Here is a 227,070-nt window from a genome sequence, read left to right as displayed (position 1 = left end):
GTCGGCATAGTTGAGGAAGGGCACGTAGAGCATGCCGCGGCCCTCGTCGGAGAGCATCGCATCGTAGGCGAGCTCTTCCGGCTGGCGGCCCTGCTTGCGCGCCTGCGGCCCCAGCGCGTTCTCCGGCGGCTGCTCGTAATCGGGGGGATCGCCGAGCAAAAACATCTTGTCGTAGTTGGGCCGGAAGAACAGCGGATCGTCGGTCGCGGTCGCCGTCTCGCTCAGGATCGCCTTGCGCACTTCCGGCCGATGCAGCCGCGCCAGCCGCTCCCTGAGCGGCAGATGCGCGATCGCCTTGTAGCTCGGATGGGTCTGGAACGGATTGCGCGACAGCTCGAGCCCAAGCAGCAGGCCGACCGGGCGCGCCGCGATCTGCGCGGTGATGGAGAGGCCGCGCTTCGCCGCCGCATTGATCTCGTCCAGCGTCTGGCGCCAGCGGTTTGGCGCCTTGTCGTTCTGCGTGATCGAGAACGAGATCGGGCACTTTGTGCTGTCGGCCACCCGCAGCATCATCGGCAGATCTTCGTGGAGGGTGGAGAGGTCGAGCACGAATTGCAGCACGCTGCGGCCTTCGCGATGCATCGCGCCGGCAATGGCGGTGAGCTCGTCCTCGCCGGCCTTCAGCGTCGGCGTGAAATCGCCGGTCGAGGTGCGGTGGTTGAGCGTGCGTGAGGTCGAGAAGCCCAGCGCGCCCGAGCGCACCGCTTCGCCCGCGAGTTTCGCCATTGCCGCATTGTCCTCGGCGGTCGAGGGATCGCGGCGCGCGCCGCGTTCGCCCATGACATAGACGCGTAGCGCCGCATGCGGCAGCTGCGCGCCGACGTCGATGTCGAAATCGCGCTTCGACAGCCAGTTCATGTAATCCGGAAAGCTTTCCCACGCCCAGGGAATGCCGGCGCTCAGCACCGGCTCGGGAATGTCCTCGACGCCCTCCATGAGCTGGATCAGGCGGATGTGGTCGGCGGGCTTGCACGGCGCAAAGCCGACGCCGCAATTGCCCATGATCGCCGTGGTGACGCCGTTCTGCGACGACGGCGTGATGTCCTGGCTCCAGGTGACCTGGCCGTCATAATGGGTGTGCACGTCGACGAAGCCCGGCGTGACGAGCTTGCCGCGCGCGTCGATCTCTTCCTGTCCCTTCGCGGAGATCTTCCCGACCTCGGTGATCTTGCCGGCGGTGATGGCGACGTCGGCTTCAAACAGCTCGCCGCCGCTTCCATCCGCGACGGTGCCGCCGCGGATCACGAGATCAGGGGTGCTCATGGTGTTTCTTCCCAGTTTGTTGTTTTGCGTTTCTCTGTCCGTCGTCCCGGACAAGCGAAGCGCAGATCCGGGACCCATAACCACAGGGAGTAGTGTCGCGAAGACTCGGAGTGACCAGCTTCGCGCGACGATTGCTCCCTGTGGTTATGGGTCCCTGCTTTTAGCAGGGACGACGACTGAATTCTTGGCTATGCCTTGGCTTGCGGCTTCCGCTCCGTCAACGGCGACAGCACCACGGTTGCGACCATGAAGATCACGGACGCCCCGAACACCCAGTGTGGCGCGCTCTGGTCCATGATCCAGCCGAACAGCAGCGGGCTGACGATGCCGCCGAGATTGAAGCCGGTGGAGACGATGCCGAAGGCGCGACCCGCGGCGCCAGGAGGCGCGGCGTTGCGCACTAGCATGTCCCGCGACGGCGCGATCACGCCGGAGAGGAAGCCCGCAGTCGCCATCGTGACGGTCAAAGCCCAGCCCGGCAGTGTCACCAGCGCGATCAGCAGCACGATCAGCGCATTTGCGGCAAAGCAGGCGGCTGCGACATAGCCATGGCGCTCGGTGTAATCAGCGAGGAAGCCGCCGGCGAGCACGCCCACAGCGCTGGAGCCGAGAAACGCCGTCAGCGCGACGTTGGCGGCGGAGTAGGACGCACCGTAGCCGCTCATCAGCGCCACCACGCCGAAATTGTTGATGCCGGCGACCGACAGGCTGAGCAGCATGAACAGCGCGGTGAGCGTGATCAGCGCCGGCGTGATCACGGCCTGCTTCGGCGCATTTTCGTTGCCCGGCTTGGTCTTGTGCGCGCCGGCATCGGGAATGTTCATGACGACCAGCAGCAGGGCCACCAGCACGGCGATCGCGCCCGACGCGATCAGCGCACCCGTGCCGCCGGAGACGGTGACGAGCGCCGCGACGATCGCCGGCGCCACGGCGCCGCCGAGATAGCCGGCAAAGGTGTGGACCGAGAAGGCGCGGCCCATCCGCGCCTCATCCATGTGCTCGGCCAGGATGGCGTAGTCGGCGGGGTGGTAGACGCTGTTGGCGAGACCCAGCAGCACCGCGCAGGCAATCAGCGAGGCATAGCTGAGGTGCAGGCCGAGCAGGATCAGCGCGAAGCCGCCGAGCGCGAGCCCGCCCAGCAGGATTCTGCGCGCGCCAAAATGGTCGACGAGATAGCCTGTCGGCGCCTGCGTCAGGCCGGATACGACCGCAGAGACGGTGAGCGCGAAGCCGAGCTCGATATAGCCGACGCCGAGCTGGCTCTTCAGGAACGGAAACAGCATCGGCAGGACCAGCAGATGGAAATGGCTGACCCAATGCGCGATCGAAATCCCGGTCAGCGTGCGCAGCGCGCTGTCCGCCTTGCCTTGTTGCGGTGCGGCGAGAACGTCGACCATTGCAGTTCCGTTTCACGTCCTAAAGGGGGACGCGCAAACTATCGGGCAGAGCCGTTATTTGTCCATGAACGCGGGCGCATGGCAGGTAGCGCGGGTGGGGCGCCGCGATCTGGGGGAGGGAACGCACCGTTCGTGGGGCAGGCTTCAACTCACAACGGCTCGTCATCCGAACCGTAGCGGTCGCGTTTCGGCGTCGCGATGTCGCCGTCGTCGTAATCGTCGTCGTCGAGCGGAGGCGAGGGCTTCTTCGCCTTGTCGTCCGCTTGCTTGTTATCAGCGACTTTGGGCGGCTTGCGCGGCTTGGCGGTCTTGGCCATGGGTGATCCCGGATGGTGATGCGTCATCCGCTTCTACCCCGAAAATATGTGCGGTTCCTGACTTACCGCAAGAAGGGGGCGTCAGTGCACCACAGGCCCGCCAGCCTTCTTCCAGGCATCGATGCCGCCGGCGATGTGGGCAGTGTTGCTGAGGCCGGCTTCCTTGGCGGCGGCGACAGCCATCGCCGAGCGTTCGCCGAAGGCGCAGAAGAACACGACGCGGCGGCCGGTGGCGGCCGCGACCTCGCGCAGCATGCCGCCGGGCTTCAGACTGTCTTCAACGGACGGATAGGGCGTATGCAGCGCGCCTTCGAGCATGCCGTGCTTCATCCGCTCATTGGTCTCGCGCAGATCGACCAGCAGGATATCGGGACGGCCGAGCGAGCGGATCGCCTCGACGGCGCTGACTGCGCGGCCCTCTTTTTCCAGCTCCTCCTGATGCAGGCCGACATGCATGTTGGCGGGCACCGCGACGTCCATCATCTTCGGATTGGGCAGCTTCAGGTTTGCCATCAGCTCGATATATTCGTCGACCGAACGCACCTGGAGCCGCGGATTGTAGCGCTTCTCCTCGCCGATGGTGGAGACCGTGTCGCCCTTGTAGTCATGCGCCGGGAACACCATCGTCTCGTCCGGCAGCTTGAGCAGGCGGTTGAAGATCGACTCGTATTGCGCGCGCGACGAGCCGTTCTGGAAATCGGTGCGGCCGGTGCCGCGGATCAGAAGCGTGTCGCCGGTGAAGACGCGGTCGCCCATCAGATAGGAGTAGGAATCGTCGGTGTGGCCGGGCGTGTACATCACGTCGAGCGACAGGCCCTCGATCGTCACCTTGTCGCCGTCGGCGACCCGCATCGCCACCACGTCGGCCTTGGTCTGGTCGCCCATGACGGTCATGCAATGGGTGCGGTCGCGCAGCTCGCCGAGGCCGGTGACGTGATCGGCATGCAGATGGGTGTCGACGGCTTTCACCAGCTTGAGGTCGAGCTCGCGCAGCAGCTGGCAGTAGCGATCGACCTTCTCAAGCACGGGATCGAGGATCAGCGCCTCGCCGCCGGGGCGGCTGGCGAGGACATAGCTGTAGGTGCCCGAAACGCTGTCGAAGAGCTGGCGAAAGATCATGGCAAGACCCGGCGTGGATTGGTTTCCAGTTCTTACTACGCCACGGGTCAAAAAGAGAAGCAAGTCACTGTGTAGGGAGCAAAACAGGGAATATTATTTTACGTAGCTGTTCCGCGGCGTCATGGCCGGGCTTGTCCCGGCCATCCACGGCTAGCCACGCGGCACGAAGAACGTGGATGCCCGGGACAAGCCCGGGCATGACGACCACTCGTGAATGCCTGCGATTGCCCTCCATATGACGGGAGCGCTTACGGCCGCACCACCGTGTACCCATTCTCCGCCAGGAACAGGATCTGCCCGACGCCCACCTGCACCGGCGTCGCCGCCGGAATGAACTCCGGCCGGTTTCCGGTCTCCCGCTCGATCGTGTCGACCGTGTTGAGGCAGATATCGAAGCGCACGCCCTGTACGATCAGGCTTTCGACCTGCTTGCGGCGTTCGCTGCCGGTGAACAGGAGATCAATGCCGGGGCCGAACGCCACCACCTCGATCGCGACCTTGTCGGGATCGTAGGCCTTCAGGAGATTGTTGGCGACGCTCAGCACCAGCGCATGCTTCTTCGCATCGCCGTCGGAGAGCTGAAGCACGATTTTGTGCTCGGCGAACGGCTTGTCCTGGAGCGGCACCTGCTGTGCCGAGGCCCATGGCGTGGCGAAGGCGAACGTCGCCAGCAGCATCGCGCGACAGATTTGCCACCGCATCATCCCTGTCCTGCAATGCCTGGATTGCCCTCGACGCCCTTCAGCGTCACGCCGGAGCCGAGCCGCTCCTGAAACATCCGGCCCGAGCGCAGATATTTGGCGACGACATCCCACACCGGTGCGCCCTGCTGGCCGTTGACCGAGGCCCAGCCCGCGACCTTGTAGCGGTGGCTCGCGCTGAGCGCCTTGCCGCCATTGAGCTTCAGCTCGGAGATGCGGCTGCCGACCGCATCGGTCGGCGTGCAGGTGTAGCTGAGCCCGCCGGCGCGCACCATGTCGCCGCCCTGCTGGTAATAGGGGTCGGGGTTGAAGAGGTTGTCGCAGATGTCTTCCAGCACCTCCTTGATCTGGGCGCCGGTCATCTCCTGCACATAGGTCTCGGGATAGGTGATCGCGGTTTCCGCGAGCACATCCTCCATGGTCAGCGGCTGGCCGGACAGTGCGGTGACGCCCCAGCGGAAGCCCGGCGACAGCGCGATCTCGGCATCGAGCTCGCTGCGTAGCGCGGTGCAGATCAGCTCGTCGACGGGGCCGGCGAAATTGTCGCGGCGATACAGCAGGCGGTCGGGCGTTGCGATCTTCTCCGACCAGTCGGTCACATGCGGCGCGCGCACCCGGCCGATCAGCTCGGCCATGCCAGGGTCGGGCTTCAGCAGCTCGGAATAGACCGGCAGCAGATGGTACCTGACATCGCCGACCTTGCCCTTGTCGAGCGCGAGATCGAGGACGCCCAGAAATTTTCCGTTGGAGCCGGCATTGGTGACGAGCGTCGTGCCGCTGGCGTTCTTCACTGCGATTGGCTGCGGGATTGCATCATGGGTATGGCCGCCGAGGATGACGTCGATGCCGGTGACGCGGCTCGCGAGCTTGAGATCGACGTCCATGCCGTTGTGCGACAGCAGGACGACTGCATCGACCTTCTCGGTGCCGCGCAAGGCATCGACATGCTTCTGCAACTCCTCCTCGCGGATGCCAAAAGTCCAGTCCGGCGTGAACCGCTTGGGATGCGCGATCGGCACATAGGGGAAGGCCTGGCCGATGATCGCAACGCGATGGCCGCCGAGCTCCTTGATCATCGAAGGCTTGAACACGCGCCCGCTCGCCTTGTCGAAAGCGGGGGCGTCGTTGAACGCGGCCTCCTCGGTCAGGAAGACGTTCTGCGCCAGAAACTCGCCCTTGAAGCGCTCGAGATTGTCGCGCAGCGCCTGCTCGCCATAGGTGAATTCCCAGTGCCCGGTCATCGCCTCGATGCCGAGCAGATTGGCGACCTCGACCATGTCGCGGCCCTGCATGATGTTGGCAAGCCCGGTGCCCTGCCAGAGGTCGCCGCCGTCGACGAGCACGGAGTGCTTTTCGCCGGCATCGCCGCGCAAGCGATCGATCAGTGTCTTCAGATGCGCGAAGCCGCCGAGCTTGCCGAAGCGGCCCGCGGACTTCTCGAACTCGAAACAGCTGAAGGCATAGGCATCGGCGCTGTCGGAGCGGATGCCGAACCGCTCGAGGAAAGCGCGGCCAACCAGATGCGGCGGCCGTCCCGCCATCTCGCCGATGCCGATATTTACGCTGGGCTCGCGGACATAGACCGGGTTGAGCTGCGCATGCGTGTCGGTGGTGTGCAGGATGCGCGCATTGCCGAACCGCTCGAGGTCGTAAATGCTCGCGGTCTCGGCGCCGCGCGCGAGCCGCGGCAGGCTGAGCGATGTGGCGACAGCAGCGGTGCTCTTCAGGAAATCGCGGCGGCGGATGGCCATCCAGAAATTCTCCGCGCCTCTCAACGGCAATTCGACGGTTCCACGAGATTTTTAGTCTAGCGGATTTCCATCGCCTTCCACGCCTCTTTTTCTGACGTCGCCTGGAAGATCGAGGCCTTCGCCAGCGCCTCGGCCTCCTTCGAAGCGGCAACCGCGCGGTCGAAATCGCCGCCGTCGGCCGCCTTCTTGGCTGCCGCCAGCGCAGATACGGTCACGGTCCACTGGTTGCGCATGCCGGCTGCCTCCTTGGAGGCGGCCTCCGCAGCGGCATAGGCCGCCTTGTAGTCCGCCTCGTTTGCCGCGCGCGCTGCTGGCGCGAGGCTCAATGCGAGCACCATGGCGAGAGGAAGTGACAGCTTCATGGCCGCGCTCCCGGCCCTGAAATCGGTAGGCCGTTGGCGACGTAGGACAGGAAATATTCGACGTCGCGATATTCATCGGCCTGCGGCTCCAGCGGAACCGCGCGGGTCTGGCTGTTGCAGGTGACGAAGCGGCGGCTGGTGGTGCCCATGCCGCTCCATTCGGAGCGGTAGATCGGCATCGCGTTCAGAATGCCGAGTGCCGGCGCCAGGATCTCGGCGCGAATGCGCTCGCCCGGGCTCTGCACATGGCAGCTCGCGCAGGAGAAATTCATCTGGCCGCGGCGCGTGTAGAAGTAGCGCTTGCCGTTCTCGTACGCGGCGAGCGCACGGGGATCATCGGGAATCTTGATGTCCATCGGCTTGCCGCGCGAGGTGAACGCCATGTAGGCGGTGAGCGAAGCCATCTCGTCCTTGACGTAGGAGTAGGGCGCCTCGCCATTGGCCTCACGGCAGCGGTTGAGCGCGAGCTCCAGCGTGACGACCTTGCCTTCCCCAGTGTCGAAGTAAGGATAGTTCTGGCGGATGCCGATGCCGCCGTTCGGGAAGCAGTCGGCATAGGTCTTGCCGTTCTTGAACGGGGTCGCGAACATCTCCTTGCCGGCGTCGAGCGCGAACTCGTAGGGCGGGAATTCCTCCTTCTCCTGCCACTGCCGCTTCATGTCCTCGTTCATCGAATAGGGACCGTTGACGAAATCGTCGTGCTTCACGGTCGGAAACTTCTGGAAGAAGAAGTTCTGGAACGCTTTCGCATCGGCAACGGGATCGACCTTGTCGGCCGCGATGACGCGCGGAGAGGTAAGGGCGAACGCGACCAGCGTGGCGCTCAACGAACCAAGGAGAAAGAAGCGGGCATTCATCACGAAATCTTCGCGGTGGTCGTGTCCGAACCGCCCTTGTTGTCGGTCCAGGAGACCTTGAGGTCGTCGCCCTTCTTGGCGCCTTTGAAGCTGAACTTGACGTAGGGGTCCTTCGAGACCGCGGTGCCCCACTCGGCGACGAAGACGCCCTTGCCGTTACATTCGAACTTCAGTCGCTGGATGAAGTGCGCCGGAATCACCTCGCCCTTGGCGTCCTTGACCAGGCCGGTGTCCATGGGGTGCTGGATCAGCACCTGCACCTCGGTGATGTCGCCGTTGGCCGTGGCGCGGACGCGAATGCTGGATGCCATCTAACTTCTCCTAACCGCCGCAGCCGCCGACCGTGACTTTGACTTCCTTGGTCGCGCTGTAGAGCTTGCCGTCGGCTTCCACGATCGCGGTCACGTTGGTGGTCTTCGCCATCTTCAGGCGGTTGGCGACAGCAGGGATCGTGCCATCGGGAATCTTGTAGCTCGCCGCGAGCGCGCTCGGATTCTCGGCCACGAAGAACGAGATCGAGGTGACCTTGTCGAGCGTCGTCGTCACCGAGATCGGCACCACGCCGCCGTTCTCGGCGATCTCGGGCGCATCGAGCTTGACCTTGTCGGACGGCTCGGCGGTCTTGCCGTAGAGCGCCTTGATCGCGTCCGCCTCGCTCTTCTGCTTGAACGCTTCTTCCGGATATTTGTCGTTGGCCGCTGCACGCGCGGGCGCGAACGGCAGGTTGCCGAGGCCGAGCAGCGCGACGCCGGCTGCGCCCTGAAGGATCAGGCGCCGCGTCGGATGAGGGCCGGTGGTGATGGTCATCTCAAATCTCCTGGACATTCTCTTGGCGTGCCGGCGGTCACAGGGTCTGGAGGAAATCAACGATCGCGTTGATCTCCTGCTCGGTCAAAATCCGGTTCCGGCCGAACGGCGGCATCATGGTCTGCGGATTGCGCTTGGTCTCGTCGAAGATGATCGCGACCAGCTCGTTGCGATCAGGGTATTTTGACTTGATGTCCTTGAGCTCCGGTCCGATCGTGCCCGGCAGGTCGCCGCCCTTGATGACGTGGCAGGTCAGGCAATTGCCCTTGCCGCGGTCGAAGGCGAGCTTCTGGCCGTCAGCCACGGCGGATTGCGCCCGCGCGGGGCCTGCGGCAAGGCCGGCGGCGATCGCCAGCAGGACGTAAAGGACGGGCGTCCGTGGAAAGGCGGTCAAGGCGTCATTCCGAGGCGTTATGTCGATGATCTCGTTCGCGGAAATATAGTGTTCCAAAGCACAAAGGGCATCGGCTGACAATCAAGACTATGCGCGCGGCAAAATGGAGTTAATATCTTCCGCATTGCAACTAAAGAGCTTATTTGTCCGGCGGATTCGGGCCAGGAGCGCTGGCCGGCTGTTTTCGGGGCGTTTGGGCGCCCATCGTGTTTTTTTCCCGTTCTCGTTTTTTCAAGGGGACCTCAATTGGCTGAATATGTCGTCGAATTTGGCAGGGACGGCGGACGGGTGGAGTCGGATGGGCGGCTCGATGCACCGGCATTTCATCGCAATCACGAGCCGCTCTGGGCGGCGCTGGAAAAGCATCTCGCAGGCCTGACCGGCAACGTGGTCGAGCTCGGCAGCGGAACCGGCCAGCACGTCGTCCATTTCGCGCAGCACACGCCCGGCCTGATCTGGTGGCCGAGCGACCTCAACCAGCGCCACCTCAAGAGCATCGAGGCTTGGCGCGTTCATTCGGGCCTGCAAAACATCCGCTCGCCCCTGCGGATCGATCTCACCGACCCTGACTGGTGCCCGGAGATGCGAAGCGGGCAGGGCCCGACGAGTCTTGCCGCATTGTTCTGTGCCAACGTCATCCACATCGCACCGTGGAGCGTGGCCGAGGGCCTGTTCGCCGGCGCCGGCCGTTACTTGCGGGCCGACGGCAAGCTGTTCCTCTACGGCCCGTTCAAGCGCGACGGCAAGCACACCGCGCTCAGCAATGCCGTGTTCGACACCTCCTTGCGCGAAGGCAATCCCGAATGGGGCGTGCGTGATATCAGCGACGTCGAGACGCTCGCCCGCGGAGCCAGCCTTCGCCTCGTCGACACGATCGAGATGCCGGCGAACAATCTGACGCTGGTGTTTTCGCGGAGCTAATTCGGGTCGTCGTCATGCCCGGGCCTGTCCCGGGTATCCACGTTCTTCGAGTGGCAAGGCAAGGCGTGGATGGCCGGGTCAAGCCCGGCCATGACGATGTGGAGGCGTCAGCGTCCAAGCGCTAGCCTTCATCCTTCCACCCGATCCTGTCCTTCAAGAACCGGAAGCCGATCACCTCGAAGCCGGCGCGCTCCTTGTTGTCCTTGCCGTAGCCGTGGCCGCCGGCTTCCGGTTCGTAGAACCAGGCCTCGTAGCCCATCGCCTGCAGCTTTGCGGCCATCTTGCGCGCGTGGCCGGGATGAACGCGGTCGTCGCGCCGTGTCGTGGCGATCAGGATCGACGGATAGGACTGGCCGGCCTTCACGTTGTGATAGGCCGAGTAGGTCTTCAGCCACTCCCACTCTTCAGGTTTGTCAGGGTCGCCATATTCCGCGATCCAGCTTGCGCCCGCGAGCAGTTTTGTGTAGCGGCGCATGTCGATCAGCGGGATGGTGCAGAACAGCGCGCCGAAGCGCTCGGGGTAGCGCACCAGCATGTTGGTGATGAGGATGCCGCCGTTCGACCCGCCTTGCGCCGCGATCCGCTTTGGCTTGGTCACGCCGCGTCGCACGAGATCGGCCGCAACGGCCGCGAAATCGTCGTGCGAGAGTTTCTTGCCGGCGAGCCGGCCGGCATCGTGCCAGCGGGTGCCGAACTCGCCGCCGCCGCGCAAATTCGCCTGCACGATGGTGCCGCCGCGCTCGAGCCACAGCTTGCCGAGCGAGGGGTTGTAGTACGGCTTCACCGCATGGGCGAAGCCGCCATAGGCGCTCATATAGACCGGCGCATCGCCGGTCTCGCCGGCGGGACCCGTCTGCACATAGGGAATGCGCTCGCCGTCGACCGAGATCGCCTCGTGCTGTGTGACCACGAGGCCGTCGGCGGTGAACGTCTTCGGCGCCTGCTTCAGCACGGTCGGGCTTGCGACGCCGCGCTCCAGCAACAGCAGTGACGGCGGCGTGAGCGGATCCTGCACATTGGCGAGCAGGTCGCCATTGCTCTCCGACGGATGGCGATCGAGCGGCCAGATGTCGACGACGCCAATCTCGGGGAGGCCGGGAAGCGTCTCGCGGCTCCAGCCCGCGGCTGACGGCGTGCAGATCTCGAAGCGCGGCCTGAGCTCGTCGAGGATCGACAGCACCAGCTTGCCGCCCGCCCAGAACAAGCCTTGCAGAGCGCGCCGCGGCGCGGGCTCGAACAGGACCGCGAAATCGCGGTGGCCTGCGAGGAACGCGGAGAGCGAGATGCCGAGCACGGTGTCGGTGGGATAGGTCCGCCCCTCGACCTGCCAGTCCTTGCGCAGCTTCATCGCGAACCAGTCGCCATGCGCCTGCATCCAGATGCCGGTCGGCAGATCGAGCTTCGTCGTCGTGCCGGCCGCATCGCGCAGCCAGATGGCGTGATTGAAGAAGTCGATCTGGTCGACGATCCAGACCCGTGGCGCCGGTCCCGTGTCGTCGGCCATGCCTGACATCGCCATGTGATCAGCCGTGGTCTCGAGGATCGTTTGCGCCTGATCGACAGGCTGGCCGCGCCGCCACACGCGAACGGTCCGCGAATATCCGGAAGTCGTCGCCATGCCCTCGCCATGGGCGCTCGACAGCAGCAGCGTATCGGCATCGATCCAGTCCACGCCGCCCTTGGCCTCCGGCAGCGTAAATCCGTCCGCAACGAAGCTCTTCGTGTCGAGGTCGAATTCCCGCAAGGTGACGGCGTCGCTGCCGCCGCGCGACAGGCTCAGAATCGCCCGCGAGTGTCCCGGCATCGTGGCGATCCCGCTCAGCAGCCAGTCCTCGCCTTCGCTCGCCGCGAGCTGGTCGATGTCCAGCATGATCTCCCACGCCGGATGCGGTTTGCGAAATTCCGCCAGCGTGGTTTGCCGCCACAGGCCGCGCGGGTTGGCGGCATCCTTCCAGAGATTGTGAAGATCATCTCCGCGCCGGCTGACATAGGGGATGTTGTCGGGACGATCGTAGATCGCCGCGAGGACATCGCGGTCGCGCTCGAAGGCCGCGCCCCCGAACGCGGCGAGCGTCAGTTGATTCTGCCGCGCGACGAAATCGAGCGCCTGCTTGCCTTCGATCTCCTCCAGCCAGAGCCAGGGATCGTCGTCGGGAGCGCTGAGCGTGGGCCGGTCGTCGACGGACATGAACGATACTCCTGCAGGTCGCGGCGGATAGGATTTGATCGAGCGCAAGCCGTCAATAGCGCGGGCCGGTATCATCCGCCCGATTGCGTCAGAGGCATGGCCTGCGCCCGTTTGCGCCGGTTGCCCGCCCTCCCACGCCCCTCCATAGTGCCGGGAATCAACAAGTCCTCTCGGGCGGAAATGCCGATGTTAGACGTGACTACAGCCCACGAAATCGCTGCCGACGCCCGCGTGCGTGCCAATGTGGTGCGCCTTGCGGCGGCGCAGGCGCTGACCGGCGCCAACTCGGCCGTGATCTTCGCCACCGGCTCGATCGTCGGCGCGACGCTCGCGCCCGACATGTCGTTCGCGACGGTGCCGATCTCGATGTATGTGCTGGGGCTCGCCGCCGGCACGCTGCCGACCGGTGCGATCTCGCGCCGCTTCGGCCGCCGCGCGGCCTTTATCGTCGGCACGGGTCTGGGCACGCTCACCGGCCTGTGCGGCTCGTTCGCGATTTTGCATGCGTCGTTCGCGCTGTTTTGCGTCGCGACCTTCCTCGGCGGCCTCTACGGCGCGGTGGCGCAATCCTATCGCTTCGCCGCCGCCGACGGCGCGAGCGCGGCCTACCGGCCGAAAGCTGTGTCCTGGGTGATGGCGGGCGGCGTGTTCGCCGGCGTGCTCGGTCCGCAGCTCGTGCAATGGACCATGGACGTCTGGTCGCCCTATCTGTTCGCCTTCAGCTTCCTGGTGCAGGCTGCGGTCGCGCTGGTCGCGATGGGCATCGTCGCCGGCGTCGACATGCCGAAGCCGGCACCGGCAGATCTGCACGGCGGCCGGCCGCTGCTCGACATCGTGACCCAGCCGCGCTTCATCGCGGCCGCGCTGTGCGGCGTCATCTCCTATCCCATGATGAATTTGGTGATGACCTCGGCGCCGCTCGCCATGAAGATGTGCGGCCTCAGTGTCAGCGATTCCAATTTCGGCATTCAATGGCACATCGTTGCCATGTACGGGCCGAGTTTCTTCACCGGCGCGCTCATTGCGCGTTTCGGCGCGCCCAAGATCGTCGCCGCCGGCCTGCTGCTGGAGGCCGTGGCCGCCGGCATCGGTCTCTCCGGCCTCACCGCGATGCATTTCTGGGCCACGCTGATCGTGCTCGGTGTCGGCTGGAATTTCTCCTTCATCGGCGCCTCCGCGCTGGTGCTGGAGACGCACCGTCCGCAGGAGCGCAACAAGGTGCAGGCCTTCAACGATTTCCTGGTGTTCGGCATGATGGCGATCGGCTCGTTCTCCTCCGGCCAGCTGCTGGCGAATTACGGCTGGTCGGCGGTGAACATGGTGGTGTTCCCGCCGGTGGTGCTCGGCCTTGCCGTGCTCTCGCTGGCGTCCTGGGCCCGCCGCCGCAAGGCGCGGCTGGACGCGGCGATGGGCGAATTCCCGGATGCGATCTGAGTTGGCAGGAGACTGTCAGCAGCGTTGATATTTCGATCCAGGTCGAAGTGATTTTCGGGTGAAGGGCTATTTAGATGTCGTCATGGCCGGGCTTGTCCCGGCCATCCACGTCTTTGCTACGTCGAAGGAAGAACGTGGATGCCCGGGACAGGCCCGGGCATGACGGAGTAAGCGCCAATGCTCGATAACCCTCAACAGCCCAGGATCGACGAATCCGCGCTCCGCTACGAAGGCTGGCGCATCGTCGCGGTCTGCTTCCTGCTCGCGACCTTCGGCTGGGGGCTCGGTTTCTACGGCCAGAGCGTCTATGTCGCCGAGCTCCAGCGCGCGCGGGGCTGGCCGGCCTCGCTGATCTCCTCGGGCACGACGTTCTTCTATCTGTTCGGCGCGCTGCTCGTCGTCTTCGTTGGCGAGGCCGTCAGAAAATATGGCCCGCGGCTCTGCCTGATCGCCGGCACGCTGGCGATGGCGGCGGCCGCGGTCGCGATCGGCGCGGTGCGCGAGCCCTGGCAGCTCTATCTCGCCGACGCCGTGCTCGCCCTCGGCTGGGCCGGCACCAGTCTCGCCATGATCACCAACACGATCAGCCTGTGGTTCGACCAGAAGCGCGGCATGGCGATCAGCCTGGCGCTGAACGGCGCCAGTTTCGGCGGCATCGTCGGCGTGCCGCTGCTGGTGACCCTGATCGGCCACATCGGCTTCGCCAGCGCGATGTACGCCGCCGCCGGCGCCATGCTGGTATTGCTGCTGCCGGTGATCCTCCTTCTCGTCGGCCGGCCGCCCGATCTTCACGGCTGGTACGCGACGGCGAAGGCCAGGCCGCAATCGTCGACGGAGATCCGCGCATGGGCGTTGCGCGACGTCGGCTTTCTCACGGTGACGATTGCGTTCGCGCTGGTGCTGTTCGCGCAGGTCGGCTTCATCGTGCACCTGATCTCGTTCCTCGATCCCGTGATCGGCCGCGAGCGCGCGGCGGTGGCGGTCGCGGTGCTGACCGCGATGGCAGTGATCGGCCGCGTGCTGTTCTCGATGGTGATCGACCGCCTCAACCAGCGGCTTGCCTCGGCGCTGTCGTTCCTCAGCCAGGCGGCGGCGCTTTGCGTCGTCATCAATTTGCACAACGACTATGCGCTGATCGCGGCTTGCGCGGTGTTCGGCTTCTCGGTCGGCAATCTCATCACGCTGCCGTCGCTGATCGTGCAGCAGGAATTCGACTCCGCCTCGTTCGGCGTGCTGATCAGCCTGAATACGGCGATCAACCAGGTGACCTATGCGTTCGGCCCGGGCGTCGTCGGCTTCCTGCGAGATCTCTCGGGCGGCTATACGCTGCCGTTCTATCTCTGTATCGCGCTGGAGGTGGCGGCCGCGGCGCTGATCATGGTGCGGGGGAAGCCAAAAGCGAAGCTCTAGTAGGGTGGGCAAAGGCGCGAAGCGCCGTGCCCACCATCGACCTCTCAACGTGCCTCGCGAGAGGTGGTGGGCACGCTACGCTTTGCCCACCCTACGAGACTACGGCATCACCCCTCCCGCTGCTTCAGCAACGCCTCGACATCCAGCCGCTTCGTGATCATCGCCAGCTTGCCATCCGGCCCGAGCGGCCATTGCTCTTTCGGCTTGTCCCAATACAGCTCCACGCCGTTCTCGTCGGGATCGCGCAGATACAGCGCCTCGCTGACGCCGTGATCGCTGGCGCCGTCGAGCGCAATGCCGGCCGACAGCACACGATGGAGCGCATCCGCCAGCGCCGGCCGCGTCGGATAGAGGATCGCGGTGTGGAAGAGGCCCGTCGTGCCCGGCGGCGGCGGCGAGCCGCCCTTGCTCTCCCAGGTGTTGAGCCCGATGTGGTGATGATAGCCGCCGGCCGAGATGAAGGCCGCGCCCGAGCCCATGCGCTGCATCAGCTCGAAGCCGAGCACGCCGCAATAGAAGCCGAGCGCACGATCGAGATCGGCGACCTTGAGATGAACGTGGCCGATCCTTGTGCCGGCATGGACGGCTGGGCTTTGCGACATGGTGCTGCTCCGTTGACCAACTCCAGATAAGGCCGGCTCCGGGACAGCGCTACCTGCCTATCCCGAAACCCATCGTTTCCGGATGCGAAACTATGAGAGCTCCGGCACCTCGCCCTCCGGCAGCTCGAACTCGAACGTGTTCAATGTCATGGATACCATTGTGTAATAGCCGCACAGCCCGATCACCTCGACCACGCCGCGCTCGCTGAGGACCTTCACCGCCGCATCGTAAAGCCCCTTCTCGACGCCATGGCCTTCATGCAGCGACTTCGCGACGTCGTAGATCATCTGGCCCTTGGGATCGTCGAAGACAGGCGTGCGGCGATCGCGGATCGCGTCGATGATCTCAGGATCCATGCCGCCCTGGAGCGCCAGGCGCTTATGCGCATACCATTCGTAATGCGCAGTCCAGTGCCGCGCCGTCACCAGGATCGCGATCTCCGAAAGCTTGGCAGGGAATATCGTGTCGTAGCGCAGGACTTCGCCGAGCCGCGTGGCGTGACGGGCCATGTCGGGGCTGTTGAGCCAGGCCATCATCGGCGCCGGCGGCTTGCCGCGCTTGCCGGCAATCGACTCGTCATAGGTCTGCCGCTGGCTCTCGTTCATTTCGCCAGGCGAAAGTAGTTTCAGGCGCATTGTTATTTCCTCTTTGTTTTCAAGCTCGCCGTGGCGGCGACTATAGCCGAATGCAGCGCCACGGAAGTGGTTGAATTCCACGGTGCGATGGCTCAGAGTCGCGCCCAACAAGTCTTTTTGATTGATGGAAACGACCATGAGTGAATCTGAACCCGCCGATCTTGAGAAATTCCGCGAGCAAACGCGCGCCTGGCTGGAAGCCAACTGCCCGCCGGAGATGCGCAAGCCGGTGACCTCGGACAGCGACGTGTTCTGGGGCGGACGCAATACGAAATTCGCGTCCGAGCCGCAGCGCCTCTGGTTCGAGCGCATGCGCGACAAGGGCTGGACCGTGCCGGACTGGCCTAGGGAATATGGCGGCGGTGGCCTGAGCGCTGCCGAGCACAAGGTGCTGCGCGCCGAGATGGCCAGGATGGGCGCGCGTCCGCCGCTGTCGAGCTTCGGCATCTGGATGCTGGGGCCGGCGCTGCTCAAATACGGCAACGAGGCGCAGAAGAAGGAGCACCTGCCTGACATCGCGGCGGGCCTGATCCGCTGGTGCCAGGGCTATTCTGAGCCGAACGCCGGCTCCGATCTCGCCTCGCTCCAGACCCGCGCCGAAAGTGACGGCGACGATTTCGTCATCACGGGGTCGAAGATCTGGACGTCTTACGCCAACTACGCCGACTGGATCTTCTGCCTCGTCCGCACCGATCCCGCGGCGAAGAAGCACGACGGCATCAGCTTCATCCTGTTCGACATGGCCTCGAAGGGCGTGACGACCAAGCCGATCCTTTTGATCTCGGGCTATTCGCCGTTCTGCGAAACCTTCTTCGACGGTGTCCGCGTTCCGAAGTCGCAATTGGTCGGCACCGTCAACCGCGGTTGGGACGTCGCAAAATATCTGCTGCAGCATGAGCGCGCGATGATATCAGGCATGGGCGAGCGCGGCGTCGGCCGGCCGCTCGGGCAGATCGCGGCGGATTCCGTCGGCACCGATGCACAAGGCAAGCTCGACGATTCCATGCTGCGCGGCCGGATCGCGAGCTTCGACGTCGACGAGGCAGCGCTCGCCGCTTGCGCCGAACGCGCCGTCGATCTCGCCAAGGCCGGCCAGGCGCATCCGGCGTTCTCGTCCGCGATGAAATATTACGGCACCGAGCTCAACAAGCGCCGTCACGAGATACTGATGTCGGCCGGTGGCGTCAACGCGCTGGAATGGGAGAGCGAGCGCTCCAGGCAGGGTGCCCGCCCGCGCGCCTGGCTGCGCACCAAGGCCAACTCGATCGAGGGCGGCACGACGGAGGTGATGCTCGGCATCGTCGCCAAGCGCATCCTCGATCTGCCGGGGGCGTGAGGCTTTCTGTCATTCCGGGGCGCGACGAAGTCGCGAACCCGGAATCCATTCTGCCGCCTGATGGATTCCGGGCCTGCGCCTGCGGCGCATCCCGGAATGACGACGACAAATAGATTTCGAATCGGAAACACGCACATGGCCCTCGTCCTCACAGAAGAACAATCGATGCTCCGCGATAGCGCGCGCGGGCTGATCAGCGACAAGGCGCCGGTGTCGCACCTGCGATCCCTGCGCGACGCCAAGGATCCCACCGGCTTCTCCAAGGAGCTGTGGCATTCCTTCGCCGAGATGGGCCTTGCCGGCCTCCTGGTGCCGGAAGAGTTCGGCGGCAGCGGCCTCGGCTTCATGGAAGCCGGTGTGGTGATGGAGGAGATCGGTCGCACCTTGATGCCGTCGCCGTTCCTCGCCACCAGCGTGGTCGCAGCCTCGGCGCTGAATCGCGGCGGCAATGCCGCGCAGAAGTCGGAATTTTTGCCGAAAATTTCCAACGGCTCGCTGCTCGCGACGCTCGCGATCGACGAAGGCGCCAAGCATCGCCCGCTTCAGACCAGCCTCCAGGCGGTGCGCGCCGGCAACGGCTTCAAGCTCTCCGGCGCCAAGGCGCTGGTCGTCGACGGCCACGTCGCGGACCTCTTCATCGTCGCGGCGCGCACCGCTGGCGCCGCCGGCGAGCGTGAAGGGCTGACGCTGTTCCTGGTCAATCCCAAGGCCAAGGGCGTTGCGATCGAGCGCACCATCATGGTCGATGCGCACAACGCGGCACGGATCGAGCTTGCCAATGTCGAGGTCAACGCCGATAGCGTGCTCGGCGAGGTCGATCAGGGTGCAGCGCTGCTCGACGGCGTGCTCGACATCGGCCGCGGCGCGGTCGCCGCCGAAATGGTGGGCTTGAGCGAAGAAGTCTTCAACCGCACCGTCGAGTACCTCAAGAACAGAAAGCAGTTCGGCAAGCTGATCGGCGAATTCCAGGCACTCCAACACCGTGCCGCCGAGCTCTATGTCGACATCGAGATCACCCGCGCCGCCACGATGAAGGCGCTCCAGGCGCTCGATGCCGACGTCGCCAAGGCCGCATCAAGCGTCGCCGTGGCCAAGGCCCGCGCCGGCACCACCGCCACCCGCGCGGTGCAGGAAGGCGTGCAGATGCATGGCGGCATGGGCATGACCGACCAGTTCGACATCGGCTTCTTCATGAAGCGCGCGCGCGTGTGCGAGGAGCTGTTCGGCGACGCGAACTACCACACCGAGCAGCTGGCAAGGGCGCGGGGGTATTGAGGCGAGTGGATGTGAGGCGCGAGGACGTGCCTCACACGCGGTGTCGTCGCCCGGCTTGACCGGGCGATCCAGTACGCCGCGGCCTGTCCGCATACGATTGACGTCTCGGAATACTGAATCGCCCGGTCAAGCCGGGCGATGACAGTTGAGAGTGTGGAGAAAGCTTGCCCCGAGCTCGTCATTGCGAGGAGCGAAGCGACGAAGCAATCCAGGCTGTCGCCGCGGAGGGATTCTGGATTGCTTCGCTTCGCTCGCAATGACGGCGGTGAGACCGCCGATTACCTCATCGGCGGCGCGTACTGCACGCCACCGGCATTCCACAGCTGGTTCATGCCGCGCGGGATCTTCAGCTTGGACTTCTCGCCGATGTTGCGCTCGTACATCTCGCCGTAATTGCCGACGTTACGGATGATGCGGACGACCCAGTCCTTGGTGAGGCCGAGCTGCTCGCCGTAATTGCCCTCGGTGCCGACCAGGCGCATCACTTCCGGCTTCTTCGACTTCAGCGCCTCGTCGATGTTCTCCGAGCTCACGCCGAGCTCTTCGGCGTTGATCATCGCGTAGAGCGTCCACTTCACGATCATCATCCAGTCGTCGTCGCGCTGGCGCACCACGGGCGCGAGCGGCTCCTTTGAGATCATGTCCGGCAGGATCATATGGTCGCCGGGCTTGGAGAGATTGAGCCGCAGCGCGTAGAGCTGCGAGACGTCGGCGCTCAGCGTGTCGCACTTGCCGGAGTCGTAGGCCTTCACCACGTCATCCAGCTTGTCGAACTTCACCTCTTCATACTTCATGTTGTTGGCACGGAAGTAGTCGGCGACGTTGAGCAGCGTTGTCGTGCCAGCCTGCACGCAGACCTTGCTGCCGGTCAGGTCCAGCGAAGTCTCCTTGTTGCGTGAACGCGGCAGCATGAAGCCGGCGCCGTCGTAGTAGGCCACCGCCGGGAAATAGAGGTCATAGTCGAGCTCGCGCGCCATGCTCCAGGTCGAGTTGCGCGAGAGGATGTCCACCTTGCGGCTCTGCAATTCCTTGAAGCGCTCGCTGGCGTCGAGTGGAACGAACTTGGCCTTGCCGGGATCGTTGAAGATGGCGGCTGCCACCGCGCGACAGAAATCGACGTCGAATCCGGTCCAGTTGCCCTTGTCATCGGGGATCGAGAAGCCCGGCAGGCCCTTGTTGACGCCGCACAGCACCTCGCCGCGGCGAACGGTGCGCTTCAGGGTGCGGGTATCGTAGAACTCATAGATCACCGCCAGGGCGCCGACCAGTACGGCAACGGCGAGCCCGATCAGCAGGCCGCCTCGAAAAGTGCGCATCATGTTGCTCTCTCGAAATAATCGGGAAAAGGACTATTCGCTAAGGCGAGGAAGATCAGAGTTCGGGCTTCTGTCGGATGACCACCTTGGTGCCAACCGGGACGCGATCGTAGAGATCGGCGACGTCATGGTTGACGAGACGGAAGCAGCCCGAGGATACCTTGGTGCCGATCGTATCAGGACGGTTGGTGCCGTGGATGCGGTAGACGGTGGTGCCGAGATACATGGCGCGGGCACCGAGCGGATTGCCGGGGCCGCCGGCCATGAAGCGCGGCAGATAGGGCTGGCGCTGGATCATCTCCGGCGGCGGCGTCCAGTCCGGCCACTCCTTCTTGTTGGTGATGTTCACCAGGCCCTGCCATTGGAAGCCGTCGCGGCCGACGCCGATGCCGTAACGGATCGCGCGCCCGCCCGGCTGCACCAGATAGAGGTGGCGCTCGGCGGTCGAGATGATGATGGTGCCCGGCGTCTCGGTGGTGCGGAAGTACACGACCTGCTTCTGCCATTCCGGCTCGAGCTGGTAGGCGTCGTCGGCGACCAGGCCCGGCTCGTCGCCGCGGTCAAGCTGCTGGGCGGAGGCGTATGAGGTGGTCAGGACCAGGCCCAGCACCGCGATGAACGCCCCGGTCAGGCGACGATAATCCGTCATTTCAAGCTCTCCCCGCTGCCACAGCGTAAATCATTCGGACCATCTGAACTCAGGGGCAGCTTCGTGGCAAGTTCATGGCGCGCCCGGCTGGTATGTCACGAGAATGCTTTGGTTTTTTGACGAGGCCGGGCAATGCCACAAACAGGGGGTGGCGCGAAAAGCAGTGCCGGCGCCATCCTCCGGGCGGCGGGCTGTCAAATCTGCATCCGTCAGGCCCTGGCTTGTCCCGCCTGCGCGGCCGAAGCCGCTTCGGCGAGGCGAAGGCCCGAGCATCCACGTTCTTCGTGCCCTGGGTAAAGACGTGGATGGCCGGGACAAGCCCGGCCATGACGACGTGGGCGTAGCGCGCTCTAAATCTTGCTATTCTCCGCCGCAATCCCAAGACGTCGGACGATTTCGGCACCCACCGCGCGAGCCTCGATCCGCGACCCGATTCGTGGGCTGCGAAAGCGTCGCCCCGAGCGCAATCGGATGGTGACGATGCAGTGCTCGTCCTCGGATCGGCCGCGGCGGTCGACGGTGATCGTCTTCACGTCGTGCCCCTCGATATGATCGGCGCGCGGCGTGCCGTCGCCCCACAGGCGTTCGACGCGGATATCGCTCTCGCGGATGATCCAGAACGCGCCGGTCACGAGGTTGGCGTATCGGTAAACCGCGAATGCGGCGATCGCGCCGAGCGGCAGCAGCAGGATGTCGACATGGCTGGGCGGCCATCCACGCCAGAGCTTGTAGGCGTAGGGAACGGCGGACAAGGCGACGGCGATCAGCGCGACGATCCTTATGTCCCGGGCGGAAAACGCCTCGAGCGGCTCGCCGAGACGCATCTCGGGATTGCTGGCATCGAGCGGATTGACGGGTGACTCGACGTCGGGGACATCGAACTGCGCGGCGATCCGCGCCACGGTATCGCGTACATGCGTGACGTCGGAGATCGGCGGGGACGTCAGGCGCTCCCCCGAGGCCAGCGTGAAGGCCAGCTGGAAACGGGCCTTCGCCCGCTTGCTGCCGGGAACCTGTAATCCCCTGATGTCGTCCTTCGCGACGATCCTGGTCCGGAGTTTTCCGAACGGCCGCTGTTGCCCGATCAGGATCTCGTTCGGCGTGATGATCCACACCACCGCAGGCGCCAGCATGATGCCGACCACGAACGCAGTTCCCACGAGGAGCGCGGCCACCGAGACGATCACCTCCAAAGTGTCGTGCGTGAACAGGCCCGGCGTGAAGCACAGCGCCACGGCGGCCGCAAAGCCGGACATGACCAGCCGCTGCGCGATCGAGGCGCCTTCGCGAAGGCGAATGTCGGGGCTGGTGGTCGCGTCGTCCATTGCGGGCGCTGATTCCGTCGCTCGGGAAACTCCACGGACGGGTCCGTGGAGTCAAGCAACAACGGCGGCAGCGGCGAGCCGGCCTCAGCTGCTGGCGTTCAGCAGCTTTGCCACGGTGCGGTCGATCTCGTCGTAGCGGCCCTCGCCCTCGTGCTGGAACACGATCTTGCCGCTCTGGTCGATAATGTATTGCGCCGGCCAATACTGGTTCTGGTAGGCGTTCCAGGTCTTGGAATCGTTGTCCTGCGCCACCGGATAGGTGATGCCGTGGCGCTTCAGCGCGGCCTGCACATTGGCGGCGGAGCGCTCGAACGGGAATTCCGGCGTGTGCACGCCGACCACGACGAGGCCCTTGTCCTTGTACTTGGCATAGAGGTCTGTGACGTGCGGCAGCGTGTTGACGCAGTTGACGCAGCCATAGGTCCAGAAGTCGACCAGCACGACCTTGCCGCGGAGGTCGGCGATGCTCAGCGGCTTCGAGTTGAACCAGGTGTTGATGCCGGTGAAGTCAGGTGCGGTCTGCTGGCTTGCGGCAGCGGTGACGACAGGGGTGGCGCGCACGGCCTCGTCGCAGATGCCGGGGATGACGGCGCCTGTCACGGCCATGCCGATCAGTGCGGCGGAGACGGCGAGCAGTTTGAAAGTCATGGAAGCGTCCTCCGGTGAAGATGAGGGATGATCACAGGCCGATCTGGCCGGTGGGATAGAATCCGGTGAGCCACGCCACGATCAGCGTGTCGTACTGGAAATAGGCGGCGACCGCGAAGGCGATCACGACGACACCAAAGCCCTGCTGCAGCCGCGGGGAGATCCGCGCGAGGCTGCGCACGCGCGTGGTCGCAGCCTGTCCGCCATAGGCGATCGCGAGCATCGGGATCGCCGCGCCGATGGCATAGGCAATCAACAGCACGCCGGCCCAGCTGGCGTTCTTCGACGTCGCGACCAGCGTCAGGATCGAGCCGAGCACGGGACCGGCGCAGGGCGTCCAGACCAGGCCGAGCGTGGTTCCGAGCACGAGGCCGCCAAGCGCGCCCTCGCGCTGCACGGCGCCGGAATTGCCGAGATCGAGCCAGCCGTTGAGCCGGATCGAGAGCCATTCGAACGGCGCCGGCCACAGCATCAACAGGCCGAAGCCGAGCAGCAGGATCGACGCGGCCTCGCGCAGCACGTTCGGATCGAAGTCGAACAGGCGCGTGATCGCACCCAACAGCAGCGCGGTCGCCGAGAACGAGACGACGAAGCCGAGCGCGATCATCGCGGGCCGCAAGTGCCCCGCCCGCCCGATCGAGGCGCCGAGCAGGATCGGCAGCATCGGCAGCGTGCAGGGCGCGGCGATGGTGAGGATGCCGGCAAGGACGGCGAAGACAAGTTCGAGCATCGGGCACTCGTGAAGGAGGTCACGAGGGCAGTTCGGGATGGCTGCGCGCGTTGTTACGTGGCGTCACACGTTCGTGAGGGGGCGGCTGCTTGGTGTGGGGCGTGCCGGGCGGCATTGCGAGGCAGCCCTGTTGGCCACGGCGCCGGCGCGCTCCCTCCCCCGCAAGGGGGGAGGGAATGATGGAGCGGTGCCCGCCTCACTTGGGTGGCGAGAATGGGCCTCAGCCCGCCAAACACAAAACGACCCGGAGGGGGGCATCCCGTCCGGGTCGCTGGAAGTCTTGGGAGGTTTAACGAAACCGTATGTGAGCTTTGTAGGAGGGAAGTTTTTCCGCCTGATGTTGTGCTTTGTTTCAATTATTTCGTCGGCGGTAACACTTCCGTGTCCGGGGACCGGGCCGAAACTTCGGTCCTATCCCATTGAAATCCTTGGTCTTAGGCGGCGAAACGGTCGACGCCGGCGCCCTTAAGCAAATCGGCCAGTTGCTTGCGCGCATAGAACATCCGGGTCTTCACCGTGCTCTGCGGGATGCCGATGATCTGACCGACCTCCTCCACCGACTTCTCATGGTAGTAGACGAGGTTGATGATCTCGCGATGCGCGGGCGACAGTTTTTGCACGCAGGCGCGCAGAATGGCGCTGGTGTCGTTGCGGTCGAGCGAGGTCTCGGGCGTCTCGGCATCGTCAGGAATCTGGCGCACGTCGTCCTGGTCGATGTCCTCGAAGCGGCGCTGGCGCATCGCGGTCAGCGCCTTGAAGCGTGCGATCGAGAGCAGCCAGGTCGAGACCTGCGAGCGGCCCTGGAACTGGCCTGCCGTGCGCCACACGTCGAGGAACACCTGGCTGACCAGGTCTTCCGCCGTGGTCGCGTCACGCACGATGCGCAGGATGAAGCGATACACCCGCACATTGTGCCGGCAATAGAGGATGTGCATGGACGTCCGGTTGCCGTCCGCAATGCTCTCCAGGAGCATGTCGTCCGAGGTCGCCTGAGCGGCAATGATGCTCTGGCTGGCTTGGGCGTTGATGGCGATGACGTTCGGCATTGACTTAGCTCCCCGTAGCGCCGCAACCGAGCGGCGTTTCCTTGGACCAAAGTGTTAATCAGCGAACGTTTCGGGACGTCTGCACGAAAAGCGAAAAATGGTTTCGTGCGCCGCCAAATTGTTTCGTCGGACAGACCGCGACGAAACATTCGGGGCGAAAAGCCGTGGAATTTCAATGTACGGAAAATACGGGGGTGAGGATTGGGGAGCGCCCGGGGCCGCCGGGAACGAAATTCCGGGCTTCGCGTTCGGTCGCGCCACCCATGCCGTCATTCCAGGGCGCGAAGCGAGCCCGGGACGACAGCGGTAGGCGTCGCGCGACTTACGCCTTCTCGCCCGCGGGCGAGAACAGATAGCCGCCGCCGCGGATGGTGCGGATCACGGCTGGCTTGGTCGGGTCGGGCTCGATCTTGCGGCGGATGCGCATGATGCGCAGATCCACGGCGCGGTCGAAGGCTTCGGCGTCGCGCGCATTGGCCAGTTCGAGCAGGCGCTCGCGCGACAGCACGCGCTTCGGATTGGCCGCGAACACCTTGAGCAGCCCGAACTCGGAGGCGGTGAGCGGGTGCTCGTTGCCTTCGTCGTCGCGCAAGGCCTGCGCTTCGAGGTCGAGCCATTTGGTGCCGAAGCGCACCAATTGATCCTTGTCCGATTTGGCGGGCGCGGTCTCGGCCGCCTTCACCGGCGTGCTTCGCCGCAACACCGAGCGGATGCGCGCCATCAGCTCGCGCAGCTCGCAGGGCTTTGCCACGTAATCGTCGGCGCCGAGCTCGAGACCGACGACACGGTCGATCGGGCTTGCGGTCGCCGTCAGCATGATCACGGGCACGTTGATGCGGCTCTTGAGGTCGCGGATGATCGAGAGGCCGTCTTCCTCGGGCATGTTGAGGTCGAGCACGACGAGGTCCGGCATGCTGCCGTCGATCGCGGTGCGCAAGCTCTTGCCGCCGTCGCACAGCGTCACGGTGAAGCCGTGCATCTTGAGGTAATCGCCGACCATCTCCCGGGCCGGGGCCTCGTCGTCGACGATCATGATGTGCTGGCTTTGGGTCATATCACTCAGATCTCGGTACTCGAATCACGGCAACTCGGTCGCGGGCAGGGTGATGGTGAAGGTCGATCCCTTGCCGGGACCGTCGCTCTCGGCCGTCACCTCGCCGCCATGCATGTCGATAATACGCTTGACGATGGAAAGCCCAAGCCCCGTCGAGCTCTCGCCCGCGGTCGGTTTGGCCGACAGCCGCTGGAACCGGCCGAACAGGCGGCCGAGATCCTCCGGCGACAGGCCGGCGCCCTCGTCGCTGACGCGGACGACGGTATCGCTGGCCTCATGGGTGACGGCGACGATGATCTTGCCGCCGATCGGTGAGTATTTGATGGCGTTGCTGATCAGATTGTCGATCGCCTCGCGGATGCGGTCGGTGTCGCACATGGTGACGATGTTGGGTGGCGCCGTGACGCTGATCGCCTGCTGCTTGTTGACGGCGAGCGGGTGGTTGGCATCGGCGACCTCTTTCACCAGCGCCGCGACGTCGACCGGCTCGCGGCGGATGGTAATGTCGAAGGCATCGGCCATCGCGTCCGAGATCAGATGATCAACCATCGTGGTCAGGCGCTTCGTCGCATCGCGGATGTGATCGACCTGGGCGACCACGCCATCGGACGAGGCGCCGGTCGAGATCAGCTCCTTCAGCATCTCGGTGCGGCCGAGGATGACGCCCAGCGGGTTCTTGAGGTCGTGGGCGACGGTGCCCAAAATCTCGTTCTTGAAGCCGTTGGCGCGCTGCAGCCGCAGCCATTGCGCCGAGAGGCGGCGGTTGGCCTGCATCAGCGCGCGGGTGCGCTGGGCGACGCGGTCCTCGAGCTGCGTGTTGGCGTCCTGGAGCTGCTGGTAGAGGATGACGTTGTCGAAGGCGATCGAGAGCCGGCTGGAGAAGATCTCGACCAGCGAGCGGTCGGTCTCGGACAGCTCGCGCTCGGCCTGCAGCAGCACCACCACCTCGCGGCCGGAGCCGGTCCGCAGATAGATCACGCTGCGGTGGTCGGCGAATTCGTTCTTGCGGCCCTGGAACGCGGCTTCCACCATCGTCCGCAGATCGGGGTCGAGCGCCTTCGACGAGGTCGTGCCGATGAAGCGGCTGTAGCAGCCGCTGCCGGCGAGCACGGAGAGCTCGGGGTCCACGCCGCCATTGTCGCGCAGCACCAGTATGCCGGCGCAATCGACATTGAGCAGCGAGGCGAGCTGGGTCAGCACGCCCTCGGCGAGCCGCTGCATCGACTTGAAGTCGTACAGCGTCGAGGCCGCGTCGATGATGATCTCGAGCCCGCGCCGCGTCTGCACCATGCGCTCGAGCTGCTGATAGGAGCGCAGCGCCGCGGTCAGCGAGGTGAACAGCTTGTCGGCGGTGAGCTCGGTCTTGGCCTTGTAGTCGTTGATGTCGTACTGGACGATCACGCGCCGCTCCGGCGCCTGGCCGGGCTGTCCCGTGCGCAGGATGATACGCACGGTCTCGTTCTTGAGCTCGTTGCGGATGAACTCGACCAGCTCGAGGCCGGCGACATCCGTCTCCATGATGACGTCGAGCAGCACGGCGGCGATGTCGCCATGCGCGGCCATCAGCTTGCGACCTTCCGCCGCGGAATGGGCGGAGAGGATCTCCAGCCCCTGGCCGTTGAGGCTGTAGTCGGACAGCGCGAAGCGGGTGCCGTCGTGCACGGCCGGATCGTCGTCGATGACGGCGATCTTCCACTTCCGTGCGTTCTGGTCCTCCGGTGCGGTACCGGTATCGTCGATCAGGTGGAGGACATCGTCCTGTTCGGCCATTGAGAAGTCCCGTCAGTCTCTGTGCTTTGCGCGCCGCCCTTGGCGACCCGGGGCATGATAATGCGAAAAGTAGTGCCTTGTCCCAGCTTGGATTCCAGCATCATGCGCCCGCCGAGCTGCTGGGTGACAAGGTTATAGACGATATGCAAGCCGAGTCCCGTACCACCTTCATTGCGCCGGGTGGTAAAGAATGGGTCAAAGGCCTGGCGCTGCACGTCAGGGGTCATGCCGGCCCCGTCATCGGCGAAGATGATCTCGATGTCGTCGGTCCCGCGCGGCCGCGCCGAGATCGTGATCGTGCCGGCGCGGCCGTCGGCAAAGGCGTGGTTGGCCGCGTTGAGGAAGAGGTTGGTCAGGATCTGGCCATAGGAGCCGGGATAGCCGTCGAGCAGGAGCCCCTCGGGCACGTCGGCCTGGAGCGTGATCGGCGAGCGCTTCAGGACCGGACGCAGGCTGGCGATGATTTGGTCGGTAGCTTCGCTGAGTGAGAACTGCCGCCGCTCGGCATGCGAGCGGTCGACCGCGACCTGCTTGAACGACTGGATCAGCTCGCCGGCGCGGGTGAGGTTGGCGACGAGCTGCTGCGAGGCGTCGCGCGAGGACTGCACGAACTCCTCCAGCTGCGAGCGGCGCAGGCCGCCGTCGCCCTTGAGCTGGGCCTCGAAGATCTCGGTGCGCCGGGCGAAGCTGGAGGCGACGGTCAGGCTGATGCCGATCGGGTTGTTGACCTCGTGCGCGACGCCGGCGACGAGTCCGCCGAGCGCCGCCAGCCGTTCGGCGTCGATCAAATTCTGCTGCGCGGTGTTGAGCTCGAGCAGCGCGCTCTCGGCCTTCTCCTTCGACGCGCGCAGCTCGTCCTCGGTCTCGCGCTTCGCGATCGCGTTCTCGCGGAACACCTCGACCGCGCGCGCCATGGCGCCGACCTCGTCGCGTGCCTTGGTGCCCTGCACCTCGCGGTCGAGGTCGCCGAGCGTGATCGCGCGCATCGCGGTCATGATCTGCTGCAGCGGCAGGCGGATCGACAGCGCGATCAGCACGCCCGCGGTGAGGATGATGCCGAGGAAAATCACCGCGATCGACAGCACCCGCCGCGAGATATCGGCGAGGGTACGATCAAACGTCTCCTGCGCCTTCTGCTCGCGCTGGCGCATCTTGGTGGAGAGGTCGTCGATGGCGCCGATCGCCTCGGCCTGGCTGGCGTCGATGGTGTTGCGCAGCAATTCGGTGCGGCTCGTCAGCTGCTCGGAGAGTTTTGCGAAACCCTCGCGCAGCGCCATGGTGCGGGTCCCGAGCCGTTGCAGCGCCATGCGCTGCAGGTCGTTGTCGGCGAGATCGATCATGACCGGAATGGTCTTCTCGATCGTCTCGGTGTTGCGGCGCGCGTCGTCAGCGGCACCGGGCGAGAGCGACAGATAGTAGGAGTTGGCGGCCACCAGCATCGCGGTGAAGGCTTCGCGGGACTTGCCGAGCGAGGGCCAGATCAAGGCGTCGCGATGGCCGGTGGCACCTTCGATGATGGAATAGAGCCCGGCCATGTCCCTGGCCGGGCCCTGCACCTGCTCCTCATAGGTCTTGGCGATGGTCGCCTGCACGCTGCGCAGCTCGCCGAAGCCGTTGAGGAAGCGGTCGGTGGTGCGCTCCAGCTCCTCGACTGAGCCCGACAGCATCGGGTCCTTGGCGGCACGGTCGGTGAGCGTGCCCAGCACCGCCTCGCGCAGCAGCAGGATCTCGGCAAATAGGTCCGGGCTCGGCTGGTTGATGTAGCGGTGGATCAGATTGTGCAGGCGCCCGGTCTCGCTCTCGAGCAGCGCCAGGATGCGGTCGGACTCGCGCACCTGGCGGACGTCGCCCCAGGCCGAGCCCAGCACCTGCGTGCCGTTCCAGATCAGCCCCACCAGCACCACGACCACGGCCGAGTTCAGCGCCGCGATCGACAGGATGCGCCAGCGGATCGGCACCGCGCGGAGCATCCCGACCAGGCGTGCGCGCAGCCGCCCGAGCGGGCCGGGCGGCCTGTCTGCGTGCTCGCTGTGTCCAAGTGCAGCCAAGCGGCTCACTCCACCTTGCGAATGCGTTCGATCAGCGCGGCCGCGGCGGGATCGCGCCCCGCCTTGGCATAGATCGCAGCCATCGCCTCCTCGAACGGCTTGCGGTCGATGTCCCTGGCGACGGTGATGCCGGCGGCTTCAGCCTTGTGCTGCGACTGCTCCTCGAGGTCGCGCCACTTCTCGCGCATGAACCGGCTGGAGTGAGCCGCGGCTTCGCGGAATATCTGCTGGTCGTCCGCCGACAGGCTTTTCCAGGCCTTCAGCGAGATCACCAGCACTTCCGGGCTCATCGTGTGCTCGGTGAGCGCGAGGTGGCCGGCATGTTTGTAATGGTCTGTCGTCACGAAAGATGGCCAGTTGTTTTCGGCGCCGTCGATCAGATGGTTGGCAAGCCCGGTGAGCACCTGCCCGTAGGGCATCTCGACCGGCTCGGCGCCGAGCGAGCGAATCATCTCGCTCATCAACTCCGACTGCTGCACCCGGATCCGCAATCCCCTGAGGTCGGCGACAGTCCGTATCGGACGGACGCCGTTGTAGATCGACCGCGCGCCGGAATCGTAGAAGGCGAGCCCGACGAAGCCGTAGGGCTCGAAACTGCCGAGGATCTCGCTGCCGATCGGCCCGTCCAGCACCTTCTGCATGTGCTCGATGGACCGGAACAGGAACGGCATGGCGAGCACGTTCATCGCCGGGACGAAGTTGCCGATCAGCGCCACATTGGTCCGGTTGAGGTCGATCGCGCCGACCCTGGTCTGCTCGATGGTCTCCTTCTCTTCGCCGAGCTGACGGGAATGGAACACCTTGATCTCGTGCCGGCCGCCGGTGCGCTCGGCAATCAGCGCGCCCATGTAGCGCAGCGCCTGGACGGTCGGGTAATCCTCGGCCTGGGTGTCGGCGGCGCGGAATTCGCGCGCAGCTGCGCTCGTCGCGCAGACCGCGAGCAGAAGCGCGACGAAGATCAACCCGGTCCGCGAGAGTTCGGCACGGTTCAGCACTGGCACACTCAACCCCTCAGTGGTGGAGTCTATGGCGAAGCAAAAAGGTTCAATGCAATCTAGCAGATGGTTGAGGGAAGGCCATCCCGCCGCACCCGGCGGAGCGATTGTGCGGCGCGGCCGCCGTTCATTCCCGGTTGAAACAGGAAATGCCGCGCCTTAAGCAGGTACGGTCGCCTTTGCCGCGCGACACGGGAAGAGCCATCGTGATTTCAGCATCGAGTCTTTTGCGGATCCTCGCCGCTTTCATCGTCCTCGCAATGCCTCTTCAGGCGCGCGCCGCAACCGACATCGCGCTGTGGCACGCCATGTCCGGCGAGCTTGGCCGGCAGCTCGAGAAGCTCGCCGCCGACTTCAACGCCTCGCAGTCCGATTACCGCATCGTGCCTGCTTACAAGGGCAACTACACCGAGACGGTGACGGCGGCGATCTTCGCCTTCCGCTCGCGCAGCCAACCGGCGATCGTCCAGGTCAACGAGGTCGCGACCGCCACCATGACCGCGGCCAAGGGCGCGATCTATCCCGTGTTCACCATGATGCGGGACATGAACGAGCCGTTCTCGCTGGGCGATTACCTTCCCGCAGTCTCCGGCTATTACACCGATGCGGCCGGCAATCTGTTGTCCTTCCCGTTCAATTCCTCGACGCCGATCCTCTATTACAACAAGACCATGTTCCGCGACGCGGGCCTCGATCCGGAGGCGCCGCCGAAGACATGGCCCGAGCTTGGGCTTGCCGCAAAGCGCCTGCGCGAGCGCGGTGCTGTGTGCGGCTTCACCACCTCCTGGCCGTCCTGGATCCACATCGAGAATTTCTCCGCCTTCCACAATCTGCCGCTCGCGACGCGGACCAATGGCTTCGCGGGGCTGGATGCCGAACTGACCATCAACAACCCGGTCGTCGTGCAACACATCGCCCAGCTTGCCGAGTGGCAGAAGGACAAGGTGTTCGATTACGGCGGCCGCGGCCAGTCGGCCGAGCCGCGCTTCCAGAAGGGCGAATGCGGCATCTTCATCGGCTCCTCGGCGACGCGGGCCGACATCAAGGCGAATTCGAAGTTCGATATCGGCTACGGCATGATGCCGTACTGGCCCGATGTGAAGAACGCGCCGCAGAACTCGATCATCGGCGGCGCCACGCTGTGGGTGCTGCGCGACCGCCCGCGCCAGGAATACAAGGGCGTGGCGCGGTTCTTCGCCTATCTGTCGCAGCCCGGCGTGCAGGCGGCCTGGCACCAGAACACCGGCTATCTGCCGATTACCCGCGCCGCCTTCGAGCTGACGCGCGCGCAGGGTTTTTACGAGCGCAATCCGGGCTCCGCGATCTCGTTCGAGGAGATCACGCTGCATCAGCCGACGGAGAACTCGAAGGGCATCCGGCTCGGCTCCTTCGTGCTGATCCGCGGCGCAATCGAGGACGAGCTGGAGCAGGCCTTCGCCGGCCAGAAGGGTGCGCAGGCAGCGCTCGATGCCGCGGTCGAGCGCGGCAACAAGCTGCTGCGCCAGTTCGAGCGCGCCAGCCCGGACCGGTAGCGGCAGATGACGAACGTCGCGCCGCTGCCGGTTTTCGCCGATGCGGACAGCTTTAGCGCCTTTCGCTCCGATCCTCCGCGATGGCTGCCGATCGCGCTCGACATCGCACGCAGCCACGGTCTCGATACCAGCGCGCCGCACGTGTTTGTAACAGGCACCAATCTCGTCGTCGGCCTCAGTGAGAAGCTGATCCTGAAAATCTTCCCGCCGCAGCTCGGCGCGCAATTCGTCTCGGAACGCGGGTCGCTGGCGCAGCTTGCCGGCCGCCTTTCCTTACCCATTCCCGAGATCGTCGCGGAGGGTGAGCGCGACGGCTGGCCTTACCTCGTCATCACGCGCCTTGCCGGCACGCTCGGCTCGGAGGTGTGGCCGCAGCTGGCGGAAGATCAGAAAGAGCGCCTGCTGCGCCAGATCGGCGAGACCATCGCCGCCGTGCAGCACGCGCCGCTTGGTCCGCTCGCAAACATTGAACCGCGCTGGGACGACTTCATGCGCGCCCAGATGCAGGGCTGTAAGGCGCGGCACACGCGCCTCGGCCTTGCACCGAAATTCCTCGAAGGCCTCGACGATCTCCTGCGCGACGCGGCCGAGCTGATTCCGATGGAAGCGCCGCCGGTGATCCTGGTCGGCGAATATATCCCCCAGAACTTCCTGCTCGCCTGCCACGACGATCAATGGTCGCTCGCGGGCCTGTTCGACTTCGGCGACGTGCTGACGGGATGGCGCGACTACGATCTGCTCGGCCCCGGCGCCTTCATGGCGGCGGGCCGGCCGGGGAGGGTGCGCAGTCTGCTCGAGGGCTTTGGCTATGCAAAGCCGGACTATGCGCTCAAGCGCCGGCTGATGGCGCTGATGCTGCTGCACCGCGCCAGTGACCTCAACAGCCACGTCTGTATCGAGGGCTGGCAGGACAGGGCGAACGATCTCGTCGAGTTGCAGGATCTGATCTGGGCGGGCTGAACGGGTCCGGGGCATCTGCGACGGCCTGCTCAATCCGGCAGCGCTCAATCTTTCAGCTTATTTTTAGAGCAGAATCGCATCTTTGTATGCAATTGACCGGCTTGTCCAAAACGCGATCAATCGCCAAGATATCAAAAATATTATTCAGAATCAGTATCTTATTTGGAAATTAAGACCTCGTTAAGCGCTGGCACGAACCTTGCGAATCCCTGTTCCAACCAGAAACTTTTGCGTTGGAGCATTTTCATGAAGCGCCGCGATTTCCTCAAGTCCGTGTCCGGATTGGCCGCAGGCGCGGCACTTCCGGCGATGCCACAGGTCATCTCCACCGCCTATGCCGATGCGCGCTCGGAGACGCTGCTGATCGTCTCGGAAGGCGGCCCGAACAATCTCGACATCCACGGCGTCGGCACCAACGTGCCCGGCTATGAAGTGTCCTGGAATTGCTACGACCGCCTGATCAGCCACGAGATGAAGACCGGCCCCGGCGGCGTACCCTATTACGACCGCGACAAGTTCAAGCCCGAGCTCGCCGAAGAGATGAAGATCGACGACATGTCGGTCACCTTCAAGCTGCGCAAGAACGCCAAATTCCACGACGGCACGCCCGTCACCGCCAAGGACGTGAAGTGGTCGCTCGACCGCGCCGTCAGCGTCGGCGGCTTCCCGACCTTCCAGATGAGTGCGGGCTCTCTCACCAAGCCGGAGCAGTTCGTCGTGATCGACGACACCACCGTGCGCGTCGATTTCCTGAAGAAGGACAAGCTCACGATCCCCGATCTCGCGGTCATCGTGCCCTGCATCGTCAATTCCGAGCTGGTGAAGAAGAACGCCAGCGAGAAGGACCCCTGGGGTCTCGAGTTTACAAAACAGCAGACTGCGGGCTCCGGCGCCTACAAGGTGACGAAGTGGACCGCCGGCACCGAAGTGATCATGGAGCGCAACGAGGATTGGGTCTGCGGTCCCTTGCCGAAGATCAAGCGCGTGATCTGGCGCATGGTGCCGCAGGCCGGCAACCGCCGCGCGCTGCTGGAGCGGGGCGACGCCGACATCTCCTACGAGCTGCCCAACAAGGATTTTCAGGAGATGAAGGCGAACGGCAAGCTCAACGTCGTGTCGCTGCCGTATTCCAACGGCATCCAGTATATCGGCATGAACGTCACCAAGCCGCCCTTCGACAATCCGAAGGTCCGTCAGGCGGTGGCCTACGCGCTGCCCTATCAGAAGATCATCGACGCGGTGATGTTCGGCCTCGCCAACCCGATGTTCGGCGCGCCGAAGGACAAGCCGACCGAAGTCGCCTGGCCGCAGCCGCACAAATACAACACCGACATCGAGAGGGCGAAAGCGCTGATGGCGGAGGCGGGCCTCGCCAACGGCTTCGAGACCACGATCTCGTTCGACCTGAATTTTGCCGGCGTCAACGAGCCGCTCTGCGTGCTGGTGCAGGAGTCACTCGCGCAGATCGGCATCAAGACCACCATCAACAAGGTGCCCGGCGCCAACTGGCGCACCGAGCTGAACAAGAAGGAGATGCCGCTCTTCACCAACGTGTTCTCGGGCTGGCTCGATTACCCCGAATACTTCTTCTACTGGTGCTATCACGGCAACAATTCCGTCTTCAACACCATGAGCTACAAGTCGGCGGAGATGGACAAGCTGATCGACGGCGCGCGCACGGCAGCGGCGACCGGCGACACTGCGACCTACGATGCCGACGTGAAGGGCTTCGTCGATCTCGCTTTCACCGACATCCCGCGCATCCCGCTGTACCAGCCCTTCGTCAACGTCGCGATGCAGAAGAACATCAGCGGCTACCAATACTGGTTCCACCGAAGGCTGGATTACCGCGCGCTGGTGAAGGGGTGAGCCGTCATGCTGATCGTCGGCGACGCATCGGCATGTGGTGGTCTTCCGGACTCGAGTGAGGCGGCCACCGCCCTCTCACTCCCTCCCCCCTTGCGGGGGAGGGGCGGGGAGAGGGGTAGCCACGAACTCAGTCCTCTCCCGGAGCCACCCCTCTCCCTAACCCTCCCCCGCAAGGGGGGAGGGAACGCAGCGGTGCAAGCGGCGCGATCTCATTTCCAAGCTGAGCGCACGAGGAGGTCACCATGCTGACCATGATCGGCAAGCGCCTGATGTTCGCGATTCCCTCGCTGATCGGGGTCGTCATCGTCACCTTCCTGCTCACGCGCGCGTTGCCCGGTGATCCCGCCGCATACTTCGCCGGTCCCGCCGCGACCAAGGAAGCCGTCGAGCAGATCCGCAAGAAGCTTGGCCTCGACAAGCCGCTGATCGAGCAGTTCTTCCGCTACACCAACGACCTCGCCCATGGCGATTTCGGCAACTCGCTCACCACGGGACAGCCGGTCGCGGCCGAGATCCGCAATCGCCTGCCGGCTTCCGCCGAGCTGACGCTGCTCGGCCTCATCGTTTCGGTCGTGATCGCTATTCCGCTCGGCGTGCTCGCGGCGACGCGGCCGGGATCATGGGTCGACCATCTCTGCCGTGTCACGACGACGGCCGGCGTGTCGCTGCCCGTGTTCTTCACCGGCCTCGTGCTGGTCTATGTCTTCTATTTCCGGCTCGGCTGGTCGCCCGCGCCGCTCGGCCGCCTCGATGTGTTCACCAGCGCGCCGCCGACCGTGACCGGCTTCTATCTGATAGACACCCTGATCGCACGCGACTTCGAGGCGTTCCGCTCCGCGCTGAGCCAGCTCATCCTGCCGGCGACGACGCTCGCGATCTTCTCGCTGGCGCCGATCGCGCGCATGACGCGCGCCTCGATGCTGGCGGTGTTGTCGTCGGAGTTCGTGCGTACGGCCCGCGCCAGCGGTCTGTCGCCGTCGACCGTCATCATCACCTACGCGTTTCGCAATGCGATGCTGCCCGTCATCACCACGCTTAGCATGGTGTTCTCGTTCCTGCTCGGGGCCAACGTGCTGGTGGAAAAAGTGTTCGCCTGGCCCGGCATCGGCTCCTACGCGGTGGAAGCGCTGATCTCGTCGGACTTCGCGCCGGTGCAGGGCTTCGTGCTGACCATGGCGGTCATGTACGTGCTTTTGAATCTCGTGATCGACATTCTCTACGGCGTGATCGATCCGCGTGTCAGGTTGGAGGGCTAAATCATGAGCTCCGTTGCGCCTGCTGTTGAACCCGTCGGCCCTGCGCGGACCTCGGGGCTCGTCGCGATCCTCGAACAGACCCGCTACGTTCTCGGTGAGAACAAGGTCACGGGTTTCGCCTTCGCGCTGCTCATCGTGATCCTCATCGCGGCGATCTTCGGCCCCTACGTGGTGCCGTATGATCCACTCGCTTCCGATACCGCCGCGGCGCTGAAACCGCCGTCGATGGCGCACTGGTTCGGCACCGACCAGCTCGGCCGCGACATTTTTAGCCGCGTCATCGTGGCGACGCGGCTCGATACGTTAATCGCCGTCGCCTCCGTCGTGCTGGTGTTCCTGATGGGCGGGCTTGCGGGCATCGCGGCCGGCTATTTCGGCGGCTGGACCGACCGCATCGTCGGCCGCATTGCCGACACCATCATGGCTTTCCCGCTGTTCGTGCTGGCGATGGGCATCGTCGCCGCCCTCGGCAATACCGTGCAGAACATCATTCTGGCCACCGCCATCGTGAACTTCCCGCTCTACGCCCGCGTCGCGCGCGCCGAAGCCAATGTCCGCCGCAATGCCGGCTTCGTGCAGGCCGCGCGTCTCTCCGGCAACGGCGAATTCCGCATCCTGCTGGTGCACATCTTGCCGAACATCATGCCGATCATGATCGTGCAGATGTCGCTGACCATGGGCTACGCCATCCTCAACGCCGCGGGCCTGTCCTTCATCGGCCTCGGCGTCCGCCCGCCCACCGCCGAATGGGGCATCATGGTCGCGGAAGGCGCGGGCTTCATGGTCTCCGGCGAATGGTGGATCGCGCTATTCCCCGGCCTTGCTCTGATGATCGCCGTGTTCTGCTTCAACCTCCTCGGCGACGGCCTCCGCGACATCGTCGACCCCCAGCGGAGGACGTGATGATTGTCAAGTGCGGGATGAGAAGCGCAACGCTTGGAAGTGAGGAGAGCACCGCTCTCTCATTCCCTCCCCCCTTGCGGGGGAGGGGCAGGGAGAGGGGTAGCCACGAACTCCGACCTCTCCCGGGGCCACCCCTCTCCCCAACCCTCCCCCGCAAGGGGGGAGGGGACGAGAGGCCGGTGCCCGCCTCACACGCAAATTTCCCGCCGAAATTCCCCAATGATTCCAACCCCGTTCTACTGTGCATGGGGTTGTTTTCGACATTTTTGATCGGGAGGCCCTCATGACCGCCCAGCCCCTGCTCGACGTCCAGGACCTCACGGTCGAATTCACCACCCGCCGCGGCATCGTCAAAGCGGTGCAGCACGTCAACATTTCCGTCGCCAAGGGCGAGACGCTCGCCATCGTCGGCGAGTCCGGCTCCGGCAAGTCGGTGACGTCCTATGCGGTGATGCGCATCCTCGACCGGGCGGGGCGGATCGCCGAGGGCTCGGTCATGTTCTCGGGCATCGACGTGAAGGCCGCGACCGAAGGCCAGATGCGCGATCTGCGCGGCCGCGAAGTCTCGATGATCTTCCAGAACCCGCGCGCGGCGCTGAACCCGATCCGTAAAGTGGGCGACCAGATCGAGGACGTGCTGCGCACCCATGTGCAGCAAGCCATGGTTTCGGACCACGGAGAAAAGGCGATCGAGGCGCTGGAGCAGGTCAAGATCGCCCGCCCGCGCGAGCGCTACCACGCCTATCCGTTCGAGCTGTCAGGCGGCATGTGCCAGCGCGTCGTCATCGCGCTCGCGCTCGCCTGCAATCCGCAGCTCCTGATCGCGGACGAGCCGACCACCGGCCTCGACGTTACCACCCAGAAGGCGGTGATGGACCTGATCGTCGAGCTGACCAAGCGCAAGGCGATGTCGACCATCCTGATCACGCATGATCTGGGTTTGGCCGCAGCCTATTGCGACCGCGTCGTGGTGATGGAAAAGGGCCGCGTGGTCGAGACCGCGAAAGCCGCCGACATCTTCGCCAACCCGCAGCACCCTTACACCAAGAAGCTAATGCGCGCGACGCCGCGGCTCGGCGTGTCCTTGCGGGATTTGTTGGCCGAGGAGGAGGGCGCGTCCTCATCCGCAGCCGTCATGGCCGGGCCTGACCCGGCCATCCATCAGCCTTCGCAAGGTGAGACCTCCAAGCCCCTCCTGCTCATCGAAAAGCTCGTCAAGGAATATCCCCGCCAGGGTGCCACGGCCACGCTCGGAAAACTGTTCGGCCGCAAGCCGCCCGTGGAGCCTGACGTGTTCCGCGCCGTCGACGGCATCAGCCTCTCCATCGGCCATGGTGAGAGCGTCGGCCTCGTCGGCGAATCCGGTTGCGGCAAATCGACGACGTCGATGATGGTGATGCGGCTCTTGGACCAGACCTCGGGCCTGATCCAGTTCGACGGCGAGGACATCGGCGCCATCGCGCCTGCCTCCTTCGCCCGGCTGCCGCAGCGCAGCCGCATCCAGATGGTGTTCCAGGACCCGACCGACAGCCTCAACCCGCGTTTCACCGCCGCCCGCGCCATCGCCGACCCCATCATGCAACTCGGCGACATCAGGGGACGCGATGCGCTGCGAACGCGCTGCGAGGAGCTCGCGACCATGGTCGGGCTGCCGCACAATCTGCTGGATCGGTTTCCGCACCAGCTCTCCGGCGGCCAGAAGGCCCGCGTCGGCATCGCGCGCGCCATCGCCCTGCATCCAAAACTGGTCATACTGGACGAGCCGACCGCGGCGCTGGACGTCTCGGTGCAGGCGGTGGTGCTGAACCTGCTTCAGGACCTCAAGGCACGGCTAGGTATGAGCTATCTGTTCGTCTCGCATGATTTGAATGTAGTGCGCTTGTTGTGCGATCGTGTCATTGTGATGCGGACGGGGCGGATCGTCGAGGAAGGCTCTTCCGAGAAAGTCCTGAGCGATCCGCAGGACGACTACACCAAGGAGCTGCTGACGGCGATCCCGCATCCGCCGTTGCCAGTGCACTGAGATCAGCTTGAGAGAGTGATGGCCGAGCCGCTGGACGATTATATCGACGCCGTATCGAAAGCGCTGGCGCTGCCGGTCGAGGAGGCCTGGAGGCCGGCGGTGCGCGCCAATCTCGAAGTCTCGCTCCGGCTTGGCCGACTGGTCGACGAATTCGCGCCGCCGGACGAGACCGAGCCCGCGCCGATCTTCACGGTCTGACCCCGCCATGACCACCAAGCCAGAGATGACGGCTGCGGACATCGCCAAGGCTGTGGCCGGCGGCAAGATGTCGGCACTCGATGCCACCGAAGCAGCGCTTGCGCGCATCAAGCAGCACGATGGCGTCCTCAATTCCTTCACCGACGTCACCGCCGATCGCGCCCGTGCGAAGGCGCGTGCGATCGACGCCGACATCGCGTCGGGCAAGGAGGTTGGCCCGCTCGCCGGTGTTCCCTTCGCGGTGAAGAACCTGTTTGACGTCGCAGGCCTGCCGACACGCGCCGGCTCGAAGATCAACCGCGACCTCGCGCCTGCCAAGCGCGACGCCACGCTGATCGAGCGGATGGAAGCCGCCGGTGCCGTGCTCGTCGGCGCGCTCAACATGGGCGAATACGCCTACGACTTCACCGGCGAGAACGTCCATGACGGTCCCTCGCGCAATCCGCATGACACGACCCGGATGACCGGCGGCTCGTCCGGTGGTTCGGGGAGCGCCGTCGGCGGCGCGCTGGTGCCGATCGCGCTCGGCTCGGACACCAATGGTTCGATCCGCGTGCCGTCCTCCTTCTGCGGCATCTTTGGTTTGAAGCCGACCTATGGCCGGCTGTCGCGGGCGCGCTCGTTCCCGTTCGTCGCGAGCCTCGATCATCTCGGTCCGTTCGCGCGCTCGGCGACCGATCTCGCGCTCGCCTATGACGCGATGCAGGGACCGGATGCGGATGATGCCGCCTGTACCACGCGCGGTCTGGAGCCGACGCTGCCGCTGCTCGCCAATCCGGTGTCGGACCTGCGCATCGCGATTGCCGGCGGGCACTTTCAGAACAACGTGTTTCCCGAGGCCGTCGAAGCCGTCAGCCGCGTCGCCAAGGCGCTCGGCGCGACGAAGATCGTTGACGTCCCCGAAGCCTCGCGCGCCCGCGCGGCGGCCTATGTCATCACCACCACCGAAGGCGCCTCGCTGCATCTCGATCGCCTGCGCAAGCGCCCGAACGATTTCGATCCCGCCGTGCGCGACCGGCTGATCGCCGGCGCGATGGTGCCGGCGCCGCTGGTCGACCGCGCGCAGAAATTCCGCCGCTGGTATCGCGCGCAGCTCGCCGAGATCTTCAAATCTGTCGACGTGCTGATTGCACCGGCCACGCCCTGCACCGCGCCGAAGCTTGGCCAGGTGAATTTCACGCTTGACGGCGTCGAGTTGCCGGTGCGCGCCAATATCGGCATCCACACCCAGCCGATCTCGTTCATCGGATTGCCGGTGGTCGCCGTGCCGGTGCCGCTCGAGCCGCTGCCGATCGGCGTGCAGATCATCGCCGCGCCCTGGCGCGAGGACATCGCGCTGCGCGTGGCGCACGCATTGGAGAAGATGGGCGTGGTCTCCGCGCCGTCGCCAAGGGGACTTTGAGAGGGATTTAAAATGGAGATCGATCTCCCCGAGGTGATCGCGGAAGTGAAGGCCGCGTTCGATCGCTATGAGCAGGCGCTCGTCACCAATGATGTCGCCGTGCTCGGCGAGCTCTTCCGCAACGATCCCCGCACGCTGCGCTATGGCATCGGCGAGAACCTTTACGGCTATGAGGCGATCTCCGGCTTCCGCGCCGGCCGCTCGCCGGTCGGCCTGAACCGCCGCACCGCGAAAACCGTGATCACCAGCTATGGCCGCGACACGGCCGTGGCCTCCACTCTGTTCTATCGCGACACGGCTCCCGGCAAGGTCGGCCGGCAAATGCAGACCTGGATTCGCTTCGCGGAGGGCTGGCGCGTCGTCGCCGCCCATGTCAGCATCATCGACGAGTCGAAAGAGACCTGATCGTATGACGCTTGACGATCTTCCGCCCGGAACATTGCCGGCCGAGCCGGTGGTGCCGCGCGTCGACCGGGCCCAGCCCAGCCTGCACAAGATCACGCGCGCCGAGGAACTGCGGCTTCAACTCGCCGACGAGATCGTACGCGGAACCCTGGCCCCCGGCGCGCCGCTGGATGAAACCGACATCGCGCGGCGCTTCAGCGTCTCGCGCACGCCGGTCCGCGAGGCGCTGCGGCAGCTGGTGGCGAGCGGCCTCGTCGAATCGCGCGCCCATCGCGGTGCGGTGGTGGCGCAGCCCTCGGTCGAGCGTCTCAAGAGCATGTTCGAGGCCATGGCGGAGCTCGAGGCGCTGTGCGCGGGCCTTGCCGCCGAACGCATGTCGGCCGCCGAGCGCCATGGTCTTGAAGCCATCCACGAAGAGCTGCGCGTTCTCAGCTACGCCGGCAATCCCGATCGCTTCCACGAGGTCAACGAGCGCTTCCACAACGCGATCTATGCGGGATCGCAGAACGGCTACATCGCCGAGATCACGCTGGCGACGCGCGTCCGCGTGCAACCGTTCCGCCGCGCCCAGTTCCGCAACCTCGGCAGATTGGCAAAGTCGCAGGCCGAGCACGATCGCGTCGTCGTCGCCATCATGCGCGGCGACAAGCAGGGCGCTGCGGCTGCGATGCGCGCGCATATCGAGCTGGTGCGCGGCGAGTATGAGATTTACGCGGTGTCGGTGTAGGGCGGCAAACGCGGTACCGTAGGGTGGGCAAAGGCGCAAAGCGCCGTGCCCACCATCTATCCTAACTAATGCTGTTGGTGGGCACGCTACGCTTTGCCCACCCTACGGCAGCTACGCCTTCGCGGCCTCCGCCATGAACTTCCGCCAGCCACCATACGCCGTGATGTCTCGCGCCTCGCCCAGCACCTCCGGCTCGACGAGAAATCCCTTCACGCTGCGGCCATCCGCAAGCCTGATCGTGCCGATCGCCATCGGTGCGGGAATCGCATTGACGAACTTGCCGAAGGCGGATGACGACAGCGACCAGATTTCCAGCTCGATCGACGCGCCCGTGCCCGCCTCGAGGCGCAGCATGCCTGGCTTCGGCGGCGTGGTTTGAAGCGCGTAGAGCTTGTAGTCCGGCGCGGTCTTCGTTGCCTCGATCAGCTTTCCGTTCAGTGCCCGCAATTCGCCGTTCAGCGCCATGCCGGAGAGATGCGCGCCGACGACGGCGATCGGAATCTCGTCACTGCCGTTTGCTGCGAGCGGCGCCAGCGGTGCCTGCGCGACGCCCTTCGCGCCGACGGTCAGCTTCGTATCCGCATGGAATGCACGGCCGATGCTCGCAAGCAGCGCATCGCGCCCCGCAGGCGCGAGCAGCGTGATGCCGAACGGAATGCCGTCGGTGCGCATCGACGCCGGTACCGCGAGGCCACAGAGGTCGAGCAGGTTGACGAAATTGGTGTAGGTGCCGAGCCGGCTGTTGAGCTCGATCGGATTGGCCAGCACCTGGGCGGTCGTATACGCCGTCGGCGCCGTCGGCAGCACCAGCGCGTCGATATTGGCAAACGTCCGCTCGGCGATCTTGCGCAAGCCCTGCAAACGGTAGAGCGCAGAGAAGGTTTCCGCAGCGGTCAGCCGCGCGCCGGCGGCGGTGATCTCGCGCGTCACCGGATGAATCGAATCAGGCGCGGACGCCAGCAGATCCTTGATCACGAGATAACGCTCGGCGACCCACGGCCCCTCATAGAGCAGCCGCGCCGTCTCGTAGAACGGCTCGAGGTCGAACTCGACCAGCTTAGCGCCGAGCGCGGTCCAGCGCTTCAGCGCATCACCGTAAGCGGCTTCCGCCTTCCTGTCGCCGAAGAAGATCAGCTGCCCGTTGCGGGGCACGCCGAGGCGCAAATTCGCGGGGAACGGCGTGATCGCGCCGAGCGGCCGGTCGCGCGAGAACGGATCGGCCTGGTCCGGCCCCGCCATCACGGAGAGTGCCAGCGCAGCATCGTCAACCGTCAAAGCGAATACCGAGATGCAGTCGAGCGTGCGGCAGGCCGGTACGAGGCCAGCAGTCGAGATCATGCCGAGACTCGGCTTCAGCCCGACGATGTTGTTGAGCATCGCCGGCACCCGGCCGCTGCCGGCGGTGTCCGTGCCCAGCGACAGCGGCACGAGTCCGGCACCGACCGCGACTGCCGAGCCCGAGCTCGATCCGCCGGGAATGAGATCCTCGCGGATCGAATTTTTGGGGATGCCATAAGGCGAGCGCACGCCGACGAGGCCGGTTGCGAACTGGTCGAGATTGGTCTTGCCGATGATGATCGCGCCGGCCGCGCGCAGGCGCTCCACCGCGGTCGAATCATGCGTCGGCGTATACGAGAAGGCCGGGCAGGCCGCGGTGGTCGGAAATCCCAGCGCGTCGATATTGTCCTTCACCGCAACCGGCACGCCGTAGAGCGGCAGGCTGGTGGCATCCCTTGCGGCAAGCTTCTCGGCCTCCGCGATCGCGTCCTTCTCGTCGCGCAGGCTGATGAAGATTGCGGGATCGTTGTGATCGCGGATGCGCTGATAGGTTCGCGCGACGGTCTGCGCAGGCGTGATCGTGCCCGCGCGATGCGCGGCCACAATCGCGGCGATCGTTTCAGGCTGCTCAGCCCCCATGGTGACAAAACTCCGGCAACAGGTCTTACCCGGATTGAAGCAAGCGATGTGCCATTGTGTACACAATCCGGGCAGGCGCTATGCTTCGGATATTATCGAAGGATCAGTGGCTTGTAAGATATTTCGAGGATTGTTGGGCCGTCGTGCCAGCGCCCCGATACGGGCAGTTGCGCAAATATTGGGCAGCGTCGATCAGGTGAAGCCGGCGAGGATCTGGAGCAGCCGCTCCCGGTTCTCCTTGCCGATCTTCTCCACGACATGCCGCTCGTGCTCGGCGGCGAGGCGCTTGAATTTGGCAAGCGCCGTCTCCCCCGGTGCGGTGAGGTGCAGCGCGTGGGAGCGGCGGTCCGCCTTCGACTTGACCCGTTTCACCAGCTTGCGCTGTTCGAGGCTGTCGAGCAGATGCACCAGCCGGGCGCGCTCGATGCCGAGACGCTTCGCCACCGCCATCTGCGACAAGCCCGGATTGGCGCCGATGACCGTCAGCACGGAATATTGCGTCGGCTTGATGTCGACCGCGCCGAGCGTCTTGATGAAGTCCTGAAAGATCCAGATCTGGAAGCGCCGCACCGCATAACCGGCGTGCCCGACCAGTGCGTCGAGGCCGATCTCGTCCGCGTCGTTCGGCCGCGCGGCGCCGTTGCCGGCCCGCTTGCGTGGGGAGGGGCGGGGCTCAGTTCGGGCTGCGCTGGCTGTCACGTAATCTCTCCTGCCGTGCAACCTTAGCGCCCCGAAGGCCTGTGCGGAAGATTGTTGTTGACGACAACAATTGTCGTGCCCAACAATATGGCCAAAAGCGGCCCGGAACGAGGCTGCAGCCGATCCCGGATACGGGCGAGGAGGAAACCATGACAACCGCCGCACGCGGTGACGCTTCGAGCCTGTTCGCAACGCCCAAGACCGTCGCCGAGCATCGCGCCGACGGCAGCATCGTGCTGCGCTCGCCAGAGCCCCTGCGCGACGGCGCGCGCTGCATCGGCGACTGGCTGGAGCATTTTGCGCGGCAGACGCCCGATACGATCTTCCTCGCCGAGCGCGACAGCGCCGACACGCCCTGGGCCACCATGACCTACGCGGGTGCCCTGCGGCGTGTGCGCGCGGCGGCGTCCTGGATTCTGGCGCAGAGCCTCAGCGCCGGGCGTCCCGTCGTCATCCTCTCCGACAACAGCATCGATCACGCGTTGCTTGCGCTGGCCGCCCAGCATGTCGGCGTTCCCTCGGCCGCGATCTCGCCGGCCTATTCGCTGATGTCGAAAGATTTCGACAAGCTCAAGAGCATGATTTCGCTGCTTCAGCCGGGCGTGATCTATGTCTCGGCGACAAAGCCGTTTGCCGCGGCGCTGGCCGCGATCGAGCCGCTGCACAAGGCGCAGATCATCAGTGGCAATGCCGGCGATGCCGATGCGCTGGCCTTCCGTGACATCGCGGCGACGCCCGAAACGGGCGACGTCGCAAAAGCCCTCGCCGCGGTGACGCCGGATACGATCGCAAAATTCCTGTTCACCTCGGGCTCGACCGGCACGCCGAAAGCAGTCATCAACACCCAGCGCATGCTGACCTCGAGCCAGCAGGCCAAGGCGCAAACTTGGACGTTCCTGGACCAGGCCGACAGCGATCTCATCATTCTCGATTGGCTGCCCTGGAGCCATACCTTCGGCGCCAACCACAATTTCAATCTCGTGCTGCGCAACGGCGGGTCGTTCTATATCGACGGCGGCAAGCCCGCGCCCGGTCTCTTCGCAACGTCACTCGCCAATCTGAAAAGCGTGATGCCGACGGTCTATTTCAACGTGCCGCGCGGCTTCGACATGCTGATCGCAGCGCTGCGCGGCGACGAGGAACTGCGCCGCCGCTTCTTCGGCGAGGTGAAATTCGCCTTCTATGCCGGCGCCGCGCTGCCGCAGAACCTCTGGGACGCGCTCGAGCAGCTTTCGGTGGAGACTGTTGGTCGTCCGCTGCCGATGGTGTCGGCCTGGGGCTCGACCGAGACGTCACCGCTGGCGACCGACTGTCATTTCCTCGCGGAGCGTTCGGGCAATATCGGCGTGCCCATTCCCGGAACCGAGCTGAAGCTCGTCACGTCGGGCGACAAGCTGGAGGTGCGCGTGCGCGGCCCCAATGTCACGCCGGGTTACTGGAAGGCGCCGGAGCTGACGAAGCAGGCTTTCGATGACGAAGGCTTTTATCTGATCGGCGATGCCGTGAAGCTTGCCGATGCGAACAGGCCGGAGCGGGGTCTGTTCTTCGACGGCCGCGTCGCGGAGGACTTCAAGCTCAACTCCGGCACCTGGGTCAGCGTCGGTACGCTGCGCGTGGCCGGCATCGCTGCGCTGGCGCCGCTGGCGCAGGACATCGTCGTCACCGGCCATGGCGGCGACGAGGTGCGCTTCCTGGTGTTCCCGAATATGGCTTCTTGCCGTGCCCATGCCGGCTTGCCCGAGACGGCAGGCGTGAACGATGTGCTCGCGCATGGCAAGGTCAGGACTGCGATCGCGCAGGGCCTGGCGAAGCTGAAGGGGCAGGGCGCCAACTCCTCCGGCCACGCCACGCGCGCGCTGCTGCTCGCCGAGCCGCCGTCGGTCGATGGCGGCGAGATCACCGACAAGGGTTACATCAACCAGCGCGCCGGGCTGACGCGGCGGACCGATGCAGTGGCGCGGGTGAATGATGATGCGTCGGGTGAGTGGATCGGTCTGTAGCCACGGGCAGATCAAGTCAGAGTGAGGCCACGCTCTCTCCACATCGTCATTGCGAGCGCAGCGACGCAATCCAGAATCGTTCCCCGAAGGGGCTCTGGATTGCGTCGCTGCGCTCGCAATGACGGGGATAGAGCTGCCGCCAACTAAGCCAGCTATTCTGCCGCAATATCCTGCATGATTCTTTTGTTGCTTAAGCAACTAATTTGTGCGAACCGTTCCAGACAAGGATGACGGCGGGGGAACCGCTGCGCCTGATCCTGGAGGAAACGATGCTCGGCAGAGAGGGTGCCGCGGGCAAATGCCGGCGTATGCCTGAAGGCGGCGATGCCGCGCGCTTCACGCGCGCGTCAGGTGGTGCTGCTGCCGGTCACTGCGCCGAGATTTTCGTGCAGCCGGCGCAGCAGATCGATCAGCACCTCGCGCTCGTCCTTGCTCAGGCAGGACAACAGCCGCCGCTCGCGCTCGAACGCCGCGACGATCACCCTGTCATGGGTGGCGCGGCCCTTCGCCGTCAGCGAGATCGAATGGGTGCGGCCATCGTTCGGGTCGGTTCGAATCGAGACCAGTCCGCGCTTCTCCAGCCCCGCGAGCGTCCGGCTCACCGGCCCCTTGTCAAAACCGATGACGTGGCAGATCCGCGAGGCGGGAATGCCGGGCTCAATCGCCAGCAGCGACATGATCCGCCATTCCGTGACGTTGACGCCAAACTCGCGCTGGTAGAACGCGGTAGCGCTGTTCGAGAGCTTGTTGGCGATGAAGGTGATGAAAGCCGGGACATAACGGTCGAGATCGAGCGTCGGCCCGGTTTCGGCGGGTGCGGGCCTTTGGCGGGCTCTGGTCGAAGACGGCGGCATATCGGTCTTTTGTCTCGCGGCGTGTCCGAAGACCTAAGGGCAAGCGCGGCCCTTTCACAAGATCAAAATGAGGGAGGACTTCAATGAGCGCACCTGGCTCCGCCGTATCAGGCGTCCCGCATCTCGACGTCGATCCCTTCGACATGAATTTTTTCGCCGACCCCTATCCCACGCACGAGCTGCTGCGGGAGGCAGGTCCGGTCGTCTATCTCGACAAGTGGAACGTCTACGGCGTGGCACGCTATGCCGAGGTCCACGCCGTGCTGAACGATCCCGCGACGTTCTGCTCCAGCCGCGGCGTCGGCCTCTCCGATTTCAAGAAGGAGACGCCGTGGCGGCCGCCGAGCCTGATCCTCGAGGCCGATCCGCCCGCGCATACGCGGACCCGCGCCGTACTCTCGAAGGTGCTGTCGCCGACCGTGATGAAGCAGGTGCGCGACCGCTTTGCCGCGGCGGCCGAGGAGCGGGTGGACGCGCTGATCGAAAGGCGCAGCTTCGACGCGATCGCCGACCTCGCCGAGGCCTATCCGCTCTCGATCTTCCCGGATGCGCTCGGGCTGAAATCCGAGGGGCGCGAGCATCTGATTCCCTACGCGAGCGTCGTGTTCAACGCATTCGGGCCGCCCAATGAGCTGCGCCGGGAGGCGATTGCGCGTTCGACGCCCCATCAAGCCTATGTTGCCGAGCAGTGCCAGCGCGAGAACCTTGCGCCCGGCGGCTTCGGCGCCTGCATTCATGCCCAGGTCGACGAGGGCGCGATCACGGCCACCGAAGCGCCGCTGCTGGTGCGCTCGCTGCTGTCGGCTGGTCTCGACACCACTGTCAACGGGATCGGCGCGGCCGTCTATTGCCTCGCGCGCTTCCCCGAACAATGGCAGCGCCTGCGCGGCGATCTCACGCTCGCGCGGAGCGCCTTCGAGGAAGCGGTTCGTTTCGAAAGCCCGGTGCAGACCTTCTTCCGCACCACCACACGTGAGGTCGAGCTGTCAGGCGCGACGATCGGCGAAGGTGAGAAGGTGCTGATGTTCCTTGCCGCCGCCAATCGCGATCCGCGCCGCTGGGACAAGCCCGACAGCTACGACGTCACGCGCCGCTCGTCCGGCCATGTCGGTTTCGGCTCCGGCATCCACATGTGCGTCGGCCAGCTCGTCGCGCGCCTCGAGGGCGAAGTGATGTTGACGGCGCTGGCGCGGCGTATCGCGAAGATCGAGATCACGGGCGAGCCGAAACGCCGCTTCAACAACACGCTGCGCGGGCTCGACAGCCTGCCGGTCACCATCACCCCGGCCTGACGAGGAGCCTTGATGCCCGCCATCACTTTCATCCATGCCGACGGCAAGTCCGATCGTGTCGAAACCTCAGGCGACGAAAGCGCCATGCAGGCCGCGACCCGCCATGGTCTCGACGGCATCCTGGCCGAGTGCGGTGGCAATGCCATGTGTGCGACCTGCCACGTCTATATCGACGCAGCCTGGCTCGCGCGCCTGTCCGCGATGGCTGATGACGAATACGCGCTGCTCGACGGCACCGCCGCCGAGCGGCTGCCGAACAGCCGGCTGGCCTGCCAGATCATGATTACGCCCGCGCTCGACGGGCTGGTGCTGAGATTGCCGGAACGGCAGGTCTGATTCCAGAACGTGCCGGCGGCGACCGGCGCGACACACAAAGGGGAGGGAACGATGAAACACCTGAAATGGACGCTTGCGCTCGCGGCGAGCCTGGTAAGCGGCGCGGCAAGCGCCGAGATCTCCGACAATGTCGTGCGCGTCGGCGTGCTCAACGACATCTCGGGCATCTTCCAGGACACCAACGGCATGGGCTCGGTCGAAGCTGCGCGGATGGCGGCCGAGGACTTCAACGGCGGCGGCAAGAACATCAAGGTCGAGATCGTCTATGCCGACCACCAGAACAAGGCCGATGTCGGCAACGCGATCGCGCGCAAATGGCTCGATGTCGAGGGTGTCGATGCCATCGTCGACGTGCCGAATTCGGCCGTCGGCCTCTCCATCAACACGCTGCTGCGCGACAGCCGCATGACCTTCCTGGCGTCGTCCACGGCGAGCTCGGATCTCACCGGCAAGGCCTGCTCGCCCAACACGATCCAATGGGTCAACGATGCCTGGGCGACCGGCAACACCACCGCGGCTGCGATGATGGCGCGCGGCGGCAAGGACTGGTATTTCCTCACGGTCGACTATGCGCTCGGCAAGGGCATCGAGGCGGAGGCGCAGAAATACATCGAGGCGCACGGCGGCAAGGTGCTCGGTTCCTCGAAACATCCGCTCGGCACCTCCGATTTCGCCTCCTTCCTGTTGCAGGCGCAGGGCTCGAAAGCGCAGGTGATCGGCCTTGCGAATGCCGGCGGCGACACCATCAACGCGGTGAAGCAGGCTGCCGAGTTCGGCATCCAGCAAGGCGGGCAGAAGCTCGTCGCGTTCCTGCTCTTCATCAACGACGTCCATGGCATGGGTATCAAGGTCGCCCAGGGCCTCCAGCTCATGGAAGCGTTTTACTGGGACATGAACGATGATACCCGCGCGTTTGCCAAACGCTTCGCCGCGCGACCCGGCATGAACGGCAAGATGCCGAGCGGCAACCAGGCCGGCGTCTATGCCTCGACGCTCGCTTATCTGAACGCGGTCGCCGCGACCGGCAGCGACAATGCGAAGGACGCCGTGCCCGAGATGAAGAAGTTCAGGGGTAAGGACAAGCTGTTCGGCGACACCACGATCCGCCAGGACGGCCGCGTCGTGCATCCCATGTATCTGTTCGAGGTGAAGAAGCCGGAGGAGTCGAAATATCCGTACGACTATTACAAGCTGGTCTCGACGATCCCCGCGGACCAGGCGTTTAGGCCGATGACGGAGGGCGGATGTGAGTTGGTGAAGTAGGCAACAGCGTAGCCGCGAGCGCGGTCTTCCTTCACCTCTCCCCGCTTGCGGGGAGAGGTCGGATCGCCCCCGGCGATGCGTAGCATCGTCCGGCGCGATCCGGGTGAGGGGGTACAGGTCTATCGACGATCTCGCGTGTGGAGAGAAGCCCCTCACCCCAACCCTCTCCCCGTAAGAACGGGGAGAGGGAGAAGAGGCAGCGTCCCTACGCCACCTTGCTACTCCCCTGCGTGATCAACCGCGCCGCGCGCTGGTCGCGGGCGTAGATCCAGAGCCAGCTCAGGGCGACGCTGAGGCGGTGGCGCAGCCCGATCAGGAAGTAGATGTGGGCGATGCCCCAGATCCACCATGCGATGGTGCCGCGCAGTTTGACCTTGCCGAAATCGATCACGGCGAGCCGCTTGCCGATCTGTGCGAGGCTGCCGGAGTGCTTGTAGCGGAATGCACCTTTATTCTCGCCACGCAGGCGCGCCTTGATGGTCTCGGCGACATGCCGGCCCTGCTGCTTGGCGGCCGGCGCGATGCCGGGCACCGGCTTGCCGTCCCAGGCGTTGATCAAGACGGTGTCGCCGATCGCAAAGATTTCGGGATGACCAGGTATCGTCAGGTCGTCTTGGACCTCCACGCGCCCGGCGCGATCGCTTGGCGCGCCCAGCCATTCGGCGGCGGGCGAAGCGCGCACGCCGGCGGCCCAGATCCGCGTCTTTGCCTCAAGCAGCTTGCCGCCGAACACGACGCCCTCACGGTTGATCTCGGTGACGGCCTGGCCCAGCACGACCTCGACGCCGATCTTTTCCAGCGAGGCCTGCGCATAGGCCGAGAGATCATCGGGGAAGCCTGCGAGCACGCGCGGTCCGGCCTCGATCAGCACCACGCGTGCCTTGTGGGTGTCGATGTTGCGGAAGTCGGCGGGGAGCGTGTGGTGCGCCATTTCGGCGATGGTGCCGGCGAGCTCGACGCCGGTCGGGCCGGCGCCGACGATGACGAAGGTCAGCCGCGCCGCGCGTTTGGCCGGATCGGTCTCGCGCTCGGCGCGCTCGAATGCCACCAGGATGTGACGGCGCAGCGTGGTCGCGTCTTCCAGCGTCTTCAGGCCGGGGGCGAACTGCTCCCACTCGTCATGGCCGAAATAGGCATGGCGGGCGCCGGTGGCGAGCACCAGCGTGTCGTAGGGCACCTCGCTGCCGTCGTCGATCAGCACGCAGCGCCGGTCGGCGTCGACGCCACTCACCGTCGCAAACAGGGTCGTCACCTCGCGCCGGTCGCGCATCAGGTGCCGGACCGGCCAGGCGATTTCGCTGGTCGCGAGCGAGGCGGTCGCGACCTGATAGAGCAGCGGCTGAAACAGATGGTGGTTGCGGCGGTCGATCAGGGTGATCTCGACCGGGCTGCCGGCGAGCCGGTAGGTCGCCTCCAGCCCGCCGAAGCCGGCTCCGACGATGACGACGCGGTGGGGATTTGCGGCCATGATAACACCCTCGAATCTCGCTGCTGCTCTCCTTCATGTAAGTGCGCATTGGGCGCCGTAGTCCAATAGCCGTCATCAATCGCGGCATAGGCTGGGCGTATCGTCATCCCGCGAAAAAGCGCCGCAGCCTTGGACGAAGTGAGTAGAATTATATTTCTTGCCATCCTCGATTGGGGCGAAATATGGTGCAGGGGCGGGCGCTGAGCCATTGGCGGCGCGACAGATTTTACGTTCAATAGAGACAGACCCGGGGCGGCGATCACCCCGTTTCCGGGATCAATAATAAGGAGGGGAGTGGTTATGAGGACGGCATTCTGGCTGGCGGGCGCAGCGGCGCTGGTGCTGGCAAATCAGGCTTTCGCCGGCGACACCATCAAGATCGGCTTCGTTTCGACCTTCAGCGGCCCGACCGCCGTGATCGGCAACGACATGCGCAACTCCTTCGAGCTCGCGCTGGATCACATCGGCCGCAAGATGGACGGCAAGCCGGTCGAGGTGATCTACGAGGACGACGGGCAGAAGCCCGATGTCGGCAAGCAGAAGACCGAGAAGCTGGTGCAGTCCGACAAGGTCGATTTCATCGTCGGCTACATCTGGTCGAACGTGCTCCTGGCCTCGCTCAAGACCGCGGTGGATTCGCAGACCTTCCTGATCTCGGCCAATGCCGGTCCGTCGCAGCTCGCCGGCGAACTGTGCTCGCCTTACGTGTTCTCGACCTCCTGGCAGAACGACCAGACGCCCGCCGCCATGGGCCTCTACATGAACCAGAAGGGCGTCAAGAGCGTGTTCCTGATCGGGCCGAACTACGCGGCCGGCAAGGACATGCTCGCGGGCCTGAAGAGCACGTTCAAGGGAGAGGTCAAGGGCGAGGAATACACGGTCTGGCCGAGCCAGCTCGATTTCTCCGCCGAGCTCTCCAAGGCGCGCGCCTCGGGCGCCGAGTCGATCTTCGTATTCTATCCCGGTGCGGCCGGCGTGCAGTTCCTCAATCAATATGCGCAGGCCGGCCTGAAGAGCACGATGCCGCTCTACACCGCCTTCACGGTCGACGAGCTCTCGCTCCCGCTCCAGAAGGAGAACGCGCTCGGCGTGCCCGGCGCGCAGGAATGGGTCAACGACCTCCCGAACGAGCAGAACAAGCGCTTCGTCGCCGACTACCGCAAGAAGTACCCCAATCTGCGCCCGACCTATTATGGCGCGCAGGCCTATGACGCGGCCCAGCTCATCAACAGCGCGGTGGTCGCGGTGAAGGGCGACACCAGCAAGAAGGACGCGATGAAGGCCGAGATGGAGAAGGCCAACTTCAAGTCGCTGCGCGGCCCGTTCAAATACGGCAAGAACCACATCCCGGTGCAGAGCTTCTATCTCCAGGACGTGGTCAAGGACGGCGAAGGCCAGCTCTCGCTGAAGACGGTCGCGACGATCGTGGAGAACGACCAGGATCGCTTCCACGACAAGTGCGCGATGAAGTGAGCTGATGCCTCTTCCCCTCTCCCCGCCTGCGGGGAGAGGGTCAGGGTGAGGGGGAGTCTCCGCGGGGACGAAGGTCGTTGTATTCCTCGATAGTCCCCACATCGTCATTGCGAGCGCAGCGAAGCAATCCAGACTGTCTCCGCGGAGGGACTCTGGATTGCTTCGCTGCGCTCGCAATGACGTGTTGAGAGAGCGTTGCTCCTGGGGGACATATGACTCGCGGAGAGTCCCCCTCACCCGGAATTTGCCACCGCAAATTCCGGCCTCTCCCCGCAGGCGCGGAGAGGCGAAGACCTACACCCGCGGCATGCTCGCAGGCCTTACCTCGCGGGCCTGCGCCGCGAGCCTGATCCCGGCATTGGCTGCCCCAAATCCCTGATAATCCCGTCGCTCCACGATCTCGAAGAAGAAGCGCTCATCGAAGATGTGGGTGTAGACCTGGAAGAACTCGCCGTCGCCTTCGCGGTCGTAGAGGATGTGGTTGGCGCGCAGCTGCGCCATCAGGTCGGGCGCGAGGTCGTATTTGGCTTCGATGTCGTCGTAGTAGTTATCAGGGATATCCAGGAAATCCGCGCCACGCTTGCGCATCGCGGCGACCGTCGCAAAAATATCCCGGCAGGAGAACGCGACGTGCTGCACGCCCGAGCCGAAGAACTCCGAGATGAAGCGCGCCGGCAGGGTGCGGTTGGCGGATGAGCCGTTGAGCACGAAGCGCAGGCTCTGGTCGGCGTTGATGACCGCCTGGCTCTGCACGAGGCCACGCGGGTCGGCGATCTCCATCTGCGGCAGCCGCTTCAGGTCGAGAATGCCGGTGTAGAACAGCAGCCAGGACAGCATCTCGTCGTAGGGCATCGACTGCGCGATGTGATCGACGGCGAGCAGGGCGTCGGCGTTCGCGTCACTTGCGACCGGCTCGAAATCGGTATCCCAGTTCTTGCCGGCCTGATCGAGGAAATAGAGCAGGCTGCCGCCGACGCCATGGATCGCGGGAATCTCCAGCTCGCCCGGCCCGACCGGCTGGTAGAAGGTGCGCGTCTTCAGCGCTTCGGCGCGCTGCATGGCAAGACCGGCATTGTCGACGTCGAGCGCGATCGCGCAGACGCCGGGGCCGTGCGTGACGTAGTGCGAATGCGCAAAGCCGTCGGTCTCACAATTGATCACGAGCTCGACCTTGCCCTGCGACCAGCGCTCCACGGCCTTGCTGCGATGCTTGCCGGTCTTGCGGAAGCCCAGCTGCGCGAAGAGGCGGGCGAGGTCGACCGCCTTGGTCTCGTTGACGGCAAACTCGATGAAGCCGGTGCCATGGCTCTTCGCCTTCGGCGCCAGCGGCTCGCTGACAAGCTTCGGCCAATCCGGTGCAAGCTGATCCTCCAGCAGGATCAGCGAACGCAGGCCGTCGACCGCGGTCTGCGCGGACGAGCCGGCGCGGAACTGGTCGTTGAAGATTTCGAGCGACAGCGGCCCGGCATAGCCGGTCGCTGCGATGGCCTGCATGAATTCACCGACCGGCAGATCGCCCTGGCCGGGGAAGGAGCGGAAGTGCCGGCTCCACGAGAGGATGTCGAGCTCGAGCTTCGGCGCGTCGGCGAGCTGCACCAGAAAGATCTTGTCGCCGGGGATCGAGGCCATGGCGCGAACCGGAAAGCCGGGCGCGAGCGCGTGAAAACTGTCGAGAATGACGCCGATCGCGGGATGATCGGCGCGCCGCACGATCTCCCAGGCATCGCGGTAGTCGTTGACATGGCGGCCCCAGGCCAACGCCTCGTAACCGACTCGCAACCCACGCTTGGCCGCGCGTTCGCCCAGTTCGCGAAAATCGTCCGCGGCGCGATCGATGCCGCCGAGCGAGGCGGGCGAGACGTTGGAGCAGATCAGCAGCAGGTCGGTGCCGAGCTCCTGCATCAGGTCGAACTTGCGCTCGGCGCGAGCAAAGTTGCGCGTCCGCTGCGGCTCCGGCATGCCCTCGAAATCGCGGAACGGCTGGAATGCGCAAATCTCGAGATTGAGATCCTTGCACAGCTGCGCTACCTCGCGCGGACTTGCGCCGAACGACAGCAGATCGTTCTCGAAAATCTCGACCGAGTCGAACCCGGCTGATGCGATGGCGCGGAGCTTCTCGTCCAGGCTGCCAGAGAGCGAGACGGTCGCGATCGAACGCTTGTTCATGCTGCGTTGTCCTCCATGGCGCCGCCGAGAAAGAGCTGGCCGATGCGCGGATCGTTCAGAATGCGCTTCGCGCCGTCGACCATGCGGGTCTGGCCGAGCTCGAGCACGATTCCGATGTCGGAAATCTCCAGCGCCGAGCGCGCATTCTGCTCGATCATCAGGATGGTGACACCGCGGTCGCGCAAGCCTTTCAGGATGTCGAAGGTCTGCTGCACCATCAGCGGCGACAGGCCAATTGAGGGCTCGTCGATCAGCACGAGCTTGGGCTCGAGCAGCAGCGAGCGCGCGATCTCGAGCTGCTTCTGCTCGCCGCCGGAGAGCGTGGAGGCCTGCTGCGCCGACTTGCGGCGCAGCGCGGGAAACAGGTCGAGCGCGGCTTCGATCCGTGCGGACAGGTCGATGCCCTTGCCGGCGGAGACGCCGCCGAGCTCGATATTGTGGCGCACCGACAGTTCGGGAAAGATGTTGCGGCCCTGTGGCACGTAGCAGATGCCGGCATTGAGCAGCGCGCGCTGGCTCAAATTGGTGACGTCGCGGCCCGCAAAGCTGATCTTGCCTTCGCGCAGCTTCAACAGGCCGAAGATCGCCTTGAACACGGTCGACTTGCCGGCACCGTTGGGGCCGATGATGGTGGTGATGGTCGCCTGCGGCACGGCAAACGTCGTGCCGTTCAAAATCGTCATCTTGCCGTAGCCGCCGACGAGATTGTGAACCGAGAGGATCGGGTCGCTCATGATGGCTTCCTAATGTCCGAGATAGGCTTCGATCACGGCGGGATTTTTCCGCACTTCGTCCGGCCGCCCCATCGCCAGCACCTTGCCTTCCGCCATCACCATCACGCGCGAGCACAGCGACATCACGAATTCCATGTTGTGCTCGATCACGACGAAGGTGGCGTTCTTCTCGCGGTTGATCGCGACCAGGCGATCCTTCAGGTCCGACAGCATCGACGGGTTGACGCCGCCGGCGGGCTCGTCGAGCAGGACGAGGCGCGGCCCGCCCATGAAGGCCATCGCGGCATCGAGCAGTTTTTGCTGGCCATAGGAGAGCCCGCCGGCCGGCTCGTCGGCGAGATGGTCGAGCTTGAAGAAGCCGATCATCTGGTTGGCGGCCTCGGTCAGCCCGGCATCGGAGCGGCCGACCAGGCGCGAGGCCATGTTGCCCTGGTGCTCCTGCCCCGCGAGGATCAGGTTCTCGCGCACCGAGAGCTTTGGGAAGACCTGCAAGAGCTGGAAGGTGCGGCTGACCCCGAGCTTGTTGAGCTCGGCGGGACGCAGGCCCGTGACCACCTTGCCGTCGAGCTTGACCTCGCCGCCTGATGGTGTGAGCTGGCCGAGGATGCAGTTGAACAGGGTCGACTTGCCGCAGCCGTTCGGGCCGATCAGGCCGAGGATCTCGCCCTCGCGGACGTCGAATGAGACGCCGTCGACCGCGCTGATGCCGCCGAAATTCTTCTTGATGCCGGTGACTTCCAGGACCGCGCTCATTGCACCGTCTCCAGCCGGGACTTTGCAACGGCCCGCAGTGCGGAGGCCGCCTTGGTGCGGCGCTCGGCGAGGTAGCGATCGAGAATCCCCAGAATGCCGGTCGGCGACCAGATCAAGAGAAGCATCACTGCGACCGCGTAGAGCATCAGATAATACCCTTCCGTGAAGCGCAGCCATTCCGGCAACAGCACCGCGATCATCGCGCCGAGGAAGGGGCCGAAGTAGAAGCCGGCACCGCCGACGATCACCATCATCAAGAGGTCGAGCGAGAGCGACAGGTTGAACGGCACGGGATCGATATATTGCGTCAGCGGCGCATAGAGCGCGCCGGCGACGCCGCCGAGCGCCGAGCCGATCGCGAACGCCATCAGCGTATAGCGCCTTGTGTCCACGCCGAGCGACTGCGCGCGCAGCGGATTTTCGCGCAATGCCATGAAGGCACGGCCCCAGGGCGAGCGGATCAGCCACCACACCGCGAGCGACACGATCGCAAGCGAGCCGAGGCAGACATAGTAGAAGGGTAGCGGCTTGTTGGTCGCGATGCCGAAGATGTGCGGCCGGGGAATGTTGGAGATGCCGTAGATGCCGCCGGTGAGCCAGCTTTCGTTGCGGAACACCAGGAAGGCGAGGGTGGAGAAGGCGAGGGTGACGAAGGCGAGGTAATGGTGCTGCACGCGCAGCGCCGGATAGCCGAGCACCCAGCCGACCGCGAAGCTCAAGGCAATCGCGACCACGATCGCCGCCGGCAGCGGCCAGCCATGGGTCGTCATGATCGCTGCCGCATAGGCGCCGATCCCGACGAAGGCGCCTTGCGCCAGCGAGACCTGGCCGGCATAGCCGAGTGTCAAATTGAGCCCCATCGCGGCGATGCTCATCACCGCCCACTGGCTCAGGATGAACAGGCCGTAGCGGTTGAAATTCATGGGGACGATGATCAGGCCGGCAATGACGATGAGGCCGAGCGCGATCTTCAACGGTTTGGCGAAGCCGCTCATACGGTGCGCTCCTCGGCGCGGCCGAGCAAGCCCTGCGGCCGGAACAGGATGACAGCGATCAGGAAGATCATCGGAACGGCGGCGCGGTACTGCGTCGAGACATAGGCGGCTGCGAGATTGTCGAGCACGCCGATCAGGAGGCCGCCGGCGATGGCGCCGCGCACCTGGTTGAAGCCGCCGACGATCGCGGCGATGAAGGCGGCCTGGCCGAGCACCTCGCCGGAGGAGAACTTTGCGAGGTAGATCGGCGTGATCAAAAGCGACGCCAGCGCGACCAGGAAGGCGTTGATCAGGAACGTCAGCAGGATCATGCGCTCGACCGGCACGCCGATGATGCGCGCCACCGTCGGGTTCTGCGCCGCCGCCTGCATCTGGTGACCGAGCGAAGTGCGGTTGAGAAGGCTCGTCAGGCCGAAGACGGCAAGAATGGCGAGGACGAGGACGCCGATGCTTTGCAGCGATACGGCATGTCCAAGAATGGAAATATCGCCGGTCGGCACGATCGAGGGGAAGGGCGAGGCCTCCGCGCTGAAGAACTGCTTCACGGCCTCCTTGATGCCGATCGCGAGCGCCATCGTCGCGATCGCCAGCGGCAGCACGCCATGGCGCATCATCGGATCGACCAGCAGCATCTTGAAGGCGAGGCCCAGCAGGAGCATCGAGAGCAGGATGCCGAGGATGATCGCGAGCCAGAACGGCGCGCCGGCATGCATCGCCGCCAGCATCAGGAACGCCGGCAGCATCACGAACTCGCCTTGCGCGAAATTGATGGTCTGCGAGGTCTGCCACAGTAGCGTGAAGCCGACCGCGACCAGCGCATAGATCGCACCGGTGGCTAGTCCCGCGACCAGAAGATCGAACAGATTGGACATTTTCCCCTCTCGTGTCCCTACCGCCGCTCTGTCGTCTCCCTCGCCCCGTTCTTACGGGGAGAGGGCGGGGGTGAGGGGCTGTCTCCGCAAGCTCATCTCTCACCGTCTGCGCAGAAGCACCCCTCACCCCAACCCTCTCCCCGCGAAGAGCGGGGCGAGGGAGAGGAGAGACCTCTCCCTGGGTCCGCCTTCGCTGAAGCTTCGGCGGGACGGGCGCGGGGAGAGGCGAAAAAGCCTCACTTCACCTTCGGCAGGACCTGCTTCACCACCTGCTTGCCTTCGACCACCTCGACCAGAAAGCTCTGCCGGTCGATGTCGCCGGTCTCGCTGAAGGTGACGTCCATCAGGATGCCCGGCTCGTCCGCGGCCTTGATGGTCAGGCCGTGCAGCGTGTCGGCGAACGCCTTGCTGTCGACCTTGCCCATCTTCTCGGTGGTGGCCTTCACCATGTAGACGGCGAGATAGCCCTTCAGGCCGTTATGGTCGGGCACGTAATTGTACTTCTTGGCGAACTTGTCGCGGAACGCCTTGATCAGGTCGACCGGTGCGTCCGTGGTGAGGCCGACATGGCCGCGCGCACCGTTGGCGGCATCGCCGGCGAGCTCGATCACCTTCTGGCCGATCAGCGTGGTCTCGCCCATCAGCGGCGCGGTGACGCCCTGGCGCTTCAGCTCTTTCAGGATGCGCGCGCTCTCTTCTTCATTCAGGTAGACGAACACCGCGTCGGGATTGGCGGCCTTGATCTTGCCGACGTCGGCGGCGAAGTCGGCTTGGCCTGCTTCGGTCGAGAGGTCGGCGACCACCTTGGAGCCAAGACGGTCGAGTTCCTTCACGACGACGTCGCGGCCGCCGCGGCCGAAGTCGTTGTTGACCCAGACCACCGCGACCGTCTTCGCCTTCATGTCGTCGTGGATGTATTTTGCGACCTTCGGCATCGACGACTGCTGGCCGAACGAGGTGCGGAACAGGAATTTGTTGCCACCTTGCGTCAGTTCGGCGGCTTCGCCGCCCATGATCTGCGCGATGCCGGCTTCGGCCGCGAGTGGCGCCGTCACCTTGACCGAGCCGGAATAGCCGGGCCCGAGCAGGACATAGGGCTCGGCGTCGAGCGCCTTCTGCACCTGGGCGCGGGCAACGCCGGGGTTGGACTGCGAATCGGCGTGGCTGACCTCCAACTTGCGTCCGAGCACGCCGCCCTTGGCGTTGATCTCCTCGATCGCGAGGTCGATGCCGTTCTTCCAGTTGGTGCCGACGGTGGCGCCGCCGCCCGAGAGTTCGGCGACGTCGGCGAGCTTGATCGCCTGCGCGTGGACGCTGGTTGCAGTCGCGAAGGCAAGCAAGGCGCCTGCCACTAGGGTCGATTTCATGGTCACTCCTCCCATTTTTCGTTGATGTTGTCCGCGGCCTTGTGTCCGGCCGCTTCGGTTACGCGGCGTGATAGGCCGCGCTTCGCGCCGCCATCACCTCGTCGAATGCCTCTCCCATGACCTCGGTCGATGGGGCAAGGCCGGTGAACAATTCGAAGGCGTCAGCGGCCTGGTAGATCGCGAGCTCCCGCCCGGTCATGATCCGCGCGCCCTTGGCCTGTGCCGCTGCCAGCAGCGGCGTGATCAGCGGCGAATAGACGGCGTCCGCGACCCACATTTTCTCGTGCAGCAAGGCCGCCGGGACCGGCATGCCCCGGTTCGGCAGCATGCCGACCGGCGTGCCGTTGACGAGGCCGGTTGCGCCATCGAGCGCGTCCTCGACGCTTTTAGCCACCGTGGCGCCGCCGTGCCTGGCAAGCAATGAAGCGAGCTTTTCGGCGCGCGCCGTCTCGCTGTCGAAGATGCGGAGGCCGGAGACCTTTAGGCTCGCCAGTGCAAAGGCGATCGCCTTGCCGACGCCGCCCGTTCCGATCACGGCGACTGCATTTGCGGACGGTGCCAGCAGCGGCGCGACCGCACGTGCAAACCCGGTCGTGTCGGTGTTGTGGCCGATCAGCCGGCCGTCCTTGACGACGACGGTGTTGACCGCGCCCATGGCGGCCGCGCCCGGCGCCAGCTCGTCGAGCAGCGGGACCACCGCTTCCTTGTAAGGGTAAGTCACGTTGACGCCGGCAAAGCCGAGCCGCCGCACGCCCTCGAGCATCATGCGGAGCCCGGCCGCATCGGCGCCGGCGACCTCGATGAGCTGGTAGTGACCGCGCAGGCCGAGCGCCTCGGCGGCCCGCTCGTGCATGGCAGGGGAGGCAGAATGCGCGATCGGCGCCCCGATCAGGCCGGTGAGAAGCTTCTTGCTGGCGGCGTATCCGCGCTTGGACATGGTTGGCTATCGTCTCGTTGGGAGCGTTGGGTCCTGGCCATTAGCGGGGAAATCCGCACAATTCCAAGGGGCTTCCAGTTGCGACGATAGCCTTTCCCGTGCCTAACACAATTACCCATTTATTGGGCAAACCTAACATAATGTTATTTCTTCCGCGCGCGTGCCGGGGCGGTGTTGCCCTCGCTGCGGGACGGCTCCACCGCGCGCATCTCGGCGCGCAGGGACTCGATGAAATACTCGACATGGAGCGACAGCGGCGCGCCGCGCTTCACCGCGATATAGGTCTCGAACCGCGTCGGCTCGGTGATCTTCAACAGCTCGATTCCCGGATAGCCGCCATGGGCCACCGTGAACTGGTCGATGATGGCGATGCCGAGCCCTGCCTTCACCAGCGCACACACCGTGGTGCCGAAGCGCGCGCGGATCGTGATGTTGTAGTCGAGCCGGTGGCGCGCAAAGATCCCGGCCATGATCCGGCCGTAGGGATCGTTGGGATCGATGCCGATCAGCGGATAGCGGGTGATCTCGGCCGCCGAGACCTGCTTGCGGCCGGCAAGCTCGTGACCCGGCGGCACGATGCAATAGAGCTCACCCGAGGCGAGCGGCATGAAGTCGAGCCCGGAATGCTCGAGCCGATAGCTCATCGCCACACATTCGCCGCGGCCGAGCAGGAGGTAGTCGATGGCCTCCTCGAGCTTGAGGATGTTGATGTCGATGCCGAGATCGGGGTAGCGGCGCCGGACGCGCTCGATCGCGCGCGGCACCATCACCTGGGAGATGCTCGGCACCGAGCCGATGCGCAATTCCGACAAACCGCCGCGGCCGATCTTGGAGATGAGCTCGGAGAGGTCGTCGACCTTCTTGTAGACGCCGTTGATCTGCTCAAAGATGTTCTCGGCTTCCGGCGTCGGGAAATAGCGCCCGTTCTGGCGCTGGAAGAAGCGGATGCCGAGCGTGCGCTCGGTGTATTTGACCAGCCGGCTGATCCCCGGCGCCGACACGTTGAGCAGCTTCGCCGCGCCGCCGATGGTACCCGTCACCATCACGGCACGGATCACTTCAACCTGGCGCAGCGTCATCATGTCGTGGGCATCCCAAAGAGGATCGTGGTGGCGATCATCTCACGAGAGCCGTGATGTCATCCAGCGGCAAGTGTGCGACGGAGCGGGCGGCGCTTCACCCTCCCCCTCCAGGGGAGGGTAAGAGCGCAGCTCGCTCACCGGCAACAATTGCTGATTAACTTCGCAGTCAGAATGTTTCGGCCAAAATCGGCACGTTCGAATGGAAGGGCGCCGCTCGCGCAGAACGTACGCCTCACCTGTAACCGCGTTCTAGCTCGCCGGGCTCTCGGGCGACGCGCTGCCGGGCCGCTCCGCGCGTTCGCGCTGCAGCACTTCGCGCGCGTACTCGATGATCTTCTGCTTGTTTGCCGTTTCGCGGACGGCGAAAAACACGCGGTTGAGTTCCAGGCCGAGCACGCTGTTGAGGGCGATGTCCTCGTCTTCCATCGTGATTTTCCCGCTTCAGACGCCATAGGTGTAACTTGACGTCACTTCCTCCACAAGTAGATTAAATCTCGGGTGCAGACGAGGGCCGGTAAACTACGGAAGCAGCGAATTGAGGCAGCTCCCAAATACGTGCTATACCTACGACGAGGCTCAGGAAACGTACCGATGTCCGCCGTAGACGCCGTAGATTATGGCCGGGAAGCGCTCGACTTCATCGAAGGCCTGGGGACCTATCGCAAGGTACCGGACGCCATGAATGCGCTTGAGGCGGCGTTCGGTCGCTTCGGCTTCGAGACCATCATCGTGACGGGGTTGCCGAATCCCGATCAGCGGTTCGCGCAGATGGTGCTCGCCAAGCGCTGGCCGGCAGGATGGTTCAATCTCTACACCCAGAATAATTACGACCGCGTCGACCCCGTGGTGCGGCTGTGCCGGCAATCGGTCAATCCGTTCGAGTGGTCGGAAGCGCCCTATGATGCCGAGCTCGAGCCGAGCGCGGCCGAGGTGATGAACCGCGCCGGCGATTTTCGCATGTCGCGCGGCTTCATCGTGCCGATCCACGGGCTCACCGGCTACGAGGCGGCGGTGTCGCTCGGCGGCGTCCATCTCGACCTCAATCCCCGCAGCAAGCCGGCACTGCACCTGATGGCAATGTATGGCTTCGACCATATTCGCCGCCTGCTGGATCCGGCGCCGCATCTGTCGACGCGTCTCACCCCGCGCGAGCGCGAGGTGATCGCCTGGGCCTCGCAGGGCAAGTCGGCCTGGGAGATCGGCGAGATCCTGCACATCACGCAGCGCACCGCAGAAGAGCATCTTGCAACCGCCGCGCGCAAGCTCGGTGCCGTCAACCGTACGCATGCGGTTGCACTGGCGATTCGCAACAAGCTCATCAATCCCTAAGCGACGTACTGGGAAATTTCCCAATATCGAACCTGCCTCTTTTCGCAGAGGCTGCCCCTCATTCCGGCTGAATGGGGGTTTTCATGATTCACGCAATTTCTTCGGTCAATCGCCACCTTTACGAAGACGTACTCGAGCAGCACTTCCGACTACGCCACGACATCTTCGTCGAGGAGCGGCACTGGGAGACGCTGCGCCGGCCTGATTGCCGCGAGGTCGATTCCTACGACGACGAGGACACCGTCTATCTGCTCGCGCTGGAAGGCCGGCGCGTCGTCGGCGGTCACCGGCTCTACCCTACCACCAAACCCTCGATGATGAGCGAGGTCTTCCCGCATCTGGCATCGGTTCGCGGCTGCCCTGCGAATCCGCTGGTCTGGGAATGGTCGCGCTACTTTGTCGTGCGCGATCGCCGCGACGGCACTCTCAACCTGCAACTGATGGCAGCGGTGCAGGAGTTCTGCCTCGATCAGGGAATCGCGCAGGTCAGCGCGATCATGGAGACCTGGTGGCTGCCGCGCTTCCATGAGGCCGGCTTCGTCGTGACGCCGCTTGGTCTGCCCGAGCTGGTGGAGAACGCCTGGACCATGGCGGCGACCATCGACATTCGCCGCGAGACCCTCGATGCCCTGCATGATCGCATCGGCATGGATTCGATCGTACAACAGGACGGCCCGCGTCTGGACGCCGTCGCCCGTGCCAACCTCTGCGGCCTTGCTGCCGCGCAACGAAAGAGCGCCTGAAATGTCGAACATGATGCGGGACAGCCAGATCATGGCGCAGACCAAGGACGAGAATCTCGGCTACATGTCCGACATGGCGCTCGAGCTGGCGCAGATGGCGGAAGACACCGGATTGGCAACGCTCGCCTATCTGTTCCGGATGGCGGCGCTGGAAGCCTCGACGGCCAACAGTGTACTGGCCGAGCCGGATGATCTCCCTCGGCAGATGACGTCGCACTAGACGCCTTCTCCTGCTTCCGTCGACCTTCGCGCCCTCTCCCAGGCATGCCTGGGGGAGGGCGATCGTTTGGGTGCGGCAGGTTGACCCATCCTGCGCGGCAGCCTTCTTGCAGGGCCAATTTCGATCGCATGCACCGGCATGCAACAAAGTGCATGTCTGGTGTTGAATCGCTCTTGCCTCGGAACGATACTGCCATTACCCATTTTTCCGCCTTGAAGAGGCAGGGGGAGCTCTTTCACTGATGGCGACCGAGTTCGAACATCGGCGCGACACCGCGTGCGCCTGAAAGAGTTTTGATGCTGCTCGTCGTCGAACAGTTCTTGAACGGATTGCAGTTCGGCCTGCTCCTGTTCCTGCTCGCCGCCGGCCTGACGCTGGTGTTCGGGATCATGGATCTCGTCAACCTCGCGCACGGCTCGCTCTACATGATGGGCGCCTATTTCGCCGCGACCTTTGCGGCCTGGACCGGCAGCTTCCTGCTCGGTGCGCTGCTGGCGTTAGGTGCGACTTTGGTGCTCGGCATCGTGCTGGAGATGTCGGCACTGCGGCATCTCTACGGGCGCGACCATCTCGACCACGTGCTCGCGACCTTCGGTCTGATCCTGTTCTTCAATGAAGCCGTGCGGCTGATCTGGGGTCCGGCCGGGCTTGCGCTGCCGCTGCCGGCCTGGCTCACGGTGCCGGTGCCGATCCTGCCCGGCATCCACTATCCCGCTTATCGTCTCGCCATCATCGTGGTGGCGCTGCTGGTCGCGCTGCTGCTCTATCTCGGCGTGATGCGCACCCGCATCGGCATGCTGATCCGCGCCGGCGCCTCCAACCGCGAGATGATCGGCGCGCTCGGCATCAACATCAAGCTGCTCTACACGCTGGTGTTCGGCCTGGGCGCCGCGCTCGCCGGCCTCGCCGGCCTGATGCAGGCGCCGATCCTCACCGTGCAGATCGGCATGGGCGAGAACATCCTGATCCTCGCCTTCGTCATCATCGTGATCGGCGGCATCGGCTCGATCCGTGGCGCGTTCCTCGCCGCGATCTTCGTCGGCATGATCGACACGCTCGGCCGCGCCTTCCTGCCCAACCTGTTGCGGCAGGTGCTGAGCGGCGCCGCCGCCTCCACCGCCGCGCCCGCGCTGTCGTCCATGCTGATCTATCTGCTGATGGCGATCGTGCTGGTGGTGCGCCCGGAGGGGCTGTTTCCGGCCAACCGTCGATGAAGGCTTTCACTGTGAGCAAGGCCGTCACGGCCCTGATGCTGGCGGGCCTCGTGCTGCTGCCGCTCTATTCGCAGCTGTCCGGCAACATCTTCATCCTGACGCTGTTCACCCGCATCGTCATCCTGGCCCTTGCGGCCGCGAGCCTCAACCTCATCATGGGTTTTGGCGGCATGATGAGCTTCGGCCACGCCGCCTATCTCGGCATCGGCGGCTACGCGGTCGGCATGCTCGCGCAGGAAGGCGTCGGCTCCGGCTTCATCCAGTTCCCGGTCGCGCTCGCGGCTTCCGCGATCTATGCGCTGGTGATCGGCGCGCTTTCCCTTCGTACGCGTGGCGTCTACTTCATCATGATCACGCTGGCGTTTGCGCAGATGGCCTATTACGTCGCCTCCGGCCTCGCGCGTTACGGCGGCGATGACGGTCTCACCGTCTACAAGCGCAGCGACTTCTCCGGCCTGATCAACCTGTCGAACCGCACGCAGTTCTATTATCTCTGCCTCGCCTGCCTGTTCGCCGTGATCGTCCTGATCTGGCGCATCGTCAATTCGCGCTTCGGTCTCGTCTTGCAGGGCCTGCGCTCCAACGAGCAGCGGATGCAGGCGATCGGCTTTCCGGCAAAACGCTACAAGCTCGTCTGCTTCGTCATCTCCGGTATGATGTGCGGCCTTGCCGGCGCACTGCTCGCCAACAACACCGATTTCATCAGCCCGGCCGTGATGTACTGGACCCGCTCCGGCGACCTCATGGTGATGGTGATCCTGGGGGGCATGGGCACGCTGTTCGGCCCGGTGATGGGCGCGGTGGTGTTTTTGCTGCTGGAAGAATTCCTGTCGCAGATCACCGAATACTGGGCGCTGATCATGGGCCCGCTCTTGCTGCTGATCGTGCTGTTCGGCCGCGGCGGTATCATGGGCCTGCTCGGGAGGCTCAATCGTGGCTGAACCGCTGCTCCGCGTCGAAAAACTGGTGCGCCGTTTCGGCGGCATCGTTGCGACGGACAACGTCTCGCTCGACGTAGCTAGCGGCGAGCTGCACGCCATCATCGGCCCGAACGGTGCCGGCAAGACCACGCTGATCAGCCAGCTCACCGGGCACCTCGAACCGCATTCCGGCAGCGTCTCGCTCGGCGGCCGCGACATCACCTATCTGCCGGCCTATCGCCGCTGCGCGCTGGGGCTGGCACGCTCGTTCCAGATCACCTCGCTGCTGCTCGACTTCACCGCCGCCGACAATGTCGCGCTGGCGGCGCAGGCGCATGCAGGCCACTCGTTCCGCTTCTTCGCCAATGCGCGCAAGGAGAAGGGCCTGCGCGATGCCGCCCATGCCGCGCTCGACCGCGTCGGGCTCGGCCATCGCGCCGATGTCCTGGTGTCCAGGCTCAGCCATGGCGAGCGCCGCCAGATCGAGCTCGCGGTCGCGCTCGCGAGCAAGCCGAAGCTGCTGCTGCTGGACGAGCCGATGGCGGGTCTTGGCGTCACCGAATCCCAGCGCATGGTGCAACTGCTTCAGGAGCTGCGGAAGGAAGTCTCGATCGTGCTGGTCGAGCACGATATGCCGGCGGTATTCGCGCTCGCCGACCGCATCTCGGTGCTGGTCTATGGCCGCGTCATCGCCTCCGGTGATCCAGCCGCGATCCGCGCCAATGAGGACGTCAAGCGCGCCTATCTCGGCGACCAGCATGTGGTGACGCACCATGTCTGAAAAGGCGATGGCTGACACGCTGCTCGACGTCGACGGCATCGAGACCTGCTACGGCCTCTCCCAGGTGCTGTTCGGCCTGTCGCTGTCGATCAAGCCGGGCGAGATGGTCTCGCTGATGGGCCGCAACGGCATGGGCAAGACCACGACGATCCGCTCCATCATGGGCCTGACACCGGCACGATCAGGCACGATTCGCTTTGCGGGCGCCGAGGTGCGGCAGCTTCCGTCCTATCGAATTGCAAAACTCGGCGTCGGCCTCGTCCCGGAGGGACGCCAAATCTTTCCGAACCTCACCGTGCGCGAAAATCTCGTCGCGGCCGCCGCCGATCGCTTCGCTAGCCCCAATCCCTGGACGCTGGCCGCGATCTACGTGATGTTCCCCCGCCTTGCCGAGCGCGCCGCCAACATGGGCAACCAGCTCTCCGGCGGCGAGCAGCAGATGCTCGCGATCGGCCGCGCGCTGATGACCAACCCAAAGCTGCTGATCCTGGATGAAGCGACCGAAGGCCTTGCGCCGCTGATCCGCGAAGAAATCTGGAATTGCCTGTCGCTGCTGAAGAGCCGGGGACAGTCGATCCTGGTCGTCGACAAGAACGTCGACCACCTCGCCCGCATCTGCGACCGCCACTACATCATCGAGCGCGGCAAGACGGTGTGGAGCGGCACGTCCGTCGAGCTGATGGCGGAGCCGGATCTCCAGCACAAATATCTGGGCATCTGACGCGCTCCTGGATCTGGTTGCCGTATCGTCCGTGCAGGATTGCCGCGCGCGCAGAACCTCGTCGAGGACGTCAGTTTCGAAGCTCTCCAAACTGCGCGCAGAGGTCTTGAGTGCGCCGCCGCCAGCCGCCAATGTCGCGGCGTAGCGGATTCGATGCAGGACTTTTACAATCAAATTGCCGGACGGCCTGAAGACGACATCATCGGCTCCGCACAGCGAGGCGCTTCGACAGCGCCTCAATGGCTGGATTTCCCGGGCTGTGTGTTCATCAGAGGTGAGTTTCGCGCCGATCCCGATCGGCCAGCGATCGTAGGGCCGGGCTTGTTCATCTCCGTTGCGCTCGATGAAGGCGCAGGCCGCGGCATTCTGACGCGCACAACGGGTGCAGGGCAGATGACGGCGATTGCCGTGCGCGAATCCGTCGCCGTAGGAGGCTCGGTTCGCTGCGGCGAACGTCCTGCGATCGGCCTGGCGCTTCCCCAAGCCTCCATCGACGGGCTTGGACTCGGCGACGAGGTTCGGGCGCTGTTCAAGACCGACGCGTTGGGCACGGCCATCGTCTCTGTCACGGCGTCTCCGCGTGTGCAGGCCCTCGCGGTAGAAATGTTCTCGCCACCGGTGGCCGGAAACGCGACGCAATTGCTGCTGTCGGCGCATGCCGCCGAGATCGTGGTCCACGCCTTGTTCGGCGAGCGCGGGATCGCGCTCGATCCTGCAGCCGACCTCCAGCGGGTGCGGTTGCAATCGGTCAAGGCGCGCATGGATGCCGATCTCGCTTATCCCTGGAGCATCGACGAGCTGGCGCGGAATGCGGGGCTGAGCCGCCGGTCCTTCAACCAGAAATTCCAGATGGCGTATGGCGAGAGCGCGATCGACTATTTGCGGGCCCGCCGACTCGATGCCGCACGTGACCTTCTGATTCATCAACGGTTGTCGGTCACCGAGGCGGCCTTTCGGGTCGGCTATGCCCATCCGGCCAATTTCGCGACGGCATTCCGCAGGCACTTCGGCTATTCGCCGAGCCGCTGTCAGTGAACTTGAACGCCTCCACGTGCGATCAAAGGTGATTTGCGCGCGCGCAAAGGCGGTGTGCGCCTCGATCTGGTTACTCCCGGGTTGTTCGAACACGGAACTCGGGGAAGACAATGACGCGCAACGACGGGTGGACGCTCGGCTGGGAACGGATGGCGAGAACTGGTCTGGGAGCGGCCGGCCTGGGAATAGTCCTGCACGCAACGCCGTCGGTCGCACAGACCTCCGGGACCAATTCGACGTCGACGGCGGCGACATTGCCTCCCGTCACGGTGGAGGCACCGATCCAGGCGCGTCCGCGCACCCAGCCCGCGCAGCGAGCTTCGCAGTCGTCGCGCGGCCGCATCGCGACGCAACGCAATGCCGGGCCCGCGCCAGCCGGAAATTCGGGCGCGCGCGAGGCCGGTGTCGGTCGCGCCAACGCGTCGAGCGAGAGCAGCTATGTTGCAGACAGCAGTTCGGCGGGTACCAAGACCAACACGCCGTTGCTCGAGACGCCGCAGTCGATCTCGGTCGTGACGCGCAAGGAGCTCAACGACCGCGCCGTCCAGACGCTGACGGAGGCGGTTGGCTACGAACCCGGCGTCCGTATCGATGCTTCCGGCTACGATCCGCGTTTCGACGCGATCGCGATCCGCGGCTTCGACATCACTTATAACGGCGTTTATCTCGACGGCCTGCGCCTCGTCGGAGCAGGTCTCAGCGTGTTCAAGACCGAGCCTTATGGGGTCGACAGCATCACCGTGGTCCGTGGGCCGAGCTCGGCACTCTACGGGCTCGGCTCGCCCGGCGGACTGATCGACCTGTCGAGCAAGCTGCCGACCAGCCAGCCGTTTCACGAGGCGCAAACGGTGTTTGGCGACCGCGATCGCGTCCAGGGCAATTTCGATCTTTCGGGTCCGGTCGATGCCAACGGTCAATTCCTCTATCGGCTGACCGGCGTGGTGCGCGACGCGGACGTGTTCGTGCCGGGCGGCAAGGATAACAGGACCTACATCGCGCCCGCCGTCACCTGGAAGCCGGATCAATCGACGACCCTGACGATTCTCGGGTCCTATCAGAAGTCGAAGACGCCCGGATCCATGTTCACCTACTCCACGGGCACCGGCACCGCCACGGACATCTTCACGGGCAGCCCGTCCTACAATTCGCTCAACCAGGAGCAGGGACGCGTGGGCTACCTGTTCGAGCATGCGTTCAACAACGCCGTGACCGTCCGCCAGAAATTCCGCTACGTCGATGTCGACGCGGTCACCCGCTATGTGGGCTTTCTCGGGGCGCCGGTGGGCAATGTCGTCTCGCGCTATACCGGCTACGTCCACGACACGCTGCAATCGGCCATCATGGATAACCAGGTCGAGGCCAAGCTATCGACCGGGCCCGTGCAGCACACGCTCCTGGTCGGCACCGACTACACCGCGTCGAAGTTCAACGACAAGCAGGGATTCGGCTTCGGCGTCTCCGACCTCAATCTGGCCGCGCCGGTCTACGCGCCGGAATCCATTCCCGATCCCGCGATCTCGTCCTTGACGCAGCAGCGACAGACCCAGTCCGGCGTGTACATCCAGGACCAGGCCAGGCTCGATCACTGGATTCTCACATTGAGCGGCCGCAGCGACTGGGTCAGCACCACGGGTGAGGATCTGTTCGCGCTGACCCGGCAGACGCAGTCCGATCAGGCCTATAGCGGGCGAGCCGGGCTGACCTATGTGTTCGATTCCGGCGTTGCGCCTTACGTCGCCTACTCAACCTCGTTCTTTCCCAATCTCGGCGTCGATCCGTCGGGCGCCTTCTTCAAGCCGACCACCGGCAAGCAGACCGAAGTCGGTGTGAAGTACCAGCCGCAGGGCACGAGGAGCTTCATTACCGCGGCGGTGTTCGATTTGACCCAGGACGGCGGCCTGGTCACGACGGGGACGGGCGTGACGGTCCAGCGCGGGGAGATTCAAAGCCGCGGCTTCGAATTGCAGGCGCTTGCTAGCCTGGGCGGTGGTTTCGACATCACCTCGTCGTACACCTATCTCGACATGGTGACCAAGCAGGCCGCTGACGACTCGCTGATCGGCAAGTTTCCCTCGGGCAATCCTCCGCACACGGCGACGCTGTGGGCGAACTATGCCCTGCCGCTGGCCGGACCGTTTGCAGGATTGAGCGTCGGTGGCGGCGCGCGTTACATGTCCTGGAGCTACGGCGATGATGCGAATACGTTCAAGAACAGCTCGGTAACCCTGATCGACGCAGCGCTGAAATATGATTTTGGCCAGGCGATGAAGGAGCTGAAGGGCCTCCAGTTCCAGGTCAATGCCAAGAACCTGTTCAATCTGCACTACACCACGTGCCAAGTCGGTTACTGCTACCGTGGCGCGCCGCTGACCGTCATCGCAACGCTCGGCTATCGCTGGTGAACCAGCTTGCGCATGAGAACCCCGGTTATCCGGTCAATATGTCTTACCCAAATCGCTGGCGCCGGCGACTAACGCGCCAGGTGGTGGGTGCCGATTTCAACCAAGGTGGTCCGGCAGGAGAGGCGGTAGATCAGGCTGAACAATTGAACCCACATGATCGAACTCCACTGTTGATCACATGCAGGATATTAGGCCCCCAGTCTTTCCGGCCGTTTTCGAGGGACAGGGAAAATGGCTTCGTCGGCGAGCGCCGTGATGTCGTCGGAACAGACCGGACGAAGTCGCCTCACGCGGGCGTGAGACGTATCTCCGTCAAAACACCTCGAAATATTCGCGGTGCTCCCAGTCGGTCACCTCCGACAGGAAGCGGTCGATCTCGGCATTCTTGATGTGGGTGTAGTAGTCGACGAACTCGGGCCCGAACTTCTCGCGGAAGAACGGATCGTCCTTCAGCGCGGCGACCGCATCGCGCAAGCTCTTCGGCAACGGCGGCGCCTTGGTCTCGTAGGGCGTGTCGGCGGACGGGCCGGGGTCGAGCTTGCGGTCGACGCCGTCGAGGCCTGAGAGAATCTGGGAGGCCATGTAGAGATAGGGATTGGCGGCGGGCTCGCCGATGCGATTTTCCAGGCGCGTTGCGGCATCATTGGCGCCGCCGAGCACCCGGATCATCACGCCGCGATTGTCGCGGCCCCAGATCGCGCGGTCCGGCGCCAGCGAATAGGAGCGGTAGCGCTTGTAGCCGTTGATGGTCGGGGTGGTGAACACGGTCGAGGCGCGGGCATGGTCGAGCAGGCCGGCAAGGTACGCCCGGCCGAACGCGCTGAGCGGCTCGCTGCCGTCTTTCGCCATGAACTGATTTTCGCCAGACGCGCGCGAGACGATCGACTGGTGCAAATGCCAGCCGCTCGCGAACACGTTCGGCAGTTTCGGCCGGCACATGAAGGTGGCGTGATAGCCGTGGCGACGCGCGATCTGCTTCACGGCGGAGCGGAACAGCACCATGTTGTCGGCGGGCTCCAGCCCCTTCTTCGGCGCGAAGGTGAATTCGCACTGGCTCGGCCCGAACTCGACCTCGACCGAGCGCAAGGGCAGTCCGAGCGCGACGATATCGCGGCGCAGGATCTCCAGCACCGGCTCCATCTGATCGAAGCGCTGCTCGGTGAGGTATTGGTAGCCGTGGCTGAGCAGGCTCACCGACGGCGGCGTCCCGGGCTGGCCGGCATCCTCGGGCCGCATATGCGCGTCGTCGAGCTTAAAGATGTGGAATTCAACCTCGAGGCCGGCGACGAAATCGTGGCCGCGGCCGCTGAGATCATCGAGCACCTTGCGGTAGAGGCCGCGGGTCGCGAATGGCACGGGACGGCCGTCGCCAAAATAGAGATCGCAGAGCACCCAGCCCGTCGCAGGCGCCCATGGCAGCACGCGGAACGTGGTTGGGTCGGCGACCATCAACACGTCGGCCGCGCCCTCCATCTCCTTCATGCCGAACCCGCCGCCTGACGTGAACACCGGAAACACCGTGCGGTGCGAGGTATCCTTGGCGAGCATGGTCGTGGTGATGGAGCAGCCGCTCTCCAGCGAGGCGATCGCCTCGGCGGCGATGATGGTCTTGCCGCGCAAAATGCCGTGCTGGTCCGGGAAGGCGAGGCGGATGACCTCGAGGTTCTTTTCCTCGACGATGCGGCGCAGGCGCGCTGCGGCGTCCCTCTGCTCATCCGACCACAGCGCATGACGCGCGACGAAAGTCACTCGGTTGCTCCTTCTGTCCGTGCTGTCATCGCCCGCGAAGGCGGGCGATCCAGTATTCCAGAGACGGCGACGTGTCCACGAGAGGCCGCGGCGTACTGGATGCCCCGCCTTCGCGGGGCATGACAGTGGAGTATGTGGCGCCTGCCGCTGATTGACGGCATTATCACTCCGCCGCCGTCAGCCGGTGCACGTTGTCGGCGATCTCCTTCGGCACCGGCGCGGCCCAAGGTGCGCCGCGGCGGCGCTTGACGTCGACCTCCATCCAGTAGAGCTCCCAACCCTGGGTCGGCCCGATGCCGTCCATGGTGGCCGGTCCCTGGATGCTGCGCGCCCTGCTCTCGTCCAGGAACAGCATCGGCTTCTCGCCGCCGCCGACCTTCTCGATCTCAGCCCGCAGCAGGCGGCGGTACTGCACGATCGCCTTGTCGCTCGAGCCGAGATGCTCGTTGGTGCGGTCCTGGATGGCGCCCATCGATTCCACCGCCCACTGGTCGTGCACGTTGATGTCGGTGCCCATGCCGGTATAGGTCGCGGTCGCCTGCTCGTGCGGATCGAAGCCGTAATCGTTGCCGCGGTTCTTGCGCGACTTGTAGTCGGGCAGCTCATAGAGCTCGAGCCGCTGATCGCGCATCTTCTGCTTGTCGACCGGGTTGGTGTAGCTGGTGAAGATCGCGTACCAGTAGCAGTTCTCGTCGTCGACCGGCACGTGCCACTGCGTGATCGTCATTTCCGCGCTCATGGGGATGACGAAGCCGTGCGGGAAGAGCTGGTTGGTGACGCGCACATGGGTGCGCTCCTCGTCGATCTCGCGCAGCGCGATCAGCCGCAGGCCATATTCGGTGTGTTCGACATTGATGATCGGCCGGTCGTATTCGCGCAGGATCTTTGTCATCGGCAGGTCGCTGCCGGCGGAGGCGCCGCGGAACTGCTTGCCGTAAGCCGTCGACGTATCCTCGTCCTCGAAGAAGCGGTGCAGATAGGAGGCGTGCGCGGGATCGATGCCGACCTCGAGGGCCTGAAGCCAGTTGCAGGCCATGTGGCCCTTGAACGCAAAAGTGTGCGTGCCGGGCGCGACAAAGCAGTCGAGCTCCGGAAATGCCGGCGGCTCACCCTCGCCGAGATAAGCCCAGAGGATGCCGCTCTTCTCGACCACGGGATAGGAACGCTGACGAATGTTCTGGCAAAGTTTTGAGTCCTTCGGCTCGGCCGGCGTCTCGATGCACTGGCCAGTGGCGTCGAACAGCCAGCCATGGAAGGCGCAGCGCAGGCCGCCATGTTCGAGACGTCCGAAGGCGAGGTCGGCGCCGCGGTGGGCGCAGTGACGATCGATCAGGCCGTAGCGTCCGCTCTCGTCGCGGAACAGCACCAGGTTCTCGCCGAGCAGTTTGACGGGACGGATCGGGCGCGCGCCCTCCAGCTCGTCGACCAGCGCCGCCGGCTGCCAGTAGCTCCGCATCAGCTTGCCGCAGGGGTCCTTCGGACCGGTACGGGTGATCAGGTCGTTCTGCTCCTGGCTCATCATGGCGGGCGTCCTTTGTCGGAGAGGCGTTTGTTCGCCTATTGAACGAATGGGCGAATTATGCCATGCCTTGGTCCGGCGGCAAGCAATATTTTGCAGGATGTTCCCGAACCTATGCCCAAGCTGAAGCGCAGCGAAAACGACGAGCGGGCGACGGATTTCGTCGAGAGCCTCGATCGCGGCCTGCGCCTGCTGCAATGTTTCGGCGCGACCACCGGCCCGATGACGCTGAGCGATCTCGCCCGGGCCGCAGAGCTGCCGCGCGCCACCGCGCGGCGTATGCTGTTCACGCTCCAGCGCGGCGGCTTCGTCGCCGGCGACGGAAAGCTGTTCTCGCTGACGCCGCACGTGCTGACGCTCGCGGCGTCCTACCTGCGCTCCAGCCAGCTCGTCGCCGTGCTTCAGCCGGTGCTCGATCGCGTCGCCACGGCAGCGCAGGAAATCTCCTCGCTCGCGGTGCTCGATGGCGACGACGTCGTGTTTGTCGCGCGCAGCAGCCCGGCGCGGATGTTTTCGGGTGGGCTCGAGATCGGCTACCGGCTGCCGGCGTTCTGCACCTCGGTCGGTCGCGCCATGCTCGGGCAGTTCGATGACGCAGCGCTTGCCGCACGCCTGAAGACAATGAAGCGCGAGATGTTGACGCCGCAGACGGTGACGGATCCCAAGGCGCTGCTGGCCAGTATCACAGCCGATCGCGACCAAGGCTATTCGCTGGTCGATCGCGAGGCAGAGCCGCATTTCCGCTCGATCTCGGTTCCGGTGCGCCGCTACGACGGCGTGATCGTCGCCGCCATCAACATGGGCGCCCATGTCGACCGCGTGCCGGCAGGGGAGCTGGTCGACCGGTTGCTTCCGCTGCTCCGCGAGGGCGCGGAGTCCGTGCGGTCGCAGCTGTTATAGCAACGATCGTTGGCGCCGCGCGTCCGCGGGCCTATAATCTCGTCACGCAAGACAACAGGGAGGACGCCATGAAACACACCATGGTTCCCAGTGATCGCGTGGAGCACGTCGGCGTCTACGGGCGCGACGGCGCGAAGCTCGGCTCGATCGAGCGGCTGATGCTCGACAAGGTGACCGGCACGGTCGCCTACGCCGTGATCAGGACTGGCGGGCTGCTCGGCACGCACCACCATTATCCGGTGCAGTGGGGCGCGCTGAAATACGATCCCGCGCGGCAGGCTTTTCGTGTCGAGGTGACGCAGGACGAACTCGCCAGCGGACCGTGCGAGTTCGACGGCGACGAATTTGACTGGGGCGATCGTTCGCAGCCCTACGCGCACCCAAATTATTGGTCGATCTGACGGCGCGATTGCAGGCGTCGCGCGCTGAGCCGCCTCACTTGGTCGCGGTGCGCCGGCGCGCGCTCTGTGTCAAAAGGCAAAAATGCCGCATGACACACCTCTCATCGCCACCATCGTCGTCGGACTTGGACTCGCCTTCGTACTTGGAACTATAGCGCAGCGGTTCCGCATTCCGCCGCTTGTCGGCTACCTGCTTGCCGGCGTTGCCGTCGGCCCGTTCACGCCAGGCTTCGTCGCCGACCAGGCACTTGCGACCGAGCTCGCCGAACTCGGCATTATCTTGCTGATGTTCGGCGTCGGCCTGCATTTTTCGCTCCAGGATCTGCTGAGCGTCCGGCGCATCGCCGTTCCGGGCGCCGTCGTGCAGATTGCGGTCGCCACACTGATGGGGCTCGGCCTTGCATGGCTGATGGGCTGGGGCGTTGGTGCGGGACTCGTGTTCGGACTGGCGTTGTCGGTCGCGAGCACGGTGGTCCTGCTTCGCGCGCTGCAGGAGCGGCGCCTGATGGAGACCGATCGCGGCCGCATCGCGGTAGGCTGGCTCATCGTCGAGGACCTCGCGATGGTGCTCGTGCTGGTGCTGTTCCCGGCGATCGCAAGCCTTCAGAGCGGCGGCGACAAGCCAGCCTTCGAGCCGCTGGCCGCGCAGGCTGGCTTCGGGCTTGCCGGCATCGTGATGCTGACCCTGGCCAAGATCATCGTGTTCATCGGGCTGATGCTGGTGGTGGGGCGCCGGGTGATCCCCTGGATCCTGCACTATATCGCGCATACCGGCTCGCGCGAATTGTTCCGTCTTGGCGTGCTTGCGATTGCGCTGTGCATCGCATTCGGGGCAACGAAGCTGTTCGACGTGTCGCTGGCGCTGGGCGCGTTCTTCGCCGGCATGATGCTGCGGGAATCGCCGCTCAGTGCACGCGCCGCGCAGGAATCGCTGCCGCTGCGCGATGCCTTCGCCGTGCTGTTCTTCGTCTCGGTCGGCATGATGTTCGATCCGATGAGCGTGGTCCGCGAGCCCTGGCCGCTGCTGGCGACGCTGGCGATTATCATGCTCGGCAAATCACTCGCGGCGTTCCTGATCGTGGTCCTGTTCCGGCATCCGGTCGCGACCGCGCTGACGATCTCGGCGAGCCTGTCGCAGATCGGCGAGTTCTCTTTCATCCTGGCCGAGCTCGGCGTCGCCTCGCAGATCCTGCCCAGCGACGGTCGCGACCTGATCATGGCCGGCGCGATCCTCTCCATCATGCTCAACCCGCTGATGTTCGCGGCCGCCACCTGGCTCGCGCCGCGTCTCGACCCGCGCCGGGATTCACCGCAGGCCGCGGCCGCCGTGCCCGAACCGATCCGCACCACGGACCTGACCGACCATACGATCGTGATCGGCTATGGCCGCGTCGGCGCGCTCGTCGGCGATGCCCTGAAACAGCGGCAATTGCCGTTCCTTGTCGCCGAGGTCGGCGAGAGTGCGCTGGCGAAGCTGAAGCAGGGCGGCATCGAGACCGTCATGGGCAATGCCGCGCAGCCCGAAATTCTCGGCGCCACCAATCCGTCACGGGCGCGGCATCTCGTCATCGCGATCCCCGAGGCGTTCGAGGCAGGGCAGATCGTGCAGCAGGCGCGTGCGGCCAATCCGGATATCCGCATCATCGCGCGGGCGCATGCGGATGCCGAGGTCGATCATTTGAAGGGGCTGGGGGCGGATGTCGTCATCATGGGCGAGCGGGAGATCGCGCGCGGCATGATCGAGGAGCTGGAGAGGAGAGTTCCAGATGCTGCCCAGCAAGATCCCCGTCCGCTCGAGGCCGGTTCGGTCGTTTGACCTGATCACGCCGCAGGGCCAGACCTACCGCTTTCCGCAGCCGACATTGTTGCAGCGGTTGTTGCGGTGGGGGCTCGCGCATGCGGAGACGGTGGCGATCTCCGCGGCAATCCTGGCGTTGATTTATGTGGCGGGTTTTGTGGCCGAGGCGCTGGATCACTCGGTGTTTGACGCGTGCAATGACAGGGTGGGATTGCGCAGGGTCGGTTAGCCTGCAACTGCGCGAAGCGCAGTCCGCTGGCGTAACCCACCGCGTCCCCAACTCGCGCTCTGTGTCACTGTCGGTTGCGCATCCAGTCGGCCAGGCCCGATATCGCCTTGTCGAGGTCTTGCCGCGCGGCAGCGTCCGTGACCGTCTCGTCCAGCGCGCCGCGCATGCAGAGCAGCCACGCATCGCGCTCGGCGTCGCCGATGGCAAAGCCGATATGCCGCTGCCGCAGCCGTGGATGGCCCTTCTCGACGGAATAGAGTTTTGGGCCGCCGGTCCATTCGGTGAGGTAGCGCTTCAGCACGTCCCTGATCAGTCCGAGGTCATCCGCGTGCATCGCGCGGATCATTTTCGCCTCCGGCAGCTTGTCCATGCGGTCGTAGAAGCGGTCGACCAGAAGGTCGATCGTGCCGCTGCCGCCGATCCGCTCGAACATGGAGGTGGTGACGTCGCTGGAGGTCATCGTGAGTCCTGTCTGGTGCAAGGCTCTTCATATCGTCTCCCTTTGCGAAACGAAAAGGGGACGCATGGCGTAGCTGCGCGCTCAGCTCTGCTCCCTCCCCCCTTGCGGGGGAGGGCAGGGGAGAGGGGTCGCCCAGGAAATGGTGTTGGTTGTCGCGAAGAAGAAGCGCGTTGCGCGAGTGATGGAGTCCCCGTGTGGACCCCTTTCCCGAACCCTCCCCCGCAAGGGGGGAGGGAACGCAGCGGAGGTCGGCGCGCGCGGATCGCCCTACAGCGCCACGCTGCGCAGGCCGAAACTCCGGGCTTCGTTCTGCAGCACCGGCCGCACCGCATCGATCAGCCTTGCAGCCGCCGCATCGACCGACAGCCCTGCCGTATCCACCACCGCCGTCGCGCGCGAATACAGCGGTTCGCGGCTCAGCAGGATGTTGCGCAGCTCGGCCATCGCGGAGCGGTCGTCCGCCATCGGGCGCAGGTCGCCCTGGCGGCGCACGCGGGCCATGTGCTCCTCGGGCTCGGCCTTCAGCCAGATCGTGTAGAACGACGACAGGATCTGGTCGAAGGTCAACGGCTCCGACACGATGCCGCCGCCGGTCGCCAGCACCATCAGCTCGTTGCGCGCGAGCAGCTGTTGCAGCGCTGCCTGCTCCATGCGGCGAAAGCCTTCCTGGCCGTAGAGCGCGATGATCTCGGCGACCGAGAGCCCGTTCTGCTGCTCGACCTCCTTGTTGAGCTCAACAAAACTCCAGCCGACCTTCTTCGCCAGCATCCGCCCAAGCGTCGATTTGCCGGCGCCGCGCAGGCCGATCAGCGCAATGCCGCAGAACGGCGCGCGCCGCGGCGCCGACGCACTGCCGCCGGCGAGAACGTCCTTGGCCTGAGCGATCTGCGCCGGCGTCGCCTTGCGCAGGAGATCGCGAAACATCTGCCACTCCGGCGTCGGATCGGCCGAGGGAAGCAGGTCCTCGAGATGCGCGCCCATCGCGTCGGAGACGCGGCGCAGCAGCACGATGGAGACGTTGCCCTTGCCGCTCTCGAGCTGCGCGATGTAGCGCTCCGAAATCCCTGATACCTTGGCCAGCACCTTGCGCGACATGCCGCGCAGCGCGCGCATGGTGCGCACGCGCTGGCCGAGCTGTTCGAGAAATCGGGATTCGGCGTCGGGACTGTCGGTCATGGACTGCAGATCATGGGCCTTCTTGAGAGGGTGTCCTGCGGCGCGTTTTAATGAAACATAATGCCTGCCAGCATTGACAGCAAGCCGCCGCGGTGTCTTTCTATGAATTATAATTCTAAATTCGGGGGAGAAGTCCGTGAGCGAGGGATCCTATAACGCGGTGACCTGGCTGCTCGACCGCAACGTCGAGGACGGCAGGGGAGGCAAGCTCGTCTTCGACGACACCGTCTCGCGGCTCACCTATGGCGAGCTCCAGCGCGAGACCCGGCGTGCCGCCAACATGTTGCGCCGGCTCGGGGTCCGCCGCGAGGAGCGCGTGGCGATGATCATGCTGGATACGGTCGATTTCCCGATCGTGTTTCTGGGCGCGATCCGTGCCGGCATTGTGCCGGTGCCGCTCAACACGCTGCTGACCGCGGACCAATACGCCTACATCCTCGCCGATTGCCGCGCGCGGGTGCTGTTCGTCTCCGAAGCGCTCTATCCTGTTATCAAGGACGTCGTTGGCCGCATGCCGGATCTCGAGCACGTCGTGGTCTCCGGCGCCAAGATGAACGGCCACAAGCAGCTCGCGGAAGAGCTCGCCGGCGAGAGCGACCAGTTCACGACCGCCGCGACGCATCCCGACGAGCCCGCATTCTGGCTGTATTCGTCGGGCTCAACCGGCATGCCCAAGGGCGTGCGCCACATCCATTCGAATTTGCAGGCGACCGCGGACACCTATGCGAGCCAGGTGCTCGGCATCCGCGAGAACGACGTCTGCCTGTCTGCGGCAAAACTGTTCTTCGCCTATGGCCTCGGCAATGCGCTGACTTTTCCGATGTCGGTCGGCGCCACCGTGGTGCTGAACAGCGAGCGCCCGACGCCGGCGCGCATGTTCGACCTGATGAACAGGTACAATCCCTCGATCTTCTACGGCGTGCCGACGCTGTTCGCGGCGATGCTCAACGACGAGACGATGAAGGCCGAGCGCGGCGGCAAGTCGCTGCGCATCTGCACCTCGGCCGGCGAGGCGCTGCCGGAATCCGTCGGCAACAGCTGGAAATCGCGCTTCGGCGTCGATATCCTCGACGGCGTCGGCTCGACCGAGCTGCTGCACATCTTCCTGTCGAACGCGCCCGGCGACATCAAATACGGCTCCTCCGGCAAGCCGGTGCCGGGCTATGCGGTGCGGCTCGTCAACGAGGCCGGCCAGGATGTCGCCGACGGCGAGGTCGGCGAGCTGCTGGTCGATGCGCCCTCCGCCGGCGAGGGCTACTGGAACCAGCGCCACAAGAGCCGCCGCACCTTTGAAGGTCCGTGGACCCGCACCGGCGACAAATATGTCCGCGATGGCGAAGGCCGCTACACCTTCTGCGGCCGCGCCGACGACATGTTCAAGGTGTCCGGCATCTGGGTCTCGCCGTTCGAGGTCGAGAGCGCGCTGATCACGCATCCCGCCGTGCTGGAAGCCGCCGTCGTGCCGGAAGCCGATCCGGAAGGCCTGCTGAAGCCGAAGGCCTTCGTCGTGCTGCGTCCGGGTGCGGCGACGGCGGACTTGCAGGAGATGCTGAAGGAGCACGTCAAGCAGAAGATCGGCCCGTGGAAATATCCGCGCTGGATCGACGTGGTGGAGTCGCTGCCGAAGACGGCGACCGGGAAGATCCAGCGGTTCAAGTTGCGGGAAGGGGCGAATTGAGCGTGCAAGCGGCGGGCTCGCTTGCTGACCCTCCCCTGGAGGGGGAGGGTCGCTTCGCATGGAGCGAAGCGCAATGCGAAGCGGGGTGGGGTGATCTCTCCACTCGGGCACCGCATCCGCCGAGAGACTGTCACCCCACCCCGTCTCACATCTCGCTGCGCTCGATGTGAGCCGACCCTCCCCCTCCAGGGGAGGGTACAGACGGAGCGAACAGGAATACGACCATGACCAACCTCACCCCCACCGGCTTCCTGACCATCGGTAGCGCCAGCCTCGAATACAAATGGCTCGCGCCACAAGCCGCTGACGCCCCCACCATCGTCATGCTGCACGAAGGCCTCGGCTCCGTCGACCTGTGGGGCGACTTGCCCGAGAAGCTGCAGCAAGCCACCGGCGCCGGCATCTTCGTCTATTCGCGCGCGGGCTACGGCCAGTCGAGCCCGGTCACGCTGCCGCGGCCGCTCGATTACATGCAGCGCGAGGCGCTGGATGTGCTGCCGAATATCCTCGACGCGATTTCCTTCAAGCGCGGCCTCCTGCTCGGCCATTCCGACGGTGCCTCGATCGCGACGATCTATGCCGGCGCGCATCAGGATCACCGCTTGAACGGCCTCGTGCTGATGGCGCCGCATTTCATCGTCGAGGATATCTCGGTGAAATCCATCGCAGCGATCAAGACGACCTTCGAGAGTACCGACCTCAAGGCGAAGCTGGCGCGCTGGCACAGGGATGTCGACAACGCCTTCTACGGCTGGAACGGCGCCTGGCTCGATCCGAAGTTCCGCGACTGGGACATTTCGGAATATCTCGCCTACATCCGCGTTCCCATCCTGGTCGTGCAGGGCAAGGACGACCAATATGGGACATTGCGACAGGTCGAAATTGCGCAGGAAGAGTGTTACTGTCCGGTAGATTTGAAAATTATTTCAGACGCGGGACATTCCCCGCATCGTGAAGCGCCGAGGGCGACGCTTGACGCGATTGAGCAATTTGCAAGAGCGGCCCTGCGCGACGATCAGGGACTTCAGGGACGCGCCGCATGATCCTGCGGAGGCACATCCATGAATGTGCCTTCGGATGCGAGCGGCCCGTTGCCGTGGCCGCGATGGGCCTATGTGCCGGGCGAGACCGACGGGGTCGACGCGGATTACGAGACGCTTGATTTGGCCAAGGCGCTGGTGCCCCCGGCGTTCCGCGGCTACGTGCCGGCGCGCCATCCGGCGCTGCGCTACGGGCTGGCGCTCAACGATCGCGGCTATTTCTGGGAATCGCAGGAGGTGCTGGAAGCGGTGTGGGCCGCAGCCCCGCAAGGCGGCCGCGAGCGCATCCTGCTGCGTGCCTGCATTCACATCGCCAATGCCAATTTGCGACTGCGCATGCAGCGGCTGCATTCGGCCGCGCGCCTGTTCGGCGACGCGCAGGCGGAGTTGCGGGCGCTGAACTCGCGCAAGGCGGCCGCGGGCGGCGACGGCTTTGTCGAGAGCTTCCCCATTCCGGCGCTGACGGCTCTGCTCCAGGCCAAGCTGGGCCGTTCCGAACTCTCGAAGGCGGACTGGATCACCCTGGGCGCCATTGTGCGGTCTCAATAGGTCTCATGAAACAAAGTGCATGCGATGGCCGTTAAGGGCTAGACGCTTTCAAAAAGATGCACTATTGTGCATCTAACGCTACAGCCAAAACGCATAACCAAGCTCAAGGGTGGCCCATGGCCGGGGAAGATCGGCGCCTCGCAGGCGGCGCGACATTCATCGATTTCCAGACCGAACCGTCCCGCTACAAGCACTGGAAGCTCGCGGTCGATGGCGACGTCGCCACCCTGACCATGGACGTCGACGAGAATGGCGGCCTGTTCGAAGGCTATCTGCTCAAGCTCAATTCCTACGATCTCGGCGTCGACATCGAGCTGGCGGACGTCGTCCAGCGCCTGCGTTTCGAACACCCCGAGGTGAAGGTCGTGGTGATGCGCTCGGCCAAGAACCGCGTGTTCTGCGCCGGCGCCAACATCCGAATGCTTGCGGGCTCGACCCATGCCCACAAGGTGAACTTCTGCAAATTCACCAACGAGACCCGCAACGGTATGGAAGACTCTTCGGAGAATTCCGGCCAGCGCTTCATCACGGTGGTGAACGGCTCGGCCGCCGGCGGCGGTTATGAGCTGGCGCTCGCGACCGACCACATCATCCTCGCCGATGACGGCTCGTCGGCCGTCGCGTTGCCGGAAGTGCCGCTGCTCGCGGTGCTGCCGGGCACCGGCGGCCTCACCCGCGTCGTCGACAAGCGCAAGGTGCGCCGCGACCACGCCGATTTCTTCTGCACCATCGAGGAAGGCGTGAAGGGCAAGCGCGCCGTGCAGTGGCGCCTCGTCGACGAGATCGCGCCGAACTCCAAACTTGAAGCCAAGGTCGCCGAGCGCGCCAAGGAATTCGCAGGCCAGTCGAAGCGCAAGGGCACCGGCAAAGGTATTGCGCTGACACCGCTCAGGCGCGTCATCGACGAGACCAGCATCCGCTACGGTTTTGTCAGCGTCGACATCGATCGCACGGCGCGCATCGCCACCATCTCGATCAAGGCGCCGGAGGCCGCTCCGCCGGCCGACATCGACGGCATGATGGCGCAGGGGCCTTCGTTCTGGCCGCTCCAGGTCGCGCGCGAGCTCGACGACGCCATCCTGCATCTGCGCATCAACGAGCTCGAGATTGCGATGCTCGTCTTCAAGAGCCATGGCGACCGCGCCCATGTGCTGGCATCCGATGCCTTCCTCGAAGCCAACAAGGCGCACTGGCTGGTCAACGAAATCAGGCACTATTGGAAGCGCGTGCTGAAGCGCATCGACGTCACCTCGCGCACGCTGGTGACGCTGGTCGAGCCCGGCTCCTGCTTTGCCGGCACGCTCGCCGAGCTCGTCTTCGCCGCCGACCGCTCCTACATGCTGATCGGCACGCGCCAGGGCGACAACCGTCCGCCGCCGTCGATCGAATTGTCGGCCATGAACTTCGGTCCGTATCCGATGAGCCACGGCCTGACCCGGCTGGAATCGCGCTTCCAGGCCGATCCGTCCGACGTCGAGCGTGCGGAAGCTACCATGGGCACCGCGCTCGACGCCGAGCAGGCGGAAGAGCTCGGCCTCGTCACCTTCGCGCTCGACGACATCGACTGGGACGACGAGGTGCGCGTGTTCCTCGAGGAGCGCGCCAGCTTCTCGCCGGACAGCCTCACCGGCATGGAAGCCAGCCTGCGCTTCGTCGGCCCCGAGACGATGGAATCGAAGATCTTTTCGCGTCTGACCGCGTGGCAGAACTGGATCTTCCAGCGCCCGAACGCGGTCGGCGAGGAAGGCGCGCTGCGCCGCTACGGCAGCGGCCAGAAGCCGAAATTCGATATGACGAGAGTTTAGCGAGTAGGGAGTGGTGAATGGCGAATAGGGATTTCCATTCGCTACTCACCATTCGCCATTCGCAAGCTCACGGTTCGATGCCAATCGTTGAATGAATCAGTCCCCCACGGGAGGTCCACCATGAACATCATGAACGTCGACTACTCGACCAAGATTCCCAACAACGTCAATCTCGCCGAAGACCGCCAGGTGCTGAAGGCGCTGGAAGGCTGGCATCCCGGCTATATGGACTGGTGGAGCGACATGGGGCCGGAAGGCTTTCAGGAGTCGCTGGTGTATCTGCGCACCGCCTATTCCGTCGATCCGCGCGGCTGGGCCAAGTTCGATTATGTCCGCATGCCCGACTATCGCTGGGGCATCCTGCTTGCGCCGCAGGAGGAAAATCGCGTCGTTCCGTTCGGCGAGCATTTCGGCGAGCCTGCGTGGCAGGAAGTCCCGGGCGAGTATCGCGCCATGCTGCGCCGCCTGATCGTGATCCAGGGCGACACCGAGCCGGCTTCCGTCGAGCAGCAGCGCCACCTCGGCAAGACCGCGCCCTCGCTCTACGACATGCGCAATTTGTTCCAGGTCAATGTCGAGGAAGGCCGTCATCTCTGGGCGATGGTCTATCTGCTCCAGAAGTACTTTGGCCGCGACGGCCGCGAGGAAGCTGATGACTTGCTGCGCCGTCGCTCGGGCGATGCCGATGCGCCGCGCATGCTCGGTGCCTTCAACGAGGCGACGCCGGACTGGCTGTCCTTCTTCATGTTCACCTACTTCACCGACCGCGACGGCAAGATGCAGCTGCACTCGCTCGCGCAGTCGGGCTTCGATCCCTTGTCGCGCACCTGCCGTTTCATGCTGACGGAAGAAGCGCACCACATGTTCGTCGGCGAGACCGGCATCACCCGCGTCGTGCAGCGCACTTGTGACGCGATGCGCGAAGCCGGCATCACCGATCCCACCGACATCGCAAAGGTTCGCGCGCTCGGCGTGATCGACCTGCCGACGATCCAGAAGAAGCTGAACCTGCACTATACGCTGTCGCTCGACCTGTTCGGCTCGGAGGTCTCGACCAACGCGGCCAACGCCTTCAACACCGGCATCAAGGGCCGTTATCACGAGACCCAGATCGACGACGATCACCAGCTCAAGAACGCCACCTATCCGGTGCTCAAGTTCATCGACGGCGAGATCAAGCTGGTAGACGAGCCGGCGCTGACCGCGCTCAACATGCGCCTGCGCGACGATTACAGCCAGGACTGCGTCAAGGGCATGCTGCGCTGGAACAAGGTGATCTCGACCGCCGGCTATAACTTCCAGCTCAAACTGCCCAACGTCGCTTTCCATCGCCATATCGGCGAGTTCAAGGGCATCCATGCGACGCCGGATGGTCTTTTGATCGACGATGCCATTTGGGCGAAGCGCAAGGACGAGTGGCTGCCCTCGACCGCCGACGGCGACTTCATCACCTCGCTGATGCAGCCCGTCACCGAGACCGGCAAGTTCGCCTCCTGGATCTCGCCGCCGAAGGTCGGCATCGACAACAAGCCCGGCGATTTCGAGTACGTGAAGATCGAGTCGTAAGAGTCAGGGTTCGACCCTCGCACAACGCAAATGGTGTCATCACCCGCCTTGTGCGCGATTGCGCACTGGAGCGGGTGATCCAGTATTCCAGAGGCGGCAGAGATAGATCGAGACGCTGCAGCGTACTGGATGCCCCGGTCAAGCCGGGGCATGACTGCGGAGTGTGACGCGCGCTCTGTGCTGAAACGCCCCGCCTACCCGGCGATCTCCAGCCCCGCATTCGCGTACACCACGCCGCCATCCACCGCGATGGTGTTGCCGACCACGTAATCACCCGCGCGCGAGGCGAGATAGATCGCCACGCCGGCCATGTCCTCATCGGTTCCGATACGCCGCGCCGGAATGCGCTTGGCGACCTCGTCCGCATGGTCGCGCGCGGCGCGGTTCATGTCGGACTTGAACGCGCCCGGTGCGATCGCGGTGACGTTGATGTTGTCCTTGATCAGCTTCGTCGCCATGCGCCGCGTCAGATGGATCACGGCGGCCTTGCTGGCGGCGTAGGAATAGGTCTCGCTCGGATTGACGAAGATGCCGTCCACCGAGGCGATGTTGATCACCTTGGCCGGCCGCTCGTGCGAGGCCGCCGCGCGCAGCGGCTTTGCCAGTGCCTTGGTCAGGAAGAACAGCGACTTGACGTTGAGGTCCATCACCTTGTCCCAGCCGCTCTCCGGGAATTCGTCGAACTCCGCGCCCCAGGCTGCGCCCGCATTGTTGACGAGGATGTCGAGCTTCGGCTCCAGCTTGATGATCTCGGAGGCCAGCCTGTCGCAGCCTTCGATGGTCGAGATGTCGATCGGCAGCGCGATGCATTCGCCCTCATATTGGGCGGAGAGCTCTTTCGCCGTCGCCTCGCACGGCCCGGCCTTGCGCGCGGTGATGTAGACCTTCGCCGCGCCTTGCGCGAGGAAGCCCGCCGCGATCATCTTGCCGATGCCGCGCGACCCGCCGGTCACGAGCGCGACACGGCCTTTGAGCGAGAACAGATCGTTGAACATGGAGCCTCCCTTGGTTGGCGACGTTTTGAGCGCGGCGGAGAGGGGAGTCAAGGAAGGCGCGAGAGTGGCGCGGCTGCGGTCCAACTCACTCGGTGTCGTCCCGGCGAACGCCGGGACCCATAACCACAGGGAGTAGTTTGGCGAAGACTCGTCGTTCGGTACTTCTACCAAATGTAATCGATGGATTCCGCGGTATGGGTCCCGGCGTTCGCCGGGACGACAGCGTGGCTACGCCGCCGCAATCCGGCGAAAGCCGTTCCACATCGCGGTCGCGGCGCCTGAGGTCAGCACCGGCAAAATTCGCGCGTCCTGGTAATTGCCGTTGAGCGAGACGCGCGGCAGCGCGGTCATGTGGCCGGCATTTTCTGCGAACAGCATGCCGGGCCGGGTCGTCACCGCGGTCTTGAAGCCGGCCGATGCAGCGAGAGCGAATTCGCGCTCGCCCGCGGCTTCGCGGTCGCCATAGGGGTAGGCGAAGTGCAGCACGGTACGGCCGAGCGCCTGCTCGATCCGCGCGCGGCTTACCGCCATCTCCTGTGCGGCGATCCCCTCGCTCTGCCTGGCGAGATTGCAATGGCTGATGGTGTGCGCGCCGATCGTGACCAGCGGATCGGCGGCAAATGCCTTCACCTCGTCCCAGGACAGGCACAGGCTGCGGCACAGTGCGGCCATGTCGACGTCGTATCTGGCGCAGAGCGCCTCGATCTCGCGCTTGAGATCATGTTCCCCCGGCAGCGCGCGCAGCCAATCGTGCAGGCGGTCGAACGCCATTTGTTTTGCGGCGGGGGTCGTTGCATCCAGCCGCAGCGCGGAATTGCCGATCTGGATGTCGATGTGTTCGGCCTTCGCGATCACGGTTTCCAGCGCGGTCCACCACAGACGTCCGGTGCCCTCGGCAAACTCGCTCGCGACATAGACGGCCAAGGGCGCGTCAAATTCGCGCAGAACCGGCAGCGCGAATTCGAGATTGTCGCGGTAGCCGTCGTCGAGGGTGAAGGCGGCGAAGGGGCGGGTGAACCGGCCCTGCACCAGCCGCTCATGCAGCTCGTCCATGCTGACGATGTCGATCCCGCGCGAGCGCAAATGGCTCAGCGTGGCGCGCAGGAAATCGGGGGTGACTTCGAGGTGCCGGTTCGGCTGGAACGCGGCCTCGCGGGCCGGCCGCACATGGTGCAGCATGAAAATGGCGCCGACGCCCGACAAGAGCGGGCGCAACAGGTGGTGCGCCCCGCTGAAATAGAGTGCCCCCAGCCCGGCGCGGATGACGTTGTTTCGGAGTTGTTTCATGACCGGCTGGCGAACTCTGGCATTCCACTTTCAACTTACGGAAGAACCCTTGAAGAAAAAGTTATTCCAATTGTCGACGCATGGCCTTCGGAAGGGCATCATTTCCGGTTTGACAGCCCGCCAAGGGTTTGTTTTGTCTCCGGTTCCAGAGTTCGGGTCGTTGAATGCAGAAGCTTTTCAGGTGGGCCAGCAAATGGTGGCCAGGGCTGATCCCCCTGGCCGTCATGTGGGGATTTGCGGCCTGGAATAATACCTTGCCGGTCGAGGCGGACCTATCCGCCCGCAGCTCGGCCGCGCTCAAGGAGACCGTTCTGGACAAGACCCGGATCGCGGTCGACGGCCGGGACGTCGGCCTGGCCGCGGACGCCTTTTCCGAGGAGGGGCGCCGCGATGCCGTGATGGCGGTCGAGCTCGTCCCGGGCGTGCGCCTGGTCGACGACCGGACCCGCCTTGTTCCCGAAGCAACGCCCTTCGTCTGGAATGCCGAGCGTGACGTGGTGCGGGTGACGCTGTCCGGCTCCGCGCCCCTGCCGTCGATGAAGGCGCGCCTGACCGAGGCCGCGCGCAAGGAGGTCAACGGGACCGAGGTCGCCGATCAGATGGGTCTCGCGCGCGGCGCGCCGCCGCGGTTCGAGGCGGCCGCGATGCTGCTGCTCGACCAGATCGGCAAGCTCAAGGACGGCAGGATCACGATCACCGACACCAAGGTCAATCTGTCGGGCATGGCGCGCGACCTCGGCGGCCGTGAGGCGATCGCGGCCGCGCTCAAGAACCTGCCGGAGGGCTTTTCGGTCGCCGCCAACGATGTCAAGGCGCCGCCCTACATCTTCCAGGCCTACAAGGACCCGGTCGCCGCGACCGTGACGCTGACGGGCTACGTGCCTGACAACAACGTGCACGCGGCCATTGCAACGAGTGCCTCGCGAAAGTTCTTCACCGAAAAGGTCGTCGACAATCTCAAGGCCAGCGTCGGCGCACCCGGCTCCTTCAATACTGCCGTGGTCACAGCGCTCGGCGGGCTGTCGCGGCTGTCGACCGGTACGCTCGTGGTGTCCGATCGCGAGGTGAAGCTGTCGGGCGACGCGCTCTATGAAGGGGCCGCCAACGACATCCGCGCAGGCCTCGGCAAGGACTTCCCGAAGAACTGGCAGTACAAGCCGGAGATTACGGTGAAGCCTGCCGCGGGCCCGGTCGACGGCACGGTCTGCCAGCAATTGTTCACGGAGCTCCTGAACAAGGGCAAGATCCGCTTCGCAACGAAACGCGCCGACATCGACCCGGATTCCGCCGGCATTCTCGACCACCTGATCGAGACGGCGCTGCGCTGCCCCACCACCAATATCGAGGTGGCCGGGCACACCGATGCCGACGGTGAGGACTCCTTCAATCAGGCTCTCTCGGAGAAGCGCGCGCAGGCCGTGATCGACTATCTGGTCAAGGCCGGGCTGCCGGCCACCCGCTTCACTCCGGTCGGCTATGGCGCCACGCAACCCCTCGCCGGCAATGACACCGATGAAGGCAAGGCGCAGAACCGCCGCATCGAATTTCTGGTGAGGTGATGATGCCCTATCTCGTCTCGTTCCATCTGGGCTGGCTGATCGGCTCGCTGCTGCTGGGCTTTTGCATGGGCTGGATCTCGGTGGTCCAGCGCGGCAACGGCACCTCGAAGGTGACCGCGCGCTGGCTCGCCGTGCTTGCCGCCGCCTTGGTCGCAGCCTCGTTCGCGCATGTGGTGCCCGGCCGCTTCGGCTATTGGCTCGATCTCGGGCTGGTCATGTTCGCCTGCTACCTCGTCGGCTGCACCATCGGCGCCTGGCTGCGCGACAGGGTGGTCTCGCGGAGCCAGCCGGCGGCTTAGGTCTTCAGGTTCGCTCGGAGGGCGGGCCTCTATCCAACATTGCGATAACGGCTTGATCGGCAAGCAAATTGCCAAACGATCGCAATGCGCTTGACATTAATACGTACGTACGTATTATTTTCCTTATGCCAAAGCCCTCACTCAAAGACGCCATCCTCGATGCCGGCCTGAAGGTCATGTTCAGGACCGGCTATCACGGCACCAGCGTGCGCGACGTCACCGCTGCGGCAGGCGCGCCGCAGGGGTCCTTCACCAACCATTTTCGCTCCAAAGAGGTGTTCGCCTCCGAGGTGCTCGACCGCTACTTCGACACCACGAGGGGGCTGGTCGCGGAGGCGCTCGACGACACCTCGCTGACGCCGCGCGCGCGGCTGCGGCGCTATCTCGACATCATCACCGGCCGGCTGGAGGTCGACGGCTATGGCCGTGGCTGCCTGATCGGTGACCTCAGCCTGGAGGCATCAGCCAGCAGCGAAATGCTGCGCGCGCGTCTCGCCGAAATCTTCGCGCAATGGCGCGCGCCGTTCGCCGCCTGCATCAGGGACGCCCAGACGTGCCGCGAGATCGCATCCGATTTCGAGCCCGAAGAGCTTGCCGATTTCCTGCTCGCGTCCTGGCAGGGCGCGATCCTGCGCATGAAGGTCGACCGCAATCCCAACGCCCTCGAACGTTTCAAGACCATCGCCTTTCAAACCGTCTTCAGGGAGCTGACATGAGCAAGCCAACTGAAATCGAGATTCTCAAAGCGTCCGTGCTGGGAAGCACGATGGCCTATCGCGAGGCGGGAGATCGCGATGCGCCCGCTGCCCTGTTCCTGCACGGCAACCCGACGTCGTCGCATATCTGGCGCAACATCCTGCCGCTTGTATCGCCGGTCGCACATTGCATCGCGCCCGATCTCGTCGGCTTCGGCCAGTCCGGCAAGCCCGACATCGGCTATCGCTTCGTCGACCACGTCCGCTATCTCGATGCATTCATCGAACAGCGCGGCATCAAATCGGCCTATCTCGTCGCGCAGGACTGGGGCACCGCGCTCGCGTTCCATCTCGCCGCGCGCCGGCCGGATTTCGTGCGCGGCCTTGCCTTCATGGAGTTCATCCGCCCGATGCCGACCTGGCAGGACTTTCACCACACCGAGGTCGCGGAGGAGCAGGACCACGCCGAGGCGGCGAGGGCGGCGTTCCGCAAATTCAGGACGCCGGGCGAGGGCGAAGCGATGATCCTCGAGGCGAACGCGTTCGTCGAACGCGTGCTGCCCGGTGGCATCGTTCGCAAGCTCGGCGAGGACGAGATGGCGCCTTACCGTGCGCCATTCCCCACGCCGGAGAGCCGCCGGCCCGTTCTCGCCTTCCCCCGCGAACTGCCGATCGCAGGCGAGCCCGCCGACGTCTACGAGACGCTCCAATCCGCGCATGCGGCGCTGGCTGCATCGTCCTATCCGAAGCTGTTGTTCTCGGGCACGCCCGGCGCGCTCGTCGCGCCCGAATTCGCCGAACGGTTCGCAGCCTCGCTGAATCACTGCGCATTGGTGCGCCTCGGACCTGGGCTGCACTTTCTCCAGGAGGATCACCCCGAGGCGATCGGCCGCTCCGTCGCCGGCTGGATCGCCGGCATCGAAGCCGTGCGCCAGCAGCGTGCTGCCTGAAGGCGGGCGAGATGGCTGATGTGACCATCATCTATTGCCGTCCCTGCGGCTACGAGAAGCGCGCCAAGGACGCCGCTGCTGCGCTGCGGCAGCATCTGGCGCTGGAGGCGGCTCTTGTGCCCGCCAAGGGTGGGATCTTCCAGGTCAGGGTCGGCGACAGCATTGTCGCCAGCCGCAGCAAGGGCCACTTTCCCGGTACCGACGAAATCGTGGCCGCCGTCACTTCCGCGTGGCACTGATCCGGGGCGGATTCCGATCGCTTCCTGAGGCCGCCACCGTCGCCGCGGCCTTTCGGCCCACCTGAAATCCCTGAACAACAGCGCCGGCCACCCCCTCTTTCGCCAGGCGGGGGCGGCCCATAGATTGACGTCGGCTTAAGTCGTGACGGAACATTGTGCGGTCGAAATCATCAAAACTTCATGGCGCCTGCGCAGGATTGCCATGGAGATTCGCGTCAGTCTTGCCGCCGAAAGCGCCAATCAGTGCATCAGGAGCCCGCAACCCTGCCTAAAATATTGAAGGCACGAGTTTTTGTTCGAATTGCTGAATTCCACTCCGCCCCAAAACGCGCTAGTGGAAGGGCATGGGGCATGCGCGATGCCGGAGCCGGCGGCAAGGGTTCGTTGAATGCCTGTGCGTCGTCCGCCTGTCCGCCGGCCACCCCGGCCGCTGAAGCGTTGTTCGAGGTCTAGATGCTGGAAGCCATACGCAGGGCGATGACGTTTCTGCGCCAGAAGCAAGTCCTGCATAAGCTTGGAGTTGTGATCAGCGTCGCGGTCATCGGCATCGCTTGCTATGTGCTCTACCACATGCTGCGGGGAATCGACGTCAACGAGGTCCTCGAAGCGATCAAGAGCACCGAGCCGAGCCAGATCGCGATGGCGGCGCTGTTCGTGGCCGCGGGCTATTTCACCCTGACCTTCTACGATCTGTTCGCCGTGCGCGCGATCGGCCACGCCCATGTGCCCTACCGCATCAATGCGCTCGCCGCCTTCACCAGCTATTCGATCGGCCACAATGTCGGCGCCAGCGTCTTCACCGGCGGCGCGGTGCGCTACCGCATCTATTCTGCCTATGGCCTGAACGCGATCGACGTCGCAAAGATCTGCTTCCTCGCCGGCCTGACCTTCTGGCTCGGCAATGCCGCGGTGCTCGGCCTCGGCATCTCCTACCATCCGGAAGCCGCTGCCGCGATCGACCAGCTTCCGCCCTGGCTGAACCGGATGCTGGCGATGATGATCATCGCGGGGCTGGTCGCCTATGTGGTCTGGGTCTGGACCCAGCCGCGGGTGGTCGGCCGCGGGCCCTGGACCGTGGTGCTGCCGGGCGGCCCGCTGACGCTGCTCCAGATCGCCATTGGCATCATCGATCTCGGCTTCTGTGCGCTGGCGATGTACGTGCTGGTCCCGGACGAGCCCAATCTCGGCTTCGTCGTGGTGGCGGTGATCTTCGTCTCGGCGACGCTGCTCGGTTTTGCCAGCCACTCGCCGGGAGGGCTCGGCGTGTTCGATGCCGCCATGCTGGTCGGCCTCTGGCAGATGGACCGCGAGGAACTGCTGGGTGGCATGCTCCTGTTCCGCGTCCTCTATTATCTCTCCCCCTTCGTCATATCTGTAATCTTGCTGACGTTTCGCGAGGTTATAATCGGCGCTCGATCGAAGCGCTTGCAGCAGGCGGCGCTCAAGCTCGACCCCGGCCCGGCGCGTGAAGCCGCCTATGTGAGAGAGCGCAGCGACACCGGCGCCTGACCGGCGCATCCCCTTTAGGAGAAGCCCGCCCCGATGGCGATCGACGCACCATCTTCTCCCTCCGCGCAGCCCTGGTCCGACCGGCTGCGGCACTCGACCGTCATCCTGATCGCCGCGGCGCTGGCGCTGTCGGTGGTGGTCTCGCTCGGCGAATTGTCGGTGATGCGGGCGGCGACGGTGTTCCTCTGCATCGCGGCCGCGGCGCTGATCCCTTGGAGGCTGCACGACAATGCCGCCTCGCGCGACGACACCCGCCGCGTCAACCCGGTCGAGAGCGCGGCGGTGGCCGCGGTCGTCGCCGGCATGCCGGATCCGGCGGTGCTGCTCGACCGCGCCGGGCGTGTCATCCATCTCAATGCCGCCGCCGCCCAGCTGGCGCCGGCGCTGCGCAAGAACGAGCTCGCCCAGTTCGCGCTGCGCTCGCCGGAGATCATCACCGCGCTGCGTGAATCCATCGCCACCACCGAGCCGCGGCGCACGACCTATCTCGACCATGTCCCGGTCGACCGCTGGATGGAGCTGACCATCACGCCGGTGCCGGTGCCGACCTCCTTCGGCGGCGCCGACAAATGCATGCTGATGACCTTCCACGACCAGACGCCGCTGCGCCGGGTCGAGGAGATGCGCGCAGACTTCGTCGCCAATGCCAGCCACGAGCTGCGCACGCCGCTCGCCGCGCTGTCGGGCTTCATCGACACGCTCCAGGGCCAGGCCAAGGACGATCCCAAGGCACGCGAGCGGTTCCTCGGCATCATGCACAACCAGGCGACCCGGATGGCGCGCCTGATCGACGATCTGCTCTCGCTGTCGCGGGTCGAGCTGTCGGCCCATGTGCGGCCCGACACCCTGGTCGACCTGCTGCCGATCATCTTCCAGGTCGCCGACGGGCTCGAGCCGCTGGCGCGGGAGCGCCAGGTCGAGGTCGAAACCCATCTGCCTGAGACCCCGGTGATGATTGCGGGCGACCGCGAGGAATTGCTCCGCCTGTTCGAGAACCTGATCGAGAACGCGCTCAAATACGGGGCGTCGGGCGGACGTGTCATCGTGTCGCTGGCCGCGGCGGCAGCCACTGATGGAACTCAGGAAATCCGGGTCATGGTCCGCGATTTCGGCCCCGGCATCGCGCCCGAGCATCTGCCGCGGCTGACCGAGCGGTTCTACCGGGTCGACGTCGGTGACAGCCGCTCGCAGGGCGGGACGGGGCTCGGATTATCGCTGGTGAAACATATTCTTAACCGCCATCGCGGCCGGCTTTTGATCGAGAGCGTGCCCAAGCAGGGCGCCGTTTTCACGGCCTGTTTTCCCCAGGCGAAGACCGCGGCCTCGACCTGATATTCAAGCGATTTCAATCGCTTGGCCGTGTCATCCAGCTGTCACGAAACCTTCGTAAAAGCACAGCCGACCGCTCCTAAAGGGGCGGCACGGGGAGCGCGATCGGGCGCGGATGGCGCTTCGCTCCCCTGTATGGAGACCACCATGAATTTCATCAAAACTATCGTCGCTGCCGGCTTGGTCGCCGCATCGGCGACGGCGGCGTTTGCTGCCGACATCACGGGTGCCGGTGCGACGTTCCCGTTCCCGATCTATTCCAAGTGGGCTGACGCCTACAAGAAGGAGACCGGCAACGGTCTGAACTACCAGTCGATCGGCTCCGGCGGCGGCATCAAGCAGATCCAGGCCAAGACCGTGACCTTCGGCGCCAGCGACGCGCCGCTCAAGGCCGAGCAGCTCGAGAAGGACGGCCTCGTCCAGTGGCCGATGGTGATGGGCGCCATCGTTCCGGTCGTCAACATCGAGGGCGTGAAGCCCGGCGAGCTGGTGTTCGACGGCGAGACCCTGGCCAGCATCTATCTCGGCAAGATCACCAAGTGGGACGACGCCGCGATCAAGAAGCTCAATCCGAACGTGAAGCTGCCGTCGGACGCGATCACCGTGGTCCGCCGCTCGGATGGTTCGGGCACCACCTTCAACTTCACCAACTATCTCGCTAAGGCCAGCGCGGACTGGAAGAGCAAGGTCGGTGAGGGCACCGCGGTCGAGTGGCCGGTCGGCGTCGGCGCCAAGGGCAACGAAGGCGTGTCGGGCAACATCAGCCAGACCAAGAACTCGATCGGCTACGTCGAGTACGCCTATGCCAAGCAGAACAAGCTGACCTACACCGGCCTCGTCAACAAGGCCGGCAAGCCGGTGCAGCCGACGGTCGAAGCCTTCCAGGCGGCCGCTTCCAACGCCGACTGGGCCAAGGCTCCCGGCTACTACGTCATCCTGACCGACCAGCCCGGCGACAAGTCCTGGCCGATCACGGCGGCGACCTTCATCCTCATGCACAAGGATGCCACCGACAAGGCAGCCTCGCAGGAAGCCATCAAGTTCTTCCGCTGGGCCTTCAAGAGCGGCGGCAAGGCGGCTGAAGAGCTCGACTACATCCCGATGCCGGACCCGGTCGTCCAACTGATCGAGAAGACCTGGGCTGCCGAGATCAAGAGCTAAGCGCTCTGTGTCCCGGACTGGGCGCCGGGATCTCACAAGACCTCCGCTCCGGATCGGCCTCGCGCCGCATCCGGAGCGCAAGACCAACAACAAGACCGACAACAAGCGTATATCAAACGGGCACAGGGGATCGGCGTGGCAGAGATGGCCGTTCAGAGCGATGTAATCGACGACGCCGGACCGTATGACCGCGCCAAGGCCTTGGGCGCCTTCAAGCTCGGCGACCTCACCTTCTACTGGATCACGCGGCTGTCCGCGATCTCGGTGCTCCTCATCCTCGGTGGCATCATCATCTCGCTGATCGTCGGCGCGTTCCCGGCGATGAAGGAATACGGCTTCGCCTTCCTGTGGACGCAGCGCTGGGCGCCGTCGGCAGATCCGCCCGTGCTCGGCGCGCTCGGCCCGATCTACGGCACGCTCATCACCTCCTTCATCGCGATGGCGATCGCCATTCCGGTCGGTCTCGGCATTGCGATCTTTCTGACCGAGCTCTGCCCGCAATGGGCGCGCCGCCCGATCGGCATGGCGATCGAGCTGCTCGCCGGCATTCCCTCGATCATCTACGGCATGTGGGGCTTCTTCGTGCTCGGCCCGTTCCTGGCCAACACGTTCCAGCCCTTCATGATCAAGATCTTCGACGGCATCCCGGTGCTGGGCGCGATCTTCGCAGGCCCGCCGTCCTATCTCAGCCTGTTCAACGCGGCGCTGATCCTCGCCATCATGGTGCTGCCCTTCATCACCTCGATCTCGGTCGACGTGTTCAAGACGGTGCCGCCGGTGCTCAAGGAAGCCGCCTACGGCGTCGGCTGCACCACCTGGGAAGTCGTGCGCAGCGTGGTGATCCCCTATACCCGCGTCGGCGTCATCGGCGGTGTCATGCTGGCGCTCGGCCGCGCGCTCGGCGAGACCATGGCGGTGACCTTCATCATCGGCAACTCGTTCCGCATCTCGTCGTCGATCTTCGCCCCGGGCACCACGATCTCGGCGGCGATCGCATCGGAGTTCGCCGAAAGCGACGGCCTGCACCAGTCCGGCCTGATCCTGCTCGGCCTGCTGCTGTTCGTGCTGACATTCTTCGTGCTCGCGGCTGCACGGTTGATGCTGATGCGTCTTGAAAAGAAGGCGGGGAAGTAACATGAACCCGATCTACGCACGCCGCCGCCGCATGGACATCGTCATCCGTGTGCTCTGCCTGGCTGCCGCTGCCTTCGGCGTCACATGGCTCGCGCTGATCCTGATGACGCTGCTCTACAACGGCATTGCCGGCCTGAACCTGGAGCTCTTCGTTGCGGACACGCCGCCTCCGGGCTCGACCGAGGGCGGCCTGCGCAACGCCATCGTGGGTTCGATCATCATGACCGTGCTCGGCGTCGGCATCGGCGCGCCGCTCGGTCTGTTCGCCGGCACCTATCTCGCCGAGTACGGCCGCAACGACCGCCTGACCTCGGTGATCCGCTTCATCAACGACATCCTGCTCTCGGCGCCCTCGATCATCATCGGCCTGTTCATCTATGGTGCGGTGGTGGTGCCGATGCGCGGCTTCTCGGCGATTGCCGGCTGCCTCGCGCTTGCGGTGATCGTCATCCCGGTGGTGCTGCGCACGACCGAGGACATGCTGCTGCTGGTGCCGAACGCACTGCGTGAGGCGGCCTCGGCGCTCGGCCTGCCGCGCTCGCTGGTGATCAAGCGCATCGCCTATCGCGCGGCGCGCTCGGGCCTCATTACCGGCGTGATGCTGGCCACCGCCCGCGTCGCCGGCGAGACCGCGCCGCTGCTCTTCACCGCGCTGTCGAACCAGTTCTTCAGCCTGGGTCTGAACAAGACGATGGCGAACCTGCCGGTCACCATCAACAATTTCGTGCAGAGCCCCTACGCCTACTGGAAGCAGCTCGCCTGGAGCGGCGCGCTGCTCATCACCCTGACCGTTCTTGCCCTGAATATTGGCGCGCGCATTCTGAGCGCCGAGAGGACCGCAAAATGAGTGATCTTTCCGTATCGATGAGCGCGGCCGGTGGTTTGCCCCAGGCGCCGGTGCTGCCCGAAGCTCCGGCCAAGGTGACGGTGCGCAACCTCAATTTCTATTACGGCGAGCACCACGCGCTGAAGAACATCAATCTGGCGCTCGGCACCAACCGCGTCACGGCGTTCATCGGCCCGTCTGGCTGCGGCAAGTCGACCCTGCTGCGCATCTTCAATCGGATGTACGACCTCTATCCGGGCCAGCGCGTCACCGGTCAGCTCATGCTCGACCAGACCAACGTCCTCGACCCCAAGCTGGACCTCAATTTGCTGCGCGCCCGCGTCGGCATGGTGTTCCAGAAGCCGACGCCGTTCCCGATGACGATCTACGAAAACATCGCCTTCGGCATCCGTCTCTATGAGAAGATCTCGAAGTCCGAGATGGACGACCGCGTCGAGAAGGCGCTGCGCGGCGGCGCGCTGTGGAACGAGGTCAAGGACAAGCTCAACGCCTCCGGCCTGTCGCTCTCCGGCGGCCAGCAGCAGCGCCTCTGCATCGCCCGCACGGTCGCGGTGCGGCCCGAGGTGATCTTGTTCGACGAGCCCTGCTCGGCGCTCGACCCGATCTCGACCGCCAAGGTCGAGGAGCTGATCCAGGAGCTGTCCGAGAACTACACGATCGCGATCGTCACCCACAACATGCAGCAGGCGGCGCGCGTCTCCGACAAGACCGCCTTCATGTATCTCGGCGAGCTGATCGAGTTCGACGACACCAGCAAGATCTTCACGTCGCCGACCGACCGGCGCACGCAGGATTACATCACCGGCCGGTTCGGCTGAGGAGACGGAACATGGGTTCTGAACATACCGCAAAGGCCTTCGACACCGACCTCCAGGAACTCACGCGCCTGGTCGCCGAGATGGGCGGCATCGCCGAGCGCATGATCGTCGATTCCGTCGACGCGCTGATCCGCCGCGACGTCGCGCTCGGCCAGCGCGTCGTGACCATCGACGCCGAGCTCGACGCGCTCCAGAAGAAGATCGAGGAGCGCGCCGTTCTCACCATCGCGCGCCGCCAGCCGATGGCGGTGGATCTGCGCGAGATCGTCGGCGCCATGCGCGTCGCGACCGATCTCGAGCGGATCGGCGACCTCGCCAAGAACATGGGCAAGCGCGTCGCGGCGCTGGAGACGGATTTCCATCCGCTCAAGCTGTTCCGCGGTCTGGAGCACATGACCGACCTCGTGCAGCAACAGGTCAAGTCGGTGCTGGACGCCTATGCCGCGCACGATCTGCCGGCGGCAATGGCGGTGTGGAAGGGCGACGAGGAAGTCGACGCCATCTGCACCTCGCTGTTCCGCGAGCTCCTCACCTACATGATGGAGGATCCGCGCAACATCTCGTTCTGCATCCATCTGATGTTCTGCGCCAAGAACATCGAGCGCATCGGTGACCACGCCACCAACATCGCCGAGACCGTGTTCTACATGATCGAGGGCCAGGCGATCACCGACAAGCGGCCGAAGGGCGACATGACGACCTTCGCCACGACGGTCCCGAACACTTAAGGAGCGACGAACACCATGGGCGCACGCATTATGGTGGTTGAGGACGAGGAAGCTCTCACCGAGCTTCTCCGCTACAACCTCGAAGGCGACGGCTATGACGTCGAGACGGTGATGCGCGGCGACGATGCCGACACCCGCCTCAAGGAGCACATCCCCGATTTGATCGTGCTCGACTGGATGCTGCCGGGCCTCTCCGGCATCGAGCTGTGCCGGCGGCTGCGCACCCGGCCCGAGACCAAGCAGCTCCCGATCATCATGCTCACCGCGCGCGGCGAGGAGAGCGAGCGGGTGCGGGGCCTTGCGACCGGCGCCGACGACTACATCGTCAAGCCGTTCTCGGTCCCGGAGCTGCTGGCACGCGTGAAGGGCCTGCTCAGGCGCGCCAGCCCCGAGCGGCTCGCCACCGTGCTCGCCTATGGCGACATCGAGCTCGACCGCGACAAGCGTCGCGTGGCGCGCTCGGGCCGGCCGATCGATCTCGGCCCGACCGAATATCGCCTGCTGGAGTTCTTCCTGGAGCATCCCGGCCGCGTGTTCTCGCGCGAGCAGCTGCTCGACAGCGTCTGGGGCCGTGACATCTACATCGACGAGCGCACCGTCGACGTCCATATCGGGCGCCTGCGCAAGCTGCTCAATCTCGGCCGCGAGCAGGACCCGATCCGCACCGTCCGCGGCGCGGGCTACGCACTGGACGATCGCTTTGCGAAGGCGGAGCAAGCGTAAGGGGTTGCTGTGGCAGACGTGATTTAGCGGGCTGCCACCGCATCCTCGATGTCGTCCCTGCGAACGCAGGGACCCATAACCACAGGGAGTGGTTTGGCGAAGACTCGGAGTGATCATCCCGCGCAATAACTACGCGCCGGGATTATGGGTCCCTGCGTTCGCAGGGACGACACCGAGTGAGTTGAGCCGTCATCGCGTGACGGCGCCGTCTTCGTAGTCAGCTAATCCGATACCTCAGCGCGGACCCGGCTTCGCCGGCGCGCGCCGGCGATCGGCCGCGGGCTGATACGCCACGCGCGAGTGCTGGGCGCAGTAGGGCAGGCCGGAGAGCGCCTTGCCGCCGCAGAAGAAGAAATCCGGGCTCGAGGGATCGCCGACCGGCCAGTGGCAGGTGGCCTCGTTCAGCTCCAGCAGCGACAGCCGCTGGCTCATCGGCACGACGTTGTCGTAGGTGACCGGTTCGGCCTCGACCTCGACTTCGAAGGCTTGCGCCAGCGCGGTGTTGCCGCGCGCGATCGGGCGGGTCACCCGCATCATGTGCTGGGCGGGGCGTGCCTTGCGCGGCCGCGGCGCTGCCGATGAAGGGCTCTTGGCGCGGCCCGACAGGCCGAGCCGGTGCACTTTGCCGATTACGGCATTGCGGGTCACATTGCCGAGTTCAGCGGCGATCTGGCTGGCCGAAAGCCCGGCCTCCCAGAGCTTTTTCAGCTGCTCGACGCGATCATCCGACCAGGTCAAAACGGTCATTGCACCCTTTCCTTCGCCGGCGCCTGCCATCCTGGCGGCCGCACGGCGAATGCCTAAGCTTCGAAAAACCCGTGCCGCCAGAATCCCTTAAGGCTCGCCGGGCGCACCAGATGCGCCCGAACGCTTACGCCGGTACATGAGGACTTAGAGGATCAGAACTGCTGCACGAGATGTCGTATCTGACAAGCCAAACGCTACAATATGGCGTGACTCACGCGCAAGAGTCCGCCGACTCGCTTCCACATGTTCCGTGGCGGAAATACGCAAAATCGCCACCGCAAGACTACGGATTCTGCGTTTCGCGAGGCTTTCCGGGCGGCATTGACACCGGTTTCACCAGGCATAAGATAGTCTCGCGTGCCGCCCTTAAAAGGCGGCACGTTTCGTTTTCCGGGCCGGTCAATGGTGCGTTGCGCAATGCACGCTCACGCCGTCCGCAACATTCAAGTGATCGTCATGACTAACAGCGCAGCGCCGCATTTGCTCCCCGTTTTCGCCAGGTCCGACCTCGGTTTCGAGCGCGGTGAAGGCTGCTGGCTGATTGCGACCAATGGCGATCGCTATCTCGATTTCACCTCGGGCGTGGCGGTGAATGCGCTCGGCCATGCTCACCCTGCGTTGGTCAAAGCGTTGCAAGAGCAGGCCACCAAACTCTGGCACATGTCGAACCTGTTCCAGAGCCCGGACGGCGAGAAGCTCGCCGCGCGTCTGTGCAACGAAAGCTTCGCGGACTTCGTGTTCTTCTGCAATTCCGGCGCCGAAGCGCTGGAAGGTGTGATCAAGCTCGTCCGCCATCATCACTTCTCCAAGGGTCATCCGGAACGTTACCGCATCATCACCTTCGAAGGCGCCTTCCACGGCCGCACGCTGGCAACGCTCGCCGCGACCGGTTCGGCAAAATATCTCGAAGGGTTTGGCCCGCCGATGGACGGCTTCGACCAGGTCCCGCATGGCGATATCGACGCCGTCAAGAAGGCGATCGGTCCGCAGACCGCCGGCATCCTGATCGAGCCGATCCAGGGCGAGGGTGGCGTGCGTTCGGCAACGCCCGCCTTCCTGAGGGCGTTGCGCCAGCTCTGCGATGAGAAGGGCCTGCTGCTCGCGTTCGACGAGGTGCAGACCGGCATGGGCCGCACCGGCGATCTGTTCGCGCATCGCCGCACCGGCGTCACGCCTGACGTGATGTCGCTGGCCAAAGCGCTCGGTGGCGGCTTCCCGATCGGCGCGGTGCTGGCGACCGCGGACGCGGCTGCCGGCATGGGGCCCGGCTCGCACGGCTCGACCTTCGGCGGCAATCCGCTCGCGATCTCGGCTGCCAACGCCGTCCTCGACGTCATGCTCAAGCCCGGCTTCTTCGATCACGTGCAGAAGATGTCGCTGCTGCTCAAGCAGAAGCTCGCCTCCGTGATCGATCGTTATCCTGACATCGTCAGCGAAGTGCGCGGCGAAGGCCTTCTGATCGGCATCAAGGCCGTGGTGCCATCAGGCGATCTCGGCGCGGCATTGCGCAACGAAAAATTGCTCACGGTCGGCGCCGGCGACAATGTCGTGCGCTTCCTGCCGCCCTTGATCGTCACCGAAGCCGAAATCGAGGACAGCGTCGGGCGGCTCGAGCGCGCCTGCGCCGCGATCTCGTCCAGTCAGACCAAGCGGGCGGCGAGCTGATGAGCAAGTCCCCGAAGCACTTTCTGGATATCAACGAGCTCCCGTTGTCGGAGCTCAAGAGCATGCTCGCGGCCTCCTCCGCCATGAAGGCGAAGCAGAAAGCGCACCAGCCGGTGAAGCCGCTGGAAGGCAAGACGCTGGCGATGATCTTCGAGCGTCCCTCCACGCGCACCCGCGTCTCGTTCGACGTCGCCATGCGCCAGCTCGGCGGCGAGCCCATCATGCTGACCGGCGCCGAGATGCAGCTCGGCCGCGGCGAGACCATCGCCGACACGGCGCGCGTGCTGTCGCGCTATGTCGACGCCATCATGATCCGCATCCTCAATCACGAGGCCCTGCTGGAGCTGGCGGAATATGCGACGGTGCCCGTCATCAACGGCCTGACACGGCGCTCGCACCCTTGCCAGGTGATGGCCGACCTCATGACCTACGAAGAGCATCGCGGCCCGATCGAGGGCAGGACGGTGGCCTGGACCGGCGACGACAACAACGTGCTGGCGTCCTGGGCGCATGCCGCCGAGCGCTTCAAGTTCAAGCTCAATGTCGCGACGCCGCCGGAGCTTGCGCCGAAAAAGGTAATGCGGGACTTCATCAAGGCCACCGGCGCGCCGATCGTGCTCGGCACCGATCCCGAGGCCGCCGTGAAGGGGGCCGACTGCGTCGTCACCGACACCTGGGTGTCGATGGGCGACAAGGAAGGTGAGCACCGTCACAACGTGCTCAAGCCCTATCAGGTCAATTCGAAGCTGATGTCGCTGGCCAAGCCCGATGCGCTGTTCATGCATTGCCTGCCCGCCCATCGCGGCGAGGAGGTCACCGACGAAGTGATCGACGGCCCGCAATCGGTCGTGTTCGACGAGGCCGAAAACCGCCTGCATGCGCAGAAGGGCATTCTGGCCTGGTGCTTTGACGCGGTGAAGTAATCTCACTTGTAGCCCGGATGGAGCGCAGCGAAATCCGGGTTTGTGTCCGCAGTTGGAGTGGTCCCGGATTGGGCTACGCTCCATCCGGGCTACGCGGGCTATCGCGTAATCCTGTGGCTATGGGTCCCGTATCAGCGCTTTGCGCGCGCCGGGACGACATCGAATTTGCAGGATCCTGAGCGATCATAAGTGCATCCGGAACACACCACCCTTGAGCCCTCTTCCATTTTCCTCCATCGACCCCAGATAAAGCGCCATGGTTTCCCAATCCCCTGACATGAATACCGGGCCTGAAGGCCCGGTTCGCGCACCATCAGCGGTTCCCATCGATGACGCCGTGCTGCCTTACGAGGTCGACGCACTCGACGTGCGCGGCCGCCTCGTGCGGCTCGGTCCCGCGCTCGACGAGATCCTGACCAAGCACGATTATCCCGCTGCCGTGGGCAAGCTGCTCGGCGAGGCCATCGTGCTGACGACGCTGCTCGGCTCGGCGCTGAAGTTCGAGGGCCGCTTCATCCTCCAGGCCCAGACCGACGGTCCGGTGTCGTTCCTGGTCGTCGACTACATGGCGCCGGATCGCCTGCGCGCCTATGCGCGCTACGATGCCGAGCGCCTCGGCGAGACAAAAGATTCCGGCACGCTTCTCGGTAACGGTCATCTCGCCATGACCATCGACCAGGGTCCCGACATGAGCCGCTACCAGGGTCTGGTCGCGCTCGACGGCGGCAGCCTGGAAGATGCCGCCCACGAATATTTCCTGCGCTCCGAGCAGATCCCGACGCGCGTGCGTCTCGCGGTCGGCGAGGAGTGGCGCTCGAACGACGGCGGCAAGCATCGCTGGCGCGCCGGCGGCATGCTGATGCAGTTCCTGCCGAAGGCGCCCGAGCGCGCGCGGCAGGCCGATTTGCATCCCGGCGATGCGCCCGAAGGCGCGGAGGTGCATGCTGTCGCCGAAGACGACGCCTGGGTCGAGGCGCGTTCGCTGGTCGAGACCGTCGAGGACGTCGAGCTGATCGACCCCGAACTCTCCGGCGAGCGGCTGCTGTTCCGCCTGTTCCACGAGCGTGGCGTGCGCGTGTTCAATCCGCTGGTGCTGAAGGCGCAATGCTCCTGCTCGCGCGACGCGGTTGGTGCGATGTTGAAGAGCTTCTCGCCCGACGACCGCGCCGCCATGGTCAAGGACGACAAGGTCGTCGTGACCTGCGAGTTCTGCTCGTCGGTGTACCAGTTCACGCCGCACGAGGCCGGCGTGGAAGACGCGTAGGCGTCGCATCCTCCGTCGTTGCGCGCGCAGCGAAGCAATCCAGTCGTAGGGTGGGCAAAGCGCAGCGTGCCCACTATCTTATGCGCCACGTTTGGAATGGTGGGCACGGCGCTTTGCGCCTTTGCCCACCCTACGGCGCCTACGGCACCGGGCTAATTCAACACCCGCTTGTTGTCCGGGCTGTCCAGCGAGAACGTCGGCACGTCGATCTCGAAGCGTTCGCCGCTTTCACTGACCATCTGGTAGCGGCCGGTCATGAAGCCCGAGGCGGTCGCGAGCGGCACGCCGGAGGTGTATTCGAAGCGCTCGCCGGGAGCCAGGGTCGGCTGCTCGCCGACGACGCCCTCGCCCCTGACCTCCTGCTGGCGGCCGGTGGCGTCGGTGATGATCCAGTGCCGCGTCTTCAGCTGCACGGTTTCGTCGCCGGAATTGGTGATGACGATGGTGTAGGACCAGAAATAGCGGGAGCGGTCAGCCGACGACTGCTCCGGAACAAAGTTCGGCTCGACGGTCACTTCGATCTGGCGGGTCACGGCGCGATACATGGCGGCCATCATAACGAAAACCCGGCCGGGAACCAACGCCCGCAGGCGGTTTTGGTGACATCGTGCCGCCAGAATTGCCGAGGAAGTAGACCCAATGTGATCCGGCCGCTTTGCGAGACGACGGCCGGACCTGTACACTCCATGACACGTCGCGATTTGCGGAAGGGTTTCGAACCCCCGATGACCATTGCCGACCAAGTGACGGGATCGACGATCGCGGGAACCGGCAAGCCTGCGGAGGCCAGACCTGCGGAGGCGAAGCCGCGCTCCGCCGCGCCGGCCATCACGCTGCCCGCCATCGGCGAGCGCGAGCTCCGGCTCGACCTGTTCCGCGGGCTCGCGCTGTGGCTGATCTTCGTCGACCATCTGCCGCCGAGCCTTTTGACCTGGTTCACGATCCGCAATTACGGCTTCAGCGACGCCACCGAGATCTTCATCTTCATCTCCGGCTACACCGCGGCGTTCGTCTACGGTCGTGCCATGCTCGAAAGCGGCTTCGTCGTCGCCACCGCGCGCATCCTGCGGCGCGTCTGGCAGATCTATGTCGCCCACGTCTTTCTGTTCACGATCTTCCTCGCCGAAATCTCCTACGTTGCGACCAGGTTCGAGAACCCGCTCTACACCGAAGAGATGGGCATCATGGATTTCCTCAAGCAGCCCGATGTCACGATCGTGCAGGCGCTGCTGCTGCGCTTTCGTCCGGTCAACATGGACGTGCTGCCGCTCTATATCGTGCTGATGCTGGCGCTGCCCTTGATCTTGTGGCTGATGAAATGGCGGCCCGACGTGACGCTCGGCCTCTCGGTCGTGCTCTACGCGGTGACCTGGGAATACGACCTCTATCTGTCGGCCTATCCGAACGGCTTCTGGGCGTTCAATCCCTTCGCCTGGCAATTGCTTTTCGTATTCGGTGCATGGTGTGCGCTCGGAGGTGCGCGACGCATGTCGCGCATCCTGGCGTCCCGCGTCACGATGTGGATATCGATCGCCTATCTCGTCGCGGCGTTCTACGTGACGCTGACCTGGTATGTGCCGCAGCTCTCCCACTTCATGCCGAGGCGGCTCGAGCAGTGGATGTATCCGATCGACAAGGCCGATCTCGACGTGCTGCGCTTCACGCATTTCCTGGCGTTCGCCGCGCTCACCGTTCGCTTCCTGCCCCGGGAATGGCCGGGCCTGAAATCGCCCTGGCTGCGGCCGCTGATCCTCTGCGGCCAGCATTCCCTCGAGATCTTTTGTCTCGGCGTCTTCCTCGCCTTCGCCGGCCATTTCATCCTGGCCGAAGTCTCCGGCGGCGCAGCCATGCATGCGCTGATTAGTCTCTCCGGAATCCTGATCATGTGGGGCGTTGCATGGGTGATTTCGTGGTACAAGCGCGTGGCTGACAAGAGCGGTGCGAAAACCAAAAACGCCGTCGGCAACGCCGATCTGGCGGGAGGGGGCTGATGAAGGCGAAGGTTCTCCTGAGCCTGGTCCTGCTGTGCGGTAACCTCGCCGCGCCCCTGGCGCGCGCGGGCGATGCCGTGCCGGCTGCTCCGGCCGCGCCCCCGGCCTGCGAATTGCCATCCTATCTGCTCACCACTGAAAGCCAGCTTCCGAGGGTCGCCGATGCCATCAAGGCCGGCAAACCGCTCGAAATCCTCGTCATCGGCAGCCGTTCGACCACGATTCCGGCCTCGGAGGACAGCTCCTATCCGGCGCGCATGCAGGCCATCCTGCAGGACAGGCTGCTGCCGTCGGAGACCGTGCACGTCTCCGTAGAAATACAGAGCAAGAAGACGGCCGAGGAGGCGGCCGCCACCTTCGTTAAGCTGATGGAAGCAAAAAGGCCTACTTTGGTCATCTGGCAGACCGGGACTGTGGATGCTATCCGAGCGATTGATCCCGATGATTTTCGCGGGGCGGTAACCGAAGGGGTTTCCGCGCTGCAAAAAGCAGGGGCTGACGTCGTGTTGATGAACTTGCAGTACAGCCCGCGTACCGAAACCATGATCTCGGTGCCGCCCTATCTCGACAATATGCGGGTGGTGGCGCAGGAGCATGACATCCCGCTGTTCGACCGTTTCGCGATCATGCGGCAGTGGAATGATCAGGGTCAGTTCGACCTGTTCAGCCCGTCCCGCGGGCCAGAGCTGGCGAAACAGGTCCATGACTGCCTTGGCCGGGCGTTGGCACAGTTTGTGATCGACGCAGCCCATCTGGGGCCGGCCCAGCAGCAAAATTGAGGTCTAGCGTTAATGAGTTCTCTCCGCCCTTTTTGGTTGACTGCATGGCTGGCTGCGCCCGCGGCGGCTCTGCTGCTCCTGACGCCGGTGTCGCTGGCACCAGTGCAGGCGCAGGCCACGCAGGCAACGCCCGCGCCGCAGCAGGCCGCTAGTCCGGCTTCCGCTTCGCCTTCCCAGACCACCGTCGCCGCGACGTCCCACGAGCAGCGCGGCGTGACCGCCCGCGCCATCGACAAGGTGAAGCAGGTCGCGAAATCCGCCGGGGACATTTTCAGCCGCGTGCCCTGCCTCACGCCGAAGGGTGGCTCGAAGGCGATGGGCTCGCTGCCGCATGTCGCGGGCAAGCTCGTCGCCGGCAAACCCGTCGTGATCGTCGCGTTCGGCTCGTCGTCGACGGCAGGCTATGGCGCGAGCTCGCCCGATTTCAACTATCCGAACCGTCTCGCCGCGCAGCTCCGCCGGCAATATCCGACCGCCGACATCACCGTCATCAACGCCGGCGTCGGCGGCGAGGACGCGCCCGAGATGATGAAGCGCCTCCAGAAGGAGGTGATCGACGTGCATCCGGATCTCGTGATCTGGCAGGTCGGCACCAATGCGGTGCTGCGCAATCTCGATCCCGGTGACACCGCCAAGATGGTCGAGGACGGCATCTCCCGCATCCAGGCCGCTGGCGGCGCCGACATCGTGCTGGTCGATCCGCAATATTCGCCGGCCGTCAACCAGCGCAAGGAGAGCGCCGGCAAGATGGTGCACCTGCTCGGCAAGGTCGCCGAGCTCCGTCACGTCGGCATCTTCCCCCGCTTCGAGGTGATGCGCGACTGGCACGAGAATCAATCGATCCCGGTCGAGAGTTTCGTGATCGCCGACGGCCTGCATATGAACGATTGGGGCTATGCCTGCTTCGCGCAGATCCTCGGCGACGACATCATCCGCTCCGTCGGCCAGATCAAGCTCGGCGTCAACGTGCCCGCCGACGTGCGGACGTATCGGCCGATGTAGCTCGGTGCCGTAGGGTGGGCAAAGGCGCGCTCTTCGCGCGCCGTGCCCACCATCTATCGGCGATATGATCGTGAATGGTGGGCACGCTTCCGCCTTCGCTCTTCGAGCTACGGCGGACAAGTCGCTTTGCCCACCCTACGTTCCGAGCTCGTGAAGCCCTCACGCCTTCTCCAGCGCCGCAGTCAGATCCTCGATCAGATCATCCGCATGCTCGAGCCCCGCCGAGAAGCGGATGAAGCCCTCGCTGATTCCGAGCGCGGCGCGGTCTTCCGGCTTGAGGCGCTGATGCGTCGTGGTCGCCGGATGCGTGACGAGGCTCTTGGCATCGCCGAGATTGTTCGAGATTTTTGCAAGCTTGAGCTCGTTGAGCACGCGGAACGCACCCTGCTTGCCGCCCTTGACCTCGAAGCCGACCAGCGTCGAGCCGCCGCGCATCTGCTTCTTCACGAGAGCTGCCTGCGGATGATCGGCGCGGCCGGGATAGACCAGGCGCGAAATCTTCGGATGGCTCGCCAGCACGTCGGCGATGCGTCCCGCCGTCTCGGTCTGCGCGCGCACGCGTACGCCGAGCGTTTCCAGGCCCTTGAGCAGGACCCACGCGTTGAACGGCGAGATCGACGGGCCGGTCTGGCGCATGAAATTGTGGATGTGCTCGGCGATGAACGCTTCCGACGACAGGATGATGCCGCCGAGACAACGGCCCTGGCCGTCGATGTGCTTGGTCGCGGAATAGACCACGACGTCGGCCCCTAACGCGAGCGGGCTCTGCCAGATCGGCGTCGCGAACACGTTGTCGACGACGAGCCGCGCGCCGCCGCTGTGCGCGATCTCGGCGATCCCTGGAATGTCGAGCACGTCGAGCGTCGGGTTGGTCGGGCTCTCCAGGAAGAACGTCTTGGTGTTCGGCCGCAAGGCGCGCTGCCACTGGTCGAGATCGGCTCCGTCGACCAGCGTCGTCTCGATGCCGTAGCGCGGCAAGAGATCCTGAATGACGTAGAGACAGGAGCCGAACAGGGCGCGCGAGGCCACCACATGATCGCCGGCCTTCAGCGGCGCCAGGATCGCGGTCGTCACCGCGGCCATGCCGGTCGCGGCCGAGCGGGCGGCTTCGGCGCCTTCGAGCTCGATCATGCGGCGCTCGAACATCGAGATGGTCGGGTTGGAATAGCGCGAATAGATGAAGCCGGGGTCCTCGCCCTTGAACCGCGCCTCGCACTCCTCGGCGCTGTTGTAGACGTAGCCCTGGGTCAGGAACAGCGCCTCCGACGTCTCGCCATATTGCGAGCGCAGGGTGCCGGAATGGACCAGGCGGGTTTCGGGACGGTATTGCGTGGTGGACGCCGGGGACTTCGACATAGGACCTCCTCTGCGTGACCATCGAAAATGGTCACAAAAAAACCGGCCTGGATAACTTCCACGGGCCGGGATCACAGAGGTCCCCGGCCTGTTTAGCGACTTATTTAACGTGGCTGCAAGCCGGCCGGCTCAAATCACCACGGGATAAGTGATGCTCATATTCCGCAATGGCCTTTCCGTCAAGGCGTCCATCGGATAGCCGTAAAAGGCTGCTATTTCCCGCATGTCCGGATGCATTTGACCCCTGACGAGGACCCCCGGTTGAGCTTCACGGTTGCCGCCGACGCCAATGGTATCCTGCCCGACCGCATGATCGCGGCGATGGCGAAGGCGGGCCTCATCCTGCCCGCTTATGACTTCGTCGAAAGCCAGATCCAGCCGGCGAGCCTCGACCTTCGCCTCGGCGACATCGCCTATCGCGTTCGCGCCAGCTTCCTGCCGGGTCCCGGCGCGACCGTCGCCGAGCGCATCGACGAGTTAAAGCTGCACGAGTTCAGCCTCGCCGATGGCGCAGTGCTGGAGACCAACTGCGTCTACATCGTGCCGCTCTTGGAAAGCCTGGCGCTGCCGCCGGAGATCGTCGCCGCCGCGAACCCGAAAAGCTCGACCGGCCGGCTCGATGTCTTCACCCGTGTCATCGCCGACGGCACCCGACGCTTCGACATGATCGGCGCCGGCTATCACGGCCCGCTCTACGCCGAGATCAGCCCGAAGACGTTTCCGGTACTGGTCAGCGAGGGCTCGCGCCTGAGCCAGGTACGCTTCCGCACCGGAGATGCCATCCTCAACATCGACGAGCTCGAGGCGCTGCATGCGACCGAGCGTCTCGTCGATCTCGACGATGCCGATCTCACCGGCGGCGTTGCCGTCTCCGTCGACCTCTCCGGCGAGAAGGCCAACGGCTTCGTCGGCTATCGCGCCAAGCGCCACACCGGTGTCGTCGACGTCGACCGCCGCTCCGGCTATGCGGTGGAGGATTTCTGGGAACCGATCTCGGCGCGTCCCGACGGCAGCCTGATCCTCGACCCCGGCGAGTTCTACATCCTCGCCTCCAAGGAAGCCGTGCAGGTGCCGCCCGACTACGCCGCGGAGATGGTGCCGTTCGATCCCCTGGTCGGCGAGTTCCGCGTGCACTATGCCGGCTTCTTCGATCCCGGCTTCGGCTATGCCGGAGCTGGCGGGCAGGGATCGCGCGCCGTGCTCGAAGTGCGCTCGCGCGAGGTGCCGTTCATTCTCGAGCACGGCCAGATCGTCGGCCGTCTCGTCTACGAGAAAATGCTGGCGCGCCCCGACGCGATGTACGGCCAGCGCATCGGCTCGAACTACCAGGCGCAGGGCCTCAAACTATCGAAGCATTTTCGGGTGTAGCTCCACACTCTACTGTCATGCCCCGGCTTGACCGGGGCATCCAGTACGCCGCAGCCCCTCGATTGACTACTGCCGGGATGCAAGCTGAAATCCGGCTGCATGCGAGGTGGCGAGATGAGTGTTCAATCCGAACTCGACGCAAGAATCCTCGACGACGTCGCGGACGCGCTGATCTATTCGGATCGCTCTGGCACCATCACGCGCTGGAATCGTGCATCGACCGCCTTGTTCGGCTTCTCCGCCGACGAAGCGCTCGGCCAGAACCTCGATCTGATCATTCCCGAACATCTGCGCGCCGCGCACTGGAAGGGCTTCGAAGCTGCGCTTGCCACCGGGGCGATGAAGCTTGCGGGCAGGCCGACGCTGACCCGCGCGCTGCACCAGAGCGGACGCAAGCTCTACATCGAGATGACCTTCGCGCTGGTGCGCGATGCCGGTGGTGCCGTGGTCGGATCGGTCGCGATGGCGCGCGACGTCACCGAACGCGTCGAGCGCGAGCGTGGGGCCAGGCTTGCGCAAAATTCGTGATGCGGAATTGACGGGCTGGCGTGCAGGGCGCTCTGCCTGAGCGTCAGGTTGCCTCGTACAGGTCGCAGTGACACACTCGATCAAAACAACGATCGGGAGCGAACATGACCGCCGCAACAGACGCAGCACAAGAAGCGCAATGGAAGCGCTGGCGCGCGGTCGCCGACCTCTATCACGCCTATTTCACCGGACTCATCCTCACCGTCGTCACACGGCGCGGCACGGCGGATGCTGCCGAATTCGTCTTCCGCGTGTTTCGCCGCCAGCAGCAGGAGCGCTTCCTGCCGGGGCTCGAAAAGCTCGGTCTCAATCATCTGCCGCCGGCGGTGGCCGCCGCGCAATATCATTATCTCTCCAACTGGATCGGCGGCGTGCATGTCGAGTACATGTATGAGAGCGACCGCAAAGCCTGGATCCGCTATCCGCCGCCGCGCTGGATCTGGAAGGGCACCGCGATCTGCGGCGTGCCGGGTGAGGTCAGCCGCGCGATGCTGCGCGGCTGGCACGCCAACAATGGCGTCGCGCTCGGCGATACCAGGCTCGGCTTCGTCTGCACCAAGCAGAGCGTCGACGGTCAGGATGGGCTCGAAGGCTATTATTATCAGTACGACCACCAGCTCGGGCTGGATCAACGCCTGGTGTTCGCGCGCCATCTGGAAGCGCCGTTGTTCGACGCTAAAGCCGCGCCTGCCTTGCCCGTCGCGAGTTGGCCGAAGCCGCGGCTGGAAAAGGCCTACCGCAACTACGCGATGGAATATGTGCGCACCGCCGCGCCCGTCATGGTGCAATTGTTCGGCCCCGAAGACGCCGGCTATCTCCTGCACCTCACTGGCAAGCTGATCGGGATGCAGTATTTTGACGAGGTCGCCGCGGCGCTGTCTATGAGCCGTGGTGGCGCCAGCGAGTTCGCAGCGTTCCTGAACGCTCTGTTTGCCGCGCAGGATGACGCTGCCGAGACGACGGCATCAGAAGGCACGTTTGAATTTCGTCAGCAGAGCTGGAAGCTGATGGATGACGTCGCCGACTATCATCGCGTCTGCACCAGGGTGCTGGAAGGGTTGTTCGAGGGGCTCGCTGCCGGATGCGGGCGGCACATCGGCGTGCACCTGCGCCCGACAGCGGGCGGTCAGCCGCCGCTGGTGTGGACCATTGAGTAATTCCATCTGTTGAAATGCGCTGCCGCAGGGCACGCCTGCATCCGGCGCAGGAGGAATCGGCAATTGTCGTGCTAAGCCTGTCGCCGCGCCTTCCGCGCGAAGAAATTTATTGGCACACCTACGCATTGCCGCGCCGCGAATGGCCTGCGCCCGGGAGAGGACATGTCCGACATCGCCGAAATCCCGGTCGATGAACAAGAGCGTCCGTTGCCGCCGCCTCCGCGGCCGGTACGAAGCGCGCTGATGGACGGGCCGATTCTGCGCACGCTGCTCGGACTCGCCTGGCCGAACGTGGTCGCGCTGTCGGCCGGCACCTGTGTGGTGATAGCGGAGACCTCCTATATCGGCAGGCTCGGCGTCGAGGCGCTGGCGGCAATGGCGCTGGTGTTTCCGACAGTGATCCTGACCATGACGATGTCCGGCGGGGCAATGGGCGGCGCCGTGGCGTCGGCCATCGCGCGGGCGCTCGGCGCAGGCGACCGCGAGCGCGCCGGCACGCTCGCCGCGCATGCGCTCTTGATCGGCATCACCTTCGGCCTCGTCTTCATGCTGGGCATGCTGATCTTCGGGCCCAAGGTGCTGGAAATGCTTGGTGGCCGCGGGGATGTGCTGACGCATGCGGTCGCCTACACACAGGTGTTTTTTGGCGGGGCCGTGCTGCCGTGGCTGCTCAACACCATGGCCGGCGTGTTGCGCGGCACTGGCAACATGAAGCTGCCCTCGCTGTTGATGCTGAATTCCGCGGTCATGCAGGTCGTGCTTGGCGGCACGCTGGGCCTCGGGCTCGGGCCCGTGCCGCAGTTCGGCATGCGCGGCGTCGCGGCCGGCTCGCTGATCGCCTATTCCATGAACATCTGTGTGATGGGCTGGTACCTGTTCTCCGGCCGCGCCCGAATCGTACCGAAACTGCGCGGGCTGCGCGTTCAATGGGCGATGTTCTTCGATATCCTGAAGGTCGGCGCCATCGCCTGCTTCTCGCCGCTGCAATCGGTGCTGACGATCTCGATCTTCACCCACATGCTGGCAAAGTTCGGCACTGCGATCCTCGCCGGCTACGGCATCGGCGCGCGGCTGGAATTTTTGCTGACCTCGATCGCGTTCTCGTTCGGCATCGCTTCGGTGCCGATGATCGGCATGGCGATCGGCGCGGTGCGCATCGCGCGCGCCCGGCGCATCGCCTGGATCGCCGGTGCGAGCGCGTTCGTCGCCGTCGGCGCGCCGGCGTGCCTCGTCGCGCTGTTCCCAGATCTCTGGGTCAACATCTTCACCGACAGCGCCACCGTGCGCGCGACCAGCCATGAATATCTGTCGACGGTGGCGCCGTTCTACGCCTTCATCGGGCTCGCCTCGACAATGTATTTCTCGTCGCAGGGCGCGGCCAAGGTGATCGGGCCGGTGCTGGCGCAGACCGCGCGCCTGATCTACATCGCGGCGATCGGCTGGTGGCTGTCGACGCATGATGCCACCGCGCAGAGCTTCTTCTGGCTGGCCGCGAGCTCGATGGTCGTGCTCGGCCTGCTCTCGTGCTCCAGCGTGGTGCTGACACGCTGGGGGCCGCGCGAGACGAAACCTGCGATCAGGCCTGCGCTTTCGGGCGTTGCAGACTAGCGGTGTCTGTGGCGGCGATGGCCGCCACCGCCGCCGACATTGGCGAGCCGCATCAGCTGCGGAATCATCGCCATCATGTCGCCGCCGCCGGAACCACCCAGCATACCCATGATGTCGCCGCCACCCATGCCGCCCATTCCGGTCGGCATGTAGCCGCCTGCGCCCATCGGCGTGTAGTCGCCGTAGTTCGGCGCGCCGAAGCCACCGCCGAAATTGCCGCCACTCAGGCTGCCGCCGCCCCCCATCATGCCGCCGAGCCCGCCGCCGCCGTTCTCCATCATGCGGCTCATCATCGGACCCATGGTCTGCATCAGCATGGCGAAGCGGCGCTTGCCCATCTTCGCCTTCATCATCTCCAGCATCGGCGCCATCTGGGTCATCATGTCCTCGCCGCCGGCGCCTCCGCCGCCGAGGAACTGCGCCTTTGCCGGCGCGCTCGAGATCGAAAATAGCAGCAGCACGGCGGCCGCCTGGCAGATCACCTTATCCGCACCTCTCATGGCCTGCTCCTCGCGTGCGTGGCTCCGCCGGGAGAGCGGAGCCAACCGGACGCACGCGGCCATGGTTAGGGTCGGCGAGGGCAGGGCTCTGTGAGAAAGATCACGCAGCCACAGCCGGGAACGCCCGGTGTATCGCGGCGACGGCGTCCTTGGTCTGCCCCTGGACGTAAGCCGCAAGCTCGTTCGGCAGCATGTCGATGATCCAGACAAGGCGGCAGCTCGCCTCGCCCTCGGCGATCACCTGCACCGAGGCGCTGTAATGCCTGAGCCGCTCGTTGTTGATGGCGTAGACCAGCCGCTGTCGCGCATCGTCGCAATCGACCAGCACCTCGCGCGCCACTGATCCATTGGCGAAGGTGACGATGCGTGCATCACCGTCGAGCGTGCAGGCGGTGACGAAGCCCGGCGCCAGCCGCTGAGGCAGCGCGCCGAAATCGCGTACGGCGTCCCAGACGTCGCGGGCCGGGACGGGGAGGGAAATGTCGTTGTGGATGGAGGCCATGGTAGATTCCTATAATTTGGAGAAACAAGCGAGCCATCATCTCAGGCGTCATCGTCCGACTTGCCGCCTTCGCTAAGGCTTCGGCGGCCAAGTGAGTTCTTGGCCCGGCGAAGCCTTGGCGGAGACGGGATCGGGCGATCCAGTATTCCAGAGGCCGCTGTGATTGAATCGAGAAGCCGCGGCGTACTGGATGCCCCGGTCAAGCCGGGGCATGACAGCGTGTGAGGCGATGGCGGCCGACGCTCACACGCAAACCGCCTCGATGTTGTTGCCATCGGGATCGATCAGGAACGCCGCGTAGTAGGTCGGGCTATAGTCCTTGCGCGGGCCGGCGCCGCCATTGTCACGGCCGCCGCTCTTCAAGCCTTCGCTGTGGAATGCCTTGACCGCATCATGGTCCTTGGCGCGAAACGCGATATGCGCGCCGTCGGCCTTGCGTCCCTTGTTCAGGTGCAGCCAGAGCGCCGGCTCGCCCTTCGGCCCGAAGCCCGCATAGCCGTCGCCGCTCGAGCACAGGGCGTAGCCGAGCGGCGCAAGCACCGCGGTGTAGAAGCGCGTGGCGGCGTCGAGGTCGGCAACACGCAGTCCGATGTGGTCGTACATGATCGTCTCCATTGCAAAGCGCGCCGCGACTGGCGCGCGCCGGAGACGACCCTATTCAGTTGAGGGTAGCGCGCTCTTGGAGAATCTTGCGCTCGCCCTTCGACGCCTGCCGAAACTTCGTCGGCGACACGCCGGCGGCGCGATGGAAGGTGCGGACGAAATTGGAGAGATCGCCGAAGCCGACGTCATAGGCGACGTCGGTGACCGCGATGTCATCATCTGTCAGCAGCCGCGCCGCGTGGCGTAGCCGCGAGCGCACCAGATATTGATGCGGGGTGACGCCGAGCACGGCCGAGAACAGCCGCAGGAAATGGAACGGGCTGAGGCCCGCCTGCCGCGCCGCCTGTTCGAGGTCGACCTCGGCATGCGAGTTGGCGTCGATCCACAGCGCGGCTTCGACTGCGCGGCGGCGGTCGCGTGCGGTGGGCGTGGCCGGCTTGCGCGCCTTGCCCGAGACGACATCGATGAAGCGGCCGGCGAGAATTTGACCGACCTCGTCGAGACCGAGGTCGCTGTTGCCATCTGCCGCCGTCTGGGCGAGCTCGCCCAGCACCATCAGCTCCGGCAGCGGCGGTGTCGCGCCGACCTGCCAGATCTCGCGTCGTCCCCCGAGGGCATCGACCAGGTCTTCGCTGAAGAAGAAGCCCAGGCAGACGTCGCCGCTGACATGCTCATGCGTGCAGGTGTATTCCTCGCGGGGAGCGCCGACCAGCATCGAGCCCGCCACCAGCTCGAAGAAGCCGGCGCGGCACTGGCAGCCGAAGCTGCCGGAGCGAACATACGCAATGGAATGGCCGGTGCGGCACTCCGCGAACGGCTTGTCGTCCGGTCCCGCATCGCAGCGAAACTCCGAGACCGTCATCGATTGCGTGGTCAGCAGCGTGGTCGCATCCATGCCACCCATCTAGGCATGATCCGGACAAGTGTGTAGCGGTTGTCCGACAAGATCATGCCCAAAAAACAAAGCTAAGGTGCGATTGCGATCGCGCCTTAGCTGGGCCTCGGTGGGGCAACGGGCAGCAGCACCTCGAACAGCGTCTTGCTCGCGACCGGATGGGCGCCCTCGAGCGCAAGCAGCCGCCGCTTGGAGATCACCCCGCCGTAAGGCGAGAGCCGGTCGGCGTAATTGCCGGCCTCCAGCACCCGGTGGCAGGGCACGATCAGCATGTAGGGATTTTTGGCGATCGCCTGCGCCACCGAATGCGCGGCGCCGGAGGCGCCCAGCGCCTTGGCGATCTCGTGATAGGTGCGCGTCTCCCCGCGCGGAATGGCGCAGGCGGCTTCATAAACGCGCCGGTGGAAGCCGGGGACGCCGCCGGCGTCCAGGCTGACCTCGGAAAAATCAGGGTCGCCGCCCTGCAGCAAGCCTGCGATGCCCTCGATCGCAAGCTCGGCATTCAGCGGAGGCTGCTGCTCGCGCGCCTCGGGATGGACCGCGAAAATCCGGCGGCGGGTATCGATCTCCCGCGCCTCCGGCAATTGCACGGCGACCACGCCGGTGCTGCTCCAGACGATGCCGCAGCGCCCTATGGCCGTGTTGAATATCGTGTAGCCGCGCCCCAGCATGCACACGCCCCACTCAGTGCACGTCTCTCCCCAGACGCGCGATCATAACACCGCCACAATCCGGCGCACCCAAAATCTTGCCAGGACGTTAACAACCGTCCGGCCGGCCGCGCCAAAGCGCTTGGCGAGCGGCGCCGTCTCGGCTAATCAGGGTTGGCGTGAGATGCGCATTCGCGGGCGTAGTTCAATGGTAGAACGGCAGCTTCCCAAGCTGCATACGAGGGTTCGATTCCCTTCGCCCGCTCCATTCAAAAATTGATGGCCGCTGATTTGGCGTGTTGGATGTTTCTCCGACCCCTGGCCACGTTCATCTTGGCGTATCCGGAAGCATGAAGGGGCCGAAGATCCGCCAAATGGCGTCGGTCTCCCCAGCGTCGGTTAAAGTGGCCAATTTTTGGCGATGGCAATTCTTGGTGATGTAACGGATCACCGCTCGCGCTGCATTTCAGAAGGAGCGGCTTATTCATCCCGACGACACGAGATCACCCTGAGGGATGCTATGCGCTCTCGCAGTTCGGCGCGGCTGCGTATCGTGAAAGACTGCTGGCGCAGTTTTGATTGCCTGTCGTGCAGCGGCGCAGCCAACGACGCTCAATCTGATCCTTCATCTGATCCTTCGCGGCTGCATCAAGCGTTCGTCATCTAGGGCACTAAACTTGCCTTGGACAGCAGGGACTCATTGGTGCCGCGTTTCTGTTTCTGATTGTCGTGCAAAACATTCGGACCCGGCCTGTTGCCGGGCAAACGGAGGCATTGATGACGAATTCAGCACCTGTTTTCACCGCTGGCGGTGGCAGCGACGATGCGTTCACGCGCGTGTCGACCAGCGCAACCGGGGCGCAGGCGGATGGCGCGAGTGTCCAGGCAGCGTTCTCGCCCGACGGCACGAAAGTGGCGTTCGCATCCTATGCCGACAATCTGGTGCCCGGCGATACCAACGGTGCACCCGACGTCTTCGTGAAGGACCTTTCGACCGGGGCGATCACGCTCGTGTCGACCGATGCCAGCGGGGTTCAGCTGGGTGGCTACCAGCCGATTTTTTCGCCCGATGGCACCATGTTGGCGTTCGCAACGGGCGCCGACATCTTCGTGAAGGACCTGGCCACCGGTGCCCTCACGCGCGTATCGACGAGTGCCAGTGGGGAACAGGCGGACGGCTTATCGACCACCAACCCGATATTCTCGCCTGATGGCACCAAGGTTGCGTTCTATTCCGATGCCGACAATCTCGTGCCTGATGATACCGACCACGTGCGCGACATCTTCGTGAAGGACCTGACCACTGGCGCGATAACGCTCGTGGCGCCCAGTCCATACAACGGAGGACCCGGCGGCGGCGGGCTTGAGAATGGCTTTACCTTCCCCCCCTCGTTCTCACCCGATGGCACCAAAATCGTGTTCGGGTCGGCCACAGTGCGCGGCGACACCACCGAGATCTACATCAAGGACCTTTCCACCGGGGCCACCACACTGGTGTCGGAGAGCGCCAGCGGCGCTCGTGGGGATCGCGGCAGCTTCGACCCGGTGTTCTCGCCAGATGGCACCAAGGTGGCGTTCTATACCTTTGCCGACAATCTTGTGCCGGGTAGTTCTAACAACCTAATCGGCAACATCGTCATTAAGGATCTGACCACAGGCGCGGTCACGCTGGTATCGACCGATGCCGACGGAGTCCCGCAGAACAACGGCGAAGCCCAGAAACCCGTGTTCTCGCCTGATGGCACCAAGATTGCGTTCTATTCCAGTGCCACCAATCTCGTGCCGGGTGTCAATGCCGATCAGGTCGTCTATGTGAAGGACTTGGCCACGGGTGCCATCACGGCCGTCTCGACCAATGGGGGCAGGCCGTGGGAATTCGGGGGCGGCAGCCGGCTTCCCGTGTTCTCGCCTGATGGCACCAAGGTGGCATTCGAGTCTTTATCCAGCATTCTGGTGCCGGGCGATACCAACCATACCTACGACATCTTTGTAAGAGATCTTACTACGCGTTCCTTCACCGCAGCGAAGCTGACGGACAATGGCGCTGCCCATGTTTCGACATCGCAGGCGGGTTTCTTTGCCGGTGCCCACACGGTCGCGGTGGCACCGCAAGACGGCAATCTCGGCACACTCACGGCCACCATCGACGTTGCCGATGGCAAGGTGACGTGGAGCTATGATGTCTCTCATGCCAACATCGCTCCGCTCGCGGCCGGACAGACCCATACCGACATCTTCATCTTGGTCCTCGACGGCTTCTACGGGACACAGGGCATCACCGTGACGCTGACGGGAATCGATGATGCGCCCGTGATCAGCTCGGGCACGACGGCAAGCTTCGCGGAGAATGGCTCTGGCGTCGCCTACCACGTCGCGGCGACCGATGTGGACAGTCCCGCGCTGACCTATTCGCTGTCCGGCACTGACGCGGCTCTGTTCGACGTGTCGGCGACGGGCGATGTGACGTTCAAGTCCGCGCCCGACTTCGAGGCGCCGAAAGACGCGAACCACGACAACGTCTACGACGTCACCGTCGCGGTCAGCGACGGGACAGAGATCGCGACAAAGAACGTCGCGATCACGGTCACTGACGTGAATGACACCAGCGGCGGCGGTGGCGTTCTGACGGTCACCGGCTCGACCGGCTTCACGTCGATTGATCGGGCAACGATCAATATCAGCGTGACCGGCAATTTGCACGAGACCGGCCGCGCCGGTGTGATCAGCAACAGCACGATCAACAATCTCGGTTCACTGAGCGAAACCCAGGCGATGCTCGCCTTCGTGAACGATACGATCGCCGGCGGTTCCCTCGGTGCGATCGTCGCCAATGGCGGCACCATCACCTTCGACAACGTGCATCTGGACGGGACGTTGCTGGATGCGACATCAGGCGGACTCATCGAATCCGTTGCAGGCAGCGCCAACAGTTTCAACAATGTGACGCTCAAGGCCGGCGCCGTGTTTGACGTCAGTGCCGCAAGCGGTCTGTTTGTCAGCGGCACGCTGAACAACGGCGGCAAGATCGAGTTCTTCAATTTCGCGAAAGTCATCCTGACCGGCGACGCCACGATCATTGGCAATGGCGAGATCAAGCTCGATCCGGGCTCCTCGATCCTGAACAGCGGTGCGCATCACACGCTCGACCTTGACGGCGGCACGATCGACGGCGCCGGCACGATCGGAAACGGAGATCACAGCCTCACCTTGGATATCGGCTTCTCCGGCACGCTCGAGGCGAACGGGTCCCAGCCGCTTGCGGTCAACACCGGCAATTCCGTCACCAGCAGCGGCCTGATCGAAGCCGTGCATGCCTCGCTCGATTTCGACGACGCCGTTTTCAACACCTTTGGAACGATCACCGCCGATCAGGCCGGCACGATCGACTTCAAGAATGGATTGACCAATGGCGGTATCGTCAATGTGCACACCGGCAGTGAGGTGGATGTTTCGGGCAACCTCGTCAACAACGGCACTGTCCTGGATAGTGGCGTGCTCAAGGTCGATAATTTAAGCGGGACTGGCGCTGTCAACGTCAACAACGGGACATTGGTGGTCACTGGCAATCTAAGCAGCAATGTCGTTCTGACGGGTACGGACTCATTTGTCTTCGGACCCGATGCCAAACAAACATCCGGCGTCATCTCAAACTATACGCCAGGCACGACGCTGGTGCTGGATGGCTTCGACGCCAAGGTGAACGCGGCCTTCGACACTCAGACCAATATTTTGACGCTGACCGATGCGGATCATCATGCGATGACGCTTCACCTCGCGCCCGGATCCCTGATCCCGCAGGCCCACGGCGCGGCGCCGGATTTTCTGGTCTAGCGAATTTCCCCAAGGACACTTTGCCGAGCCCGCCATGTCCAGGCGGGCTGTGGCAATTCGCCAGGGAATTTGCCGCGCAAAAATTCTAATATATTAGCTCTTCGCATCCGGCATGCGCGCCCCGCCCGGCTTAAGCTTCTCCCGCCCTGATGGGTGCGGTCCTCCTGTCGGGCAATATTCGGATGAAAGCCATGGACCAGCAGAAACTCGACCGTGCGATCGGTCGTCGCTTGAAGACGTTGCGGACGCAGGCGGGCATGACGTTGAACGAACTCGCGACGCGCTCCGGTGTCAGCCGGGCCATGATCGGGAGGGTGGAGCGGGCGCAGAGCAGCGCCACCGCTGCGCTGCTCAACAAGCTCTGCGCGGCGCTCGATGTCACCCTCAGTGACGTCGTCGCGCTCGCCGAGAAACCGCCGGAGCGATTGATGCGGCTTGCCGACCAGCCGCTTTGGCGCGATCCCGACAGCGGCTACCGGCGGCGTCATGCCTCGCCGCCGGATGCGGCGAGCGGCATCGAGATCATCGTCGTCGACCTGCCGGCCGGAGCGCGCGTCTCCTACAGCCCCTGGGGCCGCAACGCGTTCACCCAGCAGCTGCTGATGCTGGAGGGTGCGGTCTGCGTGCATATCGACGCCAAGACCGTGCGGCTGCGCGACGGCGATTGTCTCGATTTCGACGTGATGCGGGCGGTGACCTTCGAGAACGAAACCAAACAGGATGCGCGCTACGTCATCATCACGCGGCGCGGCACATCGTACGGAAAATGTGATGTCGCTAATCGTGCGGGATGCCACGCTGGAGGATGCCGAAGATATTTTGGCCATCTACAATTACGCCGCGATCAACACCACGGCGGTGTGGACCGACGGACCGGCCGATCTGGATTCGCGGCGCGAGTGGATGCGCGCACGGCAAGCGGCCGGCTATCCCGTGCTGGTTGCGATGAAAGGCAGGGACGTCGTCGGCTTCGCGTCATTCGGCGATTTCCGCCCCTGGCCCGGCTATCGCCACACCGTGGAGAATTCGGTCTATGTCGGCGTGCAACATCATCGGCTCGGCGTCGGCCGCAGCCTGATGGCCGCGCTGATTGAGCGCGCTACCGCGCTCAACAAGCACACGATGGTCGCCGCGATCGAGGCCTCGAATTCCGCCTCGACCGGGCTGCACGCGTCGTTCGGCTTTGCCGAGGTTGGCCGCATGCCAGAGGTCGGCTGCAAGTTTGGCCGCTGGCTCGATATGGTTCTCATGCAGAAGCGGCTTTCAAGCGGGGTGAGGCCGTGACGATGCAGGTCCGCACCGGCGACACCTTTGATCCCCGCGTCATTGCGCTGCTCGACCATCACGTCGCGGCTGCGCGGGCGCAGACCGCGCCGGGCAGCGCCCATGCGCTCGATCTCGCTGGGCTGCGCGCGAGCGACGTCGCGTTCTGGACCGGCTGGGACGGCGAGACGCTGGTCGCCACCGGCGTGCTGAAGATGCTCTCGGCCGACCATGGCGAGGTGAAGTCGATGCACACGCTGCAAACGACGCGGAGGCGCGGCTTCGGCGGCCAGATGCTCCGCCACATCATCGCTGAGGCCCGCGCGCGTGGCTCGCAGCGGCTCAGCCTCGAGACCGGCTCCTGGGATTATTTCAAGCCCGCGCATGCGCTCTACCAGGCGCACGGTTTTGTGCTCTGCGGCCCGTTCGAGGGCTATGTCGAGGATCCCAACAGCCTGTTCCTGACGCTCGACCTGACCGGCGGCTGAGGCCGCGCGGTGTAACCCGGGCCCGAAAACATCGCCCTGCGCCTCAAAATGAGTTGCGTACCTCAAAACACCTCGATAACCTTCAGCCATGGCCGATACTCTCACCGCGACCGCGCTGACGCTGAAGGACATCGCCCGCGAGGCGGGTGTCAGCCTTGCGACGGTCGACCGCGTCCTGCACAACCGCCCGGGCGTGCGGCCCGATACGGTCCGGCGCGTCAAGGCGGCGATCGAGCGCAACGCCTTCCAGCCGCACGTCGCCGCCGCCGAGCTCGCCCGCAGCCGTGCCCGCCGCTTTGCCTTCGTGATGCCGGCGGGGCCGAACCCCTTCATGCAGCAGATCGAGGCCTATCTCGGCGAGATGTCGGCCTGGCTCTCAGCCCGCCGCCTCGGCGTCGAGGTGGTCACCACGGATGTGTTCGACCCGTCCGTGCTCGCGGCCTCGCTGGAGGCGCTGTCCGGCGATTACGACGGCGTCGCCGTGGTGGCGCTGGACCATCCGGGGGTCCGCGCCGCGATCAACGATCTCGTCGACGCGGGGACCAGGGTCGTGACGCTGGTCTCGGACGTGCCGTCCTCGCGTCGCCACCATTATGTCGGCATCGACAACATCGCGGCGGGGCGCACCGCCGGCGCGCTGGTCGGTCGGCTGGTTGGCCAACGGTCCGGCAAGGTCGCGATCGTCGCGGGCTCGCAGGGCCTGCGCGACCATTCCGAACGCATCTTCGGCTTCAGCCAGGTGATGGCGTCGGAATTCCCCGATCTCAGCGTGCTGCCGGTGCTGGAAGGGCGCGACGAAGACGGCCGTTCGGAACAGGTTCTGGCGCAGCTGCTCGGCAGGCATGCTGACATTGTCGGCCTTTATAACGTCGGCGCCGGCACGCAAGGCGTCGCCAAAGCGTTGAGCGATGCCGGCCGCGGCAAGCAGGTGGTGTTCGTCGGACACGACGTCACCGCACTGACGCGCCGGCTGCTGTTGCAGGGCGTGATGGATGCCGCGATCTCGCAGAACCCCGGGCATGAAGCGCGCGCCGCCGTGCGCGTGCTGCTCGCGCTTGCGCGCGGCGAGCCGATCTTGCGCGAACAGGAGAAGATCAGGATCGACATCGTGATGCGGGACAATTTGCCCTAGGGGCAGGCGGATTTTCAGAACGGTCCGTTGTGGAAAGGGCGACTCTGAGATCGCGCACCGCAACAGGCGAAAGGGAGGATAGCGTGTATCTCGGTATCGACATCGGCACATCCGGTGTGAAAGCGGTGCTCGTGAGCGAAACCGGCGCGATTGTCGCGACGGCCGCGCGCGAGCTTGCGCTGTCGCATCCCGCGCCGCTGTGGTCCGAGCAGGATCCCGACGCCTGGGTCGACGCGGCGGTTGGCGCCGTCGACGATCTCGCCGCCCGCCATCCGCGCGAGGTCGCGCAGGTGCGCGGCATCGGGCTGTCCGGCCAGATGCATGGTGCGACGCTGCTGGACGAGGATGGACGGCCGCTGCGCCCCGCTATTCTGTGGAACGACGGCCGCTCGCACGCCGAATGCGTCGCGCTCGGGCGGCGCTGCCCGTCGCTGCACACGATCGCGGGCAATCTGGCGATGCCCGGCTTCACCGCGCCAAAGCTGCTCTGGGTCGCGCGGCACGAGCCGCAGATCTTCGAGCGCGTGGCAAAGGTGCTGCTGCCGAAGGCCTATGTGCGTTATCGTCTCACCGGCGAGATGGTCGAGGACATGTCCGACGCCGCCGGCACGCTGTGGCTCGATGTCGGTCTGCGCCGCTGGTCGGCGCTGCTGCTGCATGCCGTCGGGCTCGATCTCCACCACATGCCCCGCCTCGTCGAGGGCAGCGAGGTCAGTGCAGTGCTCGCGCCGGAATTCGCGCGGCGCTGGGGCACGGCGAATGATGTCGTGATCGCCGGCGGTGCCGGCGACAATGCCGCGAGCGCCATCGGGCTCGGCGCGATCGCGCCGGGCGATGCATTCCTGTCGCTCGGCACATCCGGCGTGGTGTTCCGCGTCACCGACCGGTTTGCACCGGCACCGGCTTCGGCCCTGCATGCGTTCTGCCATGCGCTGCCCGGCCTCTGGCATCAGATGGGCGTAATGCTGTCGGCCGCGGCTTCGCTGGCCTGGCTCGCGGGCGTGATGGAGACGCCGGCCGCCGCGCTCCTGGCGCCGCTCGGCGAGCGTGTCGACGGACCGAGCTCCATAAAATTCCTGCCCTATCTCGATGGCGAGCGCACGCCGCACAACGATGCCGCCGCCAGCGGCGCCTTCGTCGGCCTGCGCGGTGCGAGCGGGCGCAGCCAGATCGTGCAGGCCGTGCTGGAAGGCGTCGCCTTCGCCGCGCGCGACAACCTCGCGGCGCTGAGCGCGGCCAGCGGGCCAATCGCGGAGGTCGATCTCGTCGGCGGCGGCTCGCGCTCGCCGCTGTGGGCGCAAATCTGCGCCGATGTGCTCGGCATTCCCGTCCACCGCGTCGAGGAAGGCGAGGTCGGGGCCGCGCTCGGCGCCGCACGGCTCGGCCGGCTCGCCGCCACCGGCGAAGATCCCGCGGAAGTGTGCAAGCGCCCGCGGCGGCTCGCGAGCTTTGCGCCCCGCGCATCCGTCACTGCGGCCTATGACGACGCCTATCGGCGATGGCGCGAACTTTATCCTGCGTTGAAGGAGAGTCTTAAGTGAACGCACCAGCAAAATTCTTCGATGCAAGCGCCCCTGTCGCCTTCGGCGGCAAGGATGCGGGAAACACGCCCGCCTTCCGCTGGTACGACAAGGACCGGCTCGTGCATGGCCGCAGGCTCGAGGATCATCTGCGCTTTGCGGTCTGCTACTGGCATTCGTTCTGCTGGCCGGGCGGCGATCCCTTCGGCGGCGAGACCTTTCTGCGCCCCTGGCATCAAGGTGCTGATGCGATGGCGCAGGCACGCGCCAAGGCCGATGTCGCCTTCGAGCTGTTCCGCCTGCTGGACGTGCCCTTCTTCACCTTCCACGACGTCGATGCGGCGCCGGAAGGCACTTCGCTCAGCGAGTCCGTCGCCAATCTCAACGCGGTCGCCGATCTGTTCGAAGCGAAGATGGCCTCCGCAAAAGTCCGCTTGCTCTGGGGCACGGCCAATTTGTTCACGCATCGCCGCTACATGGCGGGTGCCGCGACCAATCCGGACCCCGAAATCTTCACCTATGCCGCCGGCCAGGTCCGCGCCGCGCTGGAGGTGACGCACCGGCTCGGCGGCCAGAACTACGTGCTGTGGGGCGGCCGCGAGGGCTACGAGACACTGCTCAACACCGATCTCAAGCGCGAGCTCGACCAGCTCGGCCGCTTCATCTCGCTGGTCGTCGAGCACAAGCACAAGATCGGCTTCAAGGGCCCGATCCTGATCGAGCCGAAGCCGAAGGAGCCGACCAAGCATCAATATGATTTCGACGTCGCCACCTGCTATGGCTTCCTGGAACGCTACGATCTCCTGAACGACGTCAAGCTCAACATCGAGCAGAACCACGCCATCCTTGCCGGCCACTCCTTCCATCACGAGGTCGCGCTCGCCGAGGCGCTCGGAATCTTCGGCTCGCTCGACGTCAATCGTGGCGACGATCTGCTCGGCTGGGACACCGACCAGTTCGCGATGAACGTGCCGGAGCTGGCTCTGGTGTTCCACGAGATCCTGAATCGCGGCGGCTTCACCTCGGGCGGGCTCAATTTCGACGCCAAGATCAGACGGCAGTCGATCGACCCCGACGATCTGATCCATGCCCATGTCGGCTCGATGGATGCCTGCGCGCGCGCGTTCCTCGCCGCCGCTGACATGCTCGATGCCGGCGCCCTCACCGCACCGCTCGCGCAGCGCTACGAGGGATGGGCGGGGCCCGAGGGCCGGGCCATTCTCGGCGGCCAGCGCTCGCTCGCCGAACTTGCCGACCGTGCGCTCAGCCCCGGCTTCGATCCGCAGCCGCGCTCGGGGCGGCAGGAATATCTGGAATCCCTGGTCAACCGCTACGTCTGAGGAACGCCGTCGATGACAAAGGCTGAAGCGACACCGGTCCTCGAGCTGACCGGCATCGGCAAGGAGTTCGGCGCAATCCGCGCTCTGCACGGCGTCGACCTGCAGGTCCAGCCGGGCGAGGTCGTCGGCCTGATGGGCGACAACGGCGCGGGCAAGTCCACGCTGGTCAAGATCATCGCCGGCAATTTCCGTCCCAGCCATGGCGAGATCCGCTTTGTTGGCAACGCGGTCCATTTCAACCGGCCCATCGATGCCCGCGCCGTTGGCATCGAGGTCGTCTACCAGGACCTCGCGCTCGCCGACAATCTGACGGCTGCTGCCAACGTCTTCCTCGGCCGCGAGCTGAAGCGCAGGTTCGGCCCGCTCGCACTGCTCGACCACAAGGCGATGGCGGCGCGTGCGCTGGAGCTGTTCGGCGAATTGCGCTCGGAGACGCGCCCCGACGATCTCGTCAAGCAGATGTCTGGCGGCCAGCGCCAGGCGGTTGCGATCGCGCGGACGCGGCTGTCCAACGCGCGGCTGGTCATGATGGACGAGCCGACCGCCGCGATCTCGGTACGCCAGGTCGAGCAGGTGCTCGGCCTGATCCACCGGCTGAAGGAGCAGGGCGTCGCCGTCATGCTGATCTCGCACCGTATGCCCGATGTGTTCGCGGTGTGCGACCGCGTGATCGTCATGCGTCGCGGCGAGAAGCGGGCCGACAAGCCGATCCACCAGACGTCGCCCGAGGAAGTCACCGCCCTGATCACTGGCGCGAAGGAGGCGGCGTGATGGCCATGCCCTTGGAATCTCCGATCAGCTTCACCAATGTCGGCCGGATCAGATGGTGGCAGCGCGGCATCTTCGCCTCCCAGACCGGCTATGTCCTGCTCGCGCTGGCGATGCTGCTGGTGGTGATGCATTTCGCCAGCCCCTATTTCTTCACCGAAGGCAACATGCAGAACGTGGCGAAGAATTTCTCCTTCATCGCCATCGCCACCCTCGGTGTCACCTTCGTGATCATCACCGGCGGCATCGATCTGTCGGTCGGTTCGATGATGTGCTTCTCGGCCATGATCACCTCCATGGTCATGACCGAGTTGTCGGCGCCCGGCTCGCCCGCGGGCTCGCTGTTTGTGCATATGGCCGTTGACGGCAAGACCGTGCTGGCCAACGTGCCGGGTCTGATCCTGCTGATCTCGATCCTCGCGGGGCTCGGCGTCGCGCTGATCGCGGGCCTCGTCAACGGCTTCTGTATCGCCGTGCTCGGCCTGTCGCCCTTCGTCACCACGCTCGGCATGCTCTCGATCGTGCGTGGGCTCGGCTACGTCGTCTCCAACGGCCGCGGCAGTTTTCCTGGCGGGCCGGACGCTGATTACTTCTACGCGCTCACCTCGGGCGATGTGCTCGGCGTGCCGGTGCCCTTCATCTACCTCGTGGTCCTCGCGCTGGCGATGGCCGTGGTCCTGCACCACAGTTCGTTCGGCCGCCACGTGTTCGCGCTCGGGGGCAACGAGAAGGCCGCCGAACTCACGGGCATACCGGTCGTGCGGGTGAAGATCGAGGTCTATGTGATCTGCGCGCTTGCCGCAGGGCTGCAAGGCATCATCATCTCCGGCTGGCTCGGATCGGCGCCCGCCAACATGGCGACGTCCTACGAGCTCAACGTGATCGCGGCGGCCGTCATCGGCGGTGCCAATCTCGCCGGCGGCATCGGCGGTCCGTTGGGGGCCATCGTCGGCTGCGTGCTGCTGGAAGTGATCCGCAACGGCCTCGTGCTGGCACAGGTCAGCTCCTACTGGCAGCAGACGCTGGTCGGCGTGATCATCATCCTGGCCGTGCTGGTCGACCGCATCCGCTCGCGGATGATCTGAAATGACGTCGTTCCGGGAGGGCAACGAAAATGTCGCCTGTCCGCTCCCCGGACGATCTTGAGAGGACGGGCGCCAAATAAGGGTGGAGGAAACAATGAGGAAACTTCTTCTTGCCGGCATCGCGGTCGCGATGATGGCGACGCCGGCGTTCGCCGCGAACTACCGTTTCGTGATCGTGCCCAAGGCGATGAACAATCCGTTCTTCGACTTCGCGCGCGACGGCTGCCTGAAGCGTGCCAAGGAGCTTGGCAACATCGAGTGCATCTACAAGGGGCCGGTGGAGCATGAGCCGGCGACGCAGGCGCAGATCATCCAGGACTTCGTCACCCAGAAGGTCGACGGCCTCGCCATCTCGGTCGCCGACGTTGCGGCCATGACCAAGTCGATCGAGGCGGCGACCGCGGCCGGCATCCCCGTCATCACCTTCGATGCCGATGCGCCTGGCTCCAAGCGGATCGCCTATATCGGCACCAACAACAAGGAGTTCGGCGTCGCGCTCGGCAAGGAGCTCTTGAAGCTGCGGCCCGACGGCGGCAAATACGCGATGGTCTCGGGCGGTCCGGGCGCCAAGAATCTCGCCGAGCGCGTCGACGGCGTCCGCGAGGCGCTGAAGGGCTCGAAATGGACCGAGGTCGCGGGCTCGCCGACCTTCTGCAACGACGATCCGGCGCTGGCGGTCCAGCAGATGACGGATATGCGCACCGCAACGCCCGACCTCGCCTCGATCGTTCCCATCGGCGGCTGGCCGATGTTCGCCCCCGAAGGCTTCAAGGCCTTCGCCTCCAGGAACAAGAAAGACATCGACTCCGGCAAGTTCACGCTGGTCGTCGCCGATACGCTGAAGATGCAGCTCGAACTGCTGCGCGACGGTTACGCCAATGCGCTGGTCGGCCAGCGTCCGTTCGAGATGGGCGAGAAGGCGATGGATACGCTGCTCGCCATCAAGAAGGGCGAGAAGGTGCCGGAGATCGTCTATACCGGCCTCGATCTCGTGACCAAGGATAACGTTGCGCAGATGTTGAAGTAGGAGCGTCGCCAGCCCCGTGCTCCTGCGAGCCTCTCCCGCTTGCGGTTTCCGCAAGCGGGAGAGATGATTGGACGGTTGGAAGGAAGACTTTTGGAAGGCAATGGGAATGAAACGGTCGCGGCTCGGCTCCCTCGACGTCACCTCAATCGGTCTCGGTTCGGCCCCGCTCGGCGGATTGTTCACCGCCGTCAGCGATACCGATGCGTTCGCCACGATCGAGCGCGCCTGGTCGGCCGGCATCCGCTTCTACGATACCGCGCCGCTCTACGGCTTTGGCCTCGCCGAACGGCGGATCGGCGCTTTCCTGCGGCAGCAGCCGCGCGACTCCTACGTCATCTCGACCAAGGTCGGTCGTCTGCTGCGCGCGCCTGATGGCGCGGCCGCCGAGGACGCGCACTACAAGGGTACGTCGCGCGAGCGGCCGGTGTTCGACTTCTCCCATGACGGCGTGATGCGTTCGGTGGAGGAGAGCCTGACGCGCCTTGGGCTCGACCGCATCGATGTCCTGCTCGTGCATGACCCCGACGATCACTATGACGACGCCGTGGCCGGCGCCTTCCGCGCGCTCCAGCGCCTGCGCGCCGACGGCACGGTCAAGGCGATCGGTGCCGGCATGAACCAGTCGGAAATGTTGGTCCGTTTTGCCCAGGCCGTTGCGGTCGACTGCTTCCTGCTCGCCGGCCGCTACACGCTGCTCGACCAGGGCGCGCTGGATGCGCTATTTCCGGTCTGCCGCGAGAAGAACATCGGCATCCTGCTCGGCGGCATCTACAACAGCGGCATTCTGGCCAATCCGCATCCCGGCGCGAAGTTCAACTATCAGGACGCCGACGCGGCGCTGATCGCGCGTGCGCTCGAGCTCGACGAGCTCTGCCGCAAGCACGGGACCGAGCTGAAGGCCGCCGCGCTCCAGTTCTGCATGGCCCATCCGGCGGTCACAATTGCCGTGCTGGGCGCGCGCAACGCCGCGGAAGTTTCCGACAACATCGCGATGTCGGAGAAGGCGGTGCCACAAGCCTTCTGGCAGGAGCTGCGTGCGCGCAAACTCGTCGACGCACGCGCGCCGTTGCCGGGCGGAGCGTGAGGGCATGATCATCGACGGCCATCAGCATTTCTGGGATCCGACGCGCGCCGACTATCCCTGGATGGACGCGCCGGAATTGGCCTCGATCCGCCGCGCCTTCGGCCCCGCCGATCTCGCGCCGCTGTTGAAAGCAAACGGCATCGACGCGAGCATATTGGTGCAGTGCCGCTCCGCGCTGGAGGAGACCGAGGAATTCTTGCGGATCGCGCATGCGACGCCCTCGGTGATTGGCGTCGTCGGCTGGGCTGATCTGACGGACGGTGCGCTTGGCGACACGCTCGACCGCTTGCGCGCTTCGCCCGACGGCGACAAGCTGGTCGGCATTCGTCACCAGGTGCATGACGAGGCCGATTCGGACTGGTTGTTGCGCGAGGACGTTCAACGCGGCCTCACCGCAACGTTCGCCCGCGATCTCGCCTACGATTTTCTCGTCCGCACCCGCGAACTGCCCGCCGCGATCGCAACCGCGCAGGCCTTTCCGCAAGCGCGTTTCGTGCTCGACCACGCCGCAAAACCGCCGATCGCCGACGGCGGCAGCGCCGAATGGGCCGATCGCATCAAAGCTCTCGCGGCCTGCGGTAATGTCTGGTGCAAGATTTCGGGCCTGGCGACGGAAGCGGTGTGGAGTGACTGGGATGCGGAGCGGCTGTTTCCGTTCGTCGAACATGCCGCAACATGTTTTGGCGAGGATCGCCTGATCTTCGGCTCGGACTGGCCGGTGTGTCTGCTTGCCGGGAGTTATGGCGAGATCAAGGGGGCGCTGGAGGCGAGTTTGACGAGGCTCGGGCCGCAGGTTCGCGAGAAGGCGTTTGGTGTGAATGCGAAGGCTGCGTATCGGTTGGCTTGATTGCAGTCGATGCGCGCTTCTTTCTTCCTTCTCCCCTTGTGGGAGAAGGTGGCGCGAAGCGCCGGATGAGGGGTATGCCTCCGCGAACTCAACTCTCAAGATTCTCGCGCGGAGAGATACCCCTCACCCCAGTGAGCCTGCGTCTACGAGCGGAGATGCCCTCTCCCGCAAGGGGAGAGGGCACAGCAACGGGCAGTGTCGTCACGCGCCCGCGGGCACCTGGTCCAGAAATCCCGTGATGCTCCTGATGCGGCCGTCCTTCAGCACGGCGAAATCCGTCCCCTTGATCGGGCTGTCGACACCGTCGGGACCAAGGCCCCACGAAAAGCGGACATGCTCGCCGTAGCCGTTGGGCTCGCCGATCAGCGTGAACTTGAAGTCGGGAAAGCGCTGCTGCACGCCCGCGATCAGCGCGTCGATGCCGTCCCGGCCGTCGCCCTTCATCAGGGGATCGACATAGCTCGCATCCGCCGTCCAGTTCTCGCTGAGCAGTTCGCGACGGCGGCCTGCGGTGCGCTCGTTCCAGAGCTCGATGTAGCGGCGGGCGATGGTGACGGGGTCGGTCATGGTGTTCTCCTTCGATGGCGCCGTGTTCGGCTGTCTCGACTATCGAAGGTTCGCACGCGCAGATCGATTACCTCGGAGGTCATGCGCACGCAGAAAAGAAGCGCGATGATGCTCTCATCGCGCTTCGGACGTTCGCAACAATTTCAGCGCGAATTTACTTCGCCGCGGTGACCATGATCTCGACGGTGTACTGAGCCGCCGCGAGCTTGGCTTCGACAGTGGCGCGAGCCGGGGTGTTGCCGGGCGAGACCCAGGCGTCCCACACCGCGTTCATCTCGGCAAAGGTCTTCATGTCGGTGATGTAGATCGTGGCCGAGAGCAGCTTCGACTTGTCGGTGCCGGCCTTGGCGAGATGGCTGTCGATCGTCGCCAGGATGTCCTGGGTCTGCTTCGTGACGCTTTCACCGGCGGCCTTGTTGGCGACGACGCCGGCGAGATAGACGGTGTTGCCGTGCACGACGACCTGGCTCATGCGCGGGCCGGTTTCGAAACGCTGAATGCTCATTGGGGGATCTCCTGGTGGGAATGGCGGCCCTGTCTAACCCAGCGCCCCCAGCTCTGCCACCCCAGGCACGCATGCGTTGCCGGGCACGCATGCGTTGCCCGCTGATGCAAGCGTCGTTCACGGAAACTGACTGAAAAACGACCAGATCGTCTCGGCGCCGTCGATGTCGCGGTTCTGCGGCCCGAGCAGGCTGGTTGCAACCTTCGGGAAGCGGGCATCCGGAGCGAAGCCGGGCATGCGGTGGCCGCCATGGTTGATGCGATAGAGCACGACGTCGTGCCCTTTGGGACAGCGTGAGGAGATCCGTGTGACCGTAGACTGATCCGCGGGCGCCTTCTCGGGCAAATCGGTCACCTCGGCGTCGTCGGTCTCGCAACCATTGAGCTTGCGCCAGAAAGCCAGCGTCTCTTCGGTGGACCAGAACCCGTCTGCGGCATAATAGCTCGATCCCCGTCCTCCCTCGTAGGGGACCAGCGGGTCGGCCGTGCCGTTGATGAGCAGCATCGGCAACGGCCGCGATGGATGGCAGGTGACTGCGGCCTCATCCGTGAGATTCATGATCACGCTCGCGCCCGCCGCAAACAGATCGGCGCGCGCGCAAACCAGCGTCATCGCCATGGCGCCGCCATTGGAGATGCCGGCGACATAGACCCGCTTCGGGTCCGCCGTGCCGTTCGTCACCAGCGTCTCGACCAGCTTTGCGATGAAGGCGACGTCGTCGGTGCCCTCGGGCGGGCCACGCAGCGCCGGTCCAGCCTTCGTCCGCGCATCGGCCCAGGCATGGTTGAGGCCATCAGGAAAGACCACGGCAAAACCCTCGCGCTTCGCGACCTGCGGCCACGCCGTTCGCGCGACCATGTCAGCGCCGCGCTGGGTCTTGCCGTGCAGCACGACCACGAGCGGCACCAGCCGCTTCGCCGGCAGTTGCGCGGTGTAGGATCGCTTCACGCCGTTGACGTCGATCGTATCGGCGGATGCGGCCGAGGCTGCGGCCAATGCCGCAAGAAGCGCCCCGATCTGCATCCACCTCCGCATGATCTAGCCCACGGCCTTCGCCGCGGCGCGGCCGGCATTGCGGCCCGAGAACAGGCAGCCGCCGAGGAAGGTGCCTTCCAGCGAGCGATAGCCGTGCACGCCGCCGCCGCCGAAGCCTGCGGCTTCGCCGACCGCATAGAGGCCGGGAATGACGCTACCCTCGCTGCCGAACACGCGCGAGTCGAGATCGGTCTCGAAACCGCCCAACGTCTTGCGGGTGAGGATGTTGAGCTTGACCGCGATCAGCGGCCCCTGCGCGGGATCGAGGATGCGGTGCGGAGAGGCGGTGCGGATCAGCTTGTCGCCGATATAGCGCCGCGCATTGTGGATGTTCATCACCTGCGCATCCTTGACGTAGGGATTGGCGATCTCGCGGTCGCGCGCCTCGATTTGCATCCTGACGTGCTCGAGCTTGAGGAGGTCGCTGTCGGCGAGCTTGTTCATGGCCGCGACGAGATCCTCGATCTTGTCGCGTACGATGAAGTCGACACCATGGCTTTTGAATGCCTCCACCGGCGCCGGCGCGCCCTTGTTGGTGGCGCGGCGCAGGGTCATCCGCCAGCTCTTGGCTGTCAGATCGGGATTCTGCTCTGAGCCCGACAGCGCAAATTCCTTCTTGATGATGCTCTGGGTCAGGATGAACCAGGAATAATCATAGCCGGTGGACATGATGTACTGGAGCTGGCCGAGCGTGTCGGAGCCGGGAAACAACGGCGCCGGCAGCCGCGTGCCTGTTGCGTCGAACCACATCGAGGACGGGCCGGGCAGGATGCGGATGCCGTGGCGCGGCCAGATTGGATTCCAGTTCTGGATGCCTTCGACATAATGCCACATGCGGTCGCGGTTGATCAGCCGCGCGCCCGATTTCTCGGTGATGCCGATCATGCGGCCGTCGACATGCTCCGGCACGCCGGAGATCATGAACTTCGGCGGCTCGCCAAGCCGCTTCGGCCAGTTCTGCCGCACCAGCTCATAATTGCCGCCGATGCCGCCGGACGCCACGATCACGGCCTGCGCCTTCAGCGCGAACTCGCCGACCACGTTGCGCGACGAGCTCCTGCCACGCTCGACATTGTCAGGGGCGAGCACGGCGCCGCTGATGCCGTCCACCGTGCCATTGGTGATGGAGAGCGCATCGACGCGATGGCGGAACCTGAAAGTCAGCCGGCCGCTCTTCATGGCCTCGCGCGCGCGGCGCTCGAACGGCTCGACGATGCCGGGGCCGGTTCCCCAGGTGACGTGGAAGCGCGGCACCGAATTGCCGTGGCCCATCGCGTCATAGCCGCCGCGCTCGGCCCAGCCGACCACCGGGAAGATGCGATGCCCCATCGCGCGCAGCCAATCGCGTTTCTCGCCCGCCGCAAACGCCACATAGGCCTCGGCCCACTGGCGCGGCCAGAAATCCTCGTCGCGGTCGAAGCCGGCGGTGCCGATCCAGTCCTGCATGGCAAGGTCGAAGGAGTCCTTGATGCCGAGCCGGCGCTGCTCCGGCGAATTGACCAGGAACAAGCCGCCGAACGACCAGAATGCCTGGCCGCCGATCGACTGCTCGCCCTCCTGGTCGACCACGATCACGCGCTTGCCCGCGTCGGCAATCTCGGTTGCGGCCACCAGTCCCGATAGTCCCGCACCGACGACGATGACGTCTGTCTCTTCAGCCATAGGTTCCCCCCTGTAGTTACCCGGGATTGAAGCCAGCGGTTGCAGCTGAGATCAAGGGTGTGGCGCATAAGGCATCGTTAACTTGTTCCGCTTTGGGATTAGGGCCGTCCGACTGCAGCGCGGGCGCAACACTGGATTTGAATTTGTTTTGAGCCAGCCGGCGTGCCTAGACAAAACCACGGTTAGGACGGACGCTAGCAACGCATCACCACCTGACACGCAGATTCGAATTCGACTGGGGCGGGGGACAATGAAGTTTCTGACGGGGTTGCTCGCGGCGGTTCTCCTGATCGCGGGCATGGGGGCTTCTCACGCAGTGGTTCGGATTGCGGATGACCGCGGTGGCCGGATCGGAACCTACGTCGACAGGTACCAGGATCTGCGCCAGTCAGGCGACACCGTCATCATCGACGGCCTCTGTGCCTCGGCCTGCACCATCGTCCTCGGCGCCATTCCGCGCGACCGCATCTGTGTGACCTCGCACGCGACCCTCGGCTTCCACGCCGCCTGGGATTTTGGCGCCAACGGCCGTGCGGTGACCAACTCCGAAGCGACCCAGATGCTCTATGCGATGTATCCCTCGCAGGTGAAGCGCTGGATCAACCAGCGCGGCGGCCTCACCCCGCACATGCTCTTCCTGAGGGGCAAGCAGCTCCAGGCCATGTACAAGCCCTGCTACCTCGACGCGCAGGCCTCGACCAACCGACCCCTGCGCCGGGCTCTCCCGCAAGCGGAAGAGCTGGAGTCCGCTCGGGGCCAGCTGCTTCGTTGACGTCATCGGCGCGATCTGACTCCGGGAAGTATTCCTTGGAACACCCGCGGCGCTTGCCCGGGCCCGGGCCAACACCTATTTGAATGGCAGGGAACCGGGGCCTTCGCCCCGATCGTTGTCATGGCTCAACCACTGCACCCGGCCCAACCGCTACAGGACAATTCGCCCACTGCCGGCCGGCTGCCGTTCGTGCTGCTGTTGGCTGGCGCGGGGATCGGCGGTCTGGTCGTGCTCGGCGCGCTGGCGCTCTGGTTCCACTACGGCAGCCAGGTATTCTTCGAAATGATCAGGACCGGCTTTGCCGCCTGCTTCTGACCTGCGACAGGAAGTTTTCCGCTCATGAGCTCCACTGCCCGTCCGCTGGTGATCGCGACCGCCTTCGCTGCAAGCCTCGTCGTCGGACTGCTGATCGTGTTCTGGGCGATGGGCGGGGTCAGCAAGGTGGCGCAGCCCGCCGCGATCGGCGGCCCGTTCCAGCTCACCGACCAGCACGGCAAGGCCGTCACCGACAAGAACCTGAAGGGCAAGCCGACCCTGATCTTCTTCGGCTATACTCATTGCCCCGACGTCTGCCCGACCTCGTTGTTCGAGATCTCGGAGGTGCTGCGCGCGATGGGCAAGGATGCCGACAAGGTCAATGCCGTCTTCATCTCGGTCGATCCCGAGCGCGATACGCCGGCGACGATGAAGGACTATCTGTCGAGCTTCGACCCGCACCTCGAAGGGCTCAGCGGCGACCCCGCCGAGACCGCCAAGGTGATCACCTCCTACCGGGTCTATGCCAAGAAGGTCCCGACCAAGGACGGTGACTACACCATGGACCACACCGCGCTGATCTACCTGATGGACCGCGACGGGCGGTTCGTATCGCCGTTCAACATGAAGCGGACGCCGGAAGAGGCCGCGGCCGATTTGAAGCGGTATCTCTGAGGGCCCTTTCGGGCGCAGTCCTCTCCACATCGTCATGGCCGGGCTTGTCCCGGCCATCCACGTTCTTCGGGGGGTGCTAATGTTCGTGGATGCCCGGGCCTTCGCCTCGCCGGATGGGCTTCGGCCCCGCAGGCGGGACAAGCCCGGGCATGACGGCTGAGAGACCTTTACCCATCCCGCAATCGGCGCTCGCGTTCCCGGCGGGATGGTCTATAACGCCTTCCGATCCCAACGAAATTCGTTCATTTCCCGCCGATGGCCCCGTCGCGACAGGCAAAATCGTCCAAAACCGTGCGCCGCGTCCTGACCGGGCTGGTCGCCTGCGCATGTCTGCTCGTAGGCCTGCCCGCCGCAAAGGCGCAGGCCCCGGCCCCGGCCAAGCAGCCTCCGGCAGCGCCCCAGGCCACGCCGCAGGTCGCGCCTCAGGCGGCCCCGCAGGCTGTGCCCGGCTTCTGGGACCCGCGGCGGCGGCCGGAGCGGCCCGACCTGTCGCGCCTGACCGTGATCCGCTTCCTGACCGAGACCGACTATCCGCCGTTCAACTACACCGGCGCCGACGGCAATCCGGCCGGCTTCAACGTCGATCTCGCCCGCGCGCTGTGCGAGGAGATCAAGGTCACCTGCACGGTGCAGATGCGCCGCTTCGAGACCCTGGTCGACGCGCTCTCCTCCAACCGGGGCGATGCCATCATCGCCTCGATGGCGGTGAGTCCGCAGCTCCGCGTCCGCGTTGATTTCACCGATCCCTATTACCGCGTGCCGGCGCGCTTCGCCTCGCGCAAGGACGCAGTGATGCCGGAGATCCGGCCCGAATATCTCGAAGGCAAGAAAGTCGGCGTCATCGCCGGCTCCGCGCACGAAGCGTACCTCAAGGCGATGTTCACCGACGCCGAGCTGCACCCCTATCCCAACGACGATGCGATGCGCGCGGCGTTGCGCAAGGGCGAGGTCGATTTCATCTTCGGCGACGCCATCTCGCTGGCGTTCTGGATCAACGGCACGGATTCCGGCGATTGCTGCGCCTTCTCCGGCGGCCCCTTTGTCGAGAGCCGTTTCTTCGGCGAGGGCATCGGCATCGCCGTCCGCAAGGGCAACGACGTGCTGCGCCAGGCCCTGAACTGGGCCCTGTTCCGCGTCTGGGAGAAAGGCCGCTACACCGATCTGTGGCTGCGGTATTTTTCGGTGAGCCCGTTTTAGTGCCGTAGGGTGGGCAAAGGCGCGCTAGCGCCGTGCCCACCGTCTTTGGCAGTGGTGGGCACGCTTCGCTTTGCCCACCCTACGATTCCACGATAAAGGCGCTGCTACTTTTGCATTCTGCCCGGAAATCGCTATTTTCCGCGGCCCGGAGGCCCCTGAATGTCTGTCATCGATCTTGCCGCGAACCCGAGCGATCTGCGTGCGCTCGCCGAACAATCCAACGCCTGGCCGTTCGAGCAGGCGAAGGCCATTGTCGCGCGGCTGAAGAAAAGCCCGAAGGACGAGGTGCTGTTCGAGACCGGTTACGGCCCGTCCGGCCTGCCGCATATCGGCACGTTCGGTGAGGTCGCGCGCACCTCGATGGTGCGCCATGCCTTTCGCGTGCTCACCGAGGACAAGATCAAGACGCGCCTGCTGGCGTTCTCCGACGACATGGACGGGTTTCGGAAAGTGCCCGACAACGTCCCCAACAAGGAGATGCTGGCCGCGCATCTCGGCAAGCCGCTGACGCGGGTGCCGGATCCGTTCTCCAACGAGTACCCGTCGTTCGGGCACCACAACAACGCGCGCCTGCGCGCCTTCCTCGATCATTTCGGCTTCGACTACGAGTTCGCGAGCTCGACCGACTATTATACGTCCGGCCGCTTCGACGCGACGTTGCTGAAGATGTTAGCTGCCTACGACAAGGTGATGGCGATCATCCTGCCGACGCTCGGCCCCGATCGCCGCGCCACCTATTCGCCGTTCCTGCCGATCAGTAAGACCACCGGTGTCGTGCTCCAGGTGCCGATGATCCGGCGCGACGTCGCGGCCGGTACCGTGACCTATGTCGATCCGGACACGAACCAGGAAGTCGAGACGCCGGTGACGGGCGGCAACGTCAAGTGCCAGTGGAAGGCCGACTGGGCGATGCGCTGGGTCGCGCTCGGCGTCGACTACGAGATGGCCGGCAAGGACCTGATCGACTCCGTGAAGTTGTCCGGTGCGATCGCCAAGGCGCTCGGCGCCACGCCGCCCGAAGGTTTCAACTACGAGCTCTTCCTCGACGAGAAGGGCCAGAAGATCTCGAAGTCGAAGGGCAACGGCCTGACCATCGACGAATGGCTGCGCTATGCGTCGCCGGAATCGCTGTCGCTGTTCATGTATCGCGAGCCGAAGGCGGCCAAGCGGCTGTATTTCGATGTCATCCCGCGCAACGTCGACGACTACCAGCAGTTCATCGACGGCTTTGCGAAGCAGGATGGCAAGCAGCAGCTCGGCAATCCGGTCTGGCACGTCCACAACGGCCATCCGCCGAAGGGCGACATGCCCGTCACGTTCCAGCTCCTCTTGACGCTGGTGTCGTCGTCGAATGCGGAGAATGCCGAGACGCTGTGGGGCTTCATCGGTCGCTATCGTCCCGGCGTGAGCCCGCAAACGCATCCGAAGCTCGATGCGATGGTCGGCTATGCCATCAACTATTATCGTGACTTCGTGGCGCCGACGAAGCAGTTCCGCGAGCCGACCGAGGTTGAGCGCGCCGCGTTGCAGGATCTGCGCGATGCGCTGTCGCAGCTTCCGCAGGAATCCTCGGCCGAGGACATCCAGAACGTCGTCTACGAGATCGGCCGCCGCGAGCCGTTCCTCGACCAGGTCAAGAAGGGCAAGGACGGCCGTCCGGGCGTGACGCTCGACTGGTTCAACATGCTCTACCAGGTGCTGCTCGGCCAGGAGAAGGGCCCGCGCTTCGGCTCCTTCGTTGCGGTCTACGGCGTGCAGAACGCGGTGAACATGATCGACGGCGCGCTGGCGCGAAGTGCGTAATAGATGCCGTAGCCCGGATGTCGCTACGCTCATCCGGGCTACAGATTTGAAGCGCGCCTCAGATCGAGCGCAGCACGAAGCGCCGGTTGTCCTTCTGCACCGGGCGCGCGTTCATCGGATAGAGCTTTGCGAACGCAGCGACGTCGGGGGCTGACACCTGGATCGGGTCGGTCAGCAGCAGCCATTCGACGACCTCCGAACAGGGCGGGGTCGTCAGCGAGCCGGAGTAGCGGAAATAGCTCAGCCTGTGCGGCAGCATGGCGTGGGGATCGATCGCTGCATCGGCCTTCACCGCGGGGCCTTCCGCCGCCGGCATGGTCTTGACGATCTTGCCGAAGGCCGTGTTCGGCTTGCCTTCCGCCATCAGCACGCCGACCACGGCGAGCCCGCCGGCATCGTTGCGATGCACGAAGTGCGCTTCCATCGGAAAGTTCTTGCCGCCGATCATGTGCTCGCTCGGCCGGTGGAAGTGCACCTGGAGCAGCTTGTATTTGATATCGCCGAGCGTGAGCGTGCTGCCTTCGGCGAAGTTGAGCTGGATCGTGTGCCCGTTGTTGACGATGGTGTCGGCGCTCTTGCCCCAGTTCAGCTTCAGAACAGGCAATTGCGACTTGATCGTCCCCTCGATGTCGATCGGCGATTGCTGCAAGCCGACCGCGCAGGCCTTGTTCGCCGCGTCGATATCGCCCCATTTGGCCGGGCCGCCGGCGCCCTCGTAGCTCCAATGCGTGCCTTCGGCGGCAAAGGCCGGCTTGCACAGCGGACAGAGTGCGAGACCCGCCAGGGCCTTCAATGCGTGACGGCGATTCATCATATCCCCCTGCGATGAATTTGATCGGCAAAATCGGCCGCAACCTATGCGAGAGGGATGGTGAGTCGCAAGGTCGCCGGGGCGAGAAGCGGCGCGGCCGGCGTCATGGTGCGGTCACGACGCAATCACTGGCTCGCCCACACGATTCGCGCGATCCAGCCGACGTCGCTCGGCGCCATCGTATGCTCGGCCTGCGATGCATCGAGCGGCTGCAATTCCAGTGCCTTTGCCGTGCGGCGCTTCAGCGTCGCGACCGTCACGTCGCCCGCCTTGGTCTTCACCACCACTCGATCGCCTCTGCGGATCGGCGCGCGGGGCGAGATCAGGATGACGTCGCCGTCGCGATAGGCCGGGGCAAGCGCATCGCCGGAAATCTCCAGCGCAAAGGCGCGACTGTCCTCGGCGGTGGGAAGCGCAAGTTCGGTCCAGCCCTTGCCGGATGGAAAGCCGGACTCGTCGAAAGCTCCGCTCGCGCCGGCTAGCGCGAGGCCGAGCAGCGGCACCGATCGGCCGTCGCTGGCGTCGTCACCGGTCAACCCGGCAAAGGTGTCCATCGAGGAGCCGGCCGCCGCCAGCGCTTTCGCGATCGATTCGGTGGATGGCCAGCGCTCGCGCCCGTCGGGGGTGACACGCTTGGACTTGTTGAAGGTGGTGGGATCGAGCCCGGCCCGCTTGGCGAGGCCGGACGGCGACAGGCCGGCACGCTCCGCCAGCCGATCCAGCGCTCCCCAGATCTGGTCGTGAGTCAGTATCCTCTGCGCTTTGGCCTGTCTGACCATGGAAGGTCCAGCCCGTCGCAACTCAGGAAAACTGTCCTCAAATCAACCGGTTTTCCGTTTTTCGCGCAAGGGGTGGCGGGAGAAGCATTTTCAAGCGAAGCGGATACCGGTTCGCGTCAAGAAAACGCGTCAAAACAAGAATTTAAAGCCCCGTTCCGATTTCATCGGAACGGAAATGGCTCTAAGCCTTGAGTTCGGAGGGGGCGGCCATTACGGTCGCGCCCGGGTTTTGAGGACCCGCACGAGACGAAAAAACCCAAAAGACTCAAAGAGCAAACAGGGCTGCGTGAGCGGTGGTCAAGATCTACAAAATCTGTCCGGCCTCGGCCTGGCGCGAGGCGGAACGGCAGGGCGTCTACCGGGGCAGCGCGGACGATTCGCGCGACGGTTTCATCCATTTTTCGACCGCGCCCCAGGTTCCCGAGACCTTGCGCAAGCACTATTTCGGGCAGCGCGCGCTGTTCCTGGTCGAGGTCGACGGCGACGCGCTCGGCAGCGCATTGCGCTGGGAGCGCTCGCGCAATGAGGAGCTGTTTCCGCACCTCTATGGCGAGCTCGATCTCGGCGCGGTGCTGTCGGTGATGAACCTCAACATGCGCTCCGATGGCGGCCACGACGTTCCGGAGCTTATCCCGTGATCCGCGCTTTCGACGCCTTTTCGCTGCCGGTGCTGCGCTGGCTCGATCCGGAGGATGCGCATCGCCTCGCGATCCAGGGCCTGCGCTTCCTGCCGCCGGTCAAGCCGCGGCCTGACGATCCCAAGCTCGCCGTGCGCGCCTTCGGGCTCAACTTCCCCAATCCGATCGGCATGGCCGCGGGCTTCGACAAGAGCGCCGAGGTGCCGGATGCGCTGCTGCGGCTCGGCTTCGGCTTCGTCGAGATCGGTTCGGTGACGCCGAAGCCGCAAAGCGGCAATCCGCGGCCGCGGCTGTTTCGCCTGGAGCGCGACGAGGCCGTGATCAACCGCATGGGCTTCAACAATGACGGCGCTGAAGTCGCGCTGCGTAGGCTCGCGGCGCGTGCGCAGCACGGCGGCATCGTCGGGGTCAATGTCGGCGCCAACAAGGATTCGCCGGATCGCGTCGGCGATTACGTCAAGCTGATCGAGACTTTTGCGCCGGTCGCGAGCTATTTCACCGTCAACGTCTCCTCGCCGAACACGCCGGGCCTGCGCAATTTGCAGGAAGGCGCGCTGCTGGACGATCTCCTCGCCAGGGTGATCGACGCGCGCGAGCGGGTGCGCCAGAAGGCCGGCGACACGCCGGTGCTGCTCAAGATCGCGCCTGATTTGAGCCTCGCCCAGCTCGACGACGTCGTGCAGGTGGCGCGCTCGCGCCGGGTCGACGGCATGATCGTGGCGAACACGACGATCGCGCGGCCGAGCACGCTGCGCGAGGAAATGCGCGCCAAGGAGCAGGGTGGTCTGTCCGGCCGGCCGCTGTTCCGCCTGTCGACGCGCATGGTCGCGGAGACCTATGTGCGCGTCGAGGGCGCCTTCCCCTTGATCGGCGTCGGCGGCGTGGATTCCGGCGGCGCCGCGCTGACGAAGATCCGCGCCGGCGCGAGCCTGATCCAGCTCTATTCGTCGCTGGTCTACAAGGGCCTCGGCCTCGTCGACGAGATCAAACGCGATCTCACCTCGACGCTGCTGCGGACAGGGCGGGATTCGCTGTCCGAAATCGTCGGCGCCGACGCGGCGACACTCACGGCGGAAGACTGGCCGGGGATGTAGCCACCGTCCAGTAGCCCGGATGGAGCGCAGCGCAATCCGGGAATCTTTCCGCGAGCACGAAGACCCCGGATTTCGCTGCGCTCCATCCGGGCTACGAATCTACGATTTCGGAAACGTCACCCGATACAACGCAGGATACCTTGCGCCCTGCAAGCCGCCGCGCGCGACGTAGAACGCGATCAGCGCGCTCCACAGCCCGGCATTGCCGAACGATTGCAGCGCCCACCAGGCGCCGATAAAGATCGTGAACGATAACAGCATTAGATTGCGCATCTCGCGCGCCCAGGTCGCGCCGACATAGATGCCGTCGAAGCCGAAGGCGAACACGCCGGGGATCGGCGCGAGCACGATGAACGGCAGGAATTCGCGCGCGGCGCGGCGGACGTCCTCGCTCGCTGTCATGACATTGATCAGGTTCGGCCCGAACAGCGCGAACAGCACCGCGACGACCAGCGCGAAGCCGAGGCCCCACAGCAGCACCAGCCGGGTCGAGTCCGCAAAGCCCCTGGAATCACGCGCGCCAAACGTGCGCCCGCAGAGCTGCTGGGCTGCGTTCGCAAGACCGTCGAGGAAGAAGGCGCTGACCAGCAGGAAATTGTTCAGCACGGAATTCGCCGCCAGCGTGACGTCGCCGGCGCGTGCGCCCTTGGCGGTGAAGAACAGGAACACGGCGATCAGCGCCGCGGTACGGATCATGATGTCGGAGTTCACCGCCAGCAGCCGCATCAGTTTTGCCCGGTCGAGCAGCGTGGCAAGGGGCACCGCAAAGCCGCCATCCGCATAGCGCCGGCAGACGATCACGCCGAGCACGAAGCCAATCGTCTCCGAGAGCAGTGCGGCGATCGCCGCGCCCGCGATGCCGGTGTCGTAGACCAGCACCAGCAAGATCGTCGCCGCCATGTTGATGAGGTTGATGACGACCTGCAGCAGCAGCGCCGGATTGGCGCGCGCCTGCCCCACCAGCCAGCCGAGAACGACGTAGTTGGCGAAGGCGAACGGCGACGACCAGATCCGGATCATGAAATAGGTCTTTGCCGCGCGCGTGACGCCTTCGCTGCCGCCCATCAGGTCGAACAGCCCGGCGGCCAGCGGCAGTTGCAGCACGATCAGCGCGGCGCCGATCAGGCCCGCGACAATGAAGCCGCGCACCAGGATCACGGTCTGCTCGCGTGTCTCGCCCGCGCCGAGCGCCTGCGCCGTGAAGGCGAGCGTGCTCATGCGCAGGAAGCCGAACAGCCAGAACAGGCAGTCGAAGATGACGGAGGCCATCGCGACGCCGCCAAGCAGCGCGGCATCGTCGAGCCGCCCGATCGCGGTGGTCGAGACTACGCCGATCAGCGGCGTGGTGAGGTTCGCGACCATCGCGGGACCGGCGATGGTGAAGACCTGGCGGGAACCGATCCTGGGATGAACGGGCGCGTGCATGTCAGAACACGACCACCATGCCGTCTTCGGCGGCGAGATGCGGTACGTCGTCCAGGCGCGACAGCACGTCGTCGCTCATATGGGTGAGGACAAGCCGCTTGGCGCCGATGGCGGGGAGGTGCTGTTCCAAGGTCTTCAGGCTGAGATGGTTCTTGACCACCTTCTCGTACATATAGGCTTCCGCAATGAAAAGGTCCGCGCCATGCGCCAGCGGAATGAGCGCCTCCGTCCATTCGGTATCGGCGCTGTAGGCGAGCGTGCGATCTTCAACCTCGACGCGGTAGGCCAAGAACGGCCCGCCGGATTCGCCGTGCACGACCGGGTAGGGCGTCACATTCACCCCGCCAAAGGTTTGGCTTCGCCCGGGCGCGAGTTCGATGAGGTTCAGCTCGAAGCGCTGCTTGGTCTTCGAGGAGTGCTCGAACAGCGCCTCCATCACTTGGCCGAGCCGCGTCTCGAGGCCTTGCGGGCCCGCGATCGTCAGCGGCCGGGTCCGCCGCGAGAATTGCGCATCGAGCAGGACAAACGGCAGCCCGGCAAAATGGTCGCCGTGGAAATGCGTGATGAGAATGAGGTCGATCTCGTTGCGGTCGATCTCGAGTCGCTTCAACGACGGCAGAGCCGACGCGCCGCAATCGATCAGGAAGTTGGCCGCGCGCCCTGAGATGTGGAAGCAGGTGTTGAGCCTGCCGCCCGAGCCGAAGGCGTCGCCGCAGCCGACAAAGCGCAATTGCATCGGCTGCGGGCTCCCAAATCCTTACCTGTTGCGCGGCGCGCCGAAGACGCGCGAGAGCAGCCAGATCGGAACCACGATGACGGCGCCGAGCAGGAAGTAGCGCCACAGCCAGTTCACCGCGTCGAAGCCGAGATCCCACAGACGCTGGAACAGCAAGCGGATGCTGTAGATGATATTCCAGGGATCGAAGCCGATCGCGGCGAGCACGACGCCGACCAGGATCGAGAGCAGGACCAGGCGAAACGCGACCGCCAGCGGCGAGCCGCCGAGAAAGCGGTTCAGCCCATCGCTGCGGCCGGCCGGCAAATCTCTGACGTCTTGGACCATCTCAAACTCCTCGCGGGGATTCGACCCCATTATAGGTCACGGCGGGGCACATGGGGAACCCGCATTCCCTCGTCAATGGCTGTCGGCGGAAGCCGCAACCTTAATTGTTGGTAGGGATTCGTCAGCCTTCAGCATCTTTTCCAGCGTTTCCAGCCGGTCAGCCTCGCGCGGCGGCTTGTCCCAGCGCAGCCGGCTGATTCGGGGAAAGCGCATGGCGACGCCGGATTTGTGCCGCGGGGAACGCTGCAGCCCCTCGAACGCCACCTCCAGCACCAGCCCCTTGTCGCGCTCGTGCACGACGTGGCGCACGGGGCCGAATTTCTCGGTGGTGTTGCGGCGGACGAAACGGTCGATCTGCAAGAGCTCCTCGTCGGTGAAGCCGAAATAGGCTTTTCCGACCGGCACCAGCTCGTCGCCGGCTTCGCCCTCGGTCCAGACGCCGAAGGTGTAATCGGAGTAATAGGACGAGCGCTTGCCGTGGCCGCGCTGCGCATACATCAGCACGGCGTCGATGATGTGCGGATCGCGCTTCCACTTCCACCACTGGCCTTTTGGCCGCCCCGGCAGGTAAGGCGCATCGCGCCGCTTCAGCATGACGCCTTCGACGGCATCGGCATCTTCGCCCGCGCCGGCACTCGCGGGATCGGCGCGCGCCGCGGTCAGCGCCTGCCAGCTTGCGAACGGCACGGTGGGCGACAGGTCGATGCGGGGATCGTCGAGCTTGCCGATGAACGTCTCCAGCCGTTCGCGCCGCTCCGCGAAGGGCAGCTCGCGCAGATCGTTCTCGTCGTCGCCGAGCAGATCATAGGCGCGCAAATGGATCGGAAACTCCTTGATCAGCTTCGGCGAAACGACCTTGCGGTTGAGGCGCTGTTGCAGAACATTGAAACTCTGCACGCGGCCTTCGCGCAGAATCAGAAGCTCGCCGTCGATTGCGCCTGCGAGCCGCAGCGACGGCACGAGGTCCGGAAAGCTCCCCGTGATGTCCTCGCCGGTGCGCGAATAGAGCCGCGCCGTGATCTGCCCGTGCTCATCGCGGCCCGCCACCGCCTGCACGCGGATGCCGTCCCATTTCCATTCGGCGATGTAGTCGGCGGGATCGAGCGCGGCGAAATCCGTGTCCTCGATCGCGTGCGCGAGCATCACCGGGCGGAACGGCGCGGGATCGCGATTGACCGGCTTTTCGCCGCGGCCTTCCAGCCAGGCGAACAGGTCGAGATAGGGAGGGCTGAGCCCCGGCCAGATCAGCTCGACCTCATGCGGGTCCTTGTCGCCGAGCGCCGCGGCCGCGGTCTTCGCCAGCCGCGCGGAGATGCCGATGCGCAGCGCGCCGGTGACGAGCTTCAGCAGCGCCCAACGGCCGGTCTCGTCAAGCTCGTCGAGCCAGCGTTCGAGCTGCTTTGGCAGCTCGGTCTTGCCGAGCGTGCGCAGCGTGGTGACGACTTCGGTGAGGGTGGGGGGCGGTGGGTTGTTGTGGTTGCTTGGATGTGTGGACTCATGAGCATCCCGCCCGCGGTACCCCTCTCCCTGCCCCTCCCCCGCATCCGCCTTCGCTCTTCGAGCTACGGCGGACAAGAGGGGGGAGGAAGTATGTTCCTGATGCGAAATTGACTCGCCCGCGTTTTTCGGCGTCTTGCTTGTCGATTGCTCCGCGCTCTGTCCCTCCCCCCTCTTGTCCGCCGAAGCTTTAGCGAAGGCGGATGCGGGGGAGGGCGGGGGAGAGGGGTGGCCCGGAAAAGACTTTCCGTTGCCGGGCACCCGCCGCGGCCACATCAGCGCCACGGTCTCCGAGAGATCGCCGACGTAGTCGTAGGACAACCCGAACAGCACCTCATCCGTGCGCGCCGCGATCAAATCGCGGATCAGCGCGGGCTTGGCATGCTTGAAGCTCAGCGCGCCGGTCAGCGCGGCCAGGGCGTAGCCGCGGTCGGGATCACCGACCTCGCGGAAATAGCCGGTGATCAGCCGCAGCTTGTTGTTGCGGCCGGGCTCGTAGGCGAGGCGATCCAGCAGTTCGGCGAAGCGGTTCATGCTTCGGCCTCATCTTGAAGCGGCGTCTCGCTCTCCTCCTCCTCGCCATAGCCGACGAGATCGAGCGGCTGCGCGCGAAGACCTTGCGACTTGCACCAATGCACCAGCGCATCTTCCTGGCCGTGCGTCACCCAGATCTCGCCGGCGCCGGTCGCGGCGATGGTCGCGGTGAGGCCGTCCCAATCGGCGTGGTCGGAGATCACCAGCGGCAGCTCGATGCCGCGCTGCCGTGCGCGGGCACGCACCCGCATCCACCCCGAGGCAAAGGCGGTGACGGGGTCGGGAAAGCGCCGCGTCCAGAGGTCCGAGGTGGCCGACGGCGGCGCCAGCGTGATGGTGCCGGCGAGCGCCGCCTTCTTGACGCCCATCACCGGCTTGAGCTCGCCGAGATTGACCCCTCGGCTCTGATAGTACTCGGTGATCTTCTCCATCGCGCCATGCAGGTAGATCGGTGCGTCATAGCCGGCCTGTCGCAACAGCGCGATCACGCGCTGCGCCTTGCCGAGCGAATAGGCTCCGACCAGATGCGCGCGCTCGGGAAACAATGCAACGGAGGCCAGCAGCTTCCTCACCTCGTCGGCGGCGTCGCCATGGCGAAACACCGGCAGGCCGAAGGTGGCTTCAGTGATGAAGACGTCGCAGGGCACGAGTTCGAACGGCGTGCAGGTCGGGTCGGGCGCATCCTTGTAGTCGCCGGAGGCGACGATGCAGGTGTCCTTGCAGGTCACAGCGATCTGCGCCGAGCCCAGCACATGACCGGCCGGGTGAAACGTCACACGGACGTCGCCGAGCCCGATCTCCTCGCCATAGCGGATCGCTTGCGTCGAGCCGGCAAAGTTCTCGCCATAGCGCAGCCGCATCATGTCCAGCGTTTCCTGCGTTGCCAGCACCGCGCCATGGCCGGCGCGGGCGTGGTCGGAATGGCCGTGGGTGATCACGGCCCGCTCGACCGGGCGGACAGGGTCGATGTGGAAGGTGCCGGGCTTGCAGCACAGGCCGTCAGCAGTTGGCAGCAGGATGTCTTGCGGACGCATGTGCGTCATATAGGGAGCGGCCACCCCAAATGAACCCGTCTTCGCGGGCTTGCCGTCTCCGCTAGGCTTCGCCGGCCCGGCGGTGTAAAAGCCCGCCGAAGCCAATTGGCGGAGGCGGGACCCGCGCCTCCATCCTTTTAAACAGTTCGCTTTTTGATGGATTGCCGGCTCGAGCCCGGCAATGACGAGCCGAGTTCCTATGCCCCTGCGCCTGTTCCACTCCTCCGGCGATCTCATGGCCGACCGCCGTTTCGAGTTCGCGCGCGACCTCCAGCTCAAGGGCGATCTGCCCGCCGCCGCCGACCTCATCGAGCAGGCGCTCGAACTCGCGCCCGACTTCACTTCGGCCTGGTTCACGCTCGGCGAGATCCGTCAGCAGCTCGGCGAGGGCGACAAGGCGATCGCGGCGTTCCGGAAAGCATGCGACTGCGACCCCGAGGACCAGCACGGCGCCGGCCTGCATCTGATGCGGCTCGGCGACGCGCAGATGGCGGAGATGCCCAAGGCCTACGTGCAGGCGCTGTTCGACCAGTACGCGCCGCGCTTCGAGCACACACTGATCAACGATCTCGACTATCGCGCACCGTCGCTGATCTTCAAGGCGGTGGTGGCCGCGCGCGTCGCCGCGAAGAAGCCGGCCTTGTTCAAGCGCACCATCGATCTCGGCTGCGGCACCGGGCTTGCGGCGGCTGCCTTTGCAAAGCAGGTCGATCATTTCATCGGCATCGATCTGTCGCCCGGCATGATCAAGGAGGCGCGCGCCACCGAGCTCTATGCCGAGCTCGAGGTCGCCGACATGATCGAAGGCCTGCGCACCAAGGGCGATACGAGCGCGAACCTCGTCGTCGCCGCAGATGCGTTCGTCTATCTCTCCGATCTCGCGCCGGTGCTCACGGAAGCGCAGCGCGTGCTCGTATCCGGCGGCGTGCTCGCTTTCACGCTGGAGACGCATGACGGCAGCGGCATCGTGCTCGGCGAAGGCCTGCGCTATGCCCATTCGGCGGAATATGTGCGTGACGCGATGGCGAAGGCCGGGCTCAAGCTGCTGACATTGGAGCCGGCATCGCCACGCATCGAGAACAACGAGCCGGTGCGCGGCCTCGTCGTCGTCGCCGAGAAAACTTGAGTTTAGGCGCTAAAAACCCCGCGATTTAAGCGTCATTGCGTCGCAAAGCGGCGTCTTCCTACTTGCGAGCCGTGCTGCGTTGCCAGCACAATGCGCGCACTAGGGAGAAACAAAAATGACCAAGAATCCATCGCGGCGCGATTTCAGCGCCGGTGCGCTCGCCACCATCGCTGCATCCACCTTGCCTGCGCCGTATGTCTGGGCCGCGGAGAAGAAATACGATGCGGGCGCCAGCGACACCGAGATCAAGATCGGCCAGACCGTGCCGCATTCCGGGCCCGGCTCGCTGTACGGCGTGCTCGGCCGCATCGGCGAAGCCTATTTCCAGATGCTGAACGAGAAGGGCGGCATCAACGGCCGCAAGGTCAAGTTCCTCACCATGGACGACGCCTACAGCGCGCCGAAATGTGTCGAGGCGACGCGGCGTCTGGTCGAGCAGGAGGAAGTGCTCGCGCTCTACGGCTCGCTCGGCACCGCGCCGCAGACCTCCGTGCACAAATATCTCAATTCCAAGGGCGTGCCGCAACTGCTGCTCAACACCGGCGCGTCCAAGTGGAACAATCCGAAAGAGTTCAAATGGACGATGGCGGGCCTGCCGCTCTATCCGACCGAGGCGCGCATCCTGGCGCGGCACGTCCTCAGCGTGAAGCCGAATGCCAAGGTCGGCATTCTCTACCAGAACGACGATTTCGGCCGTGACTTCCTCGGTCCGTTCAAGAAGGTGCTGGCGGATGCCGGGGGCACCGCGCAGGTGATCATGGAGCAGACCTACGATCTGACCGATCCGACCGTCGATTCCCAGCTCATCAATCTCTCGAAATCGGGCGCCGACGTCTTCTACAACATTTCCACCGGCAAGGCGTCGTCGCAGTCGATCCGCAAAGTGGCCGAGCTCGGCTGGAAGCCGCTGCAATTGTTGTCAGCCGGTTCGACCGGTCGTTCGATCCTCAACGCAGCAGGCCTCGAGAACGCCACCGGCATCGTCGCCATCCGCTACAACAAGGAAGTCGGCCTGCCCAAATGGGAGAAGGACCCGGACGTGATGGCGTTCGAGGAGCTGCGCAAGAAGTACACGCCGGCGATCGATCAAGACAACACCATCGCCTTTGCCGGCTACGGCCAGGCCGTCACCATGGGCGAGATCCTGCGCCGCTGCGGCGACGATCTCACCCGCGCCAACGTGCTGAAGCAGGCGTCCACGCTCGCAGGCTTCCACTCGCCCTATTTCCTCGACGGTGTCGCCTACAGCTACACGCCCGAGGACTACACGCCGATGAAGACGCTCTTCATCTCGACCTTCAGCGGCAAGGACTGGGACATCTCCGACAAGCCGATGTCGGAGTAGGTGCGGGCAGGGTGCCGTAGGGTGGGCAAAGGCGCACTCGCGCCGTGCCCATCATCTCTCCGAACACCTCGGTGCGAATGGTGGGCACGCTTCGCTTTGCCCACCCTACGAGACCTATTCACATCCCCACCCCTCGACGAACCCACCCCCACGGCTTACCTGTGATGCCGTGCCGCCCCGCATCCTCAAAATCCCGGCCGAGCCGGCCACGCTGCTGCCCGACCGCTTCCAGGCGTGGTTCGCGGCCCGCGGCTGGTCGCCGCGTGAGCATCAGCTCGCGCTGCTGGACGAGGCGCGCGAGGATCGTTCCGCACTGCTGATCGCACCCACCGGCGCGGGCAAGACGCTGGCGGGATTTCTGCCGACGCTGGTGGAGCTCTCGACGCAGCCGGTCGAACGGGACGGAAGGGCGAAGCAAAGCCTCATCTCCACCGGTCGCGATGTTCACCGCAGCGATGGCCTGCACACGCTCTACATTTCGCCGCTGAAAGCGCTCGCCGTCGACATCGCCCGCAATCTCGAGCGGCCGATTGCGGAGATGGGGCTGCCGATCAAGGTCGAGACCCGCACCGGCGACACGCCGGTGTCGCGGCGGCAGCGCCAGCGGCGCTATCCGCCCGATATCCTGCTGACGACGCCCGAGCAGGTCGCGCTGCTGCTCTCCTCCGACGACGCGCCGTTCCTGTTCTCCTCCTTGAAGCGCATCGTGCTCGACGAGCTCCACGCGCTGGTGACGTCCAAGCGCGGCGATCTGCTTTCGCTGGGTCTGGCGCGGCTCTGGCGGCTGGCGCCGCAGCTGCGCGCGATCGGCCTGTCGGCGACCGTGGCCGAGCCGGACCAGCTTGCGCGCTTCCTGGCGCCGCAGCCCGGCGGGAAGGAGGCGGCCGCCGACATTGTCGTCGCCGGCGGTGCCGCGCCGCCGCTGGTCGAGATGCTGGATACCCGCGAGCGCCTGCCCTGGGCCGGCCACAGCGCGCGCCACGCGCTTCCCGAAATCTACGAGCTGATCAAGGCCAACAGGACCACGCTCGTCTTCGTCAACACCCGCAGCCAGGCCGAGATGCTGTTCCAGAATCTCTGGAGCATGAACGACGACAACCTCGCGATCGCGCTGCATCACGGCTCGCTCGACGTCGCCCAGCGCCGCAAGGTCGAGGACGCGATGTCGGCGGGCAGATTGCGCGGCGTGGTCTGCACCTCCTCGCTCGACCTCGGCGTCGACTGGGGCGATGTCGATCTCGTCGTCAATATCGGCGCGCCCAAGGGCGCCTCGCGCCTGATGCAGCGGATCGGCCGCGCCAATCACCGTCTCGACGAAGCCTCGCGCGCCGTGCTGGTGCCGGCCAACCGTTTCGAGGTGCTGGAGTGCCGCGCCGCGATCGATGCGATCGCCGAGAATGCGCAGGATACGCCACCCTTGCGCACCGGCGCACTCGACGTGCTGGCCCAGCACGTGCTCGGCCGCGCCTGCGGCGAGCCGTTTCTGAGCGATGATCTCTACGGCGAGGTGCTCACGGCCGCGCCTTACTCAGATCTCGCCCGGCAGGATTTCGACGACGTCGTCGATTTCGTCGCCTCCGGCGGCTACGCGCTGAAGACCTATGAGCGCTTCGCCCGCATCAAGCAGGACAAGCAGGGGCGCTGGCGTGTCGCCAATCCAAAGGTGCGGCAGAGCTATCGTCTCAATGTCGGCACCATCGTCGAGGAGCCGATGCTGAAGGTGCGGCTCGTTCGTGGGCGCTCCACCGGCAGCGGCTCGACCGGCGTCATCGCGCGCGGCGGCCGCGTGCTCGGCGAAATCGAGGAATATTTTATCGAGGGCTTGATCGCCGGCGACACCTTTGTGTTCGGCGGCGAAGTTGTGCGCTATGAGGCGTTGGCCGAGGATCAGGTCTATGTCTCCCGCGCCAACGACAAGGACCCGAAAGTGCCGTCCTATATGGGCGGCAAATTTCCGCTCTCGACCTATCTTGCCGAGCGCGTGCGGCGCCTGCTCGACGACCGCCGTGCATGGAATGGTTTGCCCGAGCAGGTGCGCGACTGGCTGTCGTTGCAGAAAGACGTCTCACGTGTGCCCGGCGTGCGCGAGCTGCTGGTCGAGACCTTTCCACGCGGCAACAAGCATTATCTCATTTGCTATCCCTTCGAGGGCAGGCTCGCGCACCAGACGCTGGGCATGCTGCTGACGCGGCGGCTGGAGCGGATGCGCGCCCGGCCGCTCGGCTTCGTCGCCAATGAATATGCGGTGGCGATCTGGGGGCTTGGCGATGCCTCCTTCATGATCCGCAACGGCGAGCTTAATCTCGACGCGCTGTTCAACCCGGACATGCTCGGGGACGATCTCGAAGCCTGGCTCGCGGAATCCGCGCTGATGAAGCGCACCTTCCGCAATTGCGCGCTGATCTCCGGCCTGATCGAGCGGCGCTTCACCAGCGAGGACAAGAGCCGCCGCCAAGTGCTGTTCTCGACCGATCTCGTCTACGACGTCCTGCGCAAGCACCAGGCAGATCACGTGTTGCTGCGCGCCGCCCGTGCCGATGCCGCCACCGGGCTGCTCGACCTGCGCCGTCTCGGCGCCATGCTTGCCCGCATCCAGGGTCGTATCACGCATCGGGAACTCGATCACGTCTCGCCGCTCGCCGTCCCCGTGATGCTGGAAATCGGCCGCGAGTCAGTCTATGGCGAAGCTGGTGACGAGCTCCTGGCGGAAGCCGCCGACGAGCTGGTCAAAGAGGCGATGTCGTAGAGAATTTTACCAGTGGTGCGCGCAACTCCATCCACATCGTCATGCCCGGGCTTGACCCGGGCATCCACGTCTTTGCTTCCGCGGCAAGAACGTGGATGGCCGGGACGAGCCCGGCCATGACGGAGCAAGTGGCACTATCAATCACTTCAACGCTTGCACTGGATATCGCCGGTGTGACCTTCGCAACCGATCTCTCCGGTGCGCTGTTCTGGGAAGAGCAACGCCTGCTCGTCGTCTCCGATCTGCATCTGGAAAAAGGGTCCAGCTTCGCCACGCGCGGTGTGCTGCTGCCGCCTTACGATACGTTGGCAACGCTGAGCCGTCTCGCTGCTGTCATCTCCCGCCATAATCCCCGAACGGTTGTCGCGCTCGGCGACAGTTTTCACGACCGAACCGCGCATGAGCGGTTGTCGTCCGACGATCGCGATGCTGTTGCCGCACTCCAGACCGGCCGCGATTGGATCTGGATCTCGGGCAATCACGATCCGATGCTGCCGCGCGATCTGGGCGGGACCGTCGCCGACGAAGTCGCGATCGGCCCAATCACCTTCCGTCATGAGCCGACAGGTGCGCGCGGCGAGATCGCCGGCCATCTGCATCCGAAGGCGCGCGTCTCCGCACGCGGCCGCTCGATGGAACGCCGCTGTTTCGCCAGTGACGGGATGCGCGCGGTGATGCCCGCCTTCGGCGCCTATGCCGGCGGTCTCAGCATCCGCGATGCCGCGTTCGCAAAGATCTTTCCCAGTAATGGCTTTGTCGCCCATCTGCTCGGTGACCGCCGCGTCCACGCTATTGCGGCCTCGCGCTGTTATTGAGATCCCGGCCTCGCGCGAACCCGGATCCATCGGGCTCGTCAACGGAAAATAGGACAGGACTACGTCCAGTACTTATCCGGAATCGCCTAAGTCCATAGGTACCTCTAACTTGCCAATTGCCGGGGCTGGATTTCATCCCGAACACGATTGCAACCGGCAAAGGGGTCGCTGCGAGGCGGCCCCTTTCGATTCCGCCAGTCGGACTTTGTCCCCAGATCCGGAACAAATTAAGAACACTTTAGCAAGTCTTTGATATATCATTGTGATTCGGCGCGTTGCCGACACAATATCTAGCGTCCGTCAGACTTTGCGAGGACTACATGTCCACCATCGCCTTCGATCAATTTGCCCTCACCCGGATCGCCGATTTCGCGCGCTCGCTGTCGCGGCTGCATCAGGCCGCGCGGCGCTACGCGGTCGATGACGACCAGTTCGACCGCGAGTTCAACGCGGTGTGCCAGTCGATCTGGGGCTACACCATCGACGACGTCAGCGACGATCTGTTCTCGACCGAGGATCATCTGTTCCTCGACACGCTGGACGAAGCGCATGCGCGCATCTTCGCAGCCGAGCAGGGTTACGATCTCATCGGCGAGGCGGGCATGCTCACCGACTGGTGGGGCTTCTGCTGGATGATCCTGGCCGAGAAGCGCGGCCTGCTGACTCAGGAAAACCGCGCCGCCGCGCGCGCGGCGATCGAGGAGAAATATCTGGCGGCCCCGAACGTGATCGGGGTGATCATCGGGAGATGACGCAGCACTCTCCGTCACTGCGAGCGTAGCGAAGCAATCCATAATCTGTTCGCGGTGACAGACTGGATTGCTTCGCTGCGCTCGCAATGACGACTTTGATTCAGTTGGGGCTTAGTCCAGCCCCGCCCGCTTCGCCGGCTTCTGTGCTGGGGTCTTCGGCACCGTCACGTCAGGCAGCGCCTCGCGCACGATCTCGACTGAGGCCGGCGCATCCGCCGCGACCGTCTCCGCGCGCACCGGTGCCACCTTCATCTCGCCGAGCCGCGCGCGGACCTGCGCGGTGAGGCCCGGGTAGGAGGCAACCGGCGTGAAGTCCGCAGCCTGGTCATTGCCGACGCGGATGCCGGTATAGGCGACGAGGCCGTCGCTGGTCGCGATCACGTCGCCGGCTTTCAGCGAGGAATCCAGCGCGAGATCGACCGGGGCGAGGCCGACCGGCTCGCGGCCGTTGCAGGTGCAGTCGGCACGCAGCGCCTTGCGATAGGCGAACGCGTTTTCGCTGTCGGCGTAGCGCTCGCCGGTCTGCGAAGCGGCGCCGTCGATCGAAGAGCCGAAATAGACCTTTGTCGTGGTGGCAGGACAGAACGCCTGACACATCTGGGCGGGCGAGGCGAGGCCGCGCATCAGCGGGAAATATTTGCCGTCGCAGGTGCGCACGCAGAAGGCCGGGCCCGAGCCGCCGGCCGCCGCCGCGCGTGTCGGTGGCACATATTGCGGGTTTGCGGGATTCTGCTGGCTGGCGAAGGGATCGGCAAAGGAGTTCGACTGCTGCGGAACCTCACGCTGCGGCCGGGGCCGCTGCATTCCGCCGAAGAAGAAGTCGAACAGGCCTTCGGCCGAAGCCGGGGCTGGAGCCGCAAGCAGCGGGGCCGCCAGGCTGGCGGCCACAAGCATCGCGCGACGCGCATGGGACAAGGCTGTACGCAATGCTCACTCCGACGCTACTGAACCGGCCGGAACCTTCCGAGGTCTCGGCACATGATTCACCATAGTGCTGGATGGTAAATGAGCAGTTGAGCGGAGGCGATTTCAAGTCGAGGCCGTGACCTCTTCAAGGCCGGGCACAGCTTCCGGCGGATGGTTGCTTCCGGGCAACGCCCGGGCATGGACGGACTGTCTCGCGGCCTTAAGCCTTCAGGAACTCCGACGCCTTGTACAGCGAGCGGAACGGCAGGCCGGCCGCGCCAAACGTATCGGTGGCCCCTTCCTCGCGGTCGACCATGGTCAGCACCAGCACCACCTCGGCGCCGGTCTCGCGCACCGATTCCACCGCCTTCATCGCCGAGCCGCCGGTGGTGGTGACGTCCTCGACGATCACGACGCGCTTGCCTTCGAGCGTCTCGCCCTTGGGCAGACCTTCGATCGCGAGCTTCGCGCCGTGCTCCTTCGGTTTCTTGCGCACGAAGAACGCTGCGATCGGATGGCCCTTGATCCAGGAGATCTGCGCCAGCGCGCCGGCCAGCGGCACCGCGCCCATCTCGAGCCCGCCGATGAAGTCGAGCTGGTCGTCCTTCAGCGCCTCATAGGTCAGCTCGGCGAGCAGCGTCGCGCCCTCGGGGTCGAGCATGGTCGGCTTGAGGTTGAAGTAGAAATCGCTCTTGCGGCCCGACGCGAGCGTGACGTCACCGCGGCCGAAGGAGCGCCGGCGGATGATTTCGAACAGGCGGGCGCGGGAGGCAGATTTCGACACGGCGGTCCCTCGGGGCTTTTTGGAGGTGGCGGAATTTATCCGCGACGGCCGCGACATTCCAGAGGGGACCGGTCGAGTCAACAGGGATCGGCCATCCCGGTCCGCCAGTTGTGGGGGTGCAACCTTCTGGAGTAGTTGGATGCCAGATATCTCGGGGAAGGAAATGCCTGAATGACCATCGAGCTGCACACCTGGAACACGCCGAACGGCCGCAAGATCTCGGTCGCATTGGAGGAAATGGGGCTGCCTTACAAGGTGGTGCCGGTGAACATCACCAAGGGCGAGCAGATGGCGCCGGGCTTCCTGAAGCTCAGCCCCAACAACAAGATCCCCGCGATCGTCGACCCCGAGGGGCCGGACGGCAAGCCCGTCAGCATCTTCGAGTCCGGTGCGATCCTGCTCTATCTCGGCGAAAAGACCGGCAAATTCCTGCCGAAATCGCTCGCCGGGCGCATCCCCGTCTATGAATGGCTGATGTGGCAGATGGGCGGCTTCGGCCCGATGCCCGGCCAGGTGCACCATTTCATCGCGCTCGAGAACGAGCAGGATCGCGCCTATGGCCTGAAGCGCTACATGGCGGAGACGCGCCGGCTCTACGGCGTGCTGGACCGCCGGTTGGAGGCCCACGACTTCGTCGCTGGCGACCTCTCGGTTGCCGATTTTGCCATCCTGGGCTGGGCCTGGCGCCACCCTCGCCACAAGGTTGAGCTGGCCGATTTTCCCAACGTCAAGCGCTGGTATGAGGCGCTGATGGCCCGTCCCGCGGTGAAGCGGGGCATGGACGCGAAGCTGGATTGAGGGGCCTTTTTCCCTCCCCCCTTGTGGGGGAGGGTGGCTCGCCGCGCAGCGGCGAGACGGGTGAGGGGTCTGTCTCCGCGAGTCCAGCTGTCTTCGAATGCGCGGAGAAAGACCCCTCATCCGGCGCTTCGCGCCACCTTCTCCCACAAGGGGAGAAGGAAGAAAAATAATCACACCTTCTTCGCTTCCACCGCCATCCGCACCGCAAGCCCGGCCAGCACCGTGCCCATCAGCCAGCGCTGCACCAGCATCCAGCTCGGCCGGCTCGCCAGGAACAGCGCGATCGACCCTGCTGCAAGTGCGATCGTCGCGTTGACGCTGACGCTGATCGCGATCTGGATCGCCCCCAACACCACCGACTGCGTCAGCACGCTGCCGGCGGTGGGATCGATGAACTGCGGCAGCAGTGCCAGATACAGCATCGCGATCTTCGGATTGAGCAGATTGGTGACAAAACCCATCGCGAACAATTTGCGCGAGCTGTCGATCGCAAGCTGCTTCACCTGGAACGGCGAACGTCCGCCCGGCTTCACCGCCTGCCAGGCCAGCCACAGCAGATAGCCCGCGCCGGCAAAGCGCAGCGCGTCATAGGCAAAGGGAATGGCGAGCAAGAGCGCGGTGATGCCGAACGCCGCGCACAGCATGTAGAACACGAAGCCGAGTGCCACTCCGCCGAGCGAGACGATGCCCGCCGCCGGCCCCTGCGTGATCGAGCGCGAGATCAAATAGATCATGTTCGGCCCCGGCGTGAGCACGAGACCAAGGCAGACGAGAGCGAAGCCGAGCAGGGCGGAGGTGTGGGGCATGCGTGAACCGGTGTGGGAGACGACACCGTTCTAATGTGCGCCGCGCGGCGGAGCCATCGCGCAATTGCACGGAGGACAATTCGAGTCCCGCATCTCACCCCAACGTCGTCCCCGCGAAAGCGGGGACCCATACCCCCAGGGAGGAGTTTGAGGCTGGATCGTCATGGGCAATCTTCGCCCAACTCGATCCTGTGGTTATGGGTCCCGGCGTTCGCCGGGACGACACCGTGCTGGTGGAGACATCAATGCGCCTCGTCCCAATTCTTCGCCGCGCGCGCATCGACATGCAGCGGCACCGACAGGTTCACGGCCGGGAACGGCGCGTCCTGCATCACGTGCTGCACCACCGGGAGCGTCGCCTCTACCTCGGCGTCAGGCACCTCGAAGATCAGTTCGTCGTGCACCTGGAGCAGCATCTGCGCCGACAGCTTCTTCTGGACCAGGGCATCCTCCATCCGCGTCATGGCGCGGCGGATGATGTCGGCGGCGGTGCCCTGGAGCCGCGCGTTGATCGCGGCGCGCTCGTTGAAGGCGCGCACCGAGGCGTTCGAAGCCTTGATGTCGGGATAGTACATCTTCCGGCCGAACAGCGTGGTGACATGGCCGTTGCTCCGGCAGAAGTCGCGCGTCTCGTCCATGTAGGCGCGGATGCCGGGGAAGCGCTCGAAATACTTCTTGATGTAGGCGGAGGCTTCCTCGCGCGCGATGCCGAGCTGGTTGGCGAGGCCGAATGCCGAGATGCCGTAAATGATGCCGAAATTGATCGCCTTGGCGCGGCGCCGGATTTCGCTCGGCATGCCCTCGATCGGCACGCCGAACATTTCGGAGGCCGTCATCGCGTGAATGTCGAGCCCGTCCTTGAACGCCTGCTTGAGGACGGGAATGTCGGCGATCTCGGCGAGCAGCCGCAGCTCGATCTGCGAATAGTCGGCGGAGACGAGCTTGTGCCCGGGTGTCGCGATGAAGGCGCGGCGGATCTTTCGCCCGTCCTCGGTGCGCACCGGGATGTTCTGCAGATTCGGCTCGTTCGACGACAGCCGGCCCGTCGTGGTCGCGGCCAGCGCGTAGGTGGTGTGGACGCGATGGGTCTGCGGGTTGACGTAGGTCGGCAGCGCGTCGGTGTAGGTCGATTTCAGTTTCGAAACCTGGCGCCACTCCAGGATCTTCTTCGGGAAGTCGTGGCCTTGCTCGGCAAGTTCGTCGAGCACCTGCGCGGTCGTCGACCATGCGCCGGTCTTGGTCTTGGTGCCGCCGGACAGTCCCATCTTGCCGAACAGGATGTCGCCGATCTGTTTGGGGCTGCCGACATTGACGGGCTCGCCCGCGATCTCCTGGATCTCGGCTTCGACGCGCGCCGCGGTCTGGGCGAAGTCGCCTGATAGCCGCGACAAGACCTGGCGGTCGATCGAGATGCCGCGCCGCTCCATGCGCGCGAGCACCGACACCAGCGGCCGCTCCAGCGTCTCGTAGACGGCGGTCATGTGCTCGGCGACGAGGCGCGGCTTCAGCACGCGCCACACGCGCAAGGCCATGTCGGCGCCTTCCGCCGACAGCGGTGCGGCCTTGTCGATCGGCACCTGGTCGAACGTGATCTTGCCCTTGCCGCTGCCGAGCAGCTCGCTCTCCTTCAGCATGGCGTGGCCGAACCAGCGCTCCGCGAGCGCTTCGATCGCGTGCGAGCCGCGGCCGGCATCGAGCACATAGGAGATCAGCTGCGCATCGTCGGCGTTGCGCAGCGTGATGCCGTGCTGCGCCAGCATCACGGCGGTGAACTTGACGTCGAAGCCGATCTTGAGAATGCCCGCCGATTCCAGCACCGGCCGCAGCGCTTCGATGGCGTCGGCATGCTTGACCTGGTCCGGCGCGAGGCCCGTGTCGAACAGGCCGGCGCCGCCGCCGGACTGCTTGTGCGCGAGCGGCACGTAGCAGGCCTCGTTCGGCGCCAGTGCCAGCGCGATGCCGCACAGATCGGCCTGCATCGGATCGATGGAGTTGGCTCTCGTCTCGATCGCGACATGGCCGGTGTCATGGATGCGCGCGACGAAGGCATCGAGCTCCTTGAGCGTCTTGATCGCCTGGTATTTGCTGCGGTCGACCGGCAGCTTGCGCAGCGCCTCTTCGCGCGCGGCGGCCAGTGAAATCGGCGAGCCCTTGAGACCGGCCGACTTATCGCCCTTGTCGCCGCCCGTTGCGGTCGCGGCTGGAGCGGCGAAAAGATCGCCGGAGATCTCCGACGTTTTTGCCTTGGCGGCGTCGCCGCCGGCCCTGGCGCCGCTGCTGTTCGACGCATCGGCATCGACATTGGCGGGATCGATCTGCGAATAGTCGGCGACGCGGCGTGTCAGCGTGGTGAATTCCATCGCCTTCAGGAAGGCAATCAGCTTGCGCGCGTCGGGCTCGTGCACTGCGAGATCGTCCAGCGGCACCTCGAGTTCGACCTTGTCGTCGAGCAGCACCAGCTGGCGCGAAATCCGCGCCTTCTCGGCATTCTCGATCAGCGCCTCGCGCCGCTTCGGCTGCTTGATCTCGGTGGCGCGGAACAGAAGCTGCTCGAGATCGCCATATTCGACGATCAGCTGCGCCGCGGTCTTGATGCCGATGCCGGGCACACCGGGCACGTTGTCGGTGGAATCGCCGGCCAGCGCCTGCACTTCGACAACTTTCTCCGGCGGCACGCCGAACTTCTCGATCACCTCGGGGATTCCGATACGGCGGTCCTTCATGGTGTCGTACATCATGATCTTGTCGTTCACGAGCTGCATCAGATCCTTGTCGGAGGACACGATGGTCGTGTGGGCGCCGCGGTCGCTGGCCTGTCGCGCATAGGTCGCGATCAAATCGTCGGCCTCGAATCCGCTCTGTTCCAGGCAGGGCAAATCGAAGGCGCGCACGGCTTCGCGGATCAGCGCGAATTGCGGGATCAGATCATCGGGCGCGGGCGGCCGGTGCGCCTTGTACTCGGGATAGATCTTGTTGCGGAAGGTGACTTCCGACTTGTCGAACACGATCGCCAGATGCGTCGGGCGGTTGTCCGCGGGCATGTCGCGCAACAGCTTCCACAGCATGTTGCAGAAACCGAGCACGGCGTTGACCTGCAAGCCATCGGACTTGCGGTTCAGTGGCGGCAGCGCGTGATAGGCGCGGAAGATGTAGCCGGAACCGTCGACCAGGAAGATGTGGTCGCCCTTGCCGGCCACCTTCGCCGCGACCGGTTTGGCAGCAGGCTTGTCAGCAGCGGGTTTGGTGTCGGCTTTGGCGGCGGTCTTCGGGGATGTCGTTGGGGAGCTTTTGGGCATGGCCGCAATGTATGAATTTTTGCGGGCTTTGACAGCCTTGAGCGGGGGATTTTTGGGCCGCTGGTGCCGCTATCCCCACTGTCGTTCCCCACATCCCCGCTGTCATTCCCCGCGAAGGCGGGGAAACCAGTACGCCGCGGCTTCTCGGCTCGATCACTGGCGTCTCGGCGTACTGGGTCGCCCGGTCGAGCCGGGCGACGACACCGAGAGGGCGGCTACTCCGCCGCCTGCAACACTGGCCCCGCCTTCTTCGGCGCGATCCAGAACGTCTGCGGCCGTTCGAACAGGAAGCGGGCATTGAGCCGCAATGCGACGTACCAGATCGCGAGCGATCCGATCACGCCGACGATGGTGACGATCAGCGACACCGTGCCGATGTCGGCAATGATGCCGGCGCGCAGCAGCAGCGTTCGTGTCGCCGCCATCGGCAGGAAGAAGGCGAGGTAGATCACGATCGAATGCTCGCCGCAGAAGCGGAAGAAGTTCAACCACTGTGCGCGCGCGAGCAGCGTGCCCATCGTGATGATGGCGCAGGCGCCGGCGAAGCCGAGCGCGAGCGAGACGATCTTCCATTCGCTGGCGCCGAGCGCGACGAGGCCCGCATTGACCAGCGCCCAGGTCGCAAGCGCCGCCAGCGCGAGTGCGGGATGGTTGCGCGCGCGATCGGACAGCGCGAACACGTAAGGCGCGAACAGATATCCCGAATAGAAATAGACGAAGCGCGCGCAGAATTCGTCGATCGCGGTCCAGCCGGTCGAGATGCGCGCCGTCTCCAGCGCGGCAGCGATGAGCCAGATCGCCAGCGGCGGGACTCGCCGTGTCAATTTTGTGACCACGAAGAAGATCGGCAGCAGGTAGATGAACCAGAGCGTGCCGAACGGTTCGACGAAGGATTCCAGATACAGCAGGCCGGCCTCGCGCCAGCTCGTCTCCGCCGCGAATGCCGGTGCCTTGAAGCCGAACTGGATTGTCACCCAGACGACATAGAAATAGGCGAAATGCACCACCTTGCGGTCGAGATAGGTTCGCCAGTCCCGATCGATCACCAAGGGCAGGAACAGGCCCGAAATCAGGAAGAAGTCCGGCATCCGGAACGGCTTTGCGAAGGCCACGGCGACATGCATGAAACCGGTCTGGCCGGCCGCGATCTCCACCCCCAGCACCGAGTGCATCATCACGACCATGACGATGCAGATGCCCTTGGCATAGTCGACCCAGTCGACACGTGCGGGCGAGGGGGCCTTGGAAAGCCCGCTCGCGGCGATTGTGCCTGATAGTGCCATGGTGTCCCGTTTCGAGGCGCGGTCCGCCCGGCTCTGTGCGGACGTGGCGCAGTGTGAAGCCTTGCGGTTTAAGGTTTCTTTACCGGTACAATTCGCGTGCCGGTTTTTGCATCCGGGCTGTTCTCTCCCCTCAGGAAAATGCTAAACCGCTCGAGTTGGGGTTTCGTTAACCAAGCTGGAACAGGGTTTTTCATGCGAATCGCGATGATCGGAACGGGCTATGTGGGACTGGTGTCCGGAGCCTGCTTTGCGGATTTCGGTCACGACGTCACCTGCGTCGACAAGGACGAGAAGAAGATCGCGGCGCTTCATCGCGGCGAGATTCCGATCTACGAGCCCGGCCTCGACGAACTGGTCGCGACCAATGTGAAGGCCAAGCGGCTCGACTTCACCACCGATTTGTCGAAGCCGGTCGCGGACGCCGATGCCGTCTTCATCGCGGTCGGCACGCCCTCGCGCCGCGGCGACGGTCACGCCGATCTGTCCTATGTCTACGCCGCCGCGCGCGAGATCGCGCAGTCGCTGTCGGGCTTCACCGTCGTCGTGACCAAGTCGACCGTCCCGGTCGGCACCGGCGACGAGGTCGAGCGCATCATCCGCGAGACCAACCCTGCGGCGGACGTCGTCGTCGCCTCCAACCCCGAATTCCTGCGCGAGGGCGCGGCGATCCGCGACTTCAAGTATCCCGATCGCGTCGTCGTCGGCACCTCCGACGAGCGCGGCCGCAAGGTGATGGGCGACGTCTATCGCCCGCTGTCGCTGAACCAGGCCCCGCTGATGTTCACGGCGCGCCGCACCGCCGAGATGATCAAATACGCCGCGAACGCGTTCCTCGCGACCAAGATCACCTTCATCAACGAGATCGCCGATCTCTCGGAAAAGGTCGGCGCCGACGTGCAGGAAGTCGCGCGCGGCATCGGCCTCGACAACCGCATCGGCACCAAGTTCCTGCATGCGGGGCCCGGCTTCGGCGGCTCCTGCTTCCCGAAGGACACCAAGGCGCTGATCAAGATCGCGCAGGACTATGACGTGAGCCTGCGCATCGTCGAAGCCGTGCTGGCCGTCAACGAGAACCGCAAGCGCGCGATGGCGCGCAAGGTCAGCCAGGCGCTCGGCGGTAGCTTGCGCGGCAAGACCATCGCCGTGCTCGGCCTCACCTTCAAGCCCGACACCGACGACATGCGCGATGCGCCGTCGATTCCGCTCGTCACCGGCCTGATCGACATGGGCGCGACGGTCAAGGCTTTCGATCCCGTCGGCATGGAGCAGGCCAAGGGCGAGCTGCCGAACATCACCTATTGCGAGGACGCCTATTCCTGCGCGCAAGGCGCCGATGCGCTCGTCATCGTCACCGAATGGGTGCAGTTCCGCGCGCTCGATCTCGGCCGGCTGAAGGCGACCATGACGCAGCCCGTCGTCGTCGATCTCCGCAACGTCTACCGTCCCGAAGACATGGAAGCCGCCGGCTTCACCTACGAGAGCATCGGCCGTCCGCCGGTGCAGGGCTGACGGTCCACTGCCGCAACGATTTCGTCATGGCCGGGCTTGTCCCGGCCATCCACGTCTGTTTCTAGTCGAAGACGTGGATGCCCGGCACAAGGCCGGGCATGACGAATGGATAGGCCTTGCCCCGCAGCTTCGACACGCCCCTCCCGATCGACGCCGTGCTCGACGACCTCTCGCGCACGCTGGAGGTGCATAACGCCGCTGTGCTGGTGGCGCCGCCCGGCGCAGGCAAGACCACGCGGGTGCCGCTGGCGCTGCTGGATGCGCCCTGGGCCGCGGGCAAGAAGATCATCGTGCTGGAGCCGCGGCGTATCGCTGCCCGGGCGAGTGCCGAGCGCATGGCCAAGTCGCTTGGCGAGCGCGCCGGCGAAACCGTCGGCTACCGCGTCCGCTTCGGCTCGAAGATCTCGCGCGCGACGCGCATCGAGGTGGTGACCGAGGGGATCTTCACCCGCCAGATCCTCGACGATCCCGAGCTCTCCGGCATCGCGGCCGTCCTGTTCGACGAATTCCACGAGCGCTCGCTCGATGCCGACATGGGCCTCGCGCTGGCGCGCGACGCGCAAACCGGCCTGCGCGAGGATCTGCGCATCCTCGTGATGTCGGCAACGCTCGACGGCGCGCGCGTGGCAAAGCTGCTCGGGGAAGCGCCCGTTGTCGAGAGCGAGGGCCGCGCCTTTCCGGTCGAGACGCGCTATCTCGGCCGCAAGGCGGATGCGCCGGTCGAGCGGCAGATGGCGGATGCGATCGCGTCCGCGCTGCGCGCCGACAGCGGTTCGGTGCTGGCGTTCCTGCCCGGCGCCGCCGAAATCCGCCGCACCCAGAATTTCCTCAGCGAGCGCGTCCAGGATGCCAGCATCGAGATCGTGCCGTTGTTCGGCGCGCTCGACGCTGCCGTGCAGGACCGCGCGATCGCGCCCGCGCCGAAGGGCACGCGCAAGGTGGTGCTGGCGACCTCGATCGCGGAGACCTCGCTCACCATCGAGGGCGTGCGCATCGTGGTCGATTCCGGTCTCGCCCGCGTGCCGCGCTACGAGCCCGACATCGGGCTGACCCGGCTCGAGACCGTGCGCGCTGCGCGTGCGGCGGTGGACCAGCGCCGCGGCCGCGCCGGCCGCACCGAGCCCGGCGTCTGCTACCGGCTCTGGGATGAGCCGCAGACGGCCTCGCTTGCGCCCTACACCCAGCCGGAAATCCTCAGCGCCGACCTCTCCTCGCTGGTGCTCGACCTCGCGCAATGGGGCGTCGCCGATCCTTCGGCGTTGTCATTCCTCGATCCGCCGCCGCTGCCCGCCTGGAAAGAGGCGAAAAGCCTTCTCTCCGAGCTCAACGCGCTTGATGGCGACGGCCGCATCACCGCCGAAGGCAAAAGCCTGCGCGCGCTGGCGCTGCCGCCGCGGCTGGCGCGCATGATCGTGGATTCGCATCGCGTGGGCAGCGGCGAAGCCGCCGCCGAGATCGCGGCCATCATCACCGAGCGCGGGCTCGGCGGCGACAGCGTCGATCTCGAGTACCGGCGCGACCAGTTCCGCCGCGATCGCTCGCCGCGCGCCGCGAGCGCGCGCGATCTCGCGCGGCGCTGGGCTTCGCAGGTGGCGGCGTCGGAGAAGGCCGCAACCGGACAGGACGATCTCTCGACCGGCCTGATGCTCGCCTACGCCTTCCCGGACCGTGTCGCGCGCAACCGCGGCAATGGCACCTTCGTGCTCGCCAATGGTCGCGGCGCCGCGGTGGAGCAGACCTCGTCGCTCGCCCGCGCGCCCTACATCGCGATCGGCGAGATGACGGGCACGGCGGCGAGCGGCCGCGTTCTGCTGGCAGCGCCGATCGGCGAGGACGACATCGAGCGGCATTTCGCCGAGCATATCGAGACCGTCGACGAGATCTCCTTCGATCGTGGCGCGATGGCGCTGCGCGCGCGGCGCAAGCGCGCGCTGCATGCGATCACACTGTCGGAGGCAACACTCGCGGTGTCGCCTTCGGAGGACACCGCGCGCATCTTAGCAGATGGGCTGATTGCCGCAGGTCTCGACCGGTTGCCCTGGTCGAAGGCCGCAAAGCAGTGGCGCGACCGCGTGATGTTTCTGCGCAAGGCCGAGGGCGACAGCTGGCCCGATTTGTCCGACGACGGACTGATCGCGCGGCGCGACGACTGGCTGGTGCCGGCGCTCTACGACAAGATCGCACTCAAAGACATCTCGGCCGGCGATCTGTCCGACGCGCTGATGGCGCTGCTGCCCTGGGAGATGCGCGCAAGGCTCGATCGCGAGGCGCCGACGCATTTCGAGGCGCCGACCGGCAGCGTGCTCGCGATCGACTACGAGGCCGAGCAGGGGCCGACTATCGCGGTGCGGCTCCAGGAATTGTTCGGGCTCAACACCCATCCGTCGATCGCCGCCGGCAAGGTGCCGCTGGTGCTGGAATTGCTGTCGCCGGCGCAGCGCCCTGTGCAGGTGACGCGCGACCTCCCCGGTTTCTGGCGCGGCAGCTACGCCGCGGTACGCTCCGACCTGCGCGGCCGCTACCCGCGCCATCCCTGGCCGGAGGATCCGGCGAGCGCGCTGCCGACCCGGCGGGTCAAGCCGCGCGGGACGTGAACCGCAAGTAGACCCTCATGGTGAGGAGCGCGGAACGCGCGTCTCGAACCATGCAGGCCCAACTTTCGCCCGCGGCCATCCTTCGAGACGCCCGCCGTTGGCGGGCTCCTCAGGATGAGGATCTGTCGTACTGGCGACACTGCGCCATTAACCCTCCGCTCATCCTTTTCGTCAAAATAGCGGCGCTCTGACCGCAGCGTCGCTCGCGGCCAGACGTGTCGCGTGGTGAAATCGAGCTTTCCGGCTCGGAAGTGGTGTGATGGGTAACATAATGATCCTCGCGGCCATCATGATCGGCCTCGGCACGTTCATGGCGCAGATGGCGGACAGGATGAGTTCCGCCTCCGCGACGTCAGCGCCGCGCACGACGATCACGGTTGCTGCGACGGCGCCGGCCGGTGGGCGCAGCCTCGCCATCTCCCGCGATGGCCGTGGCCATTTTCAGGCCGAAGGCCGCATCGACGGCCAACGGATCGGCTTCATGATCGACACCGGCGCCTCCGTGGTCGCGCTGAACGAGAGCTCGGCCGCCCGCTTTGGCCTCCGTCCCTCGCGCGGCGAGTACAACGCCACCGTCTCGACCGCCAACGGCACCATCAAGGCGGCGCGCACGCGCATCGCCATGCTCGAGGTCGGCGGCCTCGTCGTGCGCGACGTCGACGCCATGGTGCTGCCGGACGAGGCTCTGTCGGAGAACCTGCTCGGCCTCTCCTTCCTGTCCCGCCTCAAGCGCTTCGAATACGCCAACGGCCAGATGGTGCTGGAGCAGTAAGCCGCCTCAAAGGCGCTCACCGCGCCGACGAACGGTCGTTCGCACGGATTTTTTCAGGACGGCATTGGCGGAAGTCTCGCGCCGGGCCGCGTTTTCCCGTTACCAAACTGCCGCAATTATAAGCCATAAGCTGCCATTCCCGCCTTCCGCTGCGGCCCGGCATTCGCTAAGGCTGCATCAATTCCCGCCATTTTCACGAGACCGTCTCAATGTTCCCCAAGCCGAAATCCGTCTTGTTGCCCAACACCTATGCCTTCGAATCCGAGCCGATGGTGAAGGCCACGGGTTTTCGCGAATACGACGCGCGCTGGTTGTTCCAGAAGGAAATCAACCTGATGGGAATCCAGGCGCTCGGCATGGGGCTGGGCGCGCTGATTGCGGAGCTCGGCGTCAAGCAGGAGATCGTCACCGGCCATGATTTCCGCGGCTATTCGGCCTCGATCAAATATGCGCTGATTTCCGGCCTGATGGCTGCGGGCTGCAAGGTGCACGATATCGGGCTCGCGGTGACGCCGATGGCCTATTTCGCGCAGTTCGATCTCGACGTGCCCTGCTGCGCCATGGTCACGGCCTCGCACAACGACAACGGCTGGACCGGCGTGAAGATGGGCGCCAACCGCCCGCTGACCTTCGGCCCCGACGAGATGACGCGGCTGAAGGAGATCGTGCTCAACGCCGAATTCAAGAACAAGGCCGGCGGCTCCTACCAGTTCCACGAGAATTATCCGGCGCGCTATATCGCCGATCTCACCGGCCGTCCGAAGCTGACCCGCAAGCTCAAGGTCGTCGCCGCCTGCGGCAACGGCACTGCCGGCGCGTTCGCGCCGCAGGTGCTGGAGGCGATCGGCTGCGAGGTGATCCCGCTCGACACCGAGCTCGACCACACCTTCCCGAAATACAATCCGAATCCGGAAGACATGGAAATGCTGCACGCGATCCGCGACGCGGTGCTGCATCACAAGGCCGATGTCGGTCTCGGCTTCGACGGTGACGGCGATCGCTGCGGCGTCGTCGACAACACCGGCGAGGAAATCTTTGCCGACAAGGTCGGCGTGATGCTCGCCCGCGACATGTCGGCGATCCACAAGGATGCGCATTTCATCGTCGACGTGAAGTCGACCGGTCTGTTTGTCACCGATCCCGTGCTGCAGAAGCAGGGCGCCAAGGTCGCCTATTGGAAGACCGGCCATTCCTACATGAAGCGCCGCACCCACGAGACGGGTGCGCTCGCGGGCTTCGAGAAGTCCGGCCACTTCTTCTTCAACAAGCCGTATGGACGCGGCTACGACGACGGCCTGGTGTCGGCACTCGCGATCTGCGACATGCTCGACCGCGCGCCGGGCAAGTCGATGGCCGATCTGAAGAACGCGCTGCCGAAAACCTGGTCGTCGCCGACCATGTCACCGCATTGCGCCGACGAGACCAAATACGGCGTCATCGACCAGGTGGTGAAGCATTTTGAAGGCTTGCAGGCCAAGGGCGCCAAGATCGGCGGCCAGGCGATCCGCGATCTCGTCACCGTCAACGGCGTACGCGTCACGGTCGAGGACGGCAGCTGGGGCCTGGTGCGCGCGTCCTCCAACAAGCCCGAGCTCGTCGTCGTGGTCGAGAGCCCGGTCTCCGAGCAGCGCATGCACGACATGTTCGAGATGGTGAACAGCGTGCTCCGCACGCATCCCGAAGTCGGCGCGTACAATCAGACGATTTGAGGGGCATCAGGGAGCACAACCCGCGCCGCAAATCTCCGCTGTCATGCCCCGGCTTGACCGGGGCATCCAGTACGCCGCAGCTTCTCCGTATCCAATCGCCGCCTCTGGAATACTGGATCGCCCGGTCAAGGCCGGGCGATGACAGCTTCCTTGTGGTGAGACCTGAGAACTAAGCCTCTAAGCCGCCACCACCGCCGGGATCGGCAGCGCGGTGACCGACTTGATCTTCTCCATCGCGAAGCGCGAGGTGACGTTCTTCAGCGGCACGGCGCTGATCAGCTTCTTGTAGAACACGTCATAGGCCTGCATGTCGGCGACCACGACGCGCAGCATGTAGTCGACGTCGCCGGCCATGCGGTAAAATTCCATCACCTCGGGCATGGCACTCACGGCCTCGGCGAACTTCTTCAGCCAGGCGTCCGAATGGTCGGCGCTCTCGACTGACACGAATACGGAGATGCCGAGCCCGATCTTGTTCTGGTCGACCAGGGCGACGCGCTTCAGGATCACGCCGTCGGCCTCGAGGCGCTGGATGCGCTTCCAGCAGGGGGTCGAGGACAGCCCGACGCGGTCGCCGATCTCGGCGACGGAGAGGGACGCATCCTCCTGGAGCACCATCAGAATCTTGCGGTCGATGGCATCGAGGCGGCGGCTGGTCTCGGGGAGTTGCACGGCGAGGTCAGTCATTTGAAGAACTTTGTTCCATTTCAGGGGCTGATTTCCCTGATATAGAGAAAATCTTTCCACGGCAAGCCTATAATCTCGGCGTAACAGTGGAACTTCTCTAGAGCCTGCCTCGTAAAAGCTCTTCAACTTCAACGCGTTGTGGGGCGGCCATGCCGCCACCGTGGCGGGTGCATTTCAGCGCTGCGGCGGCCGCGGCGAATCGCAGCGCCTCCCGCACCTCCGCGCCCTCGGCGAGGCCAAGCGTGAAGGCGCCATGGAAAACGTCGCCGGCCCCGAGCGTATCGACCGCCTGAACCGGGAAGGCCGGGGTCTCCTCCAGCTTGCCCGCCTCGTTCAGCCAGATCGTGCCGCGCGGGCCGCGCGTGGCGGCGAGAAGGGCCGGCGTCAGCCCTGCCAGGCGCTTCAATGCCTCGCCGTCATCGGCGACACCGGCCGTCTCCTGCACCTGGTCGCTGGCGAACAGCACGTGCGAGGCGGCCGTGAGCAGGCCGTCCTGCAACGACATCGCGCGATCGACGCCGACGATGACAGGAATGCCGCGCCGTCGCGCCTCGGCGCAGAGATCGATACAAAGGGCGCCGCAGCGGCTCTCGACGAGGACCGCCCGGCAATCGGCGAGCAGCGCGTCACCGTCCGGCAGCTTCACGCTCCACAGGCCGGGATCGCGATAGATCGTCAGCGTCCGCTCGCCCGAGGGCTCGATCAGGATCGCGGAGACCGGCGTGGTCAGGCCGGGCACGCGCACCACGTGCGTCGTGTCGATGCCTTCACTGGCCATCTGTTCGAGAATGAAGCCGCTCGACGCTTCCCGTGCATCGCCCATCGGTCCTGCGAAGGAGACCCGGCCACCGAGCCGCGCGATGGCGATCGCAGCATTGAGCGCGTTGCCGCCGCAGATCTCGGCGAGATGCGTGGCGTTGGCCTTGCTGCCGCGCGCGGGCACGGCCTCGACGCGAAAGGTGAGGTCGCGCACGGGAATGCCGATGCAAAGGATGTGCGGCGCGGTCCCTGATATGGCCACCGGCGGCCCCAGCTTACGCGCCGGTCTTGTCGTGCACCCAGCGGCCGAGCAGGTGGTGGGCGATCGCGAACGGATGCGGGCCGGCGAGCCCGTCCGGATGCGTCCGCGTCAGCATCAGCGCGGCCTCCTCGCGGGTGAACCAGCGCGCGTCCTCCAGCTCGGAATGATCGACGACGACGTCCTCGTTGAGCGCCCGCGCGCTGCAGCCGATCATCAGCGACGATGGATAGGGCCAGGGCTGCGTCATGTAATACTGCACGTCGGTGCAGCGGATTCCGGATTCTTCGAGGATTTCCCGGCGTACCGCGTCCTCGATGGTCTCGGCGGCCTCGACGAAGCCGGCGAGACAGGAATACATCCCCGGCGGGAACTGCTTCTGGCGGCCGAGCAGGCACTTCTCGCCGGAGGCGACCAGCATGATCACGACGGGATCGGTGCGCGGAAAGTGCTCGGCCTTGCAAGCAGGGCACTCGCGCTTCCAGCCGCCTTCCTTCACCGCGCTCCGCGTGCCGCAATTGGCGCAATAGCCGTGGCGCTGATGCCAGCTCACCATCGACTTCGCCATCGCGATCGCCGAGAGCTCGCCGGGCGGAATCGCGCCCTGCATCGCCATGCCGCGCAGCTCGGTGACGGTGTAGTCCTCGCGGCCGATCAGCTTCTCGGCCGCCGCCTGCGACATCCCCATGCCGAACACCGCGGCGCCGTCGCGCAGGCCTAAGAAGATCGTGCCGGGGTTGGCGCCGCATTTCAGCGCCTCGTCTACTCCCAGCAGCGCGCGCGCCTTGTCGCCCTCGCGCTTCACCAGCAGCGAGTCGCGGTAGACGACATAGGCGCGCGACAATGGCTTCTGCTCCATCGCGAACAGCTTTTCGTCGTCGCGGCGCAGATGCGCGGCGCGATCGAGGACGTTGGTGACGAAGGCCGGCTGTCCCAGCGGAAACGAGTCGAATGCTGACATTTCTTGTTCTCAACCCAACCAGATCTTGCGGCGAAGCGCGCTGATGAAAGTCTGCACCTCGGTGGCGTCATGCGCCAAGGGCTTCATCACGCCCCAGACCGGCCGCGGCCATGCAGCGTCGCTGGTCCGGCGTGCGATGATGTGGACGTGAAGCTGCGGCACGAGGTTGCCGAGCGCGGCGACATTGAGCTTGTCGCATTTGGTGATCTCTTTCAGCGCGCGCGAGACGCGGGAGATCTCCGTCATGAGTTGCGCCTGCTCCACCTCGTCGAGATCGATGATCTCGACCGCATCGGGTCGCCGCGGCACCAGCAGCAGCCAGGGATAATGCGCGTCCTTGATGACCAGGACCTTCGAGAGCGGCAGGTCGCCGATGTCGATGGTGTCCTCTTTCAGGCGGGAGTGCAGCGACCAGGCGGGTTCAGACATATGCGTTTCCGGATGGCCCGATGGGGGCGGGCTTGTTTGGCCGGACCATACGATACGGAGTTAGCTAGGGGAAGGTTAGGGACCGCGGGGGCGGCATGCTCCGCTGTCGTCCCGGGGCGCGCAAAGCGCGAGCCCGGGACCCATAACCACAGAGAGAAGTTTGGCGAAGATGCGTGGTGACCAGCTCGCGCGACAACCCCTCCCTGTGGTTATGGATTCCGGGCTCGCGCTACGCGCGCCCCGGAATGACGAACTCACGCCTCCGCAAGCACCCGCGCATTGGCGCGGACGGAGGCCTCGCTGACGCGGATCCCGAGGCCCGGGCCGTCGGGCACCACGACATGGCCGGCGCGGTTGGCAACGCGCTCTTCCAGCACGTCCTCGGTCAGCACGTGATGCGGCATGTAGAATTCGCAGCCGAGCGAGATGCCCGGCGTTGCCGCGATCAGCTGCGTCCCGGCGGCAAGCCCGATGCCGCCCTCCCACAGCGTGCCGCCATAGCCGGGCAGGCCGGCGATGTCGGCGATCGCCATGATCGCCTGCGCCTCGAACAGGCCGCCGGCTTTCATCAGCTTGATCGAGACGGCATCGGCGGCTTCGCGGCGCACCACCTCCATCATGTCGCGGCGGTCGAAGCAGCTTTCGTCGGCGAGAACGGGTGTTTCCAGCGCCGCGGTGAGCTGCGCCATCACGTCGAGATATTTGCGCGGCACCGGCTGCTCGATGAAGGTCGGTGCGAATTCCTCGATGTCGCGCAAAATCTTGATCGCGCCGAACGGCGCCAGCGCCTGGTTGTAATCGACGCGCAGATCGACCTTGTCGCCGAATTCCTTGCGGATCGCTTCGAGATGATCGAGATCCTCGCGATGCGGCTTCACGCCGGTCTTGACCTTGTAGATGACGTTGCCGTCCGGAACCATTTTTCGCATGCGTTCGAGATCGGCGGCGAAATCGGGATCGGCGATGGAGAAGGAGAGGGGAATCGTGTCGCGCACGCGGCCGCCGAGCAGGTCGGCGACCGACAATCCCGACGACTTGCCGACGATGTCGAGCAGCGCCATCTCGATCGCGACCTTGGCCTCGGCATGACCGACCAGCGCGCGGTCGAGCTCGGTCATCAGCGCGCGGATGCGGCGCACGGGTTTGCCGAGCACGATCGGCCGCAGATAGATGTCGAGCGCGGAGAAGGCCGCTTCCGGCGTCCCCGTGAACACTTCCCACGGTGCCGCCTCGCCCCAGCCGATCACGCCGTCGCTCGCGGTGAGCTCGATCAGCACGCGCTTCACCGTGCCCTTGACGTTGCCGACGCCTTGGAGGCGCGCCATCTTGATCGGGCTCTCGATCAGGAACAGCCTGATGCGTTCGACGGTTGCTTCGGTCATGTCAGGCCTCCATTGACGTGCCAGACCTGGCCGGTGACGTAGGACGCCTTCGGTGATGCCAGGAAGGCGATGATCTCGGCCACTTCTTCCGGCCGCCCGCGGCGGCGCATCGGGATCAGCGCCTCGGTGGTGGCGATCTGCTCGGGCGAGAGCCGGCTCTCGCTCGGCTTGTCCTTGATGATGAGGCCGGGTGACACAGCATTGACGGTGATGCCGTCTTTTGCGAGCTCGATCGCGGTGAGACGCACCAGCGCTTCGAGCGCGGAGCGGCTTGCCGCCGTTGCGGCAAAGGGTGCGAATTCCGGCCGGATCGCATGCGCGACGAAAGAGGACACCGCCACGATCCGCGTATCGCGCCCGGCACGCAGCAGCGGCAGCGCGGCGTCGACCAGCCGCGTGAACGCCAGCGCCGATTCGTCCATCGCCTGCCGGAACTGATCCGCCGGCGTGCCGATCGCGCTGCCGCGGCGGGCATGACCGCCGACCAGGATCAATCCGTCGAGCCGTCCGAAAACGCGTTGCGCGGCGGCGACGGCGTCGGTAACGGCTGCTTCCTCGGCGAGATCGCCGAGGCATTTTGCGACGGCGGCGCCTTTCGCTTCGGCTTCGGCCGCGGCGGCATCGAGACCTTCCGCGTTCGAGCGGGTGTGGAGCAGCAGCGCGGTGCCGGGGGCCGCGAGCAGTTTTGCGGTGGCGCGGCCGATGCCGCTGGCGGCACCGGTAACGAGATAGGCGCGATCGATATCAGGCATCACGGTGCTACGTTGGCCGGCGGCAACGCGCCGGTGCGGTGGAAATGGCTGAGGAAGGCGCGCGTCGCGGCTTCCTGCGGATTGTCGATCACCTGCCGCGCCGGACCTTCCTCGACCACGACGCCGTCGCGCATGAAGATGAGGCGGTCGGCGACCTCGCGGGCGAAGGCGATCTCATGGGTCACGATCACCATGGTCATGCCTTCCGAGGCCAGCCGCTGCATGACGGCGAGCACCTCGCCGACGAGCTCGGGATCGAGCGCCGAGGTGGCCTCGTCGAACAGCATCACGTCCGGCTCCATCGCGAGCGCACGTGCGATCGCGACGCGCTGCTTCTGCCCGCCGGACAGCGTCGCCGGATATTGGTCGGCCTTCTCCGCAAGGCCCACCTTGGCAAGCTGCGCGCGCGCGAGCTTCTCGGCGTCCGCCCTGGCCATGCGGCGCACCGTGACGGGCCCCTCCATGACGTTCTGAAGCGTCGTCATGTGCGGGAACAAATTGAAATGCTGGAACACCATGCCGGTGGTGGTGCGGAATTTGGCGAGTGTCTTCACGTCCGGAAGCTTGGCGCCTTCGCCGAATTGGAAGCTTGTGTCGCCGACGCGGACGCTGCCGCCGTCGGGCACGACCAGCAGATTGATGCAGCGGAGCAGTGTCGACTTGCCGGAGCCGGATGGGCCGATCAGCGCCACCACGCCCCCCTTGGCCACGTCGAGGCTGATGTTCTTCAGAACCTCGTTGCTGCCAAAGCTCTTGCGAAGGCTGCGGATCTCGATCTTCGAAGTGTTCCTGGATGGCTCGCTCATTCGCTGACCGCCAGTCGCTTCTCGCCGCGGCGGACGATGATGGTCAAGGGAATCAGGATCGCCGCATAGGCGACCGCGACCGCGGTGTAGGTCTCGAGCGGCCGGTAGCTGTCATGGGCGGCGACCTGGCTCTGGTAGACGAGGTCGGGCACGGCGAGCACCGAAACCAGCGAGGTGTTCTTGAACTGGATGATCGACTGGTTCATCAGCGCCGGGATCATGCGCTTGATCGCTTGCGGAAGCACGATGCGCCGCATGCTCTGTCCCGGCGTCATGCCGAGCGCGGCGCCGGCTTCCGACTGGCCTTTGTCGATCGAGATGATGCCGCCGCGGATGATCTCGGAATAGAACGAGCCGCCATAGAGCGAGAGTGCGAGCGCCGAGGCCGTGATCGGCGTCATCTCGACGCCGGCCAGGATCGGCAGCGCGTAATAGAACCAGATCAGCTGCACCAGGATCGGCGTGCAGCGGAACGCCTCGATGAAGGTGAGGGCGAGGAGACGCACCGCCTTGAAGCGCGACAGGCTGCCGAACGCGCCGAACAGGCCGAAGACGAGACCGAGCACGACGATGACCACGGTGAAGCCGACGGTGACGCCGAGCCCGTTGAGAAAGAGCCAGCGATAGCTCCAGAGGATGCCGAAGTCCCACTGATACATGCGTGCGTTACTTTTACCCGATGTCAGTTCAGAAACTTGTCGTCATGCCCGGGCGTAGCCGTCCGAAGGACGGCGTCGCTTCCGCTCGCCTATGTCCCGGGCATCCACGTTCTTGGTGCCGCGAGTCAGGCGTGGATGGCCGGGACAAGCCCGGCCATGACGGTGTGGATACTTCAGGCGCTCATCACCTACAGCGAAACGCCCGGCGGAATGTCCGCTTCGGTCACGCCCACCAGCTCCATGTTGGTGATGATCGCGTTGCGGATGAAGCCGAGGCCCTTGTTGAAGTCGATCCAGGTGTTGACGTAGTCGCGGAAGGTCTTGTCGTTCTCGCGGCGGAAGCCGGCGTTCGACGTGGTGGCGAAGATCGGCGTCGGCAGCACGAACTGGCCGAGCGAGGGATTCTTCTTCAACACGGTCAGCGACAGCATGGTGATCAGGCACTGCGCGTCGACGCGGCCGGTTTGCAGCGCGGCGGTGGCATCGTCGGCGGTCTTCAGTCGCGAGATCTGCGCCTTCGGCGTCAGGCGGCTGACGACCTGGTCGTGCGACGAGCCCTGGTCGACGGCGATCTTGACGTCGGGCGAGTTCAGCTCGGCCCAGCTCTTCGGCTTGAAGTCCTTCTTGCAGAGGATGCCGAAGGCGTTGTTGAAGACCGGCACCGAGAAGTCGACCACCAGCGCGCGCTTCGGGGTCGGGTTGAGGCCGAAGAAGATGTCGATCTTGTTGGACTGCAGATCGAGCACCGAATTGCCCCAGGTGGTCTCGGTGATCTCGAGCTCGGCCTCCATGTCGTCGGCGAGCGCCTTGGCGATGTCGATGTAGAAGCCCTTCCACTGGCCGCTGGCGAGGTCCTTCATGTAATAGGGCGCGCCGCCGCCGACCGCGCCGATCCGCATCTTCTTGGTGCGGCGAATGCGGGCAAAGGTCGATTCGTTGGAATCCGCTGCGGTCTGCGCCACGGCCGGTGAGGCCAGCGTGGCTGCAGCCATCGCGCCAAGTCCGACAATCGATGCGACATCACGACGTGTAACCATTTTGAGGAATCGCTTTTCTGGTTGGATGAAGGTGAGTGGTTGATCTCGCGCGAAAAATTCGCCCATCAATCGGCGTCAGCCGGCTGAAAAATGCTCAGGATCGGATTTTCGCGCACCCTTTGTTTCGGTTCCGGCAGGATTTCATAGAAAGGCGCTGCCGGGCGGGCCCTGTCAAGACTCGATTGCCTCAGGGATGTGCGGGGCCTCGAAGATAGGCAGGGAGCCCATCGGCCATGACGCTTTCCGAGGCGAACGTCCGCATCTGCACTTCGCGACGATGCGCGAGGGAAGGCCCGGCGAGCGCGTCGGCTCGAGCTATTTTCGCGAGAAAATTGAGAGGTTTCGGCGGTTCGCTTTAAAAATGCGAACGGCGCCCTGTCGGCGCCGTTCGCCGAAGACGGCGAGAGGTCGGTGCGGATCGACCGACCCTATTCCGCGGCCTTTTCCGTTCCCTTGGCACGAACGGTCGCGAGGCGCGTCAGCGCGTCGCGGACGCCCGCGCCATAGGCGGGATCGGCCTTGGTGCAATTGGCGATGTGCCGTTCCTGGATCGCGATGGCCGCCGCTCCGACGGCGCGCGCCGTGTTGTCGAACAAGGCCTGCCGCTGGGCTGCGTTCATCTTGCGAAAGAGGTCGCCGGGCTGCCGATAGTGATCGTCGTCGATGCGGTGATCCCAATGTGCGGCTGCACCATCGATCTCGAGCGGCGGCTCGTTGAGATCGGGCTGGTCCGTCCACTCGCCACGGCTGTTCGGGAAATAGGTCGGCGTCCTCCCGAGATTGCCGTCGGTCCGCATTGCGCCATCGCGATGGTAGCTGTGATACGGGCATTTCGGCGCGTTGACCGGGATCAGATGATGGTTGACGCCGAGGCGATAGCGCGCCGCGTCCCCGTAGGAGAACAGCCTCGCCTGCAGCATCTTGTCGGGCGAGAAGCCGATGCCCGGAACGACGTGGGCCGGCGAGAAGGAGGCCTGTTCGACCTCGGCGAAGACGTTTTCCGGATTGCGGTTCAGCTCGAAATAGCCGACCTCGATCAGCGGGAAGTCCGCCTTCGGCCAGATCTTGGTCAGGTCGAACGGGTTGAAGGCAAACGCCTTGGCCTGATCGTCGGTCATGATCTGCACGAACATGGTCCAGCGCGGGAAATCGCCGCATTCGATGCTCTCGAACAGGTCGCGCTGGTGAGTCTCGCGGTCCTTGCCGATGAGGGCTTCGGCCTCGGCGTCGGTCAGGTTTTCGATGCCCTGCTGCGTCCGGAAGTGAAACTTCACCCAGGTCCGCTCATTGGCGGCATTGATGAAGCTGTAGGTATGGCTGCCAAAGCCATGCATGTGCCTGAAGCTTCTGGGAAGGCCGCGCTCGCTCATCACGATGGTAACCTGGTGCAGAGCCTCCGGCAGCAACGTCCAGAAATCCCAATTGTTGTCGGCGCTGCGCATTCCGGTTCGGGGATCGCGCTTGATCGCATGATTGAGGTCGGGAAAGCGCAAGGGATCGCGGAAGAAGAACACGGGCGTGTTGTTGCCCACCATGTCCCAATTGCCTTCCTCGGTGTAGAACTTCAGCGCAAAGCCGCGGATGTCGCGTTCGGCGTCGGCTGCGCCGCGCTCGCCGGCAACGGTCGAGAACCGCGCGAACATCGGCGTCTGCTTGCCGACTTCCGAGAAGATCTTCGCCTTGGTGTATCGGGTGATGTCATTGGTCACGGTGAAGGTGCCGAAGGCGCCGGAACCCTTGGCATGCATCCGTCGCTCCGGGATCACTTCGCGATCGAAATGTGCTAGCTTCTCGATCAGCCAGACGTCTTGCAGCAGCGCGGGCCCGCGGCGGCCCGCGGTCATGATGTTGAGGTTATCGCTGACGGGCGCGCCCGTCGCATGGGTCAAACGTTTCGGCTCATCGGCCATGGGATGCTCCTGAATATGGGGTCATTGGCTATTGCTGCCCGCGTGCGAAATCTCAGGCTCGCATGGGTCCACAGCAGTCGATTTCGAGATCGCACTGTCCTTGCGCGAACGCCGGTCAACCGTGCCAATGCGAGTTGCGGATGACGCTGCAGAAATTGCCGCGATGGAAATGCGGCTCCTTGTCGGCGATGACGTCGGCCTTGACGTTGCCGAACGTCGTATCGGGCCGATGCTTGATGCCGTCGTAGAAGGCCTGGATGATGTCTTCCTTGAAGTGCGGCGTGCGCGGAAAGGCGTTCACGACCGCCTCGCGCTCCGCGTCGGAATATTCGTCGTAGGTGAGCCCGAGCACGTCCATCTCGACGCCCGCGGTCACCAGCGCGACGACGGGGTGCATGTGCTGGGGGACGCCCGGCGTGGTGTGCAGGGCGATCGCGGTCCACACCGTGTAGGCGTCGGCTTCCGAAATGCCGTGGCTGCGCAGGAAATCGCGCGCGGCATGCGCGCCGTCGACCTCGAACCGCTCGTGTTGGCTGCCATGGCCCGGCATCAGGCCGATGTCGTGAAACATGGCGCCGGCGTAGAGCAGTTCGCGGTCGAACGTCAGCCCACGGCGGACGCCGGCCATCGCGCCGAACTGGTAGACGCGGCTGGAATGGTTGAAGAGCAGGTCCGTTTCGGTATCGCGGACGTATTCGGTGATGGCGCGCGCCAGCTTGCTGTCGGGAATGACGGCGGCCTCGGTGATTTCTGACATGAGCAGCTCCTGAAATTTTGGATCGCGTCCACTGTAAATCCGGGCTACGTTGTCTTAAATCGACGTAATACGTCAAAAACGGACAAATCCGGATCGAGGCGGACATGGGTGCAAAGCCGAAACCAAGGACGGTTGTGATCGTGGCGCTGCCAGGCGTGCAGCTGCTCGATGTCGCAGGGCCGCTCGATGTGTTCGCCGAGGCGAACGTGCAGGCCGGCTATCCCGCCTATGCCTTGTTCGTGGCGGGCGCGGAGCCAGGGCCGATCCGCAGTTCCTCAGGCGTCCAGCTGATGCCCGACCGAATCGTCGACCGCGACTTCCAGGAGCCGATCGACACCTTGCTGGTGGCGGGATGCCCGAACGCGGCCGAAGTCCCGGCGGACGGGAGCGTGATCGACTGGCTGCGGCGGCGGGCTTCGCGGACCCGCAGATTCGGCTCGGTTTGCAGCGGGGCCTTCTTCCTTGCCGCCGCCGGTCTCCTTGATGGCAGGCGGGTCACGACGCATTGGGCGGTCGCAGACATGCTGGCCAGCAAATTCCCGTCGGTCACCGTGGACAAGGATGCCATCTACGTCACCGACGGCAAGCTCCGCACGGCCGCCGGCGTGACCGCAGGGCTCGACCTCGCGCTGGCACTGGTCGAGGAAGATCTCGGGCGCGACACGGCCATGAGAGTCGCAAGCCAGCTCGTGATGTTCTTCAAGCGCCCGGGTGGGCAGATGCAGTTCACCCGCAAGGGCGAGGCTGTTCCCGCCGGCCGCGCCGCATTGCAGGAGCTGCAGCGCTGGGTCGCCGCCAATCCCGGGCTCGACCACAGCGTTGCGAGCCTGGCGACGCGCATGGAGCTCAGCCCGAGGCACTTTGCACGGCTGTTCCGCGCCGAGGTGGGCGTCACGCCTGCGACCTGGGTCGAGGAAGCCCGCGTCAATGCGGCGAGGCGGCTGCTCGAGTTTGGCAATGAAGCCCCGAAGCAGGTGGCGCTCCATTGTGGATTCGCCGATGCCGATACGCTGCGCCGCGCGTTCAATCGTCACGTCGGCGTGACGCCCGCCGAGTATCGCAAGCGGTTTGCGCGAATCACGTAGGTTCCAGCTCGCCAACACTGAGCCGGCTTCCGCGTCCAAATGGGCCGGCGGGGGCCGCCCAGCGGGGTGTGCGGGACCTACGGATACCCGCTTGCTTTCCCGACCTTTTGGCCCCAAATAGGGACCGGGAGATTGGCGGTGGACGAGCCACTCGCCAACCGGGTCAGGTCCGGAAGGAAGCAGCCCTAACGAGGTCCGGATCGGGTCGCTCGTCAGTCTCCTACCTGTTTTTCCGAGCGAATTGCGCCGGCGGGCTTCCCGTCAGCGCGCTCCTTTCCGCAAAAGCCGGGCGAAAGACATTCCATTGCGGATCGACCGATGACCGACGCTGGCGCCCCTCCCAACCCCGACAGCGCCGGCCAGGCCAGCACGCCCTACCGGGTGCTGGCGCGCAAATACCGGCCCTCCAGCTTCGACGATCTGATCGGCCAGGAGGCCGTGGTGCGCACCGTCTCGAACGCGTTCGAGACCGGGCGCATTCCGCAGGCCTGGATCCTCACCGGCGTCCGCGGCGTCGGCAAGACCACCACCGCGCGTATCCTGGCCCGTGCGCTCAACTACGAGATGCCGGACGGATCGGTGAAGGGCCCGACCATCCACATGCCGACCCTGGGCGTGCATTGCCAGGCGATCATGGAAAGCCGGCACATGGACGTGCTGGAGATGGACGCGGCCTCGCACACCGGCGTCGACGACGTCCGCCAGATCAATGACAGCGTGCGCTACGCGCCGGCCAGCGCCCGCTACAAGGTCTACATCATCGACGAAGTCCACATGCTGTCGACGGCGGCGTTCAACGCCTTCCTGAAGACGCTGGAGGAACCGCCGGAGCACGCCAAATTCGTGTTCGCGACCACCGAGATCCGCAAGGTTCCGGTCACCGTGCTGTCGCGCTGCCAGCGTTTTGACCTGCGCCGGGTCGAGGCCGACGTGCTGATGAAGCACCTCGCCAATATCGCGGCGAAGGAGAACGTCGAGATCGAGCCCGAGGCGCTTGGCATCATCGCGCGCGCCGCGGAAGGCTCGGTGCGCGACTCTCTGTCGCTGCTCGACCAGGCGATCGCGCACGCGGCAGGCACCGTGAAGGCGGATGCGGTCAGGCAGATGCTGGGCCTCGCCGACCGCACCCGCGTCATCGACCTCTTCGATTCGCTGGCGCGCGGCGACATCGCTGCCGCTTTCAAGGAGTTCCGCGACCAGTACGACGTCGGCGCCGATCCGATCGTCGTGCTGTCGGACCTTGCCGAGTTCGTCAATTTCGTCACCCGCGTGAAGATCGTGCCGGCGACCGCCGACAACGTCGCCTATGGCGAGACCGAGCGCGTGCGCGCGCGGGATTTTGCCTCGAAGATCTCGATGCGCGTGCTGTCGCGGATGTGGCAGATGCTGCTCAAGGGCATCACCGAGGTGCAGGCCGCGACGCGCCCCGCAGCGGCCGCCGAGATGGTGCTGGTGCGCATCGCCTATGTCGCCGACCTGCCGACGCCGGACGAAGCGATCAAGATGCTGGAGCAGAACGGCGGCGGCTCGCCGGTCGTGGGCGGCGGAAGTGCCGCGCGCAGCGGCGCGCCGGGTGCGCCGGTGGCCTCCGCGGCGCCGGTTGCCTCGGCCGCGCCCATGCGCGCACCGACTTCGTCACCGTCCGCGTTCGGCGGCGGCGCCGCCCGGCCGCAGATGGCGGCGCCCGCGCCGGATCCGCAAGGAGCCGCGCCCCAGCTGCGCATCACGAGCTTCACCCAGCTCGTCGCGGTCGCCGGGCAGAAGCGCGATCTCATGACCAAGGCCGCGCTCGAAGGCGACATGCGCCTCGTCCGTTTCGAGGAGGGCCGGCTGGAAGTCGCGCTCGAGCCCAACGCCTCCAAGACCATGATCTCCGAGCTTGCGCGAAAATTCGAGCTCTGGACCGGCCGGCGCTGGACCGTGATCGTCTCCAACGAGCAGGGCCAGCCGACGCTGCGCTCGGTGAACCACGCGGCGAAGCAGGAACATGCGCGCTCCGCTGAAGCCGATCCGCGCGTGCAGGAGGTGCTGTCGCGTTTTCCCGGTGCGAAGGTCGTCGAGGTCCGCAGGCTTGCCCCCGAGGCGCCGGAAACCAATATGAATGCGGACTATGGCAGTGACGATCCGCCCGATGGTTCCGACGGCGACGATCTCTAGAGCATGATCCGGACCCGAAGGGCCGCGTAGCGCAAAGTGTGAAGCGGTTTTCCGATTAGATCATGCTCAAACCAAGAGTTAAGGCGCGATGACGAGTCATCGCGCAACCAAGGACAGCACCGATGGTCGATATTTTCGGCATGATGAAGCAGGCGCAGCAGCTGCAATCCAAGATGCAGGAGATGCAGGATCAGCTCTCCAGCGTCGAGGTCGAAGGCATCTCCGGCGGCGGTCTCGTCGCCGTGCGCATGACGGCGAAGATGGACGTGAAGGGCATCAAGATCGATCCCTCGCTGATGAAGCCGGAAGAGCGCGAGGTGCTCGAGGACCTGCTCGTCACCGCCCTCGGCGATGCCCGCCGCAAGGCCGAAACGGCCGTGCAGGAGAAGATGCAGGCGCTCACGGGCGGCCTCAGCCTGCCACCGGGTATGTTCGGCCAATAAGATGGGTTCGGTTGCAGGTCCCGAAATCGAGCGGCTGGTCCAGCTCCTCGCACGGCTGCCAGGCCTTGGTCCGCGCTCGGCGCGGCGTGCGGCGCTGCATCTGATCAAGAAGCGCGAAGCGCTGATGATGCCGCTGTCTTCGGCCCTGCAGGTCGCGCTCGACAAGGTCCAGGTCTGCAAGACCTGCGGCAATATCGACACGCAAAATCCCTGCACGGTCTGTACCGATCCGAAACGCGATGATGCAATCATCGTCGTCGTCGCCGATGTCGCCGATCTCTGGGCGCTGGAACGGGCCAATGCGACCCAGGGGCGCTATCATGTGCTCGGCGCGACATTGTCGCCGCTCGACGGCGTCGGGCCGCAGGACCTCACCATCGACGCGCTGGTGGCGCGCGCGCATGCTGCCGAGGTGCACGAGATCATCCTGGCGCTGAACGCGACGGTCGACGGCCAGACCACGGCGCACTACATCACCGACCTGCTTCAGGACGCCAACGTAAAAGTAACCCGGCTGGCCCATGGTGTGCCGGTCGGTGGCGAGCTTGATTATCTCGACGAAGGTACGCTATCGGCCGCGATGCGGCAGCGGACCTTGTTCTAGCCATCCAGACTTACGGAACGGACGACATGACGAAACTTTTCGCCACACGATCGGCTTTGGTCGCGACGATGATGCTGCTGGCGACCCCGGCCATCTCCGCGCAGCAGGACGACGGGGCGCCGCCGCCGCCGAAGCCCGGCAAGCCAATCAGTGCCGGCGAGGTGCTCTCGGGCGAATTGAACGCAATGAAGGTGCGCGACATCAAGAACGCCGGCAAGCGGATTGCGATGTACCAGATCACCTCCGAGCCGCGTCGACTGCCGGCGCCGAACGGGCTGTGCAATCTCGAGACCGGTCCTGAGACGTTCCAACTCGTCACTTCCAGCGACGCGCAGGCCACGCAGCTGAAATCGTTCGTCGGCAAGGCGATCTCGGTCAAGGTCGACGAAGTCGCCTGCGCCAGCGATCCCGGCCAGATGAGCGAAGCCGTGATCACGAAGTGGAGCTTGATCAGGAAGCAGTAGGGGGCGCCGCTCCAGCCGAGCTACCGTAGGGTGGGCAAAGGCGCAAAGCGCCGTGCCCACCATTCTCCCGGCGACGATTCAGGTGGTGGGCACGCTTCGCTTTGCCCACCCTACGGCATCGCGGGCGTAGCGCGTGCCGAGTTTACACCCTCACCGGCCCCAGCGTCTCGAAATGCCCGCGCTTCTGCAGCCAGGCCAGCAGCACAAGGCTCGGGATCGCCACCAGCACGCAGATCACGAAGAACAGCGGCCAGCCGGTCGTCTCCGCGACATAGCCCGCACTCGCTGACAGATATGTGCGCCCGACCGCGGCGAGCGCGGTGAGCAGCGCATATTGCGTCGCCGTGTGCAGCGGATTCTGGCACAGCGCGGAGAGATAGGCGACGAAGATCACGGTGCCGATGGCGCTGGTAAAGTTCTCGCAGGTGATGGCAAAGGCCAGCGCCCATTGGCTGGTGCCGACGAAGGCCAGCCAGGAGAAGGAGAGATTGGCGAGCGCCTGCACCACGCCGCCGATCCAGAGGCTGGTCGCAAGCGAATAGCGCCGCGCGAGGAAGCCGCCGGCAAAGCCGCCGATCAGCGTTGCCGCGAGGCCGACGCCCTTCACGATCGCCGCGTAATCGTTGCGGGAAAAGCCGAGGTCGATCACGAACGGCGCGGTCATCGTGCCGGAGAAGGCATCGGTGAACTTGAACAGCACGACGAAGGCGAGCGCGGCGAGCGCATCCTTGCGCGACAGGAATTCCGAGAAGGCCCCGATCGCCGCGTGCAGCACGCGCGCGAACGCCGTCTCGGTTTGTGTCGCGGCTTCCGCCCGCACCGATTGCTCGGGCTCTGTCGCGGCCAGCGCGGTGATCGTGCCGATCAGCACCATCGCCGCCATCACCACGTAGCCCCACATCCAGGCCGACGCGCGCGGAATGCCGGTGCCCTCGAAGCCGGACACGATGAACAGCGCGCCCGCGGTCGAGACCAGCATGCCGATGCGATAGGCCGCGACATAGGAAGCCATTCCGGCGGCCTGCTCGCTCTCCGGCAGGCTCTCGACGCGGAACGCGTCGACCACGATGTCCTGCGTCGAGGACGTCGTCGCGACCAGCAGCGCGCCGAGCGCGACGTAGAACGGCGAGCGCGCGGGATCGGTGAGTGCCAGCAGCAGGATCGCGATGATCAGCAGCAATTGCGAGAACAGCAGCCAGCCGCGCCGCCGTCCGAACGCGCGGGTGAACAGCGGCACATGCAGCGCATCCACCAGCGGCGCCCACAGGAATTTCAGCGTGTAGGGCGTGCCGACCAGCGCAAACAGCCCGATGGTCTTGAGGTCGACCCCGGCCTCGCGCATCCACACCAGGAGCGTGGAGCCCGACAGCGCCAGCGGCAGCCCGGACGAGAAGCCGAGGAACAGTACGATCAGCACCCGCGGTTGCAGGTACACGGCCAGGCCGTCACGCCAGGAGGTGGGGGCCGTGTCGGGGCTGGCAGGGGAGGTCGCGTCGGGTGCGGTCATGGGGAGGTGTTAGCAGATTCTGGCTGCCACAAGTGAGGTGTCGTCGCCCGGTCAAGCCGGGCGACGACAGTGTGCCTCAAAACTCACTCCCCCGCCTGGAGCTTCCTCGGGAACAGCTCCGCGGCACCGGTTGCCACCAGATGCGGCCCCTCCGGCGCATCGGTCTTGCTGAAATCGAGCTCCTCGATTCTCCCTGCGCGCTTCTCGATCTTGTCGGCGGAGATCAGCACCTGCCGCACGTCCTCGTTCGCGTCGGCAAAATGCTTCTGGAGCTTCAGCACGCGGTCGCGCAGGCGGCCCAAATCGTCGCCGAGCTTGATCACCTCGGTGCGGATCTGGTCGGCGGCGTCGCGCATGCGCGCGTCTTTCATGATCTGCTGCATCACCTGAATCGCGAGCATCAGCAGCGAAGGCGACACCAGCACGACGCGGGCGCGATAGGCCTTCTGGATCACGTCGTCGAAACCGTCATGGATCTCGGCATAGACCGATTCCGACGGCACGAACATCAGTGCCATCTCCTGGGTCTCGCCGGCGACGAGATATTTGTCGGCGATGTCGCTGACATGCTTCATCACGTCGCCGCGCAGCCGCTGCGTGGCGATGCGCTTCTCCTCGTCGGTGCGCGCATCGTGCAGCGCGGTCATCGCCTCCAGCGGAAATTTTGCGTCGATGCAGAGCGGCCGCTGGTCGGGCAGGAACACCACGCAGTCCGGCCGCTTTCCCGTCGAGAGCGTGAACTGGAACTCGTAGGCGCCCTTCGGCAAGCCGTCCTGGACGATCGCCTCCATCCGCGCCTGGCCGAAGGCGCCGCGCGACTGCTTGTTGGCGAGCACGTCGCGCAAGGTCGTCACCTGCGTGGTGAGGTCGGTCAGGTTCTTGTGCGCGTTGTCGATGATGCCGAGCCGCTCGTGCAGGGCGCGCAGGCTCTCCATGGTGTTGCGCGTCGAGTGTTCCATCGACTGGCCGACCCGATGGGTCACCGAATCCAGCCGCTCGTTGACCGCGCGCGCCATGTCGGCCTGGCGGCCGGCCAGCGCCTGGGTCATGGCGTCGGCTCGGCCGGCAGCCTCGCTCTGGGCGTGCAGCACCTGGCTGAGGCGCTCCTCGAGCTCGTCCGCGCGGATGGCATTGGCCATGGCGAGTTCCGCGCCGCGCCGCCCGGATCGCGCGATCACGACCGCGATCACCACCAGCAGGATGACGACGAGGGCGCCGAAGCCGATCAGCGCATCGATGGTGCGGACCGGCCAGTCGCCAGCCAGGAAAATGATCTCGTTCATGGCGGCCCTTGTAGCCGATTCGACACTCTCCGCGAACGAATAGCGAACGCTTATGGTTAATAGCCCCCTAATTTTTATGGTTAACGAAACCTGAAGTTTTATGGTTAGCGGAGGGTTAACGGAGTTCCTCGCCGCATTGACCGCATCCGGCATGCGGCTTAAATCGCGGCCATGGCCCTCAGAGAAATCATCATCCTGCCCGACAAGCAGCTGCGTCTGGTCTCCAAGCCGATCGAGAAGGTCACGACGGAGATCCGCAAGCTTGCCGACGACATGTTCGAGACCATGTACGACGCGCCCGGCATCGGGCTCGCGGCGATCCAGATCGCGCAGCCCTTGCGGCTGATCACCATGGACCTCGCCAAGCCTGACCCGGACGGCGAGACAAAGCCGGAGCCGCGTGTCTTCATCAACCCTGAAATTATCGCCTCCTCCGAGGATCTGTCGGTCTACGAGGAAGGCTGCCTCTCGATCCCCGAATATTACGAGGAGGTCGAAAGGCCTGCGAAGGTGCGCGTGCGCTTCACCGATCTCGACGGCAAGGTGCACGAGGAGGACGCCGAAGGCCTCTACGCCACCTGCATTCAGCACGAGATCGACCATCTCAACGGCGTGCTGTTCGTCGACTATCTCTCAAAGCTCAAGCGCGACCGCGTGATCAAGAAGTTCGAGAAAGCCGCCAAGCGCGCGGAGTAAGTCATTTGTAAGCGCTGGTGCTGCCGCGAACTCCCGTGCGCTCCCTCCCCCCTTGCGGGGGAGGGCGGGGGAGAGGGGTAGCCCAGCAAAAGGCGCCCGTCGTTTGCGAATGCCAACAATAGGGCGCCCGCGCTAACGCCGAGAGAGCGCGTCGTGTGGCACCCCTCTCCCTAGCCCTCCCCCGCAAGGGGGGAGGGAACATACCGAGTCCTTGTCATGCCCCTCCGCCTCATCTTCATGGGCACGCCCGATTTCTCCGTGCCGACGCTGCTCGAGCTGGTCTCGCATGGCCACGAGATCGCGGCGGTCTATACGCGCGCGCCCAAGCCCGGCGGACGGCGCGGCCTGCAATTGCAGCCGACCCCGGTCGAGGAAGCCGCGCGAAAGCTCGGCGTTCCCGTGCTGACGCCGAAGTCGCTGAAGACGCCCGAAGCGCTCGACGAGTTTCGCGCCTTCGACGCCGATGCCGCCGTCGTCGTCGCCTACGGCATGATCCTGCCGCAGGCGATCCTCGATGCGCCGAAGCTCGGCTGTTACAATCTGCACGCTTCGCTGCTGCCGCGCTGGCGCGGCGCCGCGCCGATCAACCGCGCGATCATGGAAGGCGATGCCGAGAGCGGCGTCATGGTGATGAAGATGGATGTCGGTCTCGACACCGGTGACGTCGCCATGGCCGAGCGCATGGCGATTCCCGACAACATGACCGCGGTCGATCTGCATGACCGCCTCTCCCGGCTCGGTGCCGATCTGATGGTGCGCGCGATGGCCGCGCTCGCCCGCGGCGGGCTCCAGCTCAAGAAGCAGAGCGCGGATGGCGTCACCTACGCCGCCAAGATCGACAAGGCCGAAGCGCGGATCGAATGGACCAAGCCGGCGCACGCCGTGCTGCGCCACATCCACGGCCTGTCGCCGTTTCCCGGCGCCTGGGCCGAGCTTGAGAATGCGCGCGTAAAAATCCTGCGCTGCGAGTTGGCGAAGGGCTCCGGTGCACCCGGCGAGGTGCTCGACGACCAGCTCACGATTGCCTGCGGCGAGGGCGCGATCCGCATCCTCGAGCTCCAGCGCGAGGGCAAGGCGCGGATGCAGGCCACGGACTTTTTGCGCGGCGTGCCGGTGAAGCCGGGAGCCAAATTCACGTAGCGCTGTCATACCCCGCGAAGGCGGGGTATCCAGTACGCCGAGGCTTCTCGGCTGAACAGAGATGTCTCGGAGTACTGGATCGCCCGGTCAAGCCGGGCGATGACACCACCCGGATTGAGATGCCCCGCTACAAGCTCACCATCGAATATGACGGCGCGCCGTTCTTCGGCTGGCAGGTGCAGGACACGCTGCCTTCCGTGCAGGGCGCGTTAGAGGCGGCGGTGAAGGCGATGACCGGCGCGGATCTGCGCGTGCACGGTGCGGGCCGCACCGATGCCGGCGTGCATGCGCGCGGCCAGGTCGCGCATGTCGACATCGACAAGCAGTTTCCGCCGGGCCGTTTTCGCGATGGTCTCAACGCGCATCTGCGCCCGCATCCAATTGCGGTGCTGGAGGCCGAGATCGTCCCTGACACCTTCGAGGCGCGGTTCTCGGCCGTGAAGCGGCACTACCGCTACCGCGTCGTCAACACCCGCGCCAATCTCGCGCTTGATATCGGTCACGCCTGGCGCGTGCCGCGCCGGCTCGATGCCGATGCGATGCATGCGGCGGCACAACGTCTGCTCGGCAAACACGACTTCACGACGTTTCGCGACACCGAGTGCCAGGCCAAGTCGCCGGAGAAAACGCTCGACCAGCTCGACGTGCACCGCGACGGCCGCGAGATCACGATTCTTACGTCGGCGCGCTCCTTCCTGCACAGCCAGGTGCGCTCGATGGTGGGATCGCTGGTCTGGGTCGGCGAGGGCCGCTGGACCGCGGACAATCTCTCAGCGGCGCTCGCAGCCCGCAACCGCGCGGCCTGCGGCATCGTCGCACCGCCTGACGGGCTGTATCTGATGAAGGTGGATTATTAGCGCCCGCTGCCGCCACAGACGTCATGGCCGGGCTTGTCCCGGCCATCCACGTGCGCCAACATGCAACCATGCATGGTGGATGGGTCTACATCCTGGCGAGCGCGCCAAACGGCATTTTGTATGTCGGTGTGACGAGCGACATTATTCGCCGCATCTATGAGCATCGAAACGGACTCGTTCCCGGCTTCACCAAGAAGTACGGCGTCAAGCTGCTGGTCTATTTCGAGCGCTATGAGGATATCCAAACCGCTATCCAGCGCGAGCACAACATCAAGCATTGGTCGCGGACGTGGAAGGTCAGGTTGATCCTCAGGGATAATCCCGAATGGAAGGATCTGTACGAGACGATTGTTCAATGAGACGGGCCCGGGCTCTCGCCACATCGTCATGGCCGGGCTTGTCCCGGCCATCCACGATCTTCTTTTCGGCTCGCGAAGAACGTGGATGCCCGGGACAAGCCCGGGCATGACGGCGGAATATTTGGCGAAGGTCGCGGTTTGCTACCCAAAATACCGCGTCAAAATCCCCCGATACACCTTCGTCAATCTCTCCAAATCCACAACCGGCACGCGCTCGTCGACCTGGTGCATGGTCTGGCCGACCAGGCCGAACTCGATCACCGGGCAGTAGCTCGAGATGAAGCGCGCATCCGAGGTGCCGCCTGAGGTCGACAGTTCCGGCTTGCGCCCCGTCACCTCTTCGATCGCGGAGACCGCGAGGTCGGTGAACGGGCCGGGCTTGGTCACGAACACGTTCGAGTTCGAGGGCTCCCAGACGATGCGAGCCTTGATGCGGTTGCCGCAGGCTTTCGTCAGGCGCGCCTCGACCAGCTCGCGCAAGGATGCCTGGGTGTGGTTGTCGTTGTAGCGGATGTTGAATTTTGCGCGCGCCTCGCCGGGGATGACGTTGTTGGCCTTGTTGCCGACGTCCACCGAGGTGAATTCGAGATTGGAGGCCTGGAACTGCGCGCTGCCATGGTCGAGCGGCTCGTCACTGATCGCCACGATCAACCGTGAGATATCAGGCACCGGATTGGATGCACGGTGCGGATAGGCGACATGGCCCTGCACGCCGTCGACATAGAGCGTGCCGGACTGCGAGCCGCGGCGGCCGACCTTGATGGTGTCGCCGAGCGTCTCGACATTGGAGGGCTCGCCGAGCACGCAATGGTCGAATTTTTCGCCGCGCTCCGCGGCCCATTTCAACAGCTTGATGGTGCCGTTGACCGAGACGTCTTCCTCGTCGCCCGTGATCAGGAACGAGATCGAGCCCTTTCCATCGGCGCGCGGCGCGCCGCCATTGGCGGCGAGATGCTCGAGCACGGCTGCCACCGAGCAGGCGATGCCGCCCTTCATGTCGACCGCGCCGCGGCCGTGCAAAAAGCCGTCCTTCACCTCGCCCGAGAATGCGCCGACGCTCCAGGCGTTCTCGTCGCCGGGTGGCACCACGTCGGTGTGGCCGGCGAAGGTGATGTGCTGGCCCTCAGTGCCGATCCGCGCATAGAGATTGTCGACGTCGGCTGTGCCTGCTTCGCTGAAGGTCACGCGGTGGCAAGTGAAGCCGGCAGCGTTGAGGGCTTTCTCAAGCACGCCCAGCGCACCGGCATCGGCCGGGGTTACCGAGGGGCAGCGGATGAGATCGCGGGCAATCGAGAGAGCATCGGTCATGCGCCCCGCTTAACATGCATGCCGCCGGGTGGGCTAGCGCTGGGCGGCACCAATTCGAGCTCGCTTTGCTGGTCCCAGCTTTTTGCAGGGGACGGGCCGTCCTCGGTCTTGGCCAATGGATCAGGACCGAACCGGTTGTCGCCGACGCTGCCTGATACGATGAACATCTCGACAAATCCCCACAGCCACAGGATGGATGCGCCCAGCCAGAACGGAAGCATCCAGGTGGAGTTCGGCAGCAGGTCCGAGAACTGGTTGTACAGGCCGGGCAGGAAGAAGAACGGAACGAGCCACCAGCCACTCCTGTCGCGATCATGCAGCCGCTTGATCGCAGTCGCGAGATAGATCCAAAGGAACAGCGACAAGCCGAACGCCTTCAGGATCAGGTTGGTGCGATCAACGGGCGCCAGCGAGCGATAGGCCCGGGGATCGACCAGCTTGAAGAGGTCGTCGAGGCCGAAGTCGAAATCGAGTTTCAGGGATAGCTTCAACGCCCCCTCGGCGTTGATGAGGTGGATCACCTGAGCAATGATTCCCAGCAAGGCTGCCAGCACCGCGACGATCAGCAGCGCCTGCCACAGCAAGGCGCGATTGATGCGGCCGTCGAAGCGAAAAAGATACCAGGTCCAGTCCATGGCGAAGGTTCCGGGCAGCGGAGGCCGTCCGGTGATTGGTCGCGATGGGGAGAAGGAGGGTTCGATAGGAAAGCCGCCGCGGGCTCGCTTCACCTCGCCCCGCTTGCGGGGAGAGGTCGGATCGCTCTTGCGATCCGGGTGAGGGGGTACCGGTCTCTCGAATATCTCGCGTGTGGAGAGAGGCCCCTCACCCCAACCCTCTCCCCGTAAGAACGGGGAGAGGGAGAGGAGAGAGTCTTAATCCCGCAGCAGCTCGTTGATGCTGGTCTTGGAGCGCGTGCGCTCGTCGACGCGCTTGACGATCACGGCGCAGGCCGTGCTCGGGCCGATCTGGCCGTTCTTCATGGGCTTGCCGGGCAGCGCGCCGGGCACGACCACCGAATATTCCGGCACCTCGCCGATGAAGATCTCGCCGGTCTCGCGGTCGACGATCTTGGTCGAGGCGCCCAAAAACACGCCCATCGCCAGCACGGCACCCTTGCGCACGATCACGCCTTCGGCGACCTCGGAGCGCGCGCCGATGAAGCAGTCGTCCTCGATGATCACGGGCTCGGCCTGCAGCGGCTCGAGCACGCCGCCGATGCCGGCGCCGCCGGAGATGTGCACGCGCTTGCCGATCTGCGCGCAGGAGCCGACGGTCGCCCAGGTGTCGACCATGGTGCTCTCATCGACATAAGCGCCGAGGTTGACGAAGGACGGCATCAGTACGACGTTCTTGGCGATGAAGGCCGAGCGGCGCACCACAGAACCCGGCACCGCGCGAAAACCGGCATCGCGAAAACGGTTCTCGCCCCAGCCCTCGAACTTCGAGGGCACCTTGTCCCACCAGGTCGCCTTGCCGGAGCCGCCGGGAATGACGCCCATGTCGTTGAGGCGGAAGGACAGCAGCACGGCCTTCTTCAGCCATTGATTGACCTTCCACTTGCCATCGGCCCCGCGCTCGGCGACGCGGGCCTCGCCCTTGTCCAGGATCTCCAGCGCCTGGTCCACGGCCTCGCGCACCTCGCCCTTGGTCGAGGTCGAGATGCCGTCACGCGCGTCGAAGGCGCTGTTGATGGTGGATTCGAGGGCGGACAGGGACATCGGGATTTCCTCTGGGAAATGGGAATTTTGACGGATTGGGGCGCTTTTTCGGGATTTGGCGGGGAGGAGTCAAGGCATACTCCGCCGTCGTCCCGGGGCGCGCGAAGCGCGAGCCCGGGACCCATAGCCACGGGCAGTCATTTGGCGAGGATTCGGAGTTATCGATCTCGCGCCACAACCACTCCCTGTGGTTATGGGTCCCGGGCTTGCTTCGCGCCCCGGGACGACGGCGGCTATTTGGGCAACAGTCCCGCCAAAAAACCCGCCAGATCATCCGTGACGTGGTCGACATGGGGCGCGTCCCGGCCCTCCAGTTCCCAGTCCTCCCGCACCACTTCCTTGGTGCCGTCAGGCACCACCAGGACGGTGGTCATGCCGAGCGCGTGCGGGACGGTGAGGTTGCGGGCGAGGTCCTCGAACATCGCGGCTTTGGTCGGATCGACCGCATGGTCGGCGAGGAATTTTTGATAGGTCTGCGGCGACGGCTTCGGCTCGAATCCGGCGGCGATGATGTCGAACACGCCGTCGAAATGCGTTGCCAGGCCGAGCCGCGCCAGCACGGCATCGACATGGTCGACCGAGCCGTTGGTCAGGATCAGCTTGCGCCCCGACAGTTTCGCGATGGCTTCGCCGAGCGCCGGGTTCGGCTCCAGCGGCGAGTGGTCGATCTTGTGGACGTAGGCGAGGTAGTCGTCGGCGTGCACGCCGTGCAGGGTCATCATGCCGCGCATGGTGGTGCCGAAGCGCTGATAATAATCCTTCTGGATCCTGCGCGCTTCCTCCGGGCCGACGTTCAGCCAGTTGCAGACGAACTCCCCGATCCGCGCGTCGACCTGCTGCCACAGATTGACGTGATGCGGGTAGAGCGTGTTGTCGAGGTCGAACACCCAGGTGTCGACATGGGCAAAGGTGCGGGGTGGATTCATCACTGGTCTCTCAATCACGGCATCGCAAAGCGCAGCGTCTTGCCGCCGCTCGACATGTCCACCACGCCAAAACCCGTCGCCGCGAATCCGCGCGCGCCGCAATCGGCCTGCTCGTTGGTCTCGAACTTGGTCTCGCGCGTGCAGAGCTGCCTGTCGCCGCCCCAGTTCAGCGGCTTGTCCTTCAGCTTGATGACGCGGTTGTCGGCGTCGATGGCTTCCGCGAAGCTGAAGATCTGCTTCGGCTGCCCGGTCACATCGGGGTGCAGGCACGTCTTGGGATCGATGCGGTACCAGCCGCGGCTCGTCACGGACTTGCCGTCGTCGGTGGCGACCGCCGCCATCACCTTGTGCGGCGTGTCGTTGCACCAGGTCAGGCCGGTTGCAGAAGGCGTCTGCACCGCATCGACCATGGTCTTGAAGAAGTTCGGCGACGACATGATGTCCGCCGCCAGTCCGCGGCTCTTCAGGAAGGCGGCCAGTGCTGCTTGCGTCTTCGGCCCGTCGACGCCGTCGATCGGCGCTGCGTCGTAGCCCGCGATCACCAGCAGCCGCTGGATGCCGGCGAGGCGCGCCTGCTCGTCGTCATATTCGGAATCCTCGGCGAGATAGGCCGTGAAATTGCCGTCCGCGGCTTGCGTCGGCGTGATCTGGGTGAACGCGGCCTGGGTCTGGCCGCTGCGGCATTGCCGCGCAGCCGCGATGACGAAATTGTCCTGCGCCACGCACAGCATGTCGCTGCCGTTCTGCGGGATCGGCGAGGCGCCGTAGACGCCGAGCGCGCGCGCGTTGAGCAGGATGCGGTCGGCGGAGAGCGTGCCCTGCACCACGACGCGGCAGGTGGCGGGATCGATCCTGAACCAGCCGCGCGTCGCGGTCGCGGCCTTGTCGTCGATGCCGATCGCGGCCTCGACGACATAGGACATGCGGTTGCAGATTTTCAGGTCGGCCAGGGCGGGCGCGGCGGAGAAGACAAACGAAACGGCTGCGGCCGGAAGGGACATCAGGATACGTGTGAGGGTTGAGCGACGATGTCGCCGAGCCCTCAACTCGTCATGCCCGGCCTTGTGCCGGGCATCCACGTTCTTGGCGCGAGATGAGAGGTCGTGGATGGCCGGGACAAGCCCGGCCATGACGGCTTGCTTTGGCCCGCTCATCATCACTTATGGATCAGCGTTCCCGTGCCCGTGTTGGTGAAGAGCTCGAGCAGCACCGCGTGCTGCATCTTGCCGTCGATGATGACGACGCCCTCCACGCCCTGTTCGAGCGCGTAGATGCAGGTCTCGACCTTCGGAATCATGCCGCCGGAAATGGTGCCGTCGGCGATCAGTTTTCGCGCATCCTTCACCGAAAGCTGCGGGATCAGCTTCTTCGACTTGTCGAGCACGCCAGGCACGTCGGTGAGCAGCAGCAGGCGCTTCGCCTTCAGCGCGCCGGCGACCGCGCCGGCAAAGGTGTCGGCGTTGACGTTGAGCGTCTGGCCGTCCTTGGAGGTCGCGAGCGGCGCCAGCACCGGGATCAGCTCGTAGCCGATCAGCTGGTTGAGCAGCGTGAGGTCGACCTTCTCGGGGTCGCCGACGAAGCCGAGATCGATCGCCTTCTCGATGTTCGAACCCGGATCGACGATGGTGCGCGTCGTCTTCGACGCCTTCACCATGTTGGCGTCCTTGCCCGACAGGCCCACGGCCTTGCCGCCGGCTTCGTTGATGTAGCCGACGATCTGCTTGTTGACGGAGCCGGCCAGCACCATCTCGACGATCTCGATGGTCGCGGCATCGGTGATGCGCAGGCCTGCCGCGAACTCCGACTGGATGCCGAGGCGCTTGAGCATGGTCGCGATCTGCGGCCCGCCGCCATGCACCACCACCGGGTTGATCGCGGTCTGCTCGAGCAGCACGATGTCGCGGGCAAAGTTCTTCGCGGTCTCCTCGTCGCCCATGGCATGGCCGCCATATTTGATGACGATGGTTTCCTCGTCATACTGCTGCATGTGCGGCAGCGCTTCGGACAGGATGCGGGCCTGGTCGAGCGGGGAGATGTCGGTCATGAGGCGGATCTCGCTGGCGGGACTGTCGGTGCGCGTTCTATCCGATTGGCGGGCGCGGCGCAAAGTGGGTGTTGCCTCTTACCCTCCCCCTCCAGGGGAGGGTAAGACGGAGCATCACTTCCGCGCCGCCACGGCTGCGAGCGTCACCGCCAGCCAGCTCAAGATCATCACCGTTCCGCCGGTCGGCGCCGCGAATGGAAACAGCGAGTGCCCCGCATATTGCCGCAAGGTGAGATCGCCCGCGAACAGCGCGGCGCCGATCACGAAGCCGAACGCCGCGATGAGGCCAATTCCGCCGTGCAGAAGGCCGCGCGCGAGCAGGGCGACGCCTGCGAGTATGGCAGTTGCGTGAAACAGCAGCATGGCGCTGGCGGAGGCGAGCCGGCTGGCGTCGGCGCCGTGGGCGGAGGCGGCGGCCAGCGCGACGCCGGCGGCGCCCATCAAACCGGCAAGCCCTAGCAACAGGCGGAATGCAGGCGTCACGAGGTTCGCTCTTCCAGCAGCTTCGCCATCGCGGCGCGCAGTTCGGCCATGCCGGTCGAGCTCCGCGACGAGGTCGCGAGCACGTTCGGAAACGCCGCCGGATGTTTTGCCAGCGCGGCCTCGGTCTCGGCGATGCGGGACTGAAGCTCGGACGCCTTCACCTGGTCGGCCTTGGTCAGCACGACCTGGTAGCTCACCGCGGAACGGTCGAGCGTCCCCAGGATTTCGAGGTCGACGTCCTTGAGGCCATGCCGCGCGTCGATCAGCACGTAGACGCGTGCGAGCGAGGCGCGCCCCAGCAGGAATTTGTGGATCAGCTCGGTCCAGGACGCGACTTGCGCCTTCGGCGCCTTGGCGTAGCCATAGCCGGGCATGTCGACGAGGCGCAGGTCCTTCTTGCCGGGGACCTCGAAGAAGATCAGTTCCTGGGTGCGGCCTGGCGTATGCGAGGTGCGCGCAAGCGCGTTGCGGCCGGTCAGCGCGTTGATCAGGCTGGACTTGCCGACATTGGAGCGGCCGGCAAAGGCGATCTCCAGCCCGTCCATCGGCGGCAGCGTCGCAATCGAGGGCGAGGCCCAGATGAACTGCCAGTCGCGGGTGAACAGCTTTCGCCCGGTCTCGATCAGCTTCGCATCTTTGTCGTCGGTCATGCGAAGATCTCACCTCTCGTCATGGCCGGGCTTGTCCCGGCCATCCACGTCTGTCCACACGGTACCCTCCAAAACGTGGATGCCCGGGACAAGCCCGGGCATGACGATGTGGAGGCATTTGCGCCCAACAATGACGGCGCTACGTCGCCTTCTTCGCGAACGTCGCCTTGAGATTGTCGAACAGCTCCACCTTCACGCCGTTGCGGCGCATGATGAAGCTCTGCTGGAGCACCGAGAGCGTGTTGTTCCAGGCCCAGTAGATCACGAGACCCGCCGGGAAGCCCGCCAGCATGAAGGTGAAGATCAGCGGCATCCAGTTGAAGATCAGCTGCTGGGTCGGATCCGGCGGCGTCGGGTTCAGCTTCATCTGGAACCACATCGTGATGCCCATGATGATCGGCCAGATGCCGAGCGCGAGGTAGTGGCCGAACACCGGAATCGTCGTCGGATCGAACGGGATCAGGCCGAACAGGGTGAAGAGGTTGGTCGGATCGGGCGCGGAGAGGTCCTTGATCCAGCCAAAGAACGGCGCGTGCCGCATCTCGATGGTGACGAACAGCACCTTGTAGAGCGAGAAGAACACCGGGATCTGGATCACCACGGGAAGACAGCCGGCGACCGGATTGATCTTCTCCTTGCGGTAGATCTCCATCATCTCCTGCTGCTGCTTCACCTTGTCGTCGGGAAAGCGCTCCTTCAGCGCCTGAAGCTGCGGCTGGACCGACTTCATCTTCGCCATCGAGGCGTAGGACTTGTTGGCCAGCGGGAAGAACAGCAGCTTGACGATCACGGTGACGAGCAGGATCGAGATGCCGAAATTGCCGAAGAAACGGTAGAAGAAGTCGAGGCCGAGGAACATCGGCTTGGTGATGAAGTAGAACCAGCCCCAGTCGATCAGCAGATCGAAATGGTTGAGGCCGAGCTCCTTGTTGTAGCCGCCGAGGCCGGCGAACGGGAACACGCCGACGACGCCGGCTTCCTTGGCGCCGGCGAACAGCCGCGCGTTCGCGGTCGCGGTGCCGCCGATCGCGACGGTGACGGGGTCGAGCAGATAATCAGTCTGGTAGGTGTGGACGTTGCCGACCGGGTTCGACGAGAAACGCGCCTGAAGCTGGGCACTGGTGTCCGGCAGCAGCGCCGAAGCCCAGTACTTGTCGGTGATGCCGAGCCAGCCATTGGTGGCCTTGAAGTTCACCGCCTTGGCTTCGTCGATCTTCTTGTAGGCGTATTCCTGCAAGCCATCGAGATAGCCGATCAGGCCTTCATGCAGGATGTAATAGCCGGAGACCTGCGGCGTGCCGTGGCGCGAGATCAGCGCGAACGGGTAGAGCGTAACAGGCGCGTTGCCGACATTGCTCACCTCGTCCTTGAGCGTGAAGAGATAATGGTCGTCGACCGCGATGGTGCGGCGGAAGGTGAGGCCCTCGCCATTGTCCCACTTCAGCACCACCGGCGTCGTCGGCGTCAGGCTGCCGTTGCCGTCCTGCTGCCAGAGGGTCTGGGCGTCCGGCAGCTTGGCCGTCACGCCCGTCGCCGGCACCCAGCCGAACTCGGCGTAATAGGGTTCTGCGGTGCCCGAGGGCGAATAGAGGATGATCGGCGGCGACTTCGGGTCGACCGTTTCGCGGTATTGCACCAGCGCGATGTCGTCGATGCGGCCGCCCTTCAGCGAGATGCTGCCGGCAAGCCGCGGCGTGTCGATCTTCACGCGCGGGCTGGCTGCAATCGCGCTTTCGCGGGAAACGACCGGCTGGGCCTGGTTCGCGGCCGGTGTTGCCGGCTGGGCCGCGCTGCCGGGCTGCGGCGCGGCGCCCGGCGTTGCGGAGGCCGTCGGCTGCGGCGTGTTCTTCTGGAGCTCGGCCTGCGCCTGCTGCTGGGCGCGCTGCTTCTCCATCGCCGGCACGTTGTAGAAATATTGCCAGGCGATCAGGACGAGGCCCGACAGAATGACGGCGAGGATGGTATTGCGATTGTCGGTCATCACTATTGTCTCGTCATCAATCCGGTTTGCGGCTGGTCGCAGGAGCGGGGCCGGGCCTTGAGCCGTCGGTTCTTGGGCCGCGTCCCTTGTGCGTATGCCGCGCAGGCTTCGTGAACGCTATGCGCAGATCGTCGAGCATGGTGGCGAAGTCGCGCGAGAGCGCGTCCCTTCGGCCGACCAGTACATAGTCATGATGGGACTGCATCGACACCGGATCGAGCCGCTTCGCCAATTCGCGAAGCCGGCGCCGGATGCGATTGCGCTGGGGGGCGTTGCCGTTCTTTTTGGTAACGGTGAAGCCGATCCGGATCGGGCCGCTGTCGTCGCGGCGGCGGCTTTGCAGGACGAACGCGGGACTATTCGCCCGCGCGCCATTGGCAACGGCGAGGAAATCCGCTCGCTGCCTCAGCCGATCCATGATGAAATCCCAAAAATGGGGGTCCGGCTCAGGCGCTCAGACGCTTGCGGCCGCGGGCGCGGCGGGCGGCGAGAACCTTGCGGCCGCCGGCAGTGGCGAGACGGGCACGGAAGCCGTGACGGCGCTTGCGCACCAGTTTGCTGGGTTGATAAGTCCGCTTCACGGGTTTTTCTCCGCTGACCGGGCAATTTGCCTGTAGAATTGATGATAAAGTCCGGAAGATGCGGCCCAAAACGGGCCCTTTTCGGCCCCAAGAGAGCCGCTCCCGGCGTGCGCACCGGGTCATCGCGGACAATTTGCGCGGCTTATATGCGAGCGTCTTCTTTTCGTCAACGTCGCAAGAGCGCGCTGTTCCGGTGAATATCACTGTTTGTGCGGGGTTTTTAACCCTTGAGGTGGCGACTCGCGATATCAGAGCTTACATCCCACCTTGAGAGATTAGCGATCCGTAATTTGACCGGCCCCCGGCCGGGTCGCATCCTTCATCAGCCAGGCTCTATTACAAAGCCAACAGGGGCGAACTTCGTGGCAGCGACAGACCTCCAGCCGGTCCATGATACGGATCAGCCGGGCCAGCCGGCGATGCGGCCGCGTGGGCCCAGCGGGCTCGGGCTATCCGGCAAGCTGCTGCTGCTCACCGTCCCCCTGGTGATGATCGCCGCCGTCCTGCTCTACGTGCCCGCCATCGCCAACTTCTGGGTCAACCGGCTCAATGACCGCGTCGCGGCGGCCAACACCGCCGCGCTGGTGCTCGACGCCGCCCCGCTCGGCATGGTCCCCGAGTCGCTGTCGCGCGAGATCCTGAAAAGCATCAATGCCCGTGCCGTCGCCATCAAGATGGGGCAGCAGCGACGGCTGCTCGCCAGCGACAACCTTCCCACGGCCATCGAGCATGACATCGACCTGCGCGACATGACGGTGTGGGAGGCGATCACCGGCTCGTTCCGGATGATGCTGGAGACCGGCAACCAGGCCATCCGCATCGTCGGGCCCGGCGTCGGCAACGCCCAGTTCATCGAGATCGTGACCGATGAGCTGCCGCTGCGGCAGCAGATGTATCGCTTCTCCCGCAACGTCGTGGTGGTCGCGCTGATCATCGCGGTGCTGACCGCGGGCCTCGTCTATCTCGTGCTGCATTATCTCTTCGTGCGCCCGATGCGGCGGCTGACCGCGAGCCTGGTCGGCTTCCACGAAAACCCCGAAAGCTCGGCGCGGATCATCGTGCCGAGCCAGCGCAGCGATGAAATAGGCGTCGCCGAGCGCGAATTGTCGGACATGCAGCGCGACCTGATGTCGATGCTGCATCAGAAGAGCCGGCTTGCCGCCCTCGGCCTCGCCGTCTCCAAGATCAACCACGATCTGCGCAATCTGCTCGCGTCGGCCCAGCTTCTGTCCGACCAGCTCGCCAGCGTGCCGGATCCGCGGGTGCAGCGTTTTGCGCCGAAGCTGGTGCGCTCGCTCGAGCGCGCCATCGCCTTCTGCCAGTCGACGCTGTCCTACGGCCGCGCCCAGGAAGCGGCGCCCGACCGCCGCATGATCATGATCGAGCCTGTGGTGCTGGAGGTGCGCGAAACCGCGGGCCTCGCCAGCGACGCCTCGATCGCCTGGGTGGCCGCGATCGAGCGCGGGCTCGCGGTCGATGCCGATCCCGACCAGCTCTTCCGCGTGCTGCTCAACCTCGTCCGCAACGCCGCCCAGGCGCTGGAAAGCCATTCGTCGGGCGACGGCGGCGCCCAGCAGATCCGGATCACGGGAAAGCGCGAAGGTGCCGTCGCCATCCTGGAGGTCTCCGACACCGGCCCCGGCGTCCCCCAGAAGACCCGGGACCATCTGTTCGAGGCGTTCCAGACCTCCGGCCGCCCCGGCGGCAGCGGGCTTGGCTTGGCGATCGCCGCCGAACTGGTCCGCGCCCATGGCGGCGAGATCCATCTGGTCGAGGGCACCATCGGCGCCACCTTCCGGATCGTCATCCCCGATCGCCCCGTGGAACTCCTCTCCATCCGCAACGAGCGGCAGAGGGCGTAGTCGGCCAGAGGCCGAGCCGGGAAATCGTCACCTCCCTGTAAAATCTCCCCTTCCCGGACCTTGCCAATCGAGGCAAGAGCGGTTAGTCAGAGCGCTCTTTCGCACCCCTCCGGCGCTGTCTGGAGGCTGCCTGCGGGCTCAGCCCGCACTGTTTGCGAAAAACGCGCCCGTAGCTCAGCTGGATAGAGCATCAGACTACGAATCTGAGGGTCGGACGTTCGAATCGTTCCGGGCGCGCCATTCCGCTACAAAACTGGGCACTCCAAAACCTCCCATTTCTGCGCCGGGCGAGATCATCGCGCCGCTGCTCATGTTCGTCACCGCGTAAGCCTGGAGCTGGTGACGGCCTTTCCGGCCGGCCTCGGCGGAGCGAAAAATCGCGTGGCATCGCCGAATGTGCGGCCGGTGCGCTTGGTCGGCCGCAGCGTCATGGCACCACGGCGAAGCAGTGGTTCCCGTCTTTATCGGCCGTGTGGCGCCGGTTAGATTGAGGACTCGCCAGAGACGCCTGGACATGTCGGTGAATATGGAGATGACCCATGAAGCTCGCGCATGACGGAATCCAGCTGTCCTTCGACATTGCCGGCGCGGGACCGCTTCAATTCCTGTTCGTCCATGGCCTCGGCGGGGATCGCACGCATTTTGCGCCGCAGATGGAGTATTTCGCCAGTCAAGGTCGGGCATTGAATGCCGAGCTGCGCGGGCATGGTGAGAGCGACAAGCCGCAACAGGCGTATTCGATCGAAAGCTTCGCCGATGATCTCGTCTTTCTGTGCAACCGACAGCAGATCACAAAGCCGATCATCGTGGGTCAAAGCATGGGTGGCAACATGGCGCTCGAAATCGCCGCCCGCTATCCGGACTTTCCTGCAGGCCTGGTGCTGCTCGACTCAGGGGTGCTCTTCCCTGCCTCGGCAGGGACGGTGTTCGCCGGGTATCTGGAGGGCTTAAGGGGCGCGAATTTTGCGGACGAGGTACGGAAAATCGTAGCGGACTCCTGTCTGCCGACCGACAGATGCCGCGCCCATGTTGAACAGACCTTTCTGGCGACGCCACAGCACGTGCTGGTGTCCACGTTTACAAGTCTGTTTCCCTGGGATGTGCATCGGGCGCGTGAATGCGCCCAGGCGTGCCGGGTCCCGGTGCTCTACATCGAAGCGGCCCATCGGCTCGCGGATCTGGATCGTTTTGCGGAGCTGTGCCCGCAGCTGGTCACGGCCAAGGCCGTCGGCTCCGGACATTTCCTGTCGCTGGAGGTGCCGGAGCAGATCAACCCGATGATCGACCGGTTTATCTCGCTCTACGTGCGAAGACCCGGGTAAGCTTCGCCTTCGGCCGTGACGCGCCGCGACCGGCGTCCGTCGGGAAGCCACAATGCGCTGCCGGGCAAGGACGAAACCCTTTGCCGGCCGGGCGAAGCCGGCCGGAAACAAACCGGGCCTAACCTCCCCGGAGCTTTCCCGTCCAACCCGATTCAAGGGAGGATTTTATGAAAGCAGCGCTCTTGGTCCTGTCGCTTCTTGGCCAGCCCACGATTCCGATTTCAGACCGTGTGCCCATCTTCAATGTGGAAGCCCTTTGCCGGGACGTTTCCGCCGACGACAAGGCCTCAGGGCTCACCCTGGCGCAGGACGCCGGCGAGTGCGTGCGTGACGAGACAATTGCGCAGCAACAGCTGAGCTCGACCTGGCTGACTGTTCCGGGCCCCGCGCGCGATAGTTGCGAAGGCGAGGCTGCTGCAGAGGGAATAGAAAGCTATGTCGATCTGCTCACCTGCCTGCAGATGGCAGGCTGGGCGAATCCGACTCCGCCGCCGAAGCCCCCGCTCAGGGGAGCGAGCAAGATGCGGAACGCCAAGAATGAGCTGCGGAACGAATTGAAGAATTAGCTGCGCAGGTGACAATGGGGACGAGAAGACGGCGGAGCAGCTTCTTGGCAGGTCGCGTATCATAGCGTGCGCGTTCGCCGGCAGCGGGGTCCTGCGAGCGATGCGACGAAGTTCCGGGCGCCGGGTGGCGGTCGCCATCAATGATGGGCCGACACGCCCTTGATGCATTGGGTCAACAGATCAACGCTGGCGAATTGGCTGACATCGCCCAGGCTGATCATGCCGACCATCCGCCTGCTCTTGTTGATCACGGGCAGCCTGCGGATTTTCAGCGTCTCCATGTGATGCACGGCTTTCGCCAGATCGTCGTCTTCCCGGCAGCAATGGATGCCTTCGGTCATCACGTCCCGCGCCGTCATGCGCGCGGCGTTGAAGTTCTTGCTCGCGAGGCCTTTGCAGACGATGTCGCGATCGGTCACCATCCCGATCAGATGGTCGTCATCGCCGATCGGAATGCAGCCGATGTCGTGCCCTTGCATCAACTTCGCGATCTCGGTGATCGGGGTGTCCGGGCTGACCCAATCGACACCCTTGTGCATCACGTCCTTGACCTTCATGGAGGACCTCCGTTGCGAACGCAGCCCCCGTGACGCGATTATACTACGAACCGGGCGCGACCGCACGCGCGCCGCGACGAAGGCGCAGGAAAAATCATCCCGCTGCCATGCTGCGTCAACCGTGCGTGCTGAAGCGTCCATGCGGCGCACTGGCCGTCAGCCGTTCGAACTGTGCATGCGTCAGGTGAAGCAGCGTCTCATGGTCGCCGGCTTCGATATAGATCTCGGGCTGCGCCCGGATGCTGTCATCGACGATGAGATCGAGCCCGTAGCATCGGCCTACCGCCGGAACGGCTCCATGCGCGCAGTCCGCGAACAGCCTGTTGATCTCGGTTTCGTTCGCCATCACGAGATCCGCGCCGAGCTTCTCCTTCAAGTCCGGCAAGTTGAGACGGTGCGATGCCGGAACGATCGCGAGCATATAGCCGCCGTCATGGCGCAGCACGACGGCCTTGGCGAAACGATCGCCCGAGACGTGGCAGGCCTGCGCCGTGCGCGCGGATGACATGGTGAAAACGTGCGGGATCTCGACATACTGGATGTTCTCGGCAGCCAGGTATCGGTGGAGCGTGGGGGCAATGGTCATAGCGTAGCCTTTCGGATGGATATGCGAGCCATCCATCGTGAGGCTGCCCCGCCGCACGATGGGCGGCCGCGTGATTGCCGGATGCCAGCATAGGCCTCGCGCTCGAATGCGGCAATCGAGTCGGGGGTTCAGATCGTTCCGGGCGCGCCTTTCCGCTTCGTTTGCCGCCGATCGATTGTGGCTTTTGCTGCGCTTCTCGTGTCTTACGGGATCCTTGCCACAACGTTGGGCCGGTTCTCCCTGAGCCACGCGACGGCCTCGGGTCCATCGACGACGCACGCGAAGGTTTCCCAGGTCGGGTCCTCCAGGGACTCCGATTGCAGTCGCTTCGCCGCATACTCGACGAGATCGTGCAAGCCCTCGTATCCTCGTCGGTGCTCGAGGGACTCTGCAATCGCCGTGCTGGTCCAGCCTCGTCGGGCCAGATCGACAATGCTCGGAGCGTCAGCCTCGCTGAACCAAGGTGTGGCATCGAACTCGATGCAGCGGACATTATCGGCGGTGTGGCAAGTGGCGTGGATCATGGGATTCCTCCGTTCGCCGGCTAGGTTTCACATCGCTGCCTCGCACGCGCTCAGACTTTGACCAGGTCCCCCAGCAGGTTCGCCGCCACCGTCAGCTTGGCAAGCGTCAGGCCGCTGGCCGCAATCTCCTCGACCGAGCGGCGGATGCGCGCCGCTTCGGGGTGAGCCGCGAGCCAGGTCTCGACGGCCTGCTGGCCGGACTGGCCGGTTGCCAGCATATCCGCGGCCAGTCTTCGTTCGGCGCCGGCGATCTGCTCGACGGCGCGATCGACCGCCATGCGTTCGAAATAATCATTTGCCGGCAAGCTGCGCGCGGCGGCGATGATGCGGTCGAGACGGAAATTGGCTTCCGCAGCGAAGAAGGTTGCGGCAGCATCGCCGATGGCGCGGGAGGTGCGCTCGGCGACCGTCACGATATCGGGTGCCGCGATCAGAGGGTCGAGATCGGCGAGCTCACCGGCGAGGCCGGCCGGGACGCCGGCATCGGTGAGCTCCTGGCGCCGCTTGCCGCGCGCGGCCTGCAGGTCCGGCGGCAGGGTGGTGTCGAGGGAGGCCGCGATCTCGCGGATACCCGGGCCAAAACGTCCGATCACCGCCTCGAGGCCGTCCTTGAAATCGACATTGCGCACGTACCAGACCATGCGGGAAATCAGGAGGTCCTGGACCGTCGCGTAGAGGCCGAGCTGCACCTGCCCGTCGATGCGGGTGTCGAGCGCGTCGATCGCGTCATTGAGCCGCCTGAGCTCGTAGATCGCGTCCACCGCCACCTGCGCCATGACGATGGTGGAGATATCGGCGTCGGTCTCGTCGGTCAGGCGCACGATACACGCCGGGCCGCCGCGGTTGATCACGGCATTGACGAGACTGGTCGCGATGATCTCGCGTCGCAGGCGATGGAGCTCGACCGCGGCCGGGAATCTATCGGGAACCTCGCGCGGAAAATACAGGGACAGTCTGCGGGCGAGATAAGGATCATCAGGCACGCTGGTGAGGAGCAGGTCCTCGTAGAGCGTCAGCTTGGCGTAGGCGAGCAGCACGGCAAGCTCGGGCCGTGTCAGGGCCTGGCCGCGCCGTGTACGCTCGGTGAGCGCTGCGTCGTCGGGCAGGAACTCCACGGCGCGGCTGAGCAGGCCGCGCTGCTCGAGCGACTGCATCAGGCGGGTGAGGAAGCCGGTCTCGGCCACGCCCTTGCGCTCGGCGAGCGAGAGCGCCAGCGTCTGCAGATAGTTGTTGCGCAGCACCAGCGTGCCGACCTCGTCGGTCATCGCGGCCAGCAGGCTGTTGCGATCGGCGAAGCTGAGGCGGCCCTCGCGCTCGGGGCGCGCCAGCGCGACCTTGATATTGACCTCGACGTCGGAGGTGTTGACGCCGGCCGAATTGTCGATGGCGTCGGTGTTGAGCTTGACGCCCTTCTGCGCCGCTTCGATGCGGCCGCGCTGGGTGACGCCGAGATTGGCGCCCTCGCCGATCACCCGGGCGCGAACGTCAGTGCCTGCGATGCGGATCGGATCGTTGGCACGGTCGCCGGCCTGATCGTCGCTCTCTGCAGATGCGCGGATATAGGTGCCGATGCCGCCAAACCACAGCAGGTCCGTGCGCGCTTTCAGGATCGCCGTCATCACCTCGAACGGCGTGGCCTGCTCCTTGTCGAGATCGAGCAGGCTGCGGACTTCCGGTGCGAGCGGGATCGCCTTGAGCGTGCGCGAGAACACGCCGCCGCCCTGCGAGATCAGCGACTTGTTGTAGTCCTGCCAGCTCGATCGCGGCAGGTCGAACAGACGCTTGCGCTCGGCGAAGCTGGTCGAAGGGTCGGGGGAGGGATCGATGAAGATGTCGCGGTGATCGAACGCCGCCACGAGCCTTGTCGCCGGCGAGAGCAGCATGCCATTGCCGAAGACGTCGCCGGACATGTCGCCGACGCCGGCAGCCGTGAACGGCATGGTCTGAATGTCGGTGCCGAGCTCGCGGAAGTGGCGCTTGACCGCCTCCCAGGCGCCGCGCGCCGTGATCCCCATCTTCTTGTGGTCGTAGCCCTGGCTGCCGCCGGAGGCGAAGGCGTCGCCGAGCCAATGGTTCTTCTCGGCCGAGATCGCGTTGGCGACATCGGAGAAGGTGGCGGTGCCCTTGTCGGCGGCGACCACGAGGTAGGGGTCGTCGCCGTCATGGCGCACAGTGGAATCGGGCGGCACGACGGCGTCGCCGTCGAGATTGTCGGTGAGCTCGAGCAGCGAGCGCACGAAGATGCGATAGGCCTCGGTGCCTTCCGCGAGCCAGGCGTCGCGATTGGACGGCGGCGGCAGCCGCTTGGGCACGAAACCGCCCTTGGCGCCGACCGGCACGATCACGGCGTTCTTGACCTGCTGCGCCTTCACGAGACCCAGGATCTCGGTGCGGAAATCCTGCGGCCGGTCGGACCAGCGCAAGCCGCCGCGCGCGACCTTGCCGAAGCGCAGGTGAATGCCTTCGACCCGCGGCGAGGAGACGAAGATCTCGTAGAGAGGCCGCGGCGCCGGCAAATCGTCGATCCGCCGCGCGTCGAACTTGAAGGAGATGACCGGACGCGGATGTCCATCGTCGCCGATCTGCCACAGATTGGTGCGGATGGTTGACTGCACCAGATTGGTGAAGCGGCGCAGGATGCGGTCTTCATCGAGCGAGGCGACGGATTTGAGCTGCTCCTCGATCTCGGCAAGGAGTGCCGTCTCGCGCGCCGAACGCTCGCGATCGGTAAGCACGAGGCGTGGATCGAGGCGGGTCTGGAACAGTGCGACGAGGGTGGCCGTGATCGCGGCGTTCTTGCGCAAGGTCTCCCACATGTAATCCTGGGTGAACGGAGCGCGGATCTGGTGCAGATAGCGCGACAGCGCCCGGATCGTCGAGACCTCGCGCCAGCCCAGCGCGGTGCGCAGGATCAGGGCGTTGTATCCGTCGGATTCGGCGCGATCTGTGACCACCGCCATGATCGAGGCTTCCAGGCGATGGCTGAATTCCGGATTGATCTCGATCGGCTGGCCGTCGCTGGTCTCGATCGTCATCTCATGCAGCCAGACCGGCTCCGGCCTGTTGCCGGGCACGATCTGATAGGTGCGTTCGTCGACCACGCGCAGGCCGTGATTTTCGATCACCGGCACGCGATAGGACAGCGATAGCGGTGCGGCGTCGGAGAACACCTTCAGGCCGAAGCGCCTGGGATCGTCCTCGCCCTTGTCGCGGTGCACCGAAATCGTCACCGGGCGGGCCGGCGTCAGCCTTTCGATGGTGGCGATGTCGGCGATGGCCTGCTCCGCCGTGAAAACCTCGGTATAGCCGCCGCTAAAGGCCTGGGCATAACGATTGGCGATCATGCGCGCCCGCATGCCGTCGGTCGACGCGGTGAGCGCGGCCTTCAGCTTGTCGGTCCAGGTCGCGGCAATGGCGCTGATGCCGGCTTCGAGCGCGGCGCGCTCGACGACGGGCGTTTTGCCTTCATAGCGCCCGATGATGAAGTGGACGCGCGCAAGTGCGCCCTCAGGGAACGATACGTAGGACGCCGACAGGGTCCCCTTGTAGACCTGCGACAGGAAGGCTCCGACCCGCGTGCGGACGTCGGTGTCGTATTTGTCGCGCGGAATGAAGGTGAGAATGGAGACGAAGCGATCGAACTTGTCGACCCGCGCCAGCGCCCGGACGCGCGGGCGCTCGTAGAGGATCAGGACCTCGATGACGAAATTGTAGAGCGTGTCGACGTCGATCTGGAACAGCTCGTCACGCGGATAATCTTCCAGGATATGCATGAGCGCCTTGCCCGAATGGCCGTTCGGGTCGAAGCCGGCGCGCTGCAGCACCCGCGAAACCTTGTGGCGCACATAAGGGATCTGCCGCACCGAGCGGGTATAGGCGCCGGAGGTAAACAGGCCGACGACGCGCAATTCGCCCTCGAGCCGGCCGTCGGGTGCATAGAGCTTGATCCCCACATAATCCATCCGGATGCGCCGATGGACGAGGCTTGAGACATTGGCCTTGATGACGATCAGCAGGGTCGGCTCGTGCATGAACTCGCGGATTTCCGACGTCATCACCACCATTTCGTTGCCGCGTCGCAGGACCTTCACGTCGGGATCGCGCAGGATGCCGAGGCCTTCGCCGCTGGTGATGTCGTCGGACGCATCGCTGTCGGGCGAGAAGCGATATTCGCGCACGCCGAGGAAAGTGAAATTGTCCGCGCAGAGCCATTGCAGGAACTGACTGGCCTCGGCGACCTCGTCGATCGGCAGCGGCGGCGGATTGGAAGCGAACGTCTTGATTGCTTCCTCGACGCGGTCACGCATGGCGCGCCAGTCGGTGACGCAGGCGCGGACGTTGTTCAACGCCCTGGTCAGTCCGTCGATCAGCTTCTGGCGATCGGCGTCGGCGTCCAGGCGGGTGATGTGGAGGTGGATCAGGCTTTCGCGCGCGCCTCTTGCGCCCTCCGGCAGTGCCTCGCCGTAGAACCGCAGCAGCTTGCCCTCGGCATCGCGCTCCACGGCGATGATCGGGTGGGCGACGAGGGTGACTTCGATGCCCTGCTCGGCGAGCTCCGCCATCGTGGAGTCGTACAGGAAAGGCATGTTGTCGTTGAGAATCTCGAGCACGGAAATCTCGCGCCCGTTCGGCAACGTCGGATTGACCACGCGGATATCGGCGCTGCCCGACGTGCGCCGCTGCACATGCTCCCAGGCTTGCTCCGCCAGGACGGCGAGCGAGGCGGCGTCGTAATTGTCGAGATCCTCGATATTGCTGTAGCCGAACAAGGGCTCGGCAAAGGCCCGCGGGCTCTTGCCCGGCGGCACGCTGCCTGCTGCATCGCGGATCAGGGTTGCCCGGGCCTTGTCGTCACGCCACGCCATCATGTCCTCCATTTGCCGCGCCGTCCGACCGCAGTCGCGATCCTCAGCCTAATTCTGGAGTGCATCTCGTCGAGCGCCGCGATCGCGTGGATAGGCAAGATCCCCGGTCTCGTGCGTCGGCAGCTTCCGACGACAATACTACGATCCCGGAGCGAAAGGCGCACGCTGTTGTGAGGCGTGCCGGAATTTCCGACAGTGGCTGGCGAGGCCGCCGAATCATCGAGGTGAGAAAATTACGAGCAATTTCAATTGTGTATGAGCTCGTGTTTTTATTCTCAATGGCGCGCTGGAGCACCGTTCCGATTGCGCTGCAGCGGCTCTAGTGATTGCGGGTCAGCTCCACGCCATCGACCACCATTTTCCATGTTCCCGCCTCCTGGTGAGGCGGCGTCGACACCTCGAATGTCGTCGGGAGGAATGCAATGCCGACGACGAAATGATCGCCTCGAACCGCCGCAGCGGGGCGTTGATCGACGTCGTGGTGGTCGCGCCAGCCCGGATCAACCGCACGCGCCGATGCCGCGCGGCGCATCGGCGCGCGCGTTAACAGATTGTTCATCGACCACGGCGCGGCAGCCGTAACCGCCGGTTAACCATGGATATTTACGGTGTAGCAAGCCTCTGAACCGGGGCTGTCAGTTGATTTCGAGTCCAATCCTATGGCGTTCGGTCGAAGCGCATCTCCGCGAAGCATCGCCCCGACGGAGCCTGCGGCTTCGTGGGAAGCGCCGCGGGCTGCGACGGCGAAGCCTGACAGCGCTGCTCCTGCGCTGATCAAGGGATCGCTGACCGTCACCGGTGCGCTCTCTTTCCTGCGCGAGAATGGCCGGCGCATCCTGACGCTGGCGCTGGCGCTGTTCGCCCTGGGCGTCATTGTCCTGATGGTCTTGCCGGTTCGATATGCCGCGACAGCCCTGGTCGTCGTCGATCCCCGCGAGCTGCGCGTCACCTCGGAGCAGGACGTGCTGCCGGGCATCGGCCAGGATGCCGCGGCACTCCAAAGCCAGATCGAGATCGCCAAATCGGACGGCTTTCTCCGCCCCCTGATCGAGCAGCTCAAGATCGCCGACGACGCGGACATCGCGGGCGGTTACACCGACATGACGCGCCTGCTCGAAAAATTTCGCAACCGTCTCGATATCTCGCGCCGCGGACTGACCTACGTCATTGCGATTTCATTCACCTCGAACAATGCGGAACGGGCCGCGCATTACGCCAATGCCATCGCCGAGGCGTTCGTCGCGAGCCAAGGCCGTGTCCGCACCGAGGCGACGGACGAGGCGGCCGACTGGCTCAAGGACCGGCTGAAGGCATTGAACGAGCGCCTGCGCGTATCAGAAGATGCCGTTGCCGCCTTCAGGTTCGAGCACAAGATCCTCAATGCCGGCAAGGATTCCACGACCCAGCAATTGCGGGTGACCGATCTCAATCAGCAGGTCTCCGCCGCTCGCGCGCGTACCGAGGAAGCCAAGGCGCGTTACGAGCAGGTGCAACGCGATCTCAAGGCCAATGTCGAAGGTCCGGTGAAGCAGGACCTTCTGAGCATGCTGCGCGCGCAGCGCTCGACCCTGAACGATCAGATCGCGCAGAAGAAAGCGGTGTACGGCGACCGCCATCCCGACCTCGCGATCTCCTACAGCCAGCTGGCTGACATCAACAGGCAGATCGAGGTCGAGCGGAAGAAGAACATCGACACGGTGAAGTCCGAATACGAGGCCCAGCTGGAGCAGCAGAACGCGCTGGAAAAGCAGCTCAGGGCGGTCGAGACGCAGATGCTGGTCGACGGCCAGGCGCTCGTGAAGCTGCAGGAGCTGCAGCGTGACGCCGATGCCAACAAGAACATCTACGAGCAGTTCCTGTCGCGGTTCAAGACGACCAACGAGCAGCGCCAGCTGCAGAGCTCCCAGACCAAGATCGCCTCGCTCGCCATTCCGCCGATGCGCTCGACGCGTCCGCCCCTCGCCTTGCTGCTCGCGGCGCTCGCGATCGGCTCGATCCTGACCTCGACGGCGGCCGTTGCGGCGATGGGAAGCATGTCCGACGGGCCTGCGCCTGCCGAGGCTCCTGCTCAAACTCCTGCTCAGACTCTTGCGCGTGCTGAAGCGGCGGAGACGCAAGTCCAGCGACCGGGCCCGGCCGCGCGCCAGCCCGAGGCGATGCCGAACCTGCCTGTCTGGGCCCGCATTCCCGATCTGGCGCCTGGCGCCGTGGCCAACACCGTGTGGCAAAGGCCGATCACTGCCTCGGCCGAGCTCGACCTCGGCGCGTATCTGCGTCCGCTTCTCGAGCGGATCGATCGCGCGCCGGTGCGCGGCTGCAAGGTCGCCCTCGTGTTGTCGGTCGGCAAAGGCGCCGGCGGTAACACCGTTGCGCGCTCGCTCAATCGCGCGGCGGTGAATCGGGGCATGATGAGCGTGCTGATCCGGCTCCAGCCGGAATTCGCAGGTCACCAGCCTCCGGTAACCGAATGGCAGGACGGCTCCACCACGGCGGGGCTGCAGTCGATCGACGAGCTGTTGAGCGCCGGCAGAAAAGCCGATGCGCGGCCCGAGGACGATATTCGCTCGGAGTTCGATCTGATCGTCGTCCATGCGAGCAATCTCGCACTTCAGCCCGACGCCATCGCGCTGGCCGCGCACGCGGATCTGATCATCCCGGTGGTGCGCGCCGGCGAGCTCGGTTCGGCGGCGATGCGGCGGGTGACCGCTGCGCTGTCGAGATATGGCACCGTGCCGACCGGTCTCGTCGTCAATCACGCGCCGGCGGGTTCAGTGGCGCCTCACCCTGAGGGCAGCGCGTTGAGCCGGGCGGTTTGACGATGCCGACCGCTGGCAAGGCTGCGGCTCATGCCTGAGGCGCAGCGCGCAAGCGCACCTGTAATCTGCTTCACACGCAAACGCGCCCAATGACGCTAGATGAACTAGGGCCCGCCTCCGCGCGGCCCGGTTCGGAGCTGGCGATGATGGCTGCACTGGCAAAGGCGATATCCCGCGCGACGAGAACCAACGTTGATGTCGAAACCGTAAAGGTGCTCGTGATCTTCTCGGGCGCGGGCTTGCTGCTCTCTCTCGTGGCCGCGATGATCTACGGACAGGCCCTCAACGCCGCCTTGTTCTGAGATCGCGCGAGGCGACCGCGCTTCGACCCGAAGCAGGTCCTCATCCCCAGGAGCCCGCCCGAAGCGGGCATCTCGAAGGTATCCGCCTGCATTCGAGCCGTCATTGACGCCGCGAGGCGGCGCCCGCAGGATGCAGCGTCTCCAATGCACGACTATCTCGGCTCGGGATTGCGGCGATGACCTGTCAAGCTCACTCCGTAACGCTGGTGCTCATTGCCCGCATACCGCCCGAGGGTATCGAGGCCTTCCGCGCCTACGAGGATGCCGTCCTGCCGCTACTCCCTTCGTTCAACGGGCGTGTGGAGCGTCGTCTTCGAAATCCGGATGGCACGATCGAGGTGCACATCGTCAGCTTCGCATCCGATGCGGACTTTCAAGACTATCGCAATGATCCCCGGCGCCTTGCGCAAGCCGGGTTGCTGGAAAAATCATCCGCGAAGCTGGAATTGCTTGCGATGGCGGACGTCTCGCAATGGCCGGTGACATCGGCGCAGGGATGATCGGCGGCGCAATGACCGGGATGTAACCGGGCGCGCCGGGCATCATCGAACTGTCATCGCTTCGTCATGCGCGCTCTATGGATCGCTGCTCCCTTGGCCGCGCATCGTGGGGGCTGATATGCATCTGAATGAGACAATGTCGTCCGACCGCCGGTCGATCCTGAAGGGCCTCGCGGCCGCAGCCGTCACGTCCCTGGCGGCACCGGCCATGGCAGCCGATGGTCTGCCGGCGCAGCCGAGCGGCGCGGCGGCCGCCATCGCGACCGACAATGCCTATTGGACGGCGGTGAAGGCGCTCTATTCAGTGACGCCGGATGTCGTCAATCTGGAGAACGGCTTTTGGGGCATCATGGCCGAGCCGGTGAGGCGCGAGTTCATTCGCCAGACCGACATGGTCAACTATCAGAACACCTACTACGCGCGGCAGCGCGCGGGTGCGGATTTCGAGGCCGTGCGCATCAAGGTGGCCCAGGCGGTCGGCGCGGCGCCCGAGGAGATCGCGCTCACTCGCGGCGCGACCGAAGCGCTGCAGCTCCTGATCGGCGGCTACAACAAGCTGAAGCCGGGCGACAGCGTGCTCTACGCCGACCTCGACTACGATTCGATGCAGTACGCGATGAACGCGCTTAAGGCGCGTCGCGGTGTCGACGTGGTCAGGTTCGATGTGCCGGAGCCGGCCACCCGCCAGGCCGTGCTCGACGCCTATGCCCGTGCCCTCGAGGCGAATCCCAGGACCAGGCTCCTCCTCCTCACCCATGTCAGCCATCGCACCGGCCTCGTCATGCCGGTCGCCGAGATCGCCCGCATGGCCAGGGCCAAGGGCATCGACACAATCGTCGACGCCGCCCATTCCTGGGGGCAGATCGACTTCAGGGTGGGCGAGCTCGAGGTCGATTTCGTCGGCTTCAACCTGCACAAATGGATCGGCGCGCCGCTCGGCGTGGGCTTCCTCTACATCAGGAAGGACCGTCTCGCCGACATCGACCGCGACATGGGCGACGAGGACTTTGCGGAGACCGATATCCGCTCGCGGGTTCATACCGGCACGGTCAATTTCGCGACGGTCCTGACGGTGCCCGCGGCCGTGGCGCTCCATCAGCAGATCGGCGCGGCGGCAAAGCAAGCCCGCCTCCGCTATTTGCGTGATTACTGGGTGAGCCGCGCCCGCGGATTCAAGGACATCGAGATCCTGACGCCGGATGAGGTCGGCTCATATGGCGCGATCACGTCCTTCCGTCTCGCCGGAAAGACCAGCAAGGCGGACAACGACGCTATCGTCGTGAAGCTGAGGGACAGCCACAAGGTCATGACGGTGCGCCGGGCCGGCGTTGCCAAGGGCCAATGCATCCGTGTGACGCCGGCGCTCTTTACCGAGGAGGCCGATCTCGACCGCCTCGTCGAGGCGCTCGCCGTTGTCACGGGGACGAAGACGGGGTAGGCCCGGGCGCGGGACTGACATCACCACGAATTCACGGGACTTCATCCTCCGCGCATCTGACAAATGTCAGATGTGGGGCGTCCGTCAGTCTCCGCCGCCCCATTTTATCGGCCCACGGTCTGGTTTATCTCTGTCACTCCGGTGCCCTGCGCAAGGAGGAGACGCGTGCTCGACCATATTCTCAGATTCGTGACGCTCGGATCGATCATCGTTGGCATGGCTGCGATCTATGCGGCGCTACACACCAACAATCGGCGTCTGGGCGCGGACATCTTCCTTCGATATTCCGACCGGGTCTCCGACCTGCGACGCCGCCTTCCGGTCGCGGCATTCCTCGAGCGAGGGGCTGCCGGCGACATTGAGATCACACCGGAAGAGCGCCGGGCGGTACACGAGATCATTCATTCGATCTTCGAGCTCTACGAACTCAAGGTGCATGGCTTCTTTCCGCCGGCGATCTGGAAGATCAGGGAGCCCGATATCGAACGGCTGCTCTCGCTGCCGGTCTTTCAGCAGGAACTGGCGGGCCTGGAGGGCCGATATACGAGACATCCGCGTTTGACAGCTTGGCTTGAGAAGATCAGGGGTCAGCAAGAGACGGCCTGACTTTCTCAGTGAACCGGTCGACGGTCTCACCGCCAGCCAAGCGCCGGCGCGACGTGCTTCAAGATCGCCTCGATCGCATGGGCGCAATAGTCGACACCGAGCTGGTTCGGGATCGTCAGCAGCAGCGTATCGGCTTCGGCAACCGCCTCGTCCTGCTTGAGCTGCTCGATCAGTGCGTCCGGCTCGGCCGCATAACTCCGGCCGAAGATCGCGCGCGTTTGCGGGTCGATGAAGCCGATCTGGTCTTCGCCTCCGCGCTCCCCGCCGAAATAGGCGCGGTCGCGATCGTTCATCAGCGCGAAGATGCTGCGGCTGACGGACACGCGGGGCTCACGGGTGTGGCCTGCCTCCGTCCACGCGGCGCGATAGCTACGGATTTGCGCCGCCTGCTGCACATGAAAAGCTTCGCCGGTCTCGTCGTTCTTCAGCGTCGAGCTCTGCAGATTCATGCCGAGCTTCGCCGCCCACACCGCGGTCGCGTTCGAGCCGGCGCCCCACCAGATGCGTTCGCGCAGGCCTGCCGCATGTGGTTCGAGGCGCAGCAGTCCCGGCGGATTGGGAAACATCGGCTGCGGATTGGGCTCGGCAAAACCTTCGCCGCGCAACAGGTCCAGAAAGACCTCCGCGTGGCGCCGGCCCATGTCGGCATCGCTCTGGCCGTCAGCCGGGCGATAACCAAAGTAGCGCCAGCCGTCGATCACCTGCTCCGGCGAGCCGCGGCTGATGCCGAGCTGGAGCCTCCCGCCGGCGATGAGATCGGCGCTACCCGCATCCTCGATCATGTAAAGCGGGTTTTCGTAGCGCATGTCGATCACGGCCGTGCCGATCTCGATTGTGCTGGTTCTCGCGCCGACGGCGGCGAGTAGCGGGAAGGGCGAGGCCAGCTGGCGCGCGAAGTGATGCACGCGGAAATAGGCGCCATCCGCGCCGAGCTGTTCCGCCGCGACGGCCAGCTCGATGGATTGCAGCAGCGTGTCCGCCGCCGAGCGGGTCTGCGATTGCGGCGAGGGCGTCCAGTGTCCGAAGGACAGAAATCCGATCTTTTTCATGGGCGTCATTTAATGATGGCAGGGGCGGCGTCAACCGCCTGCTCTGGCGACGGGGGTATGCGACGGGGCTGGCGCGAAATGCTCGGCCCGTTCGACCAGGAGATCCAGGAAGGTTCGCGCGCGCAGCGACATCCACTGCGTCTCCGGATAGACCGCATGCAGGGGCAGCGCGGCGATGGTGTAGTCCGGAAGCACATGTTCGAGCTCGCCGCTGCGAAGGCCCTCCGCGGCATTCCACTCGGGCAGGATCGCGATGCCGAGATGCTGCATCGTCGCCTCCTGCATCGCATCGGCATCGTCGACGTGAATGGGTCCGTTGATCGATGCGACATGACGGCCGTGCTCGGATTCGAAGGCCCATTGGTGCGCCGGCGACATCCGTGAATAGACGATGCACTGGTGCGAGCTGAGATCGTCAGGTGTCCTCGGCAGCGGGCGGCCGTGCAGATAGGTGGGGGTCGCGACCAGATGGCGCTGCACGGTCCCGAGCCGGCGGGCGACCAGCGTGCTCGCCTCCAGGTTTCCAATGCGCAGCGCCAGCTCGATGCCTTCTTCCACCAGATTGACGAACCGCTCGCTGAAGCGGATGTCGACCCGCACTTCCGGATAATTCCGAACGTACTCGGCGATGACGGGCATCACGTAGCGCCGTCCGAACGACGACGGCACGCCGATCCGGAGCGTGCCGGTGGGGCGGGGTGCGGCCTGTTCGACACTCGACCGCGCCATGTCGAAGCTGTCGAGGATCTGCCGCGCGAGATCGTAGATCCGGTGCGCTTCGGCCGTCGGCTTCAGCGTGCGCGTCGTGCGCGAAAACAGCTGCGTGCCGAATTCGCTTTCAAGCATCGCAATGCGCTTGCTGATCGCGGGCTGGCCGATCCCGAGCTCCTTGGCCGCAGCCGAGAAGCTGCCGCCCTCCAGGGCGCGAACGAAAGCGCGCAGGCAATCGATCCGGTCCATAATTCATTCCGATCTGGAATAAATTATATCCCATTTATTCCGTGGTGCGCAACTCGGCGGGTCGCTAGGCTCCCTCAAAACAAGCATTCACAGGGGAGGAGACGAAATTGGCACGCCATATCGGAATTGTCGGCGCCGGCATCGCCGGCCTGCATCTCGCGCTTTACCTGCAGAAGCACGGCGTGGACGCGACAATCATCACGGATCGACCGCCCGAGGAATACAAGAACATCCGCCTGCTCAACACCGTCGCGCATCACCACGTGACGATCGCGCGCGAGGACTATCTCGGCGTCAATCATTGGAGCGATCCGAAGGACCATTATTACTACCACGACCACGTCTTCAATTTTCCGCAGCCGCTGAGTTTTCGCGGTGATTTCTCGAAGCCGAGCCGCGCCGTCGACTATCGGATCTATCTTCCTGCCCTGATGCAGGATTTTGTCAGCCGCGGCGGCAAGATCGAATACCGCCGCATCGAAGAGCGCGACATTCGTCCGCTGGTCGCCCGCTTCGATCTCCTGGTCGTCTCGACCGGGAAGGGCCCGCTGGGCCAGCTCTTCACTTACCGGCCGGAGCACACGCCCTATTCGCAGCCGCAACGGCGGCTGTGCGTCGGGCTTTACACCGGCGTGCGGCAGCCCGATCCCATGAACGTCACGCTCTCGGTGTCTCCAAGCCATGGCGAGATGATCGTGATCCCGACCATTACGTTCGGCGGTGTCGCCAACGCGCTGTTGATGGAGAATGTGCCGGGCGGCGACATGGAGGAACTGGCCACGCTCAGCTACGACGACAACCCGAAGCACTTCTTGAAGGTGCTGCTGGGCAAGCTCGAGAAGCACCACCCGACGACCTACGACCGCATCGACACCGCGCGGTTCGATCTCGCGCAGCCGCAGGACCTGCTGCAAGGCGGCGTGGTCCCGACGGTGCGCAACACTGTGGTCGAGTTCGACGACGGCAAATGCGCGATCGCGCTCGGCGACGTCCATGCGATCGTCGATCCCATGATGGGCCAGGGCGCCAATATCGCGTCCTATGCGGCCTTCGTGCTCGGCGAGGAGATCGTCAACGCCGACGCGCTCGACGTGCGCCTGTGCGAGAAGATCGAGCTGAAGCGACAGGATCGCGTGCTGGCGGCATCGCGCTGGACCAATGTGATGCTGCAGCCGCCGACGGAAGCGCTGGGCATGCTGATCGGCGCGATGAGCCAGAACCCGGCGCTGGCCAACGAGTTCACCGAGAATTTCAACTACCCGGACCGGCAGTGGGATCGCATCTGCACGCCGCAGCGCATCCAGGCCTGGATCGAGCGCATGTCGGCGCCGCCTGAGCCGGTCAGGGCGATTGCGTGAGGCCCGATGCGAGCGGAGGCTGAGGTGCAGCGCGCCAATCCGGCGTCATTCCGCGAAGCCGCGTCGCGCTTTGCGACCGGCGTCGCGGTGCTGACCGCGCTGGACGAGCACGGCCGCGTCTGCGGCATGACCGCGAACAGCTTTGTCACCGTCAGCTTGTCCCCGCCGACCGTGCTGGTGTCGGTCATGCCGGGACGCATGCACCGGGCGATCTCGGCGACTGGACGCTACTGCGTCAACGTCCTGCCCGAGCATGGCCGGGACCTGTCGCGGCACTTCGCGAGCCAGCCGAACACCGGCGCTGCTCCTGATTACGACATCGTCGACGGCCTGCCGCGTCTCTCCGGCTGCATGGCCTGGTTCGCCTGCGAGGTCACACGCCACGTCGATGTCAGAGACCACACGCTGATCATCGCCGAAGTTTCGAGCTGCGACTATCGCGACACCACGCCGCTGGTGTTCTTTTCCAGCCGGTATCATCTCGGGCCGGGCGTGCCGGTGGATCGGTGAGGGTTGCAGCGGTCCGCGGCTTGAGCGGATCTGGTGTTTTCCTGGCTGCATCGGGGCGCTTTGGCGTTACCGCCGGGACTAGCTTGCCCTGGCGTTCTTTGCGCGAGGGGGCGTATCGTTGACGTTGTCGGCGCGCTTGGGATCGTCCGCGGCACGCCATTGTCGTGGCGTCATTCCGGTCCAGCGCCTGAAGGCGTGGGTGAATGCGCTGACTTCGCCATAGCCGAGCAGCCAGGCGGTTTGCGAAATCGGCAACTCGTCCTTTTTCAAATAGCTTTTGGCGAGGTCGATTTTCAGCTCGTCCATAATGCCGGTGAAGGTCAGTCCTTCCGACGCGAGGCGCCGCGCCAACGTGCGGTGGCTCATGCCGAGCCGGCGCGCGATCTCCTCAGCCCGTGCCTCGCGATGGGGAAGCAGTGGCGCGATGGCATTCTCGACGCTCGATCTGAGCGAAACTCCCCCAGGCTTCCGATGTGCAAGCGCCTCCTCGCAGAAGGTCACCAGCAGATCGTTCAAGTGGTGATCGGCACTTTCGATGGGCATCTGTCCCACGGACTGAGGGAAGGCGATCTCATCGACGTCTGATCCGAACTCGATCTCGCAACCAAGGAACGACCTGACCTCCGCGGGCATCGCTCGACGGCGATGGGCGACTTTGACACGGCTTGGCACCACGCGGCGGTTGGTCAGTGCGCGGTTGATTCGAATGATAGAGGTCACCCAGAATTCGATCTGGTGCCGATCTGACCGCCGTTCCACGCCGACATAGCTCAACGCAATCGCCATGTCCTTCGCGGCAAATCGCAGTGAAATTCCCTCGTTCGCGAGGCGGCAATAGCGCTCCGTCTTTGACAAGGCTTCAGCGACTGTCCCGGATGAGGCCGCGACATAGTAGAGCAGGCCGATCTCACGAAGGTCGAAGTCCCGTGCCAGGTGAAATCCCAGGGCGTCGTCGTGCAGCGCCTCGGCACCAAGCTCCAGAAACTTGATCTGGCTTTCAACGCTCAGCCGCGCCTTGCGGTCTTGGATCTGCTCGAGGGTCAATCTGGCCTTGGACAGCAAGCCGTCCGCCTGAATGCCGGCTTCGCGCAGGCGGGCCCACACCAGGCGGGCGATGCCGCCGGTCGCACTGGGCATGGCTTGCAATTGGGGCGAACGGGCAGCAGCCACATCGAACCCTTTCGTCGTTGCCGCTGCGGCCTTGAGTTCTCGGCTCGCGCATCGGGATCGCGGCATAGAAAATCAAGTTATTGGCTCACGATAACAAGAAACCGGGTGTCATGTGACTTAAATCGGCGATCTGTCCCCCTAGGTGCGTCGTCTGTACTCGGGGGCGAACCCACCCCGAAAAAGCCCGAAGGCCTTGATGTCCAGCTGCGATGGCGCGCCGCCTATAAACGTGAAGATATTGCGAAGTTACGGAAAATTGCTCGGAATTCCTCATATCGCTCATGGCCCACGGACGGTTGCGCTTGAGCGCGTTGGCGATTGCGAGATCAACATGTTCGAAACGCTTGAAACCGGTTCAGCTGCGGCGCCCCTGTTCTGGATGGAGCTGTTCGATCTTCGCGTTCACGCCTCGCGCGACAGCCGCGGATGCCACAACATGAGCGACGCAGTCGCAGCGTTCAACGATTTTGCTTCGCAGGCGAGCCGCCTGGCGGAGGTGCCGCCGTGCGACACCGGCGAAGCCGTAGGCTGACAATTGCCGCGTCCACCGAGAGTATTCCCAGCGGAAAACGCAGCGCTTCTGACGCGCGGCCAGATTCTTGGCTACGACACGGAGCGGATGGCGTTTCTGTTTACGATGACGTATGGCGCCAGCATCGTCGACTGCGAGATAAGCAGCGTCGCGCTGGACGACCTTCACGGCTCGAAGGGCACGCGTCCCGACGAAAGGGAGACCCAATTCAGGTGTCTCCGCGACGCGGTCGAGCGCCTTGCATCATACGCTTTCGAACAGCAGGGCAGGCGGCAGCGCGAGCGGCTCCGCATCTTCTCCAAGCACGTCAAGGCGCTCTGACGACCGCCAAAGCAAGGCCGCCGCCAACAACGGCAACGCATATGCAATTTGTGCCACGTGAGATGCTCGACATCTCCCTCTTAAACATTTCACTCGACCATGGTCTGCAAGACCGGGTTCCGCAGTTGTCGCCGGCTGGGTGTTGCCGCGCCGTGACATCCAGGCACGCTCAGCCGGCATAGACTGGTCGATATCCGGTGCCCCTTCCGTTGCCCGGATGGTGAGTTATCGCGCTCTTGCGTCCAGTTGTGAGTGTTGCCGGTGGTCCGGACGAGTCGCATCAGTGCTCCAGCAGTTTTGTTGGCTTTGTCGATCGCAGCAGTCCTGGGCGGCTGTGCAGGACGTCCGTCGCAGGGCGTGCTTGTTCCGACAGCGCAGGTCGCCCCCGGAAACACAAATGTCCCGATCTACGTCGTCACCAATCGCAAGCGATCCGACGTCGATCCCGGTGAGATGTTCAGCGGGGACCGTTCGGACGAGTTGTCCTTTGCCGAGGTGACTGTCTCGATCCCGCCAGATGCCGCGCGGAAGATCGGCGAAGTGCAGTGGCCCGCGAGCCTGCCCGGCGACCCCCAACGGGATTTCACGACTGTGTCGGCCGACTATCTCGACAAGACGCATTTCGCTGCGTCTGTCGCCGCGGCGATGAAGCAGTCCGGTCGCAACAAGGTGCTTGTCTTCGTCCACGGCTTCAACAACCGCTTCGATGATGCGGTCTATCGCTTCGCGCAGATCGTGCACGACTCCAAAGTGCCGGTCGTTCCCGTGCTTTTCACCTGGCCATCGCGCGGCGAGCTGAGGCTGCGCGCGTATACCTATGACCGGGAAAGTGCCAATTTTTCGCGTGACGCGCTCGACAATCTGTTGAGCACGCTCGACGCCTCGCCTGCCGTCGGCGAAGTTTATCTTCTGGCTCATTCGATGGGCAATTGGATCGCACTGGAAGCACTGCGAACGCGGGCGATCCGCGCCCCGGCTGTCGCGTCGAAGCGCAGCAAGCTGAAGAATGTGATGCTGGTGGCACCCGACGTGGATGTCGATGTCTTCCGCTCGCAACTGAACCGGATGAGCGGCGCGCGGCCCCCCATCTCGTTGTTCGTCTCGCGTGACGACGGCGCGCTCTCGCTGTCGAAGACGATCTGGGGAGACGTCGCCCGCCTGGGCGATATCGACCCGACCCAGGAGCCTTATCGAACTGAGCTCGCGCGCGACCGGATCGACGTCTACGACCTGACGAAACTGGCGGTCGCCGGCGACGACGCCCACGACCGGGCTTTCGAGCAGGTAGGCCCGGTTGTCGCAATGATCCGCCAACGCATGGCCCAGGGCCAAGCGCTGGGTGAACAGAAGGCGGCCGCGGGCCCGCTCGCGCGGCTTGCGGAGTAGCGCGAGAGGCAGGCCCTGCCTGGCTTTTTCATGGCGACGTGTCGACGAGGCCGTGACGTCTCAGGCGTAGGCCACCCAGCCGCGGAACGTGAAGCCGGTATAGAACAGGGTCGGGTCGGAGAAGCCTGCGTCGCGCAAGATCACGACGTCCTGCTCTGGTGCCAGAATGCTCAACTGGCCGTCGACCGCCTTTCGCGCGGCGGCCGCCTTGTCGGGCTCGACTCCGGCTGCGGCGAGAAAGGCCGAATAGCGCGAGAGCCAAAGCGGCCGTTCATCGTCGTTGCCGGGGATGCTGAAATGGGCCGCGACGAACGGCGCGCCGGGCTTGAGGCGGCGGCGGATTTCGGACGCTATTCGCAGCCGTTCCTCGACATCGACGAAATGCAGGGTCAACAGGCACGTCGCGCCGTCGAACGGCCCCTCCGGCGCATCGTCGATATAGCCTTGATGCAGATGCGCGCGCGACACGAGCGGGCCCAGCGTCTGCTTCGCGAGATTCAGCATCGCCGCGGACGGGTCCACGCCATCAAAGGTCCAGCGCGGCTGCGCTTGCGCAAAGGCATTCAGCTCCAGGCCGCCGCCGGCGCCAAGAACAAGTATTCGCGCATCTTCACGCGCACGCTCGCCCAAAAGGATCGCCGCCATGGACAGCATCGAATTGTAGCCGGGAACAAACCGTGGCGGCCCTTCGGTGTACTTCGCCACCATCTGCGGATCGGAGAACGCGTTTTGAATGTCGGTCACGATGTTGTCCTGCTGAGGGGAGTCGGTCACGCGTGATGCGCGCTCATGCTGTGAAGCTTTCGCGCACCCAGGCGCTTGCGCAGATCGTCGCTCAGCATCGCCAGCGACACTTCGGCAAAGCGCGACAGCAACAACGCCTCTGCATCGTCAAAGGCCTGATCGAGCGCGGCATTGACGGCCTGCTCGACCAGGCAGCCAGGCGCCTCGGTCCGGTTGCCCATGGCCAGAATCGAGGGGCTGCCGAGCGCGGTGTAGACATCGCGCAGCGTCACCTTCGACAGATCGCAAGCCAGCGTCCAGCCGCCGCCGTGCCCCTTCTCGGAGCGGACGTAACCGAGGTCGCGCAGGCCCGCCATGATGCGGCGGATCACCACCGGGTTGGTGTCCATGGCCTTCGCCAGGGTCTCGGACGTGAACGGGCCAGGCTGCTGCGCCATGTGCAGCAGGACGTGGAGCACGCCTGATAATCGGCTGTCTCGCTTCATGTAACTTCATATGTTACATGATGGCGCCGAGGTCAACCCGTTTCGGTGCGAGCGTAAGGGGCGCGTTGCCATCCCGCGCCCGTTTTGCCCGACGGGTCAACGTCGCCGCAGACCGCCTAAGCCATTGATCCCGCTCATGCCGTCTACTGTGCATGGGGTTGTTTTCGACATTTTTGCTTTGGGGACACAACAGCCGCGGGCTGAACCGGATCTCATCCGGCTCTGCCGCTACTTCATCACCCGCAGGCCCTTGGTCGTAAACCGCTGCGTCTTGCCGCCGGGGCGCACCGGTCGCCGTGTGCCGGCGGCCTTGCCGGTGCCGGGCGGCTGATGCGCGGGCACGAGCTGGTCGGGACGCGAGCCGATCAGGTCGCGGCGACCCATCTCGATCAAGGCCTCGCGGAGCACCGGCCAATTGTCGGGGTCGTGATAGCGCAGGAAGGCCTTGTGCAGCCTTCGCTGGCGCAGGCCCTTGATCGCCTCGACCTTGTCGCTGCCGCCGCGGCGTACGCCGCGCAGCGGGTTGACGCCGGTGTGGTACATCGCGGTTGCGGTCGCCATCGGCGAGGGCAGGAAGGTCTGCACCTGATCGGCGCGATAGCGGTTCTTCTTGAGCCAGAGCGCGAGGTTCATCATGTCCTCGTCGGTCGTGCCCGGATGCGCCGCGATGAAATAGGGGATCAGGTAATATTTCTTGCCGGCCTGCTCGGCCGCGGCATCGAACATCCGCTTGAACTGGTTGTAGGCGCCGATGCCCGGCTTCATCATCTTGTCGAGCGGGCCGCGCTCGGTATGTTCAGGGGCGATCTTCAGATAGCCGCCGACGTGATGGGTGACGAGCTCCTTGATGTATTCGGGGCTCTCGACCGCGAGGTCGTAGCGCACGCCCGAAGCGACCATCACCTTCTTGATGCCCTTGGTCTCGCGCACCTTGCGATAGAGCCGGATCAGATCGTCATGCGAGGTGTTGAGGTTCGGGCAGATCTCCGGGAAGACGCAGGACGGCCGCCGGCACGCCGCCTCGACCTTCGGATCCTTGCACGCCATCCGGTACATGTTGGCCGTGGGGCCGCCG

General features: G+C 64.9%; 213 protein-coding genes, 2 tRNA genes, 1 other RNA gene, 1 pseudogene and 1 riboswitch (2 of these 218 only partly in view). Of the genes and pseudogenes, 115 read left to right on the top strand and 102 right to left on the bottom strand.

The window, feature by feature from the left end:
- The 11 genes from AB7245_RS43820 to soxX form a co-directional block, all read right to left on the bottom strand.
- Positions 1–1,263 carry the 5' portion of an N-acyl-D-amino-acid deacylase family protein gene (locus AB7245_RS43820; protein WP_085403995.1) on the bottom strand. Its footprint begins 456 nt before the window's first position, so only the first 1,263 of its 1,719 coding nucleotides appear in the window; it begins with the start codon at positions 1,261–1,263; its stop codon lies beyond the left edge, outside the window.
- A 188-nt stretch (positions 1,264–1,451) separates the two neighbouring features.
- Positions 1,452–2,660 (bottom strand): MFS transporter, encoded by a 1,209-nt coding sequence (locus AB7245_RS43815; RefSeq protein WP_439035679.1) that lies wholly within the window; start codon positions 2,658–2,660, stop codon positions 1,452–1,454.
- A 149-nt stretch (positions 2,661–2,809) separates the two neighbouring features.
- Entirely contained in the window at positions 2,810–2,977 is a 168-nt protein-coding gene (locus tag AB7245_RS43810; protein WP_166071036.1) for a hypothetical protein, read from the bottom strand.
- An 81-nt stretch (positions 2,978–3,058) separates the two neighbouring features.
- A complete protein-coding gene (locus AB7245_RS43805) occupies positions 3,059–4,096 on the bottom strand; it encodes an MBL fold metallo-hydrolase (protein ID WP_085403993.1) in 1,038 nt (345 codons plus the stop codon).
- Between the two features lie 248 nt (positions 4,097–4,344).
- A complete protein-coding gene (locus AB7245_RS43800; protein WP_085403992.1) occupies positions 4,345–4,800 on the bottom strand; it encodes a DsrE family protein in 456 nt (151 codons plus the stop codon).
- The gene (soxB, locus tag AB7245_RS43795) at positions 4,797–6,548 is read right to left on the bottom strand and encodes a thiosulfohydrolase SoxB (protein ID WP_354115295.1); all 1,752 of its coding nucleotides are present in this window, start codon (positions 6,546–6,548) and stop codon (positions 4,797–4,799) included. The genes AB7245_RS43800 and soxB overlap by 4 nt, the downstream gene beginning before the upstream one ends.
- Before the next feature lie 56 nt (positions 6,549–6,604).
- The gene (locus tag AB7245_RS43790) at positions 6,605–6,910 is read right to left on the bottom strand and encodes a hypothetical protein (protein ID WP_085403990.1); all 306 of its coding nucleotides are present in this window, start codon (positions 6,908–6,910) and stop codon (positions 6,605–6,607) included.
- Positions 6,907–7,767 (bottom strand): sulfur oxidation c-type cytochrome SoxA, encoded by an 861-nt coding sequence (gene soxA, locus AB7245_RS43785; RefSeq protein ID WP_439035678.1) that lies wholly within the window; start codon positions 7,765–7,767, stop codon positions 6,907–6,909. Before soxA ends, AB7245_RS43790 begins: the two co-directional genes overlap by 4 nt.
- A complete protein-coding gene (gene soxZ / locus AB7245_RS43780) occupies positions 7,767–8,078 on the bottom strand; it encodes a thiosulfate oxidation carrier complex protein SoxZ (RefSeq protein WP_439035677.1) in 312 nt (103 codons plus the stop codon). Before soxZ ends, soxA begins: the two co-directional genes overlap by 1 nt.
- Before the next feature lie 10 nt (positions 8,079–8,088).
- Complete coding sequence (gene soxY / locus AB7245_RS43775) at positions 8,089–8,574, bottom strand: thiosulfate oxidation carrier protein SoxY (protein ID WP_063985941.1); 486 nt, start codon at positions 8,572–8,574, stop codon at positions 8,089–8,091.
- A 37-nt stretch (positions 8,575–8,611) separates the two neighbouring features.
- Positions 8,612–8,968, bottom strand: a complete 357-nt coding sequence (gene soxX / locus AB7245_RS43770) for a sulfur oxidation c-type cytochrome SoxX (RefSeq protein ID WP_085404086.1) — start codon at positions 8,966–8,968, stop codon at positions 8,612–8,614.
- Positions 8,969–9,214: 246 nt separating this feature from the next.
- On the opposite strand from soxX, the gene AB7245_RS43765 reads away from it, so the two are divergent.
- The gene (locus AB7245_RS43765; protein ID WP_085403988.1) at positions 9,215–9,889 is read left to right on the top strand and encodes a DUF938 domain-containing protein; all 675 of its coding nucleotides are present in this window, start codon (positions 9,215–9,217) and stop codon (positions 9,887–9,889) included.
- Between the two features lie 121 nt (positions 9,890–10,010).
- Here AB7245_RS43765 and AB7245_RS43760 read toward each other — a convergent pair whose 3' ends face one another.
- Complete coding sequence (locus AB7245_RS43760; protein WP_085403987.1) at positions 10,011–12,077, bottom strand: prolyl oligopeptidase family serine peptidase; 2,067 nt, start codon at positions 12,075–12,077, stop codon at positions 10,011–10,013.
- Positions 12,078–12,263: 186 nt separating this feature from the next.
- Here AB7245_RS43760 and AB7245_RS43755 point away from each other — a divergent pair, with 186 nt between their 5' ends.
- Both AB7245_RS43755 and AB7245_RS43750 read left to right on the top strand, forming a co-directional pair.
- Complete coding sequence (locus AB7245_RS43755; RefSeq protein ID WP_038942180.1) at positions 12,264–13,511, top strand: MFS transporter; 1,248 nt, start codon at positions 12,264–12,266, stop codon at positions 13,509–13,511.
- Positions 13,512–13,688: 177 nt separating this feature from the next.
- Positions 13,689–14,921, top strand: coding sequence for an MFS transporter (locus tag AB7245_RS43750; protein ID WP_085403986.1), 1,233 nt, complete (start codon positions 13,689–13,691; stop codon positions 14,919–14,921).
- A 107-nt stretch (positions 14,922–15,028) separates the two neighbouring features.
- On the opposite strand, the gene AB7245_RS43745 is transcribed toward AB7245_RS43750, so the two are convergent.
- Both AB7245_RS43745 and AB7245_RS43740 read right to left on the bottom strand, forming a co-directional pair.
- Positions 15,029–15,523, bottom strand: coding sequence for a VOC family protein (locus AB7245_RS43745; RefSeq protein WP_085403985.1), 495 nt, complete (start codon positions 15,521–15,523; stop codon positions 15,029–15,031).
- Between the two features lie 90 nt (positions 15,524–15,613).
- Complete coding sequence (locus AB7245_RS43740) at positions 15,614–16,159, bottom strand: carboxymuconolactone decarboxylase family protein (protein WP_014491220.1); 546 nt, start codon at positions 16,157–16,159, stop codon at positions 15,614–15,616.
- Positions 16,160–16,295: 136 nt separating this feature from the next.
- On the opposite strand from AB7245_RS43740, the gene AB7245_RS43735 reads away from it, so the two are divergent.
- Together AB7245_RS43735 and AB7245_RS43730 are read left to right on the top strand one after the other, a co-directional pair.
- Complete coding sequence (locus tag AB7245_RS43735; RefSeq protein ID WP_085403984.1) at positions 16,296–17,495, top strand: acyl-CoA dehydrogenase family protein; 1,200 nt, start codon at positions 16,296–16,298, stop codon at positions 17,493–17,495.
- 135 nt (positions 17,496–17,630) lie between these two features.
- The gene (locus AB7245_RS43730) at positions 17,631–18,770 is read left to right on the top strand and encodes an acyl-CoA dehydrogenase family protein (protein WP_085403983.1); all 1,140 of its coding nucleotides are present in this window, start codon (positions 17,631–17,633) and stop codon (positions 18,768–18,770) included.
- A 278-nt stretch (positions 18,771–19,048) separates the two neighbouring features.
- On the opposite strand, the gene AB7245_RS43725 is transcribed toward AB7245_RS43730, so the two are convergent.
- From AB7245_RS43725 to AB7245_RS43680, 10 genes are all read right to left on the bottom strand, one after another.
- A complete protein-coding gene (locus tag AB7245_RS43725; protein ID WP_063985936.1) occupies positions 19,049–20,086 on the bottom strand; it encodes an amino acid ABC transporter substrate-binding protein in 1,038 nt (345 codons plus the stop codon).
- 55 nt (positions 20,087–20,141) lie between these two features.
- The gene (locus AB7245_RS43720) at positions 20,142–20,735 is read right to left on the bottom strand and encodes a L,D-transpeptidase (protein WP_085403982.1); all 594 of its coding nucleotides are present in this window, start codon (positions 20,733–20,735) and stop codon (positions 20,142–20,144) included.
- 350 nt (positions 20,736–21,085) lie between these two features.
- Entirely contained in the window at positions 21,086–22,060 is a 975-nt protein-coding gene (locus AB7245_RS43715; protein ID WP_085403981.1) for a hypothetical protein, read from the bottom strand.
- Positions 22,061–22,144: 84 nt separating this feature from the next.
- Positions 22,145–22,708 (bottom strand): thioredoxin family protein, encoded by a 564-nt coding sequence (locus AB7245_RS43710; RefSeq protein ID WP_085403980.1) that lies wholly within the window; start codon positions 22,706–22,708, stop codon positions 22,145–22,147.
- Positions 22,709–22,739: 31 nt separating this feature from the next.
- Positions 22,740–23,438: a cytochrome c biogenesis CcdA family protein gene (locus AB7245_RS43705; RefSeq protein ID WP_085403979.1), complete on the bottom strand. Its 699-nt coding sequence runs from the start codon at positions 23,436–23,438 to the stop codon at positions 22,740–22,742.
- A 434-nt stretch (positions 23,439–23,872) separates the two neighbouring features.
- Entirely contained in the window at positions 23,873–24,484 is a 612-nt protein-coding gene (locus AB7245_RS43700; protein WP_028151983.1) for a sigma-70 family RNA polymerase sigma factor, read from the bottom strand.
- Positions 24,485–24,806: 322 nt separating this feature from the next.
- Positions 24,807–25,538 (bottom strand): response regulator, encoded by a 732-nt coding sequence (locus AB7245_RS43695; protein ID WP_028151984.1) that lies wholly within the window; start codon positions 25,536–25,538, stop codon positions 24,807–24,809.
- 24 nt (positions 25,539–25,562) lie between these two features.
- The gene (locus AB7245_RS43690) at positions 25,563–27,308 is read right to left on the bottom strand and encodes an ATP-binding response regulator (RefSeq protein WP_063979952.1); all 1,746 of its coding nucleotides are present in this window, start codon (positions 27,306–27,308) and stop codon (positions 25,563–25,565) included.
- On the bottom strand, positions 27,278–29,278 hold the full coding sequence (locus tag AB7245_RS43685) for a sensor histidine kinase (RefSeq protein WP_223154137.1): 2,001 nt from the start codon (positions 29,276–29,278) through the stop codon (positions 27,278–27,280). Before AB7245_RS43685 ends, AB7245_RS43690 begins: the two co-directional genes overlap by 31 nt.
- A gap of 83 nt (positions 29,279–29,361) precedes the next feature.
- Positions 29,362–30,357 carry a TRAP transporter substrate-binding protein gene (locus AB7245_RS43680; RefSeq protein WP_085404085.1) on the bottom strand — a complete coding sequence of 332 codons (996 nt, stop codon included), beginning with the start codon at positions 30,355–30,357 and terminating at the stop codon, positions 29,362–29,364.
- 143 nt (positions 30,358–30,500) lie between these two features.
- Between AB7245_RS43680 and ugpB the strand changes: the two genes are divergently transcribed.
- From ugpB to AB7245_RS43630, 10 genes are all read left to right on the top strand, one after another.
- On the top strand, positions 30,501–31,883 hold the full coding sequence (ugpB, locus tag AB7245_RS43675) for a sn-glycerol-3-phosphate ABC transporter substrate-binding protein UgpB (RefSeq protein ID WP_085403978.1): 1,383 nt from the start codon (positions 30,501–30,503) through the stop codon (positions 31,881–31,883).
- Positions 31,884–31,889: 6 nt separating this feature from the next.
- On the top strand, positions 31,890–32,843 hold the full coding sequence (locus AB7245_RS43670; RefSeq protein WP_439035676.1) for an aminoglycoside phosphotransferase family protein: 954 nt from the start codon (positions 31,890–31,892) through the stop codon (positions 32,841–32,843).
- 246 nt (positions 32,844–33,089) lie between these two features.
- Complete coding sequence (locus AB7245_RS43665; RefSeq protein WP_439035675.1) at positions 33,090–34,712, top strand: ABC transporter substrate-binding protein; 1,623 nt, start codon at positions 33,090–33,092, stop codon at positions 34,710–34,712.
- Between the two features lie 242 nt (positions 34,713–34,954).
- Positions 34,955–35,968 (top strand): ABC transporter permease, encoded by a 1,014-nt coding sequence (locus AB7245_RS43660; RefSeq protein ID WP_135215219.1) that lies wholly within the window; start codon positions 34,955–34,957, stop codon positions 35,966–35,968.
- Positions 35,969–35,971: 3 nt separating this feature from the next.
- Positions 35,972–36,871, top strand: a complete 900-nt coding sequence (locus AB7245_RS43655; protein ID WP_085399228.1) for an ABC transporter permease — start codon at positions 35,972–35,974, stop codon at positions 36,869–36,871.
- Positions 36,872–37,154: 283 nt separating this feature from the next.
- Complete coding sequence (locus AB7245_RS43650; RefSeq protein WP_085399229.1) at positions 37,155–38,894, top strand: dipeptide ABC transporter ATP-binding protein; 1,740 nt, start codon at positions 37,155–37,157, stop codon at positions 38,892–38,894.
- 18 nt (positions 38,895–38,912) lie between these two features.
- Complete coding sequence (locus AB7245_RS43645; RefSeq protein WP_439035674.1) at positions 38,913–39,092, top strand: DUF4089 domain-containing protein; 180 nt, start codon at positions 38,913–38,915, stop codon at positions 39,090–39,092.
- Positions 39,093–39,099: 7 nt separating this feature from the next.
- Positions 39,100–40,494: an AtzE family amidohydrolase gene (locus tag AB7245_RS43640; protein WP_085399230.1), complete on the top strand. Its 1,395-nt coding sequence runs from the start codon at positions 39,100–39,102 to the stop codon at positions 40,492–40,494.
- Between the two features lie 12 nt (positions 40,495–40,506).
- Positions 40,507–40,899 carry an oxalurate catabolism protein HpxZ gene (gene hpxZ / locus AB7245_RS43635; RefSeq protein ID WP_071909099.1) on the top strand — a complete coding sequence of 131 codons (393 nt, stop codon included), beginning with the start codon at positions 40,507–40,509 and terminating at the stop codon, positions 40,897–40,899.
- Between the two features lie 4 nt (positions 40,900–40,903).
- A complete protein-coding gene (locus AB7245_RS43630) occupies positions 40,904–41,626 on the top strand; it encodes a GntR family transcriptional regulator (RefSeq protein ID WP_071909100.1) in 723 nt (240 codons plus the stop codon).
- A 111-nt stretch (positions 41,627–41,737) separates the two neighbouring features.
- On the opposite strand, the gene atzF is transcribed toward AB7245_RS43630, so the two are convergent.
- Entirely contained in the window at positions 41,738–43,543 is a 1,806-nt protein-coding gene (atzF, locus tag AB7245_RS43625; RefSeq protein WP_085399231.1) for an allophanate hydrolase, read from the bottom strand.
- A 192-nt stretch (positions 43,544–43,735) separates the two neighbouring features.
- Positions 43,736–44,242 carry a MarR family winged helix-turn-helix transcriptional regulator gene (locus AB7245_RS43620; protein ID WP_085399232.1) on the bottom strand — a complete coding sequence of 169 codons (507 nt, stop codon included), beginning with the start codon at positions 44,240–44,242 and terminating at the stop codon, positions 43,736–43,738.
- A 149-nt stretch (positions 44,243–44,391) separates the two neighbouring features.
- On the opposite strand from AB7245_RS43620, the gene AB7245_RS43615 reads away from it, so the two are divergent.
- Positions 44,392–46,242, top strand: a complete 1,851-nt coding sequence (locus tag AB7245_RS43615) for a feruloyl-CoA synthase (protein ID WP_085399256.1) — start codon at positions 44,392–44,394, stop codon at positions 46,240–46,242.
- Between the two features lie 347 nt (positions 46,243–46,589).
- Here AB7245_RS43615 and AB7245_RS43610 read toward each other — a convergent pair whose 3' ends face one another.
- On the bottom strand, positions 46,590–47,096 hold the full coding sequence (locus AB7245_RS43610; protein ID WP_085399233.1) for a MarR family winged helix-turn-helix transcriptional regulator: 507 nt from the start codon (positions 47,094–47,096) through the stop codon (positions 46,590–46,592).
- Between the two features lie 83 nt (positions 47,097–47,179).
- On the opposite strand from AB7245_RS43610, the gene AB7245_RS43605 reads away from it, so the two are divergent.
- From AB7245_RS43605 to AB7245_RS43595, 3 genes are read left to right on the top strand one after another with little or no spacing between them, the layout of a single operon-like run.
- Positions 47,180–48,388 (top strand): cytochrome P450, encoded by a 1,209-nt coding sequence (locus tag AB7245_RS43605; protein ID WP_085399234.1) that lies wholly within the window; start codon positions 47,180–47,182, stop codon positions 48,386–48,388.
- A 12-nt stretch (positions 48,389–48,400) separates the two neighbouring features.
- A complete protein-coding gene (locus AB7245_RS43600) occupies positions 48,401–48,724 on the top strand; it encodes a 2Fe-2S iron-sulfur cluster-binding protein (RefSeq protein WP_085399235.1) in 324 nt (107 codons plus the stop codon).
- 51 nt (positions 48,725–48,775) lie between these two features.
- Positions 48,776–49,987 carry an ABC transporter substrate-binding protein gene (locus tag AB7245_RS43595; RefSeq protein ID WP_085399257.1) on the top strand — a complete coding sequence of 404 codons (1,212 nt, stop codon included), beginning with the start codon at positions 48,776–48,778 and terminating at the stop codon, positions 49,985–49,987.
- Positions 49,988–50,192: 205 nt separating this feature from the next.
- Here the strand turns inward: AB7245_RS43595 and AB7245_RS43590 are convergent, their stop codons facing one another.
- Positions 50,193–51,455 (bottom strand): NAD(P)/FAD-dependent oxidoreductase, encoded by a 1,263-nt coding sequence (locus AB7245_RS43590; protein WP_135215218.1) that lies wholly within the window; start codon positions 51,453–51,455, stop codon positions 50,193–50,195.
- Between the two features lie 300 nt (positions 51,456–51,755).
- Between AB7245_RS43590 and AB7245_RS43585 the strand changes: the two genes are divergently transcribed.
- Complete coding sequence (locus tag AB7245_RS43585) at positions 51,756–52,928, top strand: ABC transporter substrate-binding protein (RefSeq protein WP_028148067.1); 1,173 nt, start codon at positions 51,756–51,758, stop codon at positions 52,926–52,928.
- A 294-nt stretch (positions 52,929–53,222) separates the two neighbouring features.
- Here AB7245_RS43585 and AB7245_RS43580 read toward each other — a convergent pair whose 3' ends face one another.
- From AB7245_RS43580 to AB7245_RS43540, 9 genes are all read right to left on the bottom strand, one after another.
- Positions 53,223–55,094 carry a bifunctional sugar phosphate isomerase/epimerase/4-hydroxyphenylpyruvate dioxygenase family protein gene (locus tag AB7245_RS43580; RefSeq protein WP_085399237.1) on the bottom strand — a complete coding sequence of 624 codons (1,872 nt, stop codon included), beginning with the start codon at positions 55,092–55,094 and terminating at the stop codon, positions 53,223–53,225.
- Positions 55,091–55,828, bottom strand: coding sequence for an ABC transporter ATP-binding protein (locus tag AB7245_RS43575; RefSeq protein ID WP_085399238.1), 738 nt, complete (start codon positions 55,826–55,828; stop codon positions 55,091–55,093). Before AB7245_RS43575 ends, AB7245_RS43580 begins: the two co-directional genes overlap by 4 nt.
- A 9-nt stretch (positions 55,829–55,837) precedes the next feature.
- Positions 55,838–56,581 (bottom strand): ABC transporter ATP-binding protein, encoded by a 744-nt coding sequence (locus tag AB7245_RS43570; RefSeq protein WP_085399239.1) that lies wholly within the window; start codon positions 56,579–56,581, stop codon positions 55,838–55,840.
- Entirely contained in the window at positions 56,578–57,576 is a 999-nt protein-coding gene (locus tag AB7245_RS43565) for a branched-chain amino acid ABC transporter permease (protein WP_071909113.1), read from the bottom strand. Before AB7245_RS43565 ends, AB7245_RS43570 begins: the two co-directional genes overlap by 4 nt.
- A complete protein-coding gene (locus AB7245_RS43560) occupies positions 57,573–58,448 on the bottom strand; it encodes a branched-chain amino acid ABC transporter permease (protein ID WP_063979909.1) in 876 nt (291 codons plus the stop codon). The genes AB7245_RS43565 and AB7245_RS43560 overlap by 4 nt, the downstream gene beginning before the upstream one ends.
- A gap of 236 nt (positions 58,449–58,684) precedes the next feature.
- Positions 58,685–59,815 carry an ABC transporter substrate-binding protein gene (locus AB7245_RS43555; RefSeq protein WP_085399240.1) on the bottom strand — a complete coding sequence of 377 codons (1,131 nt, stop codon included), beginning with the start codon at positions 59,813–59,815 and terminating at the stop codon, positions 58,685–58,687.
- Between the two features lie 58 nt (positions 59,816–59,873).
- On the bottom strand, positions 59,874–60,752 hold the full coding sequence (locus tag AB7245_RS43550; protein WP_085399241.1) for a shikimate dehydrogenase: 879 nt from the start codon (positions 60,750–60,752) through the stop codon (positions 59,874–59,876).
- A 143-nt stretch (positions 60,753–60,895) separates the two neighbouring features.
- Complete coding sequence (locus tag AB7245_RS43545) at positions 60,896–61,834, bottom strand: LysR family transcriptional regulator (protein ID WP_135215216.1); 939 nt, start codon at positions 61,832–61,834, stop codon at positions 60,896–60,898.
- 249 nt (positions 61,835–62,083) lie between these two features.
- Positions 62,084–62,260, bottom strand: coding sequence for a hypothetical protein (locus tag AB7245_RS43540; protein WP_014491261.1), 177 nt, complete (start codon positions 62,258–62,260; stop codon positions 62,084–62,086).
- 165 nt (positions 62,261–62,425) lie between these two features.
- Here AB7245_RS43540 and AB7245_RS43535 point away from each other — a divergent pair, with 165 nt between their 5' ends.
- The 9 genes from AB7245_RS43535 to AB7245_RS43495 all read left to right on the top strand — a co-directional run bounded on the left by AB7245_RS43535 (position 62,426) and on the right by AB7245_RS43495 (position 71,199).
- Entirely contained in the window at positions 62,426–63,163 is a 738-nt protein-coding gene (locus tag AB7245_RS43535; protein WP_063979905.1) for a helix-turn-helix transcriptional regulator, read from the top strand.
- 83 nt (positions 63,164–63,246) lie between these two features.
- Positions 63,247–63,906 (top strand): acyl-homoserine-lactone synthase, encoded by a 660-nt coding sequence (locus AB7245_RS43530; protein WP_071909116.1) that lies wholly within the window; start codon positions 63,247–63,249, stop codon positions 63,904–63,906.
- A gap of 1 nt (position 63,907) precedes the next feature.
- Complete coding sequence (locus AB7245_RS43525; RefSeq protein ID WP_008540920.1) at positions 63,908–64,126, top strand: hypothetical protein; 219 nt, start codon at positions 63,908–63,910, stop codon at positions 64,124–64,126.
- Between the two features lie 296 nt (positions 64,127–64,422).
- The gene (locus AB7245_RS43520) at positions 64,423–65,340 is read left to right on the top strand and encodes a branched-chain amino acid ABC transporter permease (RefSeq protein ID WP_008143427.1); all 918 of its coding nucleotides are present in this window, start codon (positions 64,423–64,425) and stop codon (positions 65,338–65,340) included.
- Positions 65,337–66,281, top strand: a complete 945-nt coding sequence (locus AB7245_RS43515; RefSeq protein ID WP_085399243.1) for a branched-chain amino acid ABC transporter permease — start codon at positions 65,337–65,339, stop codon at positions 66,279–66,281. Before AB7245_RS43520 ends, AB7245_RS43515 begins: the two co-directional genes overlap by 4 nt.
- Positions 66,274–67,041, top strand: a complete 768-nt coding sequence (locus AB7245_RS43510) for an ABC transporter ATP-binding protein (RefSeq protein WP_063979902.1) — start codon at positions 66,274–66,276, stop codon at positions 67,039–67,041. The genes AB7245_RS43515 and AB7245_RS43510 overlap by 8 nt, the downstream gene beginning before the upstream one ends.
- On the top strand, positions 67,034–67,762 hold the full coding sequence (locus AB7245_RS43505) for an ABC transporter ATP-binding protein (protein WP_085399244.1): 729 nt from the start codon (positions 67,034–67,036) through the stop codon (positions 67,760–67,762). The genes AB7245_RS43510 and AB7245_RS43505 overlap by 8 nt, the downstream gene beginning before the upstream one ends.
- Positions 67,763–68,083: 321 nt before the next feature.
- Positions 68,084–68,797, top strand: a complete 714-nt coding sequence (locus AB7245_RS43500; protein ID WP_245343978.1) for an AraC family transcriptional regulator — start codon at positions 68,084–68,086, stop codon at positions 68,795–68,797.
- Positions 68,798–68,907: 110 nt separating this feature from the next.
- Entirely contained in the window at positions 68,908–71,199 is a 2,292-nt protein-coding gene (locus AB7245_RS43495) for a TonB-dependent siderophore receptor (protein ID WP_135215215.1), read from the top strand.
- 312 nt (positions 71,200–71,511) lie between these two features.
- On the opposite strand, the gene AB7245_RS43490 is transcribed toward AB7245_RS43495, so the two are convergent.
- Both AB7245_RS43490 and AB7245_RS43485 read right to left on the bottom strand, forming a co-directional pair.
- Positions 71,512–72,948 (bottom strand): glutamine synthetase family protein, encoded by a 1,437-nt coding sequence (locus AB7245_RS43490; RefSeq protein WP_085399247.1) that lies wholly within the window; start codon positions 72,946–72,948, stop codon positions 71,512–71,514.
- A gap of 163 nt (positions 72,949–73,111) precedes the next feature.
- Positions 73,112–74,470 (bottom strand): aromatic ring-hydroxylating dioxygenase subunit alpha, encoded by a 1,359-nt coding sequence (locus tag AB7245_RS43485; protein WP_439035673.1) that lies wholly within the window; start codon positions 74,468–74,470, stop codon positions 73,112–73,114.
- Positions 74,471–74,581: 111 nt separating this feature from the next.
- Between AB7245_RS43485 and AB7245_RS43480 the strand changes: the two genes are divergently transcribed.
- From AB7245_RS43480 to AB7245_RS43465, 4 genes are all read left to right on the top strand, one after another.
- On the top strand, positions 74,582–75,367 hold the full coding sequence (locus AB7245_RS43480) for an IclR family transcriptional regulator domain-containing protein (protein ID WP_085399249.1): 786 nt from the start codon (positions 74,582–74,584) through the stop codon (positions 75,365–75,367).
- 68 nt (positions 75,368–75,435) lie between these two features.
- The gene (locus tag AB7245_RS43475) at positions 75,436–75,768 is read left to right on the top strand and encodes a PRC-barrel domain-containing protein (RefSeq protein WP_085399250.1); all 333 of its coding nucleotides are present in this window, start codon (positions 75,436–75,438) and stop codon (positions 75,766–75,768) included.
- Positions 75,769–75,850: 82 nt separating this feature from the next.
- Complete coding sequence (ybaL, locus tag AB7245_RS43470) at positions 75,851–77,584, top strand: YbaL family putative K(+) efflux transporter (protein WP_135215214.1); 1,734 nt, start codon at positions 75,851–75,853, stop codon at positions 77,582–77,584.
- Positions 77,535–77,795 (top strand): hypothetical protein, encoded by a 261-nt coding sequence (locus tag AB7245_RS43465; RefSeq protein WP_085399252.1) that lies wholly within the window; start codon positions 77,535–77,537, stop codon positions 77,793–77,795. The genes ybaL and AB7245_RS43465 overlap by 50 nt, the downstream gene beginning before the upstream one ends.
- A 64-nt stretch (positions 77,796–77,859) precedes the next feature.
- Here AB7245_RS43465 and AB7245_RS43460 read toward each other — a convergent pair whose 3' ends face one another.
- Together AB7245_RS43460 and AB7245_RS43455 are read right to left on the bottom strand one after the other, a co-directional pair.
- Positions 77,860–78,255, bottom strand: a complete 396-nt coding sequence (locus tag AB7245_RS43460) for a group II truncated hemoglobin (protein WP_085399253.1) — start codon at positions 78,253–78,255, stop codon at positions 77,860–77,862.
- 267 nt (positions 78,256–78,522) lie between these two features.
- Positions 78,523–79,539 carry a helix-turn-helix transcriptional regulator gene (locus AB7245_RS43455; protein WP_275552115.1) on the bottom strand — a complete coding sequence of 339 codons (1,017 nt, stop codon included), beginning with the start codon at positions 79,537–79,539 and terminating at the stop codon, positions 78,523–78,525.
- 28 nt (positions 79,540–79,567) lie between these two features.
- Between AB7245_RS43455 and AB7245_RS43450 the strand changes: the two genes are divergently transcribed.
- From AB7245_RS43450 to boxB, 5 genes are all read left to right on the top strand, one after another.
- Positions 79,568–81,109, top strand: coding sequence for a benzoate-CoA ligase family protein (locus tag AB7245_RS43450; protein ID WP_085399255.1), 1,542 nt, complete (start codon positions 79,568–79,570; stop codon positions 81,107–81,109).
- A gap of 224 nt (positions 81,110–81,333) precedes the next feature.
- Positions 81,334–82,152 (top strand): alpha/beta fold hydrolase, encoded by an 819-nt coding sequence (locus tag AB7245_RS43445; RefSeq protein ID WP_085399607.1) that lies wholly within the window; start codon positions 81,334–81,336, stop codon positions 82,150–82,152.
- 18 nt (positions 82,153–82,170) lie between these two features.
- The gene (locus AB7245_RS43440; protein ID WP_085399608.1) at positions 82,171–82,698 is read left to right on the top strand and encodes a DUF309 domain-containing protein; all 528 of its coding nucleotides are present in this window, start codon (positions 82,171–82,173) and stop codon (positions 82,696–82,698) included.
- A 116-nt stretch (positions 82,699–82,814) separates the two neighbouring features.
- On the top strand, positions 82,815–84,503 hold the full coding sequence (boxC, locus tag AB7245_RS43435) for a 2,3-epoxybenzoyl-CoA dihydrolase (protein ID WP_085399609.1): 1,689 nt from the start codon (positions 82,815–82,817) through the stop codon (positions 84,501–84,503).
- 129 nt (positions 84,504–84,632) lie between these two features.
- The gene (gene boxB / locus AB7245_RS43430; RefSeq protein ID WP_085399636.1) at positions 84,633–86,069 is read left to right on the top strand and encodes a benzoyl-CoA 2,3-epoxidase subunit BoxB; all 1,437 of its coding nucleotides are present in this window, start codon (positions 84,633–84,635) and stop codon (positions 86,067–86,069) included.
- Between the two features lie 194 nt (positions 86,070–86,263).
- Here the strand turns inward: boxB and AB7245_RS43425 are convergent, their stop codons facing one another.
- Together AB7245_RS43425 and AB7245_RS43420 are read right to left on the bottom strand one after the other, a co-directional pair.
- Positions 86,264–87,064, bottom strand: coding sequence for an SDR family oxidoreductase (locus tag AB7245_RS43425; protein ID WP_085399610.1), 801 nt, complete (start codon positions 87,062–87,064; stop codon positions 86,264–86,266).
- 228 nt (positions 87,065–87,292) lie between these two features.
- Positions 87,293–88,351, bottom strand: coding sequence for a polysaccharide deacetylase family protein (locus AB7245_RS43420; protein ID WP_085399611.1), 1,059 nt, complete (start codon positions 88,349–88,351; stop codon positions 87,293–87,295).
- A 164-nt stretch (positions 88,352–88,515) separates the two neighbouring features.
- Here AB7245_RS43420 and AB7245_RS43415 point away from each other — a divergent pair, with 164 nt between their 5' ends.
- From AB7245_RS43415 to phoB, 13 genes are all read left to right on the top strand, one after another.
- Complete coding sequence (locus AB7245_RS43415) at positions 88,516–89,910, top strand: OmpA family protein (protein WP_085399612.1); 1,395 nt, start codon at positions 88,516–88,518, stop codon at positions 89,908–89,910.
- Positions 89,911–89,912: 2 nt separating this feature from the next.
- Complete coding sequence (locus tag AB7245_RS43410; protein ID WP_063979886.1) at positions 89,913–90,209, top strand: hypothetical protein; 297 nt, start codon at positions 89,913–89,915, stop codon at positions 90,207–90,209.
- Between the two features lie 125 nt (positions 90,210–90,334).
- The gene (locus AB7245_RS43405) at positions 90,335–90,925 is read left to right on the top strand and encodes a TetR/AcrR family transcriptional regulator (RefSeq protein WP_085399613.1); all 591 of its coding nucleotides are present in this window, start codon (positions 90,335–90,337) and stop codon (positions 90,923–90,925) included.
- Positions 90,922–91,854: a haloalkane dehalogenase gene (locus AB7245_RS43400; RefSeq protein WP_085399614.1), complete on the top strand. Its 933-nt coding sequence runs from the start codon at positions 90,922–90,924 to the stop codon at positions 91,852–91,854. The genes AB7245_RS43405 and AB7245_RS43400 overlap by 4 nt, the downstream gene beginning before the upstream one ends.
- 11 nt (positions 91,855–91,865) lie before the next feature.
- Positions 91,866–92,093, top strand: a complete 228-nt coding sequence (locus AB7245_RS43395; protein WP_085399615.1) for an Rdx family protein — start codon at positions 91,866–91,868, stop codon at positions 92,091–92,093.
- A 453-nt stretch (positions 92,094–92,546) separates the two neighbouring features.
- Entirely contained in the window at positions 92,547–93,602 is a 1,056-nt protein-coding gene (locus AB7245_RS43390; protein WP_063979882.1) for a lysylphosphatidylglycerol synthase domain-containing protein, read from the top strand.
- Between the two features lie 33 nt (positions 93,603–93,635).
- Positions 93,636–94,934: an ATP-binding protein gene (locus tag AB7245_RS43385; protein WP_085399616.1), complete on the top strand. Its 1,299-nt coding sequence runs from the start codon at positions 93,636–93,638 to the stop codon at positions 94,932–94,934.
- A 144-nt stretch (positions 94,935–95,078) separates the two neighbouring features.
- Complete coding sequence (gene pstS, locus AB7245_RS43380; RefSeq protein ID WP_063985930.1) at positions 95,079–96,092, top strand: phosphate ABC transporter substrate-binding protein PstS; 1,014 nt, start codon at positions 95,079–95,081, stop codon at positions 96,090–96,092.
- 144 nt (positions 96,093–96,236) lie between these two features.
- Positions 96,237–97,226, top strand: a complete 990-nt coding sequence (pstC, locus tag AB7245_RS43375) for a phosphate ABC transporter permease subunit PstC (RefSeq protein WP_085399617.1) — start codon at positions 96,237–96,239, stop codon at positions 97,224–97,226.
- Position 97,227: 1 nt separating this feature from the next.
- Entirely contained in the window at positions 97,228–98,073 is an 846-nt protein-coding gene (gene pstA / locus AB7245_RS43370; protein WP_063979879.1) for a phosphate ABC transporter permease PstA, read from the top strand.
- Entirely contained in the window at positions 98,070–98,891 is an 822-nt protein-coding gene (pstB, locus tag AB7245_RS43365) for a phosphate ABC transporter ATP-binding protein PstB (protein WP_063979878.1), read from the top strand. The genes pstA and pstB overlap by 4 nt, the downstream gene beginning before the upstream one ends.
- Positions 98,892–98,902: 11 nt before the next feature.
- Positions 98,903–99,619 carry a phosphate signaling complex protein PhoU gene (gene phoU / locus AB7245_RS43360; RefSeq protein WP_028155152.1) on the top strand — a complete coding sequence of 239 codons (717 nt, stop codon included), beginning with the start codon at positions 98,903–98,905 and terminating at the stop codon, positions 99,617–99,619.
- A gap of 15 nt (positions 99,620–99,634) precedes the next feature.
- Positions 99,635–100,342, top strand: a complete 708-nt coding sequence (gene phoB / locus AB7245_RS43355; RefSeq protein WP_014491300.1) for a phosphate regulon transcriptional regulator PhoB — start codon at positions 99,635–99,637, stop codon at positions 100,340–100,342.
- A gap of 234 nt (positions 100,343–100,576) precedes the next feature.
- On the opposite strand, the gene AB7245_RS43350 is transcribed toward phoB, so the two are convergent.
- On the bottom strand, positions 100,577–101,089 hold the full coding sequence (locus tag AB7245_RS43350; protein ID WP_014491301.1) for a GcrA family cell cycle regulator: 513 nt from the start codon (positions 101,087–101,089) through the stop codon (positions 100,577–100,579).
- Positions 101,090–101,545: 456 nt separating this feature from the next.
- Between AB7245_RS43350 and AB7245_RS43345 the strand changes: the two genes are divergently transcribed.
- The 3 genes from AB7245_RS43345 to AB7245_RS43335 all read left to right on the top strand — a co-directional run bounded on the left by AB7245_RS43345 (position 101,546) and on the right by AB7245_RS43335 (position 104,941).
- On the top strand, positions 101,546–102,754 hold the full coding sequence (locus AB7245_RS43345) for an aspartate aminotransferase family protein (protein ID WP_085399637.1): 1,209 nt from the start codon (positions 101,546–101,548) through the stop codon (positions 102,752–102,754).
- Positions 102,754–103,677 (top strand): ornithine carbamoyltransferase, encoded by a 924-nt coding sequence (gene argF / locus AB7245_RS43340; protein WP_014491303.1) that lies wholly within the window; start codon positions 102,754–102,756, stop codon positions 103,675–103,677. Before AB7245_RS43345 ends, argF begins: the two co-directional genes overlap by 1 nt.
- Before the next feature lie 256 nt (positions 103,678–103,933).
- Entirely contained in the window at positions 103,934–104,941 is a 1,008-nt protein-coding gene (locus tag AB7245_RS43335) for an Hsp33 family molecular chaperone (protein ID WP_085399618.1), read from the top strand.
- Positions 104,942–105,093: 152 nt separating this feature from the next.
- On the opposite strand, the gene apaG is transcribed toward AB7245_RS43335, so the two are convergent.
- Positions 105,094–105,486 carry a Co2+/Mg2+ efflux protein ApaG gene (gene apaG, locus AB7245_RS43330; protein ID WP_014491305.1) on the bottom strand — a complete coding sequence of 131 codons (393 nt, stop codon included), beginning with the start codon at positions 105,484–105,486 and terminating at the stop codon, positions 105,094–105,096.
- Positions 105,487–105,666: 180 nt separating this feature from the next.
- Between apaG and AB7245_RS43325 the strand changes: the two genes are divergently transcribed.
- From AB7245_RS43325 to AB7245_RS43315, 3 genes are read left to right on the top strand one after another with little or no spacing between them, the layout of a single operon-like run.
- The gene (locus AB7245_RS43325) at positions 105,667–106,932 is read left to right on the top strand and encodes an OpgC domain-containing protein (RefSeq protein ID WP_028155148.1); all 1,266 of its coding nucleotides are present in this window, start codon (positions 105,667–105,669) and stop codon (positions 106,930–106,932) included.
- Positions 106,932–107,711 carry an SGNH/GDSL hydrolase family protein gene (locus tag AB7245_RS43320; RefSeq protein WP_063979875.1) on the top strand — a complete coding sequence of 260 codons (780 nt, stop codon included), beginning with the start codon at positions 106,932–106,934 and terminating at the stop codon, positions 107,709–107,711. Before AB7245_RS43325 ends, AB7245_RS43320 begins: the two co-directional genes overlap by 1 nt.
- 12 nt (positions 107,712–107,723) lie before the next feature.
- Positions 107,724–108,713: an SGNH/GDSL hydrolase family protein gene (locus AB7245_RS43315; protein ID WP_071909137.1), complete on the top strand. Its 990-nt coding sequence runs from the start codon at positions 107,724–107,726 to the stop codon at positions 108,711–108,713.
- 159 nt (positions 108,714–108,872) lie between these two features.
- Here the strand turns inward: AB7245_RS43315 and AB7245_RS43310 are convergent, their stop codons facing one another.
- Complete coding sequence (locus AB7245_RS43310) at positions 108,873–110,069, bottom strand: O-succinylhomoserine sulfhydrylase (protein WP_085399619.1); 1,197 nt, start codon at positions 110,067–110,069, stop codon at positions 108,873–108,875.
- A gap of 71 nt (positions 110,070–110,140) precedes the next feature.
- Positions 110,141–110,220: riboswitch (SAM riboswitch) on the bottom strand.
- Between the two features lie 80 nt (positions 110,221–110,300).
- On the opposite strand from AB7245_RS43310, the gene AB7245_RS43305 reads away from it, so the two are divergent.
- The 4 genes from AB7245_RS43305 (at position 110,301) to AB7245_RS43290 (ending at position 114,730) form a co-directional block, all read left to right on the top strand.
- Complete coding sequence (locus AB7245_RS43305) at positions 110,301–111,437, top strand: 2'-deoxycytidine 5'-triphosphate deaminase (protein ID WP_094183942.1); 1,137 nt, start codon at positions 110,301–110,303, stop codon at positions 111,435–111,437.
- Positions 111,438–111,551: 114 nt separating this feature from the next.
- Entirely contained in the window at positions 111,552–111,965 is a 414-nt protein-coding gene (locus tag AB7245_RS43300; RefSeq protein WP_085399638.1) for a PAS domain S-box protein, read from the top strand.
- Positions 111,966–112,069: 104 nt separating this feature from the next.
- Positions 112,070–113,122: a hypothetical protein gene (locus AB7245_RS43295; RefSeq protein WP_085399620.1), complete on the top strand. Its 1,053-nt coding sequence runs from the start codon at positions 112,070–112,072 to the stop codon at positions 113,120–113,122.
- A gap of 162 nt (positions 113,123–113,284) precedes the next feature.
- Complete coding sequence (locus AB7245_RS43290; RefSeq protein ID WP_085399621.1) at positions 113,285–114,730, top strand: MATE family efflux transporter; 1,446 nt, start codon at positions 113,285–113,287, stop codon at positions 114,728–114,730.
- Here the strand turns inward: AB7245_RS43290 and AB7245_RS43285 are convergent.
- From AB7245_RS43285 to AB7245_RS43265, 5 genes are all read right to left on the bottom strand, one after another.
- A complete protein-coding gene (locus AB7245_RS43285) occupies positions 114,727–115,230 on the bottom strand; it encodes a hypothetical protein (protein ID WP_085399622.1) in 504 nt (167 codons plus the stop codon). The genes AB7245_RS43290 and AB7245_RS43285 overlap by 4 nt on opposite strands.
- Positions 115,231–115,330: 100 nt before the next feature.
- On the bottom strand, positions 115,331–115,732 hold the full coding sequence (locus tag AB7245_RS43280; RefSeq protein ID WP_085399623.1) for an SRPBCC family protein: 402 nt from the start codon (positions 115,730–115,732) through the stop codon (positions 115,331–115,333).
- Positions 115,733–115,975: 243 nt separating this feature from the next.
- Positions 115,976–116,335: a VOC family protein gene (locus tag AB7245_RS43275; RefSeq protein WP_038933391.1), complete on the bottom strand. Its 360-nt coding sequence runs from the start codon at positions 116,333–116,335 to the stop codon at positions 115,976–115,978.
- A 55-nt stretch (positions 116,336–116,390) separates the two neighbouring features.
- Positions 116,391–117,230: a helix-turn-helix transcriptional regulator gene (locus tag AB7245_RS43270; RefSeq protein ID WP_085399624.1), complete on the bottom strand. Its 840-nt coding sequence runs from the start codon at positions 117,228–117,230 to the stop codon at positions 116,391–116,393.
- 95 nt (positions 117,231–117,325) lie between these two features.
- Positions 117,326–117,901 (bottom strand): methylated-DNA--[protein]-cysteine S-methyltransferase, encoded by a 576-nt coding sequence (locus AB7245_RS43265; RefSeq protein WP_063985926.1) that lies wholly within the window; start codon positions 117,899–117,901, stop codon positions 117,326–117,328.
- A 173-nt stretch (positions 117,902–118,074) separates the two neighbouring features.
- Here AB7245_RS43265 and AB7245_RS43260 point away from each other — a divergent pair.
- The 13 genes and pseudogenes from AB7245_RS43260 (at position 118,075) to AB7245_RS43200 (ending at position 132,265) form a co-directional block, all read left to right on the top strand.
- Positions 118,075–118,148 (top strand) — tRNA-Gly (locus tag AB7245_RS43260).
- A gap of 509 nt (positions 118,149–118,657) precedes the next feature.
- Positions 118,658–121,711 carry a DPP IV N-terminal domain-containing protein gene (locus AB7245_RS43255; RefSeq protein ID WP_135215211.1) on the top strand — a complete coding sequence of 1,018 codons (3,054 nt, stop codon included), beginning with the start codon at positions 118,658–118,660 and terminating at the stop codon, positions 121,709–121,711.
- A gap of 149 nt (positions 121,712–121,860) precedes the next feature.
- Positions 121,861–122,049, top strand: a pseudogene (locus AB7245_RS43250) (helix-turn-helix domain-containing protein); the annotation flags it as partial.
- A gap of 433 nt (positions 122,050–122,482) precedes the next feature.
- Positions 122,483–122,995, top strand: coding sequence for a GNAT family N-acetyltransferase (locus tag AB7245_RS43245; protein WP_085399626.1), 513 nt, complete (start codon positions 122,483–122,485; stop codon positions 122,993–122,995).
- A gap of 2 nt (positions 122,996–122,997) precedes the next feature.
- Positions 122,998–123,462: a GNAT family N-acetyltransferase gene (locus AB7245_RS43240; protein WP_085399627.1), complete on the top strand. Its 465-nt coding sequence runs from the start codon at positions 122,998–123,000 to the stop codon at positions 123,460–123,462.
- Positions 123,463–123,550: 88 nt separating this feature from the next.
- On the top strand, positions 123,551–124,594 hold the full coding sequence (locus AB7245_RS43235; RefSeq protein ID WP_085399628.1) for a LacI family DNA-binding transcriptional regulator: 1,044 nt from the start codon (positions 123,551–123,553) through the stop codon (positions 124,592–124,594).
- A gap of 83 nt (positions 124,595–124,677) precedes the next feature.
- On the top strand, positions 124,678–126,135 hold the full coding sequence (gene xylB / locus AB7245_RS43230; RefSeq protein ID WP_439035672.1) for a xylulokinase: 1,458 nt from the start codon (positions 124,678–124,680) through the stop codon (positions 126,133–126,135).
- Positions 126,132–127,454, top strand: coding sequence for a xylose isomerase (gene xylA, locus AB7245_RS43225; protein WP_354077428.1), 1,323 nt, complete (start codon positions 126,132–126,134; stop codon positions 127,452–127,454). The genes xylB and xylA overlap by 4 nt, the downstream gene beginning before the upstream one ends.
- Positions 127,455–127,466: 12 nt before the next feature.
- Positions 127,467–128,225: an ATP-binding cassette domain-containing protein gene (locus tag AB7245_RS43220; protein WP_085399631.1), complete on the top strand. Its 759-nt coding sequence runs from the start codon at positions 127,467–127,469 to the stop codon at positions 128,223–128,225.
- On the top strand, positions 128,225–129,307 hold the full coding sequence (locus tag AB7245_RS43215) for an ABC transporter permease (RefSeq protein ID WP_439035671.1): 1,083 nt from the start codon (positions 128,225–128,227) through the stop codon (positions 129,305–129,307). Before AB7245_RS43220 ends, AB7245_RS43215 begins: the two co-directional genes overlap by 1 nt.
- A 94-nt stretch (positions 129,308–129,401) precedes the next feature.
- The gene (locus AB7245_RS43210) at positions 129,402–130,334 is read left to right on the top strand and encodes a sugar-binding protein (RefSeq protein ID WP_063985925.1); all 933 of its coding nucleotides are present in this window, start codon (positions 129,402–129,404) and stop codon (positions 130,332–130,334) included.
- 106 nt (positions 130,335–130,440) lie between these two features.
- On the top strand, positions 130,441–131,418 hold the full coding sequence (locus AB7245_RS43205) for an aldo/keto reductase (protein WP_085399639.1): 978 nt from the start codon (positions 130,441–130,443) through the stop codon (positions 131,416–131,418).
- Between the two features lie 4 nt (positions 131,419–131,422).
- Entirely contained in the window at positions 131,423–132,265 is an 843-nt protein-coding gene (locus AB7245_RS43200; RefSeq protein WP_085399633.1) for an amidohydrolase family protein, read from the top strand.
- Between the two features lie 201 nt (positions 132,266–132,466).
- Here the strand turns inward: AB7245_RS43200 and AB7245_RS43195 are convergent, their stop codons facing one another.
- The 4 genes from AB7245_RS43195 to AB7245_RS43180 form a co-directional block, all read right to left on the bottom strand.
- The gene (locus AB7245_RS43195) at positions 132,467–132,832 is read right to left on the bottom strand and encodes a nuclear transport factor 2 family protein (RefSeq protein ID WP_063979860.1); all 366 of its coding nucleotides are present in this window, start codon (positions 132,830–132,832) and stop codon (positions 132,467–132,469) included.
- 154 nt (positions 132,833–132,986) lie between these two features.
- On the bottom strand, positions 132,987–133,337 hold the full coding sequence (locus AB7245_RS43190) for a RidA family protein (protein ID WP_014491332.1): 351 nt from the start codon (positions 133,335–133,337) through the stop codon (positions 132,987–132,989).
- A gap of 117 nt (positions 133,338–133,454) precedes the next feature.
- Positions 133,455–134,372, bottom strand: coding sequence for an alpha/beta hydrolase family esterase (locus tag AB7245_RS43185; RefSeq protein WP_094183948.1), 918 nt, complete (start codon positions 134,370–134,372; stop codon positions 133,455–133,457).
- Between the two features lie 3 nt (positions 134,373–134,375).
- Complete coding sequence (locus AB7245_RS43180) at positions 134,376–136,034, bottom strand: FAD-binding dehydrogenase (protein ID WP_439035670.1); 1,659 nt, start codon at positions 136,032–136,034, stop codon at positions 134,376–134,378.
- A 250-nt stretch (positions 136,035–136,284) separates the two neighbouring features.
- On the opposite strand from AB7245_RS43180, the gene AB7245_RS43175 reads away from it, so the two are divergent.
- The 5 genes from AB7245_RS43175 (at position 136,285) to AB7245_RS43155 (ending at position 140,736) form a co-directional block, all read left to right on the top strand.
- A complete protein-coding gene (locus AB7245_RS43175; protein WP_085399635.1) occupies positions 136,285–136,806 on the top strand; it encodes a hypothetical protein in 522 nt (173 codons plus the stop codon).
- A 120-nt stretch (positions 136,807–136,926) separates the two neighbouring features.
- Positions 136,927–137,121, top strand: a complete 195-nt coding sequence (locus tag AB7245_RS43170; RefSeq protein WP_028160269.1) for a hypothetical protein — start codon at positions 136,927–136,929, stop codon at positions 137,119–137,121.
- Positions 137,122–137,145: 24 nt separating this feature from the next.
- A complete protein-coding gene (locus tag AB7245_RS43165; RefSeq protein WP_014491337.1) occupies positions 137,146–137,736 on the top strand; it encodes an SCO family protein in 591 nt (196 codons plus the stop codon).
- 255 nt (positions 137,737–137,991) lie between these two features.
- Positions 137,992–138,933, top strand: a complete 942-nt coding sequence (locus AB7245_RS43160; protein ID WP_085398353.1) for a transporter substrate-binding domain-containing protein — start codon at positions 137,992–137,994, stop codon at positions 138,931–138,933.
- A gap of 159 nt (positions 138,934–139,092) precedes the next feature.
- A complete protein-coding gene (locus AB7245_RS43155; protein WP_085398354.1) occupies positions 139,093–140,736 on the top strand; it encodes a lysine--tRNA ligase in 1,644 nt (547 codons plus the stop codon).
- Positions 140,737–140,794: 58 nt separating this feature from the next.
- Here AB7245_RS43155 and AB7245_RS43150 read toward each other — a convergent pair whose 3' ends face one another.
- Complete coding sequence (locus tag AB7245_RS43150; RefSeq protein ID WP_085398359.1) at positions 140,795–141,547, bottom strand: carbonic anhydrase; 753 nt, start codon at positions 141,545–141,547, stop codon at positions 140,795–140,797.
- Between the two features lie 125 nt (positions 141,548–141,672).
- Positions 141,673–142,326, bottom strand: coding sequence for a S24 family peptidase (locus AB7245_RS43145; RefSeq protein ID WP_085398355.1), 654 nt, complete (start codon positions 142,324–142,326; stop codon positions 141,673–141,675).
- Between the two features lie 293 nt (positions 142,327–142,619).
- Here AB7245_RS43145 and AB7245_RS43140 point away from each other — a divergent pair, with 293 nt between their 5' ends.
- Positions 142,620–142,964, top strand: coding sequence for a DUF952 domain-containing protein (locus tag AB7245_RS43140; RefSeq protein WP_071909157.1), 345 nt, complete (start codon positions 142,620–142,622; stop codon positions 142,962–142,964).
- Positions 142,961–144,058, top strand: coding sequence for a quinone-dependent dihydroorotate dehydrogenase (locus AB7245_RS43135; RefSeq protein ID WP_063979852.1), 1,098 nt, complete (start codon positions 142,961–142,963; stop codon positions 144,056–144,058). The genes AB7245_RS43140 and AB7245_RS43135 overlap by 4 nt, the downstream gene beginning before the upstream one ends.
- 99 nt (positions 144,059–144,157) lie before the next feature.
- Here the strand turns inward: AB7245_RS43135 and AB7245_RS43130 are convergent, their stop codons facing one another.
- The 5 genes from AB7245_RS43130 to AB7245_RS43110 all read right to left on the bottom strand — a co-directional run bounded on the left by AB7245_RS43130 (position 144,158) and on the right by AB7245_RS43110 (position 149,611).
- Positions 144,158–145,483 (bottom strand): MATE family efflux transporter, encoded by a 1,326-nt coding sequence (locus AB7245_RS43130; RefSeq protein WP_085398356.1) that lies wholly within the window; start codon positions 145,481–145,483, stop codon positions 144,158–144,160.
- A gap of 1 nt (position 145,484) precedes the next feature.
- On the bottom strand, positions 145,485–146,219 hold the full coding sequence (locus tag AB7245_RS43125) for an MBL fold metallo-hydrolase (protein WP_085398357.1): 735 nt from the start codon (positions 146,217–146,219) through the stop codon (positions 145,485–145,487).
- 21 nt (positions 146,220–146,240) lie between these two features.
- Positions 146,241–146,546, bottom strand: a complete 306-nt coding sequence (locus AB7245_RS43120; protein WP_063979849.1) for a DUF6460 domain-containing protein — start codon at positions 146,544–146,546, stop codon at positions 146,241–146,243.
- Between the two features lie 72 nt (positions 146,547–146,618).
- The gene (locus tag AB7245_RS43115) at positions 146,619–148,577 is read right to left on the bottom strand and encodes an ATP-dependent DNA ligase (protein WP_439035669.1); all 1,959 of its coding nucleotides are present in this window, start codon (positions 148,575–148,577) and stop codon (positions 146,619–146,621) included.
- Positions 148,574–149,611: a ligase-associated DNA damage response exonuclease gene (locus AB7245_RS43110; RefSeq protein ID WP_085398189.1), complete on the bottom strand. Its 1,038-nt coding sequence runs from the start codon at positions 149,609–149,611 to the stop codon at positions 148,574–148,576. The genes AB7245_RS43115 and AB7245_RS43110 overlap by 4 nt, the downstream gene beginning before the upstream one ends.
- Before the next feature lie 199 nt (positions 149,612–149,810).
- Here AB7245_RS43110 and AB7245_RS43105 point away from each other — a divergent pair, with 199 nt between their 5' ends.
- The 5 genes from AB7245_RS43105 to AB7245_RS43085 all read left to right on the top strand — a co-directional run bounded on the left by AB7245_RS43105 (position 149,811) and on the right by AB7245_RS43085 (position 156,395).
- Complete coding sequence (locus tag AB7245_RS43105) at positions 149,811–150,737, top strand: class I SAM-dependent DNA methyltransferase (RefSeq protein ID WP_085398187.1); 927 nt, start codon at positions 149,811–149,813, stop codon at positions 150,735–150,737.
- A gap of 115 nt (positions 150,738–150,852) precedes the next feature.
- Positions 150,853–152,082: an ABC transporter substrate-binding protein gene (locus tag AB7245_RS43100; RefSeq protein ID WP_085398188.1), complete on the top strand. Its 1,230-nt coding sequence runs from the start codon at positions 150,853–150,855 to the stop codon at positions 152,080–152,082.
- 169 nt (positions 152,083–152,251) lie between these two features.
- Positions 152,252–154,828 carry a ligase-associated DNA damage response DEXH box helicase gene (locus AB7245_RS43095; RefSeq protein ID WP_354080244.1) on the top strand — a complete coding sequence of 859 codons (2,577 nt, stop codon included), beginning with the start codon at positions 152,252–152,254 and terminating at the stop codon, positions 154,826–154,828.
- A 116-nt stretch (positions 154,829–154,944) separates the two neighbouring features.
- A complete protein-coding gene (gene pdeM / locus AB7245_RS43090; protein ID WP_085398435.1) occupies positions 154,945–155,643 on the top strand; it encodes a ligase-associated DNA damage response endonuclease PdeM in 699 nt (232 codons plus the stop codon).
- Positions 155,644–155,963: 320 nt separating this feature from the next.
- Positions 155,964–156,395, top strand: a complete 432-nt coding sequence (locus AB7245_RS43085; protein WP_014491352.1) for a hypothetical protein — start codon at positions 155,964–155,966, stop codon at positions 156,393–156,395.
- 111 nt (positions 156,396–156,506) lie between these two features.
- On the opposite strand, the gene AB7245_RS43080 is transcribed toward AB7245_RS43085, so the two are convergent.
- Together AB7245_RS43080 and pyrE are read right to left on the bottom strand one after the other, a co-directional pair.
- The gene (locus AB7245_RS43080) at positions 156,507–157,289 is read right to left on the bottom strand and encodes a DUF2865 domain-containing protein (RefSeq protein WP_071909165.1); all 783 of its coding nucleotides are present in this window, start codon (positions 157,287–157,289) and stop codon (positions 156,507–156,509) included.
- Positions 157,290–157,521: 232 nt separating this feature from the next.
- Positions 157,522–158,085, bottom strand: a complete 564-nt coding sequence (gene pyrE / locus AB7245_RS43075) for an orotate phosphoribosyltransferase (RefSeq protein ID WP_014491354.1) — start codon at positions 158,083–158,085, stop codon at positions 157,522–157,524.
- A gap of 171 nt (positions 158,086–158,256) precedes the next feature.
- Here pyrE and AB7245_RS43070 point away from each other — a divergent pair, with 171 nt between their 5' ends.
- A complete protein-coding gene (locus tag AB7245_RS43070; protein ID WP_038959906.1) occupies positions 158,257–158,883 on the top strand; it encodes a glutathione S-transferase family protein in 627 nt (208 codons plus the stop codon).
- 170 nt (positions 158,884–159,053) lie between these two features.
- On the opposite strand, the gene AB7245_RS43065 is transcribed toward AB7245_RS43070, so the two are convergent.
- From AB7245_RS43065 to AB7245_RS43055, 3 genes are all read right to left on the bottom strand, one after another.
- A complete protein-coding gene (locus AB7245_RS43065) occupies positions 159,054–159,689 on the bottom strand; it encodes a LysE family translocator (protein ID WP_085398437.1) in 636 nt (211 codons plus the stop codon).
- A gap of 242 nt (positions 159,690–159,931) precedes the next feature.
- Positions 159,932–162,985, bottom strand: coding sequence for a DNA polymerase I (polA, locus tag AB7245_RS43060; protein ID WP_085398438.1), 3,054 nt, complete (start codon positions 162,983–162,985; stop codon positions 159,932–159,934).
- A 215-nt stretch (positions 162,986–163,200) separates the two neighbouring features.
- On the bottom strand, positions 163,201–164,268 hold the full coding sequence (locus AB7245_RS43055) for an acyltransferase family protein (RefSeq protein WP_085398439.1): 1,068 nt from the start codon (positions 164,266–164,268) through the stop codon (positions 163,201–163,203).
- A gap of 192 nt (positions 164,269–164,460) precedes the next feature.
- On the opposite strand from AB7245_RS43055, the gene AB7245_RS43050 reads away from it, so the two are divergent.
- The 4 genes from AB7245_RS43050 (at position 164,461) to AB7245_RS43035 (ending at position 170,852) form a co-directional block, all read left to right on the top strand.
- Positions 164,461–165,777 carry a UDP-glucose dehydrogenase family protein gene (locus tag AB7245_RS43050; RefSeq protein WP_354080250.1) on the top strand — a complete coding sequence of 439 codons (1,317 nt, stop codon included), beginning with the start codon at positions 164,461–164,463 and terminating at the stop codon, positions 165,775–165,777.
- A gap of 116 nt (positions 165,778–165,893) precedes the next feature.
- Entirely contained in the window at positions 165,894–168,371 is a 2,478-nt protein-coding gene (hrpB, locus tag AB7245_RS43045; protein WP_085398212.1) for an ATP-dependent helicase HrpB, read from the top strand.
- 259 nt (positions 168,372–168,630) lie between these two features.
- A complete protein-coding gene (locus tag AB7245_RS43040; protein ID WP_439035668.1) occupies positions 168,631–169,143 on the top strand; it encodes a TIGR02281 family clan AA aspartic protease in 513 nt (170 codons plus the stop codon).
- 209 nt (positions 169,144–169,352) lie between these two features.
- Positions 169,353–170,852 (top strand): phosphomannomutase/phosphoglucomutase, encoded by a 1,500-nt coding sequence (locus AB7245_RS43035; protein ID WP_085398210.1) that lies wholly within the window; start codon positions 169,353–169,355, stop codon positions 170,850–170,852.
- Between the two features lie 177 nt (positions 170,853–171,029).
- Here AB7245_RS43035 and AB7245_RS43030 read toward each other — a convergent pair whose 3' ends face one another.
- The 11 genes from AB7245_RS43030 to AB7245_RS42980 form a co-directional block, all read right to left on the bottom strand.
- On the bottom strand, positions 171,030–171,539 hold the full coding sequence (locus tag AB7245_RS43030) for an Lrp/AsnC family transcriptional regulator (RefSeq protein ID WP_014491365.1): 510 nt from the start codon (positions 171,537–171,539) through the stop codon (positions 171,030–171,032).
- A 97-nt stretch (positions 171,540–171,636) separates the two neighbouring features.
- On the bottom strand, positions 171,637–172,560 hold the full coding sequence (locus AB7245_RS43025; protein ID WP_085398525.1) for a sugar kinase: 924 nt from the start codon (positions 172,558–172,560) through the stop codon (positions 171,637–171,639).
- 13 nt (positions 172,561–172,573) lie between these two features.
- Positions 172,574–173,518, bottom strand: a complete 945-nt coding sequence (gene nudC, locus AB7245_RS43020) for an NAD(+) diphosphatase (protein ID WP_439035667.1) — start codon at positions 173,516–173,518, stop codon at positions 172,574–172,576.
- Positions 173,519–173,527: 9 nt separating this feature from the next.
- Positions 173,528–173,947 (bottom strand): HIT domain-containing protein, encoded by a 420-nt coding sequence (locus AB7245_RS43015; RefSeq protein WP_085398523.1) that lies wholly within the window; start codon positions 173,945–173,947, stop codon positions 173,528–173,530.
- A 254-nt stretch (positions 173,948–174,201) separates the two neighbouring features.
- Positions 174,202–175,329 (bottom strand): muconate cycloisomerase family protein, encoded by a 1,128-nt coding sequence (locus AB7245_RS43010; RefSeq protein WP_085398522.1) that lies wholly within the window; start codon positions 175,327–175,329, stop codon positions 174,202–174,204.
- Entirely contained in the window at positions 175,326–176,081 is a 756-nt protein-coding gene (locus AB7245_RS43005; RefSeq protein ID WP_085398521.1) for an SDR family NAD(P)-dependent oxidoreductase, read from the bottom strand. Before AB7245_RS43005 ends, AB7245_RS43010 begins: the two co-directional genes overlap by 4 nt.
- Entirely contained in the window at positions 176,081–176,887 is an 807-nt protein-coding gene (locus AB7245_RS43000) for an amino acid ABC transporter ATP-binding protein (RefSeq protein WP_085398520.1), read from the bottom strand. Before AB7245_RS43000 ends, AB7245_RS43005 begins: the two co-directional genes overlap by 1 nt.
- Positions 176,884–177,546, bottom strand: coding sequence for an amino acid ABC transporter permease (locus AB7245_RS42995; RefSeq protein WP_008131668.1), 663 nt, complete (start codon positions 177,544–177,546; stop codon positions 176,884–176,886). Before AB7245_RS42995 ends, AB7245_RS43000 begins: the two co-directional genes overlap by 4 nt.
- 188 nt (positions 177,547–177,734) lie before the next feature.
- Complete coding sequence (locus AB7245_RS42990) at positions 177,735–178,583, bottom strand: transporter substrate-binding domain-containing protein (protein ID WP_085398526.1); 849 nt, start codon at positions 178,581–178,583, stop codon at positions 177,735–177,737.
- Positions 178,584–179,011: 428 nt separating this feature from the next.
- Positions 179,012–180,493, bottom strand: a complete 1,482-nt coding sequence (locus tag AB7245_RS42985) for a catalase (RefSeq protein WP_354080258.1) — start codon at positions 180,491–180,493, stop codon at positions 179,012–179,014.
- 115 nt (positions 180,494–180,608) lie between these two features.
- Positions 180,609–181,250, bottom strand: a complete 642-nt coding sequence (locus AB7245_RS42980) for an HD domain-containing protein (RefSeq protein ID WP_085398518.1) — start codon at positions 181,248–181,250, stop codon at positions 180,609–180,611.
- Between the two features lie 104 nt (positions 181,251–181,354).
- On the opposite strand from AB7245_RS42980, the gene AB7245_RS42975 reads away from it, so the two are divergent.
- The 6 genes from AB7245_RS42975 (at position 181,355) to AB7245_RS42950 (ending at position 186,003) form a co-directional block, all read left to right on the top strand.
- On the top strand, positions 181,355–182,335 hold the full coding sequence (locus AB7245_RS42975; protein ID WP_085398517.1) for a GlxA family transcriptional regulator: 981 nt from the start codon (positions 181,355–181,357) through the stop codon (positions 182,333–182,335).
- Positions 182,336–182,462: 127 nt separating this feature from the next.
- Positions 182,463–182,559: signal recognition particle sRNA small type (ffs, locus tag AB7245_RS42970), an RNA gene on the top strand.
- A gap of 94 nt (positions 182,560–182,653) precedes the next feature.
- Positions 182,654–184,492 (top strand): DNA polymerase III subunit gamma/tau, encoded by a 1,839-nt coding sequence (locus AB7245_RS42965; RefSeq protein ID WP_085398516.1) that lies wholly within the window; start codon positions 182,654–182,656, stop codon positions 184,490–184,492.
- A gap of 122 nt (positions 184,493–184,614) precedes the next feature.
- On the top strand, positions 184,615–184,935 hold the full coding sequence (locus AB7245_RS42960) for a YbaB/EbfC family nucleoid-associated protein (protein WP_085398515.1): 321 nt from the start codon (positions 184,615–184,617) through the stop codon (positions 184,933–184,935).
- A gap of 1 nt (position 184,936) precedes the next feature.
- Positions 184,937–185,539 (top strand): recombination mediator RecR, encoded by a 603-nt coding sequence (gene recR, locus AB7245_RS42955; RefSeq protein WP_063979823.1) that lies wholly within the window; start codon positions 184,937–184,939, stop codon positions 185,537–185,539.
- A gap of 26 nt (positions 185,540–185,565) precedes the next feature.
- Positions 185,566–186,003 carry a hypothetical protein gene (locus AB7245_RS42950; RefSeq protein ID WP_085398514.1) on the top strand — a complete coding sequence of 146 codons (438 nt, stop codon included), beginning with the start codon at positions 185,566–185,568 and terminating at the stop codon, positions 186,001–186,003.
- A 142-nt stretch (positions 186,004–186,145) separates the two neighbouring features.
- Here the strand turns inward: AB7245_RS42950 and AB7245_RS42945 are convergent, their stop codons facing one another.
- Positions 186,146–187,510 (bottom strand): AmpG family muropeptide MFS transporter, encoded by a 1,365-nt coding sequence (locus tag AB7245_RS42945; RefSeq protein ID WP_085398513.1) that lies wholly within the window; start codon positions 187,508–187,510, stop codon positions 186,146–186,148.
- 83 nt (positions 187,511–187,593) lie between these two features.
- Entirely contained in the window at positions 187,594–188,793 is a 1,200-nt protein-coding gene (locus AB7245_RS42940) for a DNA recombination protein RmuC (protein ID WP_085398512.1), read from the bottom strand.
- A gap of 171 nt (positions 188,794–188,964) precedes the next feature.
- Here AB7245_RS42940 and def point away from each other — a divergent pair, with 171 nt between their 5' ends.
- From def to AB7245_RS42920, 4 genes are all read left to right on the top strand, one after another.
- Positions 188,965–189,489 (top strand): peptide deformylase, encoded by a 525-nt coding sequence (def, locus tag AB7245_RS42935; RefSeq protein ID WP_063979819.1) that lies wholly within the window; start codon positions 188,965–188,967, stop codon positions 189,487–189,489.
- Between the two features lie 216 nt (positions 189,490–189,705).
- Positions 189,706–190,629, top strand: coding sequence for a methionyl-tRNA formyltransferase (gene fmt, locus AB7245_RS42930; RefSeq protein ID WP_085399968.1), 924 nt, complete (start codon positions 189,706–189,708; stop codon positions 190,627–190,629).
- A 119-nt stretch (positions 190,630–190,748) separates the two neighbouring features.
- A complete protein-coding gene (gene truA, locus AB7245_RS42925; protein ID WP_085399970.1) occupies positions 190,749–191,486 on the top strand; it encodes a tRNA pseudouridine(38-40) synthase TruA in 738 nt (245 codons plus the stop codon).
- Positions 191,487–191,509: 23 nt separating this feature from the next.
- Entirely contained in the window at positions 191,510–191,845 is a 336-nt protein-coding gene (locus AB7245_RS42920) for a GIY-YIG nuclease family protein (protein ID WP_063979816.1), read from the top strand.
- A 141-nt stretch (positions 191,846–191,986) separates the two neighbouring features.
- On the opposite strand, the gene dapE is transcribed toward AB7245_RS42920, so the two are convergent.
- From dapE to rpmH, 11 genes are all read right to left on the bottom strand, one after another.
- Positions 191,987–193,153 (bottom strand): succinyl-diaminopimelate desuccinylase, encoded by a 1,167-nt coding sequence (gene dapE / locus AB7245_RS42915; protein ID WP_085399972.1) that lies wholly within the window; start codon positions 193,151–193,153, stop codon positions 191,987–191,989.
- Positions 193,150–193,788 carry a DUF805 domain-containing protein gene (locus AB7245_RS42910; protein ID WP_085399974.1) on the bottom strand — a complete coding sequence of 213 codons (639 nt, stop codon included), beginning with the start codon at positions 193,786–193,788 and terminating at the stop codon, positions 193,150–193,152. The genes dapE and AB7245_RS42910 overlap by 4 nt, the downstream gene beginning before the upstream one ends.
- A gap of 237 nt (positions 193,789–194,025) precedes the next feature.
- A complete protein-coding gene (gene dapD, locus AB7245_RS42905; RefSeq protein WP_063979813.1) occupies positions 194,026–194,871 on the bottom strand; it encodes a 2,3,4,5-tetrahydropyridine-2,6-dicarboxylate N-succinyltransferase in 846 nt (281 codons plus the stop codon).
- Between the two features lie 233 nt (positions 194,872–195,104).
- Positions 195,105–195,797, bottom strand: a complete 693-nt coding sequence (locus AB7245_RS42900) for a pyrimidine 5'-nucleotidase (protein ID WP_085399976.1) — start codon at positions 195,795–195,797, stop codon at positions 195,105–195,107.
- 14 nt (positions 195,798–195,811) lie between these two features.
- Positions 195,812–196,798, bottom strand: coding sequence for a DUF1036 domain-containing protein (locus AB7245_RS42895; RefSeq protein WP_085399977.1), 987 nt, complete (start codon positions 196,796–196,798; stop codon positions 195,812–195,814).
- Between the two features lie 155 nt (positions 196,799–196,953).
- On the bottom strand, positions 196,954–197,841 hold the full coding sequence (argB, locus tag AB7245_RS42890) for an acetylglutamate kinase (protein WP_063979811.1): 888 nt from the start codon (positions 197,839–197,841) through the stop codon (positions 196,954–196,956).
- 114 nt (positions 197,842–197,955) lie between these two features.
- Positions 197,956–198,324: a DUF423 domain-containing protein gene (locus AB7245_RS42885; RefSeq protein ID WP_094183983.1), complete on the bottom strand. Its 369-nt coding sequence runs from the start codon at positions 198,322–198,324 to the stop codon at positions 197,956–197,958.
- Entirely contained in the window at positions 198,321–198,974 is a 654-nt protein-coding gene (gene yihA, locus AB7245_RS42880; protein ID WP_085399980.1) for a ribosome biogenesis GTP-binding protein YihA/YsxC, read from the bottom strand. The genes AB7245_RS42885 and yihA overlap by 4 nt, the downstream gene beginning before the upstream one ends.
- Before the next feature lie 139 nt (positions 198,975–199,113).
- Positions 199,114–200,955: a membrane protein insertase YidC gene (gene yidC / locus AB7245_RS42875; RefSeq protein WP_085399982.1), complete on the bottom strand. Its 1,842-nt coding sequence runs from the start codon at positions 200,953–200,955 to the stop codon at positions 199,114–199,116.
- A 16-nt stretch (positions 200,956–200,971) separates the two neighbouring features.
- Positions 200,972–201,373, bottom strand: a complete 402-nt coding sequence (gene rnpA, locus AB7245_RS42870) for a ribonuclease P protein component (RefSeq protein WP_439035666.1) — start codon at positions 201,371–201,373, stop codon at positions 200,972–200,974.
- 28 nt (positions 201,374–201,401) lie between these two features.
- The gene (rpmH, locus tag AB7245_RS42865) at positions 201,402–201,536 is read right to left on the bottom strand and encodes a 50S ribosomal protein L34 (RefSeq protein ID WP_008542748.1); all 135 of its coding nucleotides are present in this window, start codon (positions 201,534–201,536) and stop codon (positions 201,402–201,404) included.
- Positions 201,537–201,898: 362 nt separating this feature from the next.
- Between rpmH and AB7245_RS42860 the strand changes: the two genes are divergently transcribed.
- From AB7245_RS42860 to AB7245_RS42845, 4 genes are all read left to right on the top strand, one after another.
- Positions 201,899–203,398, top strand: coding sequence for an ATP-binding protein (locus AB7245_RS42860; protein WP_094183985.1), 1,500 nt, complete (start codon positions 201,899–201,901; stop codon positions 203,396–203,398).
- Positions 203,399–203,561: 163 nt separating this feature from the next.
- Positions 203,562–203,638 (top strand) — tRNA-Arg (locus AB7245_RS42855).
- A gap of 299 nt (positions 203,639–203,937) precedes the next feature.
- Positions 203,938–204,720 (top strand): alpha/beta fold hydrolase, encoded by a 783-nt coding sequence (locus AB7245_RS42850; RefSeq protein WP_085399985.1) that lies wholly within the window; start codon positions 203,938–203,940, stop codon positions 204,718–204,720.
- 167 nt (positions 204,721–204,887) lie between these two features.
- Positions 204,888–205,286 (top strand): hypothetical protein, encoded by a 399-nt coding sequence (locus AB7245_RS42845; RefSeq protein ID WP_085399987.1) that lies wholly within the window; start codon positions 204,888–204,890, stop codon positions 205,284–205,286.
- Between the two features lie 137 nt (positions 205,287–205,423).
- Here AB7245_RS42845 and AB7245_RS42840 read toward each other — a convergent pair whose 3' ends face one another.
- The 5 genes from AB7245_RS42840 to AB7245_RS42820 all read right to left on the bottom strand — a co-directional run bounded on the left by AB7245_RS42840 (position 205,424) and on the right by AB7245_RS42820 (position 212,377).
- Positions 205,424–205,843, bottom strand: coding sequence for a CBS domain-containing protein (locus tag AB7245_RS42840; protein ID WP_085399989.1), 420 nt, complete (start codon positions 205,841–205,843; stop codon positions 205,424–205,426).
- Positions 205,844–205,958: 115 nt separating this feature from the next.
- Entirely contained in the window at positions 205,959–206,429 is a 471-nt protein-coding gene (locus AB7245_RS42835; RefSeq protein ID WP_085400052.1) for an aminoacyl-tRNA deacylase, read from the bottom strand.
- 203 nt (positions 206,430–206,632) lie between these two features.
- Entirely contained in the window at positions 206,633–206,953 is a 321-nt protein-coding gene (locus tag AB7245_RS42830) for a hypothetical protein (RefSeq protein ID WP_063979802.1), read from the bottom strand.
- A gap of 50 nt (positions 206,954–207,003) precedes the next feature.
- Complete coding sequence (locus tag AB7245_RS42825) at positions 207,004–211,830, bottom strand: NAD-glutamate dehydrogenase (protein ID WP_439035665.1); 4,827 nt, start codon at positions 211,828–211,830, stop codon at positions 207,004–207,006.
- Between the two features lie 307 nt (positions 211,831–212,137).
- Positions 212,138–212,377, bottom strand: coding sequence for a hypothetical protein (locus AB7245_RS42820; protein ID WP_193560915.1), 240 nt, complete (start codon positions 212,375–212,377; stop codon positions 212,138–212,140).
- A 100-nt stretch (positions 212,378–212,477) separates the two neighbouring features.
- Between AB7245_RS42820 and AB7245_RS42815 the strand changes: the two genes are divergently transcribed.
- The 5 genes from AB7245_RS42815 (at position 212,478) to AB7245_RS42795 (ending at position 217,480) form a co-directional block, all read left to right on the top strand.
- Positions 212,478–214,634 (top strand): GumC family protein, encoded by a 2,157-nt coding sequence (locus AB7245_RS42815; RefSeq protein WP_135215951.1) that lies wholly within the window; start codon positions 212,478–212,480, stop codon positions 214,632–214,634.
- A gap of 143 nt (positions 214,635–214,777) precedes the next feature.
- A complete protein-coding gene (locus tag AB7245_RS42810) occupies positions 214,778–214,936 on the top strand; it encodes a hypothetical protein (RefSeq protein ID WP_166104648.1) in 159 nt (52 codons plus the stop codon).
- A gap of 176 nt (positions 214,937–215,112) precedes the next feature.
- Complete coding sequence (locus AB7245_RS42805; protein ID WP_085399994.1) at positions 215,113–215,436, top strand: hypothetical protein; 324 nt, start codon at positions 215,113–215,115, stop codon at positions 215,434–215,436.
- Positions 215,437–215,572: 136 nt separating this feature from the next.
- Positions 215,573–216,874, top strand: a complete 1,302-nt coding sequence (locus tag AB7245_RS42800) for an aminotransferase class V-fold PLP-dependent enzyme (RefSeq protein ID WP_244623305.1) — start codon at positions 215,573–215,575, stop codon at positions 216,872–216,874.
- Between the two features lie 165 nt (positions 216,875–217,039).
- Entirely contained in the window at positions 217,040–217,480 is a 441-nt protein-coding gene (locus AB7245_RS42795; RefSeq protein ID WP_085399998.1) for a hypothetical protein, read from the top strand.
- A gap of 26 nt (positions 217,481–217,506) precedes the next feature.
- Here AB7245_RS42795 and AB7245_RS42790 read toward each other — a convergent pair whose 3' ends face one another.
- Entirely contained in the window at positions 217,507–218,529 is a 1,023-nt protein-coding gene (locus AB7245_RS42790; protein ID WP_085400054.1) for an LLM class flavin-dependent oxidoreductase, read from the bottom strand.
- Between the two features lie 30 nt (positions 218,530–218,559).
- Positions 218,560–219,489, bottom strand: coding sequence for a LysR family transcriptional regulator (locus AB7245_RS42785; protein WP_085400000.1), 930 nt, complete (start codon positions 219,487–219,489; stop codon positions 218,560–218,562).
- 107 nt (positions 219,490–219,596) lie between these two features.
- Here AB7245_RS42785 and styA point away from each other — a divergent pair, with 107 nt between their 5' ends.
- Positions 219,597–220,847 (top strand): styrene monooxygenase subunit StyA, encoded by a 1,251-nt coding sequence (gene styA, locus AB7245_RS42780; protein WP_354080290.1) that lies wholly within the window; start codon positions 219,597–219,599, stop codon positions 220,845–220,847.
- A 6-nt stretch (positions 220,848–220,853) separates the two neighbouring features.
- Positions 220,854–221,357, top strand: coding sequence for a styrene monooxygenase NADH-dependent flavin reductase subunit StyB (gene styB / locus AB7245_RS42775; RefSeq protein ID WP_085400003.1), 504 nt, complete (start codon positions 220,854–220,856; stop codon positions 221,355–221,357).
- Positions 221,358–221,435: 78 nt separating this feature from the next.
- Here styB and AB7245_RS42770 read toward each other — a convergent pair whose 3' ends face one another.
- Positions 221,436–222,494 carry an AraC family transcriptional regulator gene (locus AB7245_RS42770; protein WP_063979793.1) on the bottom strand — a complete coding sequence of 353 codons (1,059 nt, stop codon included), beginning with the start codon at positions 222,492–222,494 and terminating at the stop codon, positions 221,436–221,438.
- A 364-nt stretch (positions 222,495–222,858) separates the two neighbouring features.
- On the opposite strand from AB7245_RS42770, the gene AB7245_RS42765 reads away from it, so the two are divergent.
- The 3 genes from AB7245_RS42765 to AB7245_RS42755 all read left to right on the top strand — a co-directional run bounded on the left by AB7245_RS42765 (position 222,859) and on the right by AB7245_RS42755 (position 224,766).
- The gene (locus tag AB7245_RS42765) at positions 222,859–223,059 is read left to right on the top strand and encodes a hypothetical protein (RefSeq protein ID WP_244623307.1); all 201 of its coding nucleotides are present in this window, start codon (positions 222,859–222,861) and stop codon (positions 223,057–223,059) included.
- A 3-nt stretch (positions 223,060–223,062) separates the two neighbouring features.
- On the top strand, positions 223,063–223,380 hold the full coding sequence (locus tag AB7245_RS42760) for a DUF1488 family protein (protein WP_205124614.1): 318 nt from the start codon (positions 223,063–223,065) through the stop codon (positions 223,378–223,380).
- A 252-nt stretch (positions 223,381–223,632) separates the two neighbouring features.
- Positions 223,633–224,766: an alpha/beta hydrolase gene (locus tag AB7245_RS42755; RefSeq protein ID WP_071909205.1), complete on the top strand. Its 1,134-nt coding sequence runs from the start codon at positions 223,633–223,635 to the stop codon at positions 224,764–224,766.
- Positions 224,767–224,826: 60 nt separating this feature from the next.
- Here AB7245_RS42755 and AB7245_RS42750 read toward each other — a convergent pair whose 3' ends face one another.
- The 3 genes from AB7245_RS42750 to AB7245_RS42740 all read right to left on the bottom strand — a co-directional run.
- Entirely contained in the window at positions 224,827–225,540 is a 714-nt protein-coding gene (locus tag AB7245_RS42750; RefSeq protein ID WP_135215953.1) for a class I SAM-dependent methyltransferase, read from the bottom strand.
- Positions 225,537–225,995: an Rrf2 family transcriptional regulator gene (locus AB7245_RS42745; protein WP_085400006.1), complete on the bottom strand. Its 459-nt coding sequence runs from the start codon at positions 225,993–225,995 to the stop codon at positions 225,537–225,539. Before AB7245_RS42745 ends, AB7245_RS42750 begins: the two co-directional genes overlap by 4 nt.
- A 228-nt stretch (positions 225,996–226,223) precedes the next feature.
- Positions 226,224–227,070: the 3' portion of a YgiQ family radical SAM protein gene (locus AB7245_RS42740; protein WP_085400008.1), read on the bottom strand. The gene runs 1,175 nt beyond the window's last position; the window shows 847 of its 2,022 coding nt (coding positions 1,176–2,022); the start codon falls outside the window, past its right edge; it ends in the stop codon at positions 226,224–226,226.

The sequence above is a fragment of the Bradyrhizobium sp. 604_D8_N2_3 genome (genome assembly GCF_051810765.1).
In the GTDB taxonomy this organism is placed as follows: domain Bacteria; phylum Pseudomonadota; class Alphaproteobacteria; order Rhizobiales; family Xanthobacteraceae; genus Bradyrhizobium; species Bradyrhizobium barranii.
The sequence above is the reverse complement of the archived record's forward strand: the minus strand, read 5'-3'. Positions and strand labels throughout refer to the sequence as shown.

Bases quoted from the DNA above. Each gene is read 5' to 3' on its own strand.
- AB7245_RS43815 (WP_439035679.1), bottom strand. From the start codon at position 2,660: ATGGTCGACGTTCTCGCCGCACCGCAACAAGGCAAGGCGGACAGCGCG.
- AB7245_RS43810 (WP_166071036.1), bottom strand. From the start codon at position 2,977: ATGGCCAAGACCGCCAAGCCGCGCAAGCCGCCCAAAGTCGCTGATAAC.
- AB7245_RS43805 (WP_085403993.1), bottom strand. From the start codon at position 4,096: ATGATCTTTCGCCAGCTCTTCGACAGCGTTTCGGGCACCTACAGCTAT.
- AB7245_RS43800 (WP_085403992.1), bottom strand. From the start codon at position 4,800: ATGATGCGGTGGCAAATCTGTCGCGCGATGCTGCTGGCGACGTTCGCC.
- soxB (WP_354115295.1), bottom strand. From the start codon at position 6,548: ATGGCCATCCGCCGCCGCGATTTCCTGAAGAGCACCGCTGCTGTCGCC.
- AB7245_RS43790 (WP_085403990.1), bottom strand. From the start codon at position 6,910: ATGAAGCTGTCACTTCCTCTCGCCATGGTGCTCGCATTGAGCCTCGCG.
- soxA (WP_439035678.1), bottom strand. From the start codon at position 7,767: ATGAATGCCCGCTTCTTTCTCCTTGGTTCGTTGAGCGCCACGCTGGTC.
- soxZ (WP_439035677.1), bottom strand. From the start codon at position 8,078: ATGGCATCCAGCATTCGCGTCCGCGCCACGGCCAACGGCGACATCACC.
- soxY (WP_063985941.1), bottom strand. From the start codon at position 8,574: ATGACCATCACCACCGGCCCTCATCCGACGCGGCGCCTGATCCTTCAG.
- AB7245_RS43760 (WP_085403987.1), bottom strand. From the start codon at position 12,077: ATGTCCGTCGACGACCGGCCCACGCTCAGCGCTCCCGACGACGATCCC.
- AB7245_RS43755 (WP_038942180.1), top strand. From the start codon at position 12,264: ATGTTAGACGTGACTACAGCCCACGAAATCGCTGCCGACGCCCGCGTG.
- AB7245_RS43750 (WP_085403986.1), top strand. From the start codon at position 13,689: ATGCTCGATAACCCTCAACAGCCCAGGATCGACGAATCCGCGCTCCGC.
- AB7245_RS43745 (WP_085403985.1), bottom strand. From the start codon at position 15,523: ATGTCGCAAAGCCCAGCCGTCCATGCCGGCACAAGGATCGGCCACGTT.
- AB7245_RS43740 (WP_014491220.1), bottom strand. From the start codon at position 16,159: ATGCGCCTGAAACTACTTTCGCCTGGCGAAATGAACGAGAGCCAGCGG.
- AB7245_RS43735 (WP_085403984.1), top strand. From the start codon at position 16,296: ATGAGTGAATCTGAACCCGCCGATCTTGAGAAATTCCGCGAGCAAACG.
- AB7245_RS43730 (WP_085403983.1), top strand. From the start codon at position 17,631: ATGGCCCTCGTCCTCACAGAAGAACAATCGATGCTCCGCGATAGCGCG.
- AB7245_RS43725 (WP_063985936.1), bottom strand. From the start codon at position 20,086: ATGCGCACTTTTCGAGGCGGCCTGCTGATCGGGCTCGCCGTTGCCGTA.
- AB7245_RS43720 (WP_085403982.1), bottom strand. From the start codon at position 20,735: ATGACGGATTATCGTCGCCTGACCGGGGCGTTCATCGCGGTGCTGGGC.
- AB7245_RS43715 (WP_085403981.1), bottom strand. From the start codon at position 22,060: ATGGACGACGCGACCACCAGCCCCGACATTCGCCTTCGCGAAGGCGCC.
- AB7245_RS43710 (WP_085403980.1), bottom strand. From the start codon at position 22,708: ATGACTTTCAAACTGCTCGCCGTCTCCGCCGCACTGATCGGCATGGCC.
- AB7245_RS43705 (WP_085403979.1), bottom strand. From the start codon at position 23,438: ATGCTCGAACTTGTCTTCGCCGTCCTTGCCGGCATCCTCACCATCGCC.
- AB7245_RS43700 (WP_028151983.1), bottom strand. From the start codon at position 24,484: ATGCCGAACGTCATCGCCATCAACGCCCAAGCCAGCCAGAGCATCATT.
- AB7245_RS43695 (WP_028151984.1), bottom strand. From the start codon at position 25,538: ATGACCCAAAGCCAGCACATCATGATCGTCGACGACGAGGCCCCGGCC.
- AB7245_RS43690 (WP_063979952.1), bottom strand. From the start codon at position 27,308: ATGGCCGAACAGGACGATGTCCTCCACCTGATCGACGATACCGGTACC.
- AB7245_RS43685 (WP_223154137.1), bottom strand. From the start codon at position 29,278: ATGCTCCGCGCGGTGCCGATCCGCTGGCGCATCCTGTCGATCGCGGCG.
- ugpB (WP_085403978.1), top strand. From the start codon at position 30,501: ATGCCGCGCCTTAAGCAGGTACGGTCGCCTTTGCCGCGCGACACGGGA.
- AB7245_RS43670 (WP_439035676.1), top strand. From the start codon at position 31,890: ATGACGAACGTCGCGCCGCTGCCGGTTTTCGCCGATGCGGACAGCTTT.
- AB7245_RS43665 (WP_439035675.1), top strand. From the start codon at position 33,090: ATGAAGCGCCGCGATTTCCTCAAGTCCGTGTCCGGATTGGCCGCAGGC.
- AB7245_RS43660 (WP_135215219.1), top strand. From the start codon at position 34,955: ATGCTGACCATGATCGGCAAGCGCCTGATGTTCGCGATTCCCTCGCTG.
- AB7245_RS43655 (WP_085399228.1), top strand. From the start codon at position 35,972: ATGAGCTCCGTTGCGCCTGCTGTTGAACCCGTCGGCCCTGCGCGGACC.
- AB7245_RS43650 (WP_085399229.1), top strand. From the start codon at position 37,155: ATGACCGCCCAGCCCCTGCTCGACGTCCAGGACCTCACGGTCGAATTC.
- AB7245_RS43645 (WP_439035674.1), top strand. From the start codon at position 38,913: ATGGCCGAGCCGCTGGACGATTATATCGACGCCGTATCGAAAGCGCTG.
- AB7245_RS43640 (WP_085399230.1), top strand. From the start codon at position 39,100: ATGACCACCAAGCCAGAGATGACGGCTGCGGACATCGCCAAGGCTGTG.
- hpxZ (WP_071909099.1), top strand. From the start codon at position 40,507: ATGGAGATCGATCTCCCCGAGGTGATCGCGGAAGTGAAGGCCGCGTTC.
- AB7245_RS43630 (WP_071909100.1), top strand. From the start codon at position 40,904: ATGACGCTTGACGATCTTCCGCCCGGAACATTGCCGGCCGAGCCGGTG.
- atzF (WP_085399231.1), bottom strand. From the start codon at position 43,543: ATGGGGGCTGAGCAGCCTGAAACGATCGCCGCGATTGTGGCCGCGCAT.
- AB7245_RS43615 (WP_085399256.1), top strand. From the start codon at position 44,392: ATGACAACCGCCGCACGCGGTGACGCTTCGAGCCTGTTCGCAACGCCC.
- AB7245_RS43610 (WP_085399233.1), bottom strand. From the start codon at position 47,096: ATGCCGCCGTCTTCGACCAGAGCCCGCCAAAGGCCCGCACCCGCCGAA.
- AB7245_RS43605 (WP_085399234.1), top strand. From the start codon at position 47,180: ATGAGCGCACCTGGCTCCGCCGTATCAGGCGTCCCGCATCTCGACGTC.
- AB7245_RS43600 (WP_085399235.1), top strand. From the start codon at position 48,401: ATGCCCGCCATCACTTTCATCCATGCCGACGGCAAGTCCGATCGTGTC.
- AB7245_RS43595 (WP_085399257.1), top strand. From the start codon at position 48,776: ATGAAACACCTGAAATGGACGCTTGCGCTCGCGGCGAGCCTGGTAAGC.
- AB7245_RS43590 (WP_135215218.1), bottom strand. From the start codon at position 51,455: ATGGCCGCAAATCCCCACCGCGTCGTCATCGTCGGAGCCGGCTTCGGC.
- AB7245_RS43585 (WP_028148067.1), top strand. From the start codon at position 51,756: ATGAGGACGGCATTCTGGCTGGCGGGCGCAGCGGCGCTGGTGCTGGCA.
- AB7245_RS43580 (WP_085399237.1), bottom strand. From the start codon at position 55,094: ATGAACAAGCGTTCGATCGCGACCGTCTCGCTCTCTGGCAGCCTGGAC.
- AB7245_RS43575 (WP_085399238.1), bottom strand. From the start codon at position 55,828: ATGAGCGACCCGATCCTCTCGGTTCACAATCTCGTCGGCGGCTACGGC.
- AB7245_RS43570 (WP_085399239.1), bottom strand. From the start codon at position 56,581: ATGAGCGCGGTCCTGGAAGTCACCGGCATCAAGAAGAATTTCGGCGGC.
- AB7245_RS43565 (WP_071909113.1), bottom strand. From the start codon at position 57,576: ATGAGCGGCTTCGCCAAACCGTTGAAGATCGCGCTCGGCCTCATCGTC.
- AB7245_RS43560 (WP_063979909.1), bottom strand. From the start codon at position 58,448: ATGTCCAATCTGTTCGATCTTCTGGTCGCGGGACTAGCCACCGGTGCG.
- AB7245_RS43555 (WP_085399240.1), bottom strand. From the start codon at position 59,815: ATGAAATCGACCCTAGTGGCAGGCGCCTTGCTTGCCTTCGCGACTGCA.
- AB7245_RS43550 (WP_085399241.1), bottom strand. From the start codon at position 60,752: ATGTCCAAGCGCGGATACGCCGCCAGCAAGAAGCTTCTCACCGGCCTG.
- AB7245_RS43545 (WP_135215216.1), bottom strand. From the start codon at position 61,834: ATGATGACGCTGCGCCAGGTTGAAGTGATCCGTGCCGTGATGGTGACG.
- AB7245_RS43540 (WP_014491261.1), bottom strand. From the start codon at position 62,260: ATGGAAGACGAGGACATCGCCCTCAACAGCGTGCTCGGCCTGGAACTC.
- AB7245_RS43535 (WP_063979905.1), top strand. From the start codon at position 62,426: ATGTCCGCCGTAGACGCCGTAGATTATGGCCGGGAAGCGCTCGACTTC.
- AB7245_RS43530 (WP_071909116.1), top strand. From the start codon at position 63,247: ATGATTCACGCAATTTCTTCGGTCAATCGCCACCTTTACGAAGACGTA.
- AB7245_RS43525 (WP_008540920.1), top strand. From the start codon at position 63,908: ATGTCGAACATGATGCGGGACAGCCAGATCATGGCGCAGACCAAGGAC.
- AB7245_RS43520 (WP_008143427.1), top strand. From the start codon at position 64,423: ATGCTGCTCGTCGTCGAACAGTTCTTGAACGGATTGCAGTTCGGCCTG.
- AB7245_RS43515 (WP_085399243.1), top strand. From the start codon at position 65,337: ATGAAGGCTTTCACTGTGAGCAAGGCCGTCACGGCCCTGATGCTGGCG.
- AB7245_RS43505 (WP_085399244.1), top strand. From the start codon at position 67,034: ATGTCTGAAAAGGCGATGGCTGACACGCTGCTCGACGTCGACGGCATC.
- AB7245_RS43495 (WP_135215215.1), top strand. From the start codon at position 68,908: ATGACGCGCAACGACGGGTGGACGCTCGGCTGGGAACGGATGGCGAGA.
- AB7245_RS43485 (WP_439035673.1), bottom strand. From the start codon at position 74,470: ATGATGAGCCAGGAGCAGAACGACCTGATCACCCGTACCGGTCCGAAG.
- AB7245_RS43480 (WP_085399249.1), top strand. From the start codon at position 74,582: ATGCCCAAGCTGAAGCGCAGCGAAAACGACGAGCGGGCGACGGATTTC.
- AB7245_RS43475 (WP_085399250.1), top strand. From the start codon at position 75,436: ATGAAACACACCATGGTTCCCAGTGATCGCGTGGAGCACGTCGGCGTC.
- ybaL (WP_135215214.1), top strand. From the start codon at position 75,851: ATGCCGCATGACACACCTCTCATCGCCACCATCGTCGTCGGACTTGGA.
- AB7245_RS43465 (WP_085399252.1), top strand. From the start codon at position 77,535: ATGCTGCCCAGCAAGATCCCCGTCCGCTCGAGGCCGGTTCGGTCGTTT.
- AB7245_RS43460 (WP_085399253.1), bottom strand. From the start codon at position 78,255: ATGACCTCCAGCGACGTCACCACCTCCATGTTCGAGCGGATCGGCGGC.
- AB7245_RS43445 (WP_085399607.1), top strand. From the start codon at position 81,334: ATGACCAACCTCACCCCCACCGGCTTCCTGACCATCGGTAGCGCCAGC.
- AB7245_RS43440 (WP_085399608.1), top strand. From the start codon at position 82,171: ATGAATGTGCCTTCGGATGCGAGCGGCCCGTTGCCGTGGCCGCGATGG.
- boxC (WP_085399609.1), top strand. From the start codon at position 82,815: ATGGCCGGGGAAGATCGGCGCCTCGCAGGCGGCGCGACATTCATCGAT.
- boxB (WP_085399636.1), top strand. From the start codon at position 84,633: ATGAACGTCGACTACTCGACCAAGATTCCCAACAACGTCAATCTCGCC.
- AB7245_RS43425 (WP_085399610.1), bottom strand. From the start codon at position 87,064: ATGTTCAACGATCTGTTCTCGCTCAAAGGCCGTGTCGCGCTCGTGACC.
- AB7245_RS43420 (WP_085399611.1), bottom strand. From the start codon at position 88,351: ATGAAACAACTCCGAAACAACGTCATCCGCGCCGGGCTGGGGGCACTC.
- AB7245_RS43415 (WP_085399612.1), top strand. From the start codon at position 88,516: ATGCAGAAGCTTTTCAGGTGGGCCAGCAAATGGTGGCCAGGGCTGATC.
- AB7245_RS43410 (WP_063979886.1), top strand. From the start codon at position 89,913: ATGCCCTATCTCGTCTCGTTCCATCTGGGCTGGCTGATCGGCTCGCTG.
- AB7245_RS43405 (WP_085399613.1), top strand. From the start codon at position 90,335: ATGCCAAAGCCCTCACTCAAAGACGCCATCCTCGATGCCGGCCTGAAG.
- AB7245_RS43400 (WP_085399614.1), top strand. From the start codon at position 90,922: ATGAGCAAGCCAACTGAAATCGAGATTCTCAAAGCGTCCGTGCTGGGA.
- AB7245_RS43395 (WP_085399615.1), top strand. From the start codon at position 91,866: ATGGCTGATGTGACCATCATCTATTGCCGTCCCTGCGGCTACGAGAAG.
- AB7245_RS43390 (WP_063979882.1), top strand. From the start codon at position 92,547: ATGCTGGAAGCCATACGCAGGGCGATGACGTTTCTGCGCCAGAAGCAA.
- AB7245_RS43385 (WP_085399616.1), top strand. From the start codon at position 93,636: ATGGCGATCGACGCACCATCTTCTCCCTCCGCGCAGCCCTGGTCCGAC.
- pstS (WP_063985930.1), top strand. From the start codon at position 95,079: ATGAATTTCATCAAAACTATCGTCGCTGCCGGCTTGGTCGCCGCATCG.
- pstC (WP_085399617.1), top strand. From the start codon at position 96,237: ATGGCCGTTCAGAGCGATGTAATCGACGACGCCGGACCGTATGACCGC.
- pstA (WP_063979879.1), top strand. From the start codon at position 97,228: ATGAACCCGATCTACGCACGCCGCCGCCGCATGGACATCGTCATCCGT.
- pstB (WP_063979878.1), top strand. From the start codon at position 98,070: ATGAGTGATCTTTCCGTATCGATGAGCGCGGCCGGTGGTTTGCCCCAG.
- phoU (WP_028155152.1), top strand. From the start codon at position 98,903: ATGGGTTCTGAACATACCGCAAAGGCCTTCGACACCGACCTCCAGGAA.
- phoB (WP_014491300.1), top strand. From the start codon at position 99,635: ATGGGCGCACGCATTATGGTGGTTGAGGACGAGGAAGCTCTCACCGAG.
- AB7245_RS43350 (WP_014491301.1), bottom strand. From the start codon at position 101,089: ATGACCGTTTTGACCTGGTCGGATGATCGCGTCGAGCAGCTGAAAAAG.
- AB7245_RS43345 (WP_085399637.1), top strand. From the start codon at position 101,546: ATGACTAACAGCGCAGCGCCGCATTTGCTCCCCGTTTTCGCCAGGTCC.
- argF (WP_014491303.1), top strand. From the start codon at position 102,754: ATGAGCAAGTCCCCGAAGCACTTTCTGGATATCAACGAGCTCCCGTTG.
- AB7245_RS43335 (WP_085399618.1), top strand. From the start codon at position 103,934: ATGGTTTCCCAATCCCCTGACATGAATACCGGGCCTGAAGGCCCGGTT.
- apaG (WP_014491305.1), bottom strand. From the start codon at position 105,486: ATGTATCGCGCCGTGACCCGCCAGATCGAAGTGACCGTCGAGCCGAAC.
- AB7245_RS43325 (WP_028155148.1), top strand. From the start codon at position 105,667: ATGACCATTGCCGACCAAGTGACGGGATCGACGATCGCGGGAACCGGC.
- AB7245_RS43320 (WP_063979875.1), top strand. From the start codon at position 106,932: ATGAAGGCGAAGGTTCTCCTGAGCCTGGTCCTGCTGTGCGGTAACCTC.
- AB7245_RS43315 (WP_071909137.1), top strand. From the start codon at position 107,724: ATGAGTTCTCTCCGCCCTTTTTGGTTGACTGCATGGCTGGCTGCGCCC.
- AB7245_RS43310 (WP_085399619.1), bottom strand. From the start codon at position 110,069: ATGTCGAAGTCCCCGGCGTCCACCACGCAATACCGTCCCGAAACCCGC.
- AB7245_RS43305 (WP_094183942.1), top strand. From the start codon at position 110,301: ATGCATTTGACCCCTGACGAGGACCCCCGGTTGAGCTTCACGGTTGCC.
- AB7245_RS43300 (WP_085399638.1), top strand. From the start codon at position 111,552: ATGAGTGTTCAATCCGAACTCGACGCAAGAATCCTCGACGACGTCGCG.
- AB7245_RS43295 (WP_085399620.1), top strand. From the start codon at position 112,070: ATGACCGCCGCAACAGACGCAGCACAAGAAGCGCAATGGAAGCGCTGG.
- AB7245_RS43290 (WP_085399621.1), top strand. From the start codon at position 113,285: ATGTCCGACATCGCCGAAATCCCGGTCGATGAACAAGAGCGTCCGTTG.
- AB7245_RS43285 (WP_085399622.1), bottom strand. From the start codon at position 115,230: ATGAGAGGTGCGGATAAGGTGATCTGCCAGGCGGCCGCCGTGCTGCTG.
- AB7245_RS43280 (WP_085399623.1), bottom strand. From the start codon at position 115,732: ATGGCCTCCATCCACAACGACATTTCCCTCCCCGTCCCGGCCCGCGAC.
- AB7245_RS43275 (WP_038933391.1), bottom strand. From the start codon at position 116,335: ATGTACGACCACATCGGACTGCGTGTTGCCGACCTCGACGCCGCCACG.
- AB7245_RS43270 (WP_085399624.1), bottom strand. From the start codon at position 117,230: ATGGATGCGACCACGCTGCTGACCACGCAATCGATGACGGTCTCGGAG.
- AB7245_RS43265 (WP_063985926.1), bottom strand. From the start codon at position 117,901: ATGCTGGGGCGCGGCTACACGATATTCAACACGGCCATAGGGCGCTGC.
- AB7245_RS43255 (WP_135215211.1), top strand. From the start codon at position 118,658: ATGACGAATTCAGCACCTGTTTTCACCGCTGGCGGTGGCAGCGACGAT.
- AB7245_RS43245 (WP_085399626.1), top strand. From the start codon at position 122,483: ATGTCGCTAATCGTGCGGGATGCCACGCTGGAGGATGCCGAAGATATT.
- AB7245_RS43240 (WP_085399627.1), top strand. From the start codon at position 122,998: ATGCAGGTCCGCACCGGCGACACCTTTGATCCCCGCGTCATTGCGCTG.
- AB7245_RS43235 (WP_085399628.1), top strand. From the start codon at position 123,551: ATGGCCGATACTCTCACCGCGACCGCGCTGACGCTGAAGGACATCGCC.
- AB7245_RS43220 (WP_085399631.1), top strand. From the start codon at position 127,467: ATGACAAAGGCTGAAGCGACACCGGTCCTCGAGCTGACCGGCATCGGC.
- AB7245_RS43215 (WP_439035671.1), top strand. From the start codon at position 128,225: ATGGCCATGCCCTTGGAATCTCCGATCAGCTTCACCAATGTCGGCCGG.
- AB7245_RS43210 (WP_063985925.1), top strand. From the start codon at position 129,402: ATGAGGAAACTTCTTCTTGCCGGCATCGCGGTCGCGATGATGGCGACG.
- AB7245_RS43205 (WP_085399639.1), top strand. From the start codon at position 130,441: ATGAAACGGTCGCGGCTCGGCTCCCTCGACGTCACCTCAATCGGTCTC.
- AB7245_RS43200 (WP_085399633.1), top strand. From the start codon at position 131,423: ATGATCATCGACGGCCATCAGCATTTCTGGGATCCGACGCGCGCCGAC.
- AB7245_RS43195 (WP_063979860.1), bottom strand. From the start codon at position 132,832: ATGACCGACCCCGTCACCATCGCCCGCCGCTACATCGAGCTCTGGAAC.
- AB7245_RS43190 (WP_014491332.1), bottom strand. From the start codon at position 133,337: ATGAGCATTCAGCGTTTCGAAACCGGCCCGCGCATGAGCCAGGTCGTC.
- AB7245_RS43185 (WP_094183948.1), bottom strand. From the start codon at position 134,372: ATGCGGAGGTGGATGCAGATCGGGGCGCTTCTTGCGGCATTGGCCGCA.
- AB7245_RS43180 (WP_439035670.1), bottom strand. From the start codon at position 136,034: ATGGCTGAAGAGACAGACGTCATCGTCGTCGGTGCGGGACTATCGGGA.
- AB7245_RS43175 (WP_085399635.1), top strand. From the start codon at position 136,285: ATGAAGTTTCTGACGGGGTTGCTCGCGGCGGTTCTCCTGATCGCGGGC.
- AB7245_RS43170 (WP_028160269.1), top strand. From the start codon at position 136,927: ATGGCTCAACCACTGCACCCGGCCCAACCGCTACAGGACAATTCGCCC.
- AB7245_RS43165 (WP_014491337.1), top strand. From the start codon at position 137,146: ATGAGCTCCACTGCCCGTCCGCTGGTGATCGCGACCGCCTTCGCTGCA.
- AB7245_RS43160 (WP_085398353.1), top strand. From the start codon at position 137,992: ATGGCCCCGTCGCGACAGGCAAAATCGTCCAAAACCGTGCGCCGCGTC.
- AB7245_RS43155 (WP_085398354.1), top strand. From the start codon at position 139,093: ATGTCTGTCATCGATCTTGCCGCGAACCCGAGCGATCTGCGTGCGCTC.
- AB7245_RS43150 (WP_085398359.1), bottom strand. From the start codon at position 141,547: ATGAATCGCCGTCACGCATTGAAGGCCCTGGCGGGTCTCGCACTCTGT.
- AB7245_RS43145 (WP_085398355.1), bottom strand. From the start codon at position 142,326: ATGGTCAGACAGGCCAAAGCGCAGAGGATACTGACTCACGACCAGATC.
- AB7245_RS43130 (WP_085398356.1), bottom strand. From the start codon at position 145,483: ATGCACGCGCCCGTTCATCCCAGGATCGGTTCCCGCCAGGTCTTCACC.
- AB7245_RS43125 (WP_085398357.1), bottom strand. From the start codon at position 146,219: ATGCAATTGCGCTTTGTCGGCTGCGGCGACGCCTTCGGCTCGGGCGGC.
- AB7245_RS43120 (WP_063979849.1), bottom strand. From the start codon at position 146,546: ATGGTCCAAGACGTCAGAGATTTGCCGGCCGGCCGCAGCGATGGGCTG.
- AB7245_RS43115 (WP_439035669.1), bottom strand. From the start codon at position 148,577: ATGAACCGCTTCGCCGAACTGCTGGATCGCCTCGCCTACGAGCCCGGC.
- AB7245_RS43110 (WP_085398189.1), bottom strand. From the start codon at position 149,611: ATGCGTCCGCAAGACATCCTGCTGCCAACTGCTGACGGCCTGTGCTGC.
- AB7245_RS43105 (WP_085398187.1), top strand. From the start codon at position 149,811: ATGCCCCTGCGCCTGTTCCACTCCTCCGGCGATCTCATGGCCGACCGC.
- AB7245_RS43100 (WP_085398188.1), top strand. From the start codon at position 150,853: ATGACCAAGAATCCATCGCGGCGCGATTTCAGCGCCGGTGCGCTCGCC.
- pdeM (WP_085398435.1), top strand. From the start codon at position 154,945: ATGACGGAGCAAGTGGCACTATCAATCACTTCAACGCTTGCACTGGAT.
- AB7245_RS43085 (WP_014491352.1), top strand. From the start codon at position 155,964: ATGTCCACCATCGCCTTCGATCAATTTGCCCTCACCCGGATCGCCGAT.
- AB7245_RS43080 (WP_071909165.1), bottom strand. From the start codon at position 157,289: ATGCTTGTGGCCGCCAGCCTGGCGGCCCCGCTGCTTGCGGCTCCAGCC.
- AB7245_RS43070 (WP_038959906.1), top strand. From the start codon at position 158,257: ATGACCATCGAGCTGCACACCTGGAACACGCCGAACGGCCGCAAGATC.
- AB7245_RS43065 (WP_085398437.1), bottom strand. From the start codon at position 159,689: ATGCCCCACACCTCCGCCCTGCTCGGCTTCGCTCTCGTCTGCCTTGGT.
- polA (WP_085398438.1), bottom strand. From the start codon at position 162,985: ATGCCCAAAAGCTCCCCAACGACATCCCCGAAGACCGCCGCCAAAGCC.
- AB7245_RS43055 (WP_085398439.1), bottom strand. From the start codon at position 164,268: ATGGCACTATCAGGCACAATCGCCGCGAGCGGGCTTTCCAAGGCCCCC.
- AB7245_RS43050 (WP_354080250.1), top strand. From the start codon at position 164,461: ATGCGAATCGCGATGATCGGAACGGGCTATGTGGGACTGGTGTCCGGA.
- AB7245_RS43040 (WP_439035668.1), top strand. From the start codon at position 168,631: ATGGGTAACATAATGATCCTCGCGGCCATCATGATCGGCCTCGGCACG.
- AB7245_RS43035 (WP_085398210.1), top strand. From the start codon at position 169,353: ATGTTCCCCAAGCCGAAATCCGTCTTGTTGCCCAACACCTATGCCTTC.
- AB7245_RS43030 (WP_014491365.1), bottom strand. From the start codon at position 171,539: ATGACTGACCTCGCCGTGCAACTCCCCGAGACCAGCCGCCGCCTCGAT.
- nudC (WP_439035667.1), bottom strand. From the start codon at position 173,518: ATGTCAGCATTCGACTCGTTTCCGCTGGGACAGCCGGCCTTCGTCACC.
- AB7245_RS43015 (WP_085398523.1), bottom strand. From the start codon at position 173,947: ATGTCTGAACCCGCCTGGTCGCTGCACTCCCGCCTGAAAGAGGACACC.
- AB7245_RS43010 (WP_085398522.1), bottom strand. From the start codon at position 175,329: ATGACCGAAGCAACCGTCGAACGCATCAGGCTGTTCCTGATCGAGAGC.
- AB7245_RS43005 (WP_085398521.1), bottom strand. From the start codon at position 176,081: ATGCCTGATATCGATCGCGCCTATCTCGTTACCGGTGCCGCCAGCGGC.
- AB7245_RS43000 (WP_085398520.1), bottom strand. From the start codon at position 176,887: ATGAGCGAGCCATCCAGGAACACTTCGAAGATCGAGATCCGCAGCCTT.
- AB7245_RS42995 (WP_008131668.1), bottom strand. From the start codon at position 177,546: ATGTATCAGTGGGACTTCGGCATCCTCTGGAGCTATCGCTGGCTCTTT.
- AB7245_RS42990 (WP_085398526.1), bottom strand. From the start codon at position 178,583: ATGGTTACACGTCGTGATGTCGCATCGATTGTCGGACTTGGCGCGATG.
- AB7245_RS42985 (WP_354080258.1), bottom strand. From the start codon at position 180,493: ATGGCCGATGAGCCGAAACGTTTGACCCATGCGACGGGCGCGCCCGTC.
- AB7245_RS42980 (WP_085398518.1), bottom strand. From the start codon at position 181,250: ATGTCAGAAATCACCGAGGCCGCCGTCATTCCCGACAGCAAGCTGGCG.
- AB7245_RS42975 (WP_085398517.1), top strand. From the start codon at position 181,355: ATGGGTGCAAAGCCGAAACCAAGGACGGTTGTGATCGTGGCGCTGCCA.
- AB7245_RS42965 (WP_085398516.1), top strand. From the start codon at position 182,654: ATGACCGACGCTGGCGCCCCTCCCAACCCCGACAGCGCCGGCCAGGCC.
- AB7245_RS42960 (WP_085398515.1), top strand. From the start codon at position 184,615: ATGGTCGATATTTTCGGCATGATGAAGCAGGCGCAGCAGCTGCAATCC.
- recR (WP_063979823.1), top strand. From the start codon at position 184,937: ATGGGTTCGGTTGCAGGTCCCGAAATCGAGCGGCTGGTCCAGCTCCTC.
- AB7245_RS42950 (WP_085398514.1), top strand. From the start codon at position 185,566: ATGACGAAACTTTTCGCCACACGATCGGCTTTGGTCGCGACGATGATG.
- AB7245_RS42945 (WP_085398513.1), bottom strand. From the start codon at position 187,510: ATGACCGCACCCGACGCGACCTCCCCTGCCAGCCCCGACACGGCCCCC.
- AB7245_RS42940 (WP_085398512.1), bottom strand. From the start codon at position 188,793: ATGAACGAGATCATTTTCCTGGCTGGCGACTGGCCGGTCCGCACCATC.
- def (WP_063979819.1), top strand. From the start codon at position 188,965: ATGGCCCTCAGAGAAATCATCATCCTGCCCGACAAGCAGCTGCGTCTG.
- fmt (WP_085399968.1), top strand. From the start codon at position 189,706: ATGCCCCTCCGCCTCATCTTCATGGGCACGCCCGATTTCTCCGTGCCG.
- truA (WP_085399970.1), top strand. From the start codon at position 190,749: ATGCCCCGCTACAAGCTCACCATCGAATATGACGGCGCGCCGTTCTTC.
- AB7245_RS42920 (WP_063979816.1), top strand. From the start codon at position 191,510: ATGGCCGGGCTTGTCCCGGCCATCCACGTGCGCCAACATGCAACCATG.
- dapE (WP_085399972.1), bottom strand. From the start codon at position 193,153: ATGACCGATGCTCTCTCGATTGCCCGCGATCTCATCCGCTGCCCCTCG.
- AB7245_RS42910 (WP_085399974.1), bottom strand. From the start codon at position 193,788: ATGGACTGGACCTGGTATCTTTTTCGCTTCGACGGCCGCATCAATCGC.
- dapD (WP_063979813.1), bottom strand. From the start codon at position 194,871: ATGTCCCTGTCCGCCCTCGAATCCACCATCAACAGCGCCTTCGACGCG.
- AB7245_RS42900 (WP_085399976.1), bottom strand. From the start codon at position 195,797: ATGAATCCACCCCGCACCTTTGCCCATGTCGACACCTGGGTGTTCGAC.
- AB7245_RS42895 (WP_085399977.1), bottom strand. From the start codon at position 196,798: ATGTCCCTTCCGGCCGCAGCCGTTTCGTTTGTCTTCTCCGCCGCGCCC.
- argB (WP_063979811.1), bottom strand. From the start codon at position 197,841: ATGACCGACATCTCCCCGCTCGACCAGGCCCGCATCCTGTCCGAAGCG.
- yihA (WP_085399980.1), bottom strand. From the start codon at position 198,974: ATGACCGACGACAAAGATGCGAAGCTGATCGAGACCGGGCGAAAGCTG.
- yidC (WP_085399982.1), bottom strand. From the start codon at position 200,955: ATGACCGACAATCGCAATACCATCCTCGCCGTCATTCTGTCGGGCCTC.
- rnpA (WP_439035666.1), bottom strand. From the start codon at position 201,373: ATGGATCGGCTGAGGCAGCGAGCGGATTTCCTCGCCGTTGCCAATGGC.
- AB7245_RS42850 (WP_085399985.1), top strand. From the start codon at position 203,938: ATGAAGCTCGCGCATGACGGAATCCAGCTGTCCTTCGACATTGCCGGC.
- AB7245_RS42845 (WP_085399987.1), top strand. From the start codon at position 204,888: ATGAAAGCAGCGCTCTTGGTCCTGTCGCTTCTTGGCCAGCCCACGATT.
- AB7245_RS42840 (WP_085399989.1), bottom strand. From the start codon at position 205,843: ATGAAGGTCAAGGACGTGATGCACAAGGGTGTCGATTGGGTCAGCCCG.
- AB7245_RS42835 (WP_085400052.1), bottom strand. From the start codon at position 206,429: ATGACCATTGCCCCCACGCTCCACCGATACCTGGCTGCCGAGAACATC.
- AB7245_RS42830 (WP_063979802.1), bottom strand. From the start codon at position 206,953: ATGATCCACGCCACTTGCCACACCGCCGATAATGTCCGCTGCATCGAG.
- AB7245_RS42825 (WP_439035665.1), bottom strand. From the start codon at position 211,830: ATGGAGGACATGATGGCGTGGCGTGACGACAAGGCCCGGGCAACCCTG.
- AB7245_RS42820 (WP_193560915.1), bottom strand. From the start codon at position 212,377: ATGAACAATCTGTTAACGCGCGCGCCGATGCGCCGCGCGGCATCGGCG.
- AB7245_RS42815 (WP_135215951.1), top strand. From the start codon at position 212,478: ATGGCGTTCGGTCGAAGCGCATCTCCGCGAAGCATCGCCCCGACGGAG.
- AB7245_RS42810 (WP_166104648.1), top strand. From the start codon at position 214,778: ATGATGGCTGCACTGGCAAAGGCGATATCCCGCGCGACGAGAACCAAC.
- AB7245_RS42805 (WP_085399994.1), top strand. From the start codon at position 215,113: ATGACCTGTCAAGCTCACTCCGTAACGCTGGTGCTCATTGCCCGCATA.
- AB7245_RS42800 (WP_244623305.1), top strand. From the start codon at position 215,573: ATGTCGTCCGACCGCCGGTCGATCCTGAAGGGCCTCGCGGCCGCAGCC.
- AB7245_RS42790 (WP_085400054.1), bottom strand. From the start codon at position 218,529: ATGAAAAAGATCGGATTTCTGTCCTTCGGACACTGGACGCCCTCGCCG.
- AB7245_RS42785 (WP_085400000.1), bottom strand. From the start codon at position 219,489: ATGGACCGGATCGATTGCCTGCGCGCTTTCGTTCGCGCCCTGGAGGGC.
- styB (WP_085400003.1), top strand. From the start codon at position 220,854: ATGCGAGCGGAGGCTGAGGTGCAGCGCGCCAATCCGGCGTCATTCCGC.
- AB7245_RS42770 (WP_063979793.1), bottom strand. From the start codon at position 222,494: ATGCCCAGTGCGACCGGCGGCATCGCCCGCCTGGTGTGGGCCCGCCTG.
- AB7245_RS42765 (WP_244623307.1), top strand. From the start codon at position 222,859: ATGTTCGAAACGCTTGAAACCGGTTCAGCTGCGGCGCCCCTGTTCTGG.
- AB7245_RS42745 (WP_085400006.1), bottom strand. From the start codon at position 225,995: ATGAAGCGAGACAGCCGATTATCAGGCGTGCTCCACGTCCTGCTGCAC.